Source organism: Geobacillus thermocatenulatus, assembly GCF_002217655.1.
In the GTDB taxonomy this organism is placed as follows: Bacteria; Bacillota; Bacilli; order Bacillales; family Anoxybacillaceae; genus Geobacillus; species Geobacillus thermocatenulatus.
Genome location: NZ_NEWK01000002.1, coordinates 288358 through 519043, shown reverse-complemented (window position 1 = coordinate 519043; position 230686 = coordinate 288358). Strand labels below are relative to the sequence as shown.

General features: G+C 52.6%; 221 protein-coding genes, 1 tRNA gene, 2 other RNA genes, 10 pseudogenes and 1 riboswitch (2 of these 235 running past the window's edge). Of the genes and pseudogenes, 181 read left to right on the top strand and 53 right to left on the bottom strand.

The window, feature by feature from the left end:
* The 7 genes from B9L19_RS11455 to B9L19_RS11425 form a co-directional block, all read left to right on the top strand.
* Positions 1 to 697 carry the 3' end of a Cas10/Cmr2 second palm domain-containing protein gene (locus tag B9L19_RS11455; protein ID WP_047753283.1) on the top strand. 899 nt of this gene lie to the left of the window's left edge, so 697 of the gene's 1596 nt are visible here — the last part of the coding sequence; the start codon falls outside the window, past its left edge; its stop codon occupies positions 695 to 697.
* Entirely contained in the window at positions 669 to 2888 is a 2220-nt protein-coding gene (locus B9L19_RS11450) for an RAMP superfamily CRISPR-associated protein (protein WP_047753282.1), read from the top strand. The genes B9L19_RS11455 and B9L19_RS11450 overlap by 29 nt, the downstream gene beginning before the upstream one ends.
* Positions 2863 to 4242 (top strand): RAMP superfamily CRISPR-associated protein, encoded by a 1380-nt coding sequence (locus B9L19_RS11445; protein WP_033024066.1) that lies wholly within the window; start codon positions 2863 to 2865, stop codon positions 4240 to 4242. Before B9L19_RS11450 ends, B9L19_RS11445 begins: the two co-directional genes overlap by 26 nt.
* 11 nt (positions 4243 to 4253) lie before the next feature.
* Positions 4254 to 4829, top strand: coding sequence for a type III-D CRISPR-associated protein Csx19 (csx19, locus tag B9L19_RS11440; RefSeq protein WP_025949141.1), 576 nt, complete (start codon positions 4254 to 4256; stop codon positions 4827 to 4829).
* The gene (locus B9L19_RS11435; RefSeq protein ID WP_025949140.1) at positions 4768 to 6525 is read left to right on the top strand and encodes a TIGR03986 family type III CRISPR-associated RAMP protein; all 1758 of its coding nucleotides are present in this window, start codon (positions 4768 to 4770) and stop codon (positions 6523 to 6525) included. Before csx19 ends, B9L19_RS11435 begins: the two co-directional genes overlap by 62 nt.
* Positions 6526 to 6582: 57 nt before the next feature.
* Positions 6583 to 6864, top strand: coding sequence for a hypothetical protein (locus B9L19_RS11430; protein ID WP_167372754.1), 282 nt, complete (start codon positions 6583 to 6585; stop codon positions 6862 to 6864).
* 22 nt (positions 6865 to 6886) lie between these two features.
* Positions 6887 to 6959, top strand: a tRNA-Arg gene (locus B9L19_RS11425).
* Between the two features lie 135 nt (positions 6960 to 7094).
* Here B9L19_RS11425 and B9L19_RS19405 read toward each other — a convergent pair.
* Positions 7095 to 7241 (bottom strand): annotated as a pseudogene (locus B9L19_RS19405) (site-specific integrase); the annotation flags it as partial.
* A 630-nt stretch (positions 7242 to 7871) separates the two neighbouring features.
* On the opposite strand from B9L19_RS19405, the gene B9L19_RS11420 reads away from it, so the two are divergent.
* The 4 genes from B9L19_RS11420 to B9L19_RS11400 all read left to right on the top strand — a co-directional run bounded on the left by B9L19_RS11420 (position 7872) and on the right by B9L19_RS11400 (position 11797).
* Entirely contained in the window at positions 7872 to 8030 is a 159-nt protein-coding gene (locus B9L19_RS11420) for a hypothetical protein (protein ID WP_199502757.1), read from the top strand.
* A 530-nt stretch (positions 8031 to 8560) separates the two neighbouring features.
* Positions 8561 to 8902: a hypothetical protein gene (locus B9L19_RS11410; RefSeq protein WP_241771998.1), complete on the top strand. Its 342-nt coding sequence runs from the start codon at positions 8561 to 8563 to the stop codon at positions 8900 to 8902.
* A gap of 542 nt (positions 8903 to 9444) precedes the next feature.
* On the top strand, positions 9445 to 10959 hold the full coding sequence (locus tag B9L19_RS11405) for a malate:quinone oxidoreductase (protein WP_198527170.1): 1515 nt from the start codon (positions 9445 to 9447) through the stop codon (positions 10957 to 10959).
* A 286-nt stretch (positions 10960 to 11245) separates the two neighbouring features.
* Positions 11246 to 11797 (top strand): YpiB family protein, encoded by a 552-nt coding sequence (locus B9L19_RS11400; protein ID WP_047753267.1) that lies wholly within the window; start codon positions 11246 to 11248, stop codon positions 11795 to 11797.
* A gap of 81 nt (positions 11798 to 11878) precedes the next feature.
* Here B9L19_RS11400 and B9L19_RS11395 read toward each other — a convergent pair whose 3' ends face one another.
* Together B9L19_RS11395 and B9L19_RS11390 are read right to left on the bottom strand one after the other, a co-directional pair.
* A complete protein-coding gene (locus B9L19_RS11395; RefSeq protein WP_047753266.1) occupies positions 11879 to 13006 on the bottom strand; it encodes an NAD(P)/FAD-dependent oxidoreductase in 1128 nt (375 codons plus the stop codon).
* Between the two features lie 253 nt (positions 13007 to 13259).
* Positions 13260 to 14099, bottom strand: coding sequence for an MBL fold metallo-hydrolase (locus B9L19_RS11390; RefSeq protein WP_047753265.1), 840 nt, complete (start codon positions 14097 to 14099; stop codon positions 13260 to 13262).
* 357 nt (positions 14100 to 14456) lie between these two features.
* On the opposite strand from B9L19_RS11390, the gene B9L19_RS11385 reads away from it, so the two are divergent.
* Positions 14457 to 14714: a membrane protein gene (locus B9L19_RS11385; protein WP_025951300.1), complete on the top strand. Its 258-nt coding sequence runs from the start codon at positions 14457 to 14459 to the stop codon at positions 14712 to 14714.
* A gap of 202 nt (positions 14715 to 14916) precedes the next feature.
* On the opposite strand, the gene B9L19_RS11380 is transcribed toward B9L19_RS11385, so the two are convergent.
* On the bottom strand, positions 14917 to 15099 hold the full coding sequence (locus tag B9L19_RS11380) for a hypothetical protein (protein WP_244182586.1): 183 nt from the start codon (positions 15097 to 15099) through the stop codon (positions 14917 to 14919).
* A 255-nt stretch (positions 15100 to 15354) separates the two neighbouring features.
* On the opposite strand from B9L19_RS11380, the gene B9L19_RS11375 reads away from it, so the two are divergent.
* From B9L19_RS11375 to B9L19_RS11360, 4 genes are all read left to right on the top strand, one after another.
* Positions 15355 to 15822 carry a DUF2935 domain-containing protein gene (locus tag B9L19_RS11375; protein ID WP_025951298.1) on the top strand — a complete coding sequence of 156 codons (468 nt, stop codon included), beginning with the start codon at positions 15355 to 15357 and terminating at the stop codon, positions 15820 to 15822.
* Between the two features lie 64 nt (positions 15823 to 15886).
* Entirely contained in the window at positions 15887 to 16204 is a 318-nt protein-coding gene (locus tag B9L19_RS11370) for a YbjQ family protein (RefSeq protein ID WP_025951297.1), read from the top strand.
* Positions 16205 to 16369: 165 nt separating this feature from the next.
* Entirely contained in the window at positions 16370 to 16678 is a 309-nt protein-coding gene (locus B9L19_RS11365) for an ArsR/SmtB family transcription factor (RefSeq protein WP_025951296.1), read from the top strand.
* A gap of 16 nt (positions 16679 to 16694) precedes the next feature.
* Complete coding sequence (locus B9L19_RS11360; protein ID WP_025951295.1) at positions 16695 to 17624, top strand: cation diffusion facilitator family transporter; 930 nt, start codon at positions 16695 to 16697, stop codon at positions 17622 to 17624.
* A gap of 31 nt (positions 17625 to 17655) precedes the next feature.
* On the opposite strand, the gene B9L19_RS11355 is transcribed toward B9L19_RS11360, so the two are convergent.
* Positions 17656 to 18543 (bottom strand): LysR family transcriptional regulator, encoded by an 888-nt coding sequence (locus B9L19_RS11355; RefSeq protein ID WP_025951294.1) that lies wholly within the window; start codon positions 18541 to 18543, stop codon positions 17656 to 17658.
* 240 nt (positions 18544 to 18783) lie between these two features.
* Between B9L19_RS11355 and B9L19_RS11350 the strand changes: the two genes are divergently transcribed.
* The 14 genes from B9L19_RS11350 (at position 18784) to B9L19_RS11285 (ending at position 36471) form a co-directional block, all read left to right on the top strand.
* Complete coding sequence (locus B9L19_RS11350; protein WP_025951293.1) at positions 18784 to 20601, top strand: assimilatory sulfite reductase (NADPH) flavoprotein subunit; 1818 nt, start codon at positions 18784 to 18786, stop codon at positions 20599 to 20601.
* A 25-nt stretch (positions 20602 to 20626) separates the two neighbouring features.
* On the top strand, positions 20627 to 22348 hold the full coding sequence (gene cysI, locus B9L19_RS11345; RefSeq protein WP_025951292.1) for an assimilatory sulfite reductase (NADPH) hemoprotein subunit: 1722 nt from the start codon (positions 20627 to 20629) through the stop codon (positions 22346 to 22348).
* A gap of 136 nt (positions 22349 to 22484) precedes the next feature.
* Positions 22485 to 23216 (top strand): FadR/GntR family transcriptional regulator, encoded by a 732-nt coding sequence (locus B9L19_RS11340; protein ID WP_025951291.1) that lies wholly within the window; start codon positions 22485 to 22487, stop codon positions 23214 to 23216.
* A 157-nt stretch (positions 23217 to 23373) separates the two neighbouring features.
* Positions 23374 to 24384, top strand: coding sequence for a mannonate dehydratase (locus B9L19_RS11335; RefSeq protein WP_025951290.1), 1011 nt, complete (start codon positions 23374 to 23376; stop codon positions 24382 to 24384).
* 22 nt (positions 24385 to 24406) lie between these two features.
* Positions 24407 to 25723, top strand: a complete 1317-nt coding sequence (locus B9L19_RS11330; protein ID WP_033024403.1) for an MFS transporter — start codon at positions 24407 to 24409, stop codon at positions 25721 to 25723.
* A 25-nt stretch (positions 25724 to 25748) separates the two neighbouring features.
* Positions 25749 to 27077, top strand: a complete 1329-nt coding sequence (gene gudD / locus B9L19_RS11325; RefSeq protein WP_033024402.1) for a glucarate dehydratase — start codon at positions 25749 to 25751, stop codon at positions 27075 to 27077.
* A gap of 71 nt (positions 27078 to 27148) precedes the next feature.
* Complete coding sequence (garD, locus tag B9L19_RS11320) at positions 27149 to 28666, top strand: galactarate dehydratase (RefSeq protein WP_033024401.1); 1518 nt, start codon at positions 27149 to 27151, stop codon at positions 28664 to 28666.
* Between the two features lie 79 nt (positions 28667 to 28745).
* Positions 28746 to 29681, top strand: coding sequence for a 5-dehydro-4-deoxyglucarate dehydratase (gene kdgD / locus B9L19_RS11315; RefSeq protein ID WP_015374596.1), 936 nt, complete (start codon positions 28746 to 28748; stop codon positions 29679 to 29681).
* Positions 29682 to 29865: 184 nt separating this feature from the next.
* Positions 29866 to 31332: an alpha-ketoglutaric semialdehyde dehydrogenase GucD gene (gucD, locus tag B9L19_RS11310; RefSeq protein ID WP_047753262.1), complete on the top strand. Its 1467-nt coding sequence runs from the start codon at positions 29866 to 29868 to the stop codon at positions 31330 to 31332.
* A gap of 134 nt (positions 31333 to 31466) precedes the next feature.
* On the top strand, positions 31467 to 32048 hold the full coding sequence (locus tag B9L19_RS11305) for a Uma2 family endonuclease (RefSeq protein ID WP_025951285.1): 582 nt from the start codon (positions 31467 to 31469) through the stop codon (positions 32046 to 32048).
* A gap of 520 nt (positions 32049 to 32568) precedes the next feature.
* Positions 32569 to 33516, top strand: coding sequence for an ABC transporter permease (locus tag B9L19_RS11300; protein WP_025951284.1), 948 nt, complete (start codon positions 32569 to 32571; stop codon positions 33514 to 33516).
* Entirely contained in the window at positions 33509 to 34459 is a 951-nt protein-coding gene (locus B9L19_RS11295) for an iron chelate uptake ABC transporter family permease subunit (RefSeq protein WP_025951283.1), read from the top strand. The genes B9L19_RS11300 and B9L19_RS11295 overlap by 8 nt, the downstream gene beginning before the upstream one ends.
* Positions 34453 to 35208 carry an iron ABC transporter ATP-binding protein gene (locus B9L19_RS11290; RefSeq protein WP_047753261.1) on the top strand — a complete coding sequence of 252 codons (756 nt, stop codon included), beginning with the start codon at positions 34453 to 34455 and terminating at the stop codon, positions 35206 to 35208. Before B9L19_RS11295 ends, B9L19_RS11290 begins: the two co-directional genes overlap by 7 nt.
* A gap of 303 nt (positions 35209 to 35511) precedes the next feature.
* Positions 35512 to 36471, top strand: coding sequence for a siderophore ABC transporter substrate-binding protein (locus B9L19_RS11285; protein WP_025951281.1), 960 nt, complete (start codon positions 35512 to 35514; stop codon positions 36469 to 36471).
* Between the two features lie 35 nt (positions 36472 to 36506).
* Here B9L19_RS11285 and B9L19_RS11280 read toward each other — a convergent pair whose 3' ends face one another.
* Positions 36507 to 37235, bottom strand: coding sequence for a coiled-coil domain-containing protein (locus tag B9L19_RS11280; protein ID WP_047753272.1), 729 nt, complete (start codon positions 37233 to 37235; stop codon positions 36507 to 36509).
* Positions 37236 to 37406: 171 nt separating this feature from the next.
* On the opposite strand from B9L19_RS11280, the gene B9L19_RS11275 reads away from it, so the two are divergent.
* Together B9L19_RS11275 and B9L19_RS11270 are read left to right on the top strand one after the other, a co-directional pair.
* Positions 37407 to 41168 carry a bifunctional RecB family nuclease/DEAD/DEAH box helicase gene (locus tag B9L19_RS11275; protein WP_047753260.1) on the top strand — a complete coding sequence of 1254 codons (3762 nt, stop codon included), beginning with the start codon at positions 37407 to 37409 and terminating at the stop codon, positions 41166 to 41168.
* Between the two features lie 334 nt (positions 41169 to 41502).
* Positions 41503 to 42936 carry a site-specific DNA-methyltransferase gene (locus tag B9L19_RS11270; protein WP_047753259.1) on the top strand — a complete coding sequence of 478 codons (1434 nt, stop codon included), beginning with the start codon at positions 41503 to 41505 and terminating at the stop codon, positions 42934 to 42936.
* Between the two features lie 102 nt (positions 42937 to 43038).
* Here the strand turns inward: B9L19_RS11270 and B9L19_RS11265 are convergent, their stop codons facing one another.
* Together B9L19_RS11265 and B9L19_RS11260 are read right to left on the bottom strand one after the other, a co-directional pair.
* The gene (locus B9L19_RS11265; RefSeq protein ID WP_025951277.1) at positions 43039 to 43350 is read right to left on the bottom strand and encodes a hypothetical protein; all 312 of its coding nucleotides are present in this window, start codon (positions 43348 to 43350) and stop codon (positions 43039 to 43041) included.
* Between the two features lie 262 nt (positions 43351 to 43612).
* On the bottom strand, positions 43613 to 45121 hold the full coding sequence (locus tag B9L19_RS11260; protein ID WP_047753258.1) for an NCS1 family nucleobase:cation symporter-1: 1509 nt from the start codon (positions 45119 to 45121) through the stop codon (positions 43613 to 43615).
* A 478-nt stretch (positions 45122 to 45599) separates the two neighbouring features.
* Between B9L19_RS11260 and B9L19_RS11255 the strand changes: the two genes are divergently transcribed.
* The 8 genes from B9L19_RS11255 (at position 45600) to B9L19_RS11220 (ending at position 56043) form a co-directional block, all read left to right on the top strand.
* Positions 45600 to 46490 carry a nitrilase-related carbon-nitrogen hydrolase gene (locus B9L19_RS11255; protein ID WP_047753257.1) on the top strand — a complete coding sequence of 297 codons (891 nt, stop codon included), beginning with the start codon at positions 45600 to 45602 and terminating at the stop codon, positions 46488 to 46490.
* 75 nt (positions 46491 to 46565) lie between these two features.
* Positions 46566 to 47915 carry an NAD(P)-dependent oxidoreductase gene (locus B9L19_RS11250; protein WP_198527169.1) on the top strand — a complete coding sequence of 450 codons (1350 nt, stop codon included), beginning with the start codon at positions 46566 to 46568 and terminating at the stop codon, positions 47913 to 47915.
* Between the two features lie 19 nt (positions 47916 to 47934).
* On the top strand, positions 47935 to 49224 hold the full coding sequence (preA, locus tag B9L19_RS11245) for an NAD-dependent dihydropyrimidine dehydrogenase subunit PreA (protein ID WP_013523521.1): 1290 nt from the start codon (positions 47935 to 47937) through the stop codon (positions 49222 to 49224).
* An 18-nt stretch (positions 49225 to 49242) separates the two neighbouring features.
* Positions 49243 to 50658 carry a dihydropyrimidinase gene (hydA, locus tag B9L19_RS11240; RefSeq protein WP_033012436.1) on the top strand — a complete coding sequence of 472 codons (1416 nt, stop codon included), beginning with the start codon at positions 49243 to 49245 and terminating at the stop codon, positions 50656 to 50658.
* A gap of 85 nt (positions 50659 to 50743) precedes the next feature.
* The gene (locus B9L19_RS11235) at positions 50744 to 50974 is read left to right on the top strand and encodes a hypothetical protein (RefSeq protein WP_011230920.1); all 231 of its coding nucleotides are present in this window, start codon (positions 50744 to 50746) and stop codon (positions 50972 to 50974) included.
* A 307-nt stretch (positions 50975 to 51281) separates the two neighbouring features.
* The gene (locus B9L19_RS11230) at positions 51282 to 52910 is read left to right on the top strand and encodes a PucR family transcriptional regulator (protein ID WP_047753256.1); all 1629 of its coding nucleotides are present in this window, start codon (positions 51282 to 51284) and stop codon (positions 52908 to 52910) included.
* A 284-nt stretch (positions 52911 to 53194) separates the two neighbouring features.
* The gene (locus B9L19_RS11225; RefSeq protein WP_047753255.1) at positions 53195 to 54661 is read left to right on the top strand and encodes a CoA-acylating methylmalonate-semialdehyde dehydrogenase; all 1467 of its coding nucleotides are present in this window, start codon (positions 53195 to 53197) and stop codon (positions 54659 to 54661) included.
* A 29-nt stretch (positions 54662 to 54690) separates the two neighbouring features.
* Positions 54691 to 56043: an aspartate aminotransferase family protein gene (locus B9L19_RS11220; protein WP_047753254.1), complete on the top strand. Its 1353-nt coding sequence runs from the start codon at positions 54691 to 54693 to the stop codon at positions 56041 to 56043.
* A gap of 224 nt (positions 56044 to 56267) precedes the next feature.
* On the opposite strand, the gene B9L19_RS11215 is transcribed toward B9L19_RS11220, so the two are convergent.
* On the bottom strand, positions 56268 to 56855 hold the full coding sequence (locus B9L19_RS11215; protein WP_047753253.1) for a Uma2 family endonuclease: 588 nt from the start codon (positions 56853 to 56855) through the stop codon (positions 56268 to 56270).
* Positions 56856 to 57048: 193 nt separating this feature from the next.
* Between B9L19_RS11215 and B9L19_RS11210 the strand changes: the two genes are divergently transcribed.
* Entirely contained in the window at positions 57049 to 58035 is a 987-nt protein-coding gene (locus tag B9L19_RS11210) for an NADPH:quinone oxidoreductase family protein (RefSeq protein ID WP_047753252.1), read from the top strand.
* A 199-nt stretch (positions 58036 to 58234) separates the two neighbouring features.
* Here B9L19_RS11210 and gltC read toward each other — a convergent pair whose 3' ends face one another.
* On the bottom strand, positions 58235 to 59146 hold the full coding sequence (gene gltC / locus B9L19_RS11205) for a glutamate biosynthesis transcriptional regulator GltC (RefSeq protein WP_015374618.1): 912 nt from the start codon (positions 59144 to 59146) through the stop codon (positions 58235 to 58237).
* Positions 59147 to 59271: 125 nt separating this feature from the next.
* Between gltC and gltB the strand changes: the two genes are divergently transcribed.
* The 5 genes from gltB (at position 59272) to B9L19_RS11180 (ending at position 69356) form a co-directional block, all read left to right on the top strand.
* A complete protein-coding gene (gene gltB / locus B9L19_RS11200; protein WP_047753251.1) occupies positions 59272 to 63831 on the top strand; it encodes a glutamate synthase large subunit in 4560 nt (1519 codons plus the stop codon).
* Between the two features lie 135 nt (positions 63832 to 63966).
* Entirely contained in the window at positions 63967 to 65451 is a 1485-nt protein-coding gene (locus B9L19_RS11195; RefSeq protein ID WP_089113941.1) for a glutamate synthase subunit beta, read from the top strand.
* Between the two features lie 79 nt (positions 65452 to 65530).
* A complete protein-coding gene (locus tag B9L19_RS11190; protein WP_033024398.1) occupies positions 65531 to 66142 on the top strand; it encodes a phosphatase PAP2 family protein in 612 nt (203 codons plus the stop codon).
* A gap of 180 nt (positions 66143 to 66322) precedes the next feature.
* Positions 66323 to 67111, top strand: a complete 789-nt coding sequence (locus B9L19_RS11185) for a coiled-coil domain-containing protein (protein ID WP_089113940.1) — start codon at positions 66323 to 66325, stop codon at positions 67109 to 67111.
* Between the two features lie 151 nt (positions 67112 to 67262).
* Complete coding sequence (locus B9L19_RS11180) at positions 67263 to 69356, top strand: GDYXXLXY domain-containing protein (RefSeq protein ID WP_089113939.1); 2094 nt, start codon at positions 67263 to 67265, stop codon at positions 69354 to 69356.
* Positions 69357 to 69382: 26 nt separating this feature from the next.
* Here B9L19_RS11180 and B9L19_RS11175 read toward each other — a convergent pair whose 3' ends face one another.
* Positions 69383 to 70255: a fructosamine kinase family protein gene (locus B9L19_RS11175; protein WP_047753247.1), complete on the bottom strand. Its 873-nt coding sequence runs from the start codon at positions 70253 to 70255 to the stop codon at positions 69383 to 69385.
* Entirely contained in the window at positions 70252 to 70980 is a 729-nt protein-coding gene (locus B9L19_RS11170) for an NAD-dependent deacylase (protein ID WP_047753246.1), read from the bottom strand. Before B9L19_RS11170 ends, B9L19_RS11175 begins: the two co-directional genes overlap by 4 nt.
* Before the next feature lie 146 nt (positions 70981 to 71126).
* Between B9L19_RS11170 and B9L19_RS11165 the strand changes: the two genes are divergently transcribed.
* Entirely contained in the window at positions 71127 to 71678 is a 552-nt protein-coding gene (locus tag B9L19_RS11165) for a DJ-1/PfpI family protein (RefSeq protein WP_023634140.1), read from the top strand.
* A gap of 184 nt (positions 71679 to 71862) precedes the next feature.
* Here the strand turns inward: B9L19_RS11165 and B9L19_RS11160 are convergent, their stop codons facing one another.
* Positions 71863 to 72117 (bottom strand): EamA family transporter, encoded by a 255-nt coding sequence (locus tag B9L19_RS11160; protein WP_025951262.1) that lies wholly within the window; start codon positions 72115 to 72117, stop codon positions 71863 to 71865.
* Between the two features lie 302 nt (positions 72118 to 72419).
* On the opposite strand from B9L19_RS11160, the gene B9L19_RS11155 reads away from it, so the two are divergent.
* From B9L19_RS11155 to B9L19_RS11130, 5 genes are all read left to right on the top strand, one after another.
* Positions 72420 to 73856, top strand: coding sequence for an NAD-dependent malic enzyme (locus B9L19_RS11155; RefSeq protein ID WP_025951261.1), 1437 nt, complete (start codon positions 72420 to 72422; stop codon positions 73854 to 73856).
* Between the two features lie 146 nt (positions 73857 to 74002).
* Positions 74003 to 74752: an SIS domain-containing protein gene (locus tag B9L19_RS11150; RefSeq protein ID WP_025951260.1), complete on the top strand. Its 750-nt coding sequence runs from the start codon at positions 74003 to 74005 to the stop codon at positions 74750 to 74752.
* Between the two features lie 752 nt (positions 74753 to 75504).
* Entirely contained in the window at positions 75505 to 76245 is a 741-nt protein-coding gene (locus B9L19_RS11140; protein ID WP_047753245.1) for a CAP domain-containing protein, read from the top strand.
* 189 nt (positions 76246 to 76434) lie between these two features.
* On the top strand, positions 76435 to 77700 hold the full coding sequence (locus B9L19_RS11135; RefSeq protein ID WP_025951258.1) for an MDR family MFS transporter: 1266 nt from the start codon (positions 76435 to 76437) through the stop codon (positions 77698 to 77700).
* Between the two features lie 134 nt (positions 77701 to 77834).
* Positions 77835 to 78584, top strand: coding sequence for a zinc ribbon domain-containing protein (locus B9L19_RS11130; protein WP_025951257.1), 750 nt, complete (start codon positions 77835 to 77837; stop codon positions 78582 to 78584).
* On the opposite strand, the gene B9L19_RS11125 is transcribed toward B9L19_RS11130, so the two are convergent.
* Together B9L19_RS11125 and B9L19_RS19580 are read right to left on the bottom strand one after the other, a co-directional pair.
* On the bottom strand, positions 78574 to 79236 hold the full coding sequence (locus tag B9L19_RS11125) for an SIMPL domain-containing protein (RefSeq protein WP_047753244.1): 663 nt from the start codon (positions 79234 to 79236) through the stop codon (positions 78574 to 78576). The genes B9L19_RS11130 and B9L19_RS11125 overlap by 11 nt on opposite strands.
* Positions 79237 to 79256: 20 nt before the next feature.
* On the bottom strand, positions 79257 to 79385 hold the full coding sequence (locus tag B9L19_RS19580) for a hypothetical protein (protein WP_255350121.1): 129 nt from the start codon (positions 79383 to 79385) through the stop codon (positions 79257 to 79259).
* Between the two features lie 157 nt (positions 79386 to 79542).
* On the opposite strand from B9L19_RS19580, the gene B9L19_RS11120 reads away from it, so the two are divergent.
* Positions 79543 to 80187, top strand: coding sequence for a 5-bromo-4-chloroindolyl phosphate hydrolysis family protein (locus B9L19_RS11120; protein WP_025951255.1), 645 nt, complete (start codon positions 79543 to 79545; stop codon positions 80185 to 80187).
* 2 nt (positions 80188 to 80189) lie between these two features.
* A complete protein-coding gene (locus tag B9L19_RS11115; RefSeq protein ID WP_047753243.1) occupies positions 80190 to 81380 on the top strand; it encodes a toxic anion resistance protein in 1191 nt (396 codons plus the stop codon).
* A gap of 207 nt (positions 81381 to 81587) precedes the next feature.
* Here B9L19_RS11115 and B9L19_RS11110 read toward each other — a convergent pair whose 3' ends face one another.
* Both B9L19_RS11110 and B9L19_RS19575 read right to left on the bottom strand, forming a co-directional pair.
* A complete protein-coding gene (locus B9L19_RS11110) occupies positions 81588 to 82100 on the bottom strand; it encodes a YndM family protein (protein ID WP_047753242.1) in 513 nt (170 codons plus the stop codon).
* Positions 82101 to 82115: 15 nt separating this feature from the next.
* Entirely contained in the window at positions 82116 to 82244 is a 129-nt protein-coding gene (locus B9L19_RS19575; RefSeq protein WP_256363778.1) for a hypothetical protein, read from the bottom strand.
* 148 nt (positions 82245 to 82392) lie between these two features.
* On the opposite strand from B9L19_RS19575, the gene B9L19_RS11105 reads away from it, so the two are divergent.
* The 5 genes from B9L19_RS11105 to B9L19_RS11085 all read left to right on the top strand — a co-directional run bounded on the left by B9L19_RS11105 (position 82393) and on the right by B9L19_RS11085 (position 86414).
* Positions 82393 to 82587, top strand: a complete 195-nt coding sequence (locus B9L19_RS11105) for a YozQ family protein (RefSeq protein ID WP_025951252.1) — start codon at positions 82393 to 82395, stop codon at positions 82585 to 82587.
* Positions 82588 to 82738: 151 nt separating this feature from the next.
* Positions 82739 to 83146 (top strand): VWA-like domain-containing protein, encoded by a 408-nt coding sequence (locus B9L19_RS11100; protein WP_025951251.1) that lies wholly within the window; start codon positions 82739 to 82741, stop codon positions 83144 to 83146.
* A gap of 174 nt (positions 83147 to 83320) precedes the next feature.
* On the top strand, positions 83321 to 84622 hold the full coding sequence (locus B9L19_RS11095; protein ID WP_025951250.1) for an ammonium transporter: 1302 nt from the start codon (positions 83321 to 83323) through the stop codon (positions 84620 to 84622).
* 18 nt (positions 84623 to 84640) lie between these two features.
* Entirely contained in the window at positions 84641 to 85693 is a 1053-nt protein-coding gene (locus B9L19_RS11090) for a putative nucleotidyltransferase substrate binding domain-containing protein (RefSeq protein ID WP_025951249.1), read from the top strand.
* Positions 85686 to 86414, top strand: coding sequence for a 3'-5' exonuclease (locus tag B9L19_RS11085; protein ID WP_047753234.1), 729 nt, complete (start codon positions 85686 to 85688; stop codon positions 86412 to 86414). The genes B9L19_RS11090 and B9L19_RS11085 overlap by 8 nt, the downstream gene beginning before the upstream one ends.
* A gap of 160 nt (positions 86415 to 86574) precedes the next feature.
* On the opposite strand, the gene B9L19_RS11080 is transcribed toward B9L19_RS11085, so the two are convergent.
* Both B9L19_RS11080 and B9L19_RS11075 read right to left on the bottom strand, forming a co-directional pair.
* Positions 86575 to 87066 (bottom strand): PCYCGC motif-containing (lipo)protein, encoded by a 492-nt coding sequence (locus B9L19_RS11080; protein WP_198527168.1) that lies wholly within the window; start codon positions 87064 to 87066, stop codon positions 86575 to 86577.
* A 326-nt stretch (positions 87067 to 87392) separates the two neighbouring features.
* The gene (locus B9L19_RS11075; protein ID WP_047753233.1) at positions 87393 to 88364 is read right to left on the bottom strand and encodes an ABC transporter substrate-binding protein; all 972 of its coding nucleotides are present in this window, start codon (positions 88362 to 88364) and stop codon (positions 87393 to 87395) included.
* 205 nt (positions 88365 to 88569) lie between these two features.
* Between B9L19_RS11075 and B9L19_RS11070 the strand changes: the two genes are divergently transcribed.
* From B9L19_RS11070 to B9L19_RS11030, 8 genes are all read left to right on the top strand, one after another.
* Positions 88570 to 89571: a FecCD family ABC transporter permease gene (locus B9L19_RS11070; protein WP_047753232.1), complete on the top strand. Its 1002-nt coding sequence runs from the start codon at positions 88570 to 88572 to the stop codon at positions 89569 to 89571.
* The gene (locus B9L19_RS11065) at positions 89568 to 90620 is read left to right on the top strand and encodes a FecCD family ABC transporter permease (RefSeq protein WP_047753231.1); all 1053 of its coding nucleotides are present in this window, start codon (positions 89568 to 89570) and stop codon (positions 90618 to 90620) included. Before B9L19_RS11070 ends, B9L19_RS11065 begins: the two co-directional genes overlap by 4 nt.
* Positions 90621 to 90632: 12 nt before the next feature.
* The gene (locus B9L19_RS11060) at positions 90633 to 91445 is read left to right on the top strand and encodes an ABC transporter ATP-binding protein (protein ID WP_025951244.1); all 813 of its coding nucleotides are present in this window, start codon (positions 90633 to 90635) and stop codon (positions 91443 to 91445) included.
* Entirely contained in the window at positions 91445 to 92182 is a 738-nt protein-coding gene (locus B9L19_RS11055; protein ID WP_047753230.1) for an IucA/IucC family C-terminal-domain containing protein, read from the top strand. The genes B9L19_RS11060 and B9L19_RS11055 overlap by 1 nt, the downstream gene beginning before the upstream one ends.
* A 134-nt stretch (positions 92183 to 92316) precedes the next feature.
* Positions 92317 to 94296 carry a putative bifunctional diguanylate cyclase/phosphodiesterase gene (locus tag B9L19_RS11050; RefSeq protein ID WP_047753239.1) on the top strand — a complete coding sequence of 660 codons (1980 nt, stop codon included), beginning with the start codon at positions 92317 to 92319 and terminating at the stop codon, positions 94294 to 94296.
* Positions 94297 to 94373: 77 nt separating this feature from the next.
* Positions 94374 to 94673 (top strand): DUF5634 family protein, encoded by a 300-nt coding sequence (locus tag B9L19_RS11045; protein ID WP_047753229.1) that lies wholly within the window; start codon positions 94374 to 94376, stop codon positions 94671 to 94673.
* 51 nt (positions 94674 to 94724) lie between these two features.
* Positions 94725 to 95180: a GNAT family N-acetyltransferase gene (locus B9L19_RS11040; protein ID WP_047753228.1), complete on the top strand. Its 456-nt coding sequence runs from the start codon at positions 94725 to 94727 to the stop codon at positions 95178 to 95180.
* 172 nt (positions 95181 to 95352) lie between these two features.
* Positions 95353 to 95979 carry a histidine phosphatase family protein gene (locus tag B9L19_RS11030; RefSeq protein WP_047753227.1) on the top strand — a complete coding sequence of 209 codons (627 nt, stop codon included), beginning with the start codon at positions 95353 to 95355 and terminating at the stop codon, positions 95977 to 95979.
* A 237-nt stretch (positions 95980 to 96216) separates the two neighbouring features.
* On the opposite strand, the gene B9L19_RS11025 is transcribed toward B9L19_RS11030, so the two are convergent.
* From B9L19_RS11025 to B9L19_RS11015, 3 genes are read right to left on the bottom strand one after another with little or no spacing between them, the layout of a single operon-like run.
* Positions 96217 to 97611, bottom strand: a complete 1395-nt coding sequence (locus tag B9L19_RS11025) for a nucleoside recognition domain-containing protein (RefSeq protein WP_047753226.1) — start codon at positions 97609 to 97611, stop codon at positions 96217 to 96219.
* Entirely contained in the window at positions 97580 to 98314 is a 735-nt protein-coding gene (locus tag B9L19_RS11020; protein ID WP_047753225.1) for a FeoB small GTPase domain-containing protein, read from the bottom strand. Before B9L19_RS11020 ends, B9L19_RS11025 begins: the two co-directional genes overlap by 32 nt.
* Entirely contained in the window at positions 98307 to 98561 is a 255-nt protein-coding gene (locus B9L19_RS11015; RefSeq protein ID WP_025951235.1) for a FeoA family protein, read from the bottom strand. The genes B9L19_RS11020 and B9L19_RS11015 overlap by 8 nt, the downstream gene beginning before the upstream one ends.
* Positions 98562 to 98798: 237 nt before the next feature.
* Here B9L19_RS11015 and B9L19_RS11010 point away from each other — a divergent pair, with 237 nt between their 5' ends.
* Complete coding sequence (locus tag B9L19_RS11010) at positions 98799 to 100772, top strand: acetoacetate--CoA ligase (RefSeq protein WP_047753238.1); 1974 nt, start codon at positions 98799 to 98801, stop codon at positions 100770 to 100772.
* A gap of 799 nt (positions 100773 to 101571) precedes the next feature.
* Here the strand turns inward: B9L19_RS11010 and B9L19_RS11005 are convergent.
* Positions 101572 to 101958: an IFT57 family protein gene (locus B9L19_RS11005; protein ID WP_047753224.1), complete on the bottom strand. Its 387-nt coding sequence runs from the start codon at positions 101956 to 101958 to the stop codon at positions 101572 to 101574.
* A gap of 157 nt (positions 101959 to 102115) precedes the next feature.
* Between B9L19_RS11005 and B9L19_RS11000 the strand changes: the two genes are divergently transcribed.
* The 13 genes from B9L19_RS11000 to B9L19_RS10940 all read left to right on the top strand — a co-directional run bounded on the left by B9L19_RS11000 (position 102116) and on the right by B9L19_RS10940 (position 116167).
* Positions 102116 to 103087 (top strand): ABC transporter ATP-binding protein, encoded by a 972-nt coding sequence (locus tag B9L19_RS11000; protein ID WP_047753223.1) that lies wholly within the window; start codon positions 102116 to 102118, stop codon positions 103085 to 103087.
* Positions 103084 to 103857, top strand: a complete 774-nt coding sequence (locus tag B9L19_RS10995) for an ABC transporter permease (protein ID WP_047753222.1) — start codon at positions 103084 to 103086, stop codon at positions 103855 to 103857. Before B9L19_RS11000 ends, B9L19_RS10995 begins: the two co-directional genes overlap by 4 nt.
* A 2-nt stretch (positions 103858 to 103859) precedes the next feature.
* A complete protein-coding gene (locus tag B9L19_RS10990) occupies positions 103860 to 104648 on the top strand; it encodes an ABC transporter permease (protein WP_047753221.1) in 789 nt (262 codons plus the stop codon).
* 371 nt (positions 104649 to 105019) lie between these two features.
* Positions 105020 to 105409: a MerR family transcriptional regulator gene (locus tag B9L19_RS10985; protein WP_025950097.1), complete on the top strand. Its 390-nt coding sequence runs from the start codon at positions 105020 to 105022 to the stop codon at positions 105407 to 105409.
* A complete protein-coding gene (locus B9L19_RS10980) occupies positions 105406 to 106932 on the top strand; it encodes a class I adenylate-forming enzyme family protein (protein ID WP_047753220.1) in 1527 nt (508 codons plus the stop codon). Before B9L19_RS10985 ends, B9L19_RS10980 begins: the two co-directional genes overlap by 4 nt.
* Before the next feature lie 95 nt (positions 106933 to 107027).
* Positions 107028 to 108710 carry an acyl-CoA dehydrogenase family protein gene (locus B9L19_RS10975; RefSeq protein WP_047753219.1) on the top strand — a complete coding sequence of 561 codons (1683 nt, stop codon included), beginning with the start codon at positions 107028 to 107030 and terminating at the stop codon, positions 108708 to 108710.
* 122 nt (positions 108711 to 108832) lie between these two features.
* Positions 108833 to 109762 carry an alpha/beta hydrolase gene (locus B9L19_RS10970; RefSeq protein WP_025950094.1) on the top strand — a complete coding sequence of 310 codons (930 nt, stop codon included), beginning with the start codon at positions 108833 to 108835 and terminating at the stop codon, positions 109760 to 109762.
* Between the two features lie 143 nt (positions 109763 to 109905).
* Positions 109906 to 111513, top strand: a complete 1608-nt coding sequence (locus B9L19_RS10965; RefSeq protein ID WP_047753218.1) for a diguanylate cyclase — start codon at positions 109906 to 109908, stop codon at positions 111511 to 111513.
* Positions 111514 to 111636: 123 nt separating this feature from the next.
* On the top strand, positions 111637 to 112026 hold the full coding sequence (locus B9L19_RS10960; protein WP_025950092.1) for a response regulator transcription factor: 390 nt from the start codon (positions 111637 to 111639) through the stop codon (positions 112024 to 112026).
* 25 nt (positions 112027 to 112051) lie between these two features.
* Entirely contained in the window at positions 112052 to 114439 is a 2388-nt protein-coding gene (locus B9L19_RS10955) for an ATP-binding protein (protein WP_244182610.1), read from the top strand.
* A gap of 183 nt (positions 114440 to 114622) precedes the next feature.
* Positions 114623 to 115291, top strand: coding sequence for an SOS response-associated peptidase (locus tag B9L19_RS10950; RefSeq protein ID WP_025950090.1), 669 nt, complete (start codon positions 114623 to 114625; stop codon positions 115289 to 115291).
* Between the two features lie 13 nt (positions 115292 to 115304).
* Positions 115305 to 115709, top strand: a complete 405-nt coding sequence (locus tag B9L19_RS10945; protein ID WP_025950089.1) for a thiol-disulfide oxidoreductase DCC family protein — start codon at positions 115305 to 115307, stop codon at positions 115707 to 115709.
* A 62-nt stretch (positions 115710 to 115771) separates the two neighbouring features.
* The gene (locus tag B9L19_RS10940) at positions 115772 to 116167 is read left to right on the top strand and encodes a hypothetical protein (RefSeq protein ID WP_025950088.1); all 396 of its coding nucleotides are present in this window, start codon (positions 115772 to 115774) and stop codon (positions 116165 to 116167) included.
* 202 nt (positions 116168 to 116369) lie between these two features.
* Here B9L19_RS10940 and B9L19_RS19825 read toward each other — a convergent pair.
* Positions 116370 to 116459, bottom strand: a pseudogene (locus tag B9L19_RS19825) (MetQ/NlpA family ABC transporter substrate-binding protein); the annotation flags it as partial.
* Between the two features lie 59 nt (positions 116460 to 116518).
* On the opposite strand from B9L19_RS19825, the gene B9L19_RS10930 reads away from it, so the two are divergent.
* The 11 genes from B9L19_RS10930 to B9L19_RS10875 all read left to right on the top strand — a co-directional run bounded on the left by B9L19_RS10930 (position 116519) and on the right by B9L19_RS10875 (position 126355).
* A complete protein-coding gene (locus tag B9L19_RS10930) occupies positions 116519 to 118039 on the top strand; it encodes a bifunctional ADP-dependent NAD(P)H-hydrate dehydratase/NAD(P)H-hydrate epimerase (protein ID WP_047753217.1) in 1521 nt (506 codons plus the stop codon).
* 44 nt (positions 118040 to 118083) lie between these two features.
* Positions 118084 to 118206: an RsiV family protein gene (locus B9L19_RS10925; RefSeq protein WP_080706552.1), complete on the top strand. Its 123-nt coding sequence runs from the start codon at positions 118084 to 118086 to the stop codon at positions 118204 to 118206.
* A gap of 177 nt (positions 118207 to 118383) precedes the next feature.
* Complete coding sequence (locus B9L19_RS10920) at positions 118384 to 118818, top strand: GNAT family N-acetyltransferase (protein WP_033016602.1); 435 nt, start codon at positions 118384 to 118386, stop codon at positions 118816 to 118818.
* A 131-nt stretch (positions 118819 to 118949) separates the two neighbouring features.
* Positions 118950 to 119699 carry an IclR family transcriptional regulator gene (locus B9L19_RS10915; protein WP_047753216.1) on the top strand — a complete coding sequence of 250 codons (750 nt, stop codon included), beginning with the start codon at positions 118950 to 118952 and terminating at the stop codon, positions 119697 to 119699.
* On the top strand, positions 119696 to 120388 hold the full coding sequence (pxpB, locus tag B9L19_RS10910; protein WP_047753215.1) for a 5-oxoprolinase subunit PxpB: 693 nt from the start codon (positions 119696 to 119698) through the stop codon (positions 120386 to 120388). The genes B9L19_RS10915 and pxpB overlap by 4 nt, the downstream gene beginning before the upstream one ends.
* A complete protein-coding gene (locus B9L19_RS10905) occupies positions 120381 to 121352 on the top strand; it encodes a 5-oxoprolinase subunit C family protein (RefSeq protein WP_025950082.1) in 972 nt (323 codons plus the stop codon). The genes pxpB and B9L19_RS10905 overlap by 8 nt, the downstream gene beginning before the upstream one ends.
* The gene (locus B9L19_RS10900; RefSeq protein ID WP_025950081.1) at positions 121349 to 122119 is read left to right on the top strand and encodes a 5-oxoprolinase subunit PxpA; all 771 of its coding nucleotides are present in this window, start codon (positions 121349 to 121351) and stop codon (positions 122117 to 122119) included. The genes B9L19_RS10905 and B9L19_RS10900 overlap by 4 nt, the downstream gene beginning before the upstream one ends.
* On the top strand, positions 122116 to 122295 hold the full coding sequence (locus B9L19_RS10895) for a hypothetical protein (RefSeq protein WP_075261384.1): 180 nt from the start codon (positions 122116 to 122118) through the stop codon (positions 122293 to 122295). The genes B9L19_RS10900 and B9L19_RS10895 overlap by 4 nt, the downstream gene beginning before the upstream one ends.
* Positions 122296 to 122384: 89 nt before the next feature.
* Positions 122385 to 123356, top strand: coding sequence for a YbgA family protein (locus B9L19_RS10890; protein ID WP_047753214.1), 972 nt, complete (start codon positions 122385 to 122387; stop codon positions 123354 to 123356).
* 336 nt (positions 123357 to 123692) lie between these two features.
* Positions 123693 to 125375, top strand: a complete 1683-nt coding sequence (locus tag B9L19_RS10880; protein ID WP_025950079.1) for a long-chain fatty acid--CoA ligase — start codon at positions 123693 to 123695, stop codon at positions 125373 to 125375.
* Entirely contained in the window at positions 125375 to 126355 is a 981-nt protein-coding gene (locus B9L19_RS10875) for a phosphotriesterase family protein (protein ID WP_025950078.1), read from the top strand. Before B9L19_RS10880 ends, B9L19_RS10875 begins: the two co-directional genes overlap by 1 nt.
* Before the next feature lie 132 nt (positions 126356 to 126487).
* Here the strand turns inward: B9L19_RS10875 and B9L19_RS10870 are convergent, their stop codons facing one another.
* Positions 126488 to 126802: a hypothetical protein gene (locus B9L19_RS10870; RefSeq protein WP_141104720.1), complete on the bottom strand. Its 315-nt coding sequence runs from the start codon at positions 126800 to 126802 to the stop codon at positions 126488 to 126490.
* Between B9L19_RS10870 and B9L19_RS10865 the strand changes: the two genes are divergently transcribed.
* From B9L19_RS10865 to thiE, 5 genes are all read left to right on the top strand, one after another.
* The gene (locus tag B9L19_RS10865; RefSeq protein WP_025950076.1) at positions 126792 to 128471 is read left to right on the top strand and encodes a DUF6044 family protein; all 1680 of its coding nucleotides are present in this window, start codon (positions 126792 to 126794) and stop codon (positions 128469 to 128471) included. The two genes, B9L19_RS10870 and B9L19_RS10865, sit on opposite strands and share 11 nt — an antisense overlap.
* A 1-nt stretch (position 128472) precedes the next feature.
* Entirely contained in the window at positions 128473 to 129495 is a 1023-nt protein-coding gene (locus B9L19_RS10860) for a glycosyltransferase family 2 protein (RefSeq protein WP_025950075.1), read from the top strand.
* A gap of 172 nt (positions 129496 to 129667) precedes the next feature.
* Complete coding sequence (thiM, locus tag B9L19_RS10855; RefSeq protein WP_047753213.1) at positions 129668 to 130477, top strand: hydroxyethylthiazole kinase; 810 nt, start codon at positions 129668 to 129670, stop codon at positions 130475 to 130477.
* An 18-nt stretch (positions 130478 to 130495) separates the two neighbouring features.
* On the top strand, positions 130496 to 131296 hold the full coding sequence (gene thiD / locus B9L19_RS10850) for a bifunctional hydroxymethylpyrimidine kinase/phosphomethylpyrimidine kinase (RefSeq protein ID WP_025950073.1): 801 nt from the start codon (positions 130496 to 130498) through the stop codon (positions 131294 to 131296).
* 5 nt (positions 131297 to 131301) lie between these two features.
* Positions 131302 to 131967, top strand: a complete 666-nt coding sequence (thiE, locus tag B9L19_RS10845; RefSeq protein WP_089113938.1) for a thiamine phosphate synthase — start codon at positions 131302 to 131304, stop codon at positions 131965 to 131967.
* An 89-nt stretch (positions 131968 to 132056) separates the two neighbouring features.
* Here the strand turns inward: thiE and B9L19_RS10840 are convergent, their stop codons facing one another.
* Complete coding sequence (locus B9L19_RS10840; RefSeq protein WP_025950071.1) at positions 132057 to 133052, bottom strand: acyltransferase family protein; 996 nt, start codon at positions 133050 to 133052, stop codon at positions 132057 to 132059.
* A 131-nt stretch (positions 133053 to 133183) separates the two neighbouring features.
* Between B9L19_RS10840 and B9L19_RS10835 the strand changes: the two genes are divergently transcribed.
* The 4 genes from B9L19_RS10835 (at position 133184) to B9L19_RS10820 (ending at position 134547) form a co-directional block, all read left to right on the top strand.
* Positions 133184 to 133345, top strand: a complete 162-nt coding sequence (locus B9L19_RS10835) for a hypothetical protein (RefSeq protein ID WP_172643502.1) — start codon at positions 133184 to 133186, stop codon at positions 133343 to 133345.
* Positions 133346 to 133525, top strand: a complete 180-nt coding sequence (locus tag B9L19_RS10830; RefSeq protein ID WP_011231010.1) for an H-type small acid-soluble spore protein — start codon at positions 133346 to 133348, stop codon at positions 133523 to 133525.
* A 108-nt stretch (positions 133526 to 133633) separates the two neighbouring features.
* Positions 133634 to 133804 (top strand): twin-arginine translocase TatA/TatE family subunit, encoded by a 171-nt coding sequence (locus tag B9L19_RS10825; protein ID WP_011231011.1) that lies wholly within the window; start codon positions 133634 to 133636, stop codon positions 133802 to 133804.
* Between the two features lie 167 nt (positions 133805 to 133971).
* Positions 133972 to 134547, top strand: a complete 576-nt coding sequence (locus B9L19_RS10820; protein WP_047753209.1) for a YitT family protein — start codon at positions 133972 to 133974, stop codon at positions 134545 to 134547.
* Positions 134548 to 134745: 198 nt separating this feature from the next.
* Here B9L19_RS10820 and B9L19_RS10815 read toward each other — a convergent pair whose 3' ends face one another.
* Entirely contained in the window at positions 134746 to 136107 is a 1362-nt protein-coding gene (locus B9L19_RS10815) for a S8 family peptidase (RefSeq protein WP_047753208.1), read from the bottom strand.
* 495 nt (positions 136108 to 136602) lie between these two features.
* Between B9L19_RS10815 and B9L19_RS19065 the strand changes: the two genes are divergently transcribed.
* The gene (locus B9L19_RS19065; RefSeq protein ID WP_167372780.1) at positions 136603 to 136743 is read left to right on the top strand and encodes a hypothetical protein; all 141 of its coding nucleotides are present in this window, start codon (positions 136603 to 136605) and stop codon (positions 136741 to 136743) included.
* A gap of 74 nt (positions 136744 to 136817) precedes the next feature.
* Here B9L19_RS19065 and B9L19_RS10810 read toward each other — a convergent pair whose 3' ends face one another.
* A complete protein-coding gene (locus B9L19_RS10810; protein WP_025950068.1) occupies positions 136818 to 137174 on the bottom strand; it encodes a hypothetical protein in 357 nt (118 codons plus the stop codon).
* 44 nt (positions 137175 to 137218) lie between these two features.
* On the bottom strand, positions 137219 to 138322 hold the full coding sequence (locus B9L19_RS10805) for a sensor histidine kinase (RefSeq protein WP_025950067.1): 1104 nt from the start codon (positions 138320 to 138322) through the stop codon (positions 137219 to 137221).
* A 225-nt stretch (positions 138323 to 138547) separates the two neighbouring features.
* Between B9L19_RS10805 and cysK the strand changes: the two genes are divergently transcribed.
* A complete protein-coding gene (gene cysK / locus B9L19_RS10800) occupies positions 138548 to 139471 on the top strand; it encodes a cysteine synthase A (protein WP_089114006.1) in 924 nt (307 codons plus the stop codon).
* Between the two features lie 239 nt (positions 139472 to 139710).
* Here cysK and B9L19_RS10795 read toward each other — a convergent pair whose 3' ends face one another.
* A complete protein-coding gene (locus tag B9L19_RS10795) occupies positions 139711 to 140199 on the bottom strand; it encodes a GNAT family N-acetyltransferase (RefSeq protein ID WP_047753202.1) in 489 nt (162 codons plus the stop codon).
* Between the two features lie 219 nt (positions 140200 to 140418).
* Here B9L19_RS10795 and B9L19_RS10790 point away from each other — a divergent pair, with 219 nt between their 5' ends.
* The 21 genes and pseudogenes from B9L19_RS10790 to B9L19_RS10680 all read left to right on the top strand — a co-directional run bounded on the left by B9L19_RS10790 (position 140419) and on the right by B9L19_RS10680 (position 166435).
* Positions 140419 to 141573: an AbrB family transcriptional regulator gene (locus B9L19_RS10790; RefSeq protein ID WP_082131192.1), complete on the top strand. Its 1155-nt coding sequence runs from the start codon at positions 140419 to 140421 to the stop codon at positions 141571 to 141573.
* Between the two features lie 48 nt (positions 141574 to 141621).
* The gene (locus tag B9L19_RS10785) at positions 141622 to 142260 is read left to right on the top strand and encodes a Bax inhibitor-1/YccA family protein (RefSeq protein WP_025950063.1); all 639 of its coding nucleotides are present in this window, start codon (positions 141622 to 141624) and stop codon (positions 142258 to 142260) included.
* Between the two features lie 499 nt (positions 142261 to 142759).
* Entirely contained in the window at positions 142760 to 143557 is a 798-nt protein-coding gene (gene hyi, locus B9L19_RS10780; RefSeq protein WP_081804135.1) for a hydroxypyruvate isomerase, read from the top strand.
* Positions 143554 to 144459, top strand: coding sequence for an NAD(P)-dependent oxidoreductase (locus B9L19_RS10775; protein ID WP_047753201.1), 906 nt, complete (start codon positions 143554 to 143556; stop codon positions 144457 to 144459). Before hyi ends, B9L19_RS10775 begins: the two co-directional genes overlap by 4 nt.
* A complete protein-coding gene (locus tag B9L19_RS10770) occupies positions 144447 to 144725 on the top strand; it encodes a hypothetical protein (protein WP_047753200.1) in 279 nt (92 codons plus the stop codon). The genes B9L19_RS10775 and B9L19_RS10770 overlap by 13 nt, the downstream gene beginning before the upstream one ends.
* Complete coding sequence (locus B9L19_RS10765) at positions 144703 to 146025, top strand: FAD-binding oxidoreductase (protein ID WP_025950059.1); 1323 nt, start codon at positions 144703 to 144705, stop codon at positions 146023 to 146025. The genes B9L19_RS10770 and B9L19_RS10765 overlap by 23 nt, the downstream gene beginning before the upstream one ends.
* Positions 146025 to 147386 (top strand): (Fe-S)-binding protein, encoded by a 1362-nt coding sequence (locus B9L19_RS10760; RefSeq protein WP_089113937.1) that lies wholly within the window; start codon positions 146025 to 146027, stop codon positions 147384 to 147386. The genes B9L19_RS10765 and B9L19_RS10760 overlap by 1 nt, the downstream gene beginning before the upstream one ends.
* On the top strand, positions 147383 to 148828 hold the full coding sequence (locus tag B9L19_RS10755) for an FAD-binding oxidoreductase (RefSeq protein WP_025950057.1): 1446 nt from the start codon (positions 147383 to 147385) through the stop codon (positions 148826 to 148828). Before B9L19_RS10760 ends, B9L19_RS10755 begins: the two co-directional genes overlap by 4 nt.
* Before the next feature lie 107 nt (positions 148829 to 148935).
* Positions 148936 to 151119, top strand: coding sequence for a malate synthase G (locus tag B9L19_RS10750; RefSeq protein ID WP_047753198.1), 2184 nt, complete (start codon positions 148936 to 148938; stop codon positions 151117 to 151119).
* Between the two features lie 189 nt (positions 151120 to 151308).
* Entirely contained in the window at positions 151309 to 152526 is a 1218-nt protein-coding gene (locus B9L19_RS10745; protein WP_047753197.1) for an NAD(P)-dependent malic enzyme, read from the top strand.
* Positions 152527 to 152532: 6 nt separating this feature from the next.
* Positions 152533 to 153321: a fumarylacetoacetate hydrolase family protein gene (locus B9L19_RS10740; RefSeq protein ID WP_047753196.1), complete on the top strand. Its 789-nt coding sequence runs from the start codon at positions 152533 to 152535 to the stop codon at positions 153319 to 153321.
* 175 nt (positions 153322 to 153496) lie between these two features.
* Positions 153497 to 154282, top strand: a complete 786-nt coding sequence (locus tag B9L19_RS10735; RefSeq protein WP_025950053.1) for an IclR family transcriptional regulator — start codon at positions 153497 to 153499, stop codon at positions 154280 to 154282.
* A gap of 247 nt (positions 154283 to 154529) precedes the next feature.
* Positions 154530 to 156806: a DEAD/DEAH box helicase gene (locus B9L19_RS10730; RefSeq protein WP_025950052.1), complete on the top strand. Its 2277-nt coding sequence runs from the start codon at positions 154530 to 154532 to the stop codon at positions 156804 to 156806.
* Positions 156807 to 156889: 83 nt separating this feature from the next.
* Positions 156890 to 158155, top strand: a complete 1266-nt coding sequence (locus B9L19_RS10725; protein WP_047753195.1) for a ribonuclease H-like domain-containing protein — start codon at positions 156890 to 156892, stop codon at positions 158153 to 158155.
* A 438-nt stretch (positions 158156 to 158593) separates the two neighbouring features.
* Positions 158594 to 158839: a CotD family spore coat protein gene (locus B9L19_RS10715; protein WP_025950050.1), complete on the top strand. Its 246-nt coding sequence runs from the start codon at positions 158594 to 158596 to the stop codon at positions 158837 to 158839.
* Positions 158840 to 159335: 496 nt separating this feature from the next.
* Entirely contained in the window at positions 159336 to 159632 is a 297-nt protein-coding gene (gpsB, locus tag B9L19_RS10705) for a cell division regulator GpsB (protein WP_011231037.1), read from the top strand.
* Positions 159633 to 159731: 99 nt separating this feature from the next.
* An RNA gene (gene rnpB, locus B9L19_RS10700) (RNase P RNA component class B) lies at positions 159732 to 160128 on the top strand.
* Between the two features lie 149 nt (positions 160129 to 160277).
* Positions 160278 to 161420, top strand: coding sequence for a THUMP domain-containing class I SAM-dependent RNA methyltransferase (locus B9L19_RS10695; protein WP_025950048.1), 1143 nt, complete (start codon positions 160278 to 160280; stop codon positions 161418 to 161420).
* Between the two features lie 159 nt (positions 161421 to 161579).
* A pseudogene (locus tag B9L19_RS10690) lies at positions 161580 to 162631 on the top strand (RNA-guided endonuclease TnpB family protein).
* A 245-nt stretch (positions 162632 to 162876) separates the two neighbouring features.
* A complete protein-coding gene (locus B9L19_RS10685; protein WP_025950321.1) occupies positions 162877 to 164814 on the top strand; it encodes an ATP-dependent DNA helicase in 1938 nt (645 codons plus the stop codon).
* Positions 164815 to 164932: 118 nt separating this feature from the next.
* Positions 164933 to 166435 carry a carboxypeptidase M32 gene (locus B9L19_RS10680; protein ID WP_279627598.1) on the top strand — a complete coding sequence of 501 codons (1503 nt, stop codon included), beginning with the start codon at positions 164933 to 164935 and terminating at the stop codon, positions 166433 to 166435.
* A 132-nt stretch (positions 166436 to 166567) separates the two neighbouring features.
* Here B9L19_RS10680 and B9L19_RS10675 read toward each other — a convergent pair whose 3' ends face one another.
* The 3 genes from B9L19_RS10675 to B9L19_RS10665 are packed head-to-tail and all read right to left on the bottom strand — an operon-like array spanning position 166568 to position 168860.
* Positions 166568 to 168217 (bottom strand): b(o/a)3-type cytochrome-c oxidase subunit 1, encoded by a 1650-nt coding sequence (locus B9L19_RS10675; RefSeq protein ID WP_047753193.1) that lies wholly within the window; start codon positions 168215 to 168217, stop codon positions 166568 to 166570.
* Position 168218: 1 nt separating this feature from the next.
* On the bottom strand, positions 168219 to 168689 hold the full coding sequence (locus B9L19_RS10670) for a cytochrome c oxidase subunit II (protein ID WP_025950319.1): 471 nt from the start codon (positions 168687 to 168689) through the stop codon (positions 168219 to 168221).
* Positions 168690 to 168713: 24 nt separating this feature from the next.
* Positions 168714 to 168860: a cytochrome c oxidase subunit 2A gene (locus tag B9L19_RS10665; protein ID WP_047753192.1), complete on the bottom strand. Its 147-nt coding sequence runs from the start codon at positions 168858 to 168860 to the stop codon at positions 168714 to 168716.
* A 445-nt stretch (positions 168861 to 169305) separates the two neighbouring features.
* Positions 169306 to 169407: riboswitch (purine riboswitch) on the top strand.
* A gap of 117 nt (positions 169408 to 169524) precedes the next feature.
* Here B9L19_RS10665 and B9L19_RS10660 point away from each other — a divergent pair.
* From B9L19_RS10660 to B9L19_RS10580, 17 genes are all read left to right on the top strand, one after another.
* Entirely contained in the window at positions 169525 to 170112 is a 588-nt protein-coding gene (locus B9L19_RS10660) for a xanthine phosphoribosyltransferase (protein ID WP_013145459.1), read from the top strand.
* Positions 170109 to 171416, top strand: a complete 1308-nt coding sequence (locus B9L19_RS10655) for a nucleobase:cation symporter-2 family protein (protein ID WP_047753191.1) — start codon at positions 170109 to 170111, stop codon at positions 171414 to 171416. The genes B9L19_RS10660 and B9L19_RS10655 overlap by 4 nt, the downstream gene beginning before the upstream one ends.
* Positions 171417 to 171570: 154 nt before the next feature.
* Entirely contained in the window at positions 171571 to 172101 is a 531-nt protein-coding gene (locus B9L19_RS10650; protein ID WP_047753190.1) for a hypothetical protein, read from the top strand.
* Positions 172102 to 172568: 467 nt separating this feature from the next.
* Positions 172569 to 173636, top strand: coding sequence for a type III polyketide synthase (locus tag B9L19_RS10640; protein ID WP_025950313.1), 1068 nt, complete (start codon positions 172569 to 172571; stop codon positions 173634 to 173636).
* A complete protein-coding gene (locus B9L19_RS10635) occupies positions 173633 to 174256 on the top strand; it encodes an isoprenylcysteine carboxyl methyltransferase family protein (protein ID WP_025950312.1) in 624 nt (207 codons plus the stop codon). Before B9L19_RS10640 ends, B9L19_RS10635 begins: the two co-directional genes overlap by 4 nt.
* A gap of 177 nt (positions 174257 to 174433) precedes the next feature.
* Positions 174434 to 178183: a dynamin family protein gene (locus tag B9L19_RS10630; protein ID WP_047753189.1), complete on the top strand. Its 3750-nt coding sequence runs from the start codon at positions 174434 to 174436 to the stop codon at positions 178181 to 178183.
* Positions 178183 to 178371 (top strand): hypothetical protein, encoded by a 189-nt coding sequence (locus B9L19_RS10625; protein ID WP_013145453.1) that lies wholly within the window; start codon positions 178183 to 178185, stop codon positions 178369 to 178371. Before B9L19_RS10630 ends, B9L19_RS10625 begins: the two co-directional genes overlap by 1 nt.
* The gene (locus B9L19_RS10620) at positions 178368 to 178643 is read left to right on the top strand and encodes a YpbS family protein (RefSeq protein WP_047753188.1); all 276 of its coding nucleotides are present in this window, start codon (positions 178368 to 178370) and stop codon (positions 178641 to 178643) included. Before B9L19_RS10625 ends, B9L19_RS10620 begins: the two co-directional genes overlap by 4 nt.
* A 120-nt stretch (positions 178644 to 178763) precedes the next feature.
* Positions 178764 to 179612, top strand: coding sequence for a sulfurtransferase (locus B9L19_RS10615; protein WP_047753187.1), 849 nt, complete (start codon positions 178764 to 178766; stop codon positions 179610 to 179612).
* A gap of 249 nt (positions 179613 to 179861) precedes the next feature.
* Entirely contained in the window at positions 179862 to 180011 is a 150-nt protein-coding gene (locus B9L19_RS19060) for a hypothetical protein (protein ID WP_167372779.1), read from the top strand.
* A gap of 98 nt (positions 180012 to 180109) precedes the next feature.
* On the top strand, positions 180110 to 180655 hold the full coding sequence (locus B9L19_RS10610; protein WP_025950308.1) for a TlpA family protein disulfide reductase: 546 nt from the start codon (positions 180110 to 180112) through the stop codon (positions 180653 to 180655).
* Positions 180656 to 180776: 121 nt separating this feature from the next.
* Entirely contained in the window at positions 180777 to 180908 is a 132-nt protein-coding gene (locus B9L19_RS10605) for an FbpB family small basic protein (RefSeq protein WP_011231055.1), read from the top strand.
* 55 nt (positions 180909 to 180963) lie between these two features.
* Positions 180964 to 181107: an acid-soluble spore protein N gene (locus tag B9L19_RS10600; protein ID WP_011231056.1), complete on the top strand. Its 144-nt coding sequence runs from the start codon at positions 180964 to 180966 to the stop codon at positions 181105 to 181107.
* Positions 181108 to 181137: 30 nt separating this feature from the next.
* Positions 181138 to 181365, top strand: a complete 228-nt coding sequence (tlp, locus tag B9L19_RS10595) for a small acid-soluble spore protein Tlp (protein WP_013523665.1) — start codon at positions 181138 to 181140, stop codon at positions 181363 to 181365.
* A gap of 117 nt (positions 181366 to 181482) precedes the next feature.
* A complete protein-coding gene (locus B9L19_RS10590; protein WP_013145448.1) occupies positions 181483 to 181899 on the top strand; it encodes an acyl-CoA thioesterase in 417 nt (138 codons plus the stop codon).
* 14 nt (positions 181900 to 181913) lie between these two features.
* Positions 181914 to 182228 (top strand): hypothetical protein, encoded by a 315-nt coding sequence (locus B9L19_RS10585; RefSeq protein WP_047753186.1) that lies wholly within the window; start codon positions 181914 to 181916, stop codon positions 182226 to 182228.
* A complete protein-coding gene (locus tag B9L19_RS10580; RefSeq protein ID WP_047753203.1) occupies positions 182228 to 182647 on the top strand; it encodes a PaaI family thioesterase in 420 nt (139 codons plus the stop codon). Before B9L19_RS10585 ends, B9L19_RS10580 begins: the two co-directional genes overlap by 1 nt.
* 23 nt (positions 182648 to 182670) lie before the next feature.
* Here B9L19_RS10580 and B9L19_RS10575 read toward each other — a convergent pair whose 3' ends face one another.
* Positions 182671 to 182961: a HesB/YadR/YfhF family protein gene (locus tag B9L19_RS10575; protein ID WP_013523667.1), complete on the bottom strand. Its 291-nt coding sequence runs from the start codon at positions 182959 to 182961 to the stop codon at positions 182671 to 182673.
* Between the two features lie 181 nt (positions 182962 to 183142).
* Between B9L19_RS10575 and B9L19_RS19055 the strand changes: the two genes are divergently transcribed.
* Complete coding sequence (locus B9L19_RS19055; protein ID WP_167372778.1) at positions 183143 to 183289, top strand: hypothetical protein; 147 nt, start codon at positions 183143 to 183145, stop codon at positions 183287 to 183289.
* A 313-nt stretch (positions 183290 to 183602) separates the two neighbouring features.
* On the top strand, positions 183603 to 184541 hold the full coding sequence (locus B9L19_RS10570) for a magnesium transporter CorA family protein (RefSeq protein WP_013145444.1): 939 nt from the start codon (positions 183603 to 183605) through the stop codon (positions 184539 to 184541).
* A 42-nt stretch (positions 184542 to 184583) separates the two neighbouring features.
* On the opposite strand, the gene B9L19_RS10565 is transcribed toward B9L19_RS10570, so the two are convergent.
* A complete protein-coding gene (locus tag B9L19_RS10565; protein WP_047753185.1) occupies positions 184584 to 185177 on the bottom strand; it encodes a DUF502 domain-containing protein in 594 nt (197 codons plus the stop codon).
* A 179-nt stretch (positions 185178 to 185356) separates the two neighbouring features.
* On the opposite strand from B9L19_RS10565, the gene B9L19_RS10560 reads away from it, so the two are divergent.
* The 3 genes from B9L19_RS10560 (at position 185357) to B9L19_RS10550 (ending at position 188521) form a co-directional block, all read left to right on the top strand.
* A complete protein-coding gene (locus B9L19_RS10560) occupies positions 185357 to 186796 on the top strand; it encodes an NAD(P)/FAD-dependent oxidoreductase (protein WP_047753184.1) in 1440 nt (479 codons plus the stop codon).
* A gap of 157 nt (positions 186797 to 186953) precedes the next feature.
* Positions 186954 to 187955, top strand: a complete 1002-nt coding sequence (gene bioB / locus B9L19_RS10555; RefSeq protein WP_047753183.1) for a biotin synthase BioB — start codon at positions 186954 to 186956, stop codon at positions 187953 to 187955.
* Between the two features lie 347 nt (positions 187956 to 188302).
* Complete coding sequence (locus B9L19_RS10550) at positions 188303 to 188521, top strand: YozE family protein (RefSeq protein WP_011231067.1); 219 nt, start codon at positions 188303 to 188305, stop codon at positions 188519 to 188521.
* A gap of 108 nt (positions 188522 to 188629) precedes the next feature.
* On the opposite strand, the pseudogene B9L19_RS10545 reads toward B9L19_RS10550, so the two are convergent.
* A pseudogene (locus B9L19_RS10545) lies at positions 188630 to 188818 on the bottom strand (IS701 family transposase); the annotation flags it as partial.
* A gap of 639 nt (positions 188819 to 189457) precedes the next feature.
* Between B9L19_RS10545 and B9L19_RS10540 the strand changes: the two are divergent.
* Positions 189458 to 189856: pseudogene (locus tag B9L19_RS10540) on the top strand (IS110 family transposase); the annotation flags it as partial.
* Here B9L19_RS10540 and B9L19_RS18710 read toward each other — a convergent pair.
* Positions 189833 to 189988, bottom strand: a pseudogene (locus B9L19_RS18710) (IS701 family transposase); the annotation flags it as partial. The pseudogenes B9L19_RS10540 and B9L19_RS18710 sit on opposite strands and share 24 nt — an antisense overlap.
* A 209-nt stretch (positions 189989 to 190197) precedes the next feature.
* Between B9L19_RS18710 and B9L19_RS10535 the strand changes: the two are divergent.
* Together B9L19_RS10535 and B9L19_RS10530 are read left to right on the top strand one after the other, a co-directional pair.
* Positions 190198 to 190842, top strand: coding sequence for a hypothetical protein (locus tag B9L19_RS10535; protein WP_025950302.1), 645 nt, complete (start codon positions 190198 to 190200; stop codon positions 190840 to 190842).
* Between the two features lie 234 nt (positions 190843 to 191076).
* Positions 191077 to 191256, top strand: a complete 180-nt coding sequence (locus B9L19_RS10530) for a YozD family protein (RefSeq protein ID WP_011231069.1) — start codon at positions 191077 to 191079, stop codon at positions 191254 to 191256.
* An 11-nt stretch (positions 191257 to 191267) separates the two neighbouring features.
* Here the strand turns inward: B9L19_RS10530 and B9L19_RS10525 are convergent, their stop codons facing one another.
* The gene (locus B9L19_RS10525; RefSeq protein ID WP_047753182.1) at positions 191268 to 192389 is read right to left on the bottom strand and encodes a DUF2515 domain-containing protein; all 1122 of its coding nucleotides are present in this window, start codon (positions 192387 to 192389) and stop codon (positions 191268 to 191270) included.
* 252 nt (positions 192390 to 192641) lie between these two features.
* Here B9L19_RS10525 and B9L19_RS10520 point away from each other — a divergent pair, with 252 nt between their 5' ends.
* Together B9L19_RS10520 and B9L19_RS19050 are read left to right on the top strand one after the other, a co-directional pair.
* On the top strand, positions 192642 to 192929 hold the full coding sequence (locus B9L19_RS10520) for a hypothetical protein (protein WP_241771993.1): 288 nt from the start codon (positions 192642 to 192644) through the stop codon (positions 192927 to 192929).
* A gap of 106 nt (positions 192930 to 193035) precedes the next feature.
* Positions 193036 to 193200: a hypothetical protein gene (locus B9L19_RS19050; protein WP_167372777.1), complete on the top strand. Its 165-nt coding sequence runs from the start codon at positions 193036 to 193038 to the stop codon at positions 193198 to 193200.
* Positions 193201 to 193235: 35 nt separating this feature from the next.
* Here the strand turns inward: B9L19_RS19050 and B9L19_RS19045 are convergent, their stop codons facing one another.
* Entirely contained in the window at positions 193236 to 193394 is a 159-nt protein-coding gene (locus B9L19_RS19045) for a hypothetical protein (protein WP_008879283.1), read from the bottom strand.
* 128 nt (positions 193395 to 193522) lie between these two features.
* Between B9L19_RS19045 and B9L19_RS10515 the strand changes: the two genes are divergently transcribed.
* The 3 genes from B9L19_RS10515 to B9L19_RS10505 all read left to right on the top strand — a co-directional run bounded on the left by B9L19_RS10515 (position 193523) and on the right by B9L19_RS10505 (position 196032).
* Entirely contained in the window at positions 193523 to 193930 is a 408-nt protein-coding gene (locus B9L19_RS10515) for a hypothetical protein (protein WP_047753180.1), read from the top strand.
* A 520-nt stretch (positions 193931 to 194450) separates the two neighbouring features.
* Entirely contained in the window at positions 194451 to 195161 is a 711-nt protein-coding gene (deoD, locus tag B9L19_RS10510) for a purine-nucleoside phosphorylase (protein ID WP_025950298.1), read from the top strand.
* 49 nt (positions 195162 to 195210) lie between these two features.
* Positions 195211 to 196032 (top strand): M15 family metallopeptidase, encoded by an 822-nt coding sequence (locus B9L19_RS10505; protein ID WP_047753179.1) that lies wholly within the window; start codon positions 195211 to 195213, stop codon positions 196030 to 196032.
* A 38-nt stretch (positions 196033 to 196070) separates the two neighbouring features.
* On the opposite strand, the gene B9L19_RS10500 is transcribed toward B9L19_RS10505, so the two are convergent.
* A complete protein-coding gene (locus tag B9L19_RS10500) occupies positions 196071 to 196769 on the bottom strand; it encodes a class I SAM-dependent methyltransferase (RefSeq protein WP_025950296.1) in 699 nt (232 codons plus the stop codon).
* 176 nt (positions 196770 to 196945) lie between these two features.
* Between B9L19_RS10500 and B9L19_RS10495 the strand changes: the two genes are divergently transcribed.
* The 7 genes from B9L19_RS10495 (at position 196946) to B9L19_RS10465 (ending at position 201860) form a co-directional block, all read left to right on the top strand.
* Positions 196946 to 197824 (top strand): cation diffusion facilitator family transporter, encoded by an 879-nt coding sequence (locus B9L19_RS10495; RefSeq protein WP_041470471.1) that lies wholly within the window; start codon positions 196946 to 196948, stop codon positions 197822 to 197824.
* Between the two features lie 226 nt (positions 197825 to 198050).
* Positions 198051 to 199007 carry a magnesium/cobalt transporter CorA gene (gene corA / locus B9L19_RS10490; RefSeq protein ID WP_025950294.1) on the top strand — a complete coding sequence of 319 codons (957 nt, stop codon included), beginning with the start codon at positions 198051 to 198053 and terminating at the stop codon, positions 199005 to 199007.
* Positions 199008 to 199222: 215 nt separating this feature from the next.
* Positions 199223 to 199309 (top strand): YjcZ family sporulation protein, encoded by an 87-nt coding sequence (locus B9L19_RS10485; RefSeq protein WP_075261393.1) that lies wholly within the window; start codon positions 199223 to 199225, stop codon positions 199307 to 199309.
* A gap of 186 nt (positions 199310 to 199495) precedes the next feature.
* Positions 199496 to 200425 carry an EamA family transporter RarD gene (rarD, locus tag B9L19_RS10480; protein WP_047753177.1) on the top strand — a complete coding sequence of 310 codons (930 nt, stop codon included), beginning with the start codon at positions 199496 to 199498 and terminating at the stop codon, positions 200423 to 200425.
* Between the two features lie 124 nt (positions 200426 to 200549).
* Positions 200550 to 200648, top strand: coding sequence for a YjcZ family sporulation protein (locus B9L19_RS10475; protein ID WP_011231081.1), 99 nt, complete (start codon positions 200550 to 200552; stop codon positions 200646 to 200648).
* 33 nt (positions 200649 to 200681) lie between these two features.
* The gene (locus B9L19_RS10470) at positions 200682 to 200822 is read left to right on the top strand and encodes a YjcZ family sporulation protein (RefSeq protein WP_082131190.1); all 141 of its coding nucleotides are present in this window, start codon (positions 200682 to 200684) and stop codon (positions 200820 to 200822) included.
* A 144-nt stretch (positions 200823 to 200966) separates the two neighbouring features.
* A complete protein-coding gene (locus B9L19_RS10465; protein WP_089113936.1) occupies positions 200967 to 201860 on the top strand; it encodes a DUF1028 domain-containing protein in 894 nt (297 codons plus the stop codon).
* A 178-nt stretch (positions 201861 to 202038) separates the two neighbouring features.
* Here B9L19_RS10465 and B9L19_RS10460 read toward each other — a convergent pair whose 3' ends face one another.
* The 3 genes from B9L19_RS10460 to B9L19_RS10450 form a co-directional block, all read right to left on the bottom strand.
* The gene (locus tag B9L19_RS10460; RefSeq protein ID WP_047753173.1) at positions 202039 to 203406 is read right to left on the bottom strand and encodes an MATE family efflux transporter; all 1368 of its coding nucleotides are present in this window, start codon (positions 203404 to 203406) and stop codon (positions 202039 to 202041) included.
* Positions 203407 to 203504: 98 nt separating this feature from the next.
* The gene (locus tag B9L19_RS10455) at positions 203505 to 204767 is read right to left on the bottom strand and encodes a two-component system sensor histidine kinase NtrB (RefSeq protein ID WP_025950290.1); all 1263 of its coding nucleotides are present in this window, start codon (positions 204765 to 204767) and stop codon (positions 203505 to 203507) included.
* 134 nt (positions 204768 to 204901) lie between these two features.
* A complete protein-coding gene (locus tag B9L19_RS10450) occupies positions 204902 to 206071 on the bottom strand; it encodes an alanyl-tRNA editing protein (protein ID WP_047753172.1) in 1170 nt (389 codons plus the stop codon).
* A gap of 412 nt (positions 206072 to 206483) precedes the next feature.
* Between B9L19_RS10450 and ilvA the strand changes: the two genes are divergently transcribed.
* Positions 206484 to 207692, top strand: coding sequence for a threonine ammonia-lyase (gene ilvA / locus B9L19_RS10445; protein WP_047753175.1), 1209 nt, complete (start codon positions 206484 to 206486; stop codon positions 207690 to 207692).
* Between the two features lie 147 nt (positions 207693 to 207839).
* Here ilvA and B9L19_RS10440 read toward each other — a convergent pair whose 3' ends face one another.
* Positions 207840 to 208097 carry a DUF6154 family protein gene (locus B9L19_RS10440; protein WP_020755517.1) on the bottom strand — a complete coding sequence of 86 codons (258 nt, stop codon included), beginning with the start codon at positions 208095 to 208097 and terminating at the stop codon, positions 207840 to 207842.
* Between the two features lie 167 nt (positions 208098 to 208264).
* Between B9L19_RS10440 and B9L19_RS10435 the strand changes: the two genes are divergently transcribed.
* On the top strand, positions 208265 to 209053 hold the full coding sequence (locus tag B9L19_RS10435; RefSeq protein ID WP_047753171.1) for a GNAT family N-acetyltransferase: 789 nt from the start codon (positions 208265 to 208267) through the stop codon (positions 209051 to 209053).
* A 54-nt stretch (positions 209054 to 209107) separates the two neighbouring features.
* On the opposite strand, the gene B9L19_RS19570 is transcribed toward B9L19_RS10435, so the two are convergent.
* Both B9L19_RS19570 and B9L19_RS10430 read right to left on the bottom strand, forming a co-directional pair.
* Complete coding sequence (locus tag B9L19_RS19570; protein ID WP_256363775.1) at positions 209108 to 209242, bottom strand: hypothetical protein; 135 nt, start codon at positions 209240 to 209242, stop codon at positions 209108 to 209110.
* 6 nt (positions 209243 to 209248) lie between these two features.
* Positions 209249 to 209497: a hypothetical protein gene (locus tag B9L19_RS10430; RefSeq protein WP_025950287.1), complete on the bottom strand. Its 249-nt coding sequence runs from the start codon at positions 209495 to 209497 to the stop codon at positions 209249 to 209251.
* A gap of 191 nt (positions 209498 to 209688) precedes the next feature.
* On the opposite strand from B9L19_RS10430, the gene B9L19_RS10425 reads away from it, so the two are divergent.
* The 14 genes and pseudogenes from B9L19_RS10425 to B9L19_RS19820 all read left to right on the top strand — a co-directional run.
* Positions 209689 to 210315 carry a TetR/AcrR family transcriptional regulator gene (locus B9L19_RS10425; protein ID WP_013145419.1) on the top strand — a complete coding sequence of 209 codons (627 nt, stop codon included), beginning with the start codon at positions 209689 to 209691 and terminating at the stop codon, positions 210313 to 210315.
* Positions 210316 to 210454: 139 nt separating this feature from the next.
* Complete coding sequence (locus B9L19_RS10420; RefSeq protein WP_047753168.1) at positions 210455 to 211597, top strand: acyl-CoA dehydrogenase; 1143 nt, start codon at positions 210455 to 210457, stop codon at positions 211595 to 211597.
* A gap of 59 nt (positions 211598 to 211656) precedes the next feature.
* A complete protein-coding gene (locus tag B9L19_RS10415; RefSeq protein ID WP_047753167.1) occupies positions 211657 to 213285 on the top strand; it encodes an AMP-binding protein in 1629 nt (542 codons plus the stop codon).
* Between the two features lie 72 nt (positions 213286 to 213357).
* On the top strand, positions 213358 to 214710 hold the full coding sequence (gene accC / locus B9L19_RS10410; protein WP_025950284.1) for an acetyl-CoA carboxylase biotin carboxylase subunit: 1353 nt from the start codon (positions 213358 to 213360) through the stop codon (positions 214708 to 214710).
* Between the two features lie 26 nt (positions 214711 to 214736).
* Entirely contained in the window at positions 214737 to 214949 is a 213-nt protein-coding gene (locus B9L19_RS10405) for an acetyl-CoA carboxylase biotin carboxyl carrier protein subunit (RefSeq protein ID WP_025950283.1), read from the top strand.
* Positions 214950 to 214963: 14 nt separating this feature from the next.
* Positions 214964 to 215863: a hydroxymethylglutaryl-CoA lyase gene (locus tag B9L19_RS10400; RefSeq protein WP_025950282.1), complete on the top strand. Its 900-nt coding sequence runs from the start codon at positions 214964 to 214966 to the stop codon at positions 215861 to 215863.
* A 13-nt stretch (positions 215864 to 215876) separates the two neighbouring features.
* Positions 215877 to 216659, top strand: a complete 783-nt coding sequence (locus B9L19_RS10395; protein ID WP_047753166.1) for an enoyl-CoA hydratase — start codon at positions 215877 to 215879, stop codon at positions 216657 to 216659.
* A gap of 171 nt (positions 216660 to 216830) precedes the next feature.
* Positions 216831 to 218384 (top strand): acyl-CoA carboxylase subunit beta, encoded by a 1554-nt coding sequence (locus tag B9L19_RS10390; protein ID WP_025950280.1) that lies wholly within the window; start codon positions 216831 to 216833, stop codon positions 218382 to 218384.
* A 62-nt stretch (positions 218385 to 218446) separates the two neighbouring features.
* A non-coding RNA gene (gene ssrS / locus B9L19_RS10385) (6S RNA) lies at positions 218447 to 218636 on the top strand.
* Positions 218637 to 218834: 198 nt separating this feature from the next.
* Positions 218835 to 219275, top strand: coding sequence for a MarR family winged helix-turn-helix transcriptional regulator (locus B9L19_RS10380; RefSeq protein WP_011231100.1), 441 nt, complete (start codon positions 218835 to 218837; stop codon positions 219273 to 219275).
* Positions 219276 to 219278: 3 nt separating this feature from the next.
* Positions 219279 to 219917: an HlyD family secretion protein gene (locus B9L19_RS10375; protein ID WP_013523690.1), complete on the top strand. Its 639-nt coding sequence runs from the start codon at positions 219279 to 219281 to the stop codon at positions 219915 to 219917.
* 10 nt (positions 219918 to 219927) lie between these two features.
* Positions 219928 to 221640, top strand: a complete 1713-nt coding sequence (locus tag B9L19_RS10370; RefSeq protein ID WP_047753165.1) for a DHA2 family efflux MFS transporter permease subunit — start codon at positions 219928 to 219930, stop codon at positions 221638 to 221640.
* Positions 221641 to 221648: 8 nt separating this feature from the next.
* Positions 221649 to 221885, top strand: a pseudogene (locus tag B9L19_RS19675) (penicillin-binding transpeptidase domain-containing protein); the annotation flags it as partial.
* A gap of 109 nt (positions 221886 to 221994) precedes the next feature.
* Positions 221995 to 222099, top strand: a pseudogene (locus tag B9L19_RS19820) (hypothetical protein); the annotation flags it as partial.
* A gap of 196 nt (positions 222100 to 222295) precedes the next feature.
* Here B9L19_RS19820 and B9L19_RS19390 read toward each other — a convergent pair.
* A pseudogene (locus B9L19_RS19390) lies at positions 222296 to 222379 on the bottom strand (2-deoxy-D-gluconate 3-dehydrogenase); the annotation flags it as partial.
* Positions 222380 to 222576: 197 nt separating this feature from the next.
* Here B9L19_RS19390 and B9L19_RS10360 point away from each other — a divergent pair.
* Positions 222577 to 222783, top strand: coding sequence for a DUF6501 family protein (locus tag B9L19_RS10360; RefSeq protein WP_011231108.1), 207 nt, complete (start codon positions 222577 to 222579; stop codon positions 222781 to 222783).
* 56 nt (positions 222784 to 222839) lie between these two features.
* On the opposite strand, the gene B9L19_RS10355 is transcribed toward B9L19_RS10360, so the two are convergent.
* From B9L19_RS10355 to B9L19_RS10335, 6 genes and pseudogenes are all read right to left on the bottom strand, one after another.
* Positions 222840 to 224132 carry a sensor histidine kinase gene (locus B9L19_RS10355; RefSeq protein ID WP_089113935.1) on the bottom strand — a complete coding sequence of 431 codons (1293 nt, stop codon included), beginning with the start codon at positions 224130 to 224132 and terminating at the stop codon, positions 222840 to 222842.
* 78 nt (positions 224133 to 224210) lie between these two features.
* Positions 224211 to 224378: a hypothetical protein gene (locus B9L19_RS19815; protein WP_020754838.1), complete on the bottom strand. Its 168-nt coding sequence runs from the start codon at positions 224376 to 224378 to the stop codon at positions 224211 to 224213.
* A 22-nt stretch (positions 224379 to 224400) separates the two neighbouring features.
* Positions 224401 to 224610, bottom strand: a pseudogene (locus B9L19_RS19810) (hypothetical protein); the annotation flags it as partial.
* Positions 224611 to 224670: 60 nt separating this feature from the next.
* Positions 224671 to 225819: a Ger(x)C family spore germination protein gene (locus B9L19_RS10345; RefSeq protein WP_047753163.1), complete on the bottom strand. Its 1149-nt coding sequence runs from the start codon at positions 225817 to 225819 to the stop codon at positions 224671 to 224673.
* Positions 225816 to 227351 carry a spore germination protein gene (locus B9L19_RS10340; protein ID WP_047753169.1) on the bottom strand — a complete coding sequence of 512 codons (1536 nt, stop codon included), beginning with the start codon at positions 227349 to 227351 and terminating at the stop codon, positions 225816 to 225818. Before B9L19_RS10340 ends, B9L19_RS10345 begins: the two co-directional genes overlap by 4 nt.
* Positions 227351 to 228442 (bottom strand): GerAB/ArcD/ProY family transporter, encoded by a 1092-nt coding sequence (locus tag B9L19_RS10335; RefSeq protein ID WP_198527167.1) that lies wholly within the window; start codon positions 228440 to 228442, stop codon positions 227351 to 227353. Before B9L19_RS10335 ends, B9L19_RS10340 begins: the two co-directional genes overlap by 1 nt.
* Positions 228443 to 228699: 257 nt before the next feature.
* On the opposite strand from B9L19_RS10335, the gene B9L19_RS10330 reads away from it, so the two are divergent.
* From B9L19_RS10330 to B9L19_RS10320, 3 genes are all read left to right on the top strand, one after another.
* Complete coding sequence (locus tag B9L19_RS10330; RefSeq protein WP_025950272.1) at positions 228700 to 229422, top strand: DUF421 domain-containing protein; 723 nt, start codon at positions 228700 to 228702, stop codon at positions 229420 to 229422.
* Positions 229423 to 229542: 120 nt separating this feature from the next.
* Positions 229543 to 229920 (top strand): GntR family transcriptional regulator, encoded by a 378-nt coding sequence (locus B9L19_RS10325; RefSeq protein ID WP_128733422.1) that lies wholly within the window; start codon positions 229543 to 229545, stop codon positions 229918 to 229920.
* A protein-coding gene (locus tag B9L19_RS10320; RefSeq protein WP_047753161.1) for an ABC transporter ATP-binding protein crosses the window boundary here: on the top strand, positions 229917 to 230686 show its 5' portion. 130 nt of this gene lie beyond the right edge of the window; 770 of the gene's 900 nt are visible here — the first part of the coding sequence; the start codon lies at positions 229917 to 229919; its stop codon lies off the right edge, out of view. The genes B9L19_RS10325 and B9L19_RS10320 overlap by 4 nt, the downstream gene beginning before the upstream one ends.

Below are 230686 nucleotides of genomic sequence, written 5' to 3'. Positions count from 1 at the left end.
CGATGGGGATGATGTAACATTCGTTTGTGACGGAAGGTTGGCTTTATATGTCAGTTACATGTTTCTGAAAAAACTGTCTGAAAAAAGTTTAATCGAAGGCAATACCGTTTCTGCATGTGCAGGGGTTGTGATTGCCAAAAGCCATTTTCCGTTTTATCGCGCTTATCAAATAGCGGAACAGTGCTGCCAGTCAGCGAAGAAGAAGGCGAAAGAAGATGGCGACCCTGTTGGAAGTTGGATTGATTTCCATATTGTCTCCAGTGGCATCACAAATGATTTATATGAGACGAGAAAAAAATATTATCAAATTCCAACAGTGAGTTCCATCGATTATCGCAAAGAATACAATTTGATATGGCGGCCTTGGCTTGTAAACAAAGAAGGTGTAACGGACAGCGACTATGACTTTCGGCATTTCATCCGTATGCATCAATCATTTACGTCAGGGGACGAAAAGTGGCCTAGAAATAAGATGAAGCAGCTTGAAGAAGCTCTGATGCTAGGAAAAGTGGAAACCGAAATCTTTCTTAAGGAAGCAGCAAGCAAAGGGTTGGTGTTGCCCACATCACCAATTCGAACCGTTTTTGACAGCTATGGCCGAACCCCCTATTACGATGTGTTAGAGATGCTTGATTTTTTTATTGATTTAGAGGAGGAAAATCGGGAAGATGAAAATCAAGATGCAGCTTCTTTCTGATTTATGTCCATCTTCAGGGGAGGGATTGGCGGGCATCTATGATGCCGATGTCCATTTCGATTCATATGGAATCCCTTTTATTCCATCAAAGAGGATAAAAGGGTGTTTCAAAGAAGCAGCCCTTGAATTAATGGAGCTTGATGAGAGCATTCCAAAAGCTGCTTTTGAAAAACTGTTTGGTTTGCCAGGTGTGACAGAGAGTATGATGAAGATTGGCAACGGTTATGTGGAACATTATGAACAAATGATCTGCGAGTTGCAGAGGATCATAGAGTCCCCGTATAAGAAGTATGTCCATCCATTACTCATTCAATCTTATTTTACAACAGCACGCACACAAACGAGCATTGATTCGACATCCCATACTGTCAAAGATCATTCATTGCGAACAATTCGGCTGATTAAGTCCGGTCTGATCTTTTACTTTGATGTTCATTTTGACGAATGGGATCGTGATTGTATAGAGTTGTTGGAAACATGCTGCAAGTTAGTACGGCGCATCGGATTAAACCGAACAAGAGGATGGGGAGAGGTGGTTTGCCGTCTGGAAAGAGATGAAGTGGTTTCAACGGCCAGCCAATACGTTGACAAGACTTCTAGTCCCAATGATGAAAATAGCGTTCTGGCTTACGAATTGAAGTTACAATCTCCGTTATATGTATCGATGGAAGTAGGGAGTTCTTCCACGAGCCAAACCCATATTACGGGGGGGCAAATTCTTGGTGCTTTAGCTTCCGTTTATTTGAAAAAACAAAAGCGGAACGGTGATGAAGCGCATCAAGACGAACGATTTCGCGAGCTGTTTCTTAGTGACTCCGTCAAGTATTTGCATGCTTATCCAGTTACAAAACACAATCAACGATCATATCCAACGCCGCTGTCGATTGTTCAGCAAAAAGATGGAGAAAACATTTACGACTTGGCTAATGATGACGATTATCAAAAAGTGATAGAGGAAGAAATACAAACGAAAAAACTGGATGGCTATGCATACTTAGAAGATGGCACGATGGAATTGATAAAGGTGAATACAGAAGTGTATTATCACCATCGCCGACCTCAAGATCGAACAATTGGACACGCCACCGATGAGGATGGTCAATTTTATCAAATAGAGGTAATCAAAAAAGGACAAATCTTCCGAGGTCTGATCATCGGAGAAAGTAAGAGTCTAAGCTATTTAAAACGAATGATACATGAGACTCCTGTCATTCGACTCGGACGTTCAAAAACAGCTCAATATGCAGAAGCGGAAATCAAGGTAATGGAATTCTCATCCCTCGACGAAGTAATAAATCATAACCAATATGTGTATCCAGGTGATCAAGTAGTAGTGACATTGACATCACCCATGATTTTATTTGATGAGGATGAGGGAATCATTAAAACCGATCCGAGAAGCATGGTGAACATGCTTTCAAAAAGATACCCTTCCTTTTCGTATAAACGAGCTTTTATTCGGACGAAAAGAATTTCTGGATTTAATAGTAAATGGAAAATGCCGAAACAGCATGTGGATGCCATCGATGCTGGCAGCGTCATCGTGATGACATATGAAGGAGAAGAGAAGCTTTGTACATCAGACATCGAGAAAGAGAGTTACGGATTAAGGACAAATGAAGGATTTGGACGTCTTGTCGTCAATCGGCATGGTCAAAATAGGGTATGGCTGTCTCATGATGAACTAGACATCCAAAAGAGAATGGAGAAGTATGCAACTCAGTATATACAGCCAATAATTGATCATATTTTAAAAGAACAAGTTTATTTAATCTTGAGACATTCGGCTCTAAAGGTCATCGCAAAAGAAATTTCATTGGTTAGCATGAGCAATTCGCTCATATTTAAACTTATTCATATGTTAAATGTGTCGAGTGATGTAGAAGAGTTTATTTTACGAGTCAAAAATGAAGAAAAAGATTTGCCGTCATTTATGCGGGAAATAGGACAGTCGACAAACGAGGTAGGGGATCAAATAAAAAACAAAGTTGAGAAAGTAAAACGTGAAGTGTTGTTACATGAAGATTGGAGCATGAAAATGTCCAAAATCGCATCGGACGATCTGAAAAAGTGGATCGAGACACAACCATTTGATTTATATAGACATTTCACTCTTACGATCCTTCAACATATCAAATGGCTGAATCGACAAAAAAGAGGTGTACATGCTCTCTATGAAACACAAGAATGATCGAATTGTTATGCGCATTTTCGTAAAAGGAACCTTTGAACTTACGTCTCCTTGTTTGATCGGTTCGGGTCAAAATGAGCAGACAGACATTGATTTTATGAAAAATCACGAAGGGAAGGCGTTCATTCCCGGAACAACTCTAGCAGGGGTGTTTCGAAATTATCTCGTCTCTACCGGGTTAAGTCGGGAAGTGATCGCAACCATGTTTGGACAGAGTGTAGAAGAGAGCAGCCAAACGACATTAAGTCGCCTTTTCGTTTCGGATGCGCATATAGTAGATGAAGAAAATTGTTTAGAAGTTCGTGATGGGGTTCGAATTGATCATAAGACAAAGACAGCCATTGATCGTGGAAAATTCGATTATGAAGTTGTGAAAAAAGGAACAAAATTTCTTCTGAAGCTTGAGCTTGTTTTAAGGGAATGTGACGATGCAGAGAAACTTCAAACGGTGTTGTTTGTTCTTTTGGATGCGATGCAAAAAGAAAAAATGGCAATCGGTGCTAAGAAACAGCGGGGATTTGGCTATGGAAAACTGCGTGACGTGGAAGTATTGCGCCTTGATTTTATGGATAAAGAAAAAAAGCACGCATATGTTGAGCAATGGATTCATTTTGATTGGAGGGAATTTTCGGGTAACATCAGTGTGGATGAACTAAATCGAAATGTCGACTTAGGGATGAAAGAGCAACAATCCATTAAGATAAAGGTTCCTTTGCAAAATGTTTCTTCCTTAATGATTCGGAACTATCGGAATTCGACAGACTTTGCCGAAAAAAGTGTTGATTATGCCCAGTTATGTTCCAATGGGATCCCGATTATTCCAGGTACATCTTGGGCGGGGGCATTTCGCCACCGAATGCAACAAATGATGGAACAACTGTACGAGAGTAGTGGCAAAACGGCTTTTTCTGATTTGGCTAGAGAGAAAATAAATGATTTGTTTGGGTATGTTGATGAACAGAAGAAACAATCGAAAATGTCCCGCATCCGTTTTCATGAAACAGTGGTGTTCAAAGGAATGTTGATAAAAAACACTAGAGTGAAAATTGATCGTTTCACAGGAGGCGCTGCGGACGGAGCATTATTTGATGAACTGCCTGTCTATGGAGGGGAGACGCAGTTAGTCATTGAAATACGGGAAGCAAAAGACGAAGATATTGGGTTGTTGCTCCTCGCTTTGAAAGATTTGCTGAAGGGGTATTTAGCAATCGGGGGAGAGACAAGCATTGGGAGAGGAATTTTTTCAGGTTCTGCTATTTTCTTGGAAACCGATCAAGGAGAAGTGCAACTGAATGAAGATAATGAGCGCAATTATTTTAGAGCTCTTTACAAGGCGATTTGTCAGTCAAAATAAGGGTGGGGGATATGAAGGTTCATAAAGTAGAAGGACAATCATTGGTTGAACTCATTGCCAAACATTTGAACAGTCCAACCGCCTATGTGTTAGCATGGCTAGATCATACGGTTCAAGTTGGTATATGGAGAAATCATAACATAATGTTTTTCAATGGGCATATCGAAGAGAGGTATGTACAAGAAATTCGTATTTTTCACGAGTCGGCAGAGCTCCACGTAAGGAGGTTTGGAGGAAAATTTATTGGCCGCATGATTATAGAAGATGAGACATTGCTTGCTTTCGATGAAACACACTACATACTTGGCAGTGTAGAAAGCTGGAGCGATGGTTGGTTAAAAATAGCTGACAAAAATAGAGGTTTTGAATTATACGTCCCTTCCAACAAACGCTTATCAGGAAAATTGTGCTATAAAGTGCGCAACTATTTGAAAGAAGATGAGCATGGACAGCTTTACTTCTATGATGCTCGCTTATTAGCATTTTGTGAACCAAATGGGAGATTTTTAAGTGAGGGGGAAGACAATGAAGAAAAAAGAGAGACAAGGTCATCGAGAAAATCAGATAACATTTGTCAATCCATATAACTTCATCTCGCTAGGAGAAAAATGCAATAGAACAAAATGGCATGAAATAAAGGGAAGAACTTTAACAGGAGTTATTGAGTGTACGCTTGAAACGAAAACACCGATTTTTATTCCAAATTCCGCAAGTATGGACGCATTGGAACAGAAAAATGACGTGAAAGGAGGCGCGAAAACGTTAGAGTTTTACTCATATCCACCCGTTGTTGAACATTCTCTTTCTCCTTCGTTAGCAGACCCCGTTATTCCAGCCAGTGAATTAAGAGGGGTCATTCGGTCGGCTTACGAAGCTGTTACGGATTCGTGCCTGTCGACAGTTTGTGTGGACAAAGTTTTATACAGCAGAATAAGTAAGCCCGGAAAACCGGGGATACTGAAAAAAACTGCGGAAGGATATTGTATCCAACCTGCTAAAAAGTACCGGGTCCTTCTATCGCAAACAGATGGGATTCAGGAAGGGGAGAGAGTGCGTTTTCAAGTGATTGGAAGGGATAAAGCGAGAATAGTCGCTGATGGTTCAGTTGATGATGTCAAAGAAGGGTATTTTCATCGAGGAGAGTATTTTCCGAAAAAAAGATATGAAGCGATCTTTACAGAAACAGGAAAACCGATTCCTCTTCCACAACATTTCGATGCGATCGAATACTTGAGAAAGGTGCTTTATTTGTATCAGAAGGAAAACAAACTGAATCGCGAAACCAATCATAACGAATATGCACATTATAAACTAGAGGAAGGTAAACCGATTCTTGTATACTATCATGAGTATAATGGGAATTATTACTTGTCACCAGCGTGTATTTCAAAAATAGTATTTCATAACACGTTGAAAGATATTTTAGATGGACAAGGTGGGTATTCCCCTTGTGTAGGTGAAGAAGTTTGTCCAGCTTGCGCGTTATTTGGAATGGTGGGCCGCAATCATTCATTTGCTTCTCGTTTGCGGTTTACCGATGGGAGAGTGATTAAGGAAGAAAATGTGAAAGAGTTTTTTGAATCACCGAAAGTGTTGTCGATGCTTTCTTCTCCCAAACTCTCTGCAATGGAGTTTTACCTTGAACCTCCTAGTCAAGCGGATTGGTGGACTTATGATTATGCGGAACGGAAATCTGGTATCGATAAATACTACAAGCCTAGGCTAAGAGGAAGGAAATTTTATTGGCACTCCAGGCAAATGAAATGGAGGAATTATGATCCAAATCAGCCATTGTCTTCTCTTGAATGTATCATTCGTCCTGTAAAAAAGGGAGTTTCATTTTCTTTTCGGATTTTCTTTGAGGGAATTAGCGAAGCTGAGTTGAAATGTTTGCTATGGACTTTGAACATAGGAGATAACGAAAATGAAAACTGCCATAAAATTGGAATGGGAAAACCTTTAGGATTAGGAAGTGTAAAAATAAAGGTAGATCGAGTAAAGACTAGGGAATTTGTACTTTGTAATGATACTGTTGAATACAGGGAAACAGAAAAGGAATATTCAATAGAGGAAATCGAAAGGCAGATTGATAAAACGAAAAAAAATATTGCTCAGTTTTTAAAAATTACAAAATTGGACAATGGTATAGAAAATATTTCCTACCCTAGAGTTGCGAAAAACGATGATAAAGGATATACATGGTTTGTTGAGAATCGAAAGGGCGGAAAAATAAAACAATCGCTTCCGCATATATTGGATGATGATATTACACTCAAAGGATAAAGAGATTTGATGATGAAAGCTGTTTGTGATGAAAAATGGTGCTGTGAGGGATGAGTGGTGTCAATCGTCGCCTATACGTTCTATTCGATTGTGTCGGAACGAAGCGGGATTCGTCTGATGGATGCGGATTGGAGCGACCAGTGGGGATGGATCGTGGTGCAAAGAAGCCGTCGGCGGTTGGAGTGCGTCGCCAATGGAACCATTCTTCATCCGGACGTCTCGGTGCGCTTTCCCATTATTCGCTGGGTCGACAGTGAGCGGTTTTTGCTGGCGGATGCGAGAAGCGATGGGAAGCTTGATTTTCTATCAGCTATTGAATTTTTAGGCGCAGATGGATAGAATGGAAAAAGGAGAGCCATATGGCCCCGTAGCTCAGTGGATAGAGCGTCGGTTTCCTAAACCGTGCGTCGGAGGTTCGAATCCTCTCGGGGCCGTTCCAATGATCCGACTAGTTCGGATGAAAATTCGTAAACTCCTTGATACGACCGTGTTTGCGGTCGTTTTTCATTTTTTGGGAATCCCCCAAAAAACGATAGAATCCGAAAAAATTTTGCACGAATTTTGCACGGCTATTTGGCATGATACAGCTCCTCCATCGCGAGATCGACCTGCCGGGATTCTTTTTGCTCCATCTCATCTAAAATATGCGAGTACGTTTGTAGAGTGGTTACAATATCTTTGTGCCCAAGTCGTCGGGAAACATACTTAACGTTTACAGATCAACCTGCTTCACATGAACATGATTCAGGAATGTTTCCGGCGTACATTTGCCGCTAAAATGCGGTATCATCTAGCGGATTTAAACCCACCGCCATTTCGCACCCTCTCGACAAAAATCGGGAGGATTTTTTTATCTTCCTGTCGAATGAACCCTTGAAACACAAGGAAAGCAAAGGAGTTTCTACATCATGAGCGTTCAAATCCGTGCCATTTATGAAAATAAATAGCATGAATTCGAACGTCCATGGTGTGGAAACTCCTTTGCTTTCCTTGTGTACCAAGGACCTATTCGACATCGGGATGAAAAAATCCTCCCGATTTTCGTCGGGAGGGTGCGAAATGTGAGATCAAGGGGCGAGAGGCATTTTGTTTGCCTAGTGACTGTCGAACTCGGGATAAGCTTCTCGGGGCCAACTGGCTCGATGCGAATGGCCTGTTCATCTCAACTGAGGGATTTACATGCACCGTTTTTCCAATTATAATGATATTTAGAATAACCGTTGCCGTTCGGATGGATGGCAGGTCAAGAGAGGGGGCGGCATCGCCGCTCCTTTTGTATTCATTGCCATGGACGGGAGGGAATGCTTTGTATTCGCGAATTGCCTTATTCGGGGGACAGTGATTTTTTGCCCGCGTTGCAAATCGCCCAATCAGAAGGAGTGCATATCACCCTTTATTATTCCGACGGCAATGATGAGATTCGCCCGCACGATGAACTGTTAGATCTTGTCGATGACAGGAAAGTAATCGATGCGGAATTTCTCCACAGCATTCGACGGGAATGAGAAGGCGATTGTGTACAATTGTTATTTCCTAAGGGCGCTTTTTTTCGATTTCAGCCGCCTGTTTGAGAAATGCCACCGCAACATTGCACCAATTGCTCTCTTCAGCTGTGAGGCCCTCAGCAATGAACTTTCCGTGTTTTCGATGGTGTTTCCCCTTTGGCGAAGTGTTGCAGTTTCGCTTTTCCCTGTGGAGCTGTGCAAGCAACACTAACGGAATGACATTCAGCATGACAATCCGGTTGCTGAATGGAGTATACCGGAAGTGAACGATTGGCATCCCCATATGTTTGACTTGACCGAAAAAGCAGTTTGGAAACATCAGCCGAGCCGAGAAAAACGGTGATTGAACAATGGGAAACGCGAGTGCTCATCGAAGCATCTTAGCCAGAAAGGAGCGCACCTTGGGTCTGTAAGATATCAACAAAACTGAAAAAGGATGTAAGGGATTTTGTCGGAAAATATTTTTTGGACACCCCTGAGGGGCCGAAAAGTCTTGATAGATCAACATTTCTAGAGGGAGGGAGAGGAAATTGGATTTCCGTGATATCCCGCAACTCATTGCCCGAATGCTCATGGAAGTGATTCAAACGCATATACCGCACCAATGGATATACAACGCTGAACCATTCATCAACCCATACAACGGCAAGATCAGCTATGACTATTCCGGTGAAGTGAGGAAAATGAAGAAGGAAGAGTTTGCCGAGCTTGTCCGATCGCTGGGGAGAAGTAAGGGCTCGCGATTTTATTGTTCTCCGTTAGATGAGTTGTTAAGCAACGTTTACATTGATCAATGGGTGCCGACGTATATGTCTAACTATGGAAAGCATTGGGTGACATACTGTGACTTGCTTAGGGAAACATTTGATTAATGGAAGTACAGCCACTTTGAGATTTATGACGAGGACGGGAATGAGGTCAATGAAGATCTCAACTTGCAACTTGATGAAATATTCGAAGATTTTTTAGAGAATACTTCGCACGAGCCATTTGTTAGAGAAATTGAAAAAACGATTGCCTAATACGATGGATGTCACCTTGAAATGTTTCGGGTGTAGATGGTTTATATGATGCTTTGGCGGCATGGAGCCGTCTTTTTTGCTGCTATAAAATGTGTTTTTCATCAGCCTTCTTGAAAAATCTCTGCGTTTTTTCTCGAGATGGTGGCGAAATATTCAACGATTTTGTAAAATTATTATGAAGGGCGATGTTGGGATGGCTGTGTTGATGTCATGAATATGCAACGGTGCATTGAATTATATTAATATATTTTTGTTCAAATCAATAATAGTGACATACTATTAATCAATTGTGTTATAATAAATGTTGGAATCGCCCTCAAAACGAAAGGGGTATCGGCGGCATTGTTTCGAGCGATCGCTCGATGATCTTTTACAACTATTCATGGATAGGGATGGTAAACATGGGCAACAAACAAGGAAAAACGGATGTCATCTTAATCGGCGCCGGCATTATGAGCGCGACGTTGGGGACGCTGCTCAAGGAATTGGCGCCCGAGTGGGACATTGTCGTCTTTGAAAGACTGGAAGAGGCAGGAGCGGAAAGCTCCAACGAGTGGAACAACGCCGGGACGGGGCATGCGGCGCTGTGTGAGTTGAACTATACGGTTGAGAAGGCCGATGGGTCGATTGACATCGGCAAAGCGATTAAAATCAATGAGCAGTTTTACGTCTCTTTGCAGTTTTGGGCTTATTTGGTCAACAGTGGTATTCTTCGTGACCCGAAAGATTTCGTCCGTCCGCTGCCGCATATGAGCTTTGTGCAAGGGGAAGACAATGTGGCGTTTTTGAAAAAGCGGCACGAAACGATGGCGGCCAATCCGCTGTTCAAAGGGATGGAGTTCACGAATGATCCGAAAAAGTTGGCCGAATGGGTGCCGCTCATGATGGAAGGGCGGGTGGTGGACGAGCCGATCGCGGCGACCCGCATCGAATCGGGGACGGACGTGAACTTCGGGGCGTTGACGCGCCAACTGTTTGAACATTTGAAACGGAAGAACGTGGAGATCCGCTACCGCCATCATGTCGAGGATATCAAACGGACAAGCGACGGTTTATGGGAGCTGAAAGTGCGGAATTTGGATACGGGCGCCGTGGAACTTCATGCAGCCAAGTTCGTCTTCATCGGGGCCGGGGGAGGCAGCCTCCATCTGTTGCAAAAGTCCGGCATTCCGGAAGGGAAGGGAATCGGTGGCTTCCCGGTGAGCGGGTTGTTTATGGTGTGCAACAACCCTGAGGTTGTCGAGCAGCACCATGCGAAAGTGTACGGCAAAGCGAAAGTCGGCGCGCCGCCGATGTCGGTGCCGCATTTGGACACGCGGTTTATCGACAATCAAAAGATGCTGCTGTTTGGGCCATTTGCCGGGTTTTCGCCGAAGTTTTTGAAAAACGGATCGATGCTCGACTTGTTCACCTCGATCAAGCCGCATAACGTCTTGACGATCTTGGCGGCGGGCGTGAAAAATATGTCCTTGACCAACTATTTAATCCAGCAAGTGCTGTTGTCGAAAGAACAGCGCATGCAAGAGCTGCGGGAATTCGTCCCGACGGCGAAAAGCGACGAGTGGGACATCGTCGTGGCGGGTCAGCGCGTGCAAGTGATCAAAGACACGGAAGCTGGCGGCAAAGGAACGCTGCAGTTTGGCACGGAAGTCGTCCATGCGGCTGATGGCTCGATCGCGGCGTTGCTCGGCGCTTCGCCAGGGGCATCGACGGCGGTTCATGTCATGCTTGAAGTGATGGAGAAGTGCTTCCCAGAACGGATGAACGAGTGGCGGGCGAAAGTGAAAGAGATGATCCCGTCTTACGGTGAGTCGTTGATGAAAAACGAAGCGCTGTTGCGGCAAGTGCAAGCGTCTACAGCGGAAGCGCTCGGATTGAACGGCCACTTTGCGATGCAGTTGGCGTAGGCCTATAGGTTTGAGCAATGGAAAGGAAAGCCGAGTGCCCGTTGCTTGGAAGGAGCAGCTGCCTGGAAATGAAGGGCGGCTGTTTTTCTATTTCCTTTGCCGCTTGATGTCGGAATGAAAGGGGCCTTGCCCTGCGGTTTTCAGATGCACGGTGGGGCGCAATCAAGTATACTGGAAAACAAAGACGCGGACGGGATGGCAGTCGATCATCGAGGCTTGTAGAGACGATCTTGCGCTGCGGCCGCTGTTGTCTTCCAGGAGAAGCAGTTGAAAGGGGGGTGAGGCTATGACGAGATGGGTGTCCTATTCAGAAAAGCGGCAGTTCTTAACAACGTTTTTGCAGCAGCATCGTTTGAAGCATCCCGATGCTCGATTTGTGCTGCAATACTTGCTTCAACACCCCCATTTGCTTGAGAACGTCCATTTTACGGAAACCGAGCAAAAGCAGGCGCGGTGGCTGATCATTTCGACTGCGATGGCGGAAGAAGAAGGGCTTGTGTTTTATCGGCGCGGTCAAAAAAGCACGAGCCTTGCCTCGATTATGGGGGACTTGGCGCTGCATCCGAACGAGCCGCTCTATTTGACGCTCCATTTTCCTGGAAAGACCCGGAATTTTTCGTACCTTCGGCTTATTGATCACCAAGCGTTTGAAAATGTCAGACGGCACGAGCGGCATGAGAAAATGGCGAAGGCGGCCGAGCAAGTGTTGGATGAGGCGCTGAAACGCCACGAACTGTCGAGGCTGAAGCTGCAAATTGATCAGGCGCTCGATCGCAAAGATATGGAGCTGTTTCATAAGCTGACGGAACAGCTGAAAAAATATGAAGGACAAAGCTGACGAAATGCAGTCCGCTTTGTCCTGGGCGCGGGAAAGGGAAGTCAACGGCTGCAAGGTCTGTCGTCGGTTTCCCTGTCCTCCTCATGGAACGATCGGCGCGACGGCGTTTGCGACGTCGTAGTCGCTTTGGTTGAGTTCCGTCGGCAGGCCGATGACGAGTTTCGCCAACTCTTTTCCTACATACGGGCCGACGGTGAGGCCTGAGGAGCCGAGCCCGTTGGCGATATACACCCCAGAAAAGCCCGGAAGCGGTCCGAAGACAGGGAGAAACCCAGGCGTGCGAGGACGGAACCCGACCCGCGTTTCCACGTAGGTGCACGTCGATAGCCCCGGTGCGATGGCGAGCGCTTTGTCCAATATGTCATGGATGCCGCCTGCGGTGGCGCGGATGTCCATGCCCGCTTCATCTTCATGGGTCGTTCCGATGATGATTCGCCCTCCAGGGAAGGCGAGCATATACTGATTGTTCGGCGGCATGACGACCGGCCATTGAGCAGTCTCGCCCGTCAGCCATTCGAGATGAATGATTTGTCCTTTTTGCGGGCTGACGGCAAACCGAACGCCCAGCGGTTCGAGCAGTTCGCCAGCCCACACGCCGGCTGTGACGATGACCGCTTCGGCCGTGTATTTCGCTCCATTGACTTCCACGCCGATGACGCGGGAGCCTTCAAACAGGATCCGGGCGTTGCCGCGCATGTAGGCGGCGCCAAGCTTTTGGGCCGCGTTTGTGAGGGCGTCCCGCACCGCCCGGCCGTTCACTCGGGCGGCGCCGCTCACATATAGGGCATGATGCTCACCGCCAAGCGGCGGAAACAGCTCCTTCGCCTCATGGGGATGAAGCCGCACGATCTCTCCCATTTCCGGCGCGTCTTCGCGCCGTTTGCGAGCGCGCTCCTCCATTTGTTCCAGTTTCTGTTCATCCGTGTGCAGCCATAGAGCGCCGACTCGCGCGTAACCGGTGTCTGTTTCCCCGTATGATTTCAGCTCTTCCATGAGGGAAGGATAAAATTTCGCCCCGCTTTTCGCCAAGCGATACCATTTTTGATTGCGGCGCTGCGACAGCCAAGGGCAGACGATGCCCGCCGCCGCATCGGTCGCCTGCCCTTTGTCGCTGCGGTCGATGATGATCACGTTTGCGCCTTCCTTGGCCAAATGGTAAGCGGTCGAGGCGCCTAAAATGCCAGCTCCAATGACGATGCATGACTTCATTTCCTGACACCTTTTCAGCGTTTTTCTCTATTAGCATACCATACACAACATCAATCGGGAACTACAGCTGCCTGCCTGAACAGCTGATGGGCCGTTTAGCACCAAAAGATGCAACTGTTCATGGCAAGGGAAAAGGGCGACATGGAGGATAACGAGAGTTGGGGGAGGCGGCGGCAGAACAGAAAACAGCAACGCCGGGTGTAACAAGGCTGCCCCACGACGCCATATCATGGCCATCTCGAGCAGCCCCGTCTCAGCCCGCTTGTTTCGTCTCATGTTCCTGAATAATCGACCGGATGATATGGAGCGAGTCCCATTCTCCACCCGAGAAGAAGACGATCGGGTATTTTTTCGGAAACAAAAGGGCCTGGATTTGTTTGGGCGGTGTTCCGTTTTCGTATAAATCGATGATCGTCCCTTGCAGTTCAAGCAAATAGTCAAGCTTCCGCTGCAAGGCCTCGCGCCCGTTCGGGAGATAGCCCGCATGGGCGCAGAAGACGTCGCTGAAATTGTATGTCAACGTGTGTTGCAAGGAGGCGATGATCGCCGGGATGTTTTCCTCGCGCAAGATGACTTTCGTTTTTTCTTGGCAGTACAAGTCGCCGCTGAACAGCTGTCCCGTTTCGCGGTTCAAAAACGCCACATGGTCGATGGAATGGCCTGGCGTCGGGATGACGTCCCACGTTGCGCTTCGCGAGGAAAACGTCGCGCCGATCGGCTTGGCGGTGAATGGATCGCGCTTGCCCCAAAACACTTTTCGGTATAGCGGATAGTCCGCCTTTTGCTGGCAATAATGGATCATCGGTTCGTTCATGTAGATGGGCAGCCCCATTTTCCGCTGCAAAAACGCCGCGCAGCCGGTATGGTCTTCGTGGTAATGGGTGATGACGACTTGATTGATGTCTTGTTGTTGAAAAAACGAGGTGAATTCGTGTTCCATCGATTTGGCGCCGGTGTCAATCAGCACTCCATCGATGACAAAGCAGCGGACGGTGAGGCGGACGCCTTGAAACATCGCCGTTCCTTTGGCGATGCGCACGTTTTGCACGGTTTCCGTTTCAAACCGTTTTTTGATCACTTTCTCGATCAGCATGACAAACGGGCCTCCTTATTGGTGTGAGGATGTTGTTACCATTATACCACAACAGAATGAATGTTCATTCATTTTTTGTTGGCATTCCATACACATCATGTGTTTAGTGGGATGGAGAAAGGCGATGCTATAGTTAAGCTTACTTCAATCAAGCGTCTGTGAATATCCCCTCTTTTAGGGGATTGAACGTTTGATCAAAAGGAACGATTCGGAAATATGAAGGGGATGGTTTTTCGCAACTTGTATGATAAAATGATAGAAGATCGTATCGGAATGCGGATGCAATGGATGGACATTTGCGCCGACGCCTCCAATGGAGGACCGTCCATATTTCCGACAGGTGAGAAGGGGATGTTCATGAAAACCGTTATGCACGCTTTCATCATTTCGATCATCGTTCATGTGGTGTATTTGGCATCAACCATCGGCATAGGGTATTGGAAAACAAAGCTTTACAAGCCTGATGTGGAGAATGCTTGGGAGAAAGCGGCCATGCTGCAAAATGAAGTGGTGTTTGGCCAGACGGGGTCGCCGATTTTGTATTTGGTGTCGTTTGTTGGAGTGGCGGCGGTGGTCGCCTTGGTGATGCATGTGTACCAAATGGTTCGCGGCTGACAAAAGGAAAAAAGCCGGTCTCGACGGGGAACGAAGCCTGTTGGGATGGTTTTTCCGATTTTAGACGTTAATAGCCATCCATCTGGCATCAGTTGCAATGACCGTGCCATTGACGAGGATTTCACTACTCTATGGGAATAACGAAGAAAAAGGAGAACAGGGGGATGGCCGTTCTCCTTTTTCATGACGCAGGTAGTGGGGATCAGTTTTCATCTCTGTGAACATTATGGGGCAGGATCATATCCCACCACGTTTCTTGTGTGATGTCTTCCGCTTCTTCACGGTTTTGGACCTTAAAATAGATCAATCGGTAGACCGACTTCCAAGTGGAAAGGCATAACTGTTCGATCCAGTTGACGCGGCTGTCTTCATTCGCATGAACCATACATCGTAACTCCTTTTTCCCGATCGGGTCATTTACGCTAATAAAAACGATGAAGCTGCGTAAAACGTTACGGCCATGGAAGTTTTTTTGATCGATGAGGATGTGTCCATCGGTTGGATAACGGTTTTCTATGCATGTCATTATGCCGATCTTCAAGGTGAAACAAGGACGAAGGCTGTGATCATTTCGATCATGGTGCATATCCGCACGGTTTCCTCATACACTGAAAGAAGAGGGGAAACAGGAGGGAAGAGCGTGCAATTTTACTACGGCCCGCACATGCCGCTGCGTATTTTGGATGAAATTGAATTTTGGAAGCATCAAGAAGAGGAACATACGGTCGTCATTCGTGAACTTGCGTCTGGATTGGAAACACCATATGTAGAAGCGTTGAAAAAATGGGAGGAGGCGCTTTCGGCCACGCATCAGCACGCGGTCCGTTATATTGAATCGGTCATTCGGGCCGGCCATTATGTTCCGGAACAACTGCAGCAGCAAGTGCTGCATTTCGTCTCCTACTGTCTGCAGCAGAGCCTTCAGTTCATTGAATTATGCCGGCACATCAAAACCCGCAGCAAAGCTGTCAGCCAAAACCCAACCGCCAAGGTGGTGCTCGATCACATCATTCGCGAATCGGAGTATTTTGTCGGCATCGCGCAGTTGTTGCTGTACGGCACTCATTCGGCATTGGCGCCGCGGACCCATTCATCGGCGACGTCATAGAGGCAATGTAGTATAATGGAATGGGGTGCTTCCACCTATTATGAGCCATAAGGGGGACATGGCGGTGATTGTCACGACCACCAATACCATTGAAGGAAAAGAAATTGAAGAGTATTTGGGCATCGTAGCGGGAGAGGTCATTTTGGGCGCGAATGTCGTCCGCGATTTTCTCGCCAGCATCACCGACATCATCGGCGGGCGGAGCGGAACGTATGAAAGCAAGCTGGCCGAAGGGCGGGAGATGGCGATCAAGGAGATGGTCAATAAGGCGAAACATCTTGGCGCTAACGCCGTCATCGGGGTGGATCTTGATTTTGAAACGCTGCGCGACGGCATGATGATGTGTATTGCGACAGGGACGGCGGTGCGGGTGAGATCGTAAGAACAAAAGCAGAGGGTGCTCCGCCCTTTGCTTTTTTCTTTGCTCGTGCATGACGGATGTTCATGGAGCTAGGCAGCTTGAAAGAGGATTGACAGAGGAAAAAAAGAGGGTTATGATTCACATGTATGAACAAATGCTCATATGTTAAAATGAGAGGGAACGATGATGAAGGCAGAAGATCATTTGTTTTTAGATGAAAGCGTCGTGGAGGAAGTGTCGAAAATCTTTAAAGCGTTGGCGGATCCGACGCGGATGAAGATGTTGTATTTGTTGTCGCAGGAAGAATGCCATGTCGGCCATATTGCGGAAGTGCTCGGCATGTCGCAGTCGGCCGTTTCCCATCAACTGGCGCTGCTTCGGGCGCTGCGGCTTGTCAAATATCGCCGTGAAGGGAAATCACTGGTGTATTCTTGCGATGACGATCATGTCATTTCGCTGCTGAGGCAGGCGATTGATCACGCTCAACATCCATAAAAGGGGGAGAAGAACGATGCATCATCATGAACACGGCCATTGCGGCCACCATCACGGGCATCATCATGGCTTGGGCAGAGAGGGAAGCCAAAAAGGGCTGGCGGCCGCTCTTGTCATTACCGTCGGGATTATGGTTCTGGAGTTTGTCGGCGGGCTTGTGACGAACAGCCTTGCTCTTCTTTCCGATTCAGGGCATATGCTGAGCGATGCTGCTTCGCTTTTGTTAAGCCTGTTGGCGGTGTGGTTTGCGGCGAGGCCTGCGTCGCCGAAGAGGACGTATGGGTTTTATCGTTTTGAGATTTTAGCAGCGCTGGTCAATGGAGTTACGTTGGTCGGGATTGCCGCTTGGATTATTTGGGAAGCCGTTGGGCGATTGGTGAATCCCGCTGCTGTGGCGAGCGGGCCGATGATGGTCATTGCTGTCATAGGATTGCTGGCTAATTTGGGAAGCGCTTGGGTGTTGATGCGCAAAGGCGATGTCAAAGAGAACGTCAATGTCCGCAGCGCCTATCTTCATGTGCTTGGCGATGCGTTAGGCTCGGTCGGGGCGATGGCGGCGGGGCTTGTCATTTGGCTGTTCGATTGGTACGCGGCTGATCCGCTCATTTCCATTGCGGTGTCGGTGCTGATTTTAAAAGGAGCGTTGGCCGTCGTGAAGCAGACGGTGCATATTTTAATGGAAGGAACTCCGGCGGCGGTTGACCATGGGGAAGTAAAAGCGGCGCTCTCCGGCATTGAGGGCGTGATCGATGTGCACGATTTGCATATTTGGACGATCACCTCGGGGCTTGATTCGTTAAGCTGCCATTTGCTCATTGAGGAAGGTTGCGATGGCCAGGCGGTTTTGCAGCGGGCGATTGATTTGATCGAGACGCGCTTTCACATTCGCCATGCGACGATTCAAATCGAAATGCCGCATATTCGCCATGGGGAGATGGAAGTATAGGGGAGGGCTGCCAAGCTTCTCCCCGTGTTTTTTAAGATCTCCAATTGTGTTGCAACGTTTCAAGGAAGATACGTACATTTTGCTTGTTTTCCATAATCGGTGCGCAAATATAGGAAAACATTCGGTAAAACGGTGGATGGTTCAGGTGAACGATGGACAGGTGGCCGTGCTCGATGTCGCGGGCGACGACGCTGCGCGACAGCAAGGACAAAGCGTTGCCGTTGATCAGCGTTTCTTTAATGCCTTGGTTGCTGCTGATGATCATGAGCGATTGGATTTTCAGCCCGTTCGAGCGGATGAAATGGTTGAAATATTCCCTTGTTCCCGACCCGACTTCGCGCGCCACCCACGCCTCGTTTTGCAGCTCGCCGATCGTGACTTCGCCTTTTTGCGCCAGTGCGTGGCGGTTGGAGGCGACGATGACGAGCTCATCTTGCATAAATGGATGAACGGACAGTTCTTTTTCGTTCGTTTGCCCTTCGATCAAGCCGATGTCGACTTGATACGATTTGACGAGTTCGACAATTTCTTTTGTGTTGCCGATCATCACCTCAAGCTCCAATTCTGGATAGCGCTTTTGGAAATCGGGCAAAAGCGGCGGCAAAATATACTCCCCAATCGTAAAGCTGGCGCCGATGGTCAATTTGCCTTTCACCGAATGATGGTGTTCCAAAATGTCTTGCTTCGTTTGTTCATAGAGCGCCATCATTTGCTTGGCGCGATCGTACAACAGCTCTCCCGTCGGCGTCATGCGCAGCCGCTTCGGGGAGCGGATGAACAGTTTCGTCTGGAACTCCTTCTCTAAATTTTTAATGTGCAAGCTGACACTTGGCTGGGATAAATGGAGAATTTCCGCTGTTTTGGTGAAATTTTTCACTTCTGCTAACGTAATGAACGTCTTCAACTCGTCGTAATACATTGGCCAACCCCTCGCATGCAGCCTGACTGTTTTGTTGCGGATCATTATTAGTGATGTTAATAGTTTTGATAATTTATATTTATTTTACTAATGTTTTGTTTTGCGGTAAAGTGTAAATATGATATCCTGGATAAAGTATACTTGGCTTATAGGAATAATGGAATTTGGCGCTCGTTCTGTCGTTGAGACCGAAACGACGTCAATCGTTCCATTTTATTTTATATTGTGAGGTGGACACCGTTGCAGCTGCAAGTAACCAACAGTCCGTTTACCCAGGAGCAGATTGAGCTCTTGAATCGTTTGTTGCCGACGTTGACGCCGTCGCAAAAGCTTTGGCTGAGCGGGTATTTGGCCGCGGCCGAGACCGCAGTGAGCGTTCTCGATGCCGAGGCGCCGACGCCGTTTGTCGGCAAGCCGATTTCGAAAGAAGTGACCGTTCTGTACGGTTCGCAAACCGGCAATGCGCAAAAACTGGCCGAAAAAGCAGGCAAGGCGCTTAAGGAGCGCGGCTTTGAGGCGAAAGTGTCGTCCATGCTTGACTTTAAGCCGAATGAATTGAAGAAAGTCGAGACGCTGCTCATCGTGGTGAGCACACACGGAGAAGGCGATCCGCCGGATAATGCGGTGTCGTTTTACGAATTTCTCCACAGCAAACGGGCGCCGAAGCTGAATCATTTGCGCTTTTCTGTCTTGGCGCTCGGCGATACGTCGTATGAACATTTTTGCCAGACGGGGAAAGATTTTGACAAGCGGCTCGAGGAGCTCGGGGGAGAGCGGTTTTATCCGCGCGTCGACTGTGACGTCGACTACGAGGAAGCGGCGGCGAAATGGCTTGACGGCGTGCTTGCCGAGCTGAGCAAAGGTGCCAATGCCGAGGCGGCGCCAGTGTTGTCGGCCGCTGCGGCCGTGCCGAAAGCCGAGCCGGCGGTCGTCTATTCGCGGAAAAATCCGTTCCCGGCTGAGGTGCTGGAAAACATCAACTTAAACGGCCGCGGATCGAACAAAGAAACGCGCCATCTCGAATTGTCGCTCGAGGGGTCTGGGTTGAAGTATGAGCCGGGTGATGCGCTTGGCATCTTCCCGAAAAACGATCCGGAGCTTGTCGATCTCATCATTCAAGAAATGAAATGGAATCCGGAAGAAACGGTGACAATTGACAAAGATGGGGAAGTGCGGTCGCTCAAAGAAGCGCTCACGTCCCATTTTGAAATCACTGTGTTGACCAAAGCGCTGTTGCAAAAGCTTGCGCCGCTGTCGAAAAACAGCGAGCTTCAAGCGCTTGTTGCCCCAGGCAATGAGGCGAAGCTGAAAGAATACGCCAAAGGCCGCGACTTATTGGATGCGTTCCGCGACTTCGGCCCATGGGACGCGGCGCCGCAACAAGTCATCTCGATTTTGCGGAAAATGCCGCCGCGCCTGTATTCAATCGCGAGTAGCTTAGCGGCCTATCCAGATGAAGTACACTTGACGATCGGCGCGGTCCGTTATGAGTCGCACGGCCGCCTGCGCAAAGGGGTGTGCTCGACGTTCTGCGCCGAACGCGTCCAAATCGGCGATACGTTGCCGGTCTTTGTGCAGCCGAACCCGAATTTTAAGCTGCCAAAAGACCCATCGACGCCAATCATTATGATCGGTCCAGGCACTGGGGTTGCGCCGTTCCGCGCTTTTATGCAAGAGCGCGAGGCGACAGGAGCCAACGGAAAATCGTGGCTCTTTTTCGGCGACCAACATTTTATGACCGACTTCCTGTATCAAACGGAATGGCTCGCCTGGCTGAAAAGTGGTGTGCTGACCAAAATGGATGTCGCCTTCTCGCGCGATACAGAACGAAAAATATACGTCCAACACCGGATGCTCGAGCGAAGCAAAGAGCTGTTCGGCTGGCTCGAGGATGGCGCCGTCGTCTACGTATGCGGCGACAAACAAAACATGGCGCGCGACGTTCACCAAACGTTGATTGAGATTATCGAAAAAGAAGGCGGAATGAGCCGTGAACAGGCGGAAGCATATGTCACGGAGATGCAAAAGCAAAAACGATACCAACGCGACGTCTATTAATCTCAAAGAAGGAGTGGAATCGGAAATGGCGAAAGTCGAGTTAAAAGCGCCGGACGGACCGCCAAGCGATGTCGAGCGCATCAAGCAGGAAAGCCGTTACTTGCGCGGCACGCTCGCCGAAACGATGGAAGACCCGCTCAGCGCGGGAATTCCGGAGGATGACAACCGGCTGATGAAGTTCCACGGCAGCTACTTGCAAGACGACCGCGACGTGCGCACCGAGCGGCAAAAACAAAAGCTTGAGCCGGCGTATCAGTTTATGATCCGCGTCCGCACGCCGGGCGGGGTGGCGACGCCGGAGCAGTGGCTCGTCATGGATGAGCTCGCCCGCAAATACGCCAACGGCACGCTGAAGCTGACGACGCGTCAAGCGTTCCAATTGCACGGCGTCTTAAAATGGAACGTGAAAAAAACGATGCAAGCCATTCACAATGCGCTCATGACGACGCTTGCGGCCTGCGGCGACGTCAACCGAAACGTCATGTGCAACCCGAACCCGTACCAATCGGAAGTGCACGCGGAAGTGTACGAATGGGCGAAGCTGATCAGCGATCATTTGTTGCCGCGGACGCGGGCGTATTATGAAATTTGGCTTGATGGTGAAAAAGTCGCCGGCACACCGCAAGTCGACGGAGAAGAAGAGCCGATTTACGGTCCGACGTATTTGCCGCGGAAGTTTAAAATCGGCATTGCCGTTCCGCCGTCGAACGACGTCGATGTGTTCTCGCAAGACATCGGGTTCATCGCCATTGTCGAAGACGGCAAGCTCGCCGGGTTTAATGTCGCCATCGGCGGCGGCATGGGGATGACCCATGGGGACAAAACGACGTATCCGCAACTGGCGAAAGTGATCGGCTTCTGCCGGCCGGATCAAGTCGTGGAAGTGGCGGAGAAAATTATGACCGTTCAGCGCGACTACGGCAACCGCTCATCGCGCAAACACGCCCGCTTCAAATACACGATCGATCGGCTTGGGCTGGAAGCGGTGAAAGAAGAAATTGAGCGCCGCCTCGGCTGGAAGCTCGGCGAAGCGCGCCCGTACCATTTCGAGCATAGCGGCGACCGCTACGGCTGGGTCGAAGGCGTCAATGGGACGTGGCATTTCACGCTCTTTGTCGAAGGCGGCCGCGTCAAAGACTACGACGATTACAAGCTGATGACCGGCCTGCGCGAAATCGCCAAAGTCCATACCGGCGATTTCCGGTTGACGCCAAACCAAAACTTAGTGATTGCCAACGTCACGAGCGAGAAAAAGCCAGAGATCGAAGCGCTGATCGCCAAGTACGGCTTGACGGATGGTAGACGGTACACCGCCTTGCGCCGCAACGCGCTCGCCTGTGTCGCCTTGCCGACGTGCGGCTTGGCGATGGCGGAAGCGGAGCGCTACTTGCCGAAGCTGCTCGATAAAATCGAGGAAATTATCGACGAAAACGGTTTGCGCGACGAGGAAATCACGATCCGCATGACGGGCTGTCCGAACGGCTGCGCCCGCCACGTGCTCGCGGAAATCGCCTTCGTCGGCAAAGCGGTCGGAAAATACAACATGTACCTCGGCGCTGCGTTCAACGGCACGCGCCTTGGCAAACTGTACCGCGAAAACATCGGCGAAGAAGAAATTTTGCGCGAACTGCGCGTCCTCCTCTCCCGCTACGCCAAAGAGCGGCTCGACGGCGAACACTTCGGCGACTTCGTCATCCGCGCCGGCATCGTCAAAGAAGTGACGGATGGGACGAATTTTCATGATTGAGGCCGAATAACGGATGAAAACCAGCCTCTCCTTGGCGAAAATGAAAAGGAGGGGCTGGTTTTTATTGTAATTTCGATATTGTGAAGCGTTCGAATTTGTCTTACAATCATAATATAGTGAAGGGAAGGTGAGGAACATGAGTGAACACGACATATTTGTAAAATCGGTAAATCGAAATACGCTGTCCAAACAGGTCATTGAACAGATTGTTCAGCTTTTGGCAAGCGGTCAAGTGAAGCCAGGCGATAAATTGCCGCCAGAGATGGAATTGATGGAGAAGTTAGGGGTCAGCCGGCCTGTACTGCGCGAAGCGTTGAGCTCGCTTGAGACAATGGGGGTGATTACACGAAAGACGCGGGGCGGGACGTATTTTAACGACAAAATCGGCAGTGAGCCATTTTCGGTGATGTTGGCATTGTCGATCGACAATTTGCCTGCTATTATTGAAGCTCGAATGGCGTTAGAGTTGGGGCTTGTGACAATAGCTGCAGAAAAAATCACCGATGAGCAGCTCGAGCAATTGAAAGAAACGATTGATATGATCGCGGATAGCGAAGATGATAATTATGGAGTGTACGACAAGCGTTTCCATAAAATTATTGCGCTAAGCGCCAACAATCCTGTCGTAGAAGGCATGATTTTTTCTTTGCTCATCACTCATGAGAAAATGGATCGGCTCATTCGGACGCGCGATCGTGAGATAACAGTTGAACATCACTTGGCCATTTATCATGCTTTAAAGAAGCGAGACCCATATGAGGCTTTTGAGCAAATGTATCGGCATTTAAGCTTTGTAAGGGAAAAACTTTTGAGTTACGAGCAACAGTGGTTAGAAAACACAACAGTTTTGACCAGCGATCCAATGTAAGGGGAAAGGGCTTTTGCCCTTTTATTTTTTATTTTCGGAATTGACTACAAAATTAATTTGTATTACAATTTTACATGAATACAATATTACATATTTTTAGAGGGGGAGGCTATATGGAAGTGGACATTTCGATTCATACGCAAAGGAGGAAGCGACGATGATGAAAATTTCAGTGACGGTTTATTCAACGGATTTGAGTGATGCGGAATTGCGACAGTTGAGTCAGCTTGGCGTCGATTGTATTGACTTTGGCAGCGGATCGGCATTTCGAGGGGTGAAAGAACAAGGATACCCGGATCTTGACGAATTGCTCAAACTGAAACGGCGTTTGCGTTCTTTTGGACTTGACATCAACCGTGTCACACTTCCTGATTTAACAAAGAATTTTATGGAAGGGAACCATGATGGTGAAAAAGAGCTGGAAAATTCTGTTCAGGCGCTGAAAGTATTTGGCGAAGCAGGTATTCCAATTGTTAGACAGCGATTTGAAGGAGATACATTTCCGCATCTAACTGTAAAGTATCGAGCTTTGCACAGGGGAGGAGCCATCGCGCGCGGCGAAATGCTTCTGACGAACGAGATGAATGGTGAACAATTGGTAAAGTCGTTTGAAACAAATTGGAAGCGTTTTTGTGAAGCATATCGACGGCTTGTGCCGATTGCTGAGGAGTATGGGGTGTCCATTGGCATGCATCCATCCGATGTTCCTCATCCCGGCACTTTATTTGGCGGCCTTGGCTACCAGCGAATTATTGATGAATTTCCCAGCCGGCATGTTGGCTATATATATTGCATCGGGACGCGGGCAGAAGAGGGAAGGAGTTCGCTCGTCTATGATGAAATACGCCACTATGGGAGAAAAGGGCGAATTTTCCTCGTTCATTTCCGCAATGTCCGCGGCAGCTTGCCGACGACAAAAGCGTTTGAAGAGGCGTTGCTCGATGACGGCGATCTGAATATGTGCAGAATCTTGCTAGAATTATATAAAGTAGGCTTTCGTGGTTGCTTAAATCCAGATCATGTTCCGATTTTAGAAGGAGCCGCATATACAGAGCATCCTTCTTGGCCCAACACATGCATCCACTGGAGTTACAACAATGTTGGTTATGCCTATTCGATTGGATATATGAAAGCGCTGTTGGCGGCGTTGGTTGAGTTTGCGGGATAAAACGATTAGGGAGGGTCAGACAATGGGGGAGACCGTAAAAAGGACGAGAGTTCGCTATCTTATTTTAGCGATTTTATTTGTTGTAACCGCTATCAATTATATTGATCGTTCAGCGTTAAGCATCGCCGCTCCGGTGATGAAGGAAGATTTAGCATTGGATGCGGTCGCTTTAGGGTTTGCATTTTCAGCGTTCAACTGGGCGTATACGTTTATGCAAATTCCAAGCGGCTGGCTGCTCGATCGTTTTGGCACACGACTTGTGTATGGCATAGGGTTGTTTACATGGTCGCTGTTTACGGGACTGCAAGGGCTCGTTACTGGGTTTGCCATGTTGTTTTTATTCCGGTTTATTGTCGGGCTTGCCGAAGCTCCCTCGTTTCCTGGCAACAGCCGCCTGACAACGATGTGGTTTCCAACCAATGAGCGGGGGAAAGCGGTGGCCACTTACAATTCGTCTCAATATTTCGGGCTCGCTTTATTCACTCCCGTTTTAGCTTCTCTCCTCAATGTTTATGGGTGGCCAGCCATCTTTTATGTGGCAGGGGGAATGGGGATCATTTTGACGTTTGTTTGGTTTAAGCTGATCCATGATCCAAAGCGCCATCCGCTTGCCAATCAAAAAGAGCTTGAGTATATCGAACAAGGCGGAGCCTTAGTGGATGCGAGTGAACAAAAATCGCCTATTAAATGGTCGCACGCTCGCTTGTTGCTGACGAATCGACAAATGATCGGCATTTACATTGCCCAGTTTTCCTTAAATACAATCGTATGGTTTTTCTTAACATGGCTTCCAACGTATCTTGTGCAAGAAAAGCATTTATCCATCTTGAAAGCAGGATTCGTGACATCGCTCACATATGCCGCTGCCTTCTTGGGTGGAATATTGGCTGGCTATTGGTCGGATTCGATGTTAAAGCGCGGCAAATCGCTGGCGGTGGCCCGAAAAACACCGATCATCATCGGTTTCCTGCTATCAAGCTGCATTTTATTGGCGAACTATACAAATTCGCCCGCGCTCATTGTTTTGATTTTATGTGTTTCGTTTTTCGCCAAAGGGATGGCAGGACTGACATGGACGCTGGTCGGGGATATGTCGCCAAAAGAGATCATTGGGCTCAGTGCAGGGATATTTAACACCTCTGGGAATTTGGCGGGGATTGTCACTCCCATTGTTGTAGGCTTTATTCTTGAACATACCCATTCGTTCAGCTACGCACTGCTGTTTATCGGCGTTGTGTTGTTGATTGGCGCACTGTCCTATATGTTTATCGTCAACAAAGTGGAGCGTTTGCAGCTTCCGCATGAGCAAGGGCAAACAGCGAAAAGTGTAAACGCTTAATTGGAAAGGGAGAGTCGAAGCGTTGATGAAAAGGAACGTTCCTGTTGTCACGGAAATGATCGTCATCCCGGTTGCAGGCTATGATAGCATGCTCCTTAACTTAAGTGGAGCTCATGCACCATTTTTCACACGAAACATTGTTTTGTTGAAAGACAACTATGGAAATATAGGAGCCGGAGAAGTGCCGGGGGGAGAAAAGATTCAAAAAACGTTGGAAGAAGCGAAACCTCTTGTTGTGGGAAGAGCGGTCAGCGATTACAAAAACATTTTGCGTCGGATATCCGAAACTTTTGGCGATCGAGATAAAACCGGCAGGGGAAACCAAACCTTTGACCTGCGGACAACCGTACATGCCATAACAGCCCTCGAAGCCGCACTGCTTGATTTGTTAGGGAAGTTTTTGGAAGTCCCAGTTGCAGCTTTGCTGGGTGAAGGGCAACAGCGGCAGTCGGTGAAAGTTCTCGGTTACTTGTTCTATATTGGAGACCGCAAGAAAACGGATTTGCCATATCGGGAACCGCAAGACCAGGATGGATGGTTTCGCTTGCGGGATGAAGAAGCATTGACAGCAGAAGCGATTGTTCAGCTCGCAGAAGCCGCCTATGAACAGTACGGATTCTCGGATTTTAAATTAAAGGGCGGCGTGATGCCGGGAGAGGAAGAAATAGAAGCTGTTGCGGCGCTAGCCAAACGGTTTCCTAAAGCGCGAATCACCTTGGATCCAAACGGGGCATGGCTATTGGAAGAAGCTATTCGTTTATGCCGGAATATGCATCATATCTTGGCTTACGCAGAAGATCCGTGCGGCGCTGAAAACGGCTATTCTGGGCGTGAAATATTGGCGGAATTCCGCAAAGCGACCGGCTTGCCGACAGCAACAAATATGATCGCTACGGACTGGAGGCAAATGGGGCACGCCATTCAGCTTCATGCCGTAGATATTCCGTTGGCTGATCCGCATTTTTGGACGATGCAAGGTTCCGTCCGTGTGGCGCAAATGTGTCATGAATGGGGATTGACATGGGGATCGCATTCCAACAACCATTTTGATATTTCGTTAGCCATGTTTACCCATGTTGCTGCTGCGGCGCCGGGAGAGATTACGGCGATTGACACGCATTGGATTTGGCAAGATGGGCAGCGATTAACGAAAGAGCCGTTTCAAATTGTGAATGGCCTGATTGATGTTCCCGATCGACCAGGTTTAGGGATTGAGATTGATATGGAGCGAATTGAAGAAGCGCATCAGCTGTATCAAAAATGGGGAAGAGGAGCCCGCGACGACGCCATGGCTATGCAGTACTTAATTCCTGGATGGACCTTTCATCCGAAAAAGCCTTGTCTCGTCCGCTAGCGATCATTTTTCCTAAAGGTCATGGATGATCCACGGCCTTTAGGAATCCATTTTTTATGGAGGGATGTTCGATGGTGAAACAAATGCCTCTTTATATTAAGGTGAATGATCGGGATAATGTTGCTATTGTAGCCAATGCCGGCGGATTAACGAAAGGGACGCGTTTTCCGTGTGGATTGACGCTGATGGAAGATATTCCTCAAGGGCATAAAGTTGCTTTAGCAGATTTTCGTGAAGGCGATCCCATTGTCCGCTACGGGGAAGTGATCGGTTACGCGCAAAAACGCATTCAAAAAGGAGAATGGGTCAAAGAATCGTCCATTCGTCTTCCACATCCGCCAGATTTGCACCAGTTGCCCATCGCGACGAAAACGCCTGTCGCTTTACCACCGTTAGAAGGGTACACCTTTCAAGGTTATCGGAATGCTGATGGCAGTTTTGGCACGCGCAATCTTTTAGGTATTACGACAAGTGTTCAATGTGTTGCAGGGGTGTTGGATATTGCAGTGCAGCGAATCAAGAAGGAGTTGCTTCCCAAATATCCAAATGTGGACGATGTCGTGGCATTGGAGCATCATTACGGTTGCGGCGTAGCCATCCATGCGCCGGAAGCCGTGATCCCGATTCGCACATTGCAAAACCTTTCGACCCATCCTAACTTTGGCGGCGAAGTGCTCGTCGTCGGGCTTGGATGTGAGAAATTATCACCGCAGTCGCTCAATGCCAAAGGAGAAGAGGACAGTCTTGTCGTTTTGCAGGATTATCAAGGATTTGCGGATATGATTGAGACTATTATGAGAAAAGCAGAGGAGCGGCTAAAACGGTTAAATGAACGTCAACGTCAGGAATGTCCTCTTTCTGGGTTAGTGGTTGGACTGCAATGCGGCGGCAGTGATGCCTTTTCCGGTGTGACGGCGAATCCTGCGGTCGGCTACGCGGCCGATTTGCTTGTTCGCGCCGGAGCGACTGTACTGTTTTCCGAGGTGACAGAAGTCAGAGACGCGGTTCATTTGCTGACACCAAGAGTTGTCGATGAACAAGTAGGACATGCGCTCATTCGAGAAATGGAATGGTACGACCGATACTTGCAACGGGGAGAAGCTGACCGAAGCGCCAACCCGTCGCCTGGAAATAAAAAAGGCGGACTTTCCAATATTGTGGAAAAAGCATTAGGATCGATTGCGAAATCGGGAAGCAGCGCCATTGTGGATGTGTTGCCCCCTGGCGAAAAGGTGAAGAAACAAGGTCTTGTGTTTGCGGCCACTCCGGCCAGCGATTTTGTATGCGGAACGCTACAGTTGGCAGCTGGAATGAATGTGCATGTGTTTACAACAGGAAGAGGAACGCCTTATGGTTTAGCCATGGCTCCAGTCGTTAAAGTGGCGACGCGGACGGAATTGGCGACGCAATGGCATGATTTAATTGATATTGATGCCGGAAGAATTGCCACGGGAACAGCAACGATAGAAGAGATTGGATGGGAAATTTTCCGTTTTATCATTGATACCGCGAGCGGAAAGCGCACAAAGGCAGAACAGCACGGCATACACAATGATTTATGTTTATTTAATCCAGCCCCGCTGACGTAATATAGATTGATATTATATTAAATTTGTCTTACAATAAAATTGTAATATAAACATTTCTTGCGGAGAGGGGAAGGAATCAGTGGCAAGAAACGCGAATAAACACATACCAAATGGAATTTTAGGATTTCCGGTTACACCGATGCGCGAAAATGGAGAGATAGATTTCCAAGCTTTGGAGCGGAATATCCAATTTTTACTTAAAGAGGGGTTAAACGCCGTTTTCATTGCTTGTGGATCTGGAGAATTTCAATCGCTTAGCGAGAAAGAGTACGAGGCAATGGTGGAAGCAGCCGTGTCGATCGTTGGAGGGAAGGTCCCTGTGTATACGGGGGTTGGAGGAAATATTATCTATGCACTTCGATTGGCGGAAATTTCGGAAAGGAAAGGAGCAGACGGATATTTGATTTTGCCGCCTTATTTAATTGAACCCCATCAGGAAGGGCTATACGAATATATTTCTGCGATTGTCAAAAGCACATCGCTCAACGCCATTGTCTATCAGCGGGCCAATAGTGTATTAACAGTCGAGACGCTCCAAAAATTGCTTCACTATCCGCAAATTGTCGGCTTGAAAGACGGCACGGGAAATATGGAATTGAACATTGAAATCACTCAAACGATCGGCTCACGGCTGCATTATTTGAACGGCATGCCAATGGCTGAGGTGACGATGCCCGCTTATATTCAGCTAGGATTTACCAGCTATTCATCAGCGATTTCCAATTACATTCCTCATATTTCTAGGTTGTTTTATCAGGCGCTGCTTGACGGCGACAAGGCGTTGTTAGGAGAGCTTTATGAGCATGTCATCCTTCCGATCCATCGCATTCGGAAGCAACGAAAAGGATACGAAGTCGCTCTTGTCAAAGCGGGGATGGAAATTGTCGGCCTGCCGGTCGGGCCATATGTCCGTCCGCCTATCGTCCGCGTGGAAAAGGAACATTACCGGCAATTAGAAGCGATCATTCAAACCGCGTTTGAACGATTCCCAAAAAAAGTAGGGCAACGTTCATGACGGTGATGTGGAGAGTGTTCTAAATGTGGATTATTACCTTGTACGCACCGGATGGCAGTTTCAAAATGTTTGAGTTTGATTGTGAACAGGAAGCGAGGCAATATTTCCGAAACATGACAGGAACGAAAATTCTTTCTCAAATCATATACGGTAGCAATCTTATTTATGGAAAGGAGAAGGTGCAATGACGGTACGCACAAAGCAACAAACATACTTGAACTACATCAACGGACAATGGGTCCCTTCTGCATCCGGGAAAACAGAAGCCAGCCTTAACCCAGCCAATATCGATGACATCGTCGGCTATGTCCAAGAGTCCGGCGTGGAAGATGTGAACGTTGCGGTTGAGGCGGCGCGAAGGGCGCAGGCGGCATGGCGGAAGTTATCCGGCCCGAAACGCGGAGAGTATTTGTTCCGCGCGGCTGACGTTCTTAAGAAACGGCTTGATGAGATCGCCGAAACGATGACAAGAGAAATGGGAAAAACGCTCCCAGAAGCGAAAGGGGAAGTGCAGCGGGGAGTCAATATTTTGCGCTACTACGCTGGAGAGGGGATGCGATCGATCGGTGAGGTCATTCCATCCACGGACAGCGAAGCGTTGATGTTTACCACGCGCGTGCCTCTTGGCGTGGTCGGGGTCATCACGCCGTGGAACTTTCCAGTCGCGATTCCGATTTGGAAAATCGCACCTGCCATCGTCTATGGAAACACCGTTGTGTTTAAGCCGGCGCAGGAAACGGCGGTCACGGCAGCGAAAATCGTGGAATGCTTTGACGAGGCGGGGCTGCCGGCCGGTGTGGTGAATTTGGTGACGGGCAAAGGATCGGTCATCGGCAATGCGATCGCCGAACATCCCCACATTCATGGCATCACCTTCACCGGCTCCAACGAAGTCGGCAAAACGATCGCCCAAAAAGCGGTGGCCCGAGGGGCGAAATACCAGCTGGAAATGGGCGGAAAGAATCCGGTGATCGTGCTCGAGGATGCTGACTTGGATCGCGCCGTTGAAGCAACGATCAGCGGTGGGCTGCGCTCCACGGGACAAAAATGCACGGCGACAAGCCGCGTGTTCGTCCAGCGCACCGTCTATGATCAATTTAAGGAAAAATTGTTGGCAAAAGTGAAGCAGCTGAACATCGGCAATGGACTCGAGGACGGCGTTTGGATGGGGCCGTGCGCCAGCCAAAAGCAGCTCGAGACGGTCCTTTCTTATATCCAAAAAGGAATCGAAGAAGGGGCGACGCTCGTTTACGGAGGCCAACGTTTGGCGGATGGGGAACGGGCGAAAGGGTTTTATGTGCAGCCGACCATCTTTGAAAACGTGTCGCCCGACATGACGATCGCTCGCGAGGAAATTTTCGGGCCGGTGTTGGCGTTAATCAAAGTGGATTCGCTGGAAGAAGCGCTTTCTCTCGCCAATGACACACCGTTTGGATTGAGCGCCTCGATTTTCACGCAAAATATCGGCAAGATGCTCGCGTTCATCCAAGACATCGAGGCCGGGCTCGTCCGGATCAATGAAGAAAGCGCAGGAGTCGAACTGCAAGCGCCGTTTGGCGGGATGAAGCAGTCCAGCTCCCATTCGCGTGAGCAAGGGCGGGCGGCCATCGAGTTTTTCACGGCGATGAAAACGGTGTTGGTCAAAGGATAAGAAATGGAGCAAAGTGCGCTGCCGTTTAGGCAGGGCGCTTTTTTTAGCGTCAAGCCATTGGCGAAGGTGATTGTCGGCGAGCAAACGGTTTGCTTACAATAGAAGAAAGAGCATGTGCAGGGAGGGAGAGCGGCATGAGCCAACCAGGCGAACAACGCCGGTATACGCTCGGCGAGTTTTTTTCTTTGGCTGGAGATGAGCGGATGGAGCTGTACGAAGGAACGATTGTGTTGATGTCCCCAGCTCCTTATGAGCATGAAGGGGTGGTCGCCAATTTGATTGCCGAGTTTCGCATGGCGTTAAAAGGAAGTCCTTGTCTTGTGTTCGGCAGCAACCTCCAAGTCGTCCTTTTGTTTGAGGATGAACAAAAAGGAACGAAAAATGTAACGGTGCTGCCCGACCTATCCATTATTTGCGATCGAACGAAACTGCGCCAAGGTCGGTGTTACGGCGCCCCCGACCTGGTGGTGGAAGTGTTGTCGCCAAGCACCGCCCGCAACGACCGGCTGCTGAAGCGTCATTATTATGAGAAAGCAGGAGTCCGCGAGTACTGGCTTGTCGATTATCAGCACCAGGTGATGGAAAAATACGTTTCGCAATCGGGAGCGTTTCAGCTAGAAGACGTGTACGATGCAGACAACGGGGCGGCTGCATCGACCACGTTTCCCGAGGTGCGCTTTTCCGCAAAGGAGATTTTTGCGTTTTTGTCGTCTTAGAGAGCGACACAGACGCATACAAAATAACAACAAGCGCGTTTCGTTCCAGAAGTCTGTTGTTGCTTGGTTGATAGAAACGCTTAGAAATCAAAGACAAAGGGGAGAAATAAGCTTTTTTCTTTGTGGAAGGGGGAATGAAAGTATGAAGAAAAAATAAGAAAACAGCAAAAAAACGATGAAAAATATTGACAATGATAATTTTTATCAATTAAAATATGATATGTGAAAATGATAATCCTTCTCTTTTTTAGAGGTTTGGGCGGGAACATGGTTTTCAAAAGAATGGAGTGAGATGTGGTGGCCGCATGTGGACAGAATGGTTTGGCTTGAAAAGAGCAGCGATTGAGGAGATGCCAGTCGTCTTGGCGGTGCTGGTTGCTTCTCACACAAGCAGAATTTATCTTTTTAGTTGGGAAAGATAATCAATATCATAATTGCACCTGTAAAACCATTGAGTCTGGACATGGCATCGTCATTCGACTTGTATGATGGGATAGAACGGAAGACAGGATGAGAAAACATGAAAAAATGGATGGTGCTTCTTGTTGTTTTGGCTGCGGCATCATTGTTTGTCGGTGTGCATGATTTATCGCCTCGCGAGCTGTTTGCCGGCGACCGTGAGGCGTGGGAAGTGTTTTTGATCAGTCGCTTGCCGCGGCTCATCAGCATTCTGATCGCCGGATCAAGCGTGAGCATTTGCGGCTTGATCATGCAGCAGTTGAGCCAAAACCGATTTGTGTCGCCGACGACGGCGGGAACGATGGATTGGGCGCGGCTCGGCCTGTTGGTGTCCATGATTGCATTCGCTGCCGCAGGGCCGCTTGTGAAGGCGGCTATTGCCGTTGTGTTTGCGTTTGCGGGGACGCTGCTGTTTATGACGGTTTTGGATCGTGTCAAGTACAAAGATTCGATCTTTATTCCGCTCATCGGCTTGATGTTTGGCAATATTGTCGGTTCCGTCACGACATTTTTGGCTTATAAATATGATTTGATTCAATCGATGTCCGCATGGATGCACGGCGATTTTTCCGTTATGATGCAAGGGCGTTATGAAATGCTGTATGTGAGCGTTCCGCTCATGGCAATCGCTTATGTATACGCCAATCGGTTTACGATCGCCGGCATGGGGGAGGAGATGGCGACGAACTTAGGGGTTCGCTACCGTTCGATTGTCTACACCGGTCTCCTCATTGTCGCTGTTGTTTCTGCTGTTGAGGTGTTGACGGTTGGGACGCTGCCGTTTTTAGGGCTGATCGTTCCGAACATCGTCACGATGTATTACGGGGATCATTTGCGCAAAGTATTGCCGTTGACAGCCATGTTTGGCGCTTTGTTTGTGCTGATTTGCGATGTATTTGGCCGAGTCGCCATTTATCCATACGAAATTCCAATCGGCTTGACGGTTGGGGTAATCGGAAGCGGCGTCTTTTTATATTTGCTCGTAAGGAGAACGAAGCAGTATGTCTAATCGGATGAAAGTGGCTGTGCTCGTGGTATTGGCGCTCGGATTGATCGCGCTGTTTTTGTTTACACACTTGCGAGGGGATTTTGACTATGTGTTACGCTCGCGGAGCGAAAAGATTGTCGCGATGGTGCTTGTCGGCTGGGCGGGGGCGGTTTCGACCGTCTTATTTCAGACGATGACCAATAATCGTATTTTAACTCCAAGCATTATCGGGCTTGATTCCGTTTATATGCTTGTGCAAACCGCTGTAGTGTTTTTGTTTGGTTCGACGACGTTGACCATGATGGGCAACACCTCGCACTTTCTCCTGTCTGCTGGGTCGATGATCGGTTTTTCAGTTCTATTGTATTCGTTTTTGTTTCGCCGTGAAGGGCAAAATTTATATTTCATCTTGCTTGTTGGGATGATTCTCGGTACGTTTTTCCAAAGCTTGACGTCTTTCATGCAATATTTGATTGACCCAAATGAATTTTCCATCATTCAAGATCGAATGTTTGCGAGCATCAACAATATGAAAACAGACTTGCTTTGGCCGGCAGGCCTGCTCATTGCGGCCGCGACATTGTATACATACCGTCATCTTCACGAGTTGGACGTGCTGTCGCTCGGCAAAGATCATGCGATCAATTTAGGCGTGGCGTATGAAACGGTCGTCAAACGGCTGCTGATGATTGTAGCGGTGTTGGTGTCGGTCTCGACCGCACTTGTTGGTCCCATCATGTTTTTCGGATTGATTGTCGCTAATGTGGCGTATGCGTTTTTTCAAACGTATGAACATCGTTATTTGCTTGCAGGGGCGGCGCTGTTCGGCGTCATCGCCCTCGTTGGCGGCCAACTGGTGGTCGAGCGGGTGTTCACCTTTTCGACGACGTTGTCTGTCATTGTCAACATGGTCGGAGGCGTCTATTTTCTATACCTTTTGTTAAAGGAGCGAAAAGCATGGTAGAGGTGAAACAAGTATTGAAGCGATACGGCGGGAAGACTGTGATTGACCGTGTATCTTTATCTGTTCCGCGCTGCAAGCTCACATCGCTCATTGGCCCGAACGGGGCGGGGAAAAGCACGCTTTTGTCCATGATGAGCCGCTTAATTCCAAAAGATGGAGGGGAAATCTGGATTGAAGGGAAGGAAATTGCTCGTTATCGGACAGAAGAGTTGGCGAAAAAAATTTCCATTTTGAAGCAATCCAACCATATCGCAGCTCGCTTGACGGTGAACGAATTGGTGTCGTTCGGCCGCTTTCCGTATTCGCGCGGCCGCTTGACGCGTCAAGATCGCGACTATGTGCGTGAGGCGATCCGCTATATGGAGTTGGAGCCATTGCAAGACCGCTATATGGACGAGTTGAGCGGCGGACAGCGTCAGAGAGCTTATATCGCGATGGTGTTGGCGCAAGATACGGATTATATTTTCTTGGACGAGCCGTTGAACAATTTGGATATGAAACACGCCGTGCAGATGATGAAAGTGTTGCGCAAGCTGGTCGATGAGCTTGGCAAAACGATCGTGATGGTGATGCACGATATTAACTTTGCCTCTTGTTATTCCGATTATATGGTCGCGTTAAAAGATGGAGAGGTCGTCTGCGAAGGGGATGTTTCATCGATCATGCGCGATGAAGTGCTTCGCGGCATTTATGATTTGGATGTGCGCGTGCAGACGATTGAAAATCAGCGCATCTGTGTGTATTTTTAGCAATTTCCCATGAGAAAGCGTCCATCTTGACTAGTGAAAAAGCGGGCTGTGGAAGCGGGTTAAAGATGGCGGTTTCGCTGTGGGGATGAAATCTATGGGCATGCTTGGTGAAGAGCTCCGTCTCGGATTCAAACATGGGACGGGGAGACGCGATCAAAGTCAAGTATATGAAGAAGATTCCAATTAAGTAAAAAATGGTTGATCCGGCTTTCATGTTGACATCGGCAAGAAAGGGCGCCCCTTGTCGAGTAAATACGAAAGCCGTCAACATATAATTTAAATTTCCAAAGGGGGGTATAGCCAATGAAACAGCGTTGGCTGATGGTAGTGGTTGCTTTGCTTCTCGTCGTACTGGCTGCTTGCGGCAATAAGGAGAATGCAAGCAACGGAGCAAGTGGGAAGAATGAAGAGAAGAAAACGGAACAGGCCGAGGAAATGACGATCAAGCACCAGCTTGGAGAGGCGAAAGTCAAGAAAAATCCAGAGAAAGTGGTTGTCTTTGATTTTGGAGTGCTGGACACCCTTGATAAACTAGGCGTGAAGGTGACAGCTTTGCCGCAGATGAACGTGCCGAAATACTTGGAGAAATATAAAAGCAGCGACTACCAAAACGTTGGCAGTTTGATGGAACCGGATTTTGAGAAACTGAGCGAAATCAAGCCGGATGTCATTTTTATTTCCGGTCGTCAAGCAAATTTGTATGACAAGTTGAAAGAGATTGGTCCAACCGTTTATATGGGGATTGACACGCAACATTATTGGGATTCGTTTACAAATAATATGAAGTTGATCGGGCAAATGTTTGGCAAAGAAAAAGAAGTAGATGAGGAACTGGCCAATATTGAAAAACAAATCGAAGAAGTGAAGGCAAAGGCTGCAGACAAAAAAGCGCTGATCATTTTGACGACCGGCGGGAAAGTGAGTGCGTATGGCAAAGGTTCGCGCTTTGGGCTCATCCATGATGTGCTCGGCGTGCCAGCCGCAGACCCGAATTTGAAAGTGACGAATCCTCATGGACAAAGCGTATCATTTGAGTACATTGCCGAGAAAAACCCGGATTACTTGTTTGTCATTGACCGCGACGCCGTCGTAGAAGGAAAGCCGACAGCGAAGCAAACGATTGAAAATGCGCTTGTGAAAAAGACGAAAGCATATCAAAACGGCCACATTGTCTACTTGGATCCAAATTATTGGTATCTCTCAGGCGGCGGATTGACGTCGGTGTCGGAAATGATCAAACAGGTGGAAGAAGGATTGAAATAAAAGGAGAGGCGGGCTTGGACGCCCGCCTTCTTACATCATAAAATAACATTCTTAATTTTGTAGATTTCCCGTTCGTGTTCGATGACTTTGTTCGAGAGGAAGGTGATGTCAAGTTTGATGTTGTTCAGCTGTTCATTGAATGATTGGGCATGGGAATCGACTTTTTTCTCTAAGGCGTCGAGTCTTTGGTGGATGGAAGAGACTTCGCCGTGAAGTTTGTGCACGTCCATCGCGAGGGCGTCGAGTGCGGCATCGGTTTCATCTTGACGGTGAAGCAGGGCAGACATCAGATCATACAGTTCTTTTTGGCCAGCTTTGATATGGGCTTGTTCTTCTTCCAACCGCTTTTGGCCTTCAAGGAGAGCTTGCTGGATCCGCCGGAATTCTTCTTGCTCTTTGCGCATTTCCTGCTGTTCTCTACGGATCTCCTGTTGCTCTTTCCGCATTTCTTGCTGTTCTCTACGGATCTCCTGTTGCTCTTTCCGCATTTCTTGTTGTTCTCTGCGGATTTCCTGCTGTTCTTTCCGCATTTCTTGTTGTTCTCTGCGGATTTCCTGCTGTTCTTTCCGTATTTCTTGTTGTTCTCTGCGGATTTCCTGCTGTTCTTTTCGTATTTCTTGTTGTTCTCTTCGGATCTCCTGCTGTTCTTTTCGCATTTCTTGTTGTTCTGCTTCCAGCCGTTTTTGGCTTTCGACGAGGAGGTGCAGCGTGTTCTCGATATGACCAAGCCGGTTGAACAACTGTAAGAGGATCTCTTCGCTCATTTTTGGCCCCTCTTTCATTCTAATTTCCTTCATTATAGCACATATGTTCTTGTCGGACAAGCACGAATGGCGTATATAGGAAAGCGTACAAACATATGATACAATGAATAAACAAACTGACAAGTCCCAGTGCGGATGTCGGCTAGTATGTTTTTAGAAAGGGATCGATGTATGCTTTACGTTTCTCCTGCCAAAATCGCAAGCTATTTTTATCATGAGTGCGAGCGAAATTTTTACTTTCAGTCGTTGGCGAAAGAACGACGCAGCGAGCTCGATGTGCCGGAAGAGCTGTTTGAGCGGCCCGCGGTGCATCAGGGAGTGCTGCGCCGAGGGGTTGAGTGGGAAGAGGAAGTGATTACGACCTATTTGGCCGGCCAGGTGAAGCTGGGGAAGCGAGAGCCTGGCGCGCTGATTTCCCACTGCTATTTGGATGGAGAGGAGACGATCCGCGAGCTGAAGCAGCCGAGCAAGCGCTATTTGTACCAGCCGACATTGATCGCGCCGCCGCGCTTTTACGAACGGTACGGGTTGGATCCAGAGGCGATCCGATTTGCGGCGTGCCGTCCGGATTTGATTGAGTGCATTCCTGGACAAAACGGCTTTGTGTTCCGTATCATTGACATCAAATCATCGGACGTGTTAAAGCTTTCCCACCGCGTGCAAACGGCGCTGTACGCGTTGATGTTATCCTCGGTGTTAGAGGAGCACGGCGTTAAGGGCAGCGTCGATTTGCGCGAAGCGGGGGTATGGACGTATAAAACCGAGCAGCCGCAGCCGGCGGATATCGGACAGCTGCTTCCGTTTCTTGAGCAGTTTTTGGCTGGCGAATTGACGGCGCTGGCCGAAAAGCAACTTGATGAGCTGTTTTGGCACTTGGATTACCGCTGTGAATGGTGCCCATTTTACGATTATTGTTTAGACAAAGCGCGGGAACAGTCGCATATTTCCCTCATTCCGTATTTATCAAGCCATGCGTCCCGCTTTATTCGCGAGCGGCAGCTGCCTGAGACGATCGGAGAGTTTCGCCAACTTCTTGAGCGTCAAGAAACGAGACACGTCCTAAAACAAAACGCTGGATTGGCGCGTCAACTTAGGCGGCTTGAAGCGCAGCTTGAGGCGATTGCGGAGGAAAAGGTCGTTCCGTATGACCGGGCGGTGACGCATATGCCGATATGGGAAGACATCCGTCTGATTCTCGCCGCGCAACGCGATCCGTTGACGGACAAAATCGCGGCAGCGTCGCTATACCGTGTTGGTGGAACAGATGTGTTTGGAACGGGATCGGAAATGCATCATGTTATTGCTGGTTCTCTGGAAGAATGCGACGCGGTCGGCCGAACGTTTGCCGATACGCTGGACCGCCTGCTTCAGACGGTGCACGATTACAACCGGGCGCGAGAATGGCGGGCGCAAAAATCGGTGCAGGCGTATGTCGCCGACAACTATGAATGGGACAATGTGCAGCAGTTGCTTCAAGCGCTTTTGTTCGATCCAGAATATAATGAAAAAGCGGTTCGGCTGCTGTCGTATTTCCATAGCAGCGTGCTATCAAGCGCCAGTGATCATCCAGATGAAATCGTTCCGCTTCCTGTCGTTGTGCTGACAACGGCCGTGAGCCAGCTGTTCGCCTTGCCGACGCATGTTGCGTACCGTCTTGAAGACTTGTCGCGATACATTGCGGCCTACCATGATTCGCCGTTTCTGTACTCGGCGAGCGAGCGCTTTTCGTTCCGCTTGACCAACGCCATGAAACTGGATGTGCTGCATGATGCCTGGCAAACAGGGGACATGGAAACACGACAAGCGGTCGAGAAGGAGCTGAGCCGCCGCCTTTGGGCCGCTCACAGCATCATTCAAGGCATCCGTGCGTGGGCCGAGAGCGTCCATCCTTCGCCGCTTATTGTCTGGCCGGAAAAATTTGCGTTTCCTCATTCGGCTGATTACCATGATCCGCTTGTGTCCAAGCTGGCGTTTATGGCGCGCTACGAGGCGCTATTAAACTGCTTGGATATTCGCCAAAAGCGCCTGCTTCCGCTTTCGGAGCGGCTTGAGAACGGAGTGACGCTTCATGTCACGTACCTTGGCGGCGATCGGTTCCGATTGAACAACCGCCAGGCGCTTGAAACGATCGACCAGAAGGCGAGCTGGCTTTTGACGGAGTGCAATGAGGAAGGGGAAAAGGCGCAACAGACGTTTCCTGATCATAAGTACGCCAGTGAATGGAAGACGCCCCAACGGGTTAATTTGTACTTTACCCGCATTCGCGCCATCGAAGATGATGGCAAGGCAGCTGAACTCGAGCTTGAGTTGCCCAAATGGCTCGATCGGTTCCCGCTTGTGGAAGGAGAGGAGTATTGGCTGTCGCTTCGGCATGCGGATTTTACCACCCCGCGCGTCTTGCAGGCGTTGCAACAGTTGGATCAGGACAATCATCGCATCTTGGACTTGATTCGCGATCCGATTCGCTATCGGAAAACGTTTCGTCCCAACTGGGATGCAGAGGAAGTCAAGGCGCTTCTCCGCCAAAGCGGGCTGACGAAAAGCCAGCGTCAGGCGTTTCTCCACTTTCTCCGCCATACGTTGACGCTCGTCTGGGGGCCGCCTGGCACCGGGAAAACGCATTTTATTGCCGTCGCTCTTCGGCTGCTTATGACGATTTACGAAAAGCATGGGCGCAGGCTTGCCATTCTTGTTTCGGGTTTCACCCATGCGGCGATCGAAAACGTTCTGCGCAAAATTCAGGAGCTTGCGCCGCGGCGCAGCGTCCATATCGCGAAACTTGGTGAGATTCAGACGGAAAACGCCAAAGGAATCGCCGAGGTGGCGGACCGTGACCTTCCCCGATGGCTGGGCAACGGCGGGCATCGGGTGCTTGGCGCCACGCTGTACGGCATTCAAAGGGCGTATGAAAAAGGCTGTTTAGAAGAGTTTGACGTCGTCATTCTGGATGAGGCGTCGCAAATCCGCGTGGCCGATTCACTGTTGGCGTTGCGCCATGTCAAAAAAGCAGGCAGGCTGCTTATCGTCGGCGACCATTTCCAGCTGCCGCCAATCATTCAAGGAACGTATGCGGCCGCGGAAGGGGAGCCGCACCTGTTCGACTCGATTTTCCGCCTGCTGTTTGACGCGGATGTGGAGAAGCGGTATACCCGCCAACTGACGGACAATTTCCGCATGAACGAGGCGCTTTGCCGCTACCCGGCCGAGCGGATTTACAGCTCCCAGTATACCGCGTTCACCCGCCAGATTGCCGAACAAACGTTGACGCTCGCCCCTGCGCCCCGGGCCGATGGGTGGATCGAAGCGGCGATCGACCCTGACTATCCGCTTGTCGTCTGCACGTATGACGGTGTATACGGTGCGCAAGAAAACGAGGCGGAGGCGCGCTGGGTGGCGAGCATCGCGAAGGTGTTGCGGGAACGGCTTCTCGACAGCGAGGGGAAACGGTACGATGACTCATCAGAAGGCGACCAAGCGTTTTGGCGCCGCGGGCTGTTTATCATTTCGCCTCATCGGGCGCAAATCCGCGCCATTCGCCGTGAGCTTGAACACCAAGGACTGCGTCCGCCGTTTTTCGTCGATACGGTTGATAAAATGCAAGGGCAAGAAGTGGATGCGGCGATCATCAGCTACGGCGTCGCCGATCCGGAACTGGCTGTGATGGAAGGGGAGTTCATCTATAGTTTGAACCGCCTCAACGTTTCGCTCACGCGGGCGCGGAAAAAGGCGATCCTCTTCCTCTCGCGCCAACTCATGTCGCCGCCGCTTCAGGTGATCGGCAACGAGGAATACCGTGAAGGAGTCAACTTTATGGTTGGGCTTGAGCAGTACGCTTTACGTCATGGGGAAGCGCAAACGTTTATGGTCGACGGTGTTGCGCTGCAAATGTACCGAGTCAGTCGTCCGAAGATGGAAAAGATGGACACTCTATGAAGCTGCTGAGTTTGACAGGAAAAAAGGATGAATCAAGGCGCTGTTCAACTTGAGAAATTCTTTGATGCATCCGAGAATCCCCTATTTTCTTGCTCAAAAACCGCATAAGCAGTCCCTATCCGCCATGCCGCCTTCTCCGTTTGTTGGCTCGTTTTGTTTTCTGTGCCGGAGGAGGGAGGGCATGGGGGACGGAATGGGGATTGATGTACGAACGGTGAATCGTTGATAAGAAAATGAAGGAAGGAAACCGCCGAGCCATGGCGAAATAATGGAAATAAGATTCGTCGATAAGAAACACTGCGCTGAGAATGCGCGGGAAGAGAGGGGGCGTGCCATGGCAAATGCCGGCGGGAGAAGACCGGTGTCGGATGCCAGATTGGAGGCGATCAAAAAGCTTTTTCCTAAAGCGGTGGTAGAGGGGGGCCTAGATTGGAAGCTGCTGCGGGAAGAGCTTGGTGATAGAGGAGAGGAAACGTATGCGTTCATGTGGCCGGGGAAGGCAGAGGCCAGGCGGCTCGCCGAAACACCTGCGTCCGGGGGGCTGCGGCCCGACCGGACAGCGAGCAAGCAGTGGGAGACAACAAACAATTGGTATATTGAAGGGGACAATTTAGAAGTATTAAAGCTGCTGCGGACGTCGCATGCAGGGGCCGTTCAAATGATTTACATCGACCCGCCGTACAACACCGGGAAAGTGCTGACGTATAAAGACCATTGGCGCCAAAAGAAGAGCGCGCCAGCTCGTAGGAAGGATATAGAGGAAGCGCGCGCTCATGCCGGCTGGCTCAACATGATGTACCCGCGCCTTTTGGTAGCGCGGGAGCTGTTGGCGGAGACAGGGGCGATGTTTATTTCCATTGATGATACAGAACAGGCGAATTTGAAAAAGATGTGCGATGAACTGTTTGGCGAGCGGAATTTTGTCGCCACGTTCATTTGGCAGCGGGCGTTTTCGCCTGTGAACATGAACAAGTTCGCTTCGCGCAACCATGATTTCATTTTATGTTATGCGAAAAACATTGACCGCCTCGCTTGGTACGGCTTGCCGCGCCATCCGGAAGCGGACGGGCGGTATGCCAATCCGGACAACGACCCGCGCGGGCCGTGGACGTCGGGCGATTTGTCGGTCGGTCCGCCGATTCCGGAAAAAATTTATGACATCGTGACGCCAGGCGGCCGGATTGTTTCGCCGCCCCATGGGTATTGTTGGCGGGTGACAAAGGAGCGCTTCGCCGAGCTGGCGGCGGACAACCGCATTTGGTTTGGCAAAGACGGCAACGGGGTGCCGCGCCTGAAGCGGTTTTTAAGCGAAGTGAAGCCGACGGTGACGCCGCTTACGATTTGGACGCATGATGAGGTGTCCCATTCGCAGGAGGCGAAAAAAGAGTTAAAGGAGCTGTTCGGCGGGCTGGCGGTGATGGATTACCCGAAGCCGGTGAAGCTCATTCAGCGCATGGTGGCGCTGACCACGAGGGATGACGACCTCATCCTCGACTTTTTTTCCGGTTCGGCGACAACAGCCCATGCCGTCATGCAGCAAAACGCTGAAGACGGCGGTCGGCGGTCGTTTCTCATGGTGCAGCTTCCCGAGCCGCTTGCAGAAACGTCAGCGGCGTATCGGGCGGGGTTTCGAACGATTTGCGACATCGGCCGCGAGCGCATTCACCGCGCGGGAGAGAAAATCGTCCGTGAAACGGGGAAGACGGAGCTTGATATTGGCTTCCGCGTGTTTCGGCTCGAGAAGAAATCGAAGCAGCCCGCTCGCTAGGCGGACGGGCTGCTTTTCGATTCGGCTGATGAAAAGCGCTTTGGTAAAACAGGCGTTGCGTCTATGTTCCGAGTCCCTGATGTCCGTCGTTTCAGGCGCTTTTTACAATGACGCCGCAGCCCAACGGTCGTTGACAAAGACGTCGTACTCCGCAGCAATCGTTTCTTTAAGCTCCGCCAAGGACGGAATGCCGTCGGCGAACGTGTAGGTGTCAAGGCAAATGAGGGAGTATTCGTCACCGGGATCAAATATGATGGTGACCACCTCTTCCGTTCCAGCGTCCACTTGCCGGACGATGTCGCCGTCTTCTGGCTCAACGAGTACGTTTTGGTACGTTTCGCGGATGACATAGTAGCCTTCTTGCAATTGTTCAGTGAATAGATGTTCGATGTCCGTCAGTTCGTGGACGATCATGTTTAGGCCTCCTGGTTTGTGAAATTATTCTCAATGTCAGTATACAACGTAGTCGTTGTCGATATAATATATGCCGTGGAAAGTTCGAAAAGTTGTCATGTTTGCATGCCAAGCGTAGATAAGGTTGGGTGCAGGATTGATAAGGGAAAATAGCAGCTTCCTGCAAAAAGAAAGCGCCCTCGTGGGAGGGTGATGTCAACGTTTAACCAGTGACACTGCTTTGCCTTCGTCATCGATAGGCTGTTCAGGTGTAAATGATTCATTATTTTGCGATTTCTGTCGGACTGTTATGTTTTGAATCGAAAAGGGTGATTTGTTCATACTCGCCTTCCTTTAATACGCTTTGGTCGTTTTTCATTAAGTAGGTGTAGACACCAATTGCAATGAACAATCCAAATGTCCACGCGTTGTCCCAAAGAAAACGAAGTGGTGGTATGAATAAACCAAGTACAGGAATAACGACTCCCACAATCAGTGCGTACACTCCGTTTTTGTTAAACCCATTTGCATAATTGTAACGGCCATTCGGTTTATACAGTTCTTTTAAGTGCAACTGTCTTCGGCGAACGAGCCAATAGTCCGCAATAGCAATGCCGTCAATGGGTCCAAGCAAAGCGGCGTATGTGCCAAGCCAGCCGAATATATAATTTCCAAAATTGGACATAATATACCATGGCTGCAATAAAATAGCGAATAGTCCTGTGATAATCGCGCCAATTCCAAATGTAATTCGCTTCGGATATAAATTTTCGATCGCTCGGGCAGGGGCAACCACGTTGGCGCCCACATTAATAGTTACAGAAGAGATGACAATAATAATAGTCCCTAATAGAATGACAAATGTGGGAAATTTAGCTAACAGCTGCACGGGATCCCAAATGGCTTGACCAAAAATCACAATGGTTGCTGAAGTTACGGCGATTCCGATAAATGAAAAAACAGTCATTGTAATAGGCAAGGATAAACTTTGGGCGACCATTTGTGATTTCTGACTCTGTGCGTATCGGCAAAAATCAGGGATGTTTAATGCCAATGTGGCCCAAAAGCCGATGACGCCAGTTAAAGAAGGGAAAAAGACTTTCAAAAATTCACCGGTTGTTTCGAACTTAGAAGGAGTCTCTAAAATCGGTCCCCATCCTCCGGCGTTCGTAAATGCCCAAATGAGCAAAATGATGGAAGAAATCCCGACAACAGGTGCAGCCACTGCGCTTAGCTTTTTGATGCCTTCTGGACCTCTATAAGCAACGCTGATATTTAAGATCCAAAATAATGCAAATACAATGGCTGTATGTCCCGGTAAATTCCCCCACGAAGAGAATGATGCCATGAGTAATGTGTCAATGGCTTCTGTTCCGATCCACGTATTGATTCCAAACCATCCGGCTGCTACAAGGGCCCGGGCTAAAGTGGGAATATGGGCGCCTTTATCTCCAAACCAAAGCCGGGCAAACACAGGATAAGGAATCCCGAATTTTGTTCCTGCATGAGAGTTTAATAAAATCGGAATAAGGACGATCACGTTTCCCAGAAAAATGGTACCAACAGCTTGCCACCAGTTCATTCCTAAAGCAATCATGCCGCTGGCCATGGTGTATGAAGGAATGCATAAACACATTCCAATCCACAATGTAGCAAAATTGATTCCTTTCCATGAATGTTCTTGCCTTGTTGTCGGACGCAAGTCATCATTCCATAAAGGACTTCCACTGACTTCTTGTGCGGCTTCCTCCGTCAAGACCACAATCCCATTGTGTTCAATTTGTGTTTTCATTCATATCCCCCTTTTTTAAAATCCAGTGTATAAAATAGAAATTTAAGAAAATTCTATCTATACTATGTAAATTTTTCATTATACGATTTGTCAAATAAGAAAAAGAGAAATCTATTCATTATGTAAAATGTGTAACTATTCCTCACATTTTGATGTTCTCAATCCTAGAAGGCCGGTGAAAAACGGTGACTTTCGCTTAATCAGTGTTTTGGGGCGCGAGAGAAGGCCTGGTTTTAAAAGGTTTCTCAACTTGAGAAAACGATGTTTTTCGTGGTTTTTTCACTAAATCACCACCCTTCTAGGGAGCAACTTCGTCTAGCTGTATATTTATTTCGCTGGAATTTACATAGTGAACAATCAATGTTTTCTATTATTTAACAAAGTGTATAATGAAAAGCTGGTGATTTACTATGTAGAATATTCTTAAAGTTCAGCCTAATTGTGAAACCAGATAAAATGAAAAAGGAGTGATTGGAGCATGGCTGATCAAGTGACCATTGGTTTGATCCAAGCTTCTCATAATGTGCATGGGGACGAGCCGGTCGAGGTTCATAAGGAAAAGGCGATTGAAAAGCACGTCAAGATTGTCAAGGAGGCAAAAGATCGGGGAGCACAAATCATCTGTTTGCAAGAGATTTTCTATGGCCCGTATTTCTGCGCCGAGCAAAACACAAAATGGTATGAGGCGGCGGAAGAAATTCCAAATGGTCCGACGACCAAAATGTTTCAGGAAATAGCAAAACAGCTGGGGGTAGTGATCGTTCTACCGATTTATGAAAGGGAAGGAATTGCTACTTACTATAATACGGCAGCTGTCATTGATGCCGATGGAACCTACTTAGGAAAGTATCGCAAACAGCATATTCCGCATGTCGGGGTAGGAAACGAGGGCTGTGGATTTTGGGAAAAATTTTATTTTAAGCCTGGAAATTTAGGCTATCCGGTATTTGATACCGCATTTGCTAAGATCGGCGTTTATATTTGTTATGACCGTCATTTCCCAGAGGGAGCGCGAATTTTGGGACTAAAAGGCGCTGAAATTGTGTTCAATCCATCCGCTACGGTAGCAGGTCTCTCCGAATATTTATGGAAACTGGAACAACCGGCTCATGCCGTTGCCAATGGCTATTACGTGGCTGCCATCAATCGGGTTGGATATGAAGCACCGTGGAACATGGGAGAGTTTTATGGGCAGTCTTACTTGGTTGATCCTAGAGGGAACTTTGTGGCCATGGGCAGCCGTGATCAAGATGAAGTGGTGATTGGCGTCATGAATAAGAAGATGATTCGGGAAGTGCGCGATACTTGGCAATTTTACCGTGATCGTCGTCCGGAAACCTATAGTGAAATGACGGCTTTACTTCCATAGAAAGCAACGAGAAAGGGGGGGAGGGAAATGACTCTATTCCCTTTCTTTAAAAATGACTCGTGGAGGGGGATGGAGATGGAGCAATCACGTTTGGAAAAGAACTTTGAAGAAGTAGAGCCTGGCTTGACAGATCGAGAAGCAATGGAAGAAGCGAATCGATGTTTGTACTGTTATGACGCTCCTTGTATTCGGGCTTGTCCGACAGGGATTGATATCCCCGCTTTTATCAAAAAAATTGCTTCTGGGAATGTAAAAGGGTCAGCGAAAACCATTATGTTGTCAAACCCGGTTGGTGCCAGTTGTGCAAGAGTGTGTCCGACAGAGGAATTATGTGAAGGGGCTTGTGTTTTAAATCATTCTACAAAACCCATTATGATTGGAAAATTGCAGCGATATGCGACCGATTGGGCGATCCGAAATAAAGAAGTGTTATTCCAAGCGGGACGAAAAAATGGAAAAACAGTGGCGGTTGTCGGCGGCGGCCCTGCTGGATTATCATCGGCCAGAGAACTAGCTCGTCTTGGATATGAAGTGACCATTTTTGAAGCGGAGAACCAAGCAGGCGGGCTAAACACGTATGGCATTGTTTCTTTCCGCCTCCCTCAAAATATCTCGTTGTGGGAAGTCAATCAAATCAAAAGCTTAGGCGTGCAAATCCGCACGAATACAAGGGTTGGTAAGGATATTGAAGTAAACGAGCTCCTAGAAAATTATGATGCTGTTGTTTTAGCTGTTGGCATGGGGAAAGTGCCAAAGTTAGGAATCCCGGGAGAAGATTTGGACGGAGTATATGATGCCATTGAGTTGATTAAAGAGACGAAAACAAAACCGTTGACTGATCGGCTGGCGGGGAAAAGGGTAGTTGTGATAGGTGCGGGAAATACCGCGATTGATGCAGCTACCTGTTCGGTGCGTCTAGGAGCGGAAAATGTAAAAATTTTATATCGCCGGACGAAAGAAGAAATGACAGCTTATGAATTTGAGTATAAGTTTGCCAAACAGGATGGTGTCGAATTTCGCTGGCTAACAGCACCCAAAAGGATTATTGGCGACAGTAAGGGCAAGGTTACTCATGTTGAATGCGTTCGGATGGAATTGGGAGAACCAGACGCTGATGGCCGCCGCCGCCCTCTTCCGGTTGAGGGATCGGAATTTATTATGCCGGTTGATGTTGTCATTAAAGCCATTGGGCAAGAGCGCCATATCGAATTGATTGAAGCTTTTGGATTAGAGCATGATCATGGCGTAGTCAAGGTGAATCCTGAAACTTATCAAACGTCGAATCCGAAGGTGTTTGCTTGTGGGGATGTGATTTTTGAAAGAGGAAAAGGCGAAGCGATGGTGGTGGTGGCAGCGCAGCAAGGGAAGGAAGCAGCTTACGGGATTCATCGATATTTGACAAAGGCAGTAAGCGAAACGGCCTAAATGAGAGGAGGGAACGGCAATGGCTGATTTAAGCATTAACTTAGCGGGTATCAAGTCCCCCAATCCATTTTGGCTCGCTTCCGCCCCTCCCACCAATTCGGGGTATCAAGTGCAAAGGGCATTTGAGGCAGGTTGGGGAGGAGCGGTATGGAAAACATTAGGGGAACCTATTTTGAATGTATCGTCCCGATTTGCGGCAATCAGTTTTAACGGACAGCGAGTCATGGGCTTTAACAATATTGAATTAATCACGGATCGTCCTCTTGAGGAAAATTTAAAGGAAATTTATGAGACGAAAAAACGTTTTCCTGACCGGGCTGTCGTTGCTTCTTTGATGGTCGAGCCCAAGCGCGAAAAATGGCATGAGATTGTGAAGCGAGTAGAAGATGTGGGCGTGGATGGGTTGGAACTCAATTTTGGCTGTCCGCATGGAATGGCGGAACGTGGGATGGGATCGGCATCAGGTCAAGTGCCAGAATTGGTCGAACGACAAACATATTGGGTCAAAGAGGTGGCACGCACCCCTGTCATTGTCAAATTAACTCCTAATATTACCGATATTACGGCGACCGCTGAAGCGGCTGCCCAAGGCGGGGCAGATGCCATCAGTTTGATCAACACAATCAATAGTCTCATGGGGGTGGACTTAGATACGTGGAATACGATTCCACATGTAGCAGGAAAGGGGGCGCACGGGGGATACTGCGGTCCAGCAGTAAAACCCATTGCTTTAAATATGGTGGCCGAATGCGCGCGACACCCGCGTATCCGTATTCCGATTTCGGGAATTGGCGGGATCTCCAATTGGAGAGATGCCGTTGAGTTTATGTTAATGGGAGCGACAGGAGTTCAAGTGTGCACGGCGGTTATGCACCATGGGTTTCGGATTATCGAGGATATGATTGAAGGGTTGAATCACTATCTTGATGAAAAAGGAATTGCTTCCGTAATGGATATTGTAGGGAAATCAGTGTCAAAGTATTCTGATTGGGGAGATTTGGACCTCAATTATAAGGTTGTGGCGCGAATTCATCGTGAGCGCTGTATTCAGTGCAATAAGTGCTACATTTCTTGTGAAGATGCTTCCCATCAATGCATTGAGCGTCTCGTAGACGAAAACGGAAAAGAATATTTAAAAGTGCGCGAAGAAGATTGTGTAGGATGCAATTTATGTTCCATCGTCTGTCCGGTTGACGGAGCGATTGAGATGGTCGAAGTGCCAAGCGAACATCCCCCGATGACATGGAATGAACGGCAAGCGGCCCTTGGTCGGCTAAGCGGTTGCAGTGTGGATATCAAATCATTATAAATGAAGGAGGGTATCATGATGACAAAATTGATAAAAAATGGAACAATTGTCACCGCTACAGATATATATGAAGCCGATCTCCTCATTCAAGATGGGAAAATTGCAGTAATCGGAAGAAATTTAGATGAGAGCGGAGCGGAAGTGATTGATGCCACAGGTTGTTATGTGTTTCCAGGAGGCATTGATCCGCACACCCATTTAGATATGCCGTTTGGCGGCACTGTGACAAAAGACGACTTTGAGTCGGGGACGATTGCCGCCGCATTTGGCGGGACGACGACCATTATTGATTTTTGCTTAACGAATAAAGGTGAGCCCCTGAAAAAAGCGATTGAAACTTGGCATAACAAAGCGACGGGGAAAGCGGTGATCGATTATGGGTTCCATTTGATGATCAGTGAAATAACGGACGATGTGCTTGAAGAGCTTCCAAAAGTGATCGAAGAAGAAGGAATTACCTCCTTTAAAGTATTTATGGCGTATAAAAATGTGTTTCAAGCTGATGATGGAACCTTGTATCGGACGCTAGTCGCGGCAAAAGAACTCGGAGCACTTGTCATGGTGCATGCCGAGAATGGAGACGTGATTGACTATTTAACGAAAAAAGCCTTGGAGGACGGGCATACTGATCCGATTTATCATGCATTAACGAGACCTCCAGAGCTAGAAGGAGAAGCAACGGGGCGCGCCTGTCAATTGACAGAACTCGCTGGTTCGCAATTGTACGTCGTTCATGTATCGTGTGCTCAAGCGGTAGAGAAAATTGCTGAAGCACGCAATAAGGGGTTGAATGTATGGGGCGAAACTTGTCCCCAGTATCTGGTGCTCGATCAGTCCTATTTAGAAAAGCCGAATTTTGAAGGTGCTAAATATGTATGGTCACCGCCGCTTCGTGAGAAATGGCATCAAGAAGTACTATGGAATGCCTTGAAAAACGGCCAGCTGCAAACGCTCGGATCTGACCAATGCTCATTTGATTTTAAAGGCCAAAAAGAATTAGGAAGGGGAGATTTTACCAAAATCCCAAATGGTGGTCCTATTATTGAGGATCGGGTGAGTATTCTTTTCAGTGAAGGAGTGAAAAAAGGGAGAATTACCCTCAACCAGTTTGTTGATATTGTATCAACAAGAATCGCCAAATTGTTTGGTCTATTCCCGAAGAAAGGAACCATTGCCGTCGGTGCGGATGCGGATTTAGTCATTTTTGATCCAACGGTTGAACGGGTGATTTCAGCCGAAACACACCATATGGCTGTGGATTATAATCCGTTTGAAGGGATGAAAGTAACAGGGGAACCCGTGTCGGTTTTATGTAGAGGAGAATTTGTGGTACGTGATAAACAATTTGTCGGGAAACCGGGGTACGGCCAATATGTTAAACGCGCGAAATATGGGGCGCTAATGGCCGACCAAGATGTGGTGAAAATGTCCTAACGTAAATAAATCATTGAACACCAACAAGCTGTGCCTGGCGGTAAGGATGCGGGTCACGACGAGAAGCGGGGGGGGGGGGTGTGTGATGACTTACCATCAGTTTCTACGTGAGCGAGAAAAGATCGATTACTTAATTGAACAAGGATACTATATGAAAAGCGTAAAAGAAAATTTAAGCGGATCGTTTGTTGAATTTGAGAAAGAAGACTCTTTGTCAGAAACAAGAGATATCCAAACACTGCATATTACAAACGCTGATGCACGCAAATATTTTTCGTCATTATTAATCCGCCAGCTCAGAAAACACCACGAATAGAGAGAAGAGTGATGCACGTCACGATAAGCGCCGGAACGAGTCCCTCTATATATCCTTAATCATTATAGAGGCAGGGCCGGCGCTTTGATTTTCATGAAACAGAGTGCGAATCGCCTAAATGAATGTCACATCTCATAACATAAAACGCAATCGATGATGTTGCTTTCTATATAATGAAACGTAAAAGGTCATATATAAGCCAAGCCGTTACATAAAAATTTGTGATAGAAGCAGGAGCGACCGTTTACGCTGCCTAATATTAAAATGGCATTGCCATGATTGGTGTAAGGGGAGTGAAACAAAGTGTATGAAGACTCCTACATTAACGGTTTCTGATATTCTAAAGCGGAAACATTTTGAACATGTTGAAGTGGTTGCAGGGCATAATGGGCTCAACCGCACTGTAAAATGGGTTCATGTTGTCGAAGTTGCGAAAATCCATCATCTGTTAAACGGAAAAGAGCTGATTTTATCTACTGGGGTAGGATGGAAAGAAAATAAGGAACTGTTTCGATCGTTTGTAGAACAGCTTATCAACTGTGACGCTTCAGGATTATGTATTGAAATCGGTATGCATACTCCTTCTGTTCCGCAAGAAGTAATCGATTTAGCGAATGCGCATCACTTTCCGATCATTCTCTTTCTCAAAGAAGTGCCTTTCGTTGAGATCACCCAAGACATCCACACTTATTTAATTAACCAACACTATGAAATCATCTCCGGACTAGAATCATATTCACAGCAATTAAACAAAAAATTACTTTCAATGGACCATTATAGTGAAATTTTAAAACTATTGCACCACTATTCGGGACATCAAGTGGTTTTTAAAATAAACGGCAGAGAGGTGGAGATATTTCCTAAATACAGCAAAACATTTAAGGAAGAACAGTTGATAGTTGACGACAACGCAGCTTCCAAGAAAAGAGTGGCCACCCAACCGATCCAATTTCTCGGGAATGAATATGCTGAGCTATCCATTGTGTCAATCGGAAAGGAAATCAGCGAATTTGATCTGCTGATTTTGGATCGTACGGCAACTGCGCTGGCACAGCATCTGCTTCGTGATTTGTATGTCGATGAAAAAAAGAGAGTAGAAGAAAATGAGTGGTTGAAAAGCTGGCTAGAGGGAGAGCATCCCATTGAAAATGTGTTTAGTTATTTGGCTGAGTATGGGGCAGAGCCAAATCCAAAAGGAGGGACAGTGCTTGTTGTCCGTTTTAAATCTTCAATGAAGCAATGCTCGAATTTAGACATGATTTATTTTAAAATGCTATGCCGGACGATTTTTGAACAACAAGGTTTTTCGACATTTCCTGTCGATTTTCACAGCAGCATCGTATTTATTATGATCAATAACAGGGAAATGAAAACATGGAAAAGTCGAATGAAAATTGGACTGAATTCTTTGCTTGAATCGGATTATATTCAAAAGAAGAAATTACCCCAATTTGTTGTCGGGGTCGGAAAATTTATCGAAAATGTTTCTCATATGGACAAAAGTTATCGGACGGCTTTAGAGACGATCAAAATTCAACATCATCTTGGCGGCAGAGCCAATAGCTGTTTTTATGAGGATTTGCATATCTATCGAATTATTTCCCTTATCCATAAATACAATGATTTGCATGAAGTCGTCATGGAATACTTAGAGCCTGTTCTTCAATACGATGAAAAATATAATGGAAACTTGTTGGAAACGTTAAAGGTATATTTGGCGTGTAACGGTTCAAAAAAAGAAACCGCACAAAGACTATTTGTCGTTAGGCAAACGCTGTATCATCGAATCCAAAAACTAGAGTCGCTTTTAGGAGAGGATTTTATGAATCCAGAAAAACGGCTCGCTATTGAGTTTATGATCAAGGCATATGAATATTTACACTCGCAAAGTATGGAAAACAAATATGTGCAGCATGATCGGTTGCGAAGATTGTAAGTAAGAAGTCTCCCCCTGAGAAGCGAAAAGCAGAAGATGCCGTATGCTTCTAGGGGGATTTCTTTCGTAAAAACATCCATGAGCAATTTTTTGCTCTCCACCGACATGGAAAATCTCAGTCCAAGGCACGCGCATTTTTAAAATTTGGTCACATTGTGGAATAAATAGGCTAATCGTTTTTACGCTTTGTCTAGTGAAGGCAATCAAAAACTGGAGGATAATTTTGTATAACAATACAAAATATTTAGATCATGAACAAAGATAGGGATAAGGAGGAGAATCTGATGTCCATCACCAAACCGGAAACAACGGTTCTCAAAAACTATATCGCAGGACAGTGGGTGGCATCGAGTGGCACAGAAACGCTAGAAGTCCCGAACCCGGCGACTGGGGAAGTGTTGGCGCGTGTTCCGATCTCAACCAAAGAGGATGTCGATCAAGCGGTGCAAGCTGCCAAGAAAGCGTTTGCGACGTGGAAAGATGTCCCTGTTCCAAAACGAGCGCGGATTATGTTTTCATTTCACCATTTGTTAAACCAGCATCATGAGGAATTAGCGGAGCTTGTCGTACAGGAAAATGGCAAAGCGTATAAAGAAGCGTACGGAGAAATTCAACGGGGGATTGAATGCGTGGAGTTTGCAGCCGGCGCTCCGACTTTGCTGATGGGGGAATCGCTGTCGAATATTGCGGAAGAGATTGACTCGGAAATGTTTCGTTATCCGTTGGGAGTTGTGGCAGGGATCACTCCGTTCAATTTCCCCATGATGGTGCCGCTTTGGATGTTCCCGTTGGCGATTGTGTGCGGCAATACGTTTGTATTGAAGCCATCGGAACGGACGCCCATTTTGGCCAATAAGTTAGCAGAACTGTTTACGGAGGCAGGTGCCCCTCCTGGGGTGCTAAATGTCGTTCATGGAGCGCATGAGGTGGTCAATGCCTTGATTGATCATGAAGACATTCGTGCGATTTCATTTGTTGGTTCACAGCCGGTGGCCAAGTATGTGTATGAACGGGCAGCGGCGCAAGGCAAACGCGTGCAGGCGTTATCGGGGGCGAAAAATCATCATATTGTCATGCCAGATGCGGATGTAGAGACGGCCGTACAACATGTGATCAGCTCAGCGTTTGGCAGCGCGGGCCAGCGTTGCATGGCTTGCAGTGCAGTGGTGATTGTCGGGGAAAACGAAACGTTCGTCCGTCGGTTGAAACAAAAAGCGGATGAGTTGATTATTGGGAATGGCATGGATCCGGAAGTGTTATTAACCCCGGTCATTCGGCAGTCTCACCGTGAAAAGGTGCTAGGCTACATTCAGAAGGGGATTGAAGAGGGCGCGGTATTGCTTCGCGATGGGCGAAAGGAAATGGATGACAGACCCGAAGGCAATTTTTTAGGTCCCACGATTTTTGATTATGTCACCCCGGATATGACAATCGCGACAGAAGAGATCTTCGCGCCTGTATTAAGTTTGCTGAGGGCCAATGATTTAGATGAAGCGCTCAGCTATATTCGGAAGTCTCGGTATGGGAACGGGGCGACGATTTATACAAAGGATGCGAAGGCCGTCCGGAAATTCCGTGAAGAGGCCGATGCGGGGATGTTGGGCATTAACGTCGGCGTGCCGGCGACGATGGCGTTTTTCCCGTTCTCTGGCTGGAAAGATTCGTTTTACGGTGATCTTCATGTGAATGGAAAAGATGGCGTGAATTTTTACACGCGCAAAAAGATGATTACTTCTCGGTTTGATTTTTAACCTGTGTTGGGTGAAAGGGGCAGAGAATCATGCAAACTGAACAACCCCACCAACTGTGGCTCGACAAAGATGACCGATATATCTGGCATTCGATGAAGCCATATAACCCTCAAGCAACGCTGATTGCGGCTGAAGCGAAAGGCTGCTGGGTGACGGATGCAGCTGGCCGCCAGTATTTGGATGCCATGGCGGGGCTTTGGTGCGTCAACATTGGCTATGGGCGCGAGGAACTAGCTGAAGCGGCGTATGAGCAGCTGAAGACGCTGGCGTATTTCCCGCTCACGCAAAGCCACCTGCCGGCCATCGGGCTCGGGGAAAAACTCAACGAACTGTTAGGCGATGAGTATGTGATTTTCTTTTCCAACAGCGGGTCGGAAGCAAACGAAACGGCGTTTAAAATCGCCCGCCAATACCATCAGCAACGCGGAGAGCATCACCGGTACAAAATGATTTCCCGCTACCGGGCGTACCATGGGAATTCGATGGGGGCGCTCTCAGCCACCGGGCAGGCGCAGCGGAAATACAAATACGAACCGCTTGCGCCAGGGTTCATCCACGTGCCGCCGCCGGATGTGTACCGCGACCCGGATGCGGCGGACGATCCGCGCCGGTTGCGGGCGGTCAAGGCCATTGATGATGTCATGACGTGGGAGTTGAGTGAAACGATTGCGGCCGTCATTATGGAGCCGATCATCACCGGGGGCGGTGTGCTCATTCCTCCGGACGGGTATATGAAAGCGGTCAAAGAAGTGTGTGAAAAGCACGGCGCTTTGCTGATTGTCGATGAAGTCATCTGCGGCTTCGGCCGGACGGGAGCGGCGTTCGGATTTCAACACTACGGCGTCAAGCCGGACATTATCACGATGGCAAAAGGCATTACGAGCGCGTATTTGCCGCTGGCGGCAACGGCGGTGCGAAAAGAGATTTATGAAGCGTTCAAGGGAACGGATGAATACGACTACTTCCGCCATGTCAATACGTTTGGCGGCCACCCGGCTTCGTGCGCGGTGGCGCTGAAAAACATCGAGATTATGGAGGAAGAGCGGCTGTTTGACCGCTCGCGCGAGGCTGGGGAATGGCTGCTTGATGAGCTGAAAACGAACTTGGCCAACCACCCGTATGTCGGCGATGTGCGGGGCAAAGGGCTGCTTGTCGGCATTGAGCTTGTCGCTGACAAAGCGACGAAAGAGCCGCTCGATGTGTCGCTTGTCAATCAAGTGATCCATCGATGCAAAGAAAACGGCCTCATCATCGGCAAAAACGGAACGACGGTCGCCGGGTACAACAACGTGCTCACCTTGTCGCCGCCGCTTTGCATCACGGATGATGAACTTTCGTTTGTGGTCCGCGTCTTGAGCGGGGCGCTAGCGGCCATTCAATAAGAAGAACGACAAACGTCAGCCGGATCGACAGGCTGGCGTTTTGTTTGCCTTCGTGCAGACATTCGGAAAAACATAGAAGCAGGCCGCTGTCGCTAGGGTTGGACGTTCTCCCGGCTTCGAGATGGGAGATTCTTAGACACCTGCCTTAGGGCAGGCTGCTGGATCATCGATTCCTGTGCGTTTGACGAAAGATCGATCATGAACACTGAATGGTCAGAACCGTTTTAACTCCATTCCAATACATACGTTAGTGGAATAGCTAAGTCCTTAAATTGTGCGGAATGCAGCGTGTCTTGTTGCCCGTATGTGGCATGCCGTTGATAGGCCCCTTCGTGCAAATGGTATACATGAACCATTTTGTTAGCCGTATCGACGATCCAATATTCCGCAATGCCATAGTGTTGGTAAGTATAAAATTTTTCGTTGTAATCTTTTAAAGCGGTTGAAGGTGACAAGACTTCAACAACTAGCGCAGGCGCCCCGTAACACCCTTTTTTGACAATCTGTTTTTTATTGCAAATCACGGCAATATCGGGTTGGACAATGTCATCAGGGGTTTCATACGTTTCATTTTTGCTAAGGAATACATCAAATGGCGCCATAAAGACGTAACAACGTTGGTTTTGGAAAAAATGGCGCAAAGCAAAATACAATTCTCCGACTGCAAATTGATGTTCCGAAGATGGAGCAGGTGTCATATTATAGGCTTTTCCATTTATCAGTTCCCAGCGGCCTTCCCATGTTTTCCAGTCAGCGTACGTGTAAATTTTGTTCAAGTCAGGGGTATTGCCCACTGTTTCACCTTCTTTCATCTTAAAGATATGTTTGTTTACAGTTTAACATAAAGAAGTCAAGGAAGTGTAGGAAGGACTTTCATGAGACATTTATTCATCACCCGCCTACGCTCACAACCGGAAGCGAGGGTTTTCTTGGTTCAGAAAGGAATCTGGCGTTTGGTTGTCGAATGACATGAGAGAAGAATGCATGAAGAAAGGGAGAGGAAGGATGTCCGCATTTCAAGCGTTTGTCGTCAACAAAACCGAAACAGAATTTACCGCCGGTGTGCAGACGATATCCATGGATGATTTGCCGGAAGGAGACGTCGTTGTCCGCGTCCATTATTCAAGCGTCAACTACAAAGATGGATTAGCGTCCATTCCGGACGGCAAAATTGTGAAAACGTATCCGTTCGTGCCGGGAATTGATTTGGCCGGGGTGGTTGTTTCGTCGCAACATCCGCGCTTCCGCGAAGGGGACGAGGTGATCGCGACCGGTTATGAAATCGGTGTGACGCATTTCGGGGGCTACAGTGAATATGCTCGCCTGCACGGCGATTGGCTCGTGCCGCTGCCAAAAGGGTTGACGTTGAAAGAAGCGATGGCGATCGGCACAGCTGGGTTCACCGCGGCATTGTCCATTCATCGTCTTGAGGAGCAGGGGTTGACGCCGGAGCACGGGCCGGTGCTTGTCACGGGGGCGACGGGCGGCGTCGGGAGTCTGGCCGTGTCGATGCTATCGAAGCGCGGCTATACGGTGGAAGCGAGCACAGGCAAAACGGCGGAGCACGACTATTTGCGCGCCCTCGGCGCCAAGGAAGTGTTGACGCGCGAAGACGTCACGGCTGAACGCATTCGTCCGCTTGATAAGCAGCGCTGGGCCGCGGCGGTCGACCCGGTCGGCGGCCGGACGCTGGCGACGGTGTTAAGCCGCATCCGCTACGGCGGAGCGGTGGCGGTGAGTGGGTTGACAGGCGGCGTCGAGGTGCCGACAACCGTCCATCCATTCATTTTGCGCGGCGTCAGCTTGCTTGGCGTTGATTCCGTCTATTGTCCAATGGATTTGCGTTTGCGCATTTGGGAGCGGCTCGCTGGCGACTTAAAGCCGGATTTGGAGGGGATTGTTCAAGAAATTTCGCTCGCTGAATTGCCGCAAGCGCTTGAGCGCATTTTGCGCGGCGAGCTGCGCGGCCGGACGGTCGTGCGGTTAGGATGACGTTCGGACGCAATCGAACGGAAGCAGCGTCCGAACTTGGTGCTCTCCACATCTTCTTTTTGAATGATCCTTGATGAGTGAAGGCGACGGAAAGGGGAAGTGTGCAGAAGAAGAAAGGAAAGACGCAGGGGGAAGCACCTGCGTCTTTTTTTTGTGATCTCGAACCCATTTTTCGACGTGAGCGTAGGCGGAGGAGCGTTCACCCCCGCAATTGATACCGCTCGAGCTCCGCGAAAAAGTCTTTCACAAACCGGTAAAACACTTTCACCGACGGAGCGAGTTCGTGGTGGTCGGAAATGATAATGCCGACGTTGCGCTTTACTTGCGGCATCTCGATCGGCACTTTGGCGGCGTAGCGAAGAAGGCTTTCCGACAAGGCGCTTTCCGGCAGGAGGGTCACGCCGATGCCAGCGGAGACAAGCCCTTTAATGGCATCGAGATCTTCGCCTTCCGATGAAATGTTGGGCGAGAATCCGGCTTGGTGGCAAGCGTCAATGACGATTTGATGCAAAATGTATCCTTTTGGAAACGTTACAAATGGATCATGGCGCAGTTCGTTCAATACGATCCGGTCGCGGCGGGCGAGCGGATGGCTGTTCGGCAGGAGGGCGGCAAACGGTTCGGAAAACAAAATTTCTCCTTTAATGCCGATTTCACGAACCGGAATCGGTCCGAGAAAGGCAAGGTCGATCTCCCGTTTTTTCACCGCTTCGATTAAATAATAGTACGACCCTTGGCGGAGATGGAACGAGACGTTTGGGTGCTCCGCTTTAAAGGCGGAGATGACCATCGGCATCATGTGGCTTGCCAGGCTTGTCGGAAACCCGATTTTAATCGTTCCGCGTTCCGGGTCCAAATACTCTTCGATTTGTTGCTTTGCATCCTCGACCGCCTTTAACACCGCTTCGGCGTGCGGCAAAAAATGGCGGCCGATCGGGGTGAGCTTCACGTTTCGCCCTTCCCGTTCAAACAGCTGCACGCCAAGCTCCGCTTCGAGGTTGGCAATTTGCCGGCTGATCGCCGACTGCGCGACATGGAGGGCGTCGGCGGCTTCGGAGACGTGTTCGCGCCGGGCGACTTCCACGAAATATTGCAGTTGCCGCAGCTCCATTTTTCTCCCTCCTTTTGATTGATCGCAAAAAGAGATGGATTTTATCTAAATTATATATTGTTTATATTAATTTTGAAAACTACAATGAATATTACAGACAATTCGGAACGGGAGGGGAAGGCAGCATGAAACACTACGGATTACCGGAAGCACAAGGGCTGTATCGCCCGGAATTTGAACATGATGCATGCGGGATCGGGTTTTATGCTCATTTGAAAGGAAAACCGTCACATGACATTATCGAAAAAGCGCTCCATATGCTTCGCCAGCTTGAACACCGCGGCGGACAAGGAAGCGATCCGGAAACAGGTGATGGCGCGGGCATTATGACGCAAATTCCGCACGAATACTTTCAAACGGTGTGCGGTGGGATGAACTTGCCGGAAAAAGGGCGCTACGGGGTCGGAATGTTCTTTTTGCCGGAACAGGAAGAGAAGCGGGCGTATTACGAAGCGAAATTCAATGAAATCGTTGCGAAAGAGGGGCAGCGCCTGCTCGGTTGGCGGACCGTGCCGGTTGACAACGACAAGCTTGGCAAACTGGCGCGGCAAAGCAAGCCCTTCATCCGTCAAGTATTTGTCGCGGCAAGTGATGACGTGGCTGATGAGTTGGCGTTTGAACGGAAGCTGTATGTGATCCGCAAACAATTCGAAAAATGTGTGGAACACAACGAGTGCTATGTAGCGAGCTTCTCGAGCCGGACGATCGTGTATAAAGGGCTTTTGACGCCGGAACAAATCGATGCGTTTTATTTGGATTTGCAAGATGAACGGTTCCATTCGGCGTTTGCTCTCGTGCACTCGCGCTTCAGCACGAACACGTTTCCGAGCTGGGAGCGGGCCCATCCGAACCGCTACTTGATCCATAACGGCGAGATCAACACGCTGCGCGGCAACGTCAACTGGATGGCGGCGCGCGAGAAACAATTTGTGTCCGAAGCGTTCGGCGCGGATTTGGAAAAAGTCGTGCCGATTTTGGATACAAACGGCAGCGACTCGTCGATTTTGGACAATGCGTTTGAATTTTTCGTTCTCGCTGGCCGGAAGCCGGCTCATGTCGCCATGATGCTCATTCCGGAACCGTGGTTTTGGGATGAGCAGATGGACGGGGCGAAAAAGGCGTTTTACGAGTACCACAGCTGTCTCATGGAGCCGTGGGACGGACCGACGGCGATTTCGTTCACCGACGGCAAGCAAATCGGCGCCATTTTGGACCGAAACGGTTTGCGTCCGGCCCGCTATTACGTCACCAAAGACGACTACATTATTTTCTCATCCGAAGTCGGCGTCATCGATGTTGACCCGAACAACATTTTATATAAAGAGCGGCTGAGCCCGGGGAAAATGCTGTTGGTTGACCTCGAGCAAGGGCGCATCATCTCCGACCAGGAAATCAAGGAAGAAATGGCTCATGAAAAGCCATATCGCCAATGGATCAACGAGCAAATGATCACGCTTGGCGATCTGGAAATTCCGGAGGACGTCGAAGCGCCGAAGCAGCTTGTCAAGCTGCAAAAAGCGTTCGGCTACACGTTTGAAGATGTGGAAAAAACGATTTTGCCGATGGCGACGGAGGGGAAAGATCCGACGGGGGCGATGGGCATGGATGCGCCGCTTGCCGTGCTGTCCGAGCGGCCGCAAAGCTTGTTCAACTACTTCAAGCAGCTGTTCGCCCAAGTGACAAATCCGCCGATTGACGCCATCCGCGAATATGTCGTCACGTCAACGATGACGCTGCTCGGCAAAGAAGGGAACATTTTGCATCCGGACGCCAAAGCGGCGCGGCGCATTCGCCTTGAGACGCCGTTGTTGACGAACGAAGAACTGGCGGCGTTAAAAGCGAATCCACACCCGGAATTTGCGTGCGCGGTGTTGCCGACCTTGTTTACCGCCGATTTGAAAACGGCGCTTGATGAGCTGTTTGCCAAAGCGGATGAAGCCATTGCAAACGGCGCGGCGCTTCTCGTGTTGTCCGACCGCGGCGTTGATGAAACGCATGTGGCGATTCCGGTGTTGCTGGCGGTAAGCGGGCTTCATCAACACCTCGTCCGCAACGGGATGCGCACGAACGTCAGCCTGCTGGTCGAAAGCGGCGAAGCACGTGAAGTGCATCATTTTGCGGCGCTCATCGGCTACGGGGCCGATGCCATCAACCCATATTTGGCGCTCGAGACGATCCGCCAGGCGTCAGAAAACGGCACGATCGCCTTGTCGTACCGGGAAGCGGCGAAAACATACATCAAGGCGGCTGTTGACGGCGTCGTCAAAGTGATGTCGAAAATGGGCATTTCGACGGTGCAAAGCTACCGCGGCGCGCAAATTTTTGAAGCGGTCGGCATCGGCGACGATGTCATTGAGGAATACTTCACCGGCACGGCGTCGCAAATCGGCGGCATCGGGCTTGCGGAAATTGCGAAAGAAGCGAAAATGCGCCACGAAGCCGCTTTTGGAGCGCGGCATGAAGACGATGTGCTCGATGCGGGCAGCGAGCTGCAATGGCGGCGCAACGGCGAACATCACGCGTTCAACCCAAAGACGATCCATTTGCTGCAGTGGGCGTGCCGGAAAAACGACTACAATTTGTATAAACAATATTCCAAACTGGCGAATGAAGAACAGTTGACGTTTTTGCGCAACTTGTTCGACTTCGATTCGAAGCGCCCTCCGGTGCCGATTGACGAAGTCGAGCCGGTTGAATCGATCGTCCGCCGCTTTAAAACCGGCGCGATGTCGTTCGGCTCGATCAGCCAAGAGGCGCATGAGGCGCTGGCGATCGCCATGAACCGAATCGGCGGAAAAAGCAACAGCGGTGAGGGCGGCGAAGATCCAGCCCGCTACGTGAAAGACGAAAACGGCGACTGGCGCCGCAGCGCGATTAAACAAGTCGCGTCCGGACGTTTTGGCGTAAAAAGCCATTATTTGGTCAATGCCGATGAATTGCAAATCAAAATGGCCCAAGGAGCAAAACCAGGCGAAGGCGGCCAGCTTCCGGCCAATAAAGTGTATCCGTGGGTCGGCAAAGTGCGCGGCTCAACGCCGGGAGTCGAGCTCATTTCCCCGCCGCCGCACCATGACATTTACTCGATTGAAGATTTGGCCCAACTCATTTATGATTTGAAAAACGCCAACAAAGATGCGCGCATCAGCGTCAAGCTCGTCGCCAAGGCCGGCGTCGGCACAATCGCGGCTGGCGTGGCGAAAGGGAACGCCGATGTCATCGTCATTAGCGGCTATGACGGCGGCACGGGGGCGTCGCCCAAAACGAGCATCAAGCATGCCGGCTTGCCGTGGGAGCTCGGATTGGCGGAAACGCATCAGACGCTCATGTTGAATGGTTTGCGAGACCGCGTCGTCTTGGAAACGGACGGAAAATTGATGACAGGACGCGATGTTGTCATGGCCGCTTTGTTCGGCGCTGAAGAGTTTGGGTTTGCGACGGCTCCGCTTGTCGTCTTAGGCTGTGTCATGATGCGCGTCTGTCATTTGGATACGTGTCCGGTCGGCGTGGCGACGCAAAATCCGGAGCTGCGCAAGAAATTTACCGGCGAGCCGGACCATGTCGTCAATTTCATGTATTTCGTCGCTCAGGAAGTGCGGGAAATGATGGCGGAACTCGGATTCCGCACGATCGACGAAATGGTCGGCCGCGTTGACGTCTTAAAAGTGAGCGAACGGGCGAAAGCGCATTGGAAAGCGAAACATCTTGACTTGTCCCGCCTCTTGTATCAAGTCGATGGCCCGCGCACAGGCAGCAAAGGGCAAAACCATCGAATGGAAGAGACGCTCGACTATACGGAAATTTTGCCGGCGGTGCAGCCAGCGCTCGAGCGGCAGGAGCCGGTCGAACTTCACCTCGCCATCCGCAACGTCCACCGCACGGTCGGGGCGATGACAGGAAGCGAAATCTCGAAGCGCTACGGCGAGGAAGGGCTGCCGGATGATACGATCCGCCTCCATTTCACCGGATCGGCTGGGCAAAGCTTTGCAGCATTTGTGCCGAAAGGGATGACGCTTGAGCTCGTCGGCGACGCGAATGATTACGTCGGCAAAGGGCTTTCCGGCGGCAAAGTGATCGTCCGTCCGCCGCATGAGGCGCCGTTTGCCGCGGCTGACAACGTGATCATTGGCAACGTGGCGTTTTACGGGGCTACAAGCGGCGAAGCGTACATTCGCGGCCGCGCTGGGGAGCGGTTCTGCGTCCGCAACAGCGGCGTCTATGCCGTTGTTGAGGGAGTCGGCGACCATGGCTGCGAATATATGACCGGCGGCCGCGTCGTCATTCTCGGTTCGGTTGGCAAAAACTTCGCCGCCGGCATGTCCGGTGGGATCGCTTACGTTCTTGCCGATGAAGACAGCTGGAGGGAAACAGCCAACGGCGAGCTCGTTTCGTTTGAACCGCTTGCAGATGAAGCCGAAATTTTGGAAGTGCGCCGGATGATCGAAAACCATTACCGCTATACAGGAAGCCCGCGGGCCGCGTTGGTGCTCGAAGAATGGGACGCTTACGTCCGCCGCTTCGTCAAAGTCATTCCGCGCAACTATAAACTGATGATCGAGACGATCGAAACGCTCGAACAGTCCGGACTTTCGCACGAAGAAGCCGTCATGGCGGCGTTTGAAACAGTGGCAAAACAGAAAAAAGCGGCTGTCGGCGGCGTCCATCAGCTGCAAGCGGTGGCGAAGTAACGCTGTGGCTTGCGATTGGCCGCGAAGCCGCTTCGGCTCCGCGGCTTCGCGGGGCCCGCTTTTTAAACGGCCAACAGGCGGGAAGGCCGCATGAGAGAAGAGAGGATGTGTACGGAAAGAAGGAGGGGAACCATCGTGGGAAAAGCAACAGGATTTATGGAATATGCACGTGAGGAAGAGAAAAAGCGCGATCCGCTTTCCCGTCTTGATGATTGGAAAGAATACACGCAGCCATTTTCCGAAGACGTGCTGGCCCGCCAAGGCGCCCGCTGTATGGACTGCGGCACGCCGTTTTGTCATATGGGATTGGAGCTAAACGGCCTGACTTCGGGGTGTCCGGTGCACAACTTGATCCCAGAATGGAACGATTTGGTGTACCGAGGCCGCTGGAAAGAAGCGCTTGATCGTTTGCTGAAAACGAACAACTTCCCAGAATTCACCGGCCGCGTCTGCCCGGCGCCGTGCGAGGGGTCGTGCACGGTGGCGATTTCCGACCCAGCGGTGGCGATTAAAGGCATTGAACGGGCTATTATTGATAAAGGGTTTGCCGAAGGATGGGTGAAACCGCGCATTCCGAAAACGCGAACAGGGAAAAAAGTGGCCATCGTCGGCTCTGGCCCGGCTGGGCTCGCCTGTGCCGACCAACTTAACCAAGCTGGCCATTCGGTGACGGTATACGAGCGGGCGGATCGCATCGGCGGCTTGTTGATGTACGGGATTCCGAATATGAAACTGGAAAAAGAAGTGGTCGAGCGGCGGGTGCGCCTGCTCGAAGAGGAAGGCATCACGTTTATTACGAACACCGAAGTCGGCAAAGATATTACGGCTGACGAACTGCGTGCTCAGTACGACGCCGTCGTCTTGTGCATCGGTGCGCAAAAGCAACGTGACTTAACCATTGAAGGAAGGGAACTTAAAGGCGTTCACTTTGCGATGGATTATTTAACCGGTGTCACGAAAAGCTTATTAGATTCGAACTTTGCCGACGGTCAGTCCATCGATGCCAAAGATAAACATGTCATCGTGATTGGCGGCGGCGATACGGGCGCCGACTGCGTGGCGACCGCGCTGCGCCAAGGCTGCAAAAGCGTTGTCCAGTTCGGCAAACACCCAGCGTTGCCACACAAGCGCCCGGACCACAACCCGTGGCCGCAATATCCGCTCGTCTTTACGCTCGACTACGCGTACGAAGAAGCAAAAGCGAAATTCGGCGCCGACCCGCGCCAATATTGCATCCAGACGAAAAAAATCGTTGGCGATGAATACGGCCGCGTGAAAGAACTGCATACGATTCAAATGGAAAAAATCATCGATGAAAACGGCCAAGCGATCTTTAAAGAAATTCCGGGGACGGAACAAGTATGGCCGTGCGATTTGGTATTTATCGCCATCGGCTTTGAAGGTCCGGAGCAGCCGGTGTTGAAGCAGTTTGGCGTGGAAACAGTGAACAATAAAGTGAAAGCCCCTTACGGCAAATATACAACAAACATCGAGGGCGTGTTTGCCGCCGGCGACGCCCGCCGCGGCCAAAGCTTAATTGTCTGGGCCATCCACGAAGGCCGCGGGGTGGCTCGTGAAGTCGACCGGTTCCTGATGGGAGAGACGAAGCTGCCGTGGTGATCCCCTCCTCCTTAAAAAGCACCGCTTTTTAAGGAGGATTTTTTGTTTTTCTGGAAAAGAAGATATAAGGAGGAGAGTGATGCTCAACATGAATCGACGATTATGGATCACTGCGGCCATGAGTCTTGGCCTTTTTTTGCTTGTTTGGACAGGCGTGGCCTCTGGATGGACGGAGAGAATGGATGAAGAAGGGCTGCGTCTGTTCGATCATTGGAAGTGGCTTGACCCGTTTACGTTTCTTGGCAATGGAAGGACGATTGGCATCATCAGCATTATGTTTGTCATTGGTTTATGGTTTTTCCGCCGCGATGTCTACGGAATGGTGTTGGTTGTGATCGCAGTCGGCGGAGGATATGGCATCAATGAGTGGCTGAAACATGCCATCGGCCGGGCTCGACCGCCTCATGCTGAAATCGGCGGATTTAGTTTTCCAAGCGGTCACGCGATGATCGGGACGATTTACTTGTTGCTGTTGGCGTACTTTTTGGCGCAAACGCGCGCCAAGCGTGGAGAAAGGGCGGCCATTTACGGCGTGTTTGCGGCGCTGGCGCTCTTAACCGGCTTAAGTCGGTTAAGCTTGCAAGTGCATTATCCGTCTGATGTGCTGGGAGGATTTGGGCTTGGAGGTGCTTACTTGGCGGTCTGCCTTGCTCTTTATCGGATGTGGACTCATCGAGGCGGTCGTTTGTAGCTTGATAAGTTTGGGGTGTAATCAAAAAATGGTTTTTGCTCCGTGTTTATTTGATGATCAAGCCGATTCATCGGCTTGATCTGGCGTCTGATCTTGTTGAAAAGGAGAAGAAAATCTCTTTTTCTATACTATGACGTTGTGTGGGACAATGGTACAATGGGAGAAAGGAGGTGAGAAACGATGAGCCAAGCCGAACTCGTGCAAATGATGGCCGAACTGCTTGACCAAAAGCTCAATCCCATCCACGTGCGGCTCGATCGGATTGAAGGAAATGTCCGAGCGCTTCAAGAAGGGCAGGCGCGGCTGGAAGGCGAAGTGCAGGCACTCAAAGAAGGGCAAGCACGCCTCGAAGGCGAAGTGCAGGCACTCAAAGAAGGGCAGGTGCGCCTCGAAGGCGAAGTGCAGGCACTCAAAGAAGGGCAAGCACGCCTCGAAGGCGAGGTGCAAGCGCTCAAGGAAGGGCAGGCGCGTTTGGAAGATGAAGTGCAGTTGTTACAGGAGGGACAAGCCCGCTTGGAGCAGCGGCTTTACCGGGTTGAGGAGGATGTGCGCACATTAAAAGCGGATATGAACGCGGTCAAAGGCGACGTCCAAACATTGAAAGCCGACATGGATATGGTCAAAGGCGACGTCCAAACATTGAAAGCCGACATGGATATGGTCAAAGGCGACGTCCAAACATTGAAAGCCGACATGGATGCGGTCAAAGGCGATGTGCAAACATTGAAAGAAGGACAGCGACGGCTTGAAGCGAAAGTTGAACGGGTCGAAGAAAAAGTTGACAATCTCACAACAGAAATGCGGAGCCATTTTCGCCACATCGAGAACATGCTTCATAAGCATCAGGCCGCTCTTGATCTGGCTTCGCGCGAGTTCTCTACCAAGCAAGCATCTATCGATTATTTGATGAGAAAAGTGGCAGAGCATGATATGGAAATTTTCCACTTAAAAAATTGTCTCCAACCATAGTGTCCTTCACTGCAACAAGCAAAAAATCTAAAAGGCCAGTGGCAGCTAGGAAAATACGATGGAATAAGGCGTGTTTTCACTGGTCTTCTAGACAGCTTTTTCAGCATATTTTATAGAGAGAAAGATTCGAGCCACAAGGGGAGGAAGCGATATGGCGGTCCGCGTCGTGAAAACGGGGTATGCGTTGGCGTTTTTGTGCATGATTGCCGGGATGGTGTATTTTTTTGCCGCCAATTGGCCGGAGATGGGGCGAGAGGTGAAAGTCGGAATCAGCATCGGCATGATGGCGGCGTTTTACATCGCAAGCGCGGCGCTTTGGGGCCGCCGTCGTTTCTTAGGGCGTTGGATGTTGATCAGCGGAGTGTTGTCATTTGGCATTGCGTTGGCGCTGCTCGGCCAAATTTACAACTCGCATGCGGACAGTTATTGGCTGTTTCTTGTCTGGCTTGCGCCAACCGCTTTGTTGGCGCTGTTGACAAAAGAACGGGTGCTTTCCGTGATCGCGATTGGGCTGCTGCAGCTTGCGTGCTGGTTTTATTATTTTCCGTCCGCTTATCGGATTGAGTGGACGGAATGGTCTTCGTTTGGCGTGCTGTCGTTATTCGTGATCATAAACGGTGTTCTTTTTATTTTCGTTCGGACACCGCTCATCGCTTGCTTGGTTTACCTAGCCATGCAAGGTTGGCTGCTTGTGATGGACATAACCGGGTTTTCCTATGGGCGCGACGCATGGTGGCCATACGTGTATGCCGTGTTGCTCGCTGTGTTGCTTTATTATTTTCTTGTCATCGCCAAGCAGCGGTTGTATGTGTTGTTGACGAGTTTGTTTGCTGGACTGTTTTTGTTCATTCAATACATTCGCTTGCTCGCTGATCATTATGGAACATGGTTGCTTCTCATTGGGCTCGTGGCGGCTGTTGCCGTGTTGTACGGGGGCGTTGTGTTATTGCGGCGCACGGGGCTGTTTTCAGCAAAGACGAAAGCCGGGAAATGGTTTTTGGCGGCGTTTCAGGCGATTGTCACACTTGCGGCTTCCGCGTTGGCCATACAAAGTCTGCTTGGCTTGTATTTTCTTTGGACAGAGTCATGGTCGCCTTACATGCTCTTTTTCATTTCCATCTTTGGATTTGTCGTTCCCGCCTCATTGGGCCGGCATTGGAATGCGGTCGTTCGTTATACTCTGCTGGCTGTTGGTTATGGGCTCGGGGTGGCGATGGCGGGGGAGGTCTCGCGGCTGGCTCTGTTCCTCTATGCCATTGGGCTTGCGATTGGCGTCATCCGGGCATCAGACAGCGGAGTGCGCCGGTTGACGACGGCGGCGCTGACGGTCTATTTCGGGATCGCCTTAAGTTCGGCGATGGATGACGGCCGGACGGTGTTGCTCACCTTGGCTTTGGTCAACGGCGGGTTGTATGCGTATGGCCGCTTTCGCGGAACGCCGTTTCTCACTCCGCTTGTCTTGGCGTTCGGAGCGCTTGGGATCGCGACGAGCGCCGATGTATTTGCGGCTGATGGACTGTACGTGGCGTTGAATATCGTCATGGTCTTGGCGCTTGCCTTCTTTCTTTTCCGCGGTCGGCAACTGGAGCGGAAGACCGCTTGGGTGTACACGGCGCTTTATCTCGTGCTGAAATATTACGAGTTCGCCTGGAATTTGCTTCATAAATCGATCAGCTTGCTGGCGGCAGGCGTGGCGTTGCTTGCATGGACATTGTGGCTCGAGAAACGGAATGGCTTCACATGGGCTAAGGGAGTGCGCTGGGGGCGGCGCGTTTCATTGTGGACGCTCATAGTCGTGATCGCTCAATTTTCATTTTTAGGTTATACCGTGTGGCAAAAAGAGCGATTGCTGCGATATGGTGATGTCGTAAAGTTGGAACTTGAGCCGGTGGATCCGCGTTCCATGCTGCAAGGGGATTATATTCAGCTTCGGTACGATATTTCCACCATTCCGTCGCTTGATGGAAGCGGACGGGTGCAAGTTGGGCTGCGAAAAGGAGCGGATGGGGTGCATCGTTTGGCTGGCGTATATATGGTGAATGGAAACAAAAGGCCGGGATACACGCCGCAGCCTGGGGATGTGATCATCACCGGCACGTTCCACGGCCCGCAAGTCGTGTATGGCATTGAATCGTATTTCATTCCGGAAAAAACGGGGATGACACGGCAAGAGAATGTTCGGTTTGCCTATGTGCGCGTGAGCGAAAGCGGGGATGCGCTGCTCGAAGCGATCCGTGCTGAATAAAGATGGCGCGGGGAAAGCAGGAGAAACTACTCCCCAGCATACCGTTCTAACACGCGGTCGACCGCGTTGCCGTATATTTCGCCGAATAAATTGAGATGAACGAGCAAGTAAAACAGCTGGTAGAGTGGTTTTCGGTCATGATAATCAGCCGAGAGCGGCATAAGCTCGCGATAGCTTTCATAAAACCGGAGCGGAAAGCCGCCAAACAGCTCGGTAAACGCGATCTCAAACTCATGATGGCCATATAAAACAGACGGATCGATCAAATACGGCACTCCGTCTGGCCCCGGAATCCAGTTGCCGCTCCATAAATCGCCGTGCAACAGCGACGGGAAACAGTCATCCGGAAGCCATTGGTCAAGCCGCTCGAGCAGCCATTCGAGACGTTTGTGCCGCTTGGCGGGCAGGAGGCCTCTCTCCGCCGCCCGCGTCATTTGTGGTCTAAGGCGGGCGTCGCGGTAATAGTCGGGCCAGCGGCCGTACCAGCCGTTGCGCTGCGGCAGCGTCCCGATGTACGTATCGCGGTCAAGGCCAAACGCCGGGCCGCGGCATTGATGGAGGCGGGCAAGGCCGTGTCCGAGCTGTTCGGCCGTCTGCGCCGTTTCCGTTCCTTCGACCCATTCCAAGACGAGCCAGCCCCAGCCGTTCGCTTCACCAGAGCCAAAGACGCGCGGAACACGGATGGCGCCCGTTTGTCGGATCAGCTCCAATCCCGTTTGTTCAGCGGCGAAAAAATCGGCCGGCGGGAAGTGCTGCATTTTGATAAAGTACGTTTGCTTGCCGCTTTGGACGCGATAGGCGTCATTGATGTCCCCGCCTGAGACGCGGCGCCAATGGCGGATGCGGGAGTGATCGCCGATCGATTCGAGCGCCATTTGCAACATCGTTTCTTTGGTCATGGATCCACCTCCGCCAATTGCTCATTGAGCTCGGTCAGCACTTGGCCGATTTTCCGGCCGTGAATGACAGCGTCGGCGAGATCGTCCAAGTCAGTCGGCTCCCAATTGATGATGACAAGCTTCGCACCGTTTCGTTTGGCGACAAACGGCAGCTGGTTGGCCGGCGACACTTGCAGGGAGGAGCCAAGCACGAGGAATAGATCAGCCTGTTGGGCAGCCTCCCATGCTTCCGTGATGGCTTTCTCCGGCAATGGCTCGCCAAACAACACAACCGACGGGCGCAAAACTCCGCCGCATTCGCACGTCAACACACCGTGCAAATAGACAAAGCTTGGCTTTGCTTGCCCGCACCGCTGACAATGGACGGTGCGGAGCGAGCCGTGAAGTTCAATGACGCGTCGGCTTCCCGCTTCTTGATGAAAGCCATCGACATTTTGCGTTACAATCGTCTGCACGATCCCGCGCCGTTCCCAATCGGCCAACAAGCGGTGTCCGTCGTGCGGCTGGCACTGTTGCAGCGTGCGAATGCGATATTGGTAAAACTCGACGAACGATTCACGGCGATGATGCAATGCATCGATGGTGGCGAGTTCACTCGGATTGAAACGCGCCCACAGCCCGGTGCGCGGCGAACGGAAATCGGGCAGCCCGCTTTCCGTTGACATGCCGGCGCCTGTGAGCACGACAGTTCGGCGCGAGGCGGCCAGCCATGAGGTGATGGTCATTTCGTTTCCCTCCTTAACTGTCGCAACCATAGCGACTCTCATTTCCGCTGCTTCATCTCTTTCCACCAATCATTTTACTTTTCCTTTTCACTCATTTCCAGTATGATAGAAATGAAAGAAAAAAATGGACAAGGAGGCGGGAATCCATGAGCAAAAAAGTGCTGATCATTACGGGTGATGCTGTTGAGGCGCTTGAAGTATACTATCCGTATTACCGCTTGCTTGAAGAAGGTTATGAAGCGACGATTGCCGCGCCGAAGAAAAAGAAACTGCATACGGTCGTTCACGATTTTGCCGACTGGGATACGTACGTGGAAAAGCAAGGATATTTGATCGACGCCCATGCGTCGTTCGCCGAAGTCGATCCGGCGCAATACGACGGATTGGTCATTCCGGGTGGGCGCGCTCCGGAGTACATTCGCCTTGATGAGAACGTGCAACGCATCGTTCGCCATTTCTTTGAGGCGAATAAGCCGATCGCCGCGATTTGCCACGCCTCTCTCATTTTTGAAACGATGCCGGATTTGTTGAAAGGACGCAGCTTGACAGCGTATATTGCTTGCAAACCCGGTGTCGAAGCGCTCGGAGCAACGTATGTGTCTGACCATACAGTCCACGTTGACGGCAACCTTGTCTCCGCCCATGCGTGGCCGGATTTGCCGGCGTTTATGCGTGAATTTCTCCGCTTGCTTCAATAGCGGAACCGAAGCGGTTTTCCTCCAAACGGGGAAAACCGCTTTTTGTGAAAAGAACATGATGTGAGCGGCAACGTTCGTGTCTGGTTGGATGGTGAAAAACGGTGACAGTGTGCTGGTTCACTTCGTTTTTTTATTAATGTAATGGCAGCAAACGATTTCGACGGGAACGAGGGGCGTTTTTCCATCATGCCGCCAGCCGATGCAACAGAAGGAAGCCGGGCGAGCGGCCCAGCCTACAGAAACAGATTGTCACTTGTATGATGTCTTGGTAGCGCGGCCGCTCAAGCCAGTACGATATGGGCGCTAACACGATAAAAGCGACGCACCAACGGATCAACGTCAGCCAAAACGGGCCCGTTTCCGCAATGATTGACTTCCCGATGACGTAATGGCCGGCCCAAAACAAGTTGGCCAGCACGAGAAACAGCTTTTCTCTCATTCTTTTTCGCTCCTGTCTTTTACGTTTACTTCATTGTTGCTCTGATTTCCTTCTTGCATGTTGTTTTTCTGCCGTCAGCCACCCCTGTTGCTGTTTTGCCCACAGCGGAACATGAACGGCGGGAAGAATGATGCGGCCGCTCAAGACGCATGCCGTTTCGCGTTCGGCGGAAAGGTGCGTGCGTCTGCAGAAAGGGGCATGTACAATAAGGGTTGTCTTTTTCCGGTTCATAGGATAACATTTGTACCGTAAGATGATTTACTGATTTAAACAAAAATAGAGAAAAGGAAGGACGATTGGTTATGGCATTACCAGGCGGGGCAGCCATGAACATTACGATTCGTCTCCAGTTCGAAAAAGATATCGTCTCATTCAGCGATATCGCCGCCGCGATTGGCAAAGCGGGCGGGGACATTGTCGGGATTGACGTCATTTCGTCAAGCAAAGTTCACACGGTGCGCGATATTACCGTCAGCGCCCTCGATACGAAGCAGTGCGACTTGATCATTGAGGCGCTGAAAAAAATTCGCGGCGTCAAAATTGTGAACGTTTCCGACCGCACGTTTTTGATGCACATCGGGGGGAAAATTGAAACAAATTCAAAAATCCCAGTGAAAACACGCGACGACTTGTCGCGGGTGTACACGCCGGGCGTGGCGCGCGTCTGCACGGCGATTGCCGAAGATCCGCGCAAGGCGTATTCGCTGACGATTAAACGGAATACGGTCGCCGTTGTCTCGGACGGCACGGCGGTGCTTGGGCTTGGCGACATCGGTCCGTACGCGGCGATGCCAGTCATGGAAGGGAAAGCGATGCTGTTTAAGGAATTTGCCGGAGTGGACGCGTTCCCGATTTGTTTGGATACGAAAGACACGGAAGAAATCATTCAAATTGTGAAAGCGATCGCCCCGGCGTTTGGCGGCATTAACCTGGAGGACATTTCCGCCCCACGTTGTTTTGAAATTGAAAAGCGGCTGAAAGAAGAGCTGGATATTCCCGTGTTTCATGATGACCAGCATGGCACGGCGGTCGTGCTCTTGGCGGGACTGCTTAACGCGCTGAAAATCGTTGACAAAAAGCTCGAAGACATTAAAGTCGTCTTAACCGGCATCGGTGCGGCCGGCATCGCCTGCACGAAAATTTTGCTTGCGGCCGGCGTGCGCAACATTATCGGGGTCGACCGCCATGGCGCCATCCACCGCGATGAAACGTACGAAAATCCGTACTGGCAAGAGTATGCGCAACTCACGAACCCGGATAATCTGAAAGGAAGCTTGTCCGATGTCATCGCCGGCGCAGATGTATTTATCGGCGTTTCGGCTCCGGGCATTTTAAAAGTGGAAGATGTGAAAAAAATGGCGCGCGATCCGATCGTGTTTGCGATGGCCAACCCGATTCCGGAAATTGATCCGGAGCTGGCCGAACCGTACGTGCGCGTCATGGCGACCGGGCGTTCCGACTATCCGAACCAAATCAACAACGTCCTTTGCTTCCCGGGCATTTTCCGCGGGGCGCTTGACTGCCGGGCGAGAGAAATTAACGAGGAAATGAAGCTCGCTGCCGCGAAGGCGATTGCCTCTGTCGTGACGGAGGATGAATTGAACGAAACATACATCATCCCGAGCGTCTTCAACAGCAAAGTCGTCGAACGCGTCAGACAAGCGGTCGTCGAAGCGGCTTACCGCACTGGGGTGGCGCGGAAGGACAATATCCCGGTTGGCGGATATACAGGGCAGTAAAGCAAGGAATGCGATGGAACCGACGGACGGCTTCCTTTATAGGGGAAGCCGTTTTTTTTGGCTGCAGGAGCGGGTCTAACCGTGGATGCGGCGGGCTAAACCTAGTTTAGGAATAGGAAATCAAGCGCTTAAGGGGCGAAGGGCCGATGATCGACCAATATTTCCAAAAAATCAACGAACGTCTAGAACTCGTTTTAAACCATGAAAAGGACAATCTAAAAAAAGCCGCTCACGCCATAAGCGAAGCGATTCAAAACGGCGGAATCATTCAGCTATTCGGATGCGGCCATTCTCATATTTTAGCAGAGGAAGTGTTTTACCGCGCGGGCGGACTTGTCCCGGTGAAGCCGATCTTTGTCGAGCCGCTCATGCTTCACGAAGGAGCGATGCGGTCGTCCATGTTGGAGAGAATGAATGATTTCGCACAACATTTTATCGATCATGAGGATATCCGTCCTGAAGACGTATTTTTTGTGTTGTCCACATCGGGGCGCAATCCGGTTCCCATTGATGTGGCGCTGGCGGCGAAAGCAAAAGGCGCTTATACCATTGCGGTGACGTCCTTGGAATATTCCAAAAGCCAGCCCTCGCGGCATAAGAGCGGCCGGTTGCTGTATGAGGTCGTCGATCTTGTGATTGACAACCACTCCGTGAAAGGTGATGCGATTTTAGCCCACCCAAACGTTTCTGTTCCATTTGCCCCTACTTCGACCGTGATCGGCAGCGCGATTTTAAATGCGGTTTTTTCGGAAGCCATTGCCCTTATGGCGGAAAACGGAGTTGAGCCGCCTGTCTTTTTAAGCGGCAACATCGAGGGGGCGGACGAACATAACCGCCGATGGGTGGAGAAATATAAAGCACGCATTCCCGTGTTGGTCGAGGGGCATCAGCCGTAACAATACGAGGAGGCGCTCTATAGCCAACCGCCATCCGTTCTTGCTAAAATAGTAGCAAACGATGAGACGGTGGGAGATGGAGACCGATGCGTTTTGATGAACGGGTGCGGCTGTATGCCGATAAGCTGAACGACACGGACGACCAAATTGTTGACTATATGATGGAGCACCGCGAGGCACACCACCTTAAATGAAACACCACTTGCGCCGTTGGCCATGGATGCACAACAACGATTTACTGTTCAAGTCAAGCCGAACGAAGTGCAAACCGTGCTTGTCGTTGATAAAGAATAAAATGGTCATCAAAGCTGGGGCTTGCAACCCCGGCTTTTTCTGTTTGAAACAACAGGAGAAACATGATCATCTGTTTTGTAACACAGCTGTAACAATGTTAAATGAAATGGTTCAAAAAAGAGGCTGTCAACTCCCTTTTTCCTAGAAAAATGTGGGTGGCTAGAATAATAGAGGGGAAAAAGGAACGGCAATTAGTGAAAGGATGCTGCTTCCAATCGTTGCAGCTGCCGTGATGGGAAGCGAACTGGCAATGAAAACTAGCGCTTTGTTTTCCGGGTGTTGCCAGACTGCGTGTTTTTCCATTTTAGCCCAAAAATATTACAAAAAACCCGTGTTATAATGAGGGCGAAGGCAAGGGAACAACGAAATCGTTCCTCTTCGAATCTCATCGTGTAGGCATGATTGACGGACGCAATATCTCTGAAACTTTCAAATAGAGGATACAAGGAGGAATTCCGATGAAGAAAAAAACGTTAGCAACCATCGCCGCTTCGGTCGCGCTCGTCGGCGTTTCATTTGCCGCGACAACGAAAACGGAAGCAGCAGGGACGACGTGCCCGACAGCGAACGCGTATCAAGTAAAATATGTAAGCACAAACATTCAAGATTTTGAGAAATGGTTGAAACAATACTTCCCGTTTGTTTCGTTCCAATCGGCAAAACCGGCAGTGCAGCAACCAGCGGCAAAACAACCGGCGGCAGCGAAACCGCAAGCCCCGGCAACGGTCAAACAGCCAGCGACGAAACCGGCTGTGAATACGCAAGCACCGGCGAAAACGCCAGCGACGGCCCCAACAGCAGCGCCGCAAAAAGCAACTGGCTTAAACGCCTATGAGCAACAAGTCGTGGAGCTGACGAATAAAGAGCGGGCGAAATACGGCTTGCCGCCGCTTCAAGTGGACTTGGCCCTCAGCAAAGTCGCCCGCGAAAAATCGCGCGATATGGCGGTTCACAACTATTTCTCGCACAACAGCCCGACGTACGGTTCTCCATTTGAGATGATGAAAAAATTCGGCATCTCGTACACGGCTGCTGGGGAAAACATTGCCAAAGGCCAACGCACCCCGCAAGAAGTGGTCAATGCGTGGATGAACAGTGAAGGCCATCGGGCAAACATTTTGAACAAAAACTTTACGCATATCGGCGTTGGTTTTGAAGAAAATGGATATATTTGGACGCAGCAATTCATCCGCAAGTAAGAGACAAACGAAATGCAAGTCGAGGGTGTCCCAACAGGATCGGGACACCTTTTTTATATAGTCATGAAACAGGAAAAACACCCTTTTGGTTCTGCCTTTTTTATTTGAAAAATATTTCTCCGATCCCCTATCAAAATATGATATAATTTCCAAAGAAATTCGAAAGACGAAAGATTAGGGGGACAGCGGATGCGAATACGCGATTGGGACCGCAACCTAAAAGTGCGCCTGTTTGGCGAGGCGCTCATGAATACGACCTTTTGGATGTTTTTTCCGTTTATCTCGATTTATTTTGCCGATGCCTTTGGCAAAGAGACAGCGGGGCTGCTGATGATCGCTTCACACTTGTTTTCTGTCATTGCCAACTTGATGGGCGGCTATTGTGCTGATGTATTCGGACGCAAGCGTATGATGGTATTGTCCGCCTACGGTCAGGGGGCGGCGTTTTTCGTTTTCGCTTTGGCCAGCTCCCCATGGTGGTCGTCGCCGTTTGTCGGCTTTCTTTGCTTTACGTTCGCGGGCATTTGCGGGGCGTTTTATTGGCCGGCGAGCCAGGCGATGGTGTCCGATGTGGTTCCGGAGAAAGACCGGAGCGATGTGTTTGCTGTGTTTTACACATCCATCAATATTTCGGTTGTCATCGGCCCGACAATTGGCGGTCTTTTTTATGCTGAGCATCGATTTGCCTTATTGCTTTTGGCGGCATGTTCATGTTTTGCGATGGCAACACTGCTCTCCAAAACGTTGCGTGAGACAGCGCCGCTAGCCGCAGCCGGCCAACAAAGGAGAGGGACATGGCAGTCTTTTTTGCGCACGCAGTTCAAGCAGTATGCCATCATTGTCCGCGACCGTGTCTTTTTCCTGTTTATCGTTGCTGGAGTGTTGGTGGCACAAACGTTTACACAGCTTGACTTGCTGATCCCGGTATATACAAAAGAAACAGTAGAAGCCGAAACATTGGCAGGATGGACGATTGACGGCGCGAGCGCCTTTAGTTGGCTCATGGCCGAAAACGGTCTGTTGGTCGCACTATGCACGGTGGCTGTGACGCGTTGGATGTCTCGCTATTCGGAGCGGCAGGCGTTTGTCGGTTCATCTGTCTTATATGGCATCTCGATGTGGCTGTTTAGTCAAACATCCTCGCTGCTTGGATTGATCGCGGTCATGGCGCTGTTTACGCTGGCTGAGCTGATGACAGCCGGCATGCAGCAGTCGTTCATTTCCCGCTTGGCTCCAGAGGCGATGCGCGGCCAATATTTTGCGGCTGCCAGCCTTCGATTTACGATCGGGCGGATGCTGGCGCCGCTGTCGCTCGTCGCGGCGGAACGGATCGGCTATGAATGGACGTTCGTTGTCCTTGGGATGCTGGCGCTAGGAAGCGCGGCCTTATACGCCTGGATGTTTCAACAAGTCGGGCGGCGAATGGAGCGGCCGAACGCTTCGTTTTTGCGATAATGGGCGGTGCAAACGGCTATCCGTTTTTTGCTCAGGCGGGTATAATAAAAAGCGCACCGTTGTTCGTGTAACATATATTCCCTGTCTCTGACATAAAGTGGAACTAGACAGCGAGAAGGAGAGGGGAAGCGCTCATGAAACCGCGCGTGTTCGAACCGGATGCCATTGAGGGGGAAACGGGAAGCCGCGGCGGTCAGAACGGCGCCGCGGCGTTGGCGCGCAGCGAAAAGAGGCAGCAGGCGCGCGTTTTGTCTCGGGAAAAGAGGAGAAAAAAGCAATACCGTCTCATCGGCTGGCTGCTTGTCGCTATTGTCGTTCTGTGGGGGGCGAGCACGCTTCTTTGGAGCGGGTATGGGGCGTTGAAGACGGCCGCGAGCCGAGAAATGGCCATTATGCGTTTAAAAGATGCGATCGAAGACCGCAATGTGGCCGTTTTGCAGGCGATGCTGCGGGTGACGGAGGAAACCGTGCCGATCAACGAGAAAACGCTGGCGCCGTTGTTCGCGTATGTGGAACGGCACCCAGAAGCGTATGAACAGCTGGATCGGGAGTTTGCCCGTCAGCGTAAGGGCGGCCACGTGTATATTAAAGGATTGACATCTCACCCACCGGTGTTTATGATTCATGTGTTTGAGGATCGGTATGTGTTTGAGCCAGCCCTCTATTTTCTCCATGTCCGCGTCGATGATCCGGAGGCGTCGCTTGTTGTCAATGGGGTGAAAGCGGAAGAGGAGGCGACGAAAGACCCATTTGTCAAAAAAATCGGCCCGTATTTGCCGGGCGCGTACACTGTAACCATTGTCCATTCGAATGGGAAAAAGAAAACCATCCGCGTTGAGCTGTTTGGCGGCGCCCGCGTCCATGAAGTCGATATCACGAAATGAACGAATAAGCAAATACTGCTTCCACGACGGCGGTAATGACAACATCTTGCGTCTGCACAGGCGGCGCTGATGAGGAAATGCTGAGAACAGCCGGATTGTATGGCGCCGGCCGAGGCGATGACTGTTCTTTCAGTTCAATCGGTGTGTCATAAAGAGGCAAGCTGAGAGCGCGGGCGATGGCCAGCGCTTTTTCTTTGGCGTTTTTCACGGCCAATGCCAACGCTTGCTGGTAATAGGCTTGTTCGTTTGCTAGACGGAATTCCAAGCCGCGGGCGAGGTTTGCTCCATGGGCAACGGCCGCCTCGTAAATGGCGCCGGCTTTTTTAGGATCGCGGACGGTGATTTCCAGCCAATGTTCGACTTCATAGCCAGATAAAGCGGTTGTTCCGTTATGATGTTCGTATGTTGGCCGGATGGAAAACGATGTCGTTTCAATGTCTTCTATTGGAATGCCAAGCGCCTTTAATGCTTCGATGACGGCATTGGTGCGTTTGCCATTGTCAGTCAGGGCTTCTTGGATGTTGTGATGTTCTGTATGAACGCCGATTGCGATGAGGACGGTATCCGGTTTGGCGATGACGGTTCCTTGGCCAGTGATGGCCAGTGTGGGGCGAGAAGCGGCAGGGGGAGCGGGACGATGCCATGACTGCATTTCATTCCCTCCTTCCACCATTAGGCGGCTTTTTGATCCTCGTCCGCCGCTTGCCAATAGTAGACGCGCGGCAGTCCGACATAGCACCAATATTCTTTCAACAGCGAGATCACGACAAAGGAGGCAAATTGCCAGTCGATTGAATTCATCTCCATTTCTCCTTTCGATGGTTTCACTATAGCTTATTCGAAGCGGCCATTGTCCTATGCGCGCTGTCCAGTTGGCGATGAAACTTCTTTGGGCGCTTGTACGTATCATGGAATGGACATGCTATAATGAAAGAAAAGATCAAGAAGGAGAGGGACCATGAAGCAGCTGCTTCGTACGATATGGCGTTGGTTTGTCTCATGGAACGCAGGGGTCATCGTCGCGGTGATCGTATTCATTGCCGCTGATTTTCGCTTTTGGCCTTCGATTTTATCCGGAATGGGGGCGATGTGGGGGGTGTCCGCCATCATGAAAAGGCGGCATCATCGCCTGCCAGCTGATGTGTCCGCTGAGGAGCTTGTCTACGTTCGCAGTCAGCTTGGCGAAGCGCGCGCGTTATGGAAGCGGCTTCGTCGCGCTCGCTATCGGCTTCGTTCGGTGGCGATGTGGCAAACGGTTTCCCGGTTGAGTGCCATCGTCGATCGAATCATTCGTGCCATCGAGCAACAACCACATCAACTGCGCCTCGCCCAGCCGTTTTTCTTAAACGAATGGCCGACGGCGGTGGAGATGGTGGAGAAATACATTTATTTGGCGCAGCAGCCGGTGCAAAGCGCCGATATGGCAAAAGCGTTGCAGGAGACGGAAAGAGTGCTTGACGAGCTGACTTCAGTGGCTGAACGACAGTTGCTTGAGGTGTTATCGAACGACATTTGGTCGCTGCAAACGGAAGCGAAATGGCTAGAGCGATCGCTCCGACAATCGGATGGGCTTCGTCTGCCGCTGTCAAAGAAAGGAGAATGACGATGGACGAACGGAATCACGAGATGGAATCGACGGATTGGCTGCAAGGGCTGGAACGGACAAGTTCCCTTGATGAGCTGCTTGCAAAGCCGTTTTCTTCTCCGGCCCAATCGCAGCTCAAGGAGGAAGAAAAGCCGTCGCGCGCGCTTGAGGCGTTGAAGCCTGAGCATCGGGAAAAAGCGCTTGCGCTCGCCAAACAAATCGACCCGACCAACCATCAGGCCGTCTTGCAATATGGGGTGGCGGCGCAAGCCGAGCTGTCGAAGTTTTCTCATGCGATTTTGCATCATGTGCAAACGAAAGACGCTGGGCCGGTCGGCGAAGTGATCAGCGAACTGATGGCCAAAATTAAGGAGGTCAACCCCGATGACCTAATGCCGGCGAAAAAAGGGTGGCTGTCCCGCTTGTTCGGCGCAGTGGCCAAGCCGCTGCAAGAGATGGTGGCGAAATACCAAAAAATCGGCGTTGAAATTGACAAAATCGCTGATCGGCTTGAGAAGCACCGGCATTTGTTGCTTCGCGACATCATGATGCTTGAGACGCTCTATGAAAAAAACAAAGACTATTTTGAAGCGCTCAATATTTATATTGCGGCAGCGGAATACAAACTTGAAGAGCTGCGGACGAAGACGATTCCAGAAAAGCAAGCGGAAGCGGAGCGCTCCGGCGACCAAATGGCATGGCAAGAGGTGCAAGATTTGCGTCAGTTTGCCGATCGGCTTGAGAAGCGGGTGCATGACTTAAAGCTCAGCCGACAAGTGACGATCCAGACTGCGCCCCAAATCCGCATGATTCAGCATATGAACGAAACGCTTGTCGAGCGGATTCAATCGTCGATTTTGCATGCCATCCCCCTTTGGAAAAATCAAGTCGTGATTGCTTTGACGCTGTTTCGGCAACAAAGGGCGGCTGCGGCGCAAAAGCAGGTCGCTGAAACGACCAATAAGCTGTTATTGCGCAATTCGGAAATGTTAAAAACCAACAGCATTGAAATCGCCAAGGAAAACGAGCGCGGCTTGGTTGACATCGAAACATTGAAGCGAACACAAGAAAATTTGATCGCTACGCTCGAAGAAACCTTGAAAATCCAAGCGGAAGGCCGATTAAAGCGGCAGCAGGCTGAACGCGAGCTGGCGGCGATGGAAGCGGAATTGAAACAGACGCTGCTTGCGCTGAAGCGGTCGGAACCATAAGGATGGACAAGAGATCGCCCTGTTTCGGCTTGCAGCCAAGCGCTCGATGGATCTGTCCATATAGTTGTGAAAGAAAGCGAAGAACAGGTGTCTTGTGAACGAGAAGACACCCGTTTTTTTCACTTGCCATCCGTTTGGTTTTGAACGGGAGGAGGACGACTGTCAACTGAAGCGGCCGGCATCCCGGCTGTGCAGCCTCCATTTTCTTTATAGAATAGGGGGATGAGGAGGCTCTTGACCGTACCGATCATTTTCTTGTTCCGCTGGTTCACGATCTTTGTCATCCGGACGGGCGGCGCGGACGTCAAACTCTTCCGCCGCCTCCGTTTGCCATTGGCGGCCGATGAGCGGAGCGTCTTTTTCACCGTGCTCGACGATAACAAATCGCAACACATAGGCGTGAAACAGCAATTCCCCCATCGCCGCAAGCAGGGCGGAAAAAAACGCCGCGCTTAATATGGCGGCGCCGGCGATGTCATAAAACGCGCCGATGCCGATCCATACCGCTACAAACACAAGCCCAAAATTGGCGATCGTCGCTGAGACGTTGCCAAGGCGCGGCAGAATGTACAAGTCGCCGATCGCATAGGCGATAAGCGTCAGCCAAAGGCTGAACCATAGTATTTCCGCAGACGAAATACGCAAAAACAGCGGCAAAATGGCAAACATCACCGTGGCGGTCAGCAAATATTTCAGCACTAACGCAAGCAAATGTCTCATTGGGATTCGCCGCCTTTATTCTGCTGGATGGTTTGGGCCTTCCAGTTTTTTATCGCCGTATCCCGGCTGTTTTTCCCTGTCTTTGTCCGGCTGTTGTTTTTTTCGTTGCTGTTCCACGCTGTCGTTTTGCTTTGGCTGTCTCATTGGCCATCATCCTCTCTTTCCATTGTTTATCGTTAGTTTGCCGCGTTTGCCCCTATGTATGCATGCGTCACCCATAAACTTCCTCTTTTGATTTTTCGCTCTTGTTCCACACTAATCATCAAACGGCATACACAAGGAGGAATGATGGATGAAAGAAAAGAAACAGCCGCTTGAGATCACCGGCCGGCAATACGATCCGTCGGATTACGAGTCGGATTCGTTTCTCGGTGCGGCGCTCTCCGAGACGCACGAACAAGTGAGTGATGTATACGCAGAAGGAACGATTGAGGCAGCAGTCGATCATGAAAATGGCTCAGACATCCCACTTTCTCCGCGGGAGTAAGAAACGTCAAGGAGCTGTTCCTTAGCGTTTTGGTTGATGTTTGTGAAACGGGAGGGGAAAAAAGGAAAGAAAAACAGTTCGTACTTTCCCCCATCGTCGTCTATACTAGTAGTGCGCACGGCGATTCACCGATATAAGGGGGATGATCATCGTGAGATGGCAGCGGGCCTTATTGGTGTTGCTCAAAGAGCGGAAAGACCATTCCATCGCGCTGGCGATCGACACATCAAACCGTCCGGAGCGGCCAATGCTCATTCAAAACATCGTGAAGCTGTTTGAAAAGCTGCGCCCGGACACGCTGCTCGTTCAAGCGGATTTTAAAATTCGCGATGTATCTCCGGTTGGCGTGGCGACGATTCAATATTTCAAGCACGGGAAATCGTCGTACACCGAAGTGCTGGAATGGGCCGCTGCGCAAAAAATCGATACGTTGTTTTACATCACCGATGTAACCGGCTATTTTTATGAAGAACTCGAAGTCAACTATGAAGTGTTTTGGCTTGTGCCGGACGATTATATGCCGCGCGTGCCGTTTGGCAAGCCGATTCGCGTTGCGTAACACCGTGGGAATGCCCTTCGTGATGAGGGGCATTCTCCTTTTGTGAGGAAATTTAACAAAGTTTTTTCTTTAGTAACCGTTTACAATAGAAAATAGACGTTGCTCTCAGTGATTTTATGTTATATATTATGACATATAAAAGAGATAATAAATGACAAAGAGGGGGAGACGTAAATGGATGAAAAAACGTTGACGCTTGGGCTGGATGCTCTCTGGGTGATGCTCAGCGCGGTGCTTGTCATCGGCATGCAAGCAGGGTTTGCTTTGCTTGAGGCGGGATCAACGCGCATGAAAAACTCCGGGCATGTGGCTGGCAAACAAATTTTAAGCTTTGCCATCGCCTCATTGGCGTTTTGGGCGTTCGGCTTTGCCATTACGTTTGGGACTGGGAATAGCTTCATCGGGACAGAAGGATGGTTTTTAAAAGAAGGAAAAGGAACGTTTGACTCGTTGTCGTGGGCGAATGTGCCGCTCGAGCTCAAATTTTTATTCCAGCTCGGCTTTGCCGGCGTGTCGCTGGCCATCGCTTGGGGCGGCTTCGCTGAGCGGGCGAAACTGTCTGTTTATTTTCTTTTCGGAACGATTTTTACGATCGCCATTTACCCGGTGATTGGCCATTGGGTGTGGGGCGGCGGCTGGCTTGGGAAAATGGGAATGCAAGATTTCGCTGGTTCGACCGTTGTCCACTTGCAAGGCGCGATTGCGGCGCTCGTGGCTACGATTTTGCTTGGGCCGCGCATCGGCAAGTTCAATAAAGACAAGACGCCAAACGTCATTCCTGGGCATAACCAAGTATATACGGTCATTGGCGGATTGATTTTATGGATCGGCTGGTTTGGCTTTAACGCTGGCAGCACGATGGCGGTTGGCGACGGATTTTTCGGCTATGTCGCGCTGACGACGAATTTGGCCGCCGCGGCGGGAGCGGTCGCCGCGATTGTGACGGCGAAAATTTTAGTCGGCAAAGCAGACATTCCGGCAATGGTGAACGGTGTGCTCGCGGCTTTGGTTGCCATTACCGCCGCGTGCGCGTTCGTCGAACCGTGGGCGGCGGTTGTGATCGGCGCAATGGCGGGGGCGTTTACGTTCTGGACATCCATCTACTTTGAACGCAAAGGGATTGACGATCCGATTTATGCTTTTTCCGTCCATGGTGTCGCTGGCATTATTGGCACGATTTCAACCGGGTTTTTCGCCTCGCCGCGTTTAGTCGAGATCACGGGCATCGGGAAGGCTGGACTGTTTTACGGCGGCGGATTTGATCAGCTGATTGTGCAAACGGTCGGGGTGCTCGGTGCTGCGGTGTATGTCGCTGCTGTTTCGTTTGTCATCTTATATGCTATGAAGAAAACGATCGGACTGCGTGTGACGGCGGAACAAGAAATTTCAGGTCTTGATATTAGCGAGCACGGCTCTTATGGCTATCCAGAACAGCTCGATCCGGCGTATCAGCCCAAGACCCTGGCCCAGCAATAACTTGGAGGGGAAAAGGCGATGGAATTATTGGCGGCACAAGTGATCGAGCGGCTCAACCAAGCCGAGTCGGCCGCTGATCTTCGTTTTTGTCATGACGAACTGGCGCGCGAACTGCGGCGCTGTTTGGCGCTTGAACAAATGGAGCAGCTTGCAAGCGACGTCGTTTGCGTGCATGAAGCCATCCTTCGCCGCGCGTTTTTCCTTGCGGAGCGGGAGACGATGAAACAGTCGGTCGGCATTCGTCCCCCGGCGTGGTGCTGGTATGTGATGGGAAGCATCGGCCGGCGTGAGCCGACGATCTGGACGGACCAGGACCACGGCATTTTATTCGACTGTCCCGAGGAAGTGGAGGCGGATTGTTATGAATTCATCCGCCATATGGCGGCGATTGGGGTGGACATGTTGCATGAGGCTGGGTATCCCTACTGCTCCGGTTACGTGATGGCGACGAACAAGCGGTGGGCGCAGTCGGTCCGTGGTTGGGAGCAACAACTTTCTTCCTATTTCGAAAGCGGGTGGCCGAACGACATTCGCTTTTTGTTGATCGCGATGGATATGCGTCCGCTTTATGGCGAGCTGAGATTGGCTGAGGAGGGCAGGAGGATGTTGTTTTCGGCGGTGGCCAAACGGCCGCCGCTGTTGGGGCGCATGGGGGAGCACGTTCAATTTCCTCCGGTTCCGCTCGGTTGGCTGGGCAACGTGCAAACGGAGCGATGGGGGCCGCACAGCGGGGCCGTTCATATGAAACAAAGCGGCTACGTGCAGCTCACCAATGCCTTAAAATGGTTGGCCTGTTTTGCGCGCGTCCCAGCGGCGGACACGGCAGAGCGGCGGCGGGCGCTTGAGGCGGCGGGCGTATTGACGGCACCGCTTTCCACCGCCGTTTGCGAGGCGCTGTCTGTTTACTATTCGATTCGTCTCAAGTACAGCACCGAGGCGAGGGACGGGCGTGAATATGTGTTATGGCGGACGCTTGAGCGGACAGAGCAAAAGCAGCTGAAGCAAGCGATGCGCACCGCAAAACGGTTGCAGCGCTTTGTCGCCCGGCGGGTGGCTCGCATTCATGCATGAGCGGCACCGTTTTTGGCAGCGGGCGCTCCGCTTGTTGTCGCTCGGCGTTCCGCGCGAGGCATCATTCGCCTTATTTGGGCATGACCATTCGCTGCAACAGGAAACATGGCTTCGCTCGCTGCAAAAGGAAAAACAGCACATCATCGATTGGCATGACCGTTTGACTGACATTCCGTTTGTCATCATCGATATGGAAACGACCGGCTTTTCCCCGGAGCAAGGCGATGAAATTTTGGCCATGGCGGCAGCGAAAACGGTCGGAGGAGCCGTGACCGATGCGTACATGACGCTCGTCAAGCCGGAAAAGCCGATTCCGCAACACATCTCCGCCTTGACCGGCATTGAGGCGAAGGATGTGGTGTTCGCTCCGCCGCTTGCCGAGGCGCTGCGCACGTTTGTGCCGTTTATTGCCACAGGCGTTTTGGTCGGCTATCATATCGGCCATGATTTGGCGTTTTTGCGCCATGCCCTTTGGCGCCATTATCGGCAAAAATGGAGCGGACGTTTTGTCGACTTGCAGCCGATGATGACGCTGATCGGCCATTCGTGCCCGACGTTTGACGATGCGTTAGCTTGTTATGGCATTCGTTGCCCGCGCCGCCATACGGCAGATGGCGATGTTGAAGCGATGGCAAAGCTATGGGCGATCGTGCTCGATGAATTCCGCCAGCGCGGCATCGAAACATTGCATGACTTGTACGCCGCGCTCAGCCGGTGTTGATGTTGCCCAAGCTGAGAAGCCTTTGGCGATTGTCTTTGGCAGGGAAACTCAAGTTTCAACAACCTGTCTTGACCAATAAGCAATGAACGCTCGATGGAACAAAAAAAGAGGGATGGCTGCAACGAAAAAAAGCGCCAAGTTTGGCGCTTTTTTGCTGGTATTAGAGCGGCTTCGTCGGCGTCGGTTCCGCGTAGCCTTCTTTGTATTTCTCATCGATCATTTGCCGGATGTCTTTGATCGATTTTCCCTGGTCGTAAGCGGCGATCGATTCAGCGGCGATGTCGAGGCAGACACCGCATTTGGTCGCATGGTCATCCCAGACGACCGAGCCGTCTTGTTTATTTTCATAGACAAAGCAGTCGTAATTGTTCTTATGGCCGGCCGATTGCCCGCAGCCGCAATAGCAAGGGATATTCTCAAGCAGCTCGCGGTGTTCAGCAGCCTGTTGGTACAAGACAGCCATCTCTTCTTCAAACGCGCTCAAAAAGCTTGGCAAATGCTCGACCGATTTTGTCGTCTCCCGAATATCGCCGGTGGCGGTTTTCGTCATCTGCGAGTGGCTTTGTTCCTGAACGCCGTCATCGGTGCAGCTTGAGAGCAGAACGCTGAATGACAATACACATGCGGTGATGAAGGTAGAGCGTTTCACCATCTTTCTTCCTTTCCGTGCGAGGTTTGCATTTTGAATGTATCATACCGATCGATAAACAGCAACTATATAGGTGCAACCAAAGCGTTTCACATATCTTTGACAGAAAAGCCACTATCGATTTTTCGACTGTTGAGGGCAAGCCGCAGGCTTGTCCCCGTCACGCCGATCCAATGCTCAGTAAAAGCTGCAAATGTGAAAACTTCAAATTGCCTTTATCTATTTTTGCCCTTGGGAAATGGAGTTCACGAGACGAGCTGCAGGGCAGGAATGATGAAGAGGAAAAAGGCAGAAACGGCTGACCGCTTCTGCCTTTCGTTAGCGGGCGATTATTGCCCTTGCAAGAAGTATTTCTCAATATCATCCACCATCAAATGGGCCGCGAGCACGCCTCCAGCCGTGTTCCAGATCGTGTCACTCACTTTGTACACCTTGCCTTGTTTCGCGACGTTTAAGTTTTGAAAGAGCGGGTCGTTGATCCATTCTTTTTCAAGTTCACTCGCTTTGCCGTCCCCCGTCTCATATGTAAAATAGAACAGGATGTCGCCGTCCATGGCTGGGATGCGTTCTTTCGTCACGCCGGTTTCCGCAAAGTCGTTGACGTTTTGTGATTGTGGGCGGGCGAAGCCGAGTTGGTCTAAAATGACGCCGGAGAACGAGTCTTTATGGTAAATGCGCACATCGCCGGCCATAAAGCGGACGATCGAGACTTTCATGTTTAACTTGTCGCCGAGTTTCGCTTTTAAGTCTTCAATGCGCTTGTCATATTCCGCAATGATTTGTTTTCCTTTCTCTTCTTGGTTCACCGCTTTCGCATACAGCATAAAGTTGTCTTTCCAGTTGCCGCGCAGCGTTTCTGAGAACACGGTCGGGGCGATTTGTTTCAGTTGTTCGTAAATTTTTTCATGGCGCATTTTGTTGCCGATGATCAAATCCGGTTTCAAGGCGGCGATCGCTTCCACGTTTGGCTCCGATTCGAGACCGAGCTCTTTGACGCCCTCCATTTGGTCTTTAATGTGGTCGTACCACGGATCGCCCGTCCACGATTTGACGGCGCCGACCGGCTTCACGCCTAGCGCAAGAAGCGCTTCTGTTCCTTCGTTCGTCAAAATGACGACCCGTTTGGGTGTTCCTTTGATTTCGGTCGGGCCCATGGCGTGTTCAATCGTATAGCTTTCTTCCGCTTTCGGTTCCTTGTTTTTTGCCGGCTTGGCTGTTTCTTCCTGTTTTCCGCCGCAGCCCGCGAGAAGCAGGAGAGAAAGAATGAAGGCGGAAAAAAGGGTGAGATGTCGTGATCTCACTGGCCAATCCCCCTTGAAGTTTGATAATGAATTTCATTTACGTTGATTATAATAAATAAAATTGAGAATCGTTGTCAACTGTAAAATGAAAAAATGATAAAAAAATCATAAGAAAATGCGAAAAACGTTGACGATGAGATTCATTATCAAATAGACTTGACGATAGAGAGACATAAAAAAGGATGAAGCAAGGGAGATCTCAGGGATGCTGGCGACAAACCGTCAAAAAATGGTTGGCCTCATCGGTTTGCTGATTGTGCTGCTTGCCGCCATGTGGATGAGCATCGTTTGTGGATATACCGACACGAGTTGGCGGCAGGCGGTGGCGGCTCTTATCGACAATAACGGATCGAACGCTCATTTAGTCGTGGCGACGGTTCGGCTGCCGCGAGCGTTGATTGCGGCAGCCGTTGGCGCAAGCCTAGCGATGGCTGGAGCGCTCATGCAGGCGCTGACGCGAAACCCGCTCGCTTCGCCAGGCATTTTCGGCATTAACGCCGGGGCCGGTTTTTTCATTGTTGTGATGGTCACCTTTTTTTCCATTTCTTCATTGCAAATGTTGTCTTGGGTCGCATTTATGGGGGCGGCGATGGCGGCGTCGATCGTGTTTGTGATCAGCGCCGCGGGGAAGGACGGGCTGACGCCGCTCAAAATGACGCTTGCCGGCACGGCGGTCGCGGCTTTATTTGCCTCGCTGACGCAAGGAATGCTGGCGATGAATGAAAAAGCACTTGAAGAAGTGCTCTTTTGGTTGGCCGGGTCGGTCGCCGGTCGGAAGCTCGAGCTGTTGGCCGCTGTTTTTCCGTATTTGGCAGCCGCTTGGATTGGAACCTTGTTGCTGGCGCGCCATGTCAACATCTTAATGATGGGAGACGATGTAGCGAAAGGACTCGGACAGCGAACGAATTTGATCAAGGCTGCCGCCGCTCTGTTAGTCGTGCTGCTGGCTGGCGGATCGGTCGCCGTCGCCGGCCCGATCGGCTTTATCGGCATCATGGTGCCGCATATGGCGCGAGCGCTGGCCGGCGTCGACCACCGCTGGCTGCTTCCGTACTGCGCCTTGCTCGGCGGGATTTTGCTTCTTATGGCCGATATTGGGGCGCGCTACGTTCTGATGCCGCGCGAAGTGCCGGTCGGCATCGTCACCGCCTTGCTCGGCGTTCCATTTTTCATCTACATTGCCCGCAGGGGGATCGCTGCAAAATGAAAAAATACATCACGGTCCGAATGGGAAAGCACATCTCGTTTTTCTATGAAAAAAAAGCTGTTGCGGTGCTCGCCGCGCTCATAGCAGCAGCCGTCTTCCTTTTCCTTATCAGCATTGGCAGCGGCGAAATGCGCATGTCCCCGCTTGAGGCCGCTGCCGCGCTGTTTGGATACGGAGAGGAAATTCATCAGACGGTGATTGTGACGTTCCGCCTGCCGCGCGTATTGGTTGCCTGGATGGCAGGGATGGCGTTGGCTGTCGCGGGTGCCATTTTGCAAGGGATGGTGCGCAATCCGCTCGCTTCGCCGGATGTGCTCGGCATCACCGGCGGAGCGGCGGCCGCGGTCGTTGGCTTTTTGGCGCTGTTCAGCGATGAAAACAACTCTCTCACCGTCAGCATCCACTGGCTGCCGCTTGCCGCCTTTCTCGGCGCTGCGGCCGCTGCTTGGTTCGTGTATATGCTGGCGTGGAAAAACGGCCTCGCCCCGCTTCGGCTCGTGCTTGTCGGCATCGGCGTTTCTGCGCTCATGCAGGCGTTGACGACACTGTTGATGATCACAGGACCCATCTATCGGGCGAGCCAGGCGAACGTTTGGATCACTGGCAGCGTATATGGCGCATCTTGGCAGCACGTTTCGCTCATGGCGCCATGGGTCATCGGACTGCTCCTTGTGGCGATGTTGGCCGCGCGGCATGTCAATGTGCAGGAGCTGGGCGATGAGCTGGCGATTGGGCTTGGCGGCGCGGTCGAACGGCAACGGCTAGGACTTGTTTTGCTTAGCACCGCGCTCACCGGCGGCGCGGTCGCTTTCGCCGGCGGCATCGGCTTTGTCGGGCTGATGGCGCCCCATATGGCGCGCCGCCTTGTCGGTTCGGCGTTTGGCGCTCTTCTTCCGACCGCTGCGCTGTTAGGCGGTGTGTTCGTCATGGGGGCGGATTTGGCTGGGCGGCTGCTTTTGGCGCCAACGGAAATTCCGGCCGGAGTGTTTACCGCGGCGATTGGAGCACCGTATTTCATTTATTTATTGTACCGAAGTCGGAAATTATAAGGAGGGATGCGCATGCATGGGTTGCAGGCGAAAGAGTTGACGCTATCCTATGGCGAGGCGATCGTGATTGACCGGTTGCATTTGACGATTCCGAAAGGAAAAATCACGGTGTTCATCGGCGCGAACGGCTGCGGCAAGTCGACGTTGCTGCGCGCCTTGGCGCGGTTGCTAAAGCCAACAGGCGGGGTTGTGCTGCTTGATGGGAAAGAAATCGCCAAACAGCCGACAAAAGAAATCGCCCGCCGGCTCGCCATTTTGCCGCAGTCGCCTATGGCTCCGGAAGGACTGACCGTGTTGCAACTTGTGAAGCAAGGGCGCTACCCGTATCAAACGTGGTTCAAGCAATGGAGTGACGAAGATGAGCGGGCGGTTGTGCGGGCCCTAGAGGCAACTGGACTCGCCGAATTTGCCGAGCGGCCGGTCGATTCGCTTTCCGGCGGTCAGCGCCAGCGCGCATGGATTGCCATGACGCTGGCGCAAGAAACAGACATCATCTTGCTTGACGAGCCGACCACTTACTTAGATTTGGCGCATCAAATTGATATTTTGGATTTATTGTTCGAGCTCAATGCAACAGAACAGCGGACGATCGTCATGGTGCTTCACGATTTAAATTTAGCGTGCCGCTATGCGCATCATCTCGTCGCCATTCGCGACAAAACGGTGTACGCCGAAGGGAAGCCGGAGGATATCATTTCCCGCCAGCTCGTGAAAGACGTGTTTCAGATGGATTGCCAAATCTCGTACGATCCGATCTTTGGCACCCCGCTTTGCATTCCGTACGGCAAAGGGCGGCGAATTTTACAGAAAGAAGGCGTATCATGATGAGACTGCGTGAAGACGAAATGAAAACGTTGGAAACGTACCGTTTTTCAAGCAGGGCGGCTGATGTCTCGTCGTCGATGTTGTTTGCTTGGCTGCTTCATGACGACGGGCAGCTCGCGAAGTATGTCGCGCACGTCCGCACCGAGATGGGAGCGGCAAATGACGCTGTTGCGGCGTCGATGCTTGTCAAGCGCTTAAGTTTTTTGGCGCCGATGGCCTTATACGCCATGTCGGCATGGAACAAGCGGCTTGTGCTCGATCCTGAGCGAATTTGGCTTGATACGGACCGTGAAGGGGAAATGTGGATGCCGCGCTTTCGCTTTGAGCCGCCGGAAGCGGAAGTATGCGGCATCGAGCGCAGCCGCTGGCGCGAGCAAGCCGTTCGCGACGTGTTCGCCGGCTTGTTCGCTCCGCTCATCGTCCGGTTGCGGCGCCTGACGCGCATCTCGCCGCTTATTTTGTGGGAAAATGTCGCCATTTACGTGTATTGGGTGTATGAACGTTGGCTCGAGGATGAGTCGCTTGCCCCGGTCGCCGACCGGCTGCGCGATGATTTTTATTTCCTTGTTTATGACGCCGACGGCCGCCTGTTTGGCCAAAAAGACAATCCGCTTCGCCGCTTCTTTAAAGGAGCAAGCGGCATGCAGCGGACGACGTGCTGCCTGTACGTGAAAACAAATGGGGGAACGTGCTGCCAAACGTGTCCTGTTCGCGCCCGCCAACGGCAAACCGGGTGACCGGAAGGCCGCCGGCGGGCCGTTCCATATTTTTGACAAAATGTTTGCGAAATTTGTTGATTTTTGTCGTGATTTTCGTGAAAATGGAAGTGTGGACATCGCTCATTTTGGTGAAACGGCGAGGTAGCAATTGCATGGACAAATATACGGCCTTTTTCCATCACTTCACAGAAGCAGTGGTCATCTTCAATTTGCAAGGCGTGATCATTTACAACAATCCGGCTTTTGCCGGCTTGGCGCTGAGTGAAGAAGAACAGAGGACGCTTTCCGTCGAAGGACGGGCGTTGGTTGAACGGGTGAAACAGCGCTCGGTTTCCTTTTGCTGGCAGTTGCTTGACGGCTTATTGGTTGCGGGCGTGTCGCCGATCATCGGTGAAAACGGACAGACGGCCGCCGTCTTATGCGTTCTTCGCCGCCAAGCGGAGGAGAGCGGCTTGCAAGCGCGGCTTGCCGAAGCGGAACGGCGTCTGCAGCTGATTGTTGAGCATTCGAACGATTACGTGTTGATTTTTTCTCCTAATCGTGAATTGTCATACATTCCGCCGTCATGGAAGCGAAAAACAAACACGCGTCTTCCCGTGTCGTACGAAGAGGTGCTGACCTTTCTCCACCCTGATGACGCCCCGGTTGTGGCACAAAAACTGGCTGAGCTGTACGATACATACGAGACGCAATCTGCCGAATTTCGCAAGCAAGGCGAGAAAGGCGAATGGGTTTGGATGGAGGCGCAAGGGAAGGCGATCATCGATGAAGCGGGGACGCTCGATTGCGTCATTGTGACCGTGAAAAACATCAGCGAGCGGAAACGGTATGAAGAGAAGCTCCGTCAGCTTGCCTACTTTGATTCACTCACCGGCATCGCCAACCGCAGCTATTTCGAGCGGCATATTCATGAGCTGATCGTGAGTCAGACGCCGTTTGCTCTTTGTTATTTGGATTTTGACAAATTCAAATGGATCAACGATCATTTTTCCCATCAAGCCGGCGATTACTTTTTGCGCGAGGCGGTCAAGCGCGTCGAGCGGGCGTTGCGTCCCGGCGACTTTTTTGCTCGCATCGGCGGCGATGAGTTTGTTCTCTTGCTGCCAAACATCACGAAAACGGAGATGACCGCCTTGGCCGAGCAGCTTGTCAGCTCGTTTCACGAGCCGTTTTATTACGACAAACAGCTCATCCAATCGACCTTATCGATCGGCATCGCTTTTTTCCCGAAAGACAGCGATCGGATCGAGCAAGTGATGAAATACGCTGATCAAGCATTGTACGAAGTGAAAGAGCGGGGACGGAACGGCTATGCCTTTTATCGGCCGACCGAGCATCGGCAGGCGGTGATCGAGCAAGATTTGCCGTTTGCTATTATGCGCGGGCAGTTGTATTTATGCTATCAGCCGAAAGTGCAGCTCGCGAAAGGAAGAGCGATGGGGGTTGAGGCGCTGTTGCGCTGGCGCCACCCGACGCTTGGCGACATTCCGCCGCTTGATTTCATCCCGCTGGCTGAAGAGAGCGGCTTTATTTTTGAAATTACGCTCTGGGTGCTCGAACAAGCATGCCGCCAAGTGAAAGAATGGGAAGGAAAATTTCCCGGTCTGAAGCTGGCTGTCAATTTATCTCCGTTCCTGTTGAATCGTCTAGAGCTTGTCGACCATGTAAAACGCATTTTGCGCGAGACGGGGCTTGCGCCTAACCGGCTCATTTTGGAAGTGACGGAAAGCGGGTTGATGGAAAACATTGACACAGGGCGGCACATTTTAACCGAACTGCAGCGTCTCGGCGTACAGGCGGCGATCGATGACTTTGGAACCGGTTTTTCATCATTGGCTTACATCCGCAATTTGCCGGTGTCGCTGTTGAAAATCGACCGCAGTTTTATTCAAGGCATTGCGGAAAATTCGAAAGATGCGACGATTGTGGATACGATCATTCATTTAGCCAAAAGTTTGGATATTGAAGTGTTGGCGGAAGGGGTCGAGACCGAGCCGCAAGTGGCGCTTCTGTCGCAAATGCATTGCGACTATGCGCAAGGGTTTTACTTCAGCCGTTCGCTTGAAGCGGAAAAGCTGCAGCAATGGCTGGAAGAACACAACCGCAACGCTTGCGGCGAACCGCCGGTGTAACCGATCTTTTCCGTTCATTCTTTTCCTCGTTTTGCCGCACACTAACATTGAGCATGGGCAAAGAGGAGGAAACGAAGATGGAATTTGCGCCAAGAAGCGTCGTGATCGACGAGTTTATCGATACGCTTGAGCCGATGATGGAAGCGTATGGCCTCGACCAAGTCGGCATTTTTGAAGAGCATGGTGAAGGCAATCGCTATTATATCGGTTATACGATCAACAAAGACGACGAGATGATCACCATTCACATGCCGTTTGTAAAAAACGAACGCGGTGAACTGGCGCTTGAGAAGCAGGAATGGACCGTTCGAAAAGACGGTCGGGAGAAAAAAGGCTTTCATTCGCTGCAAGAGGCGATGGAAGAAGTGATTCATTAACGACAAGCGGCCGGGCTCGGCCGCTTTTTCGCCATCGAAAGGGAGAGGAACATGATTGCGGAACTTCAGATCGCAGATGAGAAAACGGCCGCTATGGTGCTGCGCCTGCAGCGGCGCGCGTATGCGATCGAGGCGCAGCTCATCGGCAGCACAGCGCTTCCGCCGCCTCACGATGCGATCGCTTCTCTGCAACGATGCGGCGAGCGCTTTTTCGGCTATTTTCAAGGCGAATGGCTCGTTGGGGCGATCGCCTATGAGCGAAGCGGATCGACGCTTCACCTTTGCCGGCTGATGGTCGACCCGGATTGTTTCCGCCAAGGGATCGCCAGCGCGTTGCTCGACTTTGTCATCAAGCAAGAGCCGTCGATCAGCGAGATCGTCGTGACGACCGGAAGCGGCAACGCGCCGGCCCTTCGCTTTTACGGACGCCATGGGTTTCGTGCCATCGAGCGCATCGAAACGCCAGAAAAAATCGAGTTAACGAAACTCGTGAAACGAAGCGGATGACAAGCGGGTGTGAGTTTTCAGTTGTGCATAATGCCGATCTTGGCCATACAGATCCAATGGCAGTGCTGCCGAAAGGCGCTCAAGCAGAGATGAAAAGCGGATCTGTTGCGTTTCGCTTGCCTAAGCGGGCGGTTGAATGATCGATAGATGAATAGAGAGGAGAAGCAAACACATGGGGACAACCTTGTATTTGACCAGACATGGGGAAACGAAGTGGAACGTCGAAAAGCGGATGCAAGGATGGCAAGACTCGCCGCTCACGGAAAAAGGGCGGCAAGACGCCATGCGGCTTGGAAAGCGGCTTGAAGAGGTGGAATTGGCCGCGATTTACACAAGCACAAGCGGCCGGGCGCTGGAAACGGCTGAGCTCGTCCGCGGCGGGCGGCTCATTCCGATCTATCAAGACGAGCGGCTGCGCGAGATTCGTCTTGGCGATTGGGAAGGCAAGACGCATGACGAGATCCGGGAAATGGATCCGATCGCGTTCGACCATTTTTGGAACGCCCCCCATCTGTACGCTCCAAAGCGCGGCGAGCGGTTTTGCGACGTGCAACAGCGGGCGCTTGAAGCGGTGCGGCGCATCATCGAGCGGCACGAAGGAGAAACGGTGTTAATCGTCACTCACGCCGTCGTGCTGAAAACGCTTGTGGCGGCGTTCAAGGGCGCGCCGCTTGACCAGCTGTGGGCGCCGCCGTATATGTACGGCACGAGCGTGACGATTGTGGAGGTGAATGCGGACGTGTTTCACCTGGTTGTGGAAGGCGATGTTTCCCATCTAGAAGAAGTCAAGGAAGTATAGATAGGGAAGAAGGGTGGAGAATTGGAGGCGGCGCTGTTTCTTCGGTTCATCGCCATAATATGCGCTTGGCCAATCGGATCGGTTTCTTGCGCCATCATGCAACCTCATTCATGATTCAAGAAATGGATGAAAGCTATGAGTGGGCGCCTTTCAGTACAACGTTTGGTGAAGAACTGCTTTTTCATTGTCCAAAAAAACAGCCCCGTTTCCCTCGATCGGGAAGCGGGGCTGCGCCGTTTATACGAGCCCGAGCCATCTCGCCAGCTGTGCGGTCGTAAAGGTGACCGCAATGGCAATCGCTGTCGGCAAGGCAAAGGCGACGAACGTCCATTTTGCGCTTTTCGTTTCTTTGTAAATGTTGACGAGCGTCGTGCCGCATGGGTAGTGAAGCAGGGAAAACAGCATCATATTGAGGGCGGTGAGCCACGTCCAGCCGTGGTCGAGCAAAAGTTGTTTAAGAGAATGCAGACCATCGGCTTCGATGAGCGCCCCCGCGGATAAATAGCCCATCAGCAAAATCGGCACGACAATTTCATTGGCTGGCAAGCCTAAAATGAACGCCATCAAAATGTAGCCATCCAATCCCAATGATTGGGCAAATGGGTCAAGCCGGTGGGCGAAAGCGGCCAGCGCGGTTGTGTCGCCGATATGAAGATTGGCGAGAATCCATGTGATGACGCCGGCTGGCGCCGCAACGGTGACCGCCCGTTTCAGTACATAGAGTGATTTGTCGAGGGTGGCCCGGATGATCGTCTCCATGATTTTCGGGCGCCGGTACGGCGGCAGCTCCAGCGTGTAATGGGTCGGAATGCCGCGCAAGGCCGTCTTGGATAAGACCCATGAAACGGTCAACGTGACGACGATGCCAAACAACACCATGGCGACGACCACACCCGCTGTCATGAATGTGTTCCATCCGCCTGTATAGCCGGCTGCCATAAATAAGGAAGAAAGCAAAATCAGCGTTGGCCAACGTCCGTTGCACGGGACGAAGTTGTTCGTCAAAATCGCGAGCATCCGCTCGCGCGGCGATTCGATAATGCGCGTCGACATGATGGCCGCCGCGTTGCAGCCGAAGCCCATGGCCATCGTCAGCGATTGTTTGCCATGCGCCCCCGCTTTTTGAAACAAGCGATCCATGTTGAAGGCGACACGGGGCAAGTAGCCGTAGTTTTCGAGCAACGCGAATACGGGAAAGAAAATCGCCATCGGCGGCAGCATCACGCTGACAACCCAAGCTGTGCCTCGGTATAGACCAAGCACAAGGAGGCCGTGCAGCCAGTCGGGGGCGTGCATCGCTTGAAACGCCATGGTGAGATACGTTTCGATCGTTCCGAACAAGCGGGCGAGCGAATCGGAAAATACGTTGGCGCCGGCGATTGTCATGTACAGGACAGCGGCAAGCAGCGCCAGCATAATCGGAAATCCCCACTGCTTCGACGTGACGATGCGGTCAATTTGTTCTGTTCGATCGCGTTTTGCGGCCGCTGTATGCGTGACACATTCTTGAGAAAGCGCAGCTGACGTTTGGAAAATGGCAGAAACGATCTGTTCACGCGTGTCAGCCGGTGCTAATGACTTGGCTTCTTTCATGAGCTGGTCAAACTGATTTGACAGATCCGCAGCAGGCATACGCGTTCCCCTCCTTGATCAATCGTTGCGGCGGTTGTTTCAGCGCTTGAAGCAGCGATGCATCACCGTCAAGGAGACGAAGAGCGATCCAGCGAGCAGGATGCGTGTCACCCATCAGTTCCTTGACAAGGGGCAAGAGCTTGGCAATGCCTCGTTCGATTTCCGGACTGTACCGGATGGAAAGCGGGGTGGTGTGAATGCGTCCATGCGCCATGGCATCCACCGTATCAAGCAGTGCATCGATTCCTTCCCGGTTGCGGGCCGAGATCGGCACGACCGGCACACCGAGTTTGGCAGCCAATTTTTTTGTGTTGATATGAATGCCTTTCTTTTTCGCTTCATCCATCAAATTGATGGCGACAATGACCCGGTCGGTCATTTCCAATACTTGAAGCGCTAGATTCAAGTTGCGTTCTAATGCCGTCGCGTCGACGACAACGACCGTGACGTCAGGACGTTGAAACAGGAGAAAATCGCGCGCCACCTCTTCATCGGCTGAATTGGAATAGAGCGAATACGTTCCTGGCAAGTCGACGATCCGGTACAATGCGCCGCGGTGGCGGCATTCTCCTTCCGCATGAGTGACCGTTTTCCCGGGCCAGTTGCCGGTATGTTGGCGCAGGCCCGTTAAGACGTTGAACAACGTGCTCTTGCCGGTGTTCGGATTTCCCATTAGGGCAACTGTATACGTCCTATCAGTCATGGTGGATCTTCTCCCCGTAAATATAGTCGCTTTCTTCTTTCCTTAATGCGATCGTCGTTCCACAAACGCGATAGGCGGTCGGGTCGCCAAGCGGGCTTCTTTGTCCCACCTTCACTTCCCCGCCGGGTACAAATCCCAAATCAAGCAACCGCCTTTTTAACACAGGATCAGGAACATCAACCTTTTCGATGCGAAATCGATCGCCTGGTTTCGTATCGGAGAGGCGGCAGTATTTTGCTGGTGCCATAAAAGTTTCCCTCCGGTTAATATTTTTTACTAAAGACATTTTTTTTGCCTAGACCAACTTTTGAATTTATCATATTCCAGTTGCCTCGCTGTTGTCAACAAATTTGTTTCCTCTTTTTCTGACAGAGTTGTCGAACCAACAACTATTCAAAACAGTAGGAAATCATGTTATCATATGAATAGTCTGAACTCATGATGAACAGAAAGGCGGTGACGGCGTCCATTGACGCGCGATGAAATGAAAGCGATTACGGAAGGGACGATTCTTTGGCAGCCGACGGAGGAACAAATCAAGAGCTCCAACCTTTATCGATATATGGATTGGTTGAGAGAACAGAAAGGGCTCTCCTTCTCTTCATACCGCGAGCTGTGGACATGGTCGGTGGAGGAGCTTGAGTCATTTTGGGGAACGGTTTGGGAATATTGTGATGTTCAGGCGACAACGCCGTATGAATGTGTGCTGCGTGAACGGAAGATGCCGGGGGCGGAATGGTTTCCAGGTGCCACGCTCAACTATGCGAAACATATTTTCCGGCATGCGCGCGCCGACCGCTCGGCCATCATTTTCCGTTCAGAGCACGTGCCGTACCGGGAAGTGTCATGGCAGGAGCTCGGCGAAAAAACGGCAGCGATCGCCAAAGCATTGCGAGCGATGGGAGTGAAGCGCGGCGACCGCGTTGTCGCGTATATGCCGAATATCCCTGAGACGGTGATGGCGTTTTTGGCGTGCGCCTCGATTGGCGCCATTTGGTCCAGCTGCTCGCCGGATTTTGGCGCTGGCAGCGTCATTGACCGGTTCGCGCAAATCGAGCCGACTGTCTTGTTTGCCGTCGACGGCTGCCAATACAACGGCAAAGAATTTGACAAAATGCCGGTCGTATCGGAATTGCGCGCCAAATTGCCGTCATTGAAAAAGACGGTGCTGCTTCCGTATTGGCGCGGGCAGATGGAAGCACCGGATGAGGGCGTTGTGCTGTGGGATGATGTCGTGGCGGACAAGGCGGAGCTCGTCTATGAAGACGTTCCGTTTGACCATCCGCTTTGGATTTTGTATTCTTCGGGAACGACCGGTTTGCCGAAGCCGATCGTCCAAGGGCATGGCGGCATTTTGCTTGAGCATTTAAAAGCGCTCACGATTGCGGAAAACTTGACGAAAGACAGCACGTTTTTCTGGTTTACAACGACCGGGTGGATGATGTGGAACTTTTTGATCGGCGGGTTGCTTGCCGGCTCGACCATCGTGCTTTATGACGGCAGCCCGACGTACCCGGATGGCAATGTCTTATGGGATCTTGCGGAGAAAGCAGGCATCACCCATTTTGGCACAAGCGCGGCGTTTATCAACATCTGCATGAAGCTCGGCCTGAAGCCGAAAGAGCAATTTGACTTGTCAAAGCTCGAGGCCGTGCTCTCGACCGGTTCTCCGCTGACGGTCGAGGGGTTCGCCTGGGTGTATGAAAACGTGAAAGAGGATATTTGCCTGGCATCATGCAGCGGGGGAACGGATGTGTGCACCGCGTTTGTCGTCGGCTCCCCCATTTTGCCGGTGCGCGCCGGCGTCCTCTCGTGCCGCGCGTTGGGCGCGGATGTGCAGGCGTTTGACGAAAGCGGCCGGCCGCTTGTCAATGAAGTCGGTGAACTTGTCATCACGAAGCCGATGCCGTCGATGCCGCTCTTTTTCTGGAACGATCCAGACGGCGAACGGTATCGGAACAGCTATTTTGACACGTACCCGGGCGTCTGGAAGCACGGCGACTGGATTAAAATTGACGAACAAGGGGGATGCGTCATTTACGGACGCTCCGACTCGACGATCAACCGCGCCGGCGTCCGCATGGGCACGAGCGAAATTTACCGTGCGGTCGAAGCGGTCGACGGGGTGTTCGAAAGCCTCATTGTTGATTTGGAAATGATGGGTAAGCAGTCGTTTATGCCGCTGTTTGTCGTCCTCAAGCCGGGCGCAGTGCTCGATGACGAGCTGAAAGAGCGCATCCGCCAATCGATCCGGCAACACGTCTCGCCGCGCTTTGTTCCAGATGAAATTTACGAGGTGAAGCAAATTCCGAAAACGCTAAACGGCAAGAAAATGGAGATTCCGATCCGCAAGCTGCTCTTAGGCTTCCCGCTCGAAAAGGCGGTCAATCCAGGCTCGATGGCCAATCCGGAGGCGCTCGACTTTTTCCTCGAGCTGGCGAAGACGCAAATAAGCTGAAGTCCCTTTTTGGAAGCGTGCGAAAGGTTGTTATTAAGTGGTGACGCTTAATAATAACCTTTCTCGTATTCGTGATGGATATAAGCGGAAGAAGTCGTGGGCATTACAGAAAGAAAGCGGACTAGGCTAGTTTGGAACCTTATTGTTGATGGAGGAACAAATGACGGTGAAAGGGATGTTAGGTCGATGAGCCGAGATGTGGTGTCTTTTTCATCCTATTTCGCGCAGGAGACTCCCGCTTCAACGACCAAAGGAAGTAAGTGGGAGAGGAATGCGCGTTCCCCCTTTCTTTTGTGTATGATCGAATAAAGGCGTGGAGAAAACCGTTCAATAAAGGCACTCCAATAACGGCTGCTCGATGGATGGAGTGGGTTGCAGGAAACGTTGCAACCGTCAAACATCGAGCGTAGGTCTGTCTGTTGTGTGTGGAAGCCAAGTACTGCCAACAGACACACCGAGAGAATCGGTAACGATGCAGGCATGACCGGCGTCGTTGGGCAGCGGTCAACCTGCCCCCTGATGCAACCCCAAGTCAAGGAAGGAGGACGACGTCCGTTTGCACTTCTGGGGAGTTGCAAGCCCCCACTTCAAGCGTTAGCGAAGTAGGGGTAGTTGACGATGGGAAAGTCCGAAAGATTTGTTTGAGAGAATCTTTCGGACTTTATTTACAGCGACGATGTTGGGAGGTTTTAGTATGACGTAAGCGAGGAAGTATGTGTTGGATGATGGCTGTGTTCACATAGGATATGGCACAGGCGTGAAACATCGAAGAGGTTAACGAAATGAACCGTACTGACGTCTAGTACATATTGAGCGCCGTCTTGATCCGCTTGATCTCTTTTTTGTTTTCAAACAGCTCTTCGACCAAAATTTTTTGGCCGTTGGCGACGTCGCTGAGCCGTTTGTCCATGTCGAATACTTGCTGGCTTAATTGGCTGAGTTGTTCATTGGTTTGCTGCACTTGTTTGGTGAGTTGCTCGACTTGCACATGGGTTTGCTGTACTTGGTGGTTCAGCTGCTGCACTTGGCTGTTAAGGTGTTGGACTTGTTGGCCAAGTTGTTGGACTTTCTCGTTTGTTTGCTGCACCTGCTCGCCAAGTTGCTGTACTTGTCCATTTGTTTGTTGCAGCTGGTCGGCGAGTTCTTTAATCGCTTGCCAAATCATTTCATTTGAGATCGCTCCCATTCGACAATCTCCTTTCCGGTTCGATTCTCCTTCTATTATACATGGCGAAAGCAAGAGATGATAGAAGAAAGATGACGAAACGTTTTTCTTTGCGGCGCGCCCCCTCGGTGTGATATACAAAAGAGTGTCAACAGTACACTATTGGAGGATGGGCACTGTGATCCGTGTCAGCCATTTGCATAAATCGTTCCGCGTCCATCGCCGCGATGCGGGATGGCTTGAGGCGGTGCGCCATTTGTGGCGGCGCGACTACCGCGTCATTGAGGCGGTGAAGGACGTTTCGTTTACGATTGAAAAAGGGGAAATCGTCGGCTTTTTAGGGCCAAACGGGGCGGGGAAAACGACGACGATGAAAATGTTGGCCGGCCTGTTGCATCCGACGTCAGGGGAGATTACGGTCGGCGGGTTTGTGCCGTTTGAGCAAAAGCCGGAGTTTAAAAAAATGATGAGCTTGGTGATGGGGCAAAAAAGCCAGCTTATTTGGGACATTCCGCCGTTGGAGACGTTTTTGGTCAATAAAGCGATTTATGACATCGACGATCGGTTGTTCCGCCAGACGCTCGAGGAATTGACGGAGCTGCTCGACTTGGCGCCGCTTCTTGACAAGCCGACGCGCAGCTTGTCGCTTGGCCAACGGATGCGCTGCGAGCTGGCGGCCGCGCTGTTGCATCGGCCGCACGTGTTGTTTTTGGATGAGCCGACGATCGGGCTGGACGTCCATACGCAGGAAAACGTGCGCCGCTTTATCGTCGACTACAATCGGGAACACGAGACGACGATTTTGTTGACGTCGCACTATATGGGGGATGTCGCGGCGCTTTGCGACCGGGTGATGATCATTAACTACGGGCGATTGATTTACGACGGGGATTTGTCGGTGCTGACGGAGAAGCTGGCGCCGTACAAGCGGCTTGAGGTTCGGTTTTCTCGGCTGCCGAATGTCGATTGGAGCGAGTACGGCGAAGTGGCGGAAATGGAAGAAGGAACCGTCGTGTTGCGGGTGGCGCGTGAGGCGGCGGCGGAGACAGCAGCGCGGTTGTTGGAACGGTTTGATGTCCGCGATATCAACATCGAAGATCCGCCGCTTGAAGAAGTGATTGCGCGCGCGTTTTGGGAGGAGCGTGTATGATTCGCAAATATATTGCGTTGTTGCGGATGAAATACATCGAAATGCTCGCGTATCGACTCGCGACGTTCGTCTGGATGACGGGCGCGATCACGCAGCCGCTCATTACGATGTTTGTCTGGATGAACATTCATCCGGAAGAGAGCGGGTCGTTTCTGTTCTATTTTATGGCAGTCATTTTTGTCGAGCGGATGACGAGCGCGTGGGATGTATGGGAGCTCGACCGTGAAATCCGCGAAGGGACGTTTTCGAATTTGCTGCTTAGGCCGCTTCATCCGATCCATTGGGCGATTGCGGAAAACATCGTCTACAAATGGCTGTTTGCCGTCATTTTAGCGCCGGTTTGGCTGGTGGGGGCGGTGTTTTGGCCGGCGCTTCGCCCGCATATGACGGCAGGGCAAGCGGTGCTGTTTTTGGCGGCGGTCGTGTTGGGTGCGGCGCTTCGCTTTTTGTTGAGCTACTCATGCGGGCTGCTGGCATTTTGGGTCACAAAGGTGGCGGCGGTGTACGGCGTGATCGATGTCATTTCGTTGTTTTTATCGGGCAGAATTGCGCCGCTTGAGATGCTTCCGCCGGTGCTTCGCGAATGGAGCGAGTGGCTGCCGTTCCGCTATATGATCAGTTTTCCGATCGAAATCGCCACGGGGGTGGCAGGCGGCGAAGAAATGGTGCGCGGCTTTGCGATTGCGGCAGGGTGGATGGCCGTGTTTGTCGTGGCTTTGCAGTGGCTTTGGAAAGCAGGAATGCGAAAAAATCAGGCGGTAGGTGGGTGAATATGCGACGGTATGGACGAGTGTTCCGCGAGTTTTTCCGCGCTTGTTTGGTCGAGGAATTGGAATATCGAAGCGAATTTTTCGGCAATTTCATCGCCAGTTTTTTTGGCCTCGGCATCGCCCTGCTTACGATCCATATCTTTTTTTATCAGACGGACCGCTTAGGCGGCTGGACGTATGGGGAAGTGCTTGTGCTGCTTGGCGTCTTTAATGCGTTGCGCGGATTCATTGACTTTGCGCTTCGCCCGAACATGCCGCGGCTGCTTGAGCATGTCCGGCGCGGCACGCTCGATTATATTTTGACGAAACCGGTCGACAGCATGTTTTACGTCAGCTTCCGCCATCTTGTCTTTTGGCGGCTGATCGATGTAGCGCTTGGCCTCGGCGTCATCGGCTACGGCTTGTATGTCGAACGCTACGTGCCGTCGGCGGCGGACGTCTTGATGTTTTTCGTCGTGATGACCGCGTCACTCTTGCTTATTTATTCGTTATGGATGATGCTCATGACGACGTCGTTTTGGGTGGTGCGCATTGATGATTTGTCGTTTATTTTCGACTCGTTTTTTGACACGGCCCGCTTCCCGGGCAGCATGTACCGCGGCGCGGTGCGCTTCGTGATTACGTATGTTCTGCCGGCGGTGTTGATCACCAATACGCCGGCTTTGGCGCTGCTTGGGAAATGGAGCATGGCTGCGGTGCTGGCGGCTTTGGCTGTGGCTATGCTCTTTTTATGGGCTTCCCGCCGCTTTTGGCGGTTTGCCTTGCGCTTTTACACCGGAGCGGGCGGGTGAGAGGAAAAGCCTTCTTAGACGAGGGCTTTTTTTCTTTGGTCAATCACTGTTTCGCCTGCATCTCGACAGTGGTCGGTCAGCGGGGGTGGCGAGCGGCGCATCGTTCGTGGCCGGCTTGTGCAGATGGTTTGAGACGTGTTAGGTTGCGCATGAACTTAGAAGGCTCGTAAAAAAGCGGCCGTTTTTGCCGGACTCGTTGCTTTTGGCTGAAGGGGAAGCGTTGTTTTGGCAAAATGTTCACCCCGATTTTTCAAGGGTCGATCTATAATGGAAGGCCGTACTCCCGCTTCTTTGCGTTCCTACTCGTTGACTTTTACGTCAACGTCAATTAAAATAAAATTCAGAATATTACTTCTAGAAAAGGGATGGCTATGCACTATTTCACCATTTCCGATTTGGCGCACGAGTTTGATGTGAGCACCCGGACGATCCGCTATTATGAAGAACGCGGATTGCTTTCCCCGATTCGGACCGAGTCAGGGCAGCGGCTGTACACGAAAAAGGAGCGGGCGAAGCTCAAGCTCATTTTGCGCGGCAAACGGTTCGGCTTTTCGCTTGACGAGATTCATGAGATGATTTCGCTGTTTGATGAGGACCGAACGGGGAAGAAACAGCTGGAAAAAACGGTCGAATACGGGCGGCGGAAATTGAAGGAGGTGAACGAGCGGATTGAGGATTTGCTGCAGCTGAAGGCGGAGATGGAAGCGCTGCTTTCCGATTTTGAACAGCGATTGCGACAATGGGAGGGATCGGATGGATGAACATTTCAGAGCTGCTTGCCCGCAATGCGAGGAAATTTCCCGACAAGACGGCGATTATCGATGGGGAAACGGAGCTTTCCTACGCCGAAGTCAACCGAACGGTCAACCGTCTGGCGTCAGCGCTCGCGCGGCTTGGCGTCGGACGCGGCGATAAAGTCGCCTTGTATATGCCCAATACCAAGGAGTTTGCCGTTTCGTACTTTGCCGTTTTGCGCCTTGGCGCCGTTGTTGTGCCGATCAACGCCCGTCTGACGGCGGCTGAGGTGCAGTATATTCTCGGCCATAGCGAGGCAAAGGCGCTGATCGCTCATGATTCGGTTCATCAAGTGCTCGCCCCGCTCGTCGGTGGAAGCGATGGAATGTGGGTGAAGACAGGGAAGGCGGGAGTCGGCTGGCTGTCGCTCGAGGAGTTGATTGATTCGGGTGATTCCGAAGAGATCGTCTGCCCAGCCAACGGAGATGATGAGGCGACGATTTTGTATACATCGGGGACAACGGGGCGGCCAAAAGGGGTGTTGTTTACGCATCGCAACGTCATGACCGTGGCGGATATGATCGTGATCGAAACGAAAATCGACCGCCAAAGCTGCCTGCTGCATCTCATGCCGCTCAGCCACTCGGCGCCGCTTCATTTGTTTTTCATAGGCGGCACGTATGTCGGCGCGACCCATGTCTTGGCTCCTTCCTTTTCCCCGGATGCCTTGCTTGAACTCGTTGAGCGCCATAAGATCACCCACTTTTTCGGCGCGCCGGTGGCGTACTTGTTGACGGCGAAGCACCCGCGCTTTGACGAATATGACCTTTCTTCGGTCCGCTGCTGGATGTACGGCGGGGCGCCGCTGTCGCGCGAGGAAGTGAAGTTTGTCGCCAGCCGTTTTGGCGCCGGGCGGATGATGGGTTTATACGGTTTGACTGAAGCGGGCCCGAACGGCACGTACTTGTCCCCTGAGGAGCATGGCGAAAAAGCGGGAAGCGTCGGCCGCTATGCCGCTCTTCATTGCGAGGTGGCCATCGTCGATGAGAACGGACAGGAGGTCGCGCCCGGCGAGGTCGGGGAGATCGTGCTGCGCGGGGAGAGCGTGATGAAAGGATACTATAAGGACGAAGAAAAAACGAACGAAGCGATCAAAGACGGCTGGCTGTACACCGGCGATTTGGCGCGCCGCGACCAAGACGGCTACATTTGGATCGTCGACCGGAAAAAAGATATCATTATTTCCGGAGGCGTCAACATTTATCCAAAGGAAGTGGAAGATGTGCTGCGGACGCATCCGGCGGTCGCGGATGTCGCTGTGATCGGCGTGCCGCATCCGGAGTGGGGCGAAACGGCAAAAGCATTTGTGGTATTAAATCAACCGCTTGAACCGCTTGCGGAGGAATGTAAGCGCTTCCTATCTGACAAGCTGGCTGGCTATAAAATTCCGCGTCTGTATGAGGCGATCGCGGAGCTGCCGCGCAATGCGACGGGAAAAGTGTTGAAACAAGTGCTGCGGGCGCGGGAGGCGGCCGCGCAAGGAAGATAAGGAGCGTTGGGGGCGGCGCAATGGGATCGCCTAGCCGTCTTGATAGAGCTCCAAAAATTGTGAGGGGAACGAAAATCGAAGAAAGGGGAGAGACGATGAAACCGCTTCGTGAAGTTGACCCGAATTTGTTGGCGAATTTGAAACGGCATTTGGATGACGAATTGTATCGATATGCGGAAGAAAAGCTCGCGTCGTTTTACGAATTTTGCTTGACGGACGTCGACCGCCGCGCTGTGCATACCGACCGCGAAGGGCAGCCGCGCCTGATCAAATATGACCGCTTTGGCAACGACATTTCTGAAGTGTGGGTGAATGAAGGATACGAGCAGACGGCAAAACAGACGTACGAAACGGGGATTGTCGGCTATGTGCACAAGCCGATTCCCGAGCTTGGGAGAAAAGGGAACTATGTTTATTCATATGCCCAAGGGTACATTTTATCCCAAGCCGAGCCCGGGTTTTATTGTCCGGTGACGCTGACGATGGCGACTGCTTATGTACTCGAGCATTTTGCCGATGAAAAGCTGAAGGCGACGTATTTGCCCCATGTCATCTCCACCGGAGAGGTCGAGCTGTATGAAGGGGCGACGTTTTTAACCGAGCGCCAAGGCGGATCGGACGTTGGCGCCAACGCGGTGCGGGCCGTGCCGTGCGGCGATCATTATCAGTTATACGGGGAAAAATATTTTGCCAGCAATGCCGGCCGTTGCGGCGTAGCGCTCGTATTGGCGCGCATCGACGGGAGCGGGCCGGGGACGAAAGGGCTGAGCTTGTTCCTTGTCCCGTGGCGCAAAGAAGATGGGACGTTAAACGGCATCTCGATTCGCCGCCTGAAAGACAAGTTAGGGGTGCGCGCCGTGCCGTCCGCCGAAGTCGTGTTTGACGGCGCCAAGGCGTATGTCATCGGCGATCCGGTGAAAGGCTTCTATTATATGATGGAAGCGCTTAATCTCTCGCGCGTCTGCAATGCGGTTGCTTCCGTCGGCATCATGAAGCGGGCGCTGGAAGAGGCGAAACAATACGCCGATCGGCGCACGGCCTTTGGCCATGTCTTGACGAATTACCCGATGGGGCGCGAGACGCTTGCCAATTTGACGGCGAGACAGGAAGTGGAAACGAGCGCCTGCTTTGACATGATCGCCTTGTTTGACCGCGTCATGGCTGCGCCGCATGAAGCGAGCGAGGCGGAGAAAGCATGGCTCAGGCTTTTGATCGCACTTCTTAAAATGCGCACCGCCGACGAAGCGATTGCCTTCAGCCATGAGGCGATTGAACTGCACGGCGGCAACGGGTATATCGAAGATTTTGTCACCCCGCGCCTGCTTCGTGACGCCCAAGTGCTGACCGTTTGGGAGGGAACGGCGAATATTTTGGCGCTCGAGGTGCTGCGTTTGATGCGCAAATACCGCATTCACGAGCGGTTCATCGCGGAGATGAAGGAGCGGCTTAGGCGGTTGACGGCCGAGGTTAGGCCGCTTGCCCGCCCGGTTGAAGAAGGGTTGAAGGAGTTGGTGGCCGCGCTCCCCCGTCTTGGCGGCCAAGCGGATGAGGTGCAGACGTTCCACGCGAAAGCGATTGCCAATCGGATGTGTGATCTGTATTTGAGCATCATCGCCCTTGAACGCGGACAGGAAAACGATCGGAATCAGCGGATCGCCGAGCTGTTTGTGCGTCATGTGTGGGAGCGCGGGCTGATCGATGAACGGATGACATCGGTGCGCGAGTTTGACTTGATCGTCAGATGCAAAGGAGCATCCGCCCCGCTTGCCCATTCGTAAGTTGGCGGCAGCGGGCCGTGGGCGAAAGGGATGTTCGTGTTGGGCGGACATCTCTTTTTTTGATTGCCAAATGAGCAATGGAACAAGTAGGATGAAAGAAAAGGGAAAAGCGATAGGGGGGAATGCGCATGGAATTGGTGCGCACGCCGCGCCGGACGAAACGGCGCGTGTGGGTTTCGGCGGCCATTGGCGTCGTGATGTTGGGGGTGCTCGTCTGTGTCGGTCTGTCCGTTTATGTCGGCTGGCAGCTGACGCATAAGCCGCGCGCGCCGATTGTCGTTACACCCAAAGACTACGGCATGGCGTATGAAAGGGCGACATTTGCAAGCAAAGATGGAAAAACGGCGCTCAAAGGCTGGATCATTCCGCCAAAAGGAGCGGCGAAAATGACGGTCATTTTTGCCCATGGATACGGCAACAACCGCGTCCAAGAAAATGTGCCGTTTTTGCCGCTCGCCAAGCGGCTCGTTGACGACGGATACCGCGTCATCTTGTTTGACTTTCGCGCGAGCGGCGAGTCGGAAGGCGATATGATTACGATCGGCGTTAAAGAGAAAGACGATCTGCTTGGCGTCATCGATTACGCGAAAAAGCACTTCGATGAGCCCATTGCCCTGTATGGTGTTTCAATGGGAGCGGCGACAGCGATCTTGGCGGCGGCGGAAGACCAAGATGTGCGCGGGGTGATTGCGGACAGCCCGTTCAGCGACCTCGAATCGTATTTGCGCGCCAATATGCCGGTGTGGACGCATCTGCCGAACGTGCCGTTTACGTATTTGATTTTGGCGATCGTTCCGGCGCTGGCCGATTTGGATTTAGGCGTGTCTTCGCCCATCCATGCCGTCGATCGTGTCGCGCCGAGGCCGATTTTGTTCATTCACAGCAAAGACGACCGTTCGATTCCGTATGAAGAAAGCGTAAAACTGTACAAAACCCATCCAGATGCGTTTCAGCTATGGCTGACGGACAAAGCGGATCATGTCAAAAGTTTCTCGTTGTACGGCGACCAATACGTGAGCCGCGTGCTTTCTTTTTTACAATCGCTTGAGTGACAAAGGCTAGAAAAATAGATTTGATCGTGTACAGCACAACAAAAACTATATATAATGAAAAATAGTGGAACAGCTCCGGCAGTTCCTTCTTTTTTGTGCCGTTTAAGAAGATGAGATGAAAACGGGAGGGGCAGCGTCCGGCCATGGACAAATACAAGGAGCATTTTTGGCGCAATATTCGTTCCAAATTGGAACAATGGGAGCGAGCAGAAACGATTACGTATGAAGATGTGCATCGGTTTTTCCATAACATTGCGGGCACGGCGGCGGTGATCGGCATGCAAGACCTTGGGGAAAAAGCGCGGCGTCTGCTGGAGCGGCTTGAGTCAGAAAGGGAACAAGCATGGACGCCTGCGGCTTTGAAGGAGCATGTGTACGAACTGATGCATTGGTATTACGATGAGACGTATCGCGACATTTCACCCCGTTTTTTACTTTCGAATACCGTCGTTGAGGAAGCGCCGTTGATGTTGATGATTGACGACGATCCCCTTTTTCTCATGTTTATGAAAGAGCAGATGGAGAAAGCAGGATGGCAGGTGGCCACCGTCGCCCAACCAGAAAAGGCAGTCGCGCAATTTTATGAGGTGAGGCCCGACTGTGTGGTGATCGATGTCCACATGAACGGCACGGACGGGCTGACGGTTCTTAAAGAATTGAAAGGAGCGCTTGGCCAACAATTCGTCCCGACGGTCATCATCAGCGGAGATCACCGAGAAGAGGTGCGGGTGCAAAGTTATGCGCTGGGTGCCGATGATTTTATGGTCAAACCATTTTCCGTATCGGAGTTTCTTATTCGTCTCCATCGCTTGCTGGAACGGAAAAAGCAGTTGGAAGAGATTTTGCTTGTTGATGAACTGACGCGCTTATACAACCGCAAATATTTGTCCGAAGCGTACCGGCAGATGGAGAACGAGCGGGAGCGGCACGGGCGGCCGTATTGCATTGCCTTGCTTGATCTCGATCATTTTAAGCAGATTAACGACCGATACGGCCATTTAGTTGGAGATGTGGTGCTGCGGGAATTTGCGTCGCTTCTCCGGGATGGGACGCGGCCGAATGATTTGGCGTTTCGGTTTGGCGGCGAGGAATTTCTTCTCTTTTTGCCGAAAACCCAGGAACAAGACGCTGCCGAAGTCATCGAGCGGCTCCGCAGCCAGTTTCGCTCCCATCCCTTTTCTTTAGGAGATGAGGTGTTTTATTGCACCTTTTCTTGTGGAATCGTAGAAGTCAATATGGGTGGAATGCCGATTGATGAATGGCTTGAGCAAGCGGACGCGGCGCTATATGCAGCCAAAGACGGCGGGCGCGATCGGACGGCGGTTGCGGGGAGAACCAGTGGTGGACAGCAACGGAAAACGGTTAAAATGGCGGTCGTTGATGATGATGTGATTGTTCGTACGATTGTGGTTGATCTTCTGGAGCATATTGCCCGGGAACGGAAGGAGCAGTATGAAGTGCAGGCGTTTGCGGATGGGTTGTCGTTTGTCGAATCATCCTGGCATGAGGACCGTTCGCCGTGTCTGGTCATTTTGGATGGGGTGATGCCGAAAATGGACGGCCTTGAAGTATTGCGCCGTCTCCGCAGCCGACGCGATGCCGCACGGTATAGAGTCATTATGTTAACCATGCGGCAAAGTGAAGAAGATATCGCGCGGGCGCTTCAGTTGGGGGCGGATGATTATATCACGAAGCCGTTTAAACGGTTGGAGCTTGAGGCGCGGGTGAGCCGGCTGCTGAAACGAATGTAGTGCTGTGTCGGACACTCTATGTCCGAATCGGGTCATTTCCGTTGGGGATTGAGGGAGAGTGGAGGAGGATTTGTCCTTGGCTGGCAAATGGCGGATATGATGAAGCAGGGGGAGGAAGAACGATTGAAACAGATTTTGATTGTTGAGGATGAAGAGGTGCTGCGCATGTTAGCAGTCGATTTGTTGACGGATGAAGGATATGAGGTGGATGAAGCTGCGGATGGGGCCGAGGCGCTTGCACGGCTGCGCGAACGCGATTATGATTTGATCGTGTTGGATTATATGCTGCCCTTTTATAGCGGCCTCGAAGTGCTTGAATCTATTGATTGCCACTGCCCGGAGAGACGTCCGAAAGTGATCATGCTGTCAGCGAAAACCGGGCCGGCTGATCAAGGGAGGGCGTGGGCTGCCGGTGTGGATTGGTTTATCGAGAAACCATATCGCCCAACCGAATTTGTAAAGAAAGTGAATGAGATATTGCATGAAACAGATGGTCATGAGCTTTCGTCGTAGCCTCTCAGCCCGATTTGTATTCTTGATGGTTGTATGTGCGGGGGTGTTTCTTGTTGGTTCGGCGTTGTTTTTGATGTATCAGCAGTCGCTCGTCCGTTCATTTGAGGCGGCGCAACAGAAGCTTGAACAAAAGGAAATGCTCACTCGCCAGCTTGATCGGGCGTTTACGCAGGCGTTTTTTGATGTGCGGGGGTATTTTGCGTTCGGACGCCCGGTGTTTAAAGAAAGCGTTTTTCAACAGCAAGAAACGATCGATCAGTTGTTGAAAGAAATGGAACCATTGGCTTCCCTCCCGGAAGATGAACGGTTTCTTCGCGATGCCCGCGATTTTTTCATCCGTTATTTCGAACAACTCGTGCCGAAGGCGGTGGAGGCGTTTGAGCGCGGCGACCGCCGGGACGTAGCGCTGATTGCCGAAAACGGCGGGACGGCGGCGGTGCAAAGTTTTCAAAAGCGAGTGGCTCGTTATCATGATGCGTTGATTGATCAAATGAAACAAGAATATGTCCGGTTTAAGCAAAAGCAACAATACAGTCAAGCTGCCTTTATCGCCTTGATCGCTATCTTGCTCGTTTTGCTGCAGCGGCTTTTGCGGCTGGCGGCGAGGCAAATCGGGCGTCCGCTGCAGCAGTTTGCCGTTGCGGCGGAACAGTTCGCCAAGCAAGGGGAAGGGGCTGAATGGCCGGCGTTTGATGAACGGGAAGATGAAATTGGCAAGCTGTCGAAAGCGTTCAAGATGATGATGGAGAGCATCCATGAAAAAGAGGGGCACTTGTTGGCGCAAAATGAAGAATTGCTTGCCCAACAAGAGGAGCTTGAGGCCCAGCAATCCGAACTGGAGCAAGCGCTGGCGATGGCGGAGCGCCGCGAGCAGGAGCTGGCGCGGCGCAATGCCCTTATTAAAGGAATGGCACAATCTCTTGATAAGAAGGAAGTATTAACCAGCATCATCGATCATTTGTGCGCCATCATGAAAGCGGAACGAGGCATCATCGTTGCGATGGATGGCGAGCAGACATATGCTTCGTTTGGATTATCAGCCATGAGCGTCCAGCGGTTTTTGCAGCAGCTGTACAACGGCCTTGAACACCGTCTGCTCGAGACGAAACGCGCATTTGCAGTGCGCCGCGAGCTGCCGATGTTTGAACGCGGTTACCATGATCGGCCGCTCCATTCGCACGATTTGTTTGTTCCCGTGTTATCGCCAGACGATGACATAGAGGCCATCATCGTCTTAAGCCGGTTTGGGGCGGCCTTTACGGATGAGGAAGCAGCTGAGGCAGAGCAGCTTGGCAAACATATTTCGATTTCTTTGCAAAAGCTCACTTTGTATGAAGAAGCCGAAAAAGACCGCCGTCTGACAGAAGAGATTTTCAATCATTTGCATGAAGGCATTCAACTTGTCGACCTTCAAGGAACAAATAGGCTTATGAACGGGCGGATGAAAGAATGGTTCGGCGCCGCCGACGACGGGTGGGACGGGATGCCGTATGCCAAATGGAAGCAGCAGCTTTGTGCGTTGGCCGTCGATGAGCGAACCCTTGGCGATTTTTTTGATCAAGCTGTGTTTGGATCAGCCGATCAGTTATCAGTTATGATGTATGAGCTAAAAGAAAAGCGGGTGGTGATGGAAGTGTATGCGGCGCCTCTTTACCGTGGGGAGGCGAAATTTGGCACGATTTTCGTTCATCGTGATGTCACCAAGCAGGCGGAAGTGGATCGAATGAAGTCTGAGCTCGTCAGCACGGTCAGCCATGAATTGCGGACGCCGCTTGCGGGCATTCTCGGTTTGGCGGAGTTGTTGCTGAACAAACCGCTTGCGCCTGAACGACAGCGCAAATATGTGAACGCGATTTATCAAGAGGCAGAGCGATTGACCGCTTTAATCAACGATTTTCTCGATGTGCAGCGCATGGAAGCCGGCCGGCAGACGTATCGTTGGGAGCCGGTTGATCTTGTTCCGATCATAGAAAAAATCATCGACGCCGAAAAAATGGGGACGGATATTCATACGTTTTCCGTCTTGGTCGAGACAAAGCGGACGATGATCCGCGGCGACAGCGAGCGGCTGCGGCAGCTGTTTGCGAACTTAGTGCATAATGCGGTGAAATATTCACCTGACGGGGGGGCGATTGAGGTGCGGGTGTATGAGCAAAAAGGTTGTCTGTGCGTCGATGTGCGAGATGAAGGGCTCGGCATCCCAGCCGAAGCGTTGCCGCACATTTTTGAAAAGTTTTTCCGCGTTGATAACTCTGATCGCCGCCGCATCGGCGGAACAGGACTCGGCTTGACGATTGTCAAAGAAATTGCGAAAGCGCACGGCGGTGAGGTAACCGTCGTTTCGGAAGAGAAAAAAGGAAGCACGTTTACGGTTCAGTTTCCTTTGGCGCCGGTGCCGCAAGAGGTGAACTGATGCTTTTTTGATTAAGCAGCCGGATTTCCCTTCCGGCTGCTTTTTTTGTAAACTGATAAGGAAAGGAATGGAATCATCTAGAAAGATGGTGAAACATTCGTTTTTGCTCCAATGCGTTGTTGACAGTTAGAAGGTGGAAGATGGTCTGCTTCTATCGAGCTAATGAGAAGAAGGGGGAAAAGCATGTGCGGACGGTTTACCTTAACGGTTGATTTGTTGGCGTTGCAGGAGCGGTTTCACTTCCGTTATCAAGGCCTGCTCGCGCCCCGGTTCAACATCGCCCCGGGTCAAGATGTGTTGGCCATCGTCACCGAGGAGGGAGAAAGAGTCGGAAAAATGATGCGCTGGGGGCTTGTGCCGTTTTGGGCGAAAGATGCCCGCATCGGCGCCAAGATGATCAACGCTCGGGCGGAAACGGTCGATGAAAAGGCGAGTTTCCGCCATGCGTTCAAACGGCGGCGCTGTTTGATTTTAGCCGATGGATTTTTCGAATGGAAAAAGGAAGGAACGAAAAAAGTGCCGTACCGGTTTACCCTCAAAACGGGCGAGCCATTTGCCTTTGCCGGACTGTGGGAGCGCTGGAAAGGGCCGAGCGGGCCGCTTGAGACGTGCACGATCATGACGACGAGGGCGAACGAGCTCATCGCCCCCATTCACGACCGGATGCCGGTCATATTGCCTCCCGAGCGGTATGACGACTGGCTTGATGCAAGCTTTGATGACAGCGAGTATTTGAAATCGTTGCTGCAGCCGTATCCGAAAGAGCAAATGCAGATGTACGAAGTTTCGCCGCTTGTCAACTCGCCAAAAAATGATGTGAGCGCTTGCATCGAGCCGGTTCACAGCCGATGAATGGGGGAATCGAATGCACCCAGTCATTTTGTTTGACGGCGACTGTTTGTTTTGCCATGCGAGTGTATATTGGATCGCCGCCCGCGACCGAAAGGCGGTGTTTCGCTTTGCCGGACAACAGAGCGCTGTCGGGCGGGTGTTGTTGGGAATGATGGGCGCGCCGGGAGGAGACACGGTCGTCCTTATTGAAGACGGCTGCTATTATGTCAAATCGGATGCCGTGTTACGCATCGGACGACGTCTAGCCTGGCCGTGGAATTGGCTGGCGGCCGTCGGATTTCTCGTTCCGCGGCTGTGGCGTGATCATATGTATGATCAGATCGCGAAACGTCGGCATCGTCTCGCGCCGAAGCACGATCATTGCCAGCTGCCGCCCCCTGAACTGCGAGCCCGTTTTCTTGATGAATTGCCGCGGTAAAGAAGGAAAACATGTTTGTTTGTCGTATTGAAAAGAGAAAGAAATGAGGGAGGGGAAATGGCATGGCGAACGAAACAAAACGGTGGCTCGAACAATGCACGGCTGCGGCGCTTGAGCAGTTCGCCGATGATTTGGCAGTCGAAGCGGAACAAAGCGAGGAAGAAGCCCGCCGTCGATTTTACGAAGGCATGGCAGTAGCAGCCAAGCTCGTGGCATTGCGGTGGGAGGGAAAATGCGCGTACATCGACGACGATTTGGTCGACAATGTGTATGAAGCGATTGCCGTCTTTTCTCTTGAAAAGCTGGAGGAGGAGTTGATGGATGAAACGCAAGCCGATTCCAGCGAGCGTTGCTCGTTTTGTCTCAAAGAAAAGCCAAGGCTGGCCAAAGGTCCGCTGGCGGCCATTTGTGACGATTGCCTGCAGTTTGGGCTGCGAGTGATCGCGGGGCAATCATGACGGAGGCGGCGGTCATCGCAAAGGCGATGGCCGTCGTTTTTCTGCATAGAAGATGAGCGGGCCGGACAGGGCGAGGAGTGCGATGACAAAAGCGATGACGCCGCTCCAATGGAAATGCGTCCAGACGTAGCCGCCGGCTGTTCCGGCAAGGCTTGACCCTAAATAAAAGAAACATCCGCCCGCAAGGCGGCAGATGTTGGTGAGATTTGAATTTGTTCGAGTAAATGCCCATCGGGGCGGTCGGCGCAACGATGACCTCTGAAAGATCTAAGTTGTATTCTTTTGCGAAGTTTCCTGGTAAAATTGTACAATTCATATATATGGGAAGAACAATCGAAAGGGGCAACGGATATGATTCCGATCGTCACGGCTGAAGAAATGTACGCCATCGATCGAGAAGTGACGGAGCGGATCGGCATCAGCGCTGATTCATTGATGGAAAACGCCGGACAGGCGCTGTTTTGGACGCTGAAGGAGCGGATTCCGCGCGCCGCCAAGGTGGCGGTGCTTGCCGGGTCGGGCAACAACGGCGGCGATGGGTTCGTCATCGCGCGCATGTTGAAAAGTTATGGCTATGAAACCGATGTCTGGCTCGTTCCGCCAAAGGAAAAGGTGAAAGGGGCGGCGCGCACGGCGCTTGAGGTGTACGAGCGGTCCGGTTATGCATGGATCGCTTATGAAGGAAAAGAGCGAGAGTTGGCGGCGCTCTTGCCGCATTATGACATCATCATTGACGCCTTGCTTGGCATCGGCGTCAAAGGGGACGTGCGCCCGCCGTACAAAGAAATCATTGAACAAGTGAACCGTTCGCCCGCGGTCGTTTATGCGATTGACGTGCCGAGCGGGGTGCCGGCGGACGGCGGGGAAGCCGGCACGGCGGTCCGCGCTGATGTCACGCTCACGATCCAATGCCCGAAACTAGGGGCGTACACGTTCCCGGCGGCCGATTATTACGGAGAGCTCACCGTCGTGGATATCGGCATTCCGCCGGCGGCGGTGCAGGCGAAGGCGGCCGCCCGGTTTGTATGGGAAATGCGCGATGTCATAAAGACGATGCCGAAGCGCCAGCAAGCGTCGCATAAAGGAACATACGGCAAGCTGCTTGTAGTCGGCGGGTCCAAGGCGATGGCCGGCGCGGTGACACTCGCCGCGAAGGCGGCGCTTCGCAGCGGGGCGGGGCTGGTGACGATCGCCGTTCCGGAAACGATGTATGAGGCGGTCGCCAACCGCGTGCCGGAGGCGATGTGTCGATTATGGCCGGCCGAGGGCGGCGCGTTTGCCGGCGCGGCCGATTGGGATGGGCTTGAGATCGATGCGATCGCGGTCGGCCCAGGGATGGGCCGGACGGAAGGGGTTCGCCGCTTGGTCAATGAGCTTGTGCGCCAGCCGGTGCCGCTTGTCATCGACGCCGATGCCTTGTTTTTTTGGGGCGACTACGCCGAGCTGGTGCGCGAACGGAGCGCGCCGACGGTGATCACGCCGCATCCGGGGGAGATGGCGCGCCTCCTTCGCCGCCCGGTCAGCGAGGTGGAACGCGACCGGTTTGGCGTGTCGAAGCGGTTGGCGATGGAATATGGCGTGTATGTCGTGTTGAAAGGGCCGTATACGATTGTGACGGCGCCGGATGGATCGCAATATGTCAACACGACCGGCAACCCGGCGTTGGCGAAAGGCGGCAGCGGCGACGTGTTGACGGGCATCGTGGCGGGGTTTTTGCTGCAGCATGAGGCGGTGCAGCCGGCGGTGAGCAATGCAGTGTTCGTGCATGGAAAGGCTGCTGATTGGCTTGTTCAACACGGTCATTCGTCCTGGGATGTATTGGCGTCGGACGTTGTGGATGCCTTGCCGGCTGTGCTTGCTTCGCTGACGTGATCAACCGGCCCATTGAAAGGGACAATGGGGGATGAACACGATTCCTGCCGGTTTGCGATGACCGGCTGGCGTATGGGCTGTATGAAATAGCCCCTTACACCGCCGGCATTTGCGAATTCTCGATCCCATTTTCAACGCTGAAGCCGTATTTGCGCCTGCGGCTGTAATGGTTGGTTTATCAGCCGACATTCAGCTTCCGCTGATCGCTGGGCTGCGACCTTTACGCGTTTGAAGCGAGAGTCTTCTTTCGAAACGATGATCAACGTTGCGGAAAGGAGGCAGTTCCATTTTTGGACAAATATTGATATCATGAATGTAGAAATAGAAGAAGGGAGAGGGGAATCGTGCCGCGATTCGTTTGGCTTGAAACGGAGGAAGAAGTGAGAAGCGCCTTTCCGGTGATGCGTGAGCTGCGCACCCATTTGGATGAGGAAACCTACACGGCGCTCGTGCGGGAAGCGCAAGAACAAGAAGGGTATCAGCTTGTGGCGTTATATGATCAGGACAAAATGGTTGCGGTTGTCGGATTCATGCCGATGATCACGCTCTATAACGGCCGCTTTATTTGGGTGTGCGATTTGGTTACCGCTTCGAGCGAACGTTCAAAAGGATATGGAAAGGCGTTGTTGTCCTATGTGCACGAGTGGGCGAGGGAGCACGGCTACGGGATTGTTTCGCTGTCGTCCGGCCTGCAACGGATAGACGCCCATCGCTTTTATGAGGAAAAAATGGAATATGCAAAAGTCAGTTATGTGTTTTCAAAACGCTTATCGAGTTGAATCCAACGGCGTCTGTTCAGCAGACGCTTTTCATTTTGGGGGTGGAAAATTGTCATACTTTTCATTATAATAAGAATATATAGGCCGTATTTTGGAATTAATATTCTGATATTCGGAATTGAGGGGCAATGATGAACAAAACGGTGTTAAAAACAAAAGAACTGCTTGATTTGTTTCTCGACTGCGAACGGTTGACTTTGCCAGAGATGGTCGAACGGCTTCAGATGCCGAAAACATCGGTATACCGGATGGCGCAGTCGCTTGTCGCGCTTGGCTTTTTGCAAAAGCGGGGCGATCACTATGAACTCGGTTTGGCATTGTTGACGTTTGGGTCGCTCGTTGCTGAGCGGCTTGATATTCGCCGGGTGGCGCTGCCGGTGATGGAGCGGCTGAAAGAAGCGACGAACGAAGCGGTGAATCTTGTCATCCGCGACGGTGATGAGGCGCTCTATATTGAAAAAGTCGAGACGTCCGAGCCGGTGCGCGTCTATACGAAAGTCGGACGGCGCGCGCCGCTGTACGCCGGCGCGTGCCCGCGCGCTTTGCTGGCCTTTATGGACGAAAAAGAGCAAGCACGCTATTTGGAACGAACAAAACTTGTCAAAATCGCCAAAAATACCGTAACGGACAAGCAGGCGTTGCGTCGGCAGTTGGAAGAAGATCGGAAACGGGGCTATACGGTCAGCTATTCTGAGCTGGAAAACTATTCGGCGGCTGTGGCTGTGCCGATTTTTAACCATGAAGGCGCGGCCATCGCCGGGCTGAGTGTCGCCGGCCCGGAACAGCGTTTTTTGCCGGATGATGTGGCGCGCATCGTTCCGTTGCTTCGGCAGGCGGCGATGGACATTTCGCGCGAACTCGGCTTTCGGAGGCAGGGATGACGGTGGAGTATACGTTGTTTCCATTATGCGAATATGCGGTGACGATCCGATTTTCAGACCACATTGACGAGGACGTGAATGACATCGTCCACCACACGACCGCCCGGCTTCAGGCCAAGCGAAAAGAAGGCATCGAGGAGATCGTGCCGGCGTTTTCGTCGCTCACCATCTACTATGATCCATTGGTGATCGATTACATCGGCATAGGCGCATGGCTAAGGAAAAACATCAGGCGGTCTGAACAAGCGGTGCAGCGTTCGGCGCGGACGGTCGTCATTCCCGTCTGTTACGGCGGCGAATTCGGTCCGGATTTGCCGGATGTCGCTCGTTTCCATGGGATGACAGAAGACGAAGTGGTAGCGCTCCATTCGGCCGGACGCTACCGAGTTTATATGATCGGCTTTTCTCCTGGATTTGCCTATTTAGGAGGATTGTCGCCGCGCTTGGCGACGCCAAGGCGGCCGGTGCCGCGCACAAAAGTGCCGGCCGGTTCGGTCGGTATCGCCGGCGGACAGACGGGCGTCTACCCGCTTGCGACGCCGGGCGGCTGGCAACTGATCGGCCGAACGCCGCTGAGGCTGTTTGACCCGCACCGAGAGAAGCCAAGTTTGCTTGCGGCTGGCGATATTGTCGTGTTTCAGCCGATTGGGGCTGATGAATTTGCACGTTGGAGCGAGGAACATGATTGATGTCATCGAGGCTGGGTTGTTTACAACCGTGCAAGATGGCGGACGTTTTGGCTACCGGCATGCCGGCGTGCCGGCGGGCGGGGTGATGGATGTGTGGGCGTATCGCCTGGCTAATGCGCTTGTCGGAAACAACGGTGATGAGGCGGTGCTTGAGGCAACGATGGCTGGACCGACGCTTCGATTCGGCGTTAAGGCCGTCGTGGCGGTATGCGGCGGCGATTTCCCGTGTACGCTCAATGGACGGCCGTTTGCCCTTTGGAAGCCGATGGCTGTCGAGCCGGGTGATGTGCTCGAAGTTGGGGTGTGCCGGACGGGGTTTCGGGCGTATATCGCTGTATCAGGCGGCATCGACGTCCCGCCCGTGATGGGCAGCCGTTCCACGTACGTTCCAGCCCAGCTTGGCGGGCTTTCTGGCCGCCCGTTGCAGCGGGGCGATGCACTGCCGGTCGGCGTTACTCACGGGCATCGTGTTATCGGCCGGATGCGTTGGGGGCTTGCTTCGGCCGCCCGCCGCTATATTGGTGGGAAAACGAAAACGGTGCGTGCGGTTCCCGGTCCGGAGTATGACGAATTTACGCCAGCGAGCCGCCGCCAGTTTTTCGCTGCCCGCTATGAGGTGACGACGCAGTCCGATCGGATCGGCTATCGGCTTTCCGGTCCAACGTTGGCGCTTGTGCGCGAGCGGGAGATGGTCTCGGAAGCGGTCGTTTTCGGCACGGTGCAAGTACCCGCGTCCGGCCAGCCGATCGTATTGATGGCGGACAGCCAGACAACCGGCGGTTACCCGCGCATCGCCCAAGTCGCGGCTGTGGATTTGCCGATTCTTGCGCAGGCTCGCCCGGGTGACTTCATCCAATTTCAGCCGATCAGGCCGGAAGAAGCGATGTGGCTTTATAGGGAACAACAGCAACGGCTGGCTCAGTGGGTTGCGGCCATTCGCCGTCAATGGGAGGGAGAACGGTGAGGACGATTGATTTGAATTGCGATTTCGGCGAAAGCTTTGGGGTGTATAGGCTTGGACAGGAAGAAATCTTATCATACGTAACTTCTGTCAACATCGCCTGTGGGTTTCACGCCGGCGACCCGCTCGTCATGCGGCGGACGGTGCAGCTCGCCATCCAGCATGGCGTTGCCATCGGCGCCCATCCGGGTTTTCCTGACTTGCTCGGGTTTGGGCGGCGGGCGATGGCGGTTTCGCCCGAAGAAGTGTATGCGTACGTTGTTTACCAAATCGGCGCACTTGTGGCTTTTGTCAAGGCGGAAGGCGGGACGATGACCCATGTGAAGCCGCATGGCGCCTTGTACAATATGGCGGCGAAAGACGCGGCGTTGGCTGAAGCGATCGCCAAAGCGGTGCGCGATGTTGACCCGTCGCTTATCTTGTACGGTTTGGCAGGGAGCGAGCTCGTCCGCGCGGGCCGCGCCTACGGCTTGCGGACAGCGAGCGAAGTGTTCGCCGATCGGACGTATCAGGAGGATGGTTCGCTCACCCCAAGAAGCGATCCGCGCGCCATCATCGCGGATGAAGACGAAGCGGTCACGCAAGTGCTTATGATGATCCGCGACCAGCGCGTTCGCTCGGTGCAAGGGACGGACGTGGCGATTGAAGCCGACACCGTCTGTCTCCATGGCGACAATGAACAGGCGGTGCGATTTGCCAAGCGGCTCTATCAAGCCTTGCAAAACGAAGGAATCGCCATTCAGGCGCCGCGCGGAGAGGAAAGACGATGAAGAAAGCGGGAACTCCATATTTGCCGCCCTTGCCGTCTTCTTTAGTGGCGTATATGGGCGTGTGCACTGCCATGCAGCAGCTGCCGAATAAGCGCCTTAAGCAGGAAACTCGCTTAGGGCGCTGTTTTTATTTGGAGCTGTTTATTGCTTCTTCTAACTTACTACCGATTTTTTGACTGGCTCAATGAAACGGCCTTCATGACAGTCGGTCTTCAATTGGTTACAATAACAAAGAGAGATGACGGAACGAGAAAGGAGAAGAAAGATGCATTACGCCATTCCGACAGTGGTGGTCAGCGAATGCCTCGGCTTTTCCGCCTGCCGATACAACGGCGATATCATTCACAATTCATTTGTCTTTCGGTTGGGGGAGTTTGCTCGGCTTGTTCCTGTATGCCCCGAAGTGGCCATTGGCCTCGGGGTTCCGCGGGAGACGGTTCGGCTTGTGAAACATGGCGAGGAAAAGCGGCTTGTGCAGCCATCGGCCAATCGAGATTGGACGAAGGAAATGAAGGCATTTGCCGCCTCGTTCTTCGACCAAATCGGAGAAATCGATGGATTCATTTTGAAAAGCCGTTCTCCGACGTGTGGGATCAAAGATGTCAAAGTGTATGGCGATGCTGACAGCAGCATGGTCATCGAGAAAGGAGCAGGGCTGTTCGCCGATCATGTATTCGAGCGCTTTCCTCAAGCGGTCGTAGAGGAAGAGGGACGCTTGACGAATGCAGCTATTCGCGAACACTTTTTAACCAAGTTGTTTTCGCTCGCCTTATTTCGTGAAGTGAAAGCGGAGCAGTCCATGAAAGCGCTCGTGCAATTTCATTCTGAACATAAATATTTATTGATGGCGTACAGTCAAACGTGGCTGAAACAGCTGGGCCGCTTGGTGGCGAATCGCGACCGCCTCCCGGTTGAACAGGTGCTTGATCAGTATGAACAAGGATTGCATATGTTATTTGCCCGCGCTCCACAGCGCCGCTCCCATGTGAACGTTTGCCAACATTTGATGGGCTATTTCAAAAACGAGATGTCGGCGAAAGAAAAACAATATGTTTTGGAACTGCTGGGGCAATACCGGGCGCAGCAGCTGCCGCTCAGCAGTGTGACAAGCGTCTTGAAATCATGGGCCATTCGCGAAGAAAATGAGTATTTGCTGCAACAACGATATTTTGCTCCTTATCCGCCTGCTCTCTTAGATGTCCGTGACTCGGGCAAAGGACGGGAAACAGCGGTGTGAGTGGAATGTGCATTCCAATAAAACAAAAGCCAAAGGGTGAACTAGGAGCCCTTTGGCTTTGAGCAAGATGGGGAACGGAGGGCGAACGGAGCAGACATCAAAGCGCTCGTCTTTGATTGAGATGGAACGCTGCCAGCGTGCGTGCCGGTGCTGCGCCGCCTGCTGTAGGCGGTATGTTTTTGTTTTGTATATTCGGAAAATTGTTGAAAATATTAATGAAAGCGTGTACAATAAAAACAGCCAACTATATACCAACCGGTCAGTAAAAAAAACTATCCAATGCTTGCGCGGCGGTTGCCGCATTGAACGATCGCGCGAAAAGGAGGAGAGGGCGGAATGAATACGAGACATTATCCGTATTGGCCGAAACGGCTTTCGAAAACGCTCGCCGTGCCGGAGACGACGCTTGTCGACCATTTGGAAACGACAGCGAAGCGCTATCCGAACAAAACGGCGATTTACTATTACGGCGCGGCATATTCGTACAAGCAGCTGCTCGATGACGTCAACGCGCTCGCCGGCTATCTCCAGCGAAAGCTGTCCGTCCAACCGGGCGACCGCGTGTTGTTGTACATGCAAAACTCTCCGCAGTTTGTCATCTCCTACTATGCCATTTTGCGCGCCGAAGCCATTGTCGTGCCGATCAACCCGATGAACACCTCAGATGAGCTTTCCTTTTATGTGAACGATTGTGAGACGAAAGTCGGCCTCGTTGGCCAAGAGCTGCTGGACAAAGCGGCGCCGCTTCTCGGCCGGACACCGCTTGAACATCTTATCGTCGCCGCGTATTCCGATTATGCGTCCGATGATTCCCCGGTGCCGTTGCCGGCTGAAGTGGCGGCGCCGCGGCGGGCCATTGGGGATGAGCGCGTTCTTTTATGGGCGGACTGCCTTGGCGCCCAATTGCTGCCGCTTCCATACAACGGCCATGTTGATGACATTGCCGTCTTGCCGTACACGTCCGGGACGACCGGGGTGCCAAAAGGCTGCATCCACCCGCACCGGACGGTGAACGCCAACATCGTCGGCGCCTACCACTGGGGCGATGTGACGAGCGATTCCGTCGCCTTGGCGACGCTGCCGTTTTTCCATGTCACGGGGATGGTCCATAGCATGCATACGCCGATTTTCGCCGGCGCCGCCATGGTGTTGATGACGCGCTGGGATCGGGACGCGGCCGCCCGGCTGATTGAATTGCACCGCTGCACCCATTGGGTGAATATCAGCACGATGCTGATTGACTTTTTGGCCAACCCGGCGCTTGGCCGGTATGACATTTCCTCGCTTTCGAGCATTTCCGGCGGCGGGGCGGCGCTGCCGGAAGCGGTTGGGGAAAAGCTGTTCCAGCTCACCGGCGTCCGTTATTTTGAAGGCTACGGGCTGACGGAGACGATTTCGCAGACGCATTTCAATCCGCCGGACCGGCCGAAATTGCAATGTCTCGGCGTTCCGTCGTTTGACGTCGACGCACGCATCATCGACCCGGCGACGGGGCGGGAGCTTGGCGTCGGCGAAGTCGGGGAGATCGTCGTTTGTGGTCCGCAAGTGTTCCGCGGCTATTACCGGCGTGAAAAAGAAACGGAAGAAGCGTTCATCGAGCTCGACGGCAAGCGGTTTTTCCGCACCGGCGACATCGGGCGGATGGATGAGGAAGGCTACTTTTTCATCGTCGACCGAGTCAAACGGATGATCAACGCTTCTGGATACAAAGTGTGGCCGACCGAAGTCGAGTCGCTTTTGTACAAACATCCAGCTGTTCAGCAGGCGTGCGTTGTCGGCGTGCCCGATCCGCGCCGCGGCGAAACGGTGAAGGCGTTTATCGTCCTTCATGACGAGTATGTCGGCAAAGTAACGGAAGAAGAGATCATTGAATGGTCCAAGACGCAAATGGCGGCGTACAAATATCCGCGCCTCGTCGAATTCCGTTCGTCGCTGCCGATGACGTCAAGCGGCAAGTTGCTTTGGCGAAAATTGCAGGAAGAGGAATATGAAAAAGCGGGGAAAGGGGCGAACGCCTAATGGCAAAGACGGTCGAAACCGTTCTTGGGCCGGTGCCGGTGGAACAGCTTGGCAAAACGCTCATCCACGAGCATTTCCTCTTCGGCTACCCGGGATTTCAAGGAGATGTGACGCGCGGCCCGTTCGGGGAAGACGAGGCGCTTCGCGTCGCGGTCGAAGCGGCGGAAAAGATGAAGCGGCACGGCATTCAAACGGTCGTTGATCCGACGCCGAACGACTGCGGGCGCAACCCGGCGTTTTTGCGGCGAGTCGCTGAAGAGACGGGGCTGAACATCATTTGCGCCACCGGCTACTATTATGAAGGAGAAGGAGCGCCGCCGTATTTCCAATTCCGCCGGCTGCTCGGGACGGCCGAGGACGACATTTATGATATGTTCATGACCGAATTGACCGAAGGCATTGCCGATACCGGAATCAAGGCGGGTGTCATCAAGCTCGCCTCGAGCAAAGGGCGCATCACCGAGTACGAAAAGATGTTCTTCCGCGCTGCCGCCCGCGCGCAAAAAGAGACGGGCGCGGTCATCATCACCCATACGCAAGAAGGAACGATGGGGCCGGAACAAGCCGCCTATTTGCTTGAGCATGGCGCCGATCCGAAAAAAATTGTCATCGGCCATATGTGCGGCAACACGGACCCGGACTATCATCGAAAGACGCTTGCTTACGGCGTTTACATCGCGTTTGACCGCTTCGGCATCCAAGGGATGGTCGGCGCGCCGACGGATGAGGAGCGGATTCACACGCTTCTTGCCCTGCTTCGCGACGGATATGCGGATCGAATGATGCTTTCGCATGATACGGTCAACGTTTGGCTCGGCCGCCCGTTTGAACTGCCTGAGCCGTTTGCCGAGATGATGAAAAATTGGCATGTCGAGCATTTGTTTGTGAACCTCATTCCCGCGCTGAAAAATGCAGGAGTCCGCGACGAAGTGCTTGAGCAAATGTTCATCGGCAATCCGGCGGCGCTGTTCTCGGCTTGACGCCGTTTGCAAGGTCGATCAAAACAGCGTTTTTTGCAAAATCGTTGTTGCCAACGCGAGGAAAAGCGGTTGTTTATCATCCTGAACCGAGAAGCCTCCACACTTCCACGCGTGAGCGTAGGTGGAGAGCGTTCAAGAGCGAAATCTGCCTTCTTTCACCACCACCTCCCCGCCTTTGATCGAAGGTGGAGAGCGTTCAAGAGCGAAATCTCCATGGTCCGAGCGTTTTTTTTGTTCCATCACCAGCTTTTTGGGCAACGTTGTGTTGCCTGCGAAAGGCTGTTCAAAAGATGAATAGAAAACCGCCGTCATCCGGCTTCGCCCGGCCGACGGCGGTTTTTCGTTTGCCGTCCGTTTTTTGCCATCATCATGAATAATTTTCCTCATTTGTTGAACAATAAGGAAAGACATCAGCCGGGCGAAAGGAGGAGAAAAGGTGCCGGCCATCGAAAAGCGACTCCTGATCTTCTCTTTCGTTGTCATCGCTTTGTACGTGTCGCCGTATTTTGTGCTTGGCGAGGATGCGCATATGCGCGTCCACGACAATTTGGATTCGAACATCGCCTGGTATAAGGTGCTCACTCGAAGCGGTGAGCTGTTCGGACCGATCGATGGCGTCATCCCGCAAATCATCAACGGCCTGCCGCGCAACGCGTTCGGCACGGAATTCAGCGGCATCGTTTGGCTTCACGCCCTGTTTCCATCCATTTACGCCTATGGGCTCAGCCAAGCCATCACCCGCGTGTTCGCGTTTGTGGGCATGTATCTTCTGCTGAAAAAGCATGTGCTGCCGGGCGAGCGCTGGGGATGGATTCGCATCGGCTCTTCGTTGACGTTTGCCTTGACGCCGTTTTGGCCATCGGGAATGTTAAGTACGCTCGGGATGCCGTTGGCGCTATGGGCGTTTTTAAATATCCGCAACGGCGAGCGTTCATGGGTGAACTGGGCGGTATTGACGTTCTTGCCGCTCTATTCGAGCTTCGTGCTAGGATTTTTCTTTTTCTTGAGCGCGCTTGGGATTTGGTGGTTCATTGATGTCATCCGTGGCAAGAGGTGGAATTGGCGGTTTTTGGCGGCCATCGTCTATATGACGATGCTCTATTTGGCGGTCGATTACCGGCTTGTCCATTCGCTCTTGTTTTCCAATGAGCCGACAAGCCGCGACGAATATTTCCATGCTCGTCTGCCGCTTTGGCGCGTCATCCGGCTGACGTTCAAAAACTATGTGCTCGGCCATACACACGTCATGACCGTGCATGGGCTCGTCATTTTGCCGGTGACGCTCGTTGCCTTGTATATAGTATGGAAGCGGAAAAGCTGGCGGCGGGAGAAGCTGTTTTTGCTTTTGCACGGGTTGAATTTCGCGTTGTCGACATGGTATGCGTTTTGGTTTTACAAAGGATGGCTGCCGCTCACCGAACGGTTCGATTTGCTCGATAAGTTCAATTTCGCTCGCTACCACTTTTTGCGTCCGATGGTGATTTACGTCTTGTTTGCACTGGCGCTGAAAATTTTTTGGCAGGAAGGCCGAAGGTGGCGGGCGGTCGGTGCGGCGGCCATTGTCTTGCAGCTTGTCGTGCTTGCTTTATGCAATGAGGAAATCGTCTACCGCGACAAGCCGTCGTTTCGCAAGTTTTACGCGGAAAAGCAGTTTGCCGCCATTCGTGAGTATATCGGCCGCCCGGTTCATTCATACCGCGTGGCGAGCATTGGAATCCACCCGGCGATCGCTCAATACAACGGCTTTTACACGCTCGATACGTACAACAACTTTTATCCGCTCGAATACAAGCATCGGTTTCGCCTTATTATCGCCAAGGAGCTCGCGAAAAACAAAAAACTGCGCCAGTATTTCGATGAATGGGGCGGGCGCTGCTATTTGTTCGTCGATGAGCTGGGCAAGCGGTATATGTTTCAGAAAAACTCGAAGCGGACGATTCGCAACTTGGAATTGAACACGAACGTGTTTTATGACATGGGCGGGCGCTACATTTTTTCAGCGCTGCCGATTGAAAATGCCAGCGAAAACGCCTTGAGCCTTGAGCGGGTGTTCCGTTCCAAAGAGTCCGCGTGGACCATCTATTTATACAAAGTCGTGCCGGAGGGAGGAAGGTGACATGTTCGAACCGACGTTGGCTATTGTTGTGCCGTGTTACAACGAAGAAGAGGTGCTGCCGGAGACGATCCGCCGCTTACGGGAGTTGCGCGAACAATTGATTGAAGAGCAGCTCATTTCATCCAACAGCGCGCTTTTGTTCGTCGATGACGGCAGCTGTGATGACACATGGAAGATCATATACAAAGCGAGTTTGCGCCACCCGGAAGTGAAAGGGCTGAAACTGGCGCATAACGCCGGGCATCAAAACGCGTTGCTTGCTGGGCTGTTCGCCGCGAAAAGGCATGCCGATTGCCTCATTTCGATCGACGCCGATTTGCAAGATGATGTAGCGGCGATTCGGGAATTTGTGCAAAAGTTTCGCGAAGGCTATGACATCGTCTACGGCGTGCGCCGGCGGCGCGATGCGGATACGTGGTTTAAACGCCATACCGCCCAAGGATTTTATCGGTTAATGAAGATGTTTGGCGTTGATCTCGTGTATAACCATGCCGACTACCGTCTGATGAGCCGGCGCGCGGTCGAGGCGCTTGAACAGTTCGGGGAAGTGAACTTGTTTTTGCGCGGCATCGTTCCACTTTTGGGCTTTCGGTCGGCGACGGTCTATTATGACCGAAAAGAGCGGCTGGCCGGGAAAACAAAATATCCGCTGAAAAAAATGATCGCCTTTGCGCTTGACGGCGTGACGTCGTTCAGCGTCACCCCGATCCGTTTCATTTCGCTCGTTGGATTTCTCTCGTTTGTCGTCAGCTTGATGTTTGGCGCCTATTTTCTTTTTCTCAAATGGGCCGGGCATACGGAAACGGGTTGGACGTCGCTCATTACGTCTATTTGGCTGTTAGGGGGCTTACAGCTGATGGCGCTCGGGCTGATTGGTGAATATATTGGGAAAATTTACAAAGAAACGAAACGGCGGCCGCGCTATATCATCGATTTGGATTTGTGGAATTGGCCATTGCCGCAGCGGCTGTCGCCGGCGGCGCCGTCCGAAGAGGGAGGGGCGGCCGAATGGACGCGTTCGTAATGGAACAAAAAGGGAAGTGCGCTTTGGCGGCCGCCTTTTTTCTTTGTCTTGCAATTCAAAAAAAGAAAGAGTAGACTGATGGATGGGGAGAATGGATCATTCCATTGGCCGAAAATACGGCGAAAGTCAGAGTATGGCCGGCGAAAAGGCTTGGAAAGGGGAGAAACCGGAAATGGCCAATTGGCATGAATGGGTGGAACTGCTCGAGCGGGTAAGAGAGGAGAATCCGCTCGTCCATAATATCACGAATGTCGTTGTGACGAATTTTACGGCAAATGGGCTGCTTGCGCTCGGCGCTTCGCCGGTGATGGCGTATGCGAAAGAGGAAGTGGGCGAGATGGCGCAGCTCGCTGGAGCGCTTGTCCTCAATATTGGGACGTTGAATGACAAAGAGGTGGAAGCGATGCTTGTCGCCGGCCAGGCGGCCAATGAAGCCGGCGTGCCGGTCATTTTCGACCCGGTCGGGGCCGGGGCCACGCGTTACCGGACGGAGACGGCGCGCCGCATCGTGGGACAGGTCAAGCTCGCCGTGATCCGTGGCAATGCGGCGGAGATCGCCCATATGATCGGTGAGGCGTGGGCGATTAAAGGAGTCGATGCCGGCGGAGGAAGCGGCGATCGAGTGGCATTGGCCAAACGGGCGGCGGAGCAGCTCGGCGCCGTTGTCGCGATTACTGGAAAAGAGGACGTCGTTGCGGACGGACAGAGGACGTATCTGATTCAGAACGGCCATCCGTTGTTGACAAAAGTGACCGGAGCGGGCTGCTTGCTGACATCGGTTGTCGGAGCGTTTGCGGCCGTGGAGCGCGATGCGGCGGCAGCGGCGGTGGCCGCTCTTGTGTATTACGGCGTCGCAGCGGAGCAGGCGGCGGCCAAAGCCGGGGAGCGCGGACCGGGCAGCTTCCAGACGGCGTTTTTGGACGCGTTGGCGTATACAAGCGTCGATGATGTCAAACGGTATGGCCGGGTGGAACAACGGTAAAAGGGGAGGAGAAACACGATGGTGTACAAAGCGTTGACGATTGCCGGGTCGGACAGCGGCGGCGGCGCCGGCATCCAAGCCGATCTCAAAACGTTCCAGGAGCTCGGCGTCTTTGGCATGTCAGCGATCACGGCGGTGACGGCGCAAAATACACTTGGCGTGCAAGGCGTCTTTCCGCTGTCGGCGGAAGCCGTCGCCGCCCAGATCGAATCGGTGGCCGCCGATTTAGGCGCGGATGCGGTGAAAACCGGCATGCTTTTTAGCGCCGATATCATCCGCACCGTGGCCGAACAGGTGAAAAAACACGGCTGGGAGCGGCTTGTCGTCGATCCGGTGATGATCGCGAAAGGCGGCGCCCCGCTGCTGCAAGAAGAGGCGGTGGCGGCGCTGAAAGAAGAACTGTTGCCGCTGGCGCTTGTCATTACGCCGAACATTCCGGAAGCGGAAGCATTGACGGGCATTGTCATCCGCACGATGGATGACCGCCGCGAAGCGGCGCGCCGTCTGCACCGGATGGGCGCCCGCTATGTCGTCGTGAAAGGCGGCCATGACGATGATGGCGAAGAAACCGTTGACTTGCTGTATAACGGCAGCGAATTTTCCTATTTTAAAAGCAAGCGAATTGACACGCGCCATACGCACGGAACGGGGTGTACATTTGCCGCGGCGATCGCCGCTGAGCTGGCGAAAGGGCGGCATCCTGTCGACGCTGTCGCGACGGCGAAGGCGTTTGTGCAATCGGCGATTGCCCACCCGCTCGGCATCGGCCAAGGCCATGGGCCGACGAACCATTGGGCGTACCGCCAATACGGAGAGTGAGAACGATGGCGCGCATCGCGAGCGGCGAAATGAAGGAGCGGCTGGCTGTTTACTTCATTATGGGAAGCCAAAACAGCGAACGTCCGACCGCCGATGTGCTGAAAGAAGCGCTTGACGGCGGTGTGACGTTGTTTCAATTCCGTGAAAAAGGGCCGGGCGCTTTAAAAGGGGCGGACAAAGAGGCGCTCGCCCGGCAGCTGCAGCGCCTTTGCCGCGCTTATGGGGTGCCGTTTATCGTCAACGATGACGTCGAGCTGGCCCTCGCCATTGATGCCGACGGCGTCCATGTCGGTAAAGACGATGAGGACGCGCGGCGCGTGCGGGAAAAAATCGGCGATAAAATTTTGGGCGTCTCAGCGCACAACGTCGAAGAAGCGATGGCGGCCGTTGAGGCGGGCGCCGATTACCTCGGCGTCGGCCCGATTTACCCGACCAGTTCGAAAGAGGATGCAAAGGAAGCGCAAGGACCGGATGTTCTCCGCCGCTTGCGTGAAGCCGGCATCACCATTCCAATCGTCGCCATTGGCGGCATTACCGCTGTGAACGCCAAAACCGTTGTGGAAGCCGGGGCGGATGGGGTATCCGTCATCAGCGCCATCGCTTCGGCTCCGTCGCCAAAGGCGGCGGCCGCCGCCTTAGCGGAAGCGGTGCGGGCAGCCCGCACGCGCTGAATGAAAAAGTCGGTTTCCCCTTGTAGGAAAAGCGCCATAAATGGAAAAAGGTGTCCCGTTGATTTTCGGGACACCTTCTTTTTTGACGGCTAGGTCGTTGTCTGCCGCCAGTTCGGCCATTGCCATTCCAACAGCGGCCGCACGAGTCGGACGACCGGTTTGCTTCCAAGGATGAGCATCATGGCAACCGACAGTGCAAGCAGAAGCGGATAGCCGTGCACATCCATAATAAAGTCTGGGAATGGCGTTTCGTGCAAATATTTTAAAATAAACCCGTGCAAGATATAGATGTAAAACGTGCGCGCCCCGAGCACGGAAAAGGAGAAGCGACGGCTCGGGATGAGCGACAGAAAGCCAAACATCATGAGCAGGCTCGCCCCATAAATGGCGAGGCGGCTCGCAATGCCGGCTGGTTCCGAGACGCCGAGCGTATCGTACGATTTCGAGCCGTACAGCCAATCTTGCGGCAAATCCGGAAAACCGAAATGGATGACGAAAAACATGCCAACAAGCACAAATAGCGAAACGAGGCGCACTGGGGCGGCAAACAAGCGCTCGATCGCCGACTTTTGAAAGAAAAATCCAAGCAAAAAGAACGGGAAAAACGTGAGCGTCCGCGACAAGCTCAGCCATTTTTCCGCTTCCATCATGCCGCCGGTCAAGCCGAGAAGAAGCGCCATCGGCAATGCGATCCGCTTTGGCAGCCGGCCGAACCATAACAGCAGCACGTTCCAGCTAAACAGGCTGAGCAAAAACCATAAACTCCAATGCGGGGTCAATAAGTCAAGTTCCAGCGACTGTTTGTCATACAGGAAGAAATAGTAGATCGAATACAGCAGCTGGAACAGAACGTACGGGATGAGCCATTTTTTCGTGATTTTTTGCAAGTAGCCGTGCTCATGGAATTTTTTTGCGAAATAGCCGGAAATGAAAATGAACGCCGGCATGTGGAAAAAGAAAATCCACGTATACAAGCTGTGCACCCATAAGACGCCGTCAATGTACGGGCGCAGAAAGTGGCCAAACACGACAAGGAGCATGAGCGCACATTTCGCGTTGTCAAAATAATAGTCCCGCTCCTTCATAGTGTTTCCTCCTTTCTGTACACACCAATTCGAATCATACTTCTTCTTTTTGGGGGAGTCAACTGCCGAAACTGCCGCTGCCGGAAAGCGGCTGTCCATGCCACAGTTTGACAAAGAAAGGTGATGATTCGGTGAAAAACGATCGGCGCGAAATGGGCGATATGACGAAGCTGCTTGAAATCATCAACGCCAAAGGAGACGAAGGCGAGCTTCATGAGATCGTCTGCAGCGACGAGTTGTTTTGGAAAAGCTTGCGGGCGCAGGCGGAGGACAGTGCGAAAGGAGGGAAGTAAATGGAACTGTTGCGGGCGAAGCGAATGGCTGAAGCCGGGGAGATCGTTCCGGTGATGTATAAAGGGAAACAAGTGGTGATTCAGCACGTCGATGATGAGCGCGAAATGGCTCGCGTTTATTTCACCGATGAGCCGGAACACGAACAAGACGTACCGGTGCGACTGCTTGAGGAACAATGAGAGATGTGCGAATTGTCGCCGTTTTGTCAAGGGAAAGACGATGACACCGTCCGTTCTTCTATGGTATAATGATTCAAGAAACGACGCTTGAACATTGGAGTGACCAACATGAACATTGGGTTTGGAGAAATTGCGCTCATCGTCTTTTTCGCATTGCTCATTTTCGGACCGAAAAAGCTGCCGGAGTTAGGACAAGCGGCCGGGAAAACGCTGCGCGAATTTAAGAATGCGACAAAAGGCATCATCGACGATGACGAGACGACAAAAGCGCAAAAATAAGAGGTTGGGCATAGAGGCCTGGCCTCTTATTTTTGTATTTCGTCCGTGACTAGCCATTTCCTCCGCGATGCGGCAAAAAAGAGACAAGCCCTGTCAAGGGGCGCCATATACATATATATGGAGGCATGTTGGCTCGTTGAGATAAGCCGTGGCGGAGGGGTTTCGTGATGATCAAAAAAATGGCGGCGGTGATGGTCGGCAGTCTGCTTCTTGGCGTTGGCATCAACGTCTTTTTAGTCCCTCACCATTTGCTTGATGGGGGGATGATCGGGCTCGGGCTGATCGCCAAATACGTGTGGCACGTTCATGCTGGGTTGACGATGATCGTCTTAAGCGTTCCGCTTTATGCAGCCGCATGGTTTTACTACCGCCCGTTTTTTTACAACAGCTTGCACGGACTTTTATTTTCCTCATGGATGATTGACGTATTGTCCGTTTTGCGCGGCGTGGTGGTGTTGGATCCGCTTCCAAGCGCGGTCATCGGCGGGATGCTCGTCGGTGCGGGCATCGGCTTGATGCTGCGCGAGGAGACGAGCACGGGCGGAACAGACCTGCTCGCCCAGTTTATCGCTAGATGGACGAACTGGAACGTCGGGATCATCATTTTTGTCATTGACGCCTGCATTATTTCAGCTGGGAGCATGATCATCGACTCAGTGCCGTTTGTCCACTCGCTTGTCGTTGTCACGGTCGTCGGGGCGGTGACGACGATGTTGACGCGCGAAAAAACGATGGGGGTATAGCCCGAATCCCCATCGTTTTTCGTTTCAGCAGATAGGCGCTCCTCTATGGGAATGCGGCATCGAAGGCGCCGTTTCCGGCTGTTTGCTGCTTTATGCTCTGGGAAGTTTTAGCATCGTTCATATAGGAGGTGAGAATTTTGTTCGTTTGACCGTTTCCAGCGACGAGTTCCTCAATGCCATCGGCGGAAGGAGCATCGGTTATCGCTTAGCCAGCTCGAGTGCGCGGTAGACGTTAATCAGCCCATAGCCGTAATACGGATCTTTCCCTCTCTCTCCCAAATCGTCAGCGCTTTCGAGAATAATGTCGCGCACTTCATCGTTCGAAAGCCGCGGGTTGACGGAGCGGATCAAAGCGGCGAGCGCGGTGACGTGCGGCGCGGCCATCGACGTGCCGGAAAGGGCGGCGTACCGGTGCCCGGTAAACGTGCTGGCAATGTTCGTTCCAGGCGCGACGACATCCACATAGTCGCCGTAGTTGGAATAAAGCGCATAGGAAAGATCCGGGTTGACAGCGCCAACACTGATCACTTCTGGATAAGCGGCTGGGAAGCTCGCCTGCGATGTGCTGTCGTTGCCGGAAGCGGCGACAAGCACGACATCATGGGCGTCGGCGTAGCGGATCGCCTCCTCAAGCACCGAGGACGGTTGGTAGTTGCCAAGGCTTAAATTGATGACCTTTGCCCCGTGGTCGACCGCCCAGCGGATTCCTTTCGCTACATCAATGCTCGTTCCATAGCCGTCCGCATTTAATGCTTTGACGGCCATGATCGGGTTGAACCATGTTATGCCGGCGACTCCTTCGCCGTTGTTCGGCTGTGAGGCGATAATGCCAGCGACATGGGTGCCATGGCCATTTTCGTCATTCGGAGAGCGGTCGTCGGCCAATACGTTGTATCCGGGACCAAGGCGGCGGATTAAATCGGGATGGGTCAAATCGATCCCGCTGTCAATGATGGCGACAGGCACATTCCGCTTGCCGCGCGACAGCGTCCAGCCGTCTTCAGTATGAATGGCCGGCAAGTTCCACTGGTAGCGGGCGTAAAACGAATCGTTCGGGATCAGCGCCGGCTTGTTCCACTCATTTTGCATGTAAATGTAGTGCGGTTCGCAATAATTAACCATCGGAAGGGATCGGAAATAGCGGCGCATCTCTTCGTACGTTTGCCCGCGCGAACGGAATACAAACACGTGGTCGACCTGCTTGATGAGCTGGCCGGCGATGGCTGCCTCTATTTGTTGAAGACGGCTTTCCGATGGCAATGCCCGAAAGCGGACGACGATCTCATTGGCGAAATAATGGCTTCGGTCACCGCGGCGATTATGGAGGATTTCCCGAATGCGCGGGTGCTTGTTCAACTGCTGTTTCAGCTGCTCGCCTGCGCTTAAGCTGTCTAAGGCGACAACGGTTGGATGGGTGGGTGCGACCTCGGCGTCAAACGGCTTCAGCCGCGGTGGAGCCGGGGCGTTTTCTTCTAGAGCCGGTCGCCCCAAGGCGGCTGCGGCAACGAGTAGAGCAACAACCGCGCTGGCCGCGGCCCATATTCGGTATCGGCGTTTCACGCTGTTCACCTCCTTTGTTGTTAGGATGGGCGATTGACGGACAAATCATGAAAAATGGGATTCCCCTTTTGCCATGGCGAATCCCATTTTCTTCTTCAGCGGCCGACCGATTGCATACAGATGCAATTGGAAATTTTCACATTTGCCGCTTTTGCCGAGCATTTGATCGACTGTTGGGAGACCGAACAACACCGCTTTCAACCCCATGTATGGGTCTAGGAAGCGGATGGTTGTTCAGTCTTCCGCTACGCCAAGGCATGACGAGGGCGAGCCTGTGGCTGGCCCTCGTCAGTCGAAAAATCGATAAGCTGCTTTTCTGTCCAAGATATGGTAAACGTTTTGATTGCATCTAGACAGCACTTGCTGCGCTGCTTGCAAATCCAGGCGCAGCTGCTCTTGAACGTTGGTCGGATGGTAGTATCCTTTGTTGATCATATTTTCCTTGCAATGACGTTCCTCGGATTGTCCACACTAACGGACAAGGAGGGACAGTCGATGAGCGAAACGTGCTTCTATTGTCAATGTGAGTGCGACGACAACGTGCATTACGTCTCGTTCCATACGAACGGTGAAGAACGCGAGGAAGCGCTTTGTCCGGAATGCTACCAAGAATGGCTGCAAGGCATGAAAGGTTGACCTTTCTTCCTTCTTTCGTTTCGCTCGGAAACGGGGCTTTTTCGCGAAATGATGATGAAAAAACCGCACCGTGGTCAAACCGGTGCGGTTTTTTGGGACAGCGGCGGAGTGGCGATGATGTCCGCCAAATCGCCGTCTTCGTCATAGGCGCGGTAGACAGCGGCTTTCGTACGCGGAGCATGGACCGATAAAAAGAGAATGCGCTCCTTGCCTTCACGGGCGACTTTCGTTTCCATTTTCAATGACACTCCGTTTATCGTGAGCGAGTAGAACCGGTACGTCAAGCCAAGCCATGTGCGTTCTTGTCGAACGGTATCCGGATGATGGCGGATGAACGCAGCGAGCTCGGCGAACGAATGCATCTCCCGCTCGAGCCATTCGCGGATGGCACTTGCCGCCTGCTCCAACCAGCCTTTCCAAAATGGTTTCATCGGCATCACCTTTTTTCATCCATCATGCCCATTTCCGCTGTTCATTATGCAGGGAGGCGGATGGAAAACGTCGTCATGTCTTCATCGGATAAACAGCAGATATCTCCTCCATGGTCTTCAATCACTTTTTTGCAAATGTACAGGCCGATGCCGGTTCCGAGTTTTTTTGTCGTAAAAAACGGCTCGAAAATCGTTTCCACAATGTCGGCCGGAATGGACGGACCGTTGTTGGCGATTTCGATGATGATGCTTCCGTCTTGGCAACGGGCGGCGATGTTGATCCGCCGCGGTTTTTCCCTCTCTTTCACCGCTTCGATCGAGTTGAGCAAAATGTTTACCAGCACCTGGCGCAGCTGATCTTTATAGGCAAATATATGTATGGATTCATCGATCGCCACCGAAAGGTCGACATCGCTGTCGACGATCGTGGCGTATAAAAACTCGATAATTTCCTCCAACAACTGGTGAAGTGAAAACGTTTCCTTTTCGCTTTCAACAATTTCTTTGCGTGAGGCATGCAAAAATTGCGAAATGCGAAATTTCAACTGCTGCAACTCATGGTCGATAATGTCTAAATAAGGAAGATGCGGATGCTCAAACTTCAATAATTGAATAAAACCAATAATAGCCGTAAGCGGATTGCGAAACTCATGGACAAAACTCGATGACATTTGTCCGAGCAGCGTCAGCCGGTCTTGATGTGATCTGGCAATGAGCGCGTTTTTTTCATGCAGTTCTTTTTCTTTTAACTCATTGTATTTTGTGATGACATGAAACAAAAATTGGTCAAACAGCTCGTTCAAATGGTCGATGAGCGGGGACAGCTCGTCGACCGACAGCGGAGCGGCGAGCGCGTGGTTGATGACGAGCCGCCTCCCAAGGTTGACGTTGTAGACGAGAGCTCCGATGCCGACATTCATTTCCGCACGTTCTTTCGCGATTTTGTTGGCTAACCGTTCGACCGTCTCGCTAGATAGCGACCGCAACAGTGCTTCTTTGACCAGCTCAAACACTGCTAAGCCGTTTTGTTCGACATGATCGATGTATTTGTCATCGTCGGCAATTTTCATATGTTGCCGCCAATAGGCGAGAAAGTTCGGCAAATGGGCTTCTAAATGGGTGACGAGCTGCTGTGCCGCAGATGCCAAAAAAGCCACCTCGCTTTCCATCGTTTATTTTTTATTATAAGGGGGAATATCGGACTAGAACAGAGGAAAAATCGCAATCGATCCGGCTTAAATGAACGTCCTTTTGCGAAAAGCGATCCAAAAACGCCTGGTGTTGCGGGCCGGACAGACTGTTTGAATGAAAAAGGAAAAATCATTTATAATGAATGGGACGAACAACTATTTTGCAAAAGGTTGGGGACGATCGTGAAATTGTATGACTCGATTTTAGATTTGATCGGCGGCACGCCGATTGTCAAGTTGCGCCGCCTTCCTGATCCAAACGGGGCAGAGGTATACATAAAGCTCGAATCGTTCAATCCGGGCGGCAGCGTCAAAGATCGGCCCGCTTGGGAAATGATCCGCCGTGCGGAGGCGGAAGGGAAAATTACGCCTGGAAACAGCACGATCATCGAACCGACATCCGGCAACACTGGCATCGGCCTGGCCATGGTGTGCGCTGCCAGGGGGTATCGCTGCATCATTACGATGCCCGACAATGCGACGGTGGAGCGGGTGAAAATTTTAAAGGCGTACGGAGCCGAAGTCTATTTGACGCCGGCGGAGAAGCGGATGCAAGGGGCGATCGATGAGGCAAACCGGCTTGCTAGCGAAATCCCTGACAGTTTTATTCCGATGCAGTTTGAAAATCCGGCCAATCCGGATGCACATCGCCATACGACGGCGGTGGAAATTTACGAGGCTTTTGATGGGCGGCTCGATGCGTTCGTGCTCACCGCCGGCACCGGCGGGACGGTGACTGGAACAGGGGAGGAACTGAAAAAGCGCATCCCAAATTTGCGCATTTACGTCGTTGAACCGTACGGTTCGCCTGTGTTGTCGGGCGGGAAGCCGGGGCCGCACAAAATTCCTGGCACGGGTCCGGGGTTTATCCCGAAAATTTTAAACCGCTCGATTTACGACGACATTTTTTTGATTAAAGATGAAGACGCCCAGCAGATGGCCCGTCAGCTCGCGGCCAAGGAAGGCATTTTGGTCGGCGCCTCAGCGGCGGCGAGCGCTTATTACGCCATCAAAGTGGCAAAACAGCTCCCGAAAGGCGCACGCGTCCTTTGCATGGCGCCCGATTCCGGCGAGCGGTATTTGTCCTCCGATTTATTCGCCGATTAAGCGGACGTCGATCGACGAAAAAAGCGAGGATTTCTTGCCTTTCATTGGGAAGGGAAGCATTCCTCTCTGCAAAACAAAGAGGAATGCTTTTGTTTGATCGTTCCTAGAAGGCCGGTGATTTAGTGAAAAATCTTGGAAAATGGACTTTTTTCTCAAATAGAGAAGTCTTGCAAAATCAACGCTTCTCTTTCGGCCGAAAACAATCGGTTCGGCGAAATCAGTCGTTTTTCACCAGCCTCCTAGGTTGCAGGAAGAGGATAATAGAGCAACAGTTGTCGCCCCTTTTTTCCTTCGCGCCGCCGTCCGCTGTCGATAAAACCGGCAGTCAAGTACAATCGCTGTGCTGCAACGTTTCGTTCATTGACAGCAAGCACAATTTCGTCGATATCGGAAAAATGGGTGTTGACGAAGGCTGGCAGCAAAGCGAGCGCCTGCTTGGCGAACCCTTTCCCTTGTTCTCGATAATTGATGGAAAACGACCGAAGCAGCACGGCCCGCGGATTGTCGGTAAACGGTCGGATCTGTTTGCCGGTGTGGAGAACAAAAAAACCGACCGGTCGTTCTTGATGAAGGATGACAATCGGCTTTCTTTCTTGTTCCTTGGCGCATGCGTTGAGCGCCTCAGCGGGGAGTGCGGTGAATTGTTGCTGTTCTTTTGGCAGATCGAACGAGCGCAGCGTTGCGTCATGGTCGGAATGATAAAAACAGAGACGGATTTCATGAACCATTTCGAATTCCTCCATTTTTGATAAATCAGACAATATTATACCAATGATCCTTTTTGTTTTTCCATCTTTTTCTTCTTGTTGGCACGGTTTCATCGCTGTGTGTATTGACGATGTATGGACGATGGACGGCTGAAGTCTTTCGCTATGTGCATGAGGGAGAGAACAGAGAATGGTTGATTCGGTGAAAGTCGTTGCGAAAGGAAGAGAGAAGGTGTTCGCTTGGTCTCGAAAAGACAAGAGAAGTGGAACAACATGGCGCGCATCGCGTTGACGCTGGTGATTGGGGCGCTCGGCGGCTTTATTTTCGCTTTGTTCCGCATTCCGCTTCATTGGATGCTTGGTCCAGCAGCCGCGTTGCTTTTGGTCGGCCGTTTTTGGAAGGGAACGTTGTATTGGCCGGCCGGCATTCGCAACGCTGCGCTTATTCCGATCGGCTACACGCTAGGGGCATCGATGACGGTAGGAACGCTTGTGGAGATGGGCCGGCAATTGCCGGTGATGTTGCTGGCGACGGTGTTGATTTTGTTGTTTAGTTTCTTTGTTTCTTGCCTTGTCGCGAGATGGACAAGGATTCCGCTCCGTTCGGTCGTCACCGGCAGCATCCCCGGCGGATTGTCGCAAATGCTTGTGTTGGGCGAAGAGCTCGACGGTGTCGATGCAACGACTGTCACGTTTTTTCAAGTCATGCGCCTGATGGGCGTTGTGTTTCTCGTCCCCCTCATCGCCTTAAGCCCGTTCTTTTCCGGCGGCGCTGAGGCGGGGACGGGCGCAGAAAGCAGACAAGAGGCGCATTGGAGCGTCGGTCTTGTTTGGCTGTATGTGATCGTCACGGTTGCCAGCGCGATCATCGGAAGGCGCATCAAACTGCCGACTGCCTATTTGCTTGGCCCGATCATCGGAACATCGGCTCTGGTCATGGCCGGGGCGCCGGCGCCGCCTTTGCCTGCTCCTTTGTTGGATATCGCGCAAATTGCGATGGGGGCTTACCTAGGCGTCATGCTGAAACCGGCCCGCATCGCGGAAAAAGGAAGAGCGGTGCTGGCCGCGATGGCCACCGGCCTTGCGCTCATTTTGTTTTCCATGGCTTCCGCATTTGTCTTAACGGTTTTGCATGGCGTGCCGTATTTGACAGCGTTCATCGCTTTGGCGCCGGGGGGCATGGATCAAATGGGGATTTTGGCGCGGGAGGCGCATGCCGATCTTGCTGTTGTGACAAGTTATCAAATGTTCCGCATTTTTTTCATTTTGCTTGTCGTTCCACCGGTGCTGAAAAAATGGTTTGCCGCCCGCTGGTTTCAATGGATCGAACGATGGACCATCCATCATGGTGGACGGTCCATGCCGTCTGCGTCAATCAAAAAGAAAGGGCTGTGACAAGAAACAAATATATGCTAAACTAGAAAGAAAAAGGAGGGGGTTGTCATGAACCATTCGACTGTTTATCGTCCGCATAGCCCAGTGGCGAAGTTGGCGGTTTCCTTTTTAGCGGCGCTGGCCATTGCGACGGCGGGGCTGTATGCCGGGCAATGGGTGCCGGCTGGCCTGTATTTGCCCCTTTACGCGCTTGAACTTGTGCTGCTGTTGGTCATGATGTTCGCCCGCGTGAAAAAAGCGGTCGGCTATCCGCTGATGTTTGCGTTTATGTTTGTCTCGGGGGCGACGCTCTATCCGCTCATCGGCTATTACATGTCCGTCATTGGCGCGGCGGCCGTGTTCAAAGCGTTTGCGTTGGCCGTTGTATCGTTTTCCGGCGTTGCCATTTACGCGGCGAGAACGAAAGAAGATTTTTCGTTCCTCGGTGGGTTTTTGATGCTTGGCGCGTTTGCGCTCCTTGGCTTGTTGATCATCCAATGGTTCATCCCATTCTCAAGCGTCGGGCAAATGGGCATCGCTGCTTTGGGGATTTTGATTTTCCTTGGCTTTACGATTTACGACATCAACCGTTTGGCCCGCTATGGCTTTACGGAAGCGGATATCCCGATGATTGTCGTCAATATTTACCTTGATTTCATCAATTTGTTTGTCTACATTTTGCGTTTTTTCGCCAGCGATGAGGATTGAGCGCCAAAAAGGGCTGCCCCAAAAGGCCGTCTGTCTTTAACATCTTTCCGAAAGAAGTCTCCCACTTCGAAACGAAGTGAAAGTGGGAGATGAATGTCGGTTGGCGTTAGCCAACGAGTATGATAGAATATGGCTAGAACGGACACCTTCGGAACGAAGGGAAGCGTAAAGGGTTCTTGTGTGTGGCTTACCGTTCGGCGAACACACACAAGTCGCTTGAAGCCCTCACCTCTAAGCGAAGCGTAGGTGGTGGGTAGTTCACGATAGGCACAACATATAGTGTTAAAGAAGCGGTTAGCACGCATATATGGAGACGGAAGAGGGCGTCCCCATCCTTTTGGGACACCCTCTTTTTCCATGACGGCGGCATGGATCAAAGCGGCAAGTCAAAATGGTGCGGCTGTTTTTTTACGGCATGAAAGGTGAAACGCGGTGAGGCAGGAATCGGCAAATGGTGGGGCGAATAAAAGAAAGAAATGGAGAAGAAAGGGGCCTCATGATGAAGTTTGCCGTCAATGTCTCGACGATTTTCACGGAAGCGCCGTTTCTCGCCCGGTTTGCCAAGGCGAAGCAGCACGGGTTTTCGCTCGTTGAGTGCCAGTTTCCGTACGCTGCGGCGCCTGAGGCGGTTGCCGCTGAACTTGAAGAATACGGGCTGTCGCTCGTTTCGATCAACTTGCCGGCCGGCGATTGGGAAAAGGGGGAGCGCGGACTGGCGATTCTTCCCGGCCGTCATGACGATTTCCGCCGTGCGCTCGAGGAAGGGGTGCGCTATGCGCTCACGCTTGGCGCGCCGCGTCTTCATTGCATGGCCGGAGTGGTTCCGGCCGATTTGCCGCGGGAACGGGCAAAAGAAATATACATGCGCCGCTTGGATGAGGCGGCCGCTGCGCTCGGCGTCCACGGTTTGACGCTGACGATTGAACCGATCAATTCGTTCGATATGCCCGGCTACTTTTTAACCGATATTGACGAAGCGGCGGTGATCATCCGCGATCTCGGCCGGACGAATGTGAAAGTGCAATACGACATCTACCATATGGCGCGGCTTGGGCGCGATGTGACAGCGACGTTTGCGGCCTATGAACCATTGATTGACCATGTGCAATTTGCCGATGCCCCTGGGCGGCATGAGCCGGGGACGGGAGCGCTTCCGTATCGCGAGATTTTCGCATTTTTGCAAGAGCACGGCTACAATGGAGCGATTGGACTTGAGTACATTCCATCAGGGAAAAGCAGCGAAAGTTTTGTCTGGTATGATGAATACCGCGGAATGAAAGGGGGAGGCGGACGATGACACGCGTCGGCTTTATTGGATTGGGCGTGATGGGCTCGCGCATGGCGAAGCGGCTGCTTGAAGCGGGATTCAATGTTACGGTGTACAACCGTACGACAGAAAAAGCGGTTCCGCTTGTCAACCTTGGAGCCCGACAGGCGGCGACAGTGGCAGAGCTGGCTGGTGAGGCGGATATCATTTGCACGTGCTTATCGATGCCGGATGATGTCATCGAGGTGTATACAGGTGAAGGCGGCGTCCTCAGCTTGGCCCGGCCTGGGACGATTTGTCTTGATTTTACGACCGTCGGCCCGAAAACAAGCCGGTTTGTCGCCCGGCGCGCCGGTGAGCGCGGTGTCGCCTATTTGGATGCGCCAGTAAGCGGCGGTCCGGAAGGGGCGGAGCAAGGGGCGCTGACAATCATGGTCGGCGGAGCGAAAGAAGCATGGGAGCAGGTGCGCCCGTTGCTCGGTGTGCTGGGAAAAACGGTCGAATATTTAGGGGAAAGCGGCGCCGGCAGCGCGGCGAAAGTGATCAACCAGTACTTAGTCGCTGTCCATTCCGTCGCCGCGGCGGAAGCGATGGTCGCTGGCGTCGCTTATGGGCTTCATGCCGGGAAGCTGTATCGGCTGTTAAAAGAAAGCTACGGAGACAGCCGGATGTTGCGCCGCCATATGGAGCAGTTCGTGTTGCCGCGTCGATTCACTCCTGGCGGGGCGGTGAAGTATGTGCATAAGGACGTGCGCCTGGCGAACGAGTTGATGGACGAGATCGGCCTTGGCCACCGTCTTGGCGTTCAGGCGGAAAAAGCGTTTGCCGAAGCGATCGCCGCCGGTTTTGCCGATTTGGATATGTCAGCGGTCATCCAGCCGCTCGAACAGCGGGTCGGGGTGGTGGTAAAAGAGACAGAATGGACAAAATGATCGTCAAATTCGAAAAATTCGTTGAAAAAATGGAGGAGCGATGGTTTAATAGAAGTAGCAGGGAGGGTTGGCTCCAAAGGTTGTTTTGCGCTAAATCACTTGTATATATGACGGTGATCAGAAAAGGTGTCCTGATTCTTTTGGGACATCCTCCGCCTGATAAAGAAAACGGTTCGAGCGGTTCGCTTTTTTTGCAGATAAAAAGAAACGATGTTTCTTATTACGAAACGAAGGAGGGCGCTCATGCTTTCATTGACATGGATTGAGGAGCTGCAGGCGTTTTTGCATCCAGAACAGATCAAACGGAATGAATCGTTCCATCCCCTCGGCAATGATGGGGCGGTGGCCGTCTATCCACGAACAGAGGAAGAAATCGCTGCGGTGCTCCGCTATGCCGACCGCCATGACAAAAAAGTCGTCATCGCTGGACGCGGCACAAAACGGGGGTTTGGCGGGCAACGGGAACAGGCGGACATCTTGTTGTCGCTTGAACAGTATACCGGCATCGTCGAACATGCGGCCGCTGATATGACGGTCACCGTTAAGGCAGGAACGAAATTTGGCGATTTGCAGCGCGCGCTCGCCCCGTATCGGCAAAAGGTCGCCTTGGATCCGTTTTGGCCGGAGGAAGCGACGATCGGCGGAGTGATTGCGGCGAATGACAGCGGCCCGAAGCGGCTCGGCTACGGATCGGCGCGCGATTCCGTCATCGGGCTGCGCATCGTGTACCCAGATGGGACGATCATCCGTTCAGGCGGCAAAGTCGTGAAAAACGTCGCCGGCTATGATATGAACAAACTGTTCATCGGGGCGATGGGAACGCTTGGCGTGTTGAGCGAGATCACACTCAAGCTCCGGCCGCTGCCGAAATACGAAAGCGTTGTTTTATTGTCGTTTCCAACCGGCGATGTTCATGATATTCGCTCATTTGCGGTTTCCTTCCTTGATACGATGATGGAGCCGGTTTGCTTTGAACTGCTTAACCCGGCGCTTTCCGAGCGGTTGACGGGACAACCGGTTTATACGCTTGTGATCGGGTTTGAAGATGTGGAAAACGCCGTCCATTACCAAGAGCATTGGGTGGAACGACTGCGGCCGAAAGCGGTGGAAATGTCTATTTTAGTCGGCGAGGAGGCTTCCGCCTTTTGGCGGACGTTTTATACAGCGGCGCCAAACGGGCGTCTGGCGATGGCGGAAAACGGTGTGGAAGCGGCAGTGAAAATCGGGGTTGTCAACTTGGATGTACTCTCCATCTTACGTGAAAGCGTTTTAATTGCTGACCGTTGCCATGTCCGCATCGAGGCGCATGGCGGATTGGGCCACGGGCTTTGTCAGGCGTATATGCACGGCGGCGAAGAGGGAGTGTTGACCGCGATCGAGGAGCTGCGCCAAACCGCGGTTCGCCTTGGCGGCTATGCGATCGTGAAACATTTGCCGCTTTCGCTGCGCCAGCGCGTCGACGTCTGGGGAGGAAAGCCGGCGTATTTTTTCTTGCTCGAAGGCATTAAGCGGAAAATCGATCCGAACAAAACGGTCAACGATCAACGCTTTATTGGGGGGATTTAATGATGAGCACGATGACCAATGAGCGGGCGGACAGCCCGGCGTGTGCGACAGCGAGCCTCGGCAACTATCGATTTCACGATTTGCCGGACCCGAGCAAGTGGGCTGATTGCGTTCATTGTGGCATGTGTTTGGAATCGTGTCCGACGTACGAACAAACCGGCCAAGAGCAGCACTCCCCGCGCGGCCGCGTTCATTTGATGAAGTCGGTCGGCGAAGGAAAGCTTGAGCTGACGCCTGATTTGCTTGACCCGATTTTTACGTGCTTGGATTGCCGCGCCTGCACGACGGCCTGTCCGGCGGATGTCGATGTCGGCGGCCTCATTGAACAAGTGCGCGGCCAGCTTCGCCAGGCGGTGCCGCTTACTGGTTGGAAGGCGTTTGTCAGCGACTTGTTCTTAAAAGGGGTGTTTCCGCATCCGTCGCGTCTCGATTGGCTCGGCCGCCTGCTGAAATGGTACCAAAAAAGCGGGCTGCAGACGGTGGCGCGCAAAACGGGGCTGCTCAAGGTGATGCCGGATCATTTGGCCGAGATGGAGGCCATTTTGCCGGAGGTCGGCACGCCGGTGCGGAAAAAGTATCGACACCAGCCGCTCATTAAGGCGAAAGGGGAAACGAAGCGGACGGTTGCGATTTTGACCGGCTGTGTGATGGATGTGATGTTTAGTGACATTAATGAAGCGACGATCCGCGTTTTAACCCGGAATGGGAACGACGTCGTCATCGTCCCGAATCAGACGTGCTGCGGGGCGCTCCATGTGCACGCCGGCGACCGCGAAACGGGCCGGAAGCTCGCCAAGCAAAATATTGAGGCGTTTCAAGATGTCGACCATGTCATCGTTAACGCCGCCGGCTGCGGCTGCATGTTGAAAGAGTATCCGGAACTGTTCCGCCATGATCCGGAATGGCATGAAAAGGCGGAGCAATTTGCCGCCAAAGTTGAGGATGTGTCCAAATTTTTGCATGACACGGGCTTCAAACCGCCGAAAGCCGAACTGAACGTGCGCCTCACCTACCATGATGCATGTCACCTCGCCCATGGCCAGGGCATCCGCCAAGAGCCGCGCGCTTTGATTGAAAGCATTCCGGGGATGGAAATGGTCGCCATGCCAAACGCCGATCGTTGCTGCGGCAGCGCGGGGATTTACAACATCACCCATCCGGACATGGCACAAGCGGTGCTTGAGAGCAAAATGCAACACGTGCCGCAAGAGGTGGAGCTCATTTCCATGGGCAATCCAGGCTGCATGCTGCAAATGGCGCTTGGCGTGAAAAAATACGGGCGAAGCCAAAAAATCGTCCATACGGTGCAGCTGTTGGATTGGGCGTACCAAAAAGAAGAAGGGAAGGACGTGCGCATATGAGAAAACGGCCGATTGCAACGAGCGACCCGCACATTCAGGCGCTTGCCCGCATCGTTGGGGAACAGGCGATTTTATACCGGAAAGAAGATTTGATGGCGTACGACTGTGACGGGTTTACCGTTCACCGCCATTTGCCGAAGGCGGTCGTATTCCCGAACAGCACGGAGCAAGTGGCGGCGGTCGTCAAATACTGCCATGACCATGATCTTCCGTTTCTTGCCCGCGGCGCCGGCACGGGGCTAAGCGGCGGGGCGATTCCGTTAAACGGCGAAGTGGTGATCAGCTTAACGCGGATGAAGCGGCTTTTGCACGTCGATCTCGAAAACCGGCGCGCCGTCGTCGAGCCGGGGTTTGTCAACTTGAAGTTGACGAACTCGGTCGCCCACCGCGGCTATTACTATGCCCCCGACCCGTCAAGCCAATACTGCTGCACGATCGGCGGCAACGTCGCGGAAAACGCTGGCGGCGCCCACTGCTTAAAATACGGAGTGACGACGAACCATATTTTAGGGCTTGAAGTCGTCTTGCCGAACGGCGAAGTGATTGAAATCGGCGCAAACGGCGTTCCCGACCCGCCCGGCTACGATTTGCTCGGGCTGCTGACCGGGTCGGAAGGGACGCTTGGCATCGTGACCAAAATCACCGTCCGTTTGTTGAAAAATCCTGAGGCCAAACAGACGGTGCTCGCCTATTTTGACGAAGTGGAAGATGCGAGCCAGACTGTTTCCGACATCATTTCCGCCGGGATTGTGCCGGCGGCGCTGGAGATGATGGACCAGACGGCCATCGAGGCGGTTGAAGCGGCTGCGTTTCCAGTCGGCCATCCGAAAGACATCGCCGCGCTGTTGCTCATTGAAGTGGACGGCATTTCCGCCGGGATTGACGAGCAAATCGACGATATTTTAACGATTTGCCGCCGCCACCATGTGCGCGAAGTGAAAGTCGCCCAGTCAGAGGAAGAGCGGGCGCGCTGGTGGGCGAACCGGAAAACCGGCTTTGGCGCCATGGGGGCGATTTCGCCGGATTATTTAGTGCAAGACGGCGTCATTCCGCGCAGCCGGCTGCCGGAAGTGTTGAACGAAATCGCCAACATCAGCCGCAAATACGGGCTTCGGATTGCGAATATTTTCCATGCTGGAGACGGCAATTTGCACCCGCTTGTGTTGTTTGATGCGAGCAAGCCTGGGGAGACAGAGCGGGCGCTTGCCGCCGGAAGCGAATGCCTCAAGGCGTGTGCAGCGGTCGGCGGATCGATCACCGGCGAACATGGCGTTGGCATTGAGAAAAAAGAAGAGATGCGCTTCATTTTCACTGACGAGGAAATTTTGGCGCAAACGGCCATCCGCGACGTGTTTAACCCGAAAAACTTGCTCAACGCCGGCAAGCTGTTCCCGACGCCGGGGCGTTGTGTAGAGACAAAGACGCCGTCGACAGTGAAATGAAAATTTTTTGAAAACGATTGCCAGTCATTTCGTTTCATGGTATCATCTTTTTAGAGAAATTGAGAAACAATGTTTCGTAATAAGAAACAAGAGAGGGGAAGAGAATAATGGGCGAATACGTACAAAAAGCGAACATCCAAGTCGCCAAAGTGTTGTACGACTTTGTCAACGAGGAGCTCCTGCCGAACAGCGGGCTCGACCAAGACAAGTTTTGGCGCGATTTTGCCGCGCTCATCGCCGATTTGACGCCGCGCAACAAAGAGCTGTTGGCGCGCCGCGATGAGATCCAGCAACAATTGAATGAGTGGCATAAAGCGCACCGCGGCCGCTTCAATTTTGACGAGTATAAAGCGTTTTTAACCGAAATCGGCTACTTGGAGCCGGAAGTCGAGGACTTCGAAATTACGACAGAAAATGTGGATGATGAAATTGCCGTGCAGGCCGGGCCGCAGCTCGTCGTGCCGCTCACAAACGCCCGCTATGCGCTGAACGCCGCCAATGCCCGCTGGGGCAGCTTATATGACGCGCTGTACGGCACCGACGCCATCAGCGAAGAAGACGGCGCCTCACGCGGTTCGTCGTACAATCCGGTGCGCGGGGCGAAAGTCATCGCCTACGGACGGAAGTTTTTGGATGAAGCAGTGCCGCTTGCCGAATATTCCCATCAAGACGCAGTCCAATACGCGATCGTGGACGGGCGGCTTGTCGTGACGGTTGAAGGAGGGGCGACGACAAGGCTGAAAGAGCCGGAAAAATTCGTCGGCTTCCAAGGCGACCCGCAACATCCGACAGCGGTGTTGGTGAAGAACAATGGCCTTCACATTGAAATTCAAATCGACCGCGAGCATCCGGTCGGCAAAACGGACAAAGCCGGCATTAAAGACATTGTGCTCGAAGCGGCGTTTACAACGATCATGGACGGCGAAGATTCGGTGGCGGCCGTTGACGCCGAAGACAAAGTGCTCGTTTACCGCAACTTGTTTGGTCTCGTTAAAGGCGATTTGACAGCGACGTTTGAGAAAAACGGCAAAATCATGACGCGCTCCCTGAACCCGGATCGCGTATACAAAACGCCGGATGGCGGAAAGCTCGTGCTGCCGGGCCGTTCGCTCATGTTCGTGCGCAACGTCGGGCACTTCATGACGAACAACGCGATCTTGCATGCGAATGGCGAAGAAGTGCATGAAGGGATCATCGATGCCGTCATTACGAGCTTGATCATGAAACACTCGCTCATCGGCAATACGCGCTATTTGAACTCGCGCAAAGGCTCGATTTACATCGTCAAGCCGAAAATGCACGGATCGGCAGAAGTGGCGTTTGCCAACGAGCTGTTTGACCGCGTCGAAGATATGCTCGGCCTTCGACGCAACACGATTAAAATCGGCGTGATGGACGAGGAGCGCCGCACGTCGCTCAACTTGAAAAACTGCATCTACCAAGTGCGCGACCGCATCATTTTTATCAACACCGGCTTCCTCGACCGGACGGGCGACGAGATTCATACATCGATGGAAGCGGGGCCGATGCTGCGCAAAAACGAGATGAAATCATCGACTTGGCTGCAGGCGTATGAAAAATCGAACGTCGCCGTTGGGCTTGCCGCCGGCTTCCGCGGCCGGGCGCAAATCGGCAAAGGAATGTGGGCGATGCCGGATTTGATGGCAGAAATGCTGAAGCAAAAAGGAGCACAGCTGAAAGCCGGCGCCAACACGGCATGGGTGCCGTCGCCGACGGCGGCTACGCTCCATGCGCTTCATTACCATCAAGTGAACGTCGCGGCTGTGCAAAGCGAGCTGGCGAACGAGCGGGCCGACTACCGCGACGACATGTTGCAAATTCCGGTTGTCGACCATCCGCAATGGACGGCAGAGGAAATTCAAGAAGAAATCGACAACAACTGCCAGAGCATTTTAGGCTATGTCGTCCGCTGGGTCGATCAAGGAATTGGCTGCTCGAAAGTGCCGGACATCTATAACATTGGACTGATGGAAGACCGGGCGACGCTTCGCATCTCGAGCCAAATTCTCGCCAACTGGCTCCATCATGGCATTTGCACGAAAGAGCAAGTGCTCGAGGCGCTCAAGCGAATGGCCAAAGTCGTTGACGAACAAAACGCTGGCGATCCGAACTATCGCCCGATGGCGCCAAATTACGATGATTCGGTGGCGTTCCAAGCGGCGTGCGACCTTATTTTCCTCGGCTATGAACAGCCAAACGGCTATACAGAGCCGATTTTGCACCGCCGCCGCCAAGAAGCAAAAGCGAAATTTGCCGCTATTGAGCAATAAGCACCGAAAGCGGCATAAGGAACAAGGGACGGGCGCCCTTGTTCCTTCCTATCTATTTTGATCAGAAAATTAAGAAAATAAATAGAGAAAGGGGGCAGCTCCTAGTTACTACTGGCCGGTTGTCAAAGGCAAAGCAGCACAAAAGGCGGTACAAGGGGATGGGGGAAGGCTGGTAGCTAGGGATCAGCGATGAAAAATTTGCGGGAAAAAGCGTTGCTTGTTCATCGACAGGCAAGAGGAAAACTATCCGTCGAAGTGAAAGTGCCGGTCGTGAATGCCAATGATTTAAGTCTCATTTATTCGCCGGGAGTGGCTGAGCCGTGCAAAGAAATTTACGTCGATCAAGACGAAATGTACAACTATACAGTGAAGGGCAATTTTGTCGCCGTCGTCTCGAATGGCACGGCGGTGCTTGGACTTGGCAACATCGGCGCGCGGGCGGCGCTTCCGGTCATGGAAGGAAAAGCCGCCTTGTTCAAAGCGTTCGCCGGGATCGATGCCGTGCCGCTTTGCCTCGATACCGAAGATCCGGAACAAATCATTCAAACGGTCAAGTTGCTGGAACCGGCGTTTGGGGGCATCAATTTGGAAGATATCGCCGCCCCCGCCTGCTTTGTCATTGAAGAGCGTCTTCGCCAAGAGATGGCGATCCCGGTGTTTCATGATGATCAGCATGGCACGGCGATTGTCGTGGCCGCTGGGCTGACGAACGCCTTAAAAGTCGTTGGCAAACAGCTCGCCGATTGCCGGGTTGTCATCAACGGAGCTGGCGCTGCTGGGGTGGCGATCGCCAAATTGCTGCTGTCAATCGGGGTCGGCGATTTGATTATGTGCGACACGAAAGGCGCCATTTACGAAGGACGTCCGCATGGGATGAACGCCATCAAGGAAGAAATCGCCCGGCAAACGAACCGCCGCCGTATCTCCGGGACGCTTGCGGACGTCATTCAAGGCGCGGATGTGTTTATCGGTGTCTCGGTTGCTGGGGCGTTGACGCCAGCGATGGTTCGGATGATGAACCGCGGGGCGGTCGTATTCGCCTTGGCCAATCCGGTCCCTGAGATCATGCCGGATGAGGCAAAAGCCGCCGGCGCCGCCGTGGTCGCGACCGGCCGGTCGGATTTGCCGAACCAAGTGAACAACGTGTTGGCGTTCCCTGGCATTTTCCGCGGCGCGCTCGATGTGCGGGCGACGCAAATTAATGAGGCGATGAAAATTGCCGCTGCCGAAGCCATCGCCGGGCTCATCCAGCCGGAAGAGCTGACGGAAGAGTATGTCATCCCGAATCCGTTTGACCGTCGCGTCGTCGAGGCCGTCGCTTCCGCCGTCGCCCGCGCCGCCATGGAGACCGGGGTGGCTCGAGTCAAGGAAAAAGTTGAGGAACAAAATCGTGTCAGAGAGGGGTAGCCATCGATGAAATTTGCCCGTTTTCTCGCTGATGGCGTGATTCGCGCCGGTGTGGTGAACGGTGAAGTGATCCGCGAAATCGAAGGAAATATGTTCACCGCTTGGGATTATACGGGAAACGTATTCCGCTATGATCGCGTTTCGCTCGTGGCGCCGCTTGCGCCGCGCCATGTGATCGGCATTGGCGCCAACTATGTGGCTTCCCATGAACAGCTGCCGGCTGAAATGCCGGACATTCCCGTCTTTTTCTTTAAACCATCTTCATCCGTCGTCGGGCCGGAAGCGGAGGTGGTCATTCCAAACGCGGCCGGTGAAGTGAAATTTGAATCCGAGCTGGCGGTCGTGATCGGCAAAGAGGCAAAGCAGGTGAGCGAAGAAGACGTGTGGTCGTATATTTTCGGCTATACGGTCGCCAACGATGTCACCGCGCCGCAGTTTTTCCACCCGGACGGCCATTGGACGATCGGAAAATCGTTCGATACGTTTACACCGCTCGGCCCGGTCATTGAAACAGAGCTCGATCCTCGGGCTGTATCGGTGAAGGCGCGGGTCAATGGTGAAGAAAAGCAGAACAGCTCGACCGAGCTGATGATCATTTCCATCAGCAAAATGATTTCGTATTTGTCTCATGTCATGACGCTGCAACCGGGCGACGTCATTTTGACGGGAAGCCCGGTCGGCGCCGAGCTTGTCGGCCCGGGGACGGTCATTGAATGCGAAGTGGACGGCATCGGCACGCTCCGCAATACGTTTGTCGCCGCCAAAGCGCCGGCCGTTTCTATCCGACGTTCATAACGAACCTGCGGCATCTCTGGGCTAAACAAGGCATCAGGCGCGTCCTGACGGTGAATATATTCCGTCCGTTAAGGCGGCGCTCGCTGCCACGCGCGCCTGCGCTGCTCTCCCGCCTGCAAAAGCCCGGCTGTTCGTGTATAATGGCGAGCGGAGAGAACAAATCGAGGTGAATGCGATGGAACGAGAAAACATGGTCAAATCTGTCCGCCGGGCGTTGCAAATTATCGAAATCGTCAGCACGAAAAAGGACGGGCTGGGCGTGACGGAAATCGCGAAACAAATGGACATCAACAAAAGTTCGGTGTACCGCATTTTAACGACGCTTGCCCAATACGGCTATATCGAACAACATCCGGAAACGGAGCGGTATAAGCTCGGCTACAAGTTTTTAGAGCTCAGCTCAAAGCTGCTTGATTCGATCGATTTGCGCCAAGAAGCGAAGCCATATTTGCGCGAGCTCGAAAAAGAAACGAACGAGGTCATCCACCTTGTCGTCTATGATCAAGGGGAAGTCATTTATATTGAAAAATTGGAAGGAACAGAGACGCTGCGCATGCACTCCAAAGTCGGCAAGCGGGCTCCGATGCATTGCACGGCGGTCGGCAAGGCCATTTTAGCCCATTTGCCGCCCGCGGTGGCTGCAGAGATCATCGATCGGAAAGGACTGCCAAAGCATACCGATTGGACGATCACCGACCGCGAGGCATTTTTCCGCGAACTTGAGACCGTCCGGCAAAACGGGTATGCGCTTGACTTGGAAGAAAACGAGTACGGCATCCGATGTGTTGCCGTTCCGATTTTTGACTATACCGGCGGCGTCGTCGCGGCAATCAGCGTTTCCGGCCCGACGATCCGCATGACGGACGACCGCGTCAAAGGACTCGCTGTGCGCATGCGGCAGATCGGCAAAGAACTGTCGGCAAGACTCGGCTATCGTGGAGTCCATTCCGTCCAGCTGTAGCGGCTGGACGTTTTTTTGTACCAACAAGAATGACCCATGTCGATGCCGCCTTGGCGGGGAAGGTGAGAGGAAGGCATCCTTTTTTCCAAAACCGTTCAGATACAATCGAACGTTCTGTCGTTCGGCCGGCTCCGATATATCGGTTGTCTGCCAGTTTGAAACGAGAGCGGACTGCCTCTTGGTGGGCGTTTTTTGTAGTGCAAACAAACGGAATACATGTAAAATAGAAAACGAGGTGACTTGCGACGTGAAAAAACAGACGCTTTCCGAATGGATCGAACAGCTCCGCCAAGATCCGAACGTCGTCTATTGGCATGAAATCGAACCGAAAGAAGCGAAACTCGCACCGTTTCCAGACGAACTTGACCCGCGGCTTGGCGCGGCGCTTGAAGCGCGCGGCATCACTTCGTTGTATACGCACCAGGCGTCCGCTTACGCCGCGGTGCAAAGCGGACGGAACATCGTCGCCGTAACGCCGACCGCTTCCGGGAAAACGCTTTGCTACAATTTGCCGGTGCTCGATGCCATTGCCAAAGAGCCATCGAGCCGCGCCCTGTATATCTTTCCAACGAAGGCGCTCGCTCAAGATCAAAAAAATGAACTAAACGAGATCATCGCCGAGATGGGGGTGTCGATTTACAGCCATACATACGACGGCGACACGGCGCCGGCGCTGCGGCAAAAAATCCGTCAAGCGGGCCATATTGTCATCACCAACCCAGATATGCTCCATACGGCCATTTTGCCGCACCATACGAAATGGATTTCTCTTTTTGAACAGCTGCGCTACGTCGTCATCGATGAACTGCATACATACCGCGGTGTATTCGGCAGCCATGTGGCGAACGTCATCCGCCGCTTAAAGCGCATTTGCGCCTTTTACGGGAGTCGACCAACGTTTATTTGCACGTCGGCGACGATCGCCAATCCGAAAGAGTTGGCGGAGCGGCTGATCGGCGAACCGATGACGCTTATTGACAACAACGGGGCGCCGCGCGGGCGGAAATATTTTGTGTTTTACAATCCGCCGGTTGTCGAGCGGACGATGAACATCCGCCAAAGCGCGGCAAAAACGGCCGTTGAGCTCGCACGACAGCTGCTTGTCAACCGCATTCCGACGATCGTTTTCGCCCGCAGCCGCGTCCGTGTCGAGTTGATTTTAAGCCATTTGCAGGCGGCGGTGAACGAACGAATCGGCGAAACGACGATCCGCGGCTACCGCGGCGGCTACTTGCCAAATGAGCGGCGCGCCATTGAAAAAGGGTTGCGCAGCGGGGAGATTATCGGGGTTGTCAGTACGAATGCGCTCGAGCTCGGTGTTGATATCGGCCAATTGCAAGCGTGCATTTTAACCGGCTATCCGGGAACGATCGCCAGCACGTGGCAGCAAGCCGGGCGCGCCGGCCGGCGCCAGGGCGATTCGCTCGTTGTGATGATCGCAAGCTCGAGTCCGCTTGATCAGTACATCATCTCCCATCCAGAATACTTTTTCGCCCGCTCGCCGGAGGCGGCGCGCATCAACCCGGACAATCTGCTCATTTTGGTCGATCATCTGAAATGCGCCGCCTATGAGCTTCCGTTCCGGCGCGGAGAGACGTTCGGCGGCGTCGAGGTCGAAGAGGTGCTCGACTTTTTGGCCGAGCAAGGGGTGCTCCATGAGCGAGCTGGGCGCTGGCATTGGATGAGCGACGCGTTTCCCGCGCATGATATCAGTTTGCGCTCCGCGGCTCAGGAAAACGTCGTCATCATCGATATTTCCGACACCGCCCGCCATCGCGTCATCGGCGAAATGGACCGCTTCAGCGCGATGACGCTGCTTCATGATGAAGCGATTTATTTGCATGAAGGAGCACAATACCAAGTGGAAAAGCTCGACTGGGAGGAGAAAAAGGCGTACGTCCGCCAAGTTGATGTGGAATATTTTACGGACGCCAATTTGGCTGTCCGGCTTGATGTGTTGTCGGAAGACCGAAGCGAAACGCGCGGACAAATGGCGGTGCGTTACGGTGATGTATCGGTCCGAGCGATGGCGACGATGTTTAAAAAACTGAAGCTGTCGACGTTTGAAAACATCGGATCAGGACCGATCCGGCTTCCCGAGGAAACGCTGCATACATCGGCGGCGTGGATCGAATGGGAGGTGGTGCCGTCGCGGTTTTCCCCGGCGCTGTTTGAACAACTCCTTGTCGGCATCGCCAATGTGCTTGGCCATCTCGTGCCGGTGTTTGTCATGTGCGACCGCTCCGATCTTCACGTCGTGCCGCAGCTGAAGGCACCGCATTCCGGACGGCCGACGATTTTTCTTTATGATCGCTATCCAGGCGGAGTCGGCCTGTCGGAGGCGGTGTTTGAACGGCATGAAGAGATCATGAAACAGGTGAAAGAATGGGTCGAACGCTGCCCGTGTGCGGACGGCTGCCCATCGTGCATCGGCATTTCAAGCGCTGATGGACCGTCGTTGAAGCGCGAACTTGTCCAGTTTTTGGACGAACAACTTGCCGTTTGGGCCGGTCCGTCCGTTTAAGCGTCGTCATGCGTGTTTTTGCCGAGTGTGGAAGAATCAACTTATAGAAGCAAGCCGATGTCAAGCAAGGAGGGGGTGAACGGATGAAGCCGAAGTTGGCGCAATGGAAAGAATTGCTTGCCGCCCGGCATCAAAAGGAGAACGATGAAGAAAAAGAAGAAGAGAAACCGGACGGACGACCTGTGACGGACGTGCCGTATGCCGACGTTTGGCGGGAGTACGGCGCCAAGCCGTATTGGTTTGACGGCGATTACTGCCTCATTCGGGAAACGGTGTATCCGCTTGACTATCAGCACGGCCGCTATCGGCTCGGAGCGCTGTATGAAGTGCACGAAAGATGGCAGGAAGCGCCGTTTTCCCATCCGCTCTCATGCCGCGGCTTTGCCGTTCGTGACTTATTCTTTTTTGACACGGAGACGATGGGACTTTCAAGCGGGGCGGGAAACATCATGTTCTTGCTTGGCCACGCCCGCGTGCTTGGAGACCGCATCGTCGTCCGCCAGCACGTTTTGCCGCATCCGGGGGCGGAAGCGGCGCTCTATCAAAGTTTTTTGTCTGACGTTGATTATACGACGCTTGTCACCTATAACGGAAAAGCGTTCGACTGGCCGCGCCTGAAAACGCGCCATGCGCTTGTCCGCAACATGGTGCCAAAATTGCCAGCGTTCGGTCATTTTGATTTGTATCACGCCGCCCGCCGCTTATGGAAAGACAAATTGGATTCGCTGCGTCTTTCGGAAGTGGAGCGGCACATTCTCCATGTCGAGCGGGGCGATGATGTGCCGGGCTTTTTGGCGCCGATGATGTACAAGGAGTTTTTGCAAACGCCCCATCCAGACCGGCTGATGCCAGTATTGCGCCATAACGAGCGCGACGTGTTGTCGCTCATTGCTCTCTACATTCACCTATCCGTTCAGCTGCTTGAAGCGGACCGGCTCGCTGACCCCAAGGAGCTGTTGGCCGCCGCCCGTTGGTTTGAAGCCATCGGGGAAACAGCAGCTGCACGGGGGGTGTACGAGGAGGCGAGCGGCAAAGGGGCGAAGGAAGCGCAGGCGGCGAAATGGCAGCTTTCGCTTTTATACCGAAAAGAAAAACGATATGAAGAGGCTGCTCTCCTTTGGCGCGACTTGTTGATCCACGGAAATGGCTATTGGAAGGCGAAGGCCGGGCTTGAACTGGCGAAGGTGTATGAGCATTATTTCCGGGATGCGGCCGAAGCGCACCGTTATGCTGTTATGGCATATGAAGCGTGGCGGTCGCTCGCTAGGATGAGCCGACAACATAGAGAGAAAGAAGAAGCGGAATGGCGCAGGCGGCTCGCGCGGCTTGAACGCAAGAAAAACGGGTGAGAACTCATCCATTTCCCTGGCAAGCGCAAAATATGACAGAAAACGAAAATGTTTCGTCTTTTTGTTGTGAATCTTGTAGAAAAAAGAAAAAACGTGTACAATGGCATCGGAATGAACGAAAACGATGGCAGGGAGAAGAAGACGATGCGGAGCATGTACAAAAAAATTTTGTATCTCTTTTTTATTGTCGTCGGTTTGACGTTTGTCGTGTTCAATTATATCTATTAATGAACGTCAGAGGGCCGGCGCCGCATAACGGATTCAAAAAGACGAATGACGATGCCGAAACGTCCGAAGCACCGGGGGCGAGAGAGCCGGTAGATTGTTGGCGCGAACAGCTCTTCAAAATGGGTGTTTAAACTAGTACGAGTCCACTCCGTTCATCATAGGCTAGTATTGTCAAGCAACAGCCTAACTTGATGAAAGGAGAGGAATATGATGCATTGCCTGCCGAATGTAACGGCGCCGATCGTTCATCCGCCTCGTTGCAACGTTTTGCATCACTTTGAAGCAACGATTGTACCGCATATCCATCCATCGCATACGACGCATGTTTACCATCACTTGTATGAACATCAACATTATTTCCCGCATACGGAATCGGCGGTGGCTCAGGCTGCCAATCGCCATCTGTACTGCCCGGGTCCGGGACCGATGCCATTTCCGCCGTTTCCGCTGCGATAGTAAGGGCCAAAAACAGAAGCCGCTTTGTCGGCTTCTGTTTTTTTACGGATGGAAAACGCCGGCAGCCAGCAGCGTTTGGGCGGGAGGACGGCGTTTCGGCGCCGCCGGGAAGTCTGCGTGGGCGCCATGCGGCTTCCCGATCGATGCGGCAAGCCAAGTGTGAGTAAAATATTTGTGGGTGACATTCCGAAATGATCCCCGACGAGGGTTGCGAACTTTTGTTCGCGACACTCGTCGGGGCCACCAAGCGAAGCGCGGTAGAAAAAAGCAAATGTCATGCAACTCAAGATGAGGGATGAGAGTCCGAAAGCGCTTACGATATCAATTCCTGAAAATGGTTCGCTAACTAGTGATTGACAACACCCGTAGTGAACCGAAAAAATGTTCTCCACAAAGTCTTGACTGACTCGCAAGCCAACCGTCAATTGACAACCGGCTGAATTTCTGAAAAAATAAAGAGAAGATGATCGTTGAATGCGGATTGAGGTGAAAAGCCATGTCAGCCCATCAAGTGAAACTGACGCCGAAAGACATTTTAGAAAAGGAATTTAAGGTAAGCATACGGGGGTACAACCAAGACGAAGTGGATCAATTTTTGGATCTCATTATTAAAGATTATGAAGCATTTCAGCAAGAAATTGACGAGCTGCGCCAGGAAAACGCCCGGCTGAAGCGGCAAGTCGAGGAGCTTCAAAAACGGCCGGCGATGTCGGCGGGAACGACGAACTACGACATTTTGCAGCGCCTTTCCAACTTAGAAAAGCATGTGTTTGGCCGGAAACTGTATGAATAACCAGCCGGCAGGGCGAAGTTGATGCAGGGATTTCTAATTTTTTCTTCTTGATTCTCACACCAAGATCAGCTATACTGTAAGATGCTCGCAGCGTTAATCATGTTCGGGTAATCGCTGCGGCCGGTTTCGGCCGTAGAGGAAAGTCCATGCTCGCACGGTGCTGAGATGCCCGTAGTGTTCGTGCCTAGCGAATCCATAAGCTAGGGCAGTCTGGCTTCGGCTGGGCTGACGGCGGGGAAAGAACCTACGTCCGCATGCGGATATGGTTCGATTACCCTGAAAGTGCCACAGTGACGCAGCTCTAAGGGAAACCTTAGAGGTGGAACGCGGTAAACCCCACGAGCGAGAAACCCAAATGATGGTAGGGGCACCTTCCCGAAGGAAATGAACGGAGGGAAGGACAGGCGGCGTACGCTGCCTGTAGATAGATGATTACCGCCGGAGTACGAGGCGAAAGCCGCTTGCAGTACGAAGGTACAGAACATGGCTTACAGAACATGATTAACGCGGTGATTGGAATCGTGGGAAAGCCCTCCTGCAGGAAGGAGGGCTTTCTCTTTTGTGTGTTTTCCTTCCATGTGACTATAATGGAAGTATAGGCCATGAATGAAGGGATCCATACATCTATCCGATAGGGGGAACAGGATGACTTCGTTTTCGCTGATTGCCACGGCCGCGATGGGGCTCGAATCCGTCGTCGCGGAAGAAGTGCGCCGGCTTGGCTATGAGTGCCAAGTGGAGAACGGCAAAGTGACGTTTGAAGGCGATGCGCTCGCCATTTGCCGGGCCAACCTTTGGCTGCGCACCGCTGACCGCGTGAAGCTGAAAGTCGGCGAGTTTCGAGCGACGACGTTTGAGGAGTTGTTTGAACAAACGAAGGCGCTGCCGTGGGCCGATTATTTGCCGAAAGATGCCGAGTTTCCGGTGATCGGGAAGTCGGTCAAATCAACGCTGTTCAGCGTTTCCGACTGCCAAGCCATTGTGAAAAAGGCAGTCGTCGAAAGCTTAAAAGCGCGCTATCATTTGTCGTGGTTCCCGGAAACCGGGCCGTTGTATCGGATCGAGGTGGCGCTTCACAAAGATATCGCGACGTTGACGATCGATACAAGCGGCGCCGGGCTGCATAAACGCGGCTACCGTGCTCGCCAAGGGGAGGCGCCGCTAAGAGAGACGCTCGCGGCCGCCTTAGTGTTGCTCACCAATTGGACGCCCGAGCGCCCGTTCGTCGATCCGTTTTGCGGGTCGGGCACGATTGCCATTGAGGCGGCGCTGATCGGCCAAAACATCGCCCCAGGGTTTAACCGGGATTTCGTCTCGGAGCAATGGCCGTGGATCGGGGAATCGGTATGGGAAGAGGCGCGCCAAGAGGCGGAACAGATGGCGCGTTACGACCAACCGCTTGATATTTGCGGGATTGACCTTGACCCGCACATGGTCGAGATCGCCAAGATGAATGCAGCCGAAGCGGGGCTTTCCGATCTCATTTCTTTTCGGGAGGGCCGCGCCGAGCAGTTTCGGACCGATGCACAATACGGGGTGATCGTCGGCAACCCGCCATACGGCGAACGGCTTGGCGAACAACGGGAGGTCGAAGCGCTCTATCGCGCCATCGGCCGCGCCTTCGCCGCCTTGGATACGTGGTCGGTGTACATTTTAACCGCCCACCGCGGTTTTGAAACGCATTACGGCCGCCCAGCGACGAAGCGGCGCAAACTGTTTAACGGCTTTATTGAAACGCATTACTACCAGTACTGGGGGCCACGGCCGCCGCGCGAAACTCGAAGTTGACTTCTCGGCGGCCATCGATCATAATATTGTTTTGTTACAGATCAGCGAGCGAGAAAGCCCACTCCTTGAGGGGTGGGATGAAAGCGAGCCGTTTTCTTCATAATTGAATGATGATGAAAAAAAAACGATATCATGTAATCGTCGCAAGGAGGTGAATCCATGCCCACGATCACACTAAAGCTGGAGCTGTACAAGCCGACGAAAGTGAAACAAGATATGTATGAACGGATGACAGAAGTGAATACCGCGTTTGCGAATTGGCTGTTGAATCATCCCAAGCTAAATCAAGCGACGAGCAAACTGTTTAAAGCGTTTTCGTCGCAGCGGTTTCCTTCCGCCGTCGTGAATCAGACGATTCGAGAAGTGAAGTCCCAAAAGAAAAATCAAAAGGCAAAGACATTTCAAAAACGATGGTGTTGCTTCAACAACCAAAACTTAAAAATAGTAAAGAAGGGGGATTTCTATACGGTTTCCTTCCCCACACTGGAGAAGCGAATCGGCGTGCCTGTCGTCACGCGCCCCTATCAAGAAGCGTGGCTGAATCGGCTGCTCGATGGAACCGCCAAACAAGGGGCCGCCAAGCTCTATAAAAAGAGAAAGAAATGGTACTTGGCTGTTGCGGTCACATTTGAAGTGGAACCGCGACACGAAACAAAGGTGATGGGGGTTGACCTTGGGCTTCGCTATATCGCCGTGGCCAGCGTAGGAACGAAATCACTGTTTTTCAAAGGGAACCAATGCGCCTTCATTCGCCGACGCTATGCGGCTTTGCGGCGAAGGCTGGGCCAAGCCAAGAAGCTTCATATGATTCGCAAAATCGGCCGTAAAGAGTCCCGCTGGATGAAGGATCAAAATCACAAAATCAGCCGTCAAATCGTGAATGTTGCCCTCGCCAACGGTGTTGGCGTGATTCGGATGGAAGCGTTGACGGGGATTCGGAAACGGGCAACATCAAAGAAGCGGGGCGAAGCCTTCATGCTTGGGCGTTCCATCAATTGCAAACGATGATCGCCTATAAAGCGGAAATGGCGGGCATTCGGGTGGAGTGGGTGAATCCAACCTACACGAGCCAAACGTGTCAATGTGGTCATCGAGAGAAAGCGAACCGAAATGGCATCCGCTTCCGATGCCAAAGGTGTGGATACACTCTCCACGCCGACTTGAATGGCGCCATCAACATCGCCAAAGCGATTTCGGGCTTTGCCGTCTAACCTAGCGCACGGGTCACAGGTGCGCCGCCCATTGGGGTACATCCTAACCCGATGGGACGGGGTGATGACACACCCCTGAATTTGGGCGTTGTCCGAACCAGAAATGGATGAGGACGCAAACGACCCAAGAATCCCACGCCTTTAGGCGTGCGGAGTGTCAATAGGGATCGGGCGCGCAACAAACTTGTTGCGCGCTTATGCATGATATGCCGGGGGAGTTTATGCCAATTGGAGGGGTGGCGACGATGGGCCATGAGCGTTATCCGTTTGTTGTAGAAAAAAATGAAAACTTTTTTGATAAGTTGAGCCAGTGGATCGGCGATGTTTTTTATGACATTTTGCCGGAAGCCGGCTTTGAGCTGCGCGACGAGCAAATTTATATGGCGTTTCAGCTCGAGCGGGCGTTTCGAGAAAAAAAGGTGATCTTCGCCGAAGCGGGAGTTGGCACAGGGAAAACGATCGTGTATTTGTTGTATGCGATTTGTTACGCCCGTTATACAGGCAAGCCGGCCATTATCGCCTGCGCCGATGAGACGCTCATTGAGCAACTTGTCAAAAAGGAAGGCGATATTGCGAAGCTATCCAACGTGCTTGGGCTGGAAATCGACGTCCGGCTGGCGAAATCGCCGGATCAATATTTATGTTTGAATAAACTGGAAGAAGTGACGACGTATGACGATGACGACATCGAGCTGTATGAGCAAATTTACGATGAACTTCCGGCCTTCGTCCATGACAACAAACCGCTGCAGTCGTTCTACCGCTACGGCGACCGAAAAGAATACGCCCATCTGACCGATGAACAGTGGAAAAAAATCGCCTGGGATCCGTTTCAAGACTGTTTCACGTGCGAAAAGCGGCATCGCTGCGGACAGACGCTTTGGCGCGACTATTACCGGAAGGCGGCGGATTTGATCGTCTGCTCGCACGATTTTTATATGGAACATGTTTGGACGTATGAAGCGCGCAAGCGGGAAGGACAGCTGCCGCTGTTGCCGGAAGCGAGCTGTGTCGTGTTTGACGAAGGACATTTATTGGAGTTCGCTGCGCAAAAGGCGTTGACATATCGAATGAAAGAGACGACGCTTGAGACGTTGCTGACACGTCTTCTTGAAAACGACATCCGTGAAGAGCTCGCCTATTTAATTGAGGAGACGCTGGAGACGAGCACGCGTTTTTTTGATGAGCTGAAAGCGTGCGCGAAAGACGTTCCGGGTTCGAACCGAAAAGAAATTTTGCCGTCGCCGCGTCTTGAACAAAGGGCGAAGCGGCTCCGCGGCCAAATAGTCGAAATCGGCAACGAGCTTGTGTTTGAAAGCGAGACGTATACGATCGATCATTACCAGCTGAACATTGTGGATGAATATTTGGACCAAATCCAGTATTCACTCGATTTGTTTTTGAAAAACGCCGACGCCATTACGTGGCTTGAGTCGTCGCGTCAAGAGGCGACGTTTGTCGTCATGCCGCGCACCGTTCAGGAAGTGTTGCGCGAAAAAGTGTTCAGCAAACGCATGCCGTTTGTCTTTTCATCGGCAACACTATCAAACGGAAAATCATTCCAATATATAGCGCAAAGCTTAGGCATTGATGACTATTTATCGTTCAGCGTGCCGTCGCCGTTTGATTACGACGAACAGATGACGATTTTTATGCCGACGTTCCGCGCGGATGAGACGCTGTTTGCCAAAAAATACGCATATGCGCTTGAAAAATTGCGCGAAACCGGGGGCCGGGCGCTCATCTTGTTCCCGACGCGCGAGGAGCTGCTCGAGTTCAAAGAAGCGGCCGCCGGCGAACCGTTTTCGTTTTTATTTGAAGGCGACCGCGAAATCAGCGATTTGGTCGCCGAGTTTCAGCGTAACGAGGAAACGGTGCTTTGTTCCGAACATTTATGGGAAGGACTTGACATCCCGGGGCCGTCGCTTTCGAACGTCATGATTTGGTCGTTGCCGTATCCGCCGAATGATCCGGTGTTTCAGGCGAAGCGAAAAGCGTATCGCAACCCGTTTTGGGACGTCGATGTGCCGTATATGCTTCTTCGCCTTCGCCAAGGAGTCGGACGGCTCATCCGCACGCGCGACGACTGCGGCATCGTTTCCATTTTCGTCACCGACAGGGAAGATGAACGGGTCATTGCGGCGATCAAAGACGTGTTGCCGACAGCGGTGAGGGAAGAATGATATTCTTCCCTTTTTCATTTTCCACAAAAATAGCATTTTCTTGCTGGCAAGCAGGAAAATGGCACCTTGTTATGGAAATGATGATACGGCCATGAAATACATAGGGGGACTGAGTATAGTGAAACCAATCGAAGCGCAGTTTTTGCAATACGTGAAAAAAATGACGGGCTACCGCGAAGCGATTGGCCTCATGTATTGGGATTTGCGGACTGGCGCCCCGAAAAAAGGGGTCGAGCAGCGATCAGAAGTGATCGGCATGCTGTCAGAAGAAGTGTTTCGCATGTCGACATCCGAGGAGATGGCGGCCTTTATCGCCAAGCTGTCGCCCAAAGCCGTCTATGAAGAGCTCGATGATGTGACAAAGAAAACGCTTGATGAATGCAAAAAAGAATACGAGCGCAATAAAAAAATTCCAGCGGATGAATACAAAGAGTTTGTCGTGCTTTGTTCCAAAGCGGAAAGCGTTTGGGAAGAAGCGAAAGCGGCTGCTGATTTCGCCCGGTTTCGCCCGTATTTGGAGCAAATCATCGAGTTTCAGCGACGCTTTATCCGTTATTGGGGGTATGAAGGACACCCGTACAATACGCTGCTCGATCAATACGAGCCGGGCATGACCGTCGATTTGCTTGACGAACTGTTCAGCCGCCTGCGCGAACGCATCGTCCCGCTTGTGCACGCCATTTCCGCCGCGTCCGACAAGCCGGATGTGTCCTTTTTGTTCGCGCCGTTTCCAAAAGAAAAGCAGCGCGCTTTTCTGCTTGAGTTGCTTAAGGAGCTCGGCTATGATTTTGGCAAGGGGAGGCTTGATGAGACGGTCCATCCATTTGCGATCGGGCTCAACCCGAACGATGTGCGCATTACGACGCGCTACGACGAGCGCGACTTCCGCACCGCGGTGTTTGGCACGATCCATGAATGCGGCCATGCGCTGTATGAACAACACATTTCCGAGTCGCTTGTCGGCACTCCGCTTGCAAGCGGGGCGTCGATGGGCATTCATGAATCGCAGTCGCTCTTTTTTGAAAATATGATCGGACGCCACTATGCGTTTTGGAAGCGGCATTATCCGCGCCTGCAGCAATACGCGCCCACGCAGTTCGCCGACGTTTCGCTTGATGCGTTTTACCGGGCGATCAATGAAGCGAAGCCGTCGCTCATTCGTATTGAAGCGGACGAACTGACGTATCCGCTCCATATTATCATCCGCTATGAAATCGAAAAGCAGCTGTTTGCTGGGGAGCTGGAAGCGATCGACTTGCCGGATGTATGGAATGAGAAATATGAACAATACCTTGGCATCCGCCCGCACAACGATGCGGTCGGCGTGTTGCAGGACGTCCATTGGTCCGGCGGCAGCTTCGGCTATTTCCCATCGTATGCGCTTGGCTATATGTATGCGGCGCAATTCAAGCAAGCGATGGAAAAAGAGTTGGATGTAGCTGGGCTGCTGGAAGAGGGGGACATCGCACCGATCCGTGAATGGCTGACCGTTCATATCCACCAGTTTGGAAAAATGAAAAAGCCGCTCGAACTTGTGCGCGATGCGACGGGCGAAACGCTGAAAGCCGATTATCTTATTCAATATTTAGAAGAAAAATATAAGGCGCTTTATCGATTATAGAACAGGCGCGTCAGTGCAAACATCGTTCTTACGCTGTTCGTTTCGTTTTTCTGTCGACAAAGTCCTATTATGTCTCGGTTTTATGCACATAAAGAGGAAGGTGTCCCGATCGCTTGGGGACACCTTCTTGTTTCACCATAATTTGTATCCTTTCGACCCTGGCGGAGCGTTTTGAATGATGTCGATGATCGGCACCGTATAGGCGATCAAAATGAGCGCAACGACGAGGCCGATCCAAAGCTTCCAGTTTTCAAGCGCCAGTGCAGCCCGTTCATACGGAGCAGCTGCCTCGGCGACCGGAAACTCCGTTTCGCCTTTCGGGGCGAAAAAGGCCAAGTTGATCACGATGACGAGAATCAAAATAATGCCGATGAACAAGATGGTGCCGCCGACCGCTTGCGCGATTTGGTACGGAATCCATTCAAGCGCTTGCGGCGAATTGCCGTACGTGGAGAACGCCGAGCGCCGCGGTGCGCCGAGCAGACCGGCAACATGCATCGAGCCGGACATGAACGTCATCCCAACCGCCCAAACGATCGTTTGAATGATGGCGAGCCGGTTCATCGCTTTCGTCATCACCCGGCCGGTCAAATGCGGAATGAGCCAGTATGACGCACCAAAAAAGGTTAGGACGACAGTCGTTGCCACCGTTAAATGGAAGTGGCCGGTCACCCAAATCGTATTATGGACGACTTGGTTGAGTTGGTGCGAGGCGTTAATAATCCCGCCGGTGCCGGCCGGAATGAAAAACAGCATTCCGACAAACGGAGCGAAAAAGCGGGCGTCGCTCCACGGGAGTTTCCGCAGCCAGCCGAACCAGCCGGTCGCCCCTTGCGAGCGGCCGTACGATTCAAACGTCGCAAACATGGCGAACGCGGTCATGAGCGACGGAATGATGACCATGAACGTCAAGACGACTTGCACGTATTTCCAAAACGGCGAAATCCCCGGCTCAAGCAATTGGTGATGGAAGCCGACCGGAATCGAAAACAGCAAAAACAAGATAAACGCCAGCCGCGCGAGCGAATCGGAGAACATTTTGCCGCCGATCACTTTCGGAATGACGGCGTACCAAACCATATACGCCGGCAATAGCCAGAAGTAAACGAGCGGATGGCCGAAATACCAAAACAGCGTCCGGCTCAAGAGCACGTTCACCCGATCGGTGAGCCCGAGCGACCACGGAATGAGCTGGAAGACGACAGTGGCGGCGACGCCAAGCGAACAGACGAGCCATAGCACCATATTCGTCACTGACATGAACGCCAGCAGCGGGCTCGCTTGACCGCGGTGCGTTTTCCGCCAGCGGGCGTAATGAGCGAACATCGCAAAGCCGCTCACCCAGCTGCCGACGACGACAAGCGCCAAGCCGATGTAAAAGCCGGCGTGCGCCTGAAGCGGCGCGTAAAACGTATATAAGACAGACGCCTTACCGGTTAAGATGAAAAACGCACTCATGGCTGTTCCGATTGTCATCAGCCAAAAACCGATCCAACCGGTCCGGCGCGAACCGTCTGAGAGCGCCCCGGTTGTACGGCTGACCGCGGCGAATTGAAAGCCGATAATGAAAAACGTCGTCAGCACAAGTCCAAGCAAGACGCCGTGCGTCGTCAAAATCGTGTAATAGCTGATTCCAGATGGAAGCTCAAACTTGCCGGAACGGACGAGTGTTTGCAGCAAACCGGCGAACCCCCCGAGCGCGAGGGCGGTAAAGGCGACGAACAAATGGGCAAGCGCCAGTTTCGCATCGCGGTGATCGACTTTTTCCAACGGTTGTGCCATGTTACTCCACCACCTTTATGCGCGCCGTCATCATATGGTGGCCGGCGCCGCAATATTCATTGCAAAGAATCGTATACTCGCCCGGCTTGTCAAACGTGGTTGTTAAGCTGTTCACATAACCGGGTTCGACCATCATGTTCACGTTCGTTCCCGGGATTTCAAATCCGTGGATGACGTCTTTCGAAGTGACGTTGATCGTCACTTTCGCTCCTTTTGGAATTTCGATCGCATTCGGTGTAAAAGAAAACGCGGCGACGACGATGTTCAACTCGTATTCCTTGTCTCCTTTTTTGACGAGCCCCGGATGATCAAACGGCGGGGTGGTGTCCACTTTTTCCGGATCGATCGTCGTCAGGCAGCTTGGCGGCTGCTGTCCGGCGGCGAAAGCGCTCACGCCGACGACCGTCAAAAAGACGATCAAACAGCCGATGCCAAACGCAAGCCAAATTTTTTCATACTTATGGATGTGCATACCACCGATTCCCTCCTTTGCCGCTTACAGGCGGTGCAAAAATAAAAAGTAGACGCTGACCCAAGAAAAAATGATGAAAAAGCCGAGCAGAAACACAGAGGCCAGCGTGCCTTTGAGCGCCGGCTCTTTTTCCTGTTTCGTTTGCCGGGCCGCTGTGATCAGTTTTGCCATGCCGTATCCCTCCTCTTTGTTGGATTCATCCCCCATAACAGCAATTCGGCAGGTGCGCCAAACGGCCAATTTCCCTGCTTTGACACTATCATAACTGTACAAAACTGGGGCAACAGTGACTTTTCTCACAAAAACGATGCTGGAAGTGTGAACAAATGGTGACGTTTGTGAAAAAATGATGAAGACGTCATTTTCTCTCGCGGCAGCAGAGCCCGCCAATGTTCTTTTTGCTGGCATGTAAAGCGCCGGCGATTGAACAGGCAATGCGATGCAGCAAAGAGATTAAGCCCATTATAAAGACGCTGTTTGCCACCCGTTAAAGCAACGGCTTCTGTCAAGGCGAATATCGAAAAAAACGAATGATTGAAAGTTTTTTTTGTTTAATGTTCGTGTTTTTTTAAAAACCCGCTTTTCAAACACGCCCCCTCATGGTATACTGCTAATAACTGAATCGCGCTGACTCACTCATATAATCGCAAGAATATGGCTTGCGAGTCTCTACCAGCCGACCGTAAATCGGCTGACTATGAGTGGCAATGTCAAGGGAAGGCGGCAATGGATGTTTTGCGCCTTTCTTTTGCCTTGGCTTAAAAGACATTGCCTGACTCATGGAATGAGTGAGGCCGGTGTTTTTTAAGCTTTTTTTATTGGGGGGGAACCAAATATGCGTGAGTTGCTTGAGAAAATCGCCGCTGAAGGGGAGGTCGCGGCGGACGGGGTGCTGAAAGTCGACCGGTTTTTAAACCATCAAGTGGATCCTCAGCTGATGAAGCGGATTGGCGAGGCGTTTGCTGTCCGGTTTCGTGACGAGCGGCCGACGAAAGTGTTGACGCTCGAGTCGTCCGGCATCAGCCCGGCGCTTATGGCCGCCTATGAACTCGGCATTCCGCTTGTCGTTGCCCGCAAGCGGCGGCCGTTGACGATGACCGGCGACGTGTACCGCACGGAAGTATACTCCTTTACAAAGCAAGAGGCGAATGAAATCATCGTTTCTCGCTCGCTGCTTGGCCGCGGCGACCGGGTGCTGATCATTGATGATTTTTTAGCCAACGGCCAAGCGGCGCTCGGAATGGTGGAGATCATCGAGCAAGCGGGGGCTGATATGGTCGGCATCGGCATTGTCATTGAAAAAGCGTTTCAAGACGGCGGCCGGCTGCTTCGTTCGCGCGGCTTCCGCGTTGTGTCGCTCGCCCGCATTGCATCGCTTGATGGTGGCGCCATTCAATTTGCTGACGAGGTGATGAGTCGATGAAGATGAAATGGTGGCAAATCGGATCGCTCGGCATCCAACATGTATTGGCCATGTACGCCGGGGCGATTGTCGTTCCGCTCATCGTCGGCGGGGCGCTGCATTTAACGAGCGAGCAGCTGACGTATTTAGTGGCCATTGACTTATTGACGTGCGGCATTGCGACGTTTTTGCAAGCGTGGAAAAACAAGTGGTTTGGCATCGGCTTGCCGGTTATGCTTGGCTGCACATTTACGGCGGTCGGGCCGATGATCGCTATTGGCGGACAGTACGGGATGCCGGCGGTGTATGGGGCGATCCTCTGCGCCGGAGCGGTTGTGGTGCTCATCAGTCCGTATTTCGGCAAGTTGCGGACGTTGTTTCCGCCAGTTGTCACCGGTTCGGTTGTGACCGTCATTGGCTTGACGCTCATCCCGGCAGCGGTGAACAATATGGCCGGCGGACAAGGGGCGAAGGACTTTGGTGATCCGGCTAACTTGGCGTTGTCGTTTGGCGTGCTTGCCATCATTATCGTGTTGTACCGTTGCTTCAAAGGGTTCATTCGCTCCATTGCCATTTTGCTCGGCATGGCAGCTGGCACGGCGGCAGCGGCCATGATGGGGAAAGTGGACTGGACAGCGGTCGCTGAGGCATCGTGGGTTCATTGGCCGCAGCCGTTTTACTTCGGCGCTCCGTCGTTTCATGGACCCGCTGTTTTCACAATGGTGCTCGTCGCGATCGTCAGCCTTGTTGAATCGACCGGCGTCTACTTCGCTTTATCCGACATTTGCCGCCGCCGTCTGACGGATGATGATTTGGCGGGCGGCTACCGCGCCGAGGGATTGGCCATCATCATCGGCGGGCTGTTGAACGCGTTTCCGTACACGACGTACTCGCAGAACGTCGGCCTTGTCCAATTATCGGGCGTGAAAACGCGCAGCGTCATTTACGCTGCTGCTGCGTTTCTTGTCTTGCTTGGGTTCGTGCCGAAAATCGCCGCGGTGGCGACGATCATACCAGCTCCAGTTTTAGGCGGGGCGATGCTCGCGATGTTCGGCATGGTCATTGCCTACGGTGTGAAAATGTTAGGCCAAGTTGACCTAACTGTGCAAGAGAACTTGCTGATCATCGCCTGCTCGGTCGGCGTGGGGCTTGGGGTGACGGCGGTGCCGAACTTGTTTGCCGAGCTGCCGACCGGCTTGCGCATTTTAACCGACAGCGGCATCGTCGCCGGCAGCATGACCGCCATCATCTTAAACGCCGTCTTCCATTTCGGTAAGGCAAGAAAAGCGGCTACACTGCCGCTGCAGGAACAAAAAATCTCATAATTCTGGTCATGAGCTTGGTAGTCATCTTCATTTTCCGTGTGTCGCTCGGGAAATGGAGATGACTTTTTCTTGTTTGCGCCTCGATTGACGGGAAGAATGCTAGAAGATGGTGAAAGGCTGATGGTATAATGGAGAGGAAAAAGGAGGTGAAACAATGGACGAATGGGTGGAGCGCCTTTTCGATGAATTGCGGCAAATGCGGACTCAGATGGCGACCAAAGAGGATGTTGCGCGGTTAAACGGGCGCATCGGGCGGCTTGAACAAACGGTGAGCGCGACGAAAGAGGATGTTGCGCGGTTAAACGGACGCGTCGGGCAACTCGAAGAGACCGTGGCGGCGACGAGAGAAGACGTTGTCCGGATGAATGATCGCATCGGGCGGCTTGAGCAGACCGTGGCAGCGACGAGAGAAGACGTCGCCGCGCTGGATGGGCGCATCGAGACCATTGAGCGGACGATGGCGACGAAAGAGGACGTTGCCGAATTGCCGTTTATTCGGCAAGCTGTCGTGGAAACGTTAGAAACGCTCCATGAAATTTCGGCGATGAAACAAACCCTCATAGAAATGCAACAAAAAGCCAATGAAGTCATTGCCGGACAAGCGCGGCAAGAGCTCGTACTTCAATCCCTCGCTTTGCACTTGCTCGAGCATGAAAGTGAAATCCGCGCGCTAAAAGCGAGATAAATAACGAACCTCTCCTATTGTACATCCTCGCTGATGATCATGTTCCTTCCAAAACAGGCCGGTTTTGTCCGCGCCTGTTTTTTGATTGCAGCAACTTTTTTGGCTGCGAAAACTATATAGATGCAACGAAGAAGTTTACCATATCCTTGACGGAAAAGCGGTTGGCCTCTTTTCGACTGTCGGAGGAAAGCCACAGGCTTCTCCGTCACGCCAAGGCGTGACGGAGGACCGAACAACCGCCTGCTTCACAGACCCATATATGGGTCTTTAAGCGGCGTTGTTCGGTCGCCCGACAGTCGTTCAAATACTCGGTAAAAGCTGCAAATGGTAAAGCTTCAAATTGCATCTATATAGAGATCCATCGGCTGTTCCTGAAAAAACGGGTGTACAAACATATTTTCCATTGCATATCGTTTGGCTTGTTGCGCATCCTAATAGAATAAAGAGGAACAGACCGAGGTGTTTGTATGCCGGTTCTTTTATCCGTCGGCACAGCAAGGATGCCGTATACAGCCTCCCAAAACGAGGTGAAGCAGCATGTCGCCAGGCTGTTCGCCGGTCGAATGGCGCGTGCGGAGCGGCTGTTGCAGGCGTTTGACAACAGCGGCATTCATACGCGCACGTTTGTCCAACCGCTTGCCTGGTACAGCGCGCCGCGCGGTTTCGGTGAAAAAAATGGGGTGTACATCGACCGTGCCGTCCGCTACAGCCGAGAGGCGGTCAATGACTGTTTGCGCAAGGCTTCGTCCGGCCCTGTTTTGCATGAGGAGATCGATGCGCTGTTTTACATCTCAACGACAGGGCTGTCGACGCCGAGCATCGAGGCGCGGCTGATGAACGTATTGCCGTTCTCCCCTCATGCCGTAAGAGTGCCGATTTGGGGGCTCGGTTGTGCGGGAGGGGCGGCTGGGCTCGCCCGGGCAGCCGACTATTGCCGGGCGTTTCCGAATGCCAAGGCGCTTGTGATCGCCGTTGAGTTTTGCAGTTTGACGTTTCAACTCAATGATTGGTCCAAAAGCAATGTGATCGGTACGTCGCTTTTTTCCGACGGTGTGGCGTGCTTGCTTGTGGCTGGCGATGGAGCGGCGCCGACAGCTGACGCGCCGCGTGTCATCGCCGCCCGCTCGGTGCTCATGCCCGGCTCGGAAGACGTGATGGGCTGGGATGTTCGTGACGAAGGTTTGTTTGTCATCTTTTCAAAAGACATTCCGGCGATCGTTCGCTCTTGGCTGCGCCCGCAAGTCGAGTCGTTTTTGCAGGAACATGGGTTAGGACTTGGGGATCTTCATTATTTCATCGCCCATCCGGGCGGAAGGAAAGTCATTGAAGCGTACGAGGAGGCGTTCGGATTCGGTCCGGAACAGACAAAAGCCGCTAGAGACGTGCTCGCCCGCTACGGCAACATGTCGTCGGCCACCGTGTATTTTGTGCTCGAAAAGATGATGCGGCAGCCGCTTTCGCCCGGGCACGGCCTGCTTATCGCTCTCGGCCCGGGCTTTAGCGCCGAGATGGTGCTCCTCAAATGGGAGGGATGATGATGCGATTTGCCTTTGTGTTTTTCGCGGTGATCGCGATGCGTTTGTTTGAGCTTCAGCTTGCAAAACGAAACGAACAGTATGTGAAAGCGCTCGGGGCGAGGGAGTTCGGCGCTCGCCATTACCCGTTGATCGTATTGATGCATGTCGGTTTCTTTTTGTCATTGGCTGTTGAGACGCTTCGAAAAGGCGCGCGTCCGTCGCGCCGCTGGCCGCTTTTGTTTCCACTTTTTCTTGCCGTGCAAGGGCTGCGCGTATGGACCATTTTGTCGCTCGGTCGCTTTTGGAATACGAAAATTTTGATCGTGCCAAACGGCCAAGTAGTGAAAAAAGGGCCGTACCGATGGCTTCGCCACCCGAACTATGTGGTTGTCGCCTTAGAGATCGCGCTGTTGCCGCTTTTGTTTCAAGCGCCGATCACCGCGCTTGTCTTTTCGCTTTTGAACGCATTTTTGCTGTCGATTCGCATCGCGGTTGAGGAAAGAGCGCTGGCGGCGCTCACCGACTACCGGGAGGCGTTTCGGGAGCGGCCGCGTTTTTTGCCCCGGTTAAGGGGGGAGGCTGCCATCCGCAAGATGCGGCAAGCTGAAAGCAGCGGACAAATGAAAAACAGCCCTTGAGCCGTCTATGATGGCATCTGTTCGCCGTTCGCCTGCGGGCGGCGGCAGGGCGTTGCCTCTTTCTCTATGTCATCCTGTCGGGTTACGGCGGGATTTTTCATTTTTTTATTGGGAAACGGGGCGAAATGCAGTAAAATGAATGTAAATGACATTGACGGAAACAAAGGGGTTTTGGCCATGGGGCATATTGCGATTGAGCGGCCGTCATTGCGGCTGTGGCTTTCGAAAATGATCGACATGCACGAACAACTTCAGTCCGCGGATGACCAGGAGCATGCGGACAAAGTGAAGCAGTTGATCGAAAAGGCAGCGTCCGGCGAGCTTGTTGTCGCGTTTTGCGGCCATTTTTCCGCTGGAAAGTCAAGTTTGATCAACGCGCTGCTCGGCGAGCCGCTTTTGCCGTCGAGCCCGATTCCGACGAGCGCCAACCTCGTTAAAGTGAAAGCCGGCCCAGACTATGTGCGCGTCTTTTTCCATCACGATGAGCCGGTCGAGTATGAACCGCCGTACGACCCGGACTTGATTCGCGCCCAATGCCGGGACGGGGAGACGATCGAATGGATTGAAATCAGCCGAACGACGGACGCCATCCCGCCGGGGGTCGCGATCCTCGATACGCCGGGCATCGATTCGACCGATGACGCCCACCGGCTGGCGACGGAGTCAGCGCTTCATTTGGCGGATGTCGTCTTTTACGTCATGGATTATAACCATGTGCAGGCGGAATTAAATTTCCAATTTACAAAACAATTAACAGATGAAGGAAAGACCGTTTATTTGATCATCAACCAAATCGATAAACATCGCGACGACGAGCTGCCGTTCGCTGAATTTCGCACCTCGGCCGCCGAGGCGTTCCGGCGTTGGGGGGTTGAGGCGGCCCGTTTGTTTTTCTTGTCGCTGAAAGACCCGTCACATCCGCACAACGAATGGCATGAGCTTGTTGCTTGTTTGCGCCGGTTGTTTGCCGACAAGGAGGAATGGCTCGTCCGCGGCGCCGAATCGGCGTTAAAACGGATCGCCGACGGCCATCTTGAGCATCTCCGCGCACGGCACGAGCCGCTTGAGCAAAAGATTGAGGCGCGCCTCGAGGCGCTTGGCGGCGCCGATGACGAGGCGGCTGCCATCGCGGAGCTCGATCGCCTTGAGGCGGAGCTTGCCGATTGGCAAACAGCGCCGTCGCGGGCGGAGGAGGCGTTCCGTTCGGAGCTTGAGCGCGTGCTGCAAAACGCGTACGTGATGCCGTTTGAGACGAGGGAGCGGGCTGAGGCGTACTTGCAGGCGATGCAACCGAATTTCAAAGTGGGCTTGTTGTTCGCGAAGACAAAAACGGAGCAAGAGCGCAAGCGGCGGCTTGAGGCGTTTTATGAAAGCGTCAAAGCGCAAGCGGCGGCGCAAATTGAATGGCACGTCCGCCAGCTCCTTGTTCAGTTTGGAAAAGAATGGCATGCTGATGACGCTTGGCTCAGCGAGTGCCAGCAATGGACGGCGGAGTGGGATGAGACGATGCTTGCCGGCCTCGTCAAACAAGGGGCGGAATCAAGCGGCGCCGCGCTATTAAATTATACGGATGAGGTGGCGGCGGCGCTGAAAAAATGCTACCGCGACTCGGCGCTCGCCTTGTTTGCCGAACTGAAGGAACAAATCGCCAAACGGGCGGCCGCCCAAACAGAAACATTGAACGGACAGCTTTCGGCGGCGCGCGAAAAAGTGGAGCTCGCCGCCCGCCTCGCCCGCCTCAGAGCCGAGCGGGACGAGCGCCGGCGTGCGTTCGAGCAGCTGATCGCTGCTCCATGCGAGTCTGCATCACTTGATGAAAACCGTCTCGCCGCGTTGACGGCGCCGCCGGTCTTCCGGAAAGCGCGTCATGCCGAGGCGGCAAAACCGCAAGCAGCATCCAAGCCAGCGGAAACAAGCCGTCTTTCCGTCAAAGAGCAAGCGCTCGGTCAGGAAGCGGCCGGCCTCGGAGTGAGCGAAAGAGCGGACGAAGCTCGGGCGCTTTCAAGCGGCGGAAAACAGCGGAGCGAAGAGGCGGCCGAGCGGCTTGAGGCGGCGGCGGCTTGGCTTGAACGGTCCGAAATGCTTGGCCGCTTCGCTGGACCGTTGCGCGACAAGGCGCGTCGGCTTCGCGAGCGATCGTTTACCGTCGCTTTGTTTGGCGCCTTCAGCGCCGGCAAATCGTCGCTGGCAAACGCCTTGCTCGGCGCCCCGCTTCTGCCATCGTCGCCCAACCCGACAACCGCCGCCATCAGCAAAATCGCCCCGCCTGATCACAAGCATCCGCACGGCACGGCGGTCGTGAAAGTGAAAAGCGAACCACAAATTTGGGCGGATGTGCAATCGTCGCTTCGGCAGTGCGGCCATGAGGCAAATACGTGGGATGAGGCGCTCCGCCTTTGCGCCCGCCTTGCCGAATCCGGGGCCGAACATCCGGCGCAAAAGCCGCATGTGGCTTTTTTGGCAGCTGCCGCGGCCGGCTATGAGCGGATGAACGACCGATTCGGGGCAGTGGTTTCCATCGGTTGGGAAGAACTCGAGACGTATGTCGCTGACGAAGCGGTGTCATGCTTCTTAGATGAGGTCGTGTTGTACGCCGACTGTCCGCTCACCCGCCAAGGGGTGACGCTTGTGGATACCCCGGGAGTGGATTCACTTAACGCCCGCCATACGGGAGTGGCGTTTCATTACATGAAGCATGCTGATGCGTTGTTGTTTGTGACGTATTATAACCATGCGTTCTCGAAAGCAGACCGCGAGTTTTTGCTTCAGCTTGGGCGCGTGAAAGACACGTTTGCGCTTGATAAAATGTTTTTCGTCATCAATGCGGCTGATTTGGCCCAGTCGAAAGAGGAGCTTGAGGCCGTCATTTCCTATATGAACGGCGAGCTGGGGCGCTTTGGCATCCGCTTTCCGCGCCTTTATGCGCTCTCAAGCCGCTTGGCGCTGGCGGAAAAAACGGGGGCCGAGCCCGGTCCGCGCGGCGTCTTGGCGGACTCCGGCTTGTCTGCCTTTGAAACCGACTTCTTCCGCTTCTTAACGGAAGAACTGGCGGAAGTCGCCGTCGAGAGTGCATATGCCGAGCTTGAGCGGGCGCGGCGGACGGCAGAGGAATTCGCGCGCGCCGCCGGGCAAAGCGAAACGGAAAAAGCGGAGAAACGGCAGGCGCTTGAGGCGGTGAAAACGAAGATGCACGCCGTGCTTGCTGGCATTGATGATGCCTACGGCCGGCAGGCGCTTCGCCAGGAAGTCGACGAATTGCTCTATTACGTCAAGCAGCGCGTCTTTTTCCGCCTCAACGATGTGTTTAAGGAGGCGTTCAACCCGGCGGTGCTCCGCGACGACCAAGGTCCGGCGCGTCGGGCGCTTGAGCGTTGCCTCGACGAGTTGCTCGCATCGGTTGGCTTTGATTTGGCTCAAGAGTTGCGGGCGACGAGCTTGCGTGTTGAGTCGTTTTTGCACAAGCAGCTGGCCGAGCAGTTCTCGCGCCTATTCCATGAGCTTCGTCGTTTCGATGATGCGCTCGCGCTCACGCCGCCTGAGCCGTTTGCCTTTTCGGCGCCGGAGTTTGCCAACGCCCTTGGGGATGTAGACCGGGTGCGGTTTACCAAGGCGCTTTCGCTGTATAAAAACGCCAAATCGTTTTTTGAGCGCGACGAAAAGCGGCGGATGAAAGAGGAAATTGAGGCGGCGCTTGTCGAGCCGATCGACGCCTATTTGGCTGAGCAAAAAGAGCGGCTTGTGGCGACGTACGCAGAACAATACAAGGCTGCCGTCGCCGCACTTTCGGCCGCTCTCGCGGAACAAGTCGACAGCTATATGGAGGGCTTGCTTGCCGTGCTCTCCGCAACGGCGGATCATGAGGCGCTCGCCCGCATCGAAGCGGCGCTTCGCGGCCTTCTTTCGGGCCGCGGCGGGGAGGCGCGTTGATGAACCGGTTTCACGCTTGCGCTACATGCATCCACTACCGTATAGAAAAGCGAGCTGACGGGCTGTACACGTATTGCCGCCGGCTCGGCTATGCGACGAAACCGAACTATCGGTTCAACTGTTGGACGCCGAAACCGAACGTCCGGCGTTTGATGGAAAAAGAAGCAGGAAAGGACGAGGACCATTGAGCGAAGTGCATCACGCGATCACGGCCCATGTGCAAAAACAGCATACCATCTTGAAGCAATTTGCGATGCTCGACGCCGAGCGCGAGCGGCTCATCGACGAAGCGGTCGAGCGGTGCCGCCGCGGCGAGTCGTTTACGGTTGATGGGATCAATGAAGTGACGAAGCGGATGAACGAACTGGCCAAAAGCGGCCTCGTGCCGGCGCGCCGGTGCGTGACGCCGGAGATGGTGTGCGAGTACGTGAGCCGGCTTGAAGGGAAAGAGCGGTCGTGACGATGGCGAGCGCTGGCTGAGCGTGTCGGCGCCGCCGGCGTCCTGTTGATGATTGGCTGCTTTCCGTTCCGATCAAGAAACAACGTTTGGCGTCAGCAAAAACAAAAAGGGGGAGGACATATGGCGTCGCTTGTTTCCCATGAATGGCTCCTTCGCTATTTGCACGACGAAAACACGCGCATTCTTGATTGTCGGTTTTGGCTTGGCGATCCTGCGAAAGGAGCGGCCGTTTACCAGGAAGATCATATTCCCGGTGCCGTATATATGGACTTGGAACGCGACTTGTCGGGCCCAGTCGGAGAGCACGGCGGCCGCCACCCGCTTCCGTCGGCCGAGCAAGCGGCGGACGTGTTTGGCCGGGTCGGCATCGATGAAACGGTGACCGTTGTCGCTTACGACGACCAAGACGGGGCGATGGCGGCGCGTTGCTGGTGGCTGCTTCGCTATTTCGGCCATGCCCACGCATACGTATTGGACGGCAATTATCGTGAATGGAAGAAGAAAGGGCATCCGGTGACGAACGTCGTCCCTGCTGTGGCGTCCCGCCCGTTTCGGCCGCGTCCGGATCGGTCATGGCTGGCGACGGTTGAAGATGTGCGCGCCGTCGTCCGCGATCGCTCGGCTGTGCTCATTGATTCGCGTGAATGGAAGCGATATGCCGGCCTGGAAGAACCGATCGACCGCCGAGCCGGCCGCATCCCAGGAGCGGTGCACCGGTTTTGGAAAGACGGAATGACGGAAGGCGGCTACTGGAAAAGCGCTGTCGAGCAGGCGGCTCGGTTTGCCGATTTTGACCGTGGGCAGCCGTTGATCGTTTACTGTGGTTCCGGCGTCACCGCCTGCCCGAACGTGTTGGCGCTCCACGAAGCTGGTTATCACAACGTTCGGCTGTACGTCGGCAGTTTCAGCGACTGGATTTCCTATCCGGACCACCCGATTGAAACGGGTGACCCGTCATCCGATGCTTAGTTTTCTCCGATTCGGGCTGAAACATCATTCGACGCCTCGGTGTTGTCGGATGGAACCATTGTTTCCTTTTCGTTTTCTTTTTTCGGTCCGCATGAGGTCGAAGCGTTGTTGATTTTCAACGATTTTCACCTAGTGTTTGTTTTGCTTTTCTTCCATTGTTTCGGCCGCCGGTTGAAGCCGCTGTATGCATAGTTGTTTGGCCGCCCGCGGATACTATAGGTGAACCGACGGAAGCAGAGGAGGAGACGCATGGGCCGTACAAAATTGGGCAATGCCAATGCCCAACGAAACAACAACGCGAAGAAGAAAAACGGTTTTAACGAATGGAGGAGCGAATTCGCTTCGTACGCAGAAGTCGAAGCGGAGAAAATGAAAAACGATCATCAAAACATCCGATGATGAGGGCGTGCCCCTCGTTTTTTATTTCAAGCGCGATGGTTGGCAAATAGCAAACGTATGTGCTATAATCGTGGACAGAGCGGCGGGGAGGGGACAATATGCGGAAGTGGCTCGTTGTTCTTTTGTTCTTGGCTGTCGCCGGCTACGGTCTTTGGAATGCGACGGCGGCAGAACAATGGAGTGAGACTGAGCGAGAGAAACCGAGCAGTGCGGGGGAAGCCGGAGCCGAAATCGGGCGTGTGGCCCCCAATTTGGAGTTGCCGGCTTTGGGTGGTGACACCATCCAGCTTTCGGATTTTCGCGGCAAAGCGGTCGTCCTCAACTTTTGGACGTCGTGGTGCCCGCCGTGCAAAAAGGAAATGCCGGAGCTTGAGAAGTTTTACAAGCAACATGGCCATGAAGTCGCGGTGTTGACTGTCCATTTGACCACCCAAGATACGCTCGATAACGCGGAGCGATTTGCGAAAAGCAGGAAATTGGCGCTGCCGATCTCCTTGGATGTGCGCGGCGAAGCGCTTCGTCAATATCGAATCCAAACGATTCCAACGACGTATATTATTGATCCAAACGGCGTCATTCGGCGAAAAATTGTCGGCCCGGTGACGGCGAAGCGGCTCGAGCAGGAAACAGCGCTTTTTCGTTGAGCAGATGGCTGCAGCGAAAGGCGCTTTCTTCGTGGTTCATTATTTTTCAAAAAGTTGTCATAATTTTTATCTTTTTTGGGCATGAATAAGATTACAATAAAAGTGAGGGGAGGTTGAAGCGATGAGACGATCCCGCAAAATGACTCTCCAAGAACTGATCAGCGAGAACAAACGGCAATTGTTGAACGATCGGGAAGCGCTCGAAAAAATCGAGAAAAAACTGGAAGAGCGGATGCTCAAAAAAGCAGAATGACCCATGCATAGCGGTTCTTCGGGCGGACAGACTAGATGGCGAGGAGGCGAAGACAATGAGCAATCCGAAAGGAAGCCGCAAACATTTCGTGCCGAACCATATCGGCACACAGCCTCGCGCCGCAGGAGGAAACAAGGGCAAACAAATGCAAGACCAATCCGGCCAGCACGCCCAAGTCATCCAAACGAAAGGTGAATAGCCGGAAACTCTTGTAAAGGAGGAAGCCTGTATGCCGCGTCCGAAACCGGATGACCGCAGCGATAATGTGGAGAAGCTGCAAGAAATGGTGCAAAATACCATTGAGAATATCGAAAAAGCCGAAGAAACGATGCAGTTTGCGTCGCCGGAGGAGCAGGAGAAGATCCGTGCGAAAAACCGCCGCCGCGAAGAAGCGATCGCTGCGATGCGCGCGGAAATCCGAGACGAAGCCGCTGCACGGGAACACGGCTACCAGTAAACGAAGCAGCCCTCATGCGGGGGGCGGCTTCGTTTTTTTGTCTACCGCTTGAGCGAGCCGACGGGCGAATGGTAACATAGAAGAGGAGGCCCGGTAAAAAATGGAGGGAGAACGAACGTGAAAGTGGCAGAAAAACAAATTGAAGTGCGTTATGCGGAAACAGACCAAATGGGCGTCGTCTACCACGCGAACTATTTAGTTTGGATGGAAGTCGGGCGTACGGAATTGATCAAACAGCTTGGCTTTCATTATGCCGACATGGAGAAAGAAGGCATCATTTCGCCTGTTGTCGATTTGCAAGTGTCGTACAAAAAGCCGCTTCGTTATGGGGAAACGGCGACTGTCCGCACATGGATTGACGCCTATGACGGCATCCGTGTGACATACGGCTACGAGATTCTCGCCCCGGACGGCGAGGTGGCGGTGACCGGAAAGTCGCAGCACGTTTGCGTCAAGCGCGATACGTTTCGGCCGATCGTGATCCGCAAATATTTTCCTGACTGGCATGAAGCATATGAGCGGGCGAAGCGGTAAAGGGGAGCGGTGCGATGGCGTTTGGCATCCGCCGACATGAGCTCGCAGCATGGAAAGAGAAAGTGAAGCGCGGTGAAATCGCCTTTTTGACCCACTATTGGTATGACGAACGGTTTCCGCATTGCACGACAGTGACGAAAGTCGGCTGCGCCGATGTCGAAAAACTTGCCGCTTGGGGGCGGAAGTACGGGCTGAGGGAAGAGTGGATCGACCGGCGCGGTGAGTTTCCGCATTTCGATTTGCTCGGTGAGACGCAAACGCGCATTTTGCAGCAGGAAGGACGGCTGTTTGAACTGGAACGATTCACGAAACGGGGGAAGAAGGAATGATGATCGATTTGGCCGTTGTGAAGGAAATGTCGAAACATACGTTGATCGATACGCTCGGCATCGAAATGGTTGAGATTGGCGAAGGCCGCGTCGTCGCGACGATGCCGGTCGACTGGCGCACGCACCAGCCGGCTGGGCTGCTGCATGGCGGCGCCTCAGTCGCCTTAGCGGAGACGGTCGCCAGCATCGGCGCGTACGCGCTTGTGGACCCCAACACGGAAAACGTCGTTGGATTGGAAATCAATGCCAATCACGTTCGCGCCGTTCGCCGCGGGACGGTGACGGCGACAGGGACGGTGTTGCACCGCGGCCGGACGACGATGGTGTGGGATGTGCGCATTACGGACGAACAAGGGGAGCTCGTCTGCATCTCCCGCTGCACGATCGCCATTATTCGAAAAAGCGAGCGCCAAGGCTAGCTTTTTCAATCGCCGCGGGGCATTCAATGGACGAGAAAAACCGGCTCATCGCTTTTTTCGTCCAAATCCACAGTCAAATCACGTCCATCGAAATACCATTGGTCGCTCTCTTCAATAAAAAAGGTGATGCCATCAACTGTCGTCTGCGCCGCCGGCTTGTCGACCAGTTCGTCTTTGGCCATGCCAAGCGAAAACCCTTTTTGCACGGTGCTGCACCCGCCGTAGCGGGCAAAAAAGCGGATCGCATCGCCCGGCTTCAGCCCGAGCTCCCGCTTGTACCAATCAAACGCTTTTTTTGTAATCATGATATTCATGGCTTCCCCTCCTCACTTGTTTATTATAAGTGAATGGACGGCGCCGGTAAAACGATTGTGTGAACATTGGCTGACAATTTTAGGATAAAACGCTTTCCATAAAGTGGCGGCTCCTTGCCTTCATTCGTTCGAGTAAAATGGCGGCTGGCGACAAACAGTAAAAGCGAAGGAGGTGAGGGGGATGAATAAAAAGCTGCCATTTGCACCAAGTTACGAATCCGACGGGGTGATGGGGAAAAACAGCGAAAAACATCCGCGCCGCTCGGAACGACAACAAACCGGCAAACAAGCGCCTGATTTTTTCAACACGACGCCATCGAGCGAATAAAAAAGCCGAATCGAGCGGGCGATGGTTGAACATCGCGCTGTTTTGTGAATAAAGTAGCCAGTAGGCTGCTTTTTTTATGGCACCTACTATACAAACGGGCCGGTCCGCGCTATTATTACTTGAGGGACATCTTTTTCGAAAGGAGTGGCGTTTTCGTATATGAGTAGTTCAAGCCCGAACGAACCGGAACCGGAATATAGCGGGGAACGCGGCCTGTTCCTTTTCTTGCCGGCTGCTCATCATACGAAAACGGGCTCCGGTCGGAAAGGAAGAGGCGCCGCCTTCCTCGCGTGAAAAGGAGGAAGGATGCCAGATGATGAAAATGTATTTGTCCGATGCCAGCGGCAAAATGCGCGAAATCGATCATATTGAAAATGGCTGCTGGATCAATCTCGTTGCCCCGACGGAAGACGAAATTCGCTACATCGCCCACCATTTGGACATTCCGATCGATTCGATCAAAGACGCGTTGGATGACGAGGAGCGGTCGCGCGTCGAAAAGGAAGACAACCATGTGCTCATTATCGTCGACATTCCGATTGTCGCCCATGATGAAGTGGACGGCCCGATTTACGAGACGATTCCGATCGGCATGATCATTACGAACACGTGTTTTATTACGGTTTGTTTGCAGGAGAATCCGATTTTCGAAGAATTCTCCAAAAACAAAATCAAAAACTTTTACACGTTTATGAAGACGCGGTTTGCGTTGCAAATGCTGTACATGATTTCCACGTATTATTTGCGCTACTTGAAGCAAATCAATCGGCGGACGAGCGAAATCGAAAAAGAATTGCACCAGTCGATGAAAAACAAGGAGCTGTTTTCGCTTCTCAGCATGGAAAAAAGCTTGGTGTATTTCATGACGTCGCTCAAAGCAAACAACATCGTCATGGAGCGGCTTATGCGCCTCAACTATTTGCGCATGTACGAAGATGACCAAGATTTGCTGCAGGACGTCATTATTGAAAACAAGCAGGCGATTGAAATGGCCGAAGTATACAGCAGCATTTTAAGCGGCATGATGGACGCGTTTGCTTCGGTCATCTCAAACAACTTAAACATTGTGATGAAGTTTTTGACGGCCATTACGATCGTCATTTCGCTGCCGACGATGGTGGCGAGTTTCTATGGCATGAACGTACCGATTCCGTACCAACACTCTCCGTACGCCTTTTTGATCGCGATGGCGCTCGCCGGTTCACTGTCAGCGGCGACGGCGTATATCTTTTGGAAAAAGCGATACTTTTGACGGCCAGGCGCGTTTTGGATGGCCATGCGAACGGCTGCCCTGTCATTGGGGCAGCCGCTTTTGCTTTCGGACGGCCACACCGCCGGAGAGGATGAATTTCATCGCCTCTTCCGGCGAGATGTCGACGACTTCCACTTGATCTTTTGGGACGAGCAGGGTGAACCCGGCGACTTGAAACGTCTGCGGGATATAGACGGCGACGTAGTCGGCGAGAGGATCGTGCCAAGCGCCGACATCCTCCATCGTCATGAAGCCGAGGCATTTCCAGCCGCTTTCTGGCATTGTAACGAGCACAACTTGCGAAAACGATCGTTTTTCTCCGACGAAGGAAGCGATTGTATCTTTGGCGACGGAATAAACCGTTTTCATCAAGGGAATGCTTTCAAGCAACCGGTCGATCAATCGAATGAGGCGGCCGCTTACGTATTGCGTTGACAGCCAACCGCAGACGGCAATGAGCGCGACAGTCGCCAGTAGGCCTAGGCCGGGAATGTAGCGGCCATCCAAATACGGACGGACGTATTGGCCAAGCAGTCCATCCAAAACGGTGAACACTTTGTAGCACATATAGACGGCGAGTAAAATTGGCACGATCGTCAGCATGCCGTTTAGAAAATGTTTCACGAAAAAACGCATCCCTTTCCCTCCCCGCTATTCATTCTCTACCACCATACCAATTTTTTTGGCTTTATACAACTCTCTATTATATCGAACGTTTTTCGTTATATTCGGTAAGAAAGTTCGTGTTTTTCCTTGACGAACTGCCAAATGTTCCGTATACTTTCGAATGGAACATGGGAAATGGGGGATGGATCATGAACAATCATTACGATGTGATCGTGGTCGGCGCCGGGCCGGCCGGCATTTTCACTTGCTACGAACTAACGCTCAAACTCCCTGGAGCGAACGTGCTCTTAATCGATAAAGGGCACGATATCTATAAACGCAATTGTCCGATTTTGCAAAAAAAAATTGAAAAGTGTCCGCCGCCGGCCGGCAAAAAAGACTATGCCGGCTGCGTGCCGGCCTGTTCGATCACGAATGGATTCGGCGGAGCGGGGGCGTATTCGGACGGCAAATTCAATATCACGAGCGAATTCGGCGGCTGGATGACCGACTATTTGCCGGCTTCGACCGTACTTGAGCTCATCCGCTATGTCGATGAGATCAACTTGAAGCACGGAGCGACGACATCCATCACCGACCCGATGACCGATAAAGTGAAAGAGATCGAGCGGCGCGCCTATGCGGCCGGGCTGAAGCTATTGCGCGCGTACGTCCGCCATTTGGGTACAGAGCAAAATTTGGAAATTTTGAAAAGCATTTTTGAATATTTGCGCGAGCGGATTGCGATGCGCTTTACAACGGAAGTGGATGATATCGTGACCGAGCGGACGGAGAGCGGCCATCGAGTGAAAGGCGTTGTGCTGAAAAACGGCGAAACGTTGACAGCGGAAAAAGTCGTCATCGCTCCGGGGCGCGATGGCTCGGTTTGGCTGAGCAAAATCTTGCGCAAGCGCCGTTTGCGGATGATCAACAATCAGGTTGACATCGGAGTGCGCGTGGAAACATCGAACATCGTCATGCAAGAAATTAACGAACATCTGTATGAAGGGAAATTCATTTTCAACACGTCGGTTGGGACGAAAGTGCGCACGTTTTGCAGCAACCCGTCCGGACATGTCGTCGTCGAAAACCATTCCGGCATCATGCTCGCCAACGGCCATGCGTACAAAGATCCAAAGCTCGGCAGCAACAACACGAACTTTGCCCTTCTTGTTTCACATAAGTTTTCCGATCCGTTTGACAAGCCGAACGAGTATGCCCATGAAATTTCCCGGCTGGCGAACGCGTTGTCCAACGGCGGCATCATCGTGCAAAAATACGGCGACATTTTAAAAGGACGGCGGTCGACGGAAAAGCGGATTAAAGAAGGATTTATTGAACCAACGCTAAAAGAGGCGGTGCCGGGCGATTTAGGCCTCGTTTTGCCGTACAACACGATGAAAAGCTTGATCGAAATGACGGAAGCGCTCAACCATGTTACTCCGGGGCTTGCCTCTGAGCATACGCTCTTTTATGGGGTGGAAGCGAAGTTTTATTCGGCGCGTCCGAAACTGAACGACCGCTTTGAAACCGAAATCGCCGGGTTGTATGTCGGCGGCGACGGCGCCGGCATTACGCGCGGCCTTGCGCAGGCGAGCGCCTGCGGCGTCTGGATCGCCCGCGATATCGTCGAGAAATTGACGCATTAGGTGAGGAACCGAGGGCAGGCCCCTTCAAACGGGGGCCTGTTTTTTTGCTGTCTGCCTGAGGACGGATTAAAAAGTAAACTGAAATGAAAATATAGTTGACAAATATGCGGCTGGTCCGTTACGATAAATGTAATGATATGGAAAGGGGAGAGGAGAGATGGCAAACTGGCTGGTGTTGGCCGAGCAAGTGTTGGGAGGCCACGAGCTGACCGATGAGGAAGCATTGGCGATATTGGATTGTGCGGACGAGGAGTTGCTCCTTTTGCTGCAAGGGGCGTACCGGATTCGCTCCGCCTATTATGGAAACAAAGTGAAGCTGAACATGATCATCAACGCCAAATCCGGCCTCTGTCCGGAAAACTGCGGCTACTGTTCGCAGTCCGCCGTATCGACGGCGCCGGTGAAAACGTATAAAATGGTCGACAAAGAGACGTTGTTGCGCGGCGCGGAAGAAGCACACCGTTTGCGCATTGGGACGTACTGCATCGTCGCCAGCGGCCGCGGGCCGAGCGATAAAGAGATCGACACCGTTGTGTCCGCGGTCAAGGAAATTAAAGAGCGGTTCGGGCTGAAAGTGTGCGCCTGCCTTGGGATCTTAAAGCCGGAGCAGGCGGCGCGGCTGAAAGAGGCGGGGGTGGATCGCTACAATCATAACATCAACACGTCGAAGCAGCACCATCCGAACATTACGACGTCCCATACATACGACGATCGGGTGCGGACGGTGGAAACGGTGAAAGAAGCCGGTCTTTCGCCTTGTTCCGGCGTCATCATCGGCATGAAAGAAACGAAGCAGGATGTCGTCGATATGGCACGCAGTTTGCGGGCGCTTGACGCCGACTCCATTCCCATCAACTTTTTGCATGCGATCGACGGCACGCCGCTGGCTGGCACGAACGAATTAAACCCACGTTACTGTTTGAAGGTGCTGGCCCTTTTTCGCTATATGAATCCAACCAAAGAAATCCGCATCGCCGGCGGGCGGGAAGTGAATTTGCGCTCACTTCAGCCGCTTGGCCTGTATGCCGCCAACTCGATTTTTGTCGGCGACTATTTGACGACCGCCGGGCAAGAAAAGTCAGCCGATTATCAAATGCTTGAGGATCTTGGGTTTGAAATCGAATTTGCCCCGGCTCCGCAAGCCGGAGTCGTATCATGAACGATGCCGCCGGAAGATGGCGGCTTTTTGTATGTGCGCTCACCGAGGACAAGACCTAGCGAAGCGGGAGGCATGGGAGGCGCCATGCGGTTTCAGATGGGACGCCACGATGGCGCATCGCAAGCCTTGGCGAGAAGCGAAGCGCATGATCAGACGGTGGACTTGGCCTGCCTATGCTCTGACGAGAAAAGCGGATTGAACCCCTATTGCGCCGTTTGACGCGCTTTTTTGGCATGAAAAGCCAACCCGACGCGTACGATGGGAATACAAGCGGCGAAAAAAAGGCTTCACAAACAGCTAAAAGCTCATTATAATAGCAACAAAAGGAAAGGAAGAGGATGGGGGACATGGCAAAGTCATTCTACCGTTACTTGCTGCGCTTCCGCCATGGACACCAGGAAGATCCGGTCGTCCGGTTTGCGAACGGAGCGTATGAAGACCACAGCTTTCCAAAAGGGTCGACGGACTATGAAGAACTGAGCGGCTATTTGGAGCTTAACGGTGACTATTTGGAAAGTATGGTTGTGTTTGATGAGCTATGGGAGCAATTTTTGCATGAAGCGTAACGAAGGGGGCGTTCCCATTTCATAAATTGGGAGCGCTTTCAAATAACTGTAGATGAGCATTTTTAATTACAATAATTTCCATGTTCTAAGAGACAAACAGGATACCCCTTAGGCCACATGGAGCTGTTTTTTGATCACATCAATGGGAATATCTTGCTTCGCGGCGTCATCAATGAACTCGACGACGCTGTGGCCTTTCCGCGATCGAAGAAGCTCCAGTCCAGCGGAAAGGGTTTGTCGGGATTCGGCGATGCTGTACACGCAGGAGAGCAGCACCACCGCCCAATACCGTTTCACCATCAAATGGATATTGACCAAGCCATTGCCCGGTTTATGGAATATATAGATCAACAACCGGAAGAGGTGCTTCGACGCTTGGGGTGTGCAGCGTGATGCAAAGGTTAACTTTTCAAGGTGCATTTATAGAATTGCTACAGCTTGTTTACAATCCGATGGTCACTATACCAATGAGAGTAGATTTTGCACATTATTTCAGAATCCATCTGAAATAATTTGAAAAAGTGATTCTGAAATAATGCCTGAATCCGTGATAAAGACGCGTTCAAAGCTGCCAAGAAAACTGGATCAATCAACAAAATATTGCACTCGGGGTTCTTCACCTAATAGGTGAACATTCGAAATGGAGTCGAAGTCTCGACACGATTGGGTTTCCCAGCATTTTTGATGCACTTCTGTCACGGATTCAGGTAATGTACTAATTTACATGTTCCTCCAACTCTTTTAATAAAGGCCATTCTGTGGTAAGATGTTTCATGGACTCTTTCCCTCCTGTTTTCGGTTGATGTTGACAATCACCATCATAGCAGGGAGAGAGTCCTTTTTGCATGACCTTTGCTTGTTCTACCGCGCTTCGCTTGGTGGCCCCGACGAGCGTCGCGAAAAAAGTTCGCAACCCTCGTCGGGGATCATTTCGGAATGTCACCCACAAATATTTTACTCACACAACAAACGCTTGTCGTGGGCATCGATATCGCGAAACGAACCCACTACGCCTGCTTCGTGGATGACCGGGGGCGTGTGCTTCGCAAGTCGTTCCCGATCTTCCAGTCGAAAGAGGGGTTTCAACAGCTGTATGAAGCGATTCAGGGGGCGATGCAAGCGTTCGGGAAGTCACAGGTGATCGTCGCGGTGGAGCCGACCGGGCACTACTGGTTGAACCTGGCCTACTTCCTCGAGGAGCACGGGATCCCGTTGGTCATGGTCAACCCGGCGTATGTGTGCCGGTCGAAAGAACTTGATGACAACCTGCCGACGAAACACGACGCCAAAGACGCCCTGGTCATTGCCACAGTGATGGACATCGGTCAACGTTCCCGAAAATCCCTTGGTGGTCAAGGCATCGACAATGTGAACGAGATGCTTCAAGACCGGTTTGGAAAGTTGCAGCGTCAACCCCAAAGTGAAGAAAAACTTGTAGATTCCTTGGTGATGTGCTAATCTATTCATGGGACATGAACCTCCTTGTGGGTAGTTGGTAGCACATCTATTCTAACCAAGGAGTCCGGTTCATGCCTCCTTTTTTGTTTGATTGTCAATTTATGTTAGCGAATTTGCTCATCTACAGAAATAACTTTTTTCCGCGCGGTTGCAGGTGTCCACCCTTCTTGGCATGCATATACTATACTAACTATTTGTTTCAAAGGGTGGAGATGCCAATGAGCGCGCCGAAACGCCCGAAATTTTCCGTCGGCGACATCGTCGTCAATACATTGTACGGAACGGTCGGAACGATCACCGATATTCAGCAGATTGACGGTGCGTTTTTATACGAAATCAACCATGGCCATAGTTTGTTTGCCGAGCAAGCGCTCATTTTATTGTCTGAGTTTGCGGGTGATTTATGGATCGCGGAAGAGATTGAAATTGAGCTGCCGTTTTTTCTCGGTGAAATTGTCCGCGTCCGCGATTATGGCGGCCATTTGTTCAAAATTGTCGGGGTGCGGACAGAAATTTACCGCTACTACGGGGAAGGATGGGAAGAGACGATTTACGAATTGAAACGGCTGATGGATGGTTGGGAGATTGAAGTCCATCTGGAAGACATCATTCCGCTTGCCGACGGAGACGAGACGTCTGTTACGCTCGTGCAAGATATTGTCATCGCCGCGCCGGTGAAAGCGTCGCTTCTATTGCCGCCGGCCGACAGCGGAGAGAAAGGGCCGTCGGTCGACGAGCTCCTTGACATGTACAACGATTATAAAGCGTTATATGAATGGTTCGGCGATGAACAGTACCAACGGATGATGGAAACAGTTGTAAAACGTTTGCGGGCAATCGCCGATCACCAGGATAGAAATTGATAAAGAATAAAAAGAAAATAAGGAATGCCGGCGAATAGGACGATCGCGCCCAATCCATTGACAACTGTTTCCATCATTTTATCGATCGCAGTGAATTTGTCCATTTTGTCCGCCTCCGTGTTTTTTGTTTGGTTGGTACATATGTATGGGGGAGACGGAAAAAATAGTACAACATGATTTTTGACATAAAACGGAAGGCGGCGACATACAACATTACAAAGGGGGCGAGATGCGGTGAAGGAAATTGAAGTGATTATCGATACGGAAGAAATCGCTGAGTTTTTTTACCAAGAACTCATCCGCCGCGGCTTTGTGCCAACGCAAGAGGAGCTTGAGGAGCTCGCGGATATTACGTTTGACTATTTGCTTGAAAAATGCATCATTGATGAAGAGATTGACATCGACGGGGAGTAGTCCTCGTCGTTTTATGATGAAGTTGATTGGGCCGCCGCGATGGCGGCTGTTTTCATCATGGACAAATGCCGCTCGTAGCGGCTGGTCATGTCGCTCGAGGCTGGAAGCGGGAGCGTTTCAAGCGCCTGCATGATCGCCTCATCGGTGAACCAATCGCGATGATCGTGGAACGGGTGCGCAAGATCCGGCCAAGCTTCCTCAAGGCGGGGGCTGTAAAAGCGGCGCCCATCAGGCGTTTCAGCGAACGATTGCGGCCAGAAGTCGGCGCGTGAGCCGCTGTGGGGGACGCAACAGGCAAAGCGGCAGGCGCCGCGAAACAGCCGGGCGTCAAACAGCAGCAGACTGTACAGCGTTTTGCCGATATCGATGCGGTGGTGGACGTCGGCGAAATCGCGCACCGTCGTTCCGGCAAGCGCTACGCGGCGGCCTTTGGCATATGGGATGAGCACATCGTTGAACCCGAGCCATTGCTCGACAAGAAACGGCCAGCTTGACAGCACGCGGGTGCGGAAAAACGGATGTTCGATGACGCGAAGCTGGATGTACTGCTGTTCGTTGATGATCAGAGCAACCGTAAGAAGCGCGGCATTCCCCGTTTCCCAAAAATGTTCCCACATCGGCTTCATAAACGAAGACACCGCTAGCGCTGGCAACAAATGAAACAGCGGCGTCTCCCTCCGTTTGCTTTCTTCGTACAGCAGAAGCTGCGGATAGGCATCATGAAAAATGAGGGCATTGGCGCGCTCCAAAAACAAAAAAAGGGGTGCAATGATTTGTTCCGGCAGCAAAAACGGAAGAAGGCCGCCGCGCAAATCCGTCATGTTCCAACCACCGTTGCGCGAGACGAGATGGGCTAAAAACGCCCAATGAATTTCCCGATGGCGCTCAAAAAACGCTAAGTAGGCGGCGGTGCGCGTCACGTTGTTGCGGTTATGTTCCGCCGTTTTCCGTCGAATGGCGGCAACAATGCCCTTTTCTTCCGCGCTGAGCGGTCCGTCAGTCGGGACCGTTGTGCGGGCAGCCATCCGGCGAAGCAGGCCGTCATCGGCGAGGCGGACCGGATGGCGGTACAAAAAGGAGCGGTAGGCATACTGAAGGGGATGGCGCAGCCAAGCGAGCAGGCGAGTCGGCATCAGGCTGTCTCTCCTTTGCATCATTTGTAGACGTTTGTCAGAAGACCGCGATTGTTTCGACAAAAAGAGTGCTCGTTTGCTGAAGGAATCGACACACCAAATCACCAAATAAGTACAATACACATTTTCCTCGGCTTCGAAGACGATTCACGCTCGAATTCGACATCAATCATAGTATGGGACGCGGAGGGCCGATTTATTGGGAGAAGGGAAAGGAAAACAATGGTTCGTTTATGGGGGAAACGAATGTGGATGACAAAACGTGCATATGAGGCGGTCGTTTTTCAAACACCGCGCTTTGGGGGAACGAAAAGCTACCGGCAAGTGTGCCGCATGACGGTGACGGCGGCCGGACATGATGAAGTGCTGGCGGTGTTGTATCGGATGTTGAATGTCGCCGATCTGATGCCGAAAAACTGTCAAGCTCGGTTTATGCGGACTGGGGATGTTGTGCTGATCGATGAAGGGCGGAAAGGACAGACGTACGATCGCCTTTGTCCAGACGGATGGAAACAAGTGGAACGTCAGCTCATTTGTTGACGGAATATTCAAAAATATAGTCGCCAGCAAGAGCTAGAGATGATATAATATGAATAAAGCCCCCCTTGTTTCGGGAACAGATAAGAAAGGAAAGGGGGCGGACTTGATGGAATATGGCGAACGGCGGCGCGACATGCCGACGGTGGCCCCGGGCATCGACGACGATGAGGAGCTGAATGAAAGAGCGACAAAAGAGGAAATGGAACGCGGGGAATATACAAAAGTCGTCACGCTTGCTTGGGACGAATCCGAGCCGTCGGAACCGCGATAGAAACCCTTGTATCGCACAAGGGTTTCTGCGGTTTGTCACGATTCGGGATTGTCATGATGGCCTGGACCGTTTTTCCGGCCGCCGGCGGCGGAATATTCTTTGGCATGCGCCTCGTCTTCAGCGATCAATGCTTCTTTTGGAATATGGTTGTTCTTTTTCTGCCCGTTAATGCGGTTGCGGTGTTTTTTGCCCATCGTTTTCCCTCCTTGAACCGTTGTCGTCGTTTTAGTGTATGCGGTCTGGCGGCGGTTCATCGACGGAAAATGTTTGCAGGCGGCATCATGCGGCGGGCGCAGGAGAAAAGAGGGAAGGGGGCGAAACGATGGCCGCACTGGCGCTGTCGCTGCTTGTGTGCGTCGTCTCGATTGCGGCATTGCTTTGGGTCAAAGGGCAAGTTGAGCGATTCTTGTTCCGCTGGAGAAGCGTGCCCCTTCTCCATGCGGTCAACGTCGTCATCATCGCTGCCATCGTTGCTGGCATGTACTATCGGCTCAGCGGCATCGACGTGTACTTGCGCGATTTGGCCGATATCAACGGTTTTTGGTATGTCTTTGCCGGCGCGATGCAGCTCGTCTTTCCGCTGTATTTGTTTTCCTGTTGGCTTGTCGCTAGGCGGCGCGAGCGCGAGAAAAAATATACGCGCAGCAAAGACAAAAAGGTGCTGTATATCAATGAGCGGTATTTGGCGCGCCGTCATCGCAGCGATTACCGCCGATCCAAAACATCATAAAAGAGAGCGGCTCCCCCGCAAACGACTCACCCACCTACGCGAGTGCATAGGGGGAGCTTTCAGCGATTTGCCTATGTGCCAAACGACAAGCCGCACAAGGACCCTTTCCGCTTTCCTTCGTTTCGAAGGCGCCCGTTTGAACAACATGTGATTCGATCCGACGGCGATTGCCGGCCAAATTCATCTCCCACATTGACGGAGACGGGCGCTCGTGCACCTTCACGTTTCGAAGTGGGAGACTTCTTTCGGAGTGATGTTAGAATTTGGTCTTTTCCTTTTTCGATGTGGACGGCTGATTGTTTGATTTGGACGATGGATTGGTTTTGTTGGCGTATTCCACCGCTTGTTCGAGTTTCTTTTTCATCGGTCTTTTCCTCCTTTCTCCTCGGGCAGGCACACATAGTATGCCCGTTCGCCGCCTCGACTACTCGAAGGAAGACTGCCATTTTCCGCAAACATATGATATGATAGACGAGGGCATGGCCCGACAACGATCGTTCAAACCAAAGGAGGAATCCCATTGAGCGTACATATCGGAGCGAAGGCAGGGGAGATCGCAGAGCGCATTTTGCTGCCGGGTGATCCGCTGCGCGCCAAATACATTGCCGAAACGTTTCTGGAAGGAGCGGTATGCTACAACAAAGTGCGCGGCATGCTCGGATTTACCGGGACGTATAAGGGGGAGCGCATTTCCGTGCAAGGGACCGGCATGGGCGTGCCGTCCATTTCGATTTATGTGAACGAACTGATCCAAAGCTACGGCGTCAAGACGCTCATCCGCGTCGGAACGTGCGGAGCGATTCAGCCGGATGTGCGCGTCCGCGACGTCATTTTGGCGATGAGCGCGTCGACCGATTCCAACATGAACCGGCTCATTTTCCGCGGCCGTGATTATGCGCCAACCGCCGATTTCCATCTGCTGCGGACGGCGTATGAAGTAGGGGTGGAAAAAGGGCTGGCGCTAAAAGTCGGCAATGTGTTCACCGCCGACATGTTTTACAATGATGAACCGAATTGGGAAACGTGGGCGCGCTACGGTGTATTGGCTGTCGAAATGGAAACGGCGGCGCTTTATACGCTGGCGGCGAAATTCGGTTGCCGGGCGCTGTCGGTGCTGACGGTCAGCGACCATATTCTCACCGGAGAAGAAACGACGGCTGAGGAGCGGCAAATGACGTTTAACGAGATGATTGAAGTGGCGCTTGAAGCGGCGATCCGCAATGGCGCGTGATTGGGATGCCGGGCGCTTGGGCCTGGGAAAACAGAAAAGGAGAAGGAACATGAACCAGCGATGGCAAGCGGCGCTGTTGGTGTGCCTGCTGCTCGCCGGCTGCCAAACAGGGGAGATCAGCAGCAACGGCGCGGCCGGCCCGTCCGGCCAGCCGCCGGAAAGCGCGGTGCACCCAAGCGCTCATCAACAACAAGGGAAAACGAGCGAGAGCCCCGTCGATCCCGATTTGCAGCTTGAGGCGAAATATTGGAACATCGTCAAGGTGCAAAACGGACAAAAAGTGATTCAAAACCCTGACAATATTTTGGTGCTCGTCAATAAAGAACAGTCGCTCCCGCCTGGCTATAAGCCGGCGGACTTGGTCGTGCCGCACGTGCCGTTTTTGTGTGCTGACCCGAACGCGGAAAAGCGGCATATGCGGGCCGAAGCGGCCGCGGCGCTTGAGGAGATGTTTGCCGCCGCACGCCGCGATGGCATTGAGCTGGTGGCCGTGTCCGCTTATCGTTCATACGAGCGGCAGCAGGTGATTTTTGCGGAAGAAGTGCGGCAAAAGGGGAGGGAAAAAGCGGTTCAAGCGGTCGCTCACCCAGGGCAGAGCGAGCATCAGACAGGGCTGGCGGTTGATATCAGCAGCCGCTCGGCCGGCTGTCAGCTGACCGAATCGTTCGGGGCGACAAAAGAAGGGCAATGGGTAGCCGCCCATGCGCACGAGTACGGATTCATCATCCGCTACCCGAAAGGAAAGGAAGCGGTGACGGGCTACAAGTATGAGCCGTGGCATCTCCGCTATGTCGGGCGGAAGGCGGCCGCAGTGATCAAAAAGCGCGGCTTGACGCTCGAAGAATATTTCAAAGTAGTAAAAAAAGTATGAAAACGGCGCCTTGTCGAGGACGCCGTTTTTCTTGCCGGTTATGGTTCGCAGCAAAAGACGCAATAGCCAAGACGGTCGCCGAATTGAGTTGTCAACTGTTGGTGCATCTGCCACATGCTCGCCATCTCCGGTGTCGGCGGAAGGGCAATGACGATGGATCCTCCAAGGCTTGGCGCTTCGGCCGCAGCCGCGTAGGAAAACTGGCGGCAGCCAAAGCCGCTTTGTTCGAGCACTTCTTTCCACTCCGCTGGCGTCATGAGCTGACGGAAGCCGTAAAAGGCGGCGATTTGCTTTTGCTCGGCGGTGGTCAGCCGCTCATGACACGCTTCAATGCCGACAAATAAGCCGTCGTTTTTGAGCACGCGGCGGATTTCGGCAAGCGCGTTTGGCAATGAAACGAAAGCAAGCACCGATTCAGAAAGCGCGAGGTCAAACGTCCCCGAGGAAAACGGGAGCGCTTCGACCGAGGCGCGATGCAAACAGACCGAGACCGCCTTGGCGGCAAAACGCTGTTTCGCCTTGTCGATCATCGTCGGGTGGATATCGATGGCGGTGACGTTGGCCCCGTACTGTTCGGCGATATAAGCCGCCGTCTGTCCGGTTCCGCAGCCGACGTCAAGCACGGATGTCGAACGGTCGATCTTAAGTTTACGTAAGATTTGTTTTGTTAACTCAAAACCACCTGGGTGAGCGCCATCAATCCCCATGTCCGCCAACCAGTCTAAATATGCAGACATCTGTTCCTCTCCTTTTTTGTTTCGACTTGGTTTATCATACGCAAATGCGCTCAATTTTGCCTTTAGACAAAAAAATTTGCTTGTCCCTATTCTTGTGAAAAGAGGAAATTTTCTTGCTGTAGACCCAACCGGCTTCAAGCTGGTACACTGATACGTGCAAAAATGAGATGGCTAGGTTGGTGAAGAAAGTGGATCGAAAACAAGGAGCCGAGGCGGGCGCATTGCTGAGCATTTTCGTCTATCTTCTCCTTTCGGCCGGCAAGCTGTTGGCTGGGGGGGTGTTCGGCTCGGATGCGGTGGAAGCGGACGGTTGGAATAATTTGAGTGATATTATCGCTTCCTCGGCAGTCTATATTGGCATGAAAATCGCGAAAAAACCACGTGATTGCAACCACCCGTACGGACATTCGCGGGCGGAAAACATCTCCTCGCTGTTGGCTGCTTTTTTGATGATGTCCATTGGCATTGATGTGATCACAAGCGGCGTCCGCTCGCTGTTCGGCAAAGAAAAGGCAGCGGCTCCTGATGTTTTAGCGGCTGTGGTTGCGCTCGCCTCGGCGGCCGTTATGATTGGCGTTTATGCCATCAATCGTCGGCTGGCGCGGCGGACGAACAGCATGGCGCTGGCGGCCGTGGCGAAAGACAATTTATCGGATGCGCTGGTGAGCATTGGCGCCGCCATTGGCATCGCCGGCGCGCGGCTTGGGTGGCCATGGCTTGATCCGCTGGCGGCGCTTGTGATCGGGGCGATGATTGGCAGGACGGCGTGGGAGGTGTTTATGGAGACGGCGCATACGCTCACCGACGGTTTTGATGAACAGCAGCTCGCCGTTTATAAAGACGAAATTGCAGCGGTGAGCGGCGTGCGCGATGTCGCTGACATTAAAGCGCGCATGTTAGGCAACGACATTGTGCTGGAAGTGACGATCCGCGTTGACTCGCATTTGACGGTGGCAAAAAGCCATGAAATCGCTGATGAAGTCGAACGTTTGATGCGAAACCGGCATAACATTCGGGCGACGCACGTCCATGTGGAACCGGAAGCAGTGCGATGACTGGCTTTGGACGCATTGGCGGGCGGACGCGGCGAGGCGCCTAGACAGCGAATGACTTGTCGGGATGTGACGCTTTGCAGTCGGGAGAAGTGGCTTGTCGCCAACAGCGAGCGGATGCGGCTAAACCGTTGCCGCTGGCTTGTTTTTGGCGGCGGGAGGGGAGTAGTTTTGCGGCAAACAGCAAACAATACAAGTAAAATCGATTGCACGGAAAGGACGTCAGTCTATGGTGATCGAGAAGAACTTTCGTTTGACGGTTGACGGAACGTACAAACGCCATGCGCCAGCGGGCAGCCAGTCGTGTTGGCTTCATTTCACCGCCGCCGCCAAGCCGGATTTGGAGCAGCTTCTTTCTTCGCTGTCCATTCACCCTCTCGCCCAACAGCGGCTGATGAACGGGACAGATATTCCCACGTTTGACGAATACGAAGGATGTTTCTTCTTATCGTTGTTTATCGTTCGTCCGTCCGGCCGGACCGTAAACGTTCGTTTGCTGGCCGGCAGCCAATATATGATCAGCTATATGGATGAAAACGATCCGTTTGTTGATCATGTGAAAGAACGTTTGTTGAACCATCGCGGTCAGGCGCTGTATCCTGGGTATGTGCTGTATCACTTTTTAGACTTGGCCGCCATCCGTTTTTTGCAAGTCATCGATCAGATCGCTGACCGCATTCAGATGCTTGAACGGCAAGTGTTTGCGACCCCGTTTGCCAACGAAATCGGACGCGAGATTTATCGGATGAAAACACACCTTCATGAGCTGCGCCAAATCGCCGAGGCGCAGGAAGAAGCGATCAAAATGATTCGTCACGCTGATTTGCCGTATATCAACCAAGAGACGAATCCGTATATCGAGGAAGTGGCGTCGCGATTCTCGCGCGTGCCCGCTGCGCTCGACGCGTTTAAGGAATCATTGTCCGCCATTTTCGATTTGCAACTGTCGCTCAAATCCGATCATATGAACGTTATTATGAAGACATTGACATTGGTGAGCGTCATATTTTTGCCGATGACGTTTATTGCCGGTGTATATGGCATGAATTTTGCGTTTATGCCAGAGCTGAAATGGAGATACGGCTACCCGTTTGCCTTGTTGCTCATGGCAACTGTTGCGATGCTCATCGCCCTCTATTTTAAGCGAAAAGGCTGGTGGGGAGAGACAGGGACGAAAGAAAAATAGGCGTTTTTCTAGAAGGTCGGTGATGTAACGGAGAAAACGCTCCAGCAAGGAGCTTTCGCCAATGGATCAACGGCTCTTCCGTTCGTTTGTTGACCTATCTTTTTGAAGAAAATGCGTTTTTCACCAATTTTATAGAAATTTGGGCATTCGCCTGGCCGTTTGGGCGGGCGGGCGCATATGATGGCCCTGTGAATCGATGAAGGAGGTGCCCCGCCGTGAGCGGTTTTGTCAACAGCGGTTATACGGTCGTCATTGTCCTGTTCATTTTACTGATTATTGTTGGCTGTGCCTGTGTCGCTTGATGAGCGAAAAAATAAGAAAGGGCAGCGGTCAAACGGGCCGCGAAGGGGGGCGGGTGCTCGTAGTCGGCTGCGCCCCTTCTCCATTGGGCAACCGCGTCGAGCGATGCGGGTGAGTGTTTCGATGGATAAAGTGAAGCGACGGCGGTATAATGGAACAGAAATGATCATGGAAAAGGAGAAGACGACGTGGGGCATTGGAGCGAAGAAAAGCAAGGCATCTTGTATACTGTTGCTTCGTACTTGCTGTGGGGGGTATTGCCGCTTTACTGGAAGCTGCTAGAGGCGCGCCCGGCGCTTGAGATTTTGGCGCACCGCATCGTTTGGTCGTTCGTGTTTATGGCCATTCTTTTGGCAGCGACTGGGCAGCTTGGCGCCTTCCGACGGGAGCTTCAGACGATGCGCTGTAAGCCGGCTAAGGCAAGGGGGATCGCCGTTGCTGCCGTGCTCATCAGCGCCAATTGGTTTGTCTACATATGGGCGGTGAATCATCATCATGTCGTTGAAACGAGTCTTGGCTATTATATCAACCCGCTTGTCAGCGTGGCGCTTGGGACGATCGTATTGCGCGAGCGGTTGAGCGTTGGGCAGTGGGCCGCTGTTTTTCTTGCCGCCGCCGGCGTGGCGACGATGACGGTGGAATATGGCGTGTTTCCGTGGGTCGCCATATCGCTCGCGTTGACATTCGGATTTTACGGCTTAGTGAAAAAACTGGCCAACGTTGACTCGTCCATTGGTTTGACGCTTGAAACAATGGCCGTCATGCCGCTTTCAGCCGTTTACTTATTATGGGTGTACAACGAAATGCCAGCCCTCGTCAAGACGGCCGAATGGTGGCAATGGGCGCTGTTGGCTGGAGCTGGGCCAGCGACGGCCGTGCCGCTTTTGTATTTCGCCAAAGGGGCGAAGCGTGTGTCGATGGCAACACTTGGTTTTTTGCAATACATTTCCCCGACGATCAGCCTTCTCCTTGGCGTCTTTTTGTTCGGCGAGCCGTTTACGAAAGCGCATTTTTATGCGTTTAGCTGCATCTGGGCGGCGCTTATGTTGTTTTCCGCTGTTCAAATCAAGCAGGCGTCAGGGCGGAAAAAATGGAAGCGAAGCTCGCTCGGAGCATAACATCGGTCCGCGGATGGACCGTTTTTTTTTCGTTTTGGCAAATACCCATTTTTTCCGAAACATCTAACCATTTCCTCGGCTTCTGAATAGTCTACTAGTACAAAAGCGAAGGAGGTGCTGGCAAATGGGTGCAGCTTACGGCGGCGGATTCGCGTTGATCGTCGTTCTGTTCATCTTGTTGATTATTGTCGGATGCGCATGTATCGGTGGTTGGGTGTACTAACGAACCCTACTTGCTAGCGAGGAGGTGACGAATATGCCATATGGCTTTTATGGCGGCTGGGGCTGGGGCGGCTATGGCTTCGGCTACCCGGGTTATGGCGGCTACGGCCACGGCTTTGTGTTAATCGTCGTCTTGTTTATTTTGCTCATTATCGTTGGGGCAACATGGTGCTAGACGGATAATGGGCGGCGCGGGGGAGGCGGCTTGAGAGCAGCTGTCCCCCGCCATTTTTGTGGTGAGAGAGGCAGGAGGATGAGAGGGGCGGGGAGAAGTTATACAAAGAGAGGAAAAATGGGAACTGCGTGGAGGGACAAAGACATGATTCATATTCCAAAAGATCTTGTGGCGACGTTTTCGATCGTCGCGTTCGATCCGGCGACCGAGGAGCTTGGAATCGCTGTTCAATCGAAATTTTTAGGCGTTGGTGCGGTTGTTCCGTGGGCGAAAGCGGGTGTCGGAGCGTTGGCGACGCAATCGTACGCCAACACGTCGTACGGACCGCGCGGCCTCGAATGGATGGCAAAAGGGAAATCGGCGCAAGAAACGCTTGAGTTGCTCGTTGCCGATGACAGTGAGCGCGATTTGCGCCAAGTCGGCATCGTTGACGCCAAAGGGAAAGCGGCGACGTTCACCGGAGAAAAATGTTATCCGTGGGCGGGCGGCATCACCGGGCCGAACTATGCAGCGCAAGGCAACCTTTTAGCCGGGGAGGAAACGGTGCTGGCGATGGGAAGAACATTCGAGCAGACAAAAGGGCCGCTCGCCGAGCGACTGTTAAAGGCGCTTCGGGCCGGCCAGGCGGCGGGGGGCGACCGCCGCGGGCAGCAATCGGCTGCCTTGCTCGTTGTGAAAGAAAGGGGCGGTTATGGCGGGTACAATGACCGCTATATCGATTTGCGCGTTGACGACCACCCGCGGCCGATCGAGGAGCTCATTCGCCTGTATGAGCTGCGCCAGCTTTATTTTGAGAAACCGCGCCCCGAAAAAGTGGCTGTGGTTGAAGGTGCGGTCAAGGAAGAGGCGGCCGCCCACTTGATCCGGCTCGGCTACTTGCCGAAAGAGCGCGCCGCGGACAGCGAGGCGCTTTATGAGGCGCTGACTGTGTATATACATACAGAAAACTTTGAGGAACGCGAACTGGAAAAAGGGAAAATCGATCTTGACGTGCTCGCGTATATGAAACAGCAGCCGTCGCCGCAGGGGGAAAAATAAAAAAGGCCGCTGCATTGTAGGTCGGGCGGATGAATGGCGTTATGTGAAAAGCGAAGGTGTCCCAAAAGGAGCGGGACACCTTTTCCTATGACTGCATATGTGCAAACAACGATTTATGCGGTGTTTAGGTTCAAGAAACACAGCCTTTTCGACCAATCTTTGTTTGGGTAGCGGCCGTTTAGGAGGCGAGCGGCGCATGCCCGCTGTCATGTCTGCGCCAAACGGCCCGCAGGCGAAAGCTGAGAAACAGTGCGCCTGCTGCCAATCCGGCGATCAGGCCGATCCAATAGCCGAACGCTCCGGCGGCAGTCAATAGAGCGAGCGCGCAGCCAAGCGGAAGGCCAACGCCCCAATAGGCGAGAAAAGCGGACCAAAAGACGGCATTCACCTCTTTATAGCCTCGGAGCGCTCCTTGGATGGGAGCGGCGATGGCATCGGAAACTTGAAAGAAGATCGCATAGAGCAAAAACTTCTCCGTCAACGCCGCCACGGTCGGGTCGTTTGTATACAGCCGGGCGATATTGCCGCAGAAAATGAAAAGGAACAGTGCAACGGCGGCTGCGATGGACAAGGCGAGGGTGATGCCGATCAGGCAATATTGCTTGGCTGCTTCATAACGGTTGGCCCCAGCTTCAACCCCCACGGCGATCGTCAGCGCCATCGATAAGCTGAGCGGGATCATATACAACAGGGAGGCGAAGTTGAGGGCGCTTTGATGGGCGGCGACCGTTTCCGCGCCAAACTGGCCGACAAGCAGCGTCACCGCAGCGAAAATGCTCGTTTCAAAAAAGATGGCCGATCCGATCGGCACCCCGGTTTTCAGCAACTCTTTCCATGCGGCCCATGACGGACGGTAGAAACGGACGAGTACACGATAGGGAGCCAAGCGGCGAAATTTCAAAGCGGCAAAGGCAGCAGCCGCAAAGCAGTATGTGTACGTGATTGCTGTCGCATACCCAGTGCCGATGCCGCCAAGGCATGGAAATCCGCCATGCCCGTAGATGAACAGCCAGTTGAACAGCATATTGACCGGCAAGGCGGTGAGCGTAATCCACATCGTCACTTTCGTTTGTCCAAGCGCATCGATGAAATAGCAGAGCACGGAATAAAGAAACAACGGGACGATCCCAAACGACAAGGCGCGCAAATAATGAAAGGCGATATGCCGAACGTTTTCGTCCAAAGACATTTGTTTCAAAATCAACGGCACAGAAGCGGCGCCGATCAGGACAATGGCGGCAGCAAGCGCGACTGCCAAGTAGAGCGCCTGGGTGACGGCGCGAGTGATCGAGTCATGTCGTCCGGCGCCAAAATGGTGAGAGACGATCGGCGACAGAGCAAGCAAAATGCCGTCAACGCCGGTCAACACCGGCACCCATAGGCTTGAGCCAATTGCCACGCCGGCAAGATCTTCGGTGCTCGCGTGACCGGACATGGCGACATCGACAAAATTCATAGCATATTCACCGGTTTGTGAAATGAAAATAGGAAGAAATAAAGAAAACAAGTGCCGCCATTTGCTGTTGGGCGGAGCGGTCGTTGCCATAATGGCTCCTCCTTTTCTGTGATAAAGTGACACATTGTTCTAAATCATCAATCTCCCCACTTCCGAAGCTGGGATGCCCCCCCCTCTTCGGAAACGATTTATGACGAAAGAAACGGCGGTTGGCTGCAAAGCGGGAATTCGATCAAAAAACATGTGCCGTGCGCGTCGCTTTGCACTTTCATCGTCCCGCGATGCAGTTCGACGATTTTTTTCGATAATGACAGGCCGAGCCCAGTTCCCGTTTCCTTCGTTGAAAAAAACGGATCGAAAACATGGTCGATGACCGACGGCGGAATGCCGGGCCCATCGTCGCAGAAGCGAAGCTGAACAAGATGGTTGATTTTTCGGCTGCAGATCGACACCTTCATCGTTTTCGCCACTTTTGCTTCCACGGCGTTGCGAAATAAGTTTAAAAACACTTGCAAAAGCTGGTTGCGGTCGCCGTTCATTTCGTAATCGTCAAGCTGGTCATCAAGGTCAAAATGGACGTCGACGTTATGCAATAGCGCTTCGCTTTGCAATAGGACGCCGACATCGTCGCGCAAAAAGCGGTGCAAGTTGAACGTTTCCATTTTGACGTCCGCCGGCTTGGCGATATTCAAAAAATCCGTGATAATGTCGTTCGCTCGGTCGAGCTCAGGAATTAAAAGCCGCTCAACGAGCGAGGCGATGCGATCCGGCAAATCGCTTTTCAATAGTTGCAAATATCCGCGCACTGTCGTCAGCGGATTGCGGATTTCATGGGCGATGCCGGCGGCGATGCGGCCAGCGACCGCCAGCTTTTCTGTTTCTTTCATCATATTGAGCGACTGAAACACACTGATGACTCGTTTGATCGATCCGTCATCGTTGTAAATCAAACGGGTGTTGACGATGCCGTAAAATCGGTCGAGCACTTCGTAATTATAAAGCGGCTCGCCTTTTTCAAGCGATTCGAGCGTCGCGATCAGCTCATCAGGGAGCTTCAGCAGCTCGCGAATATGTTTGCCGATGATGGCGTCGCGATCCACGCCGGTGTCAACAGCCGCCTGCAAATTGCAAAGCGTGATAATCCCTTTGTCGTCGACAAAAACGATATGGTGTGGAACAAGATCGAGCAACGGCGTCAAAAAGGCTTCCACTTTTTCAAACGGTACGTCGCGATGTAAATCAATATTCCACTGCCATTCCGCCTCCCGTTTAGGGGAGGGCGGGATGGAACGAAGGAGCAGTGAGGTTTCTCCGCGCTTTTTTTCAATGGAAATTCCCGCTTCGTAATCGGTGAAGATGAATGGAAACGGAAGTTTTTTAACCAACCGCTCATAAGCGCGCAGCTTTCGTTCGAGTTCTTCGATTTGCGATTGTACGAGTCGATCGTTCATCTTTCCAAACTCCTTAGCTGCACATTTCGTTTTTTATTGTACAAGACCCGCCCTCCGTTGGCTATGGCGGACATCCTATCGATTCGACGGGGACGAAACGAATCCAAGAAACCGGAGGGTGCGGGCAGGCGCTGTCAATCGATGCCTGCCGCTTCCACGCGGAAAAGGAACTGGCTAAGCGCCTCACGAGACGGAAAAGCAGCTTGCCCCTGCCGCTCGTTGCCGCCCCCTTTGCCGCCAAACAGGGCGGCTTGTTCTTTCAGCCAGTTCCCTGCGTGGAGCAAGGAAGACGGTGCTTTGGCGATCACGGCGCGCCAATCGGAGGTGGAGGCGAGAAGCGCGGTTTTGCCATAACGGTCGGCGATCAGACGGGCGATCATTTGCAGTTCTTTTGCCCCATATTGGTCGTAACGGCCAATCACTGCACGGCCTGATTCGGCGGCGGCCCGTTCGGCTTCGACGGCAAAGACGATTGCCTCGTATTGGCGCAGCCGTTTTTCCCATTCTTTTTTCTCTTGTTCCCATTTTGCGATCACGTCGAGCAGCTGATCGCGGCTTGTCCCGAACCGCCCTGCTGCCGCCTGCACGACGCGGTGGGTTTGCTGGTAGTCGGCAAGCGCCCGGCCGCCGCAAAGAAAGGAAAGACGCGTCATGCCGCGATGGCGCTCTGCTTTCAGCAATTTGATCACGCCGATTTCGCCCGTGCGTTTCACATGGGTGCCGCAGCACGCCGATAAATCGATCCCTTTCATCTCGACAACACGGACAGAACCTTGAACATCGGGACGCTTGCGAAACGGCATCCGTTCTGCTTCTTCCGGCGTCACCCAATACGTCTCGACAGGGAGATTCGCGTAAATGAGTTCGTTGGCCCGGTTTTCCACTGCCAGCATGTCTGCTTCCGTCAGCGCACCCGCCGTGATGTCGATTGTGACGACCTCGCGTCCAAGGTGAAAACCGACTGTTTCGGCGCCGAGCTGTTCAACGAGTACAGCGGATAATAAATGTTGGCCGCTATGCTGTTGTGTATGATCGCGGCGCCGCTTCCTATCAAGGACGCATGAAACGGCGCCCATTCCCGGGGGGACAGGAAGGCGGTGATACACTTCCCCGTTTTCGTCAAACACATCGAGCACCGGCAAGCCGGCGATCGTGCCGGCGTCAGACGGTTGGCCGCCGCCTTCCGGGTAAAACGCTGTTTCCGCCAAGGTGACAATGTATGTTTCGCCGTCTTGGCGGACGCTTGTCACCGTTGTCGTCCACACGTCAACATCCGGCGCCGTATAGTACAACTTTTCCGTCACAACCCCTTCATCCTTTCGTCTTCCGAATGCTTTTCTTTCATATTAGCAAATTCCCTCGCGTTTGCCTATCGCCGATCTTTTCGGCCGCTTTTTCCCGTTGGCAATCGGCTATATCTATAGCACAATGTTCTAAATAAACAATATTCACAAAAGAAAAAGAACAGACCGTAGACAGCTCTTCCCCTAGAAACACTCTGATGTTTTGGGACAAGTCCAACGTTCAAACGGTTTGACAAAGGAAGCGGGTTGCAGCGATGTTTGTTGAACATGATTTTATGCAACAAAACTATATGCTAAAAATAATCCAAAACCAACTAAAGAAAAGCAACATTTGTCGGCGATGAAATGTTTTGTATATAATAAAGCGGGGCGAACAAGAACCGGTCGCCCGATCGGAAAGGGTGGTTTGATGATGTTGACGTTAACAGACATTGAACAAGCGCGAGCGAAAATGAAAGGCATCGTCCACCAAACGCCGCTTGAGCATTCGCAGACGTTCAGCCGGCTGTCCGGCAATGACGTGTATATGAAACTGGAAAATTTGCAAAAAACAGGTTCGTTTAAGGTAAGAGGCTCATTCAATAAAATTATGTCGCTCACGGAAGAAGAAAGGGCGCGAGGCGTCATCGCCGCCTCGGCCGGCAACCACGCCCAAGGGGTCGCCTACGCAAGCGGCATGCTCGGCATTCCTTGCACGATTGTCATGCCGAAAGGGGCGCCGCTCAGCAAAATTGAAGCGACGAAAAGCTACGGGGCGGAAGTCGTGCTGTACGGCGATGTGTTTGACGAGTCTTTGGAATATGCGTTAGAGTTGCAACGTGAACGGGGGATGACATTTGTTCATCCGTTTGACGACTTAGCGGTGATGGCCGGCCAAGGGACGATCGGCTTAGAGCTGATCGAGCAGCTTCCCGACGTCGATGTCGTTCTTTGCCCGGTCGGCGGCGGCGGGTTGCTTGCGGGGGTGGCGCTTACGTTAAAACAGCTGAAGCCGTCGGTTGAAGTGTACGGCGTTGAGTCATCGGCTTGCCCCGGCATGACGGCGGCCATACGCCATAAACAGCCCGTCTCCATTGCCGCATCGAATACGATCGCCGATGGGATTGCCGTGAAAAAGCCGGGCAATATTACGTACCAATACATTGAGCAATACGTCGATGGCGTTGTATGCGTGGAAGAGGCGGAAATTTCCCGGACGATGCTGTATGTGCTCGAGCGGAACAAGCTGTTAATCGAAGGGGCGGCAGCTTGTCCGTTGGCGGCATTGTTGTATCAAAAGCTGCCGTTTCGCGGCAAAAAAGTCGCCGCTGTGCTAAGCGGCGGCAACGTCGATGTGACGTTGATTTCCCGCATCATTGAGCGGGGGCTTGTCGAAGCAGGCCGGTTTGTGACGTTTACAACGGTCATCTCCGACAAGCCGGGCCAGCTGAACAAGCTGCTGCGCATTATTGCGGAGCTTGAGGCAAACGTGATGTCGATCCACCATCAGCGCATCGGCGCCAAAGTGCTGCCGGGCCAGGCGGAAATTCACTTCTCGCTCGAGACGAAAAACGAAGACCACATTCAACAAATCTACCAAGTGTTGTTGAAAGAAGGATATGATGTGCAATTTTACCGTTGAATAAGGCCGCTCGAATATCGTGCACCCTGCCCATTCGAAGGGGCGGCTGCTTTGTCCGAAGCCGTCCCGAGCGGGCGCTGAGGCATTGCCTGTGAGGCGGCTGTCCCGGTCAGATGGCGGCATCTGCACCGATGGACAGCTGCTTTTTCAATGCACGCGCGGCGCATCTTGCGGCCGCGTTGCGCCGAGGCCTTCGCGGGCCATTTTCGCTTTCAAGCTTTCCAGGACATACAAACCGAACATGCCGAGCAGCTCTTCATCAGTCATCTCACCGATCAGCTTGAGCACATCGCGGCGGCTAAGTTCATCTAAAATCGACATCGCCACCGCTTCGGCATCTTCTTCATCCCCGGTCAGTCGGTCTTTATAGTATTCGTACAGATCGTCAATAAACTTCATCGGCATCGTCGCCTCGCTTTTTTGAGAGCGGGCTTCCTCCTTTCTTTGCAGTTGGCCGATGCGGACTTAGGGGCATCGGCAATCCTCTCGCTTTGACGCCACAAATGCCATTGGCAGCAGGGATGATTCATAGTATAATGGAAAAAATATCATTCGAAAAGCGGGGGAATTCTATGATTCGCCGGTTAACGGCCGAAGACCATCAACAAGTCTATTCGTTTTTGCGGCAAGATCCGTCGTTCAATTTATTTATCATCGGCGATATTGAGTCGTTTGGTTATGACGCCGATTTCCAAGACGTTTGGGGGCAGTTTGACGATGCCGACTCGCTGAAGGCGGTGCTGCTCCGTTATTACGATTCCTACATTCCGTACGCGCCTGGCGATTTTGATGCCGATGGCTTTGCCCGCCTCATCCGCGAGACGGCCCAATCATCGTCCATCCAGCTGTCCGGCAAGGCGGACATTGCCAGGCAGTTTGAAGAGCGGCTGCCGCTTGGGACGAAGCGAACGCTTTATTTTTGCGAGTGCCGGACGGATGAATACGCCCGCCAAGAAATGGGGGCGTTCGCCGTCAAAAAAGCCGAATTGGCCGATGTCGACCGGATTCTCGACTTGCGGCGCCGCATTGCCGAATTTGAGACGAGGCCGTCGTCCCGCGATATGCTGGTGAAAGGGATGGAAACCAATTCAGCTAGAACGTACTACATTGAACAAGACGGCCGAATGGTGGCCGCGGCATCGACATCAGCGGAAAACTCATTGTCGGCGATGATCGTCGGCGTCTGCACGGATCAGGAGCATCGAGGGAAAGGGTATGCCAGCACCATCGTGGCGAAGCTCGTTTGCGATTTGCTCGCTGAAGGGAAGATGCCGTGCTTGTTTTACGACAACCCGGCCGCTGGCCGCATCTACCGCCGCCTTGGTTTTCGCGATATTGGGCTGTGGGCGATGTACCGCTAGCAACGAAAAGCGGAAGCTCCGCCGGCTTGCTTCTGCGCAGAAGCAAGCCGGCGTTTATTGCCCGTCCGCCCCGTTTGGCGTGACGCGGCGAATGTGCTCGCTGCCGTGCTCCCGCATCGCTTTTGCCTTGTCGTTGACGAGCTGTTTTTGGTCAACGATGGAAGAAGGTGTTTGTTTTTTGTTCGCCATATGGAATCACCTCAATGGAGACGATTTCGCGCGCTGAATGAACATGTCCGCATCTTCGATCAGTCCGCAGACGCCGCATTGGACGCGGTAGCTTGGGCCCCGGTATGGGAGATGGAACGGTTCGAGCGCTTCGTTTGTGTATTCGTGCTCGATGTCGCCGGTGTGCGGATCGATCTTGACCGCACGCGGATGTTGCTCAATGAGATGAAACCGCGTTCGGTTCGTTTTGCAGTTTGGGCATAGCATCGGTTCCAATCGAAGCCACCTCCATCTTTATCATTTGAAAACATGGCGGCCATTATGTATCGGCAGGCCCTGTACGACCGTGCTGGGCATGAGAAGCAATGGTTGACAATCATGGTGCAGTTCGGGTATGGTAAAGGCAAAACAAAAATATTTCACTTTTTCAGAAAATAGTGTAATATAAATGGCAAAGGGGATTTTCTATGGCTGACAAACCGCTCAGAGATCGCATTATCGATACGGCGCTTCATTTGTTTGAGAAATACGGCTACCACGGCGTGACGGTCGACCGCATCGTGGCCGAAAGCGACACATCCAAAGGCGGTTTTTACCATAATTTTAAATCAAAAGACGAGCTCTTGTACCATATCCATGATGTCTTTATCACGTATGCGCTGACAAAAGCGCAGGAGGCGTATGAGGGCTTTCCTACGCCGACTGAGCGCTTGTACGCCATCGTTCAGTCGTTTGTCAAAGTGTTTCATTTGTATAAACCACACATCACCGTGTTTTACCAGGAAAGCACGTACTTAAAACCGGAATACGCTGAACCGATCAATGAAAAGCGAGAAGAGTTCAAGCAAATCATTTTTCGGGTCATTCGTGAGGGGATTGAAGCCGGGGAATTTCGTCCGGAGCTGTCGGTGGAGATTACTGGCATGTCCATTATCGGCATGGTCAATTGGACATACAAATGGTACAATCCGGATGGTCCGCTGTCAATTGAGGAAATCGCGGCATATTTTGCCGATTTCATTTTGCATGCGGTGCTCCGCACACCAGAAAACCCAGCGGCGGCGCGGTTTTTGTTGCGGCCGGCCGCCGAATAGGCGGTTTTTCGCAAAAAAGACCAACTAGTCGGTCTTGTTATCCGGCGCGGCGGGTTCTGTTTGTTTTTTTGCACCGGAAGTCAAAACCGACTAGTCGGTACCAATAGATTCATATATTTTGATGGGGGAGAGGGAGAACATGGATTTTTCATTGACGAAAGAACAACAAATGATTAAAGAAATGGTTCGCGACTTTGCTGAGAAGGAAATTGCCCCATACGCGGCGAAATGGGATGAAGAGGCGCATTTTCCGCTGGATGTCTTCCGCAAAATGGGCGAGTTGGGGCTATTGGGTTTGCCGTTTCCGGAAGAATACGGCGGCGCTGGAGGCGATACGATTTCGTACGCCATCGCCGTTGAGGAAATCGGCCGCGCCTGTGGCGGCACCGGGCTAAGCTATGCGGCCGCCGTGTCACTTGGGGCGAGTCCCATTTATTATTTTGGAACAGAGGAGCAGAAACAAAAATGGCTCGTGCCGATGGCGAAAGGCGAGACGCTTGGCGCTTTTGGGCTCACAGAGCCGAACGCCGGGTCCGACGCCGGCGGCACGCGCACGACCGCGGTGCTTGACGGCGATGAATATGTCATCAATGGCGAAAAATGTTGGATCACAAACGCCCAATACGCGCGGCAAGTGATCGTCACCGCCGTCACGGGCAAAGATGCGCGCGGCAAAAACATCATCACCGCTCTCATCGTGCCAACCGACTCCCCAGGATTTACGATCCGTTCGAATTACGACAAGATGGGCGTGCGCGCGTCCAATACGTGCGAGCTTGTTTTCGAGAACGTCCGCGTGCCGAAAGAAAACGTATTAGGCGACCCACAAAAAGGGTTTAAGCAGTTTTTGTACACGCTTGATGGCGGCCGAATCTCGATCGCTGCTTTGGCTGTCGGCATCGCGCAAGCGGCGTTTGAGAAAGCGCTTCAATACGCGAAGGAACGCGTTCAGTTCGGCCAGCCGATTTCCAAGTTTCAAGCCATTCAATTTAAACTGGCCGATATGGCGATGGGAATTGAGCTTGCCCGCAATATGGTGTACAAGGCGGCTTGGTTGAAAGACAAAGGGAAACCGTTTACAAAAGAAGCATCGTTCGCCAAGCTGTTTGCGTCGGAAATGGGGTTCCGCGTCTGCAACCAAGCGATTCAAATTCACGGCGGATACGGCTATATGAAAGAGTACGGCGTTGAGCGCCATTTGCGGGATATCAAGCTCATGGAAATCGGCGAAGGCACATCAGAAATCCAACGGCTCGTCATCGCCCGCCAACTGGGATGCTAAAAGCGGAAATGCCTGCATATCCATAACCATGAATTCGGACAAAGGGGAGGAAACGGCCGATGTTGACGGTGACTGTGGGGAAATTGTTGGAAGAGCGAGCCAGGCAATATGCGGACCATGAGGCGGTCGTGTACGCCGACCGCGGCTTGCGTCTGACGTATCGGCAGTTTAACGACTATTGCCGCCTCGTTGCGCGCGGGTTGATGCGGCTTGGCATCGAAAAAGGGGAGCATGTCGCCATTTGGGCGACGAACGTCCCGGAATGGATCGCCTGCCAGTTTGCGACCGGCAAAATGGGAGCCGTCCTCGTGACGGTCAATACGAACTACCGCGCGGCGGAGCTTGAGTATTTGCTTCGGCAGTCCGACTCGACGACGCTCTTTTTGATTGAGCAATATCGCGACTCGTCGTATATCGATATTTTATATGAAATCGTTCCCGAGCTGCGCACATCGGCGCCCGGACAGCTGCAATCGAAACGGCTGCCGAAGTTGAAAAACGTGATCTTTCTTGGCGACAAACGGTACCCGGGCATGTTCACCTGGAACGACATCTTGGCGATGGCGCACGACGTATCGGAAGAAGAACTCGATGAACGGATGGAGAGCCTCGACCCGCACGATGTGATCAACATGCAATACACGTCCGGGACGACTGGATTCCCGAAAGGGGTGATGTTGACGCATTACAACATCGTCAACAACGCCCATCAAGTAGCGCAATGCATGGGACTTGGCGAAGGCGATCGATTGTGCATTCCGGTGCCGTTTTTCCATTGCTTCGGCTGCGTCATGAGCACGCTTGCATGCGTGACGGTCGGGGCGACGATGGTGCCGGTTGTGGAGTTCCATCCGAAGCGGGTTCTCGAGACGGTGGAAGCGGAGCGGTGCACGGCGCTTCACGGCGTGCCGACGATGTTCATCGCCGAGCTCAACGACCCGGATTTTGCCAAATACGATTTGTCGTCGCTGCGCACGGGCATTATGGCCGGTTCTCCTTGCCCGGTCGAAGTGATGAAGGCGGTCATCGAGAAAATGGGGATGAAAGACATTACGATCGCCTACGGGCAGACGGAAGCGTCCCCAGTCATCACGCAAACGCGCACCGATGATCCGCTTGAGCTGCGTGTCGAAACGGTTGGCCGCGCCTTGCCGGGCGTGGAAGTGAAAATCGTCGAGCCGGGCACGAACAAGGAAGTGCCGCCCGGTGTGCAAGGGGAGCTGTGCACGCGCGGCTATCATGTCATGAAAGGATATTACAACAATCCGGAAGCGACGCGCGAAGCGATCGATGAAGACGGCTGGCTCCATACCGGCGACTTGGCGGTGATGGACGAAAACGGTTACTGCCGCATCACCGGCCGGCTGAAAGATATGATCATCCGCGGCGGGGAGAACATTTATCCGCGTGAAATCGAAGAGTTTTTATACAAACATCCGAAAATTTTGGACGTTCAAGTCGTTGGCGTGCCGGATGAAGTATACGGGGAAGAAGTGATGGCGTGGATCATCTTAAAAGACGGCGAAACGGCGACCGCTGAGGAGATTCGCGAGTTTTGCCGCGGCAACATTTCCCGGCATAAAATCCCGCGTTATATCGAATTTACCGACTCGTACCCGATGACGGCATCCGGGAAAATTCAGAAATTCAAATTGCGGGAAATGGCGAAACAGCGCCTCGGCTTATAAACCTAAACCGCCGCGCCGGGCGGACGAACCGTCCGGCGCCGGCACCTGTACTTTTGAAGAAAGGGTGAGACGATGTTTTCGAAAGTGTTGATTGCCAACCGCGGCGAAATCGCCGTCCGTGTCATCCGCACGTGCCGACGTCTCGGCATTCAAACGGTTGCCATTTATTCCGAAGCAGACGCCGATTCGCTTCATGTCTCGCTCGCGGATGAAGCGTATTTGATCGGCAAGCCGCGCGTCGCGGAAAGCTATTTAAATATCGAAAAAATCATTGAGGTTGCCAAAACGGCGAAAGCGGAGGCGATCCATCCCGGCTACGGGCTGTTGTCGGAAAATCCAGCGTTTGCCCGCCGCTGCGAGGAAGAAGGAATCGTCTTCATCGGTCCGAAGGCGGACATCATTGCGGCGATGGGCAGCAAAATCGAAGCGCGGCGGACGATGGAACAAGCCGGCGTGCCGATCGTCCCGGGCGTCTCCTTTGCGCTTGATAGCGCCGATGAAGCGGCCAAAGCGGCGGCTTCGATTGGGTATCCAGTCATGCTGAAGGCGTCAGCCGGCGGCGGCGGCATCGGCATGCATATCGCTCGCGACGAAGCTGAGCTGCGCCAAGCGTTTGAAGGGAGCCAAAAGCGGGCAGCTTCGTTTTTCGGCGACGGGACGATGTACATTGAAAAATATATTGAACGCCCGCGCCATATTGAAATTCAGCTGCTCGCCGATTCCTACGGCAATTGCGTCTACTTGTGGGAGCGCGAGTGCTCGATCCAGCGCCGCCATCAAAAGGTGGTCGAAGAGGCGCCGTCGCCGTTTTTGGATGAGGAAACGCGGCAGAAAATGGGCGAAGCGGCGGTGCGGGCTGCGCGTTACATCGGTTATGCAAATGCCGGTACCATTGAATTTCTCGTCGATGAACAGAAAAATTTTTATTTTCTTGAGATGAACACTCGGCTGCAAGTCGAGCACCCGGTGACAGAAGAAATCACCGGCATCGACATCGTCGAAGAGCAGCTCTGCATCGCCGCCGGCGAGCCGCTCCGCTATAAACAAGAAGAGATTCGCCGCGACGGGCACGCCATGGAAGTGCGCATTTATGCCGAAGATCCGAACACGTTTTACCCGTCGCCCGGCCGCATTACGGTGTTTTCCGCCCCACAAGGCGAATGGATTCGTCATGAAACGGCGGTTCAAAGCGGCATCACGGTCACGCCGTTTTATGATCCGATGATCGCGAAGTTGATTGCCAAAGGGCCGGATCGGCAAACGGCGATTGAACGCTTGCTCGAAGCGCTTCGAGACTATCGCGTTGAAGGGATTAAAACGAACATTCCGCTGCTTGAGGCCGTGTTGTCTCATCCAGCGTTTCAAGCGGGGGATACAACGACCGATTTCCTTTCGAAACATTGGAAACCAATAAAAACGAAATGAAGCAGAAATGAATGGGGGAAGAAACGATGAATCAAATAATCGCAACGATGGCCGGAAGTGTATGGAAAATTGTCGTCGCCGTCGGTGACCGTGTGGAAGAAGGGCAAGATGTCGTCATTTTGGAATCGATGAAAATGGAGATTCCGATTGCCGCGGAAACGTCTGGCGTCGTGAAGCACATCCACGTGCAGGAAGGAGATTTCGTCAACGAAGGCGACGTGCTTGTCGAGATTGAATAAAGGGGGAGCAGAGCATGAGCCGATGGCCGGCGAAGGTGACGGTCAAAGAAGTCGGCCCGCGCGACGGCCTGCAAAACGAAGCAACGCCGATCGCAACCGCCGATAAAATTGCCTGGATCAATCTATTGTCAGAAACGGGGTTGTCGTACATTGAGGTGACCTCCTTCGTCCATCCGAAATGGATTCCACAGCTTGCGGACGCCGTTGAAGTGGCAGAGGGCATTCGCCGGAAAGCCGGCGTCACGTATGCGGCGCTCGTCCCCAACGAAAAGGGGCTTGAGCGGGCGCTTGGCGCCGGGGTCGATGAAGTGGGCGTCTTCATGTCAGCGAGCGAAGCCCACAACCAAAAAAATATTAACAAAACGATCGCTGCCACATTTCCGGTGCTGGAAGCGGTCGTGAAAACGGCAAAACAAGCAGGAAAAACGGTGCGCGGCTACGTTTCCACCGTCTTTGGCTGCCCATATGAAGGGCCTGTTGCCGTCGATCAAGTGTTGATGGTGGCGGACCGGTTGTTGGCGATGGAGGTTGACGAACTGTCGCTTGGCGATACGATCGGCGTCGCGACGCCCAAACAAGTGGAGGACGTGCTTGCTGAGGTGCTTCGTCGCTTTCCGGTCGAACGGATCGCCATGCATTTTCACGATACACGGGGGACGGCGCTGGCCAATATTTTAGTGTCCATGGAAATGGGGATTACGACGTTTGACAGCTCGCTCGGCGGCCTCGGTGGCTGTCCGTACGCTCCCGGAGCGTCGGGAAACGTCGCCACCGATGATTTGGTGTATATGCTCCACGGAATGGGGATTGAAACCGGCATCGATGTCGAGCAGCTGACGAAAGCGGCGTTGTTTATCCGCGACAAAATCGGACGCCCGCTTCCGAGCCGCTATTTGCAAACGGTTGGATCATAAGGGGGGAGAAAACGTGAGCACACTTGTATCGTTTGAGACACAAGAAAACGGCATCGCCATTGTGACATTAAACCGCCCGGAAGCGGCCAACGCGCTTTCAAGAGCGCTTCTTTTCGAGCTTGGAGCGCTCTTTCAGGAGATCAAATTTCGGAAAGACGTGCGCGTTGTCATGTTGACTGGGGCGGGAGAAAAAGTGTTTTGCGCCGGCGCTGATTTGAAAGAGCGGGCGGGGATGAATGAAACGGAAGTGCGGCAGACGGTCGCCTTAATCAGCAAGACGATCAACGAGGTGGAGAAAACGCCGCAGCCGGTCATCGCCGCGTTAAACGGCTCGGCCTTTGGCGGGGGGCTTGAGCTGGCGCTCGCCTGCGACATCCGGTTTGCCGCCGACGATATCCAGCTTGGGCTGACGGAAACGTCGCTTGGCATCATTCCGGGGGCGGGAGGCACGCAGCGGCTCCCGCGCCTTGTCGGTCTCGGCAAAGCGAAAGAGTTGATTTTTGCCGCCAAACGGATTACAGCGCAGGAAGCCGAGCGAATCGGCCTTGTCGAATACGCGGTGCCGCGCGCCGAGCTCATGGATCGGGCGCTCGAATTGGCCCGGCAAATTGCTGACAATGCTCCGATCGCTGTCCGCCAGGCGAAACGGGCGGTGCAAAGCGTGTTTAACGTCGACCTTGAAACCGGGCTGGCGATCGAGCAGCTCGCCTATGAGGCGACGATCCCAACGAAAGACCGGCTCGAAGGCTTGCAGGCGTTTAAAGAAAAGCGGAAGCCGGTGTACAAAGGGGAGTAAGCCCGCGCTTGGGCAGGATGGGGCTGTTTGGATAAGGAGAAAGCCGCAACGGAGCGCTTGCCCCGCATCGGCATTCGCGCGGCAACAAAAAAACGGCATCCAACCGTGTTCCGGCCGAACACGCGGGATGGAACAGCAAGATCCATCAAAACAAGGAGGGAAACCAAAGAGATGAAAGAAACTGCCAATCAGCAAGACACGCTCGCAGCGGAGCTGGAGAAAAGAGCGGCGGAAATCAAGAAAGGCGGGGCGCCAAAATATCATGAAAAAAATGCGGCCCAAGGGAAATTGTTTGTCCGCGAGCGGCTGAATTTGCTGCTTGATCACGGCTTGGAAGTGGAAGACGGGCTGTTTGCCAACTGTTTGGCGGATGGCCTGCCGGCTGATGGAGTCGTGACCGGCATCGGCAAAATCCATGGCCGCACCGTCTGCGTGATGGCGAACGATTCGACCGTCAAAGCCGGCTCGTGGGGAGCGCGCACCGTCGAAAAAATCATTCGCATTCAAGAGACAGCGGAAAAACTGCGCTGCCCGATCATTTATTTGGTGGACTCGGCCGGTGCCCGCATTACGGATCAAATCGAAATGTTTCCCGGCCGGCGCGGGGCGGGGCGCATTTTTTACAACGAAGTGAAGCTGTCCGGCAAAGTGCCGCAGGTGTGCCTGTTGTTTGGCCCGTCAGCGGCCGGCGGCGCTTATATTCCGGCGTTTTGCGACATCGTCATCATGGTCGAGGGCAACGCCTCGATGTACTTGGGCTCGCCGCGCATGGCGGAAATGGTGATTGGGGAAAAAGTGACGCTCGAAGAGATGGGCGGCGCCCGCATGCATTGCACCGTTTCCGGCTGCGGCGACGTGCTCGTGAAAACCGAAGAAGAAGCGATTGCCTATGCACGCCGTTATTTGTCATATTTTCCGTCCCATTACGGCGAAAAACCGCCGGTGGTCGAGGCGAAGCCGCCGAAATCGTTTGACAAAACGATCGAAGACATTTTGCCGGAAAACCAAAATGCGCCGTTCAACATGTATGATTTGATTGAGCGGATCATTGACGAAGGTTCGTTTTGTGAAATCAAAAAACTGTTTGCGCCGGAAATCATTACGGGACTGGCGCGCCTTAACGGCCAGCCGATCGGCATCATCGCCAACCAGCCGCGCGTCAAAGGCGGCGTCTTGTTCCACGATTCGGCCGACAAAGCGGCGAAGTTCATTACGCTTTGCGATGCGTTCCATATCCCGCTTTTGTTTTTGGCCGACGTCCCTGGCTTTATGATCGGCACGAAAGTTGAGCGGGCCGGCATCATCCGCCATGGGGCGAAAATGATCGCGGCCATGTCGGAAGCCACTGTGCCGAAAATCTCGGTCATCGTCCGCAAAGCGTACGGCGCCGGATTGTACGCGATGGCCGGGCCAGCGTTTGAACCGGATTGCTGCTTGGCGCTTCCGAACGCGCAAATCGCCGTCATGGGGCCGGAAGCGGCCGTCAACGCCGTCTACGCCAACAAAATTGCGGAGCTGCCGCCAGAAGAGCGTGCGGCGTTTGTCGAACAAAAACGCGAGGAATACCGGCGCGACATCGATATTTATCGGCTCGCTTCTGAATTGGTCGTTGACGGCATCATCGCGCCGAATGATTTGCGCGACGAACTCATCCGGCGGTTTGCCGCGTATATGTCCAAATATATGGTCTTTTCCGAGCGGAAGCACGGCGTGTATCCCGTTTGAAAAAATGGATGGCTGTCCCTCTTGCCAAAGAACGGCCGATCATGTATTATAATAATCACCAATCCGCTGCTGCGTTGTGCGTTGTAGAATGAAGTTTCAACCGATGGCAATCAAAAGGGAGTTCTACATTGAAGCGGGAATGTCATGCCTCAATATTCGTGATGGAGGACGGCAGGAACGCTTCTGCGAACACCCACCTGGTGGAGCGTGGTTGAGAAACTGCATTCAGCCGACGGCAACCGCGGCGCGGATTCGTGAAGGAGAAGTGGACAAAAGAGTCCAATTGGATGCCAAACATCCAGTTGGACTTTTTTGTTGCGTATGTTTTCGCCAAGCCATGAAACAATATAGTTGATTTTCCTCGTTTTCATGTTATAATCATATTTCGTGCAGAAATAATTCGTATTGAAACTATTCCAACAAGAAAGATGAAGTAAGGAGGGGGGATGAATGGAAGGGATCAGCCGGGACATCATGTACGCTGTCTTCCGGACGCAAAAGGCGCTTTATCGCCTCATCCGCGAGGACGCCGCCCGCGTCGGGGTGACAGAGGTGCAGCTGATCGTCTTATATACGCTGTTGAAAAAAGAACATATTCGCCTGAATGACTTGGCGGAAAAATTAAATTTAAGTAACAGCAACGTCAGCGGCACGGTCGATCGGCTCGTCGGCGCCGGCCTTGTTGTCCGCGAGCCGTCGAAGCAAGATCGGCGCGCGGTCATTTTGAGTTTGACGGAAAAGGGAAAAGAGACAGTGTCGGAAGCGTTTGGCGAGCAGTCGGTGCTGCGCCGACGGCTTGGCCGCATTCAAGAACTCGTCTCTCCAGAGGAGATTGAACAGTTTTTGCATCTTCATGAAAAAATTAAAGCGATTTTACTCGGGGAGGAATAGACAGTGAACGTGAAACGATTGGTGGCGCTGAACATCATTGTGCTCATTTTGCTTGTCGGCGGCGGCTTTGCCGCTTACTACTATGTGAACGAAGCGACGAATTACATTAAAACAGACAACGCCCGCATCGACGGCCAGGTCATCTCGGTTGCGGCGCCGCTGTCTGGAAAACTGACATCTTGGCGGGGCGACACGGGAAAAACCTTCTCAGCGGGGGAAGAAATTGGCGAGGTGTTTGATGGCAAAACAACGATTCCGGTGACAGTGCCTCATCGGATGACGATCGTGCAGCAAAACGCGGTGAAAGACTCGTTTGTCGCCGCGGGGATGCCGCTTGCCCGCGGGTTTGATTTGAACGATTTGTGGGTGACGGCGAATATTGAAGAAACGGATATTGAAGACGTGAAAGTCGGGCAAGACGTCGATATTTATGTCGATGCGTATCCGGACCGCAAATTCAGCGGCAAAGTCGAAAAGATTGGCAATGCGACAGCGAATACGTTCAGCCTGCTGCCAAGTTCCAATGCGACCGGCAACTACACGAAAGTGACCCAAGTGATTCCTGTCACGATTTCCATTGACAATTACAGCGGAGCCGGGCTTGTGCCGGGCATGAACGTCACCGTCCGCATCCATAAGTAGGTGATGGAAGATGACAACATTTGTCATTGGTTATATTGTGTTTGCCGTTTTGGTCTTGGCGGCGGTCAACATCGCGCTGCGCCGCCGCAAGCCGGCTTCAGCCGCAGGGAAGGCGGCGGATGAAGCAGCGGAAGCCAACGCTCAACCGTTAGCGGAAACGAAAGCGGAGCCGTCGACAGAAACGGATGGGCGCTCGGCCGCTCCAGCCGGGCAAGGCGGCCTCGGGGATATCGGCAGCCGTGGAAAGGTTGTGGCGACGGTCATGCTGGGGGCGTTTGTCGCCATTTTGAATCAAACGTTGATCAACGTCGCCTTGCCCCATATGATGCAAGATTTCAACGTAGAAACGTCGACGATTCAATGGCTCGTGACAGGATATATGCTTGTTAACGGGGTGCTCATCCCGATCAGCCCGTTTTTAATCGCGAAGTTTCCAGCGAAACGGCTGTTTTTATCCGGCATGTCGTTTTTCGCCATCGGCGCGTTTGTTTGCTCGATCGCTCCAACCTTTGCCGTCATGCTTGCAGGACGGCTGACGCAGGCGGTCGGGGCCGGCATCATCATGCAGCTGATGATGGTCATTATGTTGTCGATTTTCCCGCCGGAACGCCGCGGAGTGGCCATGGGGACGGTCGGAATCGCCATGATGTTCGCGCCGGCGGTCGGACCGACGCTGTCTGGCTGGATCGTTGAACATTATACATGGCGGCTGTTGTTTTACGTCGTTTTGCCGATCGCGATTGTAGACATTGTGCTTGCCTCCGTCTGGCTGAAACATACGCCGCGCAAAGGCAATCCCGTGCTTGACGTGCAAGGAGCGATCTACTCCACGATCGGGTTTGGCGGCGTTCTGTATGGCTTCAGCGAGGCCGGAAGCAAAGGATGGGGCGAGACGGAAGTCGTTGTTTCGCTTGTCATCGGCGTCTTGTTCCTGATCATGTTCACATGGCGTTCGCTCCGCTCGGAACATCCGGTGCTCAATTTCCGCGTGTTCCGATACCCAGTGTTTACGTTGGCGACCGTCATCGGATCGGTCATTAACATGGCGATGTTTGCCGCTATGGTCTTGCTTCCGGTGTATTTGCAAAACTTGCGCGGCTTTACGCCGCTCGATGCCGGTTTGCTGTTGCTGCCGGGAGCGATCGTCATGGCGGTGATGTCGCCGATCTCAGGTTGGGTGTTTGACCGCATTGGGGCGCGGGCGCTGGCGATCGTCGGCTTGATCATCACCGCGGTCACGACGTGGGAATTCAGCAAGCTAACCATGGATACACCGTACAGCCAGTTAATTTGGCTTTACATTTTCCGCATGTTCGGCATGTCGATGCTCGGAATGCCGATTATGACGGAAGGGTTGAATGCCTTGCCGCGCCATTTGTACAGCCACGGCACGGCGATGTCGAATACGATCCGCCAAGTGGCCGCTTCGCTCGGAACGGCGTTCTTGGTGACGATCATGTCCAACCGGACGAAATTCCATGTGGAAATGTACAGAAATGAAATGACGGAAAACAATCCGTTGTTCATGAGCCTTGTCGGCCAACTGAAACAGGCCATCCCAAGCGATGAAGCGATCACTCAGCTGTTGTATGGACTTGTGCAGCAACGGTCAACGGTCGAGGGGATCAACGACGCCTTTTTTGTCGCCACCGGCTTGACGGTATTGGCGTTAATGATGGCGTTTTTCTTAAAGGGAAAAAAGCATAAATCGCCATCAGCGTAAACAAAGGGATGGATGCGCTGCACCGGTTCGGCTTGCCTTTGGAAAAAGAAGACCGTCAGCTCGGTATTGCTCTTGGCGGCATGTCCCGCGGCGTGTCGCCGCTTGAGATGGCTGAAGCGTACGCCGTGTTTGCCAACAATGGCGTCCGCCCGGACGGCCATCTCATTACGAAAATCGTCGACGCTTATGGTCATGAGGTGGCGGAATGGAGGCCGAAACGAGCGGTCGTGACGTCAGAGAAAACCGCCCAACAAATGACGTTTTTGCTCGAAGGGGTCATCCGTGAAGGAACGAACCGGGAAGCGCGCCGCCATCCCCGGACGGGAGCTCGCCGGCAAAACCGGGTCGACGGAAATGACGATTCCCGGCATCGACGGGGTGAAAGACCAATGGATCGTCGGCTATACGCCGCAGCTCGTCGGTGCGCTTTGGCTCGGCTATGACCGGCCGGACGAAACACATTATTTGACGACGACAAGCGGGGAAACGGCAGCGGTCATTTTCCGCCGCATTATGGAGAAGGCGTTGGCCGGCCAACCAGCCGCCCGTTTTTCACTGCCGCTTGTGAAAAAAGAGGAACAAAAACGCAAAAAGCATGATCCACCAGCGTCCGAATCCGCGCCGCCAAAGGCGAAAGAGCAAAAGAAAAAGGAAAAACCGCGTCCGCCCGGCCGATGCCGCGCCCCGCTCCGGTCACAAGCGCCGTTTTTCCGTCCAAACGGAATGAAGGCAAGAACATAAGAGTCTCCCCTTTCGAAAATGATGGCCCGGCTTGTTGGCGGGTGTCCGCATAGTTTCACTATAACACGGTTGCCCGCCGCCGCCAACGATTTGAGCGCCGGCCATAGCGGCAAATGGCGAATGGGACGTTGCAGCTGGTTGTCCGGGTCGCTACAATAAAGAAGGGGAAAAATATAAAGAGAAGGAGATGACGCCATGATTCATCACACATGGGCGACCCGGCCGACGATCAAAAAAGTAAAGTGCGTTCACACGAACGCGGAAAAGTACATGGTCAGCAATGTGTTGACGCCGGGCAAAGTATATGAAGTGAAAAGCGAAACGGACGAGTTTTATTTTGTCATCGACAACAGCGGAAAAGTCGGCGGGTTTTACAAAGATTATTTTGAGGAAGTCAAGTGATCGCGCCAATAGCCAAGAAAAAACGGATGTCCGAAACAGGGCATCCGTTTTTTCGATCAGCCGGCGGCGCTTTGTTCCGCCGTCGGCGGCCGCACCCGGCTTGCCGGCAGCGTGATCGTCAACGTCGTCCCTTTTTGTACGGCGCTTTCGATCGTCCACGTTCCTCCCATTTGTTCGATGATTTTGACGGCGACCATCGCACCAAGCCCAGTGCCTTTTTCTTTTGTGCTGAAGTATGGCTCGCCGAAGCGGCGCACTTGTTCTTTCGTCATGCCAACGCCGTTGTCGGAAATGGTGATGACGACTGATGCCCCCCGGTTCTCGGCCGCAACATGGAGCGTGCCGCCGTTCGGCATCGCCTCAATGCTGTTTTTCAACAAGTTGAGAAAACACTGTTGGAAATATTGTACGTTTCCGATGACGACACCATGTTCGAGGGAAGAGGATACATGGATCGAATGCATATGCGCCATTGGCGTAATCATTTGCAGCACTTTTTGAAGCTCGACGGCGACATCAATCGGCTCGGTCTCTTTTGGCGCTGGTTTGGCAAACGTCAAATAGTCGCGGATGATGGCTTCCGCCCGCTCGAGTTCCTCTAAGGCGATGCGAATGTAGCGCTCTTCGGTTTCGCGCGGCAGCCGACCCGTTTGCAGCAGCTGGATGAATCCTTTGACGACGGTGAGCGGGTTGCGGATTTCATGGGAAATGCTGGCCGCCATTTGGCTGACGATCTGCATTTTTTCCATCTTCATCAGCTCTGCCCGAGCGAGCTGCGCCTCATGAAGCGTCTCCATCAAATAGACAGCGAACATCATGACGAACGGCGGCATCATAATGAAATACACGATATACGGCCTCGTTACCGGAAAATCAGCAACAATCACGGCGACAAATGTCGTGAGCACCGCGAGCAAAAACGTCAGCCAAAGCGACATAACGAGCTTGCTCGGCCGCGGCAGCTTGCGAAACAGCGGCGAGGCGGCCGCCGCTATGGCAAACATGATGGCGTAAACGATCAAGGTGAGCGGTTGAAATCCGTACAAAACGGTGCGCGCCAGCATCAAGACAACAAACAGCACCGCCCCGACCGCGCCGCCGCCATACAATGTCCCAAGCAAAAACGGAATTTGCCGGAAATCATGGACGCACAGCGGATCCATGTAAATCGGAAATTTCATGCACAAAACGGCCGCCAACGCCAAACAAATCCCAAGCAGCGCCCGGCCATAGAGCGGGCGCTGCCGGATCGCTCGACTATGGTCATAAATAAACGAAAAGGCAAAGATCGTGACTAAAATATAAAATAAGTTGTTCAGGACGTGCTGGTTAATGTATAAACCCGCCATACGAAAAATCTCCTAACTGAATGGACCTTATCACCTTCCATTATAGCGAAAAGAGATTGAAAGAAAAATATGCATTGGCTATGTCCGATCTTTCGGCAGCCAAACCGCCAAGGCGCCAAAGAGCGGCAGCACGCTGCAAAGCCCCATTAATGTGCCGAGCGACGACAAGTCGGCGATTTTGCCGAGCACGACCGCGCCGAGCGCCCCCATGCCAAACGCCAGACCGACGATGAGCCCGGATGCCATGCCGACATGGTTGGGCAGCAGCCGGCTGCATGACAGATGATGTCATGTTCAAGGCAAAGGCGACCCAGCCGATTTGCGCATACGACAGCTCCATTGTCGAGCGCAAAATCGGAAAGAGCGCCGGGATGACCGCTTGCATCGCATCGTTCAAAAAGTGGCCGAGGCTGATGGCGAACAAAATCGGGTAGACGGTCATTCTTGCGGCGCTCGTTCGCTCTGTATGGGTGTTCATTGTTCTCCCTCGTTCAAAATATATCTAATATTCCTAATTATACTTGATCTTATTCTATTTTCAATCACCGGCCCGGTAATTCAACTTTTCTTTTCCGGATGCCCCGATCGCGAGCTTGACGCTCACGGACAGCGTGTTGTTGCCGAGCGGGATGAGGCCATTGGACTGATGTTGTTTCCAAATATCCGGACGCTGGCGATACAGCTGCTCCGACAGATTCAATAGATCGATCTGCTGCTTCTTGCCAAGTTCATACAAGCGGCGGATCTCCTGCTTCACCGTTTGTTCCGCCAGTTTGGTCAGTTGTTTTCGTGAGAGCGGTTCACGCAGTTCGATGATGGCGCCTTGCGCCTGCACTTGGACAGTAAACGCAGGCTCTCCACTCTTCACTTTGATCGACCATTTCGTTTTCGGGTCCCGGACGACAAGAGAGGCGACCGTTTTCCCTTTTTGTTTGACATAAATCGGGGTGCGGCGAATGTCGTGTTCGAGCCAGCGAAGTCCCTCTAGATCGGAACGGCGGACACATTGCTGCAGGCTGTAATGGTGGACAAAACACACGCCGGAAACAGCGAGCATCGGTTTCGGCTTTTTATTTTCGATCCAGCGCCGGCGGTCGAGCGTTAAATACGGAAGCCTTGCCGTATCGGCTTTTTCATCCATATCGACAATCAGCCGGCTGAGCCGGATCGGGCGGATGAACGAACTTTGTTGAAAGATTTCTTCCGGGTTGGACAACAGCGAATAATAGGAGGAAGCGTTTAACAGCGGCGTCGCTTCAAACAGCTCGGAAAGCGGCTCATCGGTGGCGTACACCCATGCTGTATGGCGAATTTCGTTGTAACGGTTCAGCACATCGATCACATCGGCCACGATGCCTTTTTGCAAGGCCCGTTTGGTAAAGACAATGCTTTTTACATGGCCCCATGACACCCTTTGTTGAATGGAAGGGTAGATTTTGTCGGTCGCGATATTAAACGTTTCGCCAGCGGCTTTGCCGATGGAAACGGCCGCTTTCTCTTTGCCGCCTCCGGCCTCGACTTTGGCGAGGGCGGTGAAACCAACCAGCTGGACGTAGGCGATCACTTGGCCATCTTTATAATCCACCCCAATGGCATGAATATACACAATATGATCGATGTTGCGCGTATCCCAACAGCCGCTGAGCAAGATGACGGAAGCGATGACGGGAAAGAGCCGCTTCCTCATTTTTGTTCCCTCTCTTTCGCAATGAGATCATTTGGGTGCACAATACGGTCGCGCGTGCGGAACTGCTTCCATGTACTCGGGATAAAGACTTTCCCGATATCTTTTGATGGCGGCGCCAACGGCGTGAGATACGGAACGCCGCAGGTGCGCAAGTTGACCGCATAAGTCAAGATGAAAAACAGCGACAGAATGAAGCCAAACAGGCCAAGAACGGTGGAGGCCGTCAGGACAATAAAGCGCAGCAAGGTGACACTGCCGGCCATGTTTTGATTGACGAGCGTGAATGTCGAGATGACGGAAATGGCGGCAATGACGAGTGTGGCCGGGGCGGCGAGCCCGGCGTTGATCGCCGCCTGGCCGATGATTAAGCCGCCGACGACGGACAGCGTCTGCCCGATGGCGATTGGCAGCCGCATCCCGGCTTCCTTAAACACCTCAAACAAAATCATCATCACAAACATCTCCAGCGGCACCGGAAGCGGCACTCCTTGGCGCGACAAAATGAGCGTCGCCAGCAAGGTGAACGGAAGCTGGTCCGGATGGAACGAAGTCAAGGCGACCCAGGCGCCCGGCAAATAAATGGCGACCGAAGTGCCGACGAGCCGGAGCAGGCGCTGAAATACGACAAACAAGAAAAACGTGTTGTTGTCTTCCGACGTGTTCAGCAAAAAGGTTAAATTGCCCGGGCCGATCAAGGCGGTCGGCGCCCCGTCGACCAAGATGATAAAACGGCCGTTAAGGAGCGAATTGACGGCAAAATCAGGCCGCCCGGTGTAGCCGAACATCGGGAACAAAGAAAACCGTGTGTCGGACAACCACTCTTCAATTTGGTTGGTGCTTGTCACCGAGTCGATGTACAAACTGAGCAGACGGCTTCTCACCTCATCGATGATGGCCGTGTTGGCAATATCATCGACATAGAGGAGCCCCACTTTTGTCTGACTGCGCGTGCCGATGACAAACGGTTCATAGACGAGCCGGTGCGAGCGCAGCCGCTTGCGGATGAGCGCCACGTTTTTGCTGATTTCTTCGATAAATCCATCTTTGGGTCCGCGGATCGATACTTCCGTGTTCGGCTCTTCCGGGTCGCGGTTTGGCGGGCTGGCGAGCGGCATCGTGTACAAGACATCGGCTTCGTGAAAATAAATGAGCAAATCGCCGCTAAACAGCCTGAAGTTGAGATCATCGATCCGCACTTCTTTTCCCATATACTCAAGCGCCGCCGGTTTGCGGGCCTCGATGTCGGCGGCCGAAAAGCATGGATGGTGTTCGCACAGCGCGCGGAACATCGGATAGATGGCCTTTTGCAGCATTTGCGTATCGCACAATTCTTCACAATACATAAACAGCAAGTGCACCACAGCCGCCGAGCCGTCAGGCAAAGAGGATGGAATTGCGGCTTCTGTCATGATGACATCAGGGCATTTGGCGTACATCGTGCGCAACGCCTCTTCGGAGATGATGACGGTCTCGAGCCCTGTGTAATCGTCTTTCAACCGCTTGCCTTCGGCGGCGCGCATCGGTCGTTTCATCATGTCATCCCTCTTTTCTTTTTGCGATATGCCAACAAAGCGAAACCACTTAACACAACGGACAGCGCAAGACTAAACAGCAGCGATGCCGGCAGCACCCTATGTTTGACAAAATGCAAAAACTGTTCATCGCTGACCGGCGCCAGCGCCGCCAATGTGATCGCCAAGTAAAGGACAATGAGCACCCAACGGCGGGTTTGCGGATGGCGGATCGGAAACAATTCCACAATCAGCGCTGTCGATAAACAGATGCGGATGAAAGCGCCGGACAGCCATTGATAGACCGACAGAAAGTCCACATGCTCAATGTACGTCCCTAAACTGACCATCCTCCATTGCTCAAACGCCGGATAGCGGAGGCGCGTCGCCTGCTCGGGGCCAAATTCGGTGATGGCGCCAATCGTCGGCCCAATGCTCAGCCCGGCTGTGAAAACAGCGACGGCGGCGAGCACCTTCCATGAAAATGGGCGGGGCAGCCGATGGGAGAGAAACAATAGAACGATCACCTCCGCATATCCGGCCCCCGCGTACATCATGCCGTGCAGCACGGGCGTAACGCCGTGCTCAAGCATCGGCTTAAGCAGAGAATAGTCTTTATGGGGAGTGGTTGACAGCATGACGAAAAAACCAAGCACAATGACGAACGGGCAAATGATCATGGAAGTGTTGGCAATCGAGTCGATGCCTTGGTACGAGTTATAAAAACAAACGGCCACGATGACAAGAATCAGCGCCCATCTCGGCGTCGCCGTCAAATAAGAGGTGGTGGTAAACGTGACCGTATCGTTTAACGTGACAAAGCTGTGAAGAAGCAAAAAAGCGCTGCTGACACCGGCCACCGCATAAGCAGCCGCGCTCGAAAATCGGCTTTTCAGCCAGTCAAACAGCCGCTCGCCGTTCAGTTGTTTGATGGTGAAATAAAGAAGCGGCAGCCAGACGAGCAAACCTCCCAACGCTCCCAAGGCGGCGATCCACGCATCGCGGTGGGCGGCCTCAAGCATAAAGGGGATGATGATGACATGATTCATCAGTCCGACTGACAGCATGATCATGAATAACAATTGCAGGGCGCTAAGCGGTTGTCCGTTCATCATGAATCCCTTTCTTTCCGTGCAATCTCCAAAGGGCGGGGGATGTAGGGCAAAAGGCTGCTGATTCCAGAAACCTTGCTGAACCGGCTTCTTTTCTGATGAAATGCCGCTGATTGGCTTTCTAAAACGATAGTGTTTCCAGTCCAGGGGAATTTATCCGTTCCAACGGCAAACCAACAGTGAAACTTCTCAGGCGGCAGGGGGCACAATACAGGGAAGAAAGGGCGAACATCAACGGCATGCAAGGGGGGCGCAGCATGAAATGGCTTCATTTGACGATCGAATTGGTCACCGGTTTTATTTTGTTGTTCGCTGTCGTGAAAATCGCCGGCAAAAAGCTCATCAGCCAAATGAGCCCGTTTACGTTTATCTCGGCCATTGTGCTTGGCGAGCTGCTCGGCAATGCCCTGTATGACGACCATATCCATCTTTGGTATATCATCTACTCCATCACCCTTTGGGGAGCGATGCTGATGACGGTGGAATATGCGAGCCAAAAATGGCTTTCCTTCCGTTTATGGAGCGAGGGGAAGCCGACGGCTCTCATTCGGAACGGGGTCATTGATTACGAGGCCTTGAAAAAAAGCCGCTTGACGCTCAATCAGCTGCAAAGCTTGCTCCGCAAACATGAGACATTTTCGATCCGCGAAGTGGCGTTTTGTTTTTTGGAGGCGGACGGGGAAATCAGCGTCCTCAAAAAAGCCCATTATCAAAAAACGACGCGTGAAGATTTCCAGCTGCCGCCCCACCCGGTGTATGTCCCGGTGACGCTGATCCGCGATGGCCAGCTGTTGGCGGACGAATTAGCGGAGCTTGGGAAAACGGAGCAATGGCTGGCCGCCAAACTGCAAAAACAAGGAATTGCCTCGCCAAAAGACGTGTTGATCGCCGAGTGGCTCGAAGGAGATGGGCTGTTTGTTCAGACGTATCAGCCCGCCGAGCGGCAACGGTCAACGCGGCGGCAAACGGCGCCGGAATGAGATGAAGAAAGAATCCGGGAATGGATTCTTTCTTTATTTTGGAAAAAATTCTTGCCTTTCTTCTGTTTTATGTGTACTATTGGTTATAGTACGGTTGTGACAATGAGAGGAGGAGGGGAGATGTTTGAGCTCGATTTGCGAAGCCGCCAGCCGATTTACGAGCAGCTGATTGACAAAATGAAAGAAATGATCGTTCGCGAACTATGGCAGCCGCACGATCAGCTGCCATCGGTCAGGACGATGGCGAAACAGCTGATGATCAACCCAAATACGATTCAAAAAGCGTACCGCGAACTGGAGCGCGAAGGCTGGATTTATTCGATTCCAGGGAAAGGCAGTTTCGTCGCCCCGCGTTCAAAAGAACCAAACATCGAGGCGGTCGCCGCGGTCCGTGAGCAGTTTGTCCGCCTTGTCAAGGAAGCGCGGTTTTTAGGGGTGACGAATGAGCAGTTATGGCAATGGATTCGAGAAGGGGAAGAAAGAGGGGGAGGATCGTGATTCAACTTGTGGACGTGACGAAAACGTTTGATCGGTTTGCGGCCGTCAAGGGCGCGAACATGATGGTGCCAAAAGGAGCGATTTACGGGCTGCTCGGCCCGAACGGCGCCGGAAAAACGACGCTGCTCAAGATGATGGCCGGCATTCTCCGCCAAGATCGCGGAACGATTGCAGTGGACGGGGAGGATGTGTGGGAAAATGTCCGCATCAAGCAACGCCTTTTGTTTTTGCCGGACTTTGTTTACTTTTTTCCGCACGCGACGATTCGACAAATGGCGGATTTTTACGAGCAACTGTACCCTTCGTTCAGCCGCGGGCGGTTTATGGAATTGCAGTCCGTCTTTGGGCTTGATCCGAACAAAAAGATTCAGCAGTTTTCCAAAGGCATGCAGCGCCAAGCGGCGTTTTGGCTCGCCTTTTCCGTCCAGCCGGATGTGCTCATTATGGATGAGCCGCTGGATGGGCTCGATGCATTCGTCCGCCGTCATGTGAAGCAGCTGCTCATAGAAGAAGTGGCCGAACGGGAGATGACGGTCGTCATTTCGTCGCACAATTTGCGCGAGCTCGAAGATTTATGCGGCATGGTCGGACTGATGGCGCGCGGTGTGGTGCAGCTCGAGCGCGATTTGGATGAATTGCGCGCCGGCATGCATAAGCTGCAGCTCGCTTTTCGCGATGGATGTCCAGGCGAATTGGCGGAACGTCTCGATATCGTTCACCGCGAGGAGCGCGGCAGCATCGTCCTTCTTATTGTCCGTGGGGAAAA

Bases quoted from the DNA above. Each gene is read 5' to 3' on its own strand.
- B9L19_RS11450 (WP_047753282.1), top strand. From the start codon at position 669: ATGAAAATCAAGATGCAGCTTCTTTCTGATTTATGTCCATCTTCAGGG.
- B9L19_RS11445 (WP_033024066.1), top strand. From the start codon at position 2,863: ATGCTCTCTATGAAACACAAGAATGATCGAATTGTTATGCGCATTTTC.
- csx19 (WP_025949141.1), top strand. From the start codon at position 4,254: ATGAAGGTTCATAAAGTAGAAGGACAATCATTGGTTGAACTCATTGCC.
- B9L19_RS11435 (WP_025949140.1), top strand. From the start codon at position 4,768: ATGAAGAAAAAAGAGAGACAAGGTCATCGAGAAAATCAGATAACATTT.
- B9L19_RS11405 (WP_198527170.1), top strand. From the start codon at position 9,445: ATGGTAAACATGGGCAACAAACAAGGAAAAACGGATGTCATCTTAATC.
- B9L19_RS11400 (WP_047753267.1), top strand. From the start codon at position 11,246: ATGACGAGATGGGTGTCCTATTCAGAAAAGCGGCAGTTCTTAACAACG.
- B9L19_RS11395 (WP_047753266.1), bottom strand. From the start codon at position 13,006: ATGAAGTCATGCATCGTCATTGGAGCTGGCATTTTAGGCGCCTCGACC.
- B9L19_RS11390 (WP_047753265.1), bottom strand. From the start codon at position 14,099: ATGCTGATCGAGAAAGTGATCAAAAAACGGTTTGAAACGGAAACCGTG.
- B9L19_RS11385 (WP_025951300.1), top strand. From the start codon at position 14,457: ATGAAAACCGTTATGCACGCTTTCATCATTTCGATCATCGTTCATGTG.
- B9L19_RS11380 (WP_244182586.1), bottom strand. From the start codon at position 15,099: ATGGTTCATGCGAATGAAGACAGCCGCGTCAACTGGATCGAACAGTTA.
- B9L19_RS11365 (WP_025951296.1), top strand. From the start codon at position 16,370: ATGAAGGCAGAAGATCATTTGTTTTTAGATGAAAGCGTCGTGGAGGAA.
- B9L19_RS11360 (WP_025951295.1), top strand. From the start codon at position 16,695: ATGCATCATCATGAACACGGCCATTGCGGCCACCATCACGGGCATCAT.
- B9L19_RS11355 (WP_025951294.1), bottom strand. From the start codon at position 18,543: ATGTATTACGACGAGTTGAAGACGTTCATTACGTTAGCAGAAGTGAAA.
- cysI (WP_025951292.1), top strand. From the start codon at position 20,627: ATGGCGAAAGTCGAGTTAAAAGCGCCGGACGGACCGCCAAGCGATGTC.
- B9L19_RS11340 (WP_025951291.1), top strand. From the start codon at position 22,485: ATGAGTGAACACGACATATTTGTAAAATCGGTAAATCGAAATACGCTG.
- B9L19_RS11335 (WP_025951290.1), top strand. From the start codon at position 23,374: ATGATGAAAATTTCAGTGACGGTTTATTCAACGGATTTGAGTGATGCG.
- B9L19_RS11330 (WP_033024403.1), top strand. From the start codon at position 24,407: ATGGGGGAGACCGTAAAAAGGACGAGAGTTCGCTATCTTATTTTAGCG.
- gudD (WP_033024402.1), top strand. From the start codon at position 25,749: ATGAAAAGGAACGTTCCTGTTGTCACGGAAATGATCGTCATCCCGGTT.
- garD (WP_033024401.1), top strand. From the start codon at position 27,149: ATGGTGAAACAAATGCCTCTTTATATTAAGGTGAATGATCGGGATAAT.
- gucD (WP_047753262.1), top strand. From the start codon at position 29,866: ATGACGGTACGCACAAAGCAACAAACATACTTGAACTACATCAACGGA.
- B9L19_RS11305 (WP_025951285.1), top strand. From the start codon at position 31,467: ATGAGCCAACCAGGCGAACAACGCCGGTATACGCTCGGCGAGTTTTTT.
- B9L19_RS11300 (WP_025951284.1), top strand. From the start codon at position 32,569: ATGAAAAAATGGATGGTGCTTCTTGTTGTTTTGGCTGCGGCATCATTG.
- B9L19_RS11295 (WP_025951283.1), top strand. From the start codon at position 33,509: ATGTCTAATCGGATGAAAGTGGCTGTGCTCGTGGTATTGGCGCTCGGA.
- B9L19_RS11290 (WP_047753261.1), top strand. From the start codon at position 34,453: ATGGTAGAGGTGAAACAAGTATTGAAGCGATACGGCGGGAAGACTGTG.
- B9L19_RS11285 (WP_025951281.1), top strand. From the start codon at position 35,512: ATGAAACAGCGTTGGCTGATGGTAGTGGTTGCTTTGCTTCTCGTCGTA.
- B9L19_RS11280 (WP_047753272.1), bottom strand. From the start codon at position 37,235: ATGAGCGAAGAGATCCTCTTACAGTTGTTCAACCGGCTTGGTCATATC.
- B9L19_RS11275 (WP_047753260.1), top strand. From the start codon at position 37,407: ATGCTTTACGTTTCTCCTGCCAAAATCGCAAGCTATTTTTATCATGAG.
- B9L19_RS11270 (WP_047753259.1), top strand. From the start codon at position 41,503: ATGGCAAATGCCGGCGGGAGAAGACCGGTGTCGGATGCCAGATTGGAG.
- B9L19_RS11265 (WP_025951277.1), bottom strand. From the start codon at position 43,350: ATGATCGTCCACGAACTGACGGACATCGAACATCTATTCACTGAACAA.
- B9L19_RS11260 (WP_047753258.1), bottom strand. From the start codon at position 45,121: ATGAAAACACAAATTGAACACAATGGGATTGTGGTCTTGACGGAGGAA.
- B9L19_RS11255 (WP_047753257.1), top strand. From the start codon at position 45,600: ATGGCTGATCAAGTGACCATTGGTTTGATCCAAGCTTCTCATAATGTG.
- B9L19_RS11250 (WP_198527169.1), top strand. From the start codon at position 46,566: ATGGAGCAATCACGTTTGGAAAAGAACTTTGAAGAAGTAGAGCCTGGC.
- preA (WP_013523521.1), top strand. From the start codon at position 47,935: ATGGCTGATTTAAGCATTAACTTAGCGGGTATCAAGTCCCCCAATCCA.
- hydA (WP_033012436.1), top strand. From the start codon at position 49,243: ATGACAAAATTGATAAAAAATGGAACAATTGTCACCGCTACAGATATA.
- B9L19_RS11235 (WP_011230920.1), top strand. From the start codon at position 50,744: ATGACTTACCATCAGTTTCTACGTGAGCGAGAAAAGATCGATTACTTA.
- B9L19_RS11230 (WP_047753256.1), top strand. From the start codon at position 51,282: ATGAAGACTCCTACATTAACGGTTTCTGATATTCTAAAGCGGAAACAT.
- B9L19_RS11225 (WP_047753255.1), top strand. From the start codon at position 53,195: ATGTCCATCACCAAACCGGAAACAACGGTTCTCAAAAACTATATCGCA.
- B9L19_RS11220 (WP_047753254.1), top strand. From the start codon at position 54,691: ATGCAAACTGAACAACCCCACCAACTGTGGCTCGACAAAGATGACCGA.
- B9L19_RS11215 (WP_047753253.1), bottom strand. From the start codon at position 56,855: ATGAAAGAAGGTGAAACAGTGGGCAATACCCCTGACTTGAACAAAATT.
- B9L19_RS11210 (WP_047753252.1), top strand. From the start codon at position 57,049: ATGTCCGCATTTCAAGCGTTTGTCGTCAACAAAACCGAAACAGAATTT.
- gltC (WP_015374618.1), bottom strand. From the start codon at position 59,146: ATGGAGCTGCGGCAACTGCAATATTTCGTGGAAGTCGCCCGGCGCGAA.
- gltB (WP_047753251.1), top strand. From the start codon at position 59,272: ATGAAACACTACGGATTACCGGAAGCACAAGGGCTGTATCGCCCGGAA.
- B9L19_RS11190 (WP_033024398.1), top strand. From the start codon at position 65,531: ATGCTCAACATGAATCGACGATTATGGATCACTGCGGCCATGAGTCTT.
- B9L19_RS11185 (WP_089113940.1), top strand. From the start codon at position 66,323: ATGAGCCAAGCCGAACTCGTGCAAATGATGGCCGAACTGCTTGACCAA.
- B9L19_RS11180 (WP_089113939.1), top strand. From the start codon at position 67,263: ATGGCGGTCCGCGTCGTGAAAACGGGGTATGCGTTGGCGTTTTTGTGC.
- B9L19_RS11175 (WP_047753247.1), bottom strand. From the start codon at position 70,255: ATGACCAAAGAAACGATGTTGCAAATGGCGCTCGAATCGATCGGCGAT.
- B9L19_RS11170 (WP_047753246.1), bottom strand. From the start codon at position 70,980: ATGACCATCACCTCATGGCTGGCCGCCTCGCGCCGAACTGTCGTGCTC.
- B9L19_RS11165 (WP_023634140.1), top strand. From the start codon at position 71,127: ATGAGCAAAAAAGTGCTGATCATTACGGGTGATGCTGTTGAGGCGCTT.
- B9L19_RS11160 (WP_025951262.1), bottom strand. From the start codon at position 72,117: ATGAGAGAAAAGCTGTTTCTCGTGCTGGCCAACTTGTTTTGGGCCGGC.
- B9L19_RS11155 (WP_025951261.1), top strand. From the start codon at position 72,420: ATGGCATTACCAGGCGGGGCAGCCATGAACATTACGATTCGTCTCCAG.
- B9L19_RS11150 (WP_025951260.1), top strand. From the start codon at position 74,003: ATGATCGACCAATATTTCCAAAAAATCAACGAACGTCTAGAACTCGTT.
- B9L19_RS11140 (WP_047753245.1), top strand. From the start codon at position 75,505: ATGAAGAAAAAAACGTTAGCAACCATCGCCGCTTCGGTCGCGCTCGTC.
- B9L19_RS11135 (WP_025951258.1), top strand. From the start codon at position 76,435: ATGCGAATACGCGATTGGGACCGCAACCTAAAAGTGCGCCTGTTTGGC.
- B9L19_RS11130 (WP_025951257.1), top strand. From the start codon at position 77,835: ATGAAACCGCGCGTGTTCGAACCGGATGCCATTGAGGGGGAAACGGGA.
- B9L19_RS11125 (WP_047753244.1), bottom strand. From the start codon at position 79,236: ATGCAGTCATGGCATCGTCCCGCTCCCCCTGCCGCTTCTCGCCCCACA.
- B9L19_RS19580 (WP_255350121.1), bottom strand. From the start codon at position 79,385: ATGAATTCAATCGACTGGCAATTTGCCTCCTTTGTCGTGATCTCGCTG.
- B9L19_RS11120 (WP_025951255.1), top strand. From the start codon at position 79,543: ATGAAGCAGCTGCTTCGTACGATATGGCGTTGGTTTGTCTCATGGAAC.
- B9L19_RS11115 (WP_047753243.1), top strand. From the start codon at position 80,190: ATGGACGAACGGAATCACGAGATGGAATCGACGGATTGGCTGCAAGGG.
- B9L19_RS11110 (WP_047753242.1), bottom strand. From the start codon at position 82,100: ATGAGACATTTGCTTGCGTTAGTGCTGAAATATTTGCTGACCGCCACG.
- B9L19_RS19575 (WP_256363778.1), bottom strand. From the start codon at position 82,244: ATGAGACAGCCAAAGCAAAACGACAGCGTGGAACAGCAACGAAAAAAA.
- B9L19_RS11105 (WP_025951252.1), top strand. From the start codon at position 82,393: ATGAAAGAAAAGAAACAGCCGCTTGAGATCACCGGCCGGCAATACGAT.
- B9L19_RS11095 (WP_025951250.1), top strand. From the start codon at position 83,321: ATGGATGAAAAAACGTTGACGCTTGGGCTGGATGCTCTCTGGGTGATG.
- B9L19_RS11090 (WP_025951249.1), top strand. From the start codon at position 84,641: ATGGAATTATTGGCGGCACAAGTGATCGAGCGGCTCAACCAAGCCGAG.
- B9L19_RS11085 (WP_047753234.1), top strand. From the start codon at position 85,686: ATGCATGAGCGGCACCGTTTTTGGCAGCGGGCGCTCCGCTTGTTGTCG.
- B9L19_RS11080 (WP_198527168.1), bottom strand. From the start codon at position 87,066: ATGGTGAAACGCTCTACCTTCATCACCGCATGTGTATTGTCATTCAGC.
- B9L19_RS11070 (WP_047753232.1), top strand. From the start codon at position 88,570: ATGCTGGCGACAAACCGTCAAAAAATGGTTGGCCTCATCGGTTTGCTG.
- B9L19_RS11065 (WP_047753231.1), top strand. From the start codon at position 89,568: ATGAAAAAATACATCACGGTCCGAATGGGAAAGCACATCTCGTTTTTC.
- B9L19_RS11060 (WP_025951244.1), top strand. From the start codon at position 90,633: ATGCATGGGTTGCAGGCGAAAGAGTTGACGCTATCCTATGGCGAGGCG.
- B9L19_RS11055 (WP_047753230.1), top strand. From the start codon at position 91,445: ATGAGACTGCGTGAAGACGAAATGAAAACGTTGGAAACGTACCGTTTT.
- B9L19_RS11050 (WP_047753239.1), top strand. From the start codon at position 92,317: ATGGACAAATATACGGCCTTTTTCCATCACTTCACAGAAGCAGTGGTC.
- B9L19_RS11045 (WP_047753229.1), top strand. From the start codon at position 94,374: ATGGAATTTGCGCCAAGAAGCGTCGTGATCGACGAGTTTATCGATACG.
- B9L19_RS11040 (WP_047753228.1), top strand. From the start codon at position 94,725: ATGATTGCGGAACTTCAGATCGCAGATGAGAAAACGGCCGCTATGGTG.
- B9L19_RS11030 (WP_047753227.1), top strand. From the start codon at position 95,353: ATGGGGACAACCTTGTATTTGACCAGACATGGGGAAACGAAGTGGAAC.
- B9L19_RS11025 (WP_047753226.1), bottom strand. From the start codon at position 97,611: ATGCCTGCTGCGGATCTGTCAAATCAGTTTGACCAGCTCATGAAAGAA.
- B9L19_RS11020 (WP_047753225.1), bottom strand. From the start codon at position 98,314: ATGACTGATAGGACGTATACAGTTGCCCTAATGGGAAATCCGAACACC.
- B9L19_RS11015 (WP_025951235.1), bottom strand. From the start codon at position 98,561: ATGGCACCAGCAAAATACTGCCGCCTCTCCGATACGAAACCAGGCGAT.
- B9L19_RS11010 (WP_047753238.1), top strand. From the start codon at position 98,799: ATGAAAGCGATTACGGAAGGGACGATTCTTTGGCAGCCGACGGAGGAA.
- B9L19_RS11005 (WP_047753224.1), bottom strand. From the start codon at position 101,958: ATGGGAGCGATCTCAAATGAAATGATTTGGCAAGCGATTAAAGAACTC.
- B9L19_RS10995 (WP_047753222.1), top strand. From the start codon at position 103,084: ATGATTCGCAAATATATTGCGTTGTTGCGGATGAAATACATCGAAATG.
- B9L19_RS10990 (WP_047753221.1), top strand. From the start codon at position 103,860: ATGCGACGGTATGGACGAGTGTTCCGCGAGTTTTTCCGCGCTTGTTTG.
- B9L19_RS10985 (WP_025950097.1), top strand. From the start codon at position 105,020: ATGCACTATTTCACCATTTCCGATTTGGCGCACGAGTTTGATGTGAGC.
- B9L19_RS10980 (WP_047753220.1), top strand. From the start codon at position 105,406: ATGAACATTTCAGAGCTGCTTGCCCGCAATGCGAGGAAATTTCCCGAC.
- B9L19_RS10975 (WP_047753219.1), top strand. From the start codon at position 107,028: ATGAAACCGCTTCGTGAAGTTGACCCGAATTTGTTGGCGAATTTGAAA.
- B9L19_RS10970 (WP_025950094.1), top strand. From the start codon at position 108,833: ATGCGCATGGAATTGGTGCGCACGCCGCGCCGGACGAAACGGCGCGTG.
- B9L19_RS10965 (WP_047753218.1), top strand. From the start codon at position 109,906: ATGGACAAATACAAGGAGCATTTTTGGCGCAATATTCGTTCCAAATTG.
- B9L19_RS10955 (WP_244182610.1), top strand. From the start codon at position 112,052: ATGGTTGTATGTGCGGGGGTGTTTCTTGTTGGTTCGGCGTTGTTTTTG.
- B9L19_RS10950 (WP_025950090.1), top strand. From the start codon at position 114,623: ATGTGCGGACGGTTTACCTTAACGGTTGATTTGTTGGCGTTGCAGGAG.
- B9L19_RS10945 (WP_025950089.1), top strand. From the start codon at position 115,305: ATGCACCCAGTCATTTTGTTTGACGGCGACTGTTTGTTTTGCCATGCG.
- B9L19_RS10940 (WP_025950088.1), top strand. From the start codon at position 115,772: ATGGCGAACGAAACAAAACGGTGGCTCGAACAATGCACGGCTGCGGCG.
- B9L19_RS10930 (WP_047753217.1), top strand. From the start codon at position 116,519: ATGATTCCGATCGTCACGGCTGAAGAAATGTACGCCATCGATCGAGAA.
- B9L19_RS10915 (WP_047753216.1), top strand. From the start codon at position 118,950: ATGAACAAAACGGTGTTAAAAACAAAAGAACTGCTTGATTTGTTTCTC.
- pxpB (WP_047753215.1), top strand. From the start codon at position 119,696: ATGACGGTGGAGTATACGTTGTTTCCATTATGCGAATATGCGGTGACG.
- B9L19_RS10905 (WP_025950082.1), top strand. From the start codon at position 120,381: ATGATTGATGTCATCGAGGCTGGGTTGTTTACAACCGTGCAAGATGGC.
- B9L19_RS10895 (WP_075261384.1), top strand. From the start codon at position 122,116: ATGAAGAAAGCGGGAACTCCATATTTGCCGCCCTTGCCGTCTTCTTTA.
- B9L19_RS10890 (WP_047753214.1), top strand. From the start codon at position 122,385: ATGCATTACGCCATTCCGACAGTGGTGGTCAGCGAATGCCTCGGCTTT.
- B9L19_RS10880 (WP_025950079.1), top strand. From the start codon at position 123,693: ATGAATACGAGACATTATCCGTATTGGCCGAAACGGCTTTCGAAAACG.
- B9L19_RS10875 (WP_025950078.1), top strand. From the start codon at position 125,375: ATGGCAAAGACGGTCGAAACCGTTCTTGGGCCGGTGCCGGTGGAACAG.
- B9L19_RS10870 (WP_141104720.1), bottom strand. From the start codon at position 126,802: ATGGCCGGCACCTTTTCTCCTCCTTTCGCCCGGCTGATGTCTTTCCTT.
- B9L19_RS10860 (WP_025950075.1), top strand. From the start codon at position 128,473: ATGTTCGAACCGACGTTGGCTATTGTTGTGCCGTGTTACAACGAAGAA.
- thiM (WP_047753213.1), top strand. From the start codon at position 129,668: ATGGCCAATTGGCATGAATGGGTGGAACTGCTCGAGCGGGTAAGAGAG.
- thiD (WP_025950073.1), top strand. From the start codon at position 130,496: ATGGTGTACAAAGCGTTGACGATTGCCGGGTCGGACAGCGGCGGCGGC.
- thiE (WP_089113938.1), top strand. From the start codon at position 131,302: ATGGCGCGCATCGCGAGCGGCGAAATGAAGGAGCGGCTGGCTGTTTAC.
- B9L19_RS10840 (WP_025950071.1), bottom strand. From the start codon at position 133,052: ATGAAGGAGCGGGACTATTATTTTGACAACGCGAAATGTGCGCTCATG.
- B9L19_RS10830 (WP_011231010.1), top strand. From the start codon at position 133,346: ATGGAACTGTTGCGGGCGAAGCGAATGGCTGAAGCCGGGGAGATCGTT.
- B9L19_RS10825 (WP_011231011.1), top strand. From the start codon at position 133,634: ATGAACATTGGGTTTGGAGAAATTGCGCTCATCGTCTTTTTCGCATTG.
- B9L19_RS10820 (WP_047753209.1), top strand. From the start codon at position 133,972: ATGATCAAAAAAATGGCGGCGGTGATGGTCGGCAGTCTGCTTCTTGGC.
- B9L19_RS19065 (WP_167372780.1), top strand. From the start codon at position 136,603: ATGAGCGAAACGTGCTTCTATTGTCAATGTGAGTGCGACGACAACGTG.
- B9L19_RS10810 (WP_025950068.1), bottom strand. From the start codon at position 137,174: ATGAAACCATTTTGGAAAGGCTGGTTGGAGCAGGCGGCAAGTGCCATC.
- B9L19_RS10795 (WP_047753202.1), bottom strand. From the start codon at position 140,199: ATGGTTCATGAAATCCGTCTCTGTTTTTATCATTCCGACCATGACGCA.
- B9L19_RS10785 (WP_025950063.1), top strand. From the start codon at position 141,622: ATGAACCATTCGACTGTTTATCGTCCGCATAGCCCAGTGGCGAAGTTG.
- hyi (WP_081804135.1), top strand. From the start codon at position 142,760: ATGAAGTTTGCCGTCAATGTCTCGACGATTTTCACGGAAGCGCCGTTT.
- B9L19_RS10775 (WP_047753201.1), top strand. From the start codon at position 143,554: ATGACACGCGTCGGCTTTATTGGATTGGGCGTGATGGGCTCGCGCATG.
- B9L19_RS10770 (WP_047753200.1), top strand. From the start codon at position 144,447: ATGGACAAAATGATCGTCAAATTCGAAAAATTCGTTGAAAAAATGGAG.
- B9L19_RS10765 (WP_025950059.1), top strand. From the start codon at position 144,703: ATGCTTTCATTGACATGGATTGAGGAGCTGCAGGCGTTTTTGCATCCA.
- B9L19_RS10760 (WP_089113937.1), top strand. From the start codon at position 146,025: ATGATGAGCACGATGACCAATGAGCGGGCGGACAGCCCGGCGTGTGCG.
- B9L19_RS10755 (WP_025950057.1), top strand. From the start codon at position 147,383: ATGAGAAAACGGCCGATTGCAACGAGCGACCCGCACATTCAGGCGCTT.
- B9L19_RS10750 (WP_047753198.1), top strand. From the start codon at position 148,936: ATGGGCGAATACGTACAAAAAGCGAACATCCAAGTCGCCAAAGTGTTG.
- B9L19_RS10745 (WP_047753197.1), top strand. From the start codon at position 151,309: ATGAAAAATTTGCGGGAAAAAGCGTTGCTTGTTCATCGACAGGCAAGA.
- B9L19_RS10740 (WP_047753196.1), top strand. From the start codon at position 152,533: ATGAAATTTGCCCGTTTTCTCGCTGATGGCGTGATTCGCGCCGGTGTG.
- B9L19_RS10735 (WP_025950053.1), top strand. From the start codon at position 153,497: ATGGAACGAGAAAACATGGTCAAATCTGTCCGCCGGGCGTTGCAAATT.
- B9L19_RS10725 (WP_047753195.1), top strand. From the start codon at position 156,890: ATGAAGCCGAAGTTGGCGCAATGGAAAGAATTGCTTGCCGCCCGGCAT.
- B9L19_RS10715 (WP_025950050.1), top strand. From the start codon at position 158,594: ATGCATTGCCTGCCGAATGTAACGGCGCCGATCGTTCATCCGCCTCGT.
- gpsB (WP_011231037.1), top strand. From the start codon at position 159,336: ATGTCAGCCCATCAAGTGAAACTGACGCCGAAAGACATTTTAGAAAAG.
- B9L19_RS10695 (WP_025950048.1), top strand. From the start codon at position 160,278: ATGACTTCGTTTTCGCTGATTGCCACGGCCGCGATGGGGCTCGAATCC.
- B9L19_RS10685 (WP_025950321.1), top strand. From the start codon at position 162,877: ATGGGCCATGAGCGTTATCCGTTTGTTGTAGAAAAAAATGAAAACTTT.
- B9L19_RS10675 (WP_047753193.1), bottom strand. From the start codon at position 168,217: ATGGCACAACCGTTGGAAAAAGTCGATCACCGCGATGCGAAACTGGCG.
- B9L19_RS10670 (WP_025950319.1), bottom strand. From the start codon at position 168,689: ATGCACATCCATAAGTATGAAAAAATTTGGCTTGCGTTTGGCATCGGC.
- B9L19_RS10665 (WP_047753192.1), bottom strand. From the start codon at position 168,860: ATGGCAAAACTGATCACAGCGGCCCGGCAAACGAAACAGGAAAAAGAG.
- B9L19_RS10660 (WP_013145459.1), top strand. From the start codon at position 169,525: ATGCGTGAGTTGCTTGAGAAAATCGCCGCTGAAGGGGAGGTCGCGGCG.
- B9L19_RS10655 (WP_047753191.1), top strand. From the start codon at position 170,109: ATGAAGATGAAATGGTGGCAAATCGGATCGCTCGGCATCCAACATGTA.
- B9L19_RS10650 (WP_047753190.1), top strand. From the start codon at position 171,571: ATGGACGAATGGGTGGAGCGCCTTTTCGATGAATTGCGGCAAATGCGG.
- B9L19_RS10640 (WP_025950313.1), top strand. From the start codon at position 172,569: ATGCCGGTTCTTTTATCCGTCGGCACAGCAAGGATGCCGTATACAGCC.
- B9L19_RS10635 (WP_025950312.1), top strand. From the start codon at position 173,633: ATGATGATGCGATTTGCCTTTGTGTTTTTCGCGGTGATCGCGATGCGT.
- B9L19_RS10630 (WP_047753189.1), top strand. From the start codon at position 174,434: ATGGGGCATATTGCGATTGAGCGGCCGTCATTGCGGCTGTGGCTTTCG.
- B9L19_RS10625 (WP_013145453.1), top strand. From the start codon at position 178,183: ATGAACCGGTTTCACGCTTGCGCTACATGCATCCACTACCGTATAGAA.
- B9L19_RS10615 (WP_047753187.1), top strand. From the start codon at position 178,764: ATGGCGTCGCTTGTTTCCCATGAATGGCTCCTTCGCTATTTGCACGAC.
- B9L19_RS19060 (WP_167372779.1), top strand. From the start codon at position 179,862: ATGGGCCGTACAAAATTGGGCAATGCCAATGCCCAACGAAACAACAAC.
- B9L19_RS10610 (WP_025950308.1), top strand. From the start codon at position 180,110: ATGCGGAAGTGGCTCGTTGTTCTTTTGTTCTTGGCTGTCGCCGGCTAC.
- B9L19_RS10605 (WP_011231055.1), top strand. From the start codon at position 180,777: ATGAGACGATCCCGCAAAATGACTCTCCAAGAACTGATCAGCGAGAAC.
- B9L19_RS10600 (WP_011231056.1), top strand. From the start codon at position 180,964: ATGAGCAATCCGAAAGGAAGCCGCAAACATTTCGTGCCGAACCATATC.
- tlp (WP_013523665.1), top strand. From the start codon at position 181,138: ATGCCGCGTCCGAAACCGGATGACCGCAGCGATAATGTGGAGAAGCTG.
- B9L19_RS10585 (WP_047753186.1), top strand. From the start codon at position 181,914: ATGGCGTTTGGCATCCGCCGACATGAGCTCGCAGCATGGAAAGAGAAA.
- B9L19_RS10580 (WP_047753203.1), top strand. From the start codon at position 182,228: ATGATCGATTTGGCCGTTGTGAAGGAAATGTCGAAACATACGTTGATC.
- B9L19_RS10575 (WP_013523667.1), bottom strand. From the start codon at position 182,961: ATGAATATCATGATTACAAAAAAAGCGTTTGATTGGTACAAGCGGGAG.
- B9L19_RS19055 (WP_167372778.1), top strand. From the start codon at position 183,143: ATGAATAAAAAGCTGCCATTTGCACCAAGTTACGAATCCGACGGGGTG.
- B9L19_RS10570 (WP_013145444.1), top strand. From the start codon at position 183,603: ATGATGAAAATGTATTTGTCCGATGCCAGCGGCAAAATGCGCGAAATC.
- B9L19_RS10565 (WP_047753185.1), bottom strand. From the start codon at position 185,177: ATGCGTTTTTTCGTGAAACATTTTCTAAACGGCATGCTGACGATCGTG.
- B9L19_RS10560 (WP_047753184.1), top strand. From the start codon at position 185,357: ATGAACAATCATTACGATGTGATCGTGGTCGGCGCCGGGCCGGCCGGC.
- bioB (WP_047753183.1), top strand. From the start codon at position 186,954: ATGGCAAACTGGCTGGTGTTGGCCGAGCAAGTGTTGGGAGGCCACGAG.
- B9L19_RS10550 (WP_011231067.1), top strand. From the start codon at position 188,303: ATGGCAAAGTCATTCTACCGTTACTTGCTGCGCTTCCGCCATGGACAC.
- B9L19_RS10535 (WP_025950302.1), top strand. From the start codon at position 190,198: ATGAGCGCGCCGAAACGCCCGAAATTTTCCGTCGGCGACATCGTCGTC.
- B9L19_RS10525 (WP_047753182.1), bottom strand. From the start codon at position 192,389: ATGCCGACTCGCCTGCTCGCTTGGCTGCGCCATCCCCTTCAGTATGCC.
- B9L19_RS10520 (WP_241771993.1), top strand. From the start codon at position 192,642: ATGACAAAACGTGCATATGAGGCGGTCGTTTTTCAAACACCGCGCTTT.
- B9L19_RS19050 (WP_167372777.1), top strand. From the start codon at position 193,036: ATGGAATATGGCGAACGGCGGCGCGACATGCCGACGGTGGCCCCGGGC.
- B9L19_RS19045 (WP_008879283.1), bottom strand. From the start codon at position 193,394: ATGGGCAAAAAACACCGCAACCGCATTAACGGGCAGAAAAAGAACAAC.
- B9L19_RS10515 (WP_047753180.1), top strand. From the start codon at position 193,523: ATGGCCGCACTGGCGCTGTCGCTGCTTGTGTGCGTCGTCTCGATTGCG.
- B9L19_RS10505 (WP_047753179.1), top strand. From the start codon at position 195,211: ATGAACCAGCGATGGCAAGCGGCGCTGTTGGTGTGCCTGCTGCTCGCC.
- B9L19_RS10500 (WP_025950296.1), bottom strand. From the start codon at position 196,769: ATGTCTGCATATTTAGACTGGTTGGCGGACATGGGGATTGATGGCGCT.
- corA (WP_025950294.1), top strand. From the start codon at position 198,051: ATGGTGATCGAGAAGAACTTTCGTTTGACGGTTGACGGAACGTACAAA.
- B9L19_RS10475 (WP_011231081.1), top strand. From the start codon at position 200,550: ATGGGTGCAGCTTACGGCGGCGGATTCGCGTTGATCGTCGTTCTGTTC.
- B9L19_RS10470 (WP_082131190.1), top strand. From the start codon at position 200,682: ATGCCATATGGCTTTTATGGCGGCTGGGGCTGGGGCGGCTATGGCTTC.
- B9L19_RS10465 (WP_089113936.1), top strand. From the start codon at position 200,967: ATGATTCATATTCCAAAAGATCTTGTGGCGACGTTTTCGATCGTCGCG.
- B9L19_RS10460 (WP_047753173.1), bottom strand. From the start codon at position 203,406: ATGGCAACGACCGCTCCGCCCAACAGCAAATGGCGGCACTTGTTTTCT.
- B9L19_RS10455 (WP_025950290.1), bottom strand. From the start codon at position 204,767: ATGAACGATCGACTCGTACAATCGCAAATCGAAGAACTCGAACGAAAG.
- ilvA (WP_047753175.1), top strand. From the start codon at position 206,484: ATGTTGACGTTAACAGACATTGAACAAGCGCGAGCGAAAATGAAAGGC.
- B9L19_RS10440 (WP_020755517.1), bottom strand. From the start codon at position 208,097: ATGCCGATGAAGTTTATTGACGATCTGTACGAATACTATAAAGACCGA.
- B9L19_RS10435 (WP_047753171.1), top strand. From the start codon at position 208,265: ATGATTCGCCGGTTAACGGCCGAAGACCATCAACAAGTCTATTCGTTT.
- B9L19_RS19570 (WP_256363775.1), bottom strand. From the start codon at position 209,242: ATGGCGAACAAAAAACAAACACCTTCTTCCATCGTTGACCAAAAACAG.
- B9L19_RS10425 (WP_013145419.1), top strand. From the start codon at position 209,689: ATGGCTGACAAACCGCTCAGAGATCGCATTATCGATACGGCGCTTCAT.
- B9L19_RS10420 (WP_047753168.1), top strand. From the start codon at position 210,455: ATGGATTTTTCATTGACGAAAGAACAACAAATGATTAAAGAAATGGTT.
- B9L19_RS10415 (WP_047753167.1), top strand. From the start codon at position 211,657: ATGTTGACGGTGACTGTGGGGAAATTGTTGGAAGAGCGAGCCAGGCAA.
- accC (WP_025950284.1), top strand. From the start codon at position 213,358: ATGTTTTCGAAAGTGTTGATTGCCAACCGCGGCGAAATCGCCGTCCGT.
- B9L19_RS10405 (WP_025950283.1), top strand. From the start codon at position 214,737: ATGAATCAAATAATCGCAACGATGGCCGGAAGTGTATGGAAAATTGTC.
- B9L19_RS10400 (WP_025950282.1), top strand. From the start codon at position 214,964: ATGAGCCGATGGCCGGCGAAGGTGACGGTCAAAGAAGTCGGCCCGCGC.
- B9L19_RS10390 (WP_025950280.1), top strand. From the start codon at position 216,831: ATGAAAGAAACTGCCAATCAGCAAGACACGCTCGCAGCGGAGCTGGAG.
- B9L19_RS10380 (WP_011231100.1), top strand. From the start codon at position 218,835: ATGGAAGGGATCAGCCGGGACATCATGTACGCTGTCTTCCGGACGCAA.
- B9L19_RS10370 (WP_047753165.1), top strand. From the start codon at position 219,928: ATGACAACATTTGTCATTGGTTATATTGTGTTTGCCGTTTTGGTCTTG.
- B9L19_RS10360 (WP_011231108.1), top strand. From the start codon at position 222,577: ATGATTCATCACACATGGGCGACCCGGCCGACGATCAAAAAAGTAAAG.
- B9L19_RS10355 (WP_089113935.1), bottom strand. From the start codon at position 224,132: ATGGCGGGTTTATACATTAACCAGCACGTCCTGAACAACTTATTTTAT.
- B9L19_RS19815 (WP_020754838.1), bottom strand. From the start codon at position 224,378: ATGGCATCCGGGCTCATCGTCGGTCTGGCGTTTGGCATGGGGGCGCTC.
- B9L19_RS10345 (WP_047753163.1), bottom strand. From the start codon at position 225,819: ATGAGGAAGCGGCTCTTTCCCGTCATCGCTTCCGTCATCTTGCTCAGC.
- B9L19_RS10340 (WP_047753169.1), bottom strand. From the start codon at position 227,351: ATGAAACGACCGATGCGCGCCGCCGAAGGCAAGCGGTTGAAAGACGAT.
- B9L19_RS10335 (WP_198527167.1), bottom strand. From the start codon at position 228,442: ATGAACGGACAACCGCTTAGCGCCCTGCAATTGTTATTCATGATCATG.
- B9L19_RS10330 (WP_025950272.1), top strand. From the start codon at position 228,700: ATGAAATGGCTTCATTTGACGATCGAATTGGTCACCGGTTTTATTTTG.
- B9L19_RS10325 (WP_128733422.1), top strand. From the start codon at position 229,543: ATGTTTGAGCTCGATTTGCGAAGCCGCCAGCCGATTTACGAGCAGCTG.